This window comes from Micromonospora sp. Llam0 (assembly GCF_003751085.1).
Classification (GTDB): Bacteria; Actinomycetota; Actinomycetes; order Mycobacteriales; family Micromonosporaceae; genus Micromonospora_E.
In genome coordinates, this window is sequence record NZ_RJJY01000001.1 from 2,065,829 (window position 1) to 2,296,514 (window position 230,686).

The 230,686-nt window shown below is 72.4% G+C and carries 198 protein-coding genes, 4 pseudogenes and 1 riboswitch (2 of these 203 cut by a window edge); of the genes and pseudogenes, 92 read left to right on the top strand and 110 right to left on the bottom strand.

From position 1 onward, the window contains the following. On the top strand, positions 1-818 hold the 3' portion of the coding sequence (locus tag EDC02_RS09340) for a poly-gamma-glutamate hydrolase family protein (protein ID WP_199757562.1). It extends 7 nt beyond the left edge of the window; only the last 818 of its 825 coding nucleotides appear in the window; its start codon lies off the left edge, out of view; its stop codon occupies positions 816-818. 31 nt (positions 819-849) lie between these two features. On the opposite strand, the gene EDC02_RS09345 is transcribed toward EDC02_RS09340, so the two are convergent. After that, a complete protein-coding gene (locus tag EDC02_RS09345; protein ID WP_123604655.1) occupies positions 850-2,280 on the bottom strand; it encodes an MFS transporter in 1,431 nt (476 codons plus the stop codon). Positions 2,281-2,298: 18 nt separating this feature from the next. Then, positions 2,299-3,234 carry a glycerophosphodiester phosphodiesterase gene (locus tag EDC02_RS09350; RefSeq protein WP_233605825.1) on the bottom strand — a complete coding sequence of 312 codons (936 nt, stop codon included), beginning with the start codon at positions 3,232-3,234 and terminating at the stop codon, positions 2,299-2,301. Here EDC02_RS09350 and EDC02_RS09355 point away from each other — a divergent pair. From EDC02_RS09355 to EDC02_RS09370, 4 genes are all read left to right on the top strand, one after another. Beyond that, on the top strand, positions 3,218-4,519 hold the full coding sequence (locus EDC02_RS09355; protein ID WP_123601593.1) for an Hsp70 family protein: 1,302 nt from the start codon (positions 3,218-3,220) through the stop codon (positions 4,517-4,519). The two genes, EDC02_RS09350 and EDC02_RS09355, sit on opposite strands and share 17 nt — an antisense overlap. A 61-nt stretch (positions 4,520-4,580) precedes the next feature. Beyond that, the gene (locus EDC02_RS09360) at positions 4,581-5,024 is read left to right on the top strand and encodes a hypothetical protein (protein ID WP_233605826.1); all 444 of its coding nucleotides are present in this window, start codon (positions 4,581-4,583) and stop codon (positions 5,022-5,024) included. Beyond that, positions 5,021-5,998, top strand: coding sequence for an MFS transporter permease (locus EDC02_RS09365; protein ID WP_199757563.1), 978 nt, complete (start codon positions 5,021-5,023; stop codon positions 5,996-5,998). The genes EDC02_RS09360 and EDC02_RS09365 overlap by 4 nt, the downstream gene beginning before the upstream one ends. Positions 5,999-6,002: 4 nt before the next feature. Next, complete coding sequence (locus EDC02_RS09370) at positions 6,003-6,401, top strand: thiol-disulfide oxidoreductase DCC family protein (RefSeq protein ID WP_123601594.1); 399 nt, start codon at positions 6,003-6,005, stop codon at positions 6,399-6,401. Positions 6,402-6,456: 55 nt separating this feature from the next. On the opposite strand, the gene EDC02_RS09375 is transcribed toward EDC02_RS09370, so the two are convergent. From EDC02_RS09375 to EDC02_RS09385, 3 genes are read right to left on the bottom strand one after another with little or no spacing between them, the layout of a single operon-like run. Continuing rightward, positions 6,457-7,086, bottom strand: a complete 630-nt coding sequence (locus EDC02_RS09375; RefSeq protein WP_123601595.1) for a hypothetical protein — start codon at positions 7,084-7,086, stop codon at positions 6,457-6,459. Beyond that, positions 7,083-8,936 carry a dynamin family protein gene (locus EDC02_RS09380; protein WP_233605827.1) on the bottom strand — a complete coding sequence of 618 codons (1,854 nt, stop codon included), beginning with the start codon at positions 8,934-8,936 and terminating at the stop codon, positions 7,083-7,085. The genes EDC02_RS09375 and EDC02_RS09380 overlap by 4 nt, the downstream gene beginning before the upstream one ends. Continuing rightward, on the bottom strand, positions 8,933-10,489 hold the full coding sequence (locus EDC02_RS09385; protein ID WP_123601596.1) for a dynamin family protein: 1,557 nt from the start codon (positions 10,487-10,489) through the stop codon (positions 8,933-8,935). The genes EDC02_RS09380 and EDC02_RS09385 overlap by 4 nt, the downstream gene beginning before the upstream one ends. A 209-nt stretch (positions 10,490-10,698) precedes the next feature. Between EDC02_RS09385 and EDC02_RS42325 the strand changes: the two genes are divergently transcribed. Next, a complete protein-coding gene (locus tag EDC02_RS42325; RefSeq protein WP_255500087.1) occupies positions 10,699-13,323 on the top strand; it encodes a LuxR C-terminal-related transcriptional regulator in 2,625 nt (874 codons plus the stop codon). Then, entirely contained in the window at positions 13,320-13,850 is a 531-nt protein-coding gene (locus EDC02_RS09395; RefSeq protein WP_123601598.1) for a LuxR family transcriptional regulator, read from the top strand. The genes EDC02_RS42325 and EDC02_RS09395 overlap by 4 nt, the downstream gene beginning before the upstream one ends. Positions 13,851-13,980: 130 nt before the next feature. Here EDC02_RS09395 and EDC02_RS09400 read toward each other — a convergent pair. Next, positions 13,981-14,757: pseudogene (locus tag EDC02_RS09400) on the bottom strand (lysophospholipid acyltransferase family protein); the annotation flags it as partial. A 124-nt stretch (positions 14,758-14,881) separates the two neighbouring features. On the opposite strand from EDC02_RS09400, the gene EDC02_RS09405 reads away from it, so the two are divergent. Continuing rightward, positions 14,882-16,300 (top strand): cytochrome ubiquinol oxidase subunit I, encoded by a 1,419-nt coding sequence (locus tag EDC02_RS09405; RefSeq protein WP_123601600.1) that lies wholly within the window; start codon positions 14,882-14,884, stop codon positions 16,298-16,300. Between the two features lie 20 nt (positions 16,301-16,320). Continuing rightward, positions 16,321-17,319 carry a cytochrome d ubiquinol oxidase subunit II gene (gene cydB / locus EDC02_RS09410; protein ID WP_123601601.1) on the top strand — a complete coding sequence of 333 codons (999 nt, stop codon included), beginning with the start codon at positions 16,321-16,323 and terminating at the stop codon, positions 17,317-17,319. A gap of 101 nt (positions 17,320-17,420) precedes the next feature. Here the strand turns inward: cydB and EDC02_RS09415 are convergent, their stop codons facing one another. Both EDC02_RS09415 and EDC02_RS09420 read right to left on the bottom strand, forming a co-directional pair. Further along, positions 17,421-18,122 (bottom strand): hypothetical protein, encoded by a 702-nt coding sequence (locus tag EDC02_RS09415; RefSeq protein ID WP_123604658.1) that lies wholly within the window; start codon positions 18,120-18,122, stop codon positions 17,421-17,423. Between the two features lie 85 nt (positions 18,123-18,207). Further along, positions 18,208-19,053 carry a patatin-like phospholipase family protein gene (locus EDC02_RS09420; protein ID WP_123601602.1) on the bottom strand — a complete coding sequence of 282 codons (846 nt, stop codon included), beginning with the start codon at positions 19,051-19,053 and terminating at the stop codon, positions 18,208-18,210. 86 nt (positions 19,054-19,139) lie between these two features. On the opposite strand from EDC02_RS09420, the pseudogene EDC02_RS09425 reads away from it, so the two are divergent. After that, positions 19,140-19,764: pseudogene (locus EDC02_RS09425) on the top strand (SDR family NAD(P)-dependent oxidoreductase); the annotation flags it as partial. 355 nt (positions 19,765-20,119) lie between these two features. Further along, positions 20,120-21,118 (top strand): tyrosine-type recombinase/integrase, encoded by a 999-nt coding sequence (locus EDC02_RS09430; RefSeq protein WP_123601603.1) that lies wholly within the window; start codon positions 20,120-20,122, stop codon positions 21,116-21,118. Positions 21,119-21,134: 16 nt separating this feature from the next. Here the strand turns inward: EDC02_RS09430 and EDC02_RS09435 are convergent, their stop codons facing one another. Then, positions 21,135-21,929, bottom strand: coding sequence for an endonuclease/exonuclease/phosphatase family protein (locus EDC02_RS09435; protein ID WP_123601604.1), 795 nt, complete (start codon positions 21,927-21,929; stop codon positions 21,135-21,137). Between EDC02_RS09435 and EDC02_RS40130 the strand changes: the two genes are divergently transcribed. The 4 genes from EDC02_RS40130 (at position 21,922) to EDC02_RS09450 (ending at position 26,683) form a co-directional block, all read left to right on the top strand. Beyond that, a complete protein-coding gene (locus EDC02_RS40130) occupies positions 21,922-22,062 on the top strand; it encodes a hypothetical protein (RefSeq protein WP_158632107.1) in 141 nt (46 codons plus the stop codon). The two genes, EDC02_RS09435 and EDC02_RS40130, sit on opposite strands and share 8 nt — an antisense overlap. A gap of 81 nt (positions 22,063-22,143) precedes the next feature. Beyond that, positions 22,144-23,763, top strand: a complete 1,620-nt coding sequence (locus EDC02_RS09440; protein WP_158632108.1) for an IucA/IucC family protein — start codon at positions 22,144-22,146, stop codon at positions 23,761-23,763. Further along, entirely contained in the window at positions 23,760-25,514 is a 1,755-nt protein-coding gene (locus tag EDC02_RS09445; protein ID WP_255500088.1) for an IucA/IucC family protein, read from the top strand. The genes EDC02_RS09440 and EDC02_RS09445 overlap by 4 nt, the downstream gene beginning before the upstream one ends. Next, entirely contained in the window at positions 25,511-26,683 is a 1,173-nt protein-coding gene (locus EDC02_RS09450; protein ID WP_233605828.1) for an alanine racemase, read from the top strand. Before EDC02_RS09445 ends, EDC02_RS09450 begins: the two co-directional genes overlap by 4 nt. Before the next feature lie 29 nt (positions 26,684-26,712). Here EDC02_RS09450 and def read toward each other — a convergent pair whose 3' ends face one another. Continuing rightward, the gene (def, locus tag EDC02_RS09455) at positions 26,713-27,225 is read right to left on the bottom strand and encodes a peptide deformylase (protein ID WP_123601607.1); all 513 of its coding nucleotides are present in this window, start codon (positions 27,223-27,225) and stop codon (positions 26,713-26,715) included. A gap of 278 nt (positions 27,226-27,503) precedes the next feature. Here def and EDC02_RS09460 point away from each other — a divergent pair, with 278 nt between their 5' ends. Beyond that, positions 27,504-27,704 (top strand): DUF5999 family protein, encoded by a 201-nt coding sequence (locus tag EDC02_RS09460; protein WP_123604660.1) that lies wholly within the window; start codon positions 27,504-27,506, stop codon positions 27,702-27,704. Positions 27,705-27,752: 48 nt separating this feature from the next. On the opposite strand, the gene gcvP is transcribed toward EDC02_RS09460, so the two are convergent. The 11 genes from gcvP to EDC02_RS09515 form a co-directional block, all read right to left on the bottom strand. Further along, positions 27,753-30,584, bottom strand: a complete 2,832-nt coding sequence (gcvP, locus tag EDC02_RS09465) for an aminomethyl-transferring glycine dehydrogenase (protein ID WP_255500090.1) — start codon at positions 30,582-30,584, stop codon at positions 27,753-27,755. 68 nt (positions 30,585-30,652) lie between these two features. Continuing rightward, positions 30,653-30,750: riboswitch (glycine riboswitch) on the bottom strand. Positions 30,751-30,845: 95 nt separating this feature from the next. Further along, positions 30,846-31,409, bottom strand: coding sequence for a MerR family transcriptional regulator (locus EDC02_RS09470; RefSeq protein ID WP_199757564.1), 564 nt, complete (start codon positions 31,407-31,409; stop codon positions 30,846-30,848). Positions 31,410-31,567: 158 nt separating this feature from the next. Beyond that, positions 31,568-32,032 carry a bifunctional nuclease family protein gene (locus EDC02_RS09475; RefSeq protein WP_123604662.1) on the bottom strand — a complete coding sequence of 155 codons (465 nt, stop codon included), beginning with the start codon at positions 32,030-32,032 and terminating at the stop codon, positions 31,568-31,570. Positions 32,033-32,124: 92 nt separating this feature from the next. Beyond that, positions 32,125-32,826: a MerR family transcriptional regulator gene (locus EDC02_RS09480; protein ID WP_123604661.1), complete on the bottom strand. Its 702-nt coding sequence runs from the start codon at positions 32,824-32,826 to the stop codon at positions 32,125-32,127. Between the two features lie 123 nt (positions 32,827-32,949). Beyond that, the gene (locus EDC02_RS09485) at positions 32,950-33,402 is read right to left on the bottom strand and encodes an FHA domain-containing protein (protein ID WP_123601610.1); all 453 of its coding nucleotides are present in this window, start codon (positions 33,400-33,402) and stop codon (positions 32,950-32,952) included. Positions 33,403-33,620: 218 nt separating this feature from the next. Continuing rightward, positions 33,621-34,001, bottom strand: coding sequence for a glycine cleavage system protein GcvH (gene gcvH / locus EDC02_RS09490; protein WP_123604663.1), 381 nt, complete (start codon positions 33,999-34,001; stop codon positions 33,621-33,623). A gap of 68 nt (positions 34,002-34,069) precedes the next feature. Continuing rightward, positions 34,070-34,951: a DUF881 domain-containing protein gene (locus EDC02_RS09495; protein WP_123601611.1), complete on the bottom strand. Its 882-nt coding sequence runs from the start codon at positions 34,949-34,951 to the stop codon at positions 34,070-34,072. A 10-nt stretch (positions 34,952-34,961) separates the two neighbouring features. Then, positions 34,962-35,294, bottom strand: a complete 333-nt coding sequence (locus EDC02_RS09500) for a small basic family protein (protein ID WP_123601612.1) — start codon at positions 35,292-35,294, stop codon at positions 34,962-34,964. Beyond that, entirely contained in the window at positions 35,291-36,211 is a 921-nt protein-coding gene (locus EDC02_RS09505) for a DUF881 domain-containing protein (protein ID WP_123601613.1), read from the bottom strand. Before EDC02_RS09505 ends, EDC02_RS09500 begins: the two co-directional genes overlap by 4 nt. After that, positions 36,208-36,840: a CDP-alcohol phosphatidyltransferase family protein gene (locus EDC02_RS09510; RefSeq protein WP_123601614.1), complete on the bottom strand. Its 633-nt coding sequence runs from the start codon at positions 36,838-36,840 to the stop codon at positions 36,208-36,210. Before EDC02_RS09510 ends, EDC02_RS09505 begins: the two co-directional genes overlap by 4 nt. A 118-nt stretch (positions 36,841-36,958) precedes the next feature. Further along, the gene (locus EDC02_RS09515) at positions 36,959-37,336 is read right to left on the bottom strand and encodes a hypothetical protein (protein WP_158632109.1); all 378 of its coding nucleotides are present in this window, start codon (positions 37,334-37,336) and stop codon (positions 36,959-36,961) included. Between the two features lie 127 nt (positions 37,337-37,463). Here EDC02_RS09515 and EDC02_RS09520 point away from each other — a divergent pair, with 127 nt between their 5' ends. The 5 genes and pseudogenes from EDC02_RS09520 to EDC02_RS09535 all read left to right on the top strand — a co-directional run bounded on the left by EDC02_RS09520 (position 37,464) and on the right by EDC02_RS09535 (position 41,706). After that, positions 37,464-38,030 (top strand): hypothetical protein, encoded by a 567-nt coding sequence (locus EDC02_RS09520; RefSeq protein ID WP_148083381.1) that lies wholly within the window; start codon positions 37,464-37,466, stop codon positions 38,028-38,030. A gap of 232 nt (positions 38,031-38,262) precedes the next feature. Next, complete coding sequence (locus EDC02_RS41490; protein WP_233605829.1) at positions 38,263-38,859, top strand: hypothetical protein; 597 nt, start codon at positions 38,263-38,265, stop codon at positions 38,857-38,859. 18 nt (positions 38,860-38,877) lie between these two features. Then, positions 38,878-39,471: pseudogene (locus EDC02_RS41495) on the top strand (cytochrome P450); the annotation flags it as partial. Positions 39,472-39,577: 106 nt separating this feature from the next. Continuing rightward, on the top strand, positions 39,578-39,805 hold the full coding sequence (locus EDC02_RS09530) for a ferredoxin (RefSeq protein WP_123601617.1): 228 nt from the start codon (positions 39,578-39,580) through the stop codon (positions 39,803-39,805). A 239-nt stretch (positions 39,806-40,044) separates the two neighbouring features. Next, a complete protein-coding gene (locus EDC02_RS09535) occupies positions 40,045-41,706 on the top strand; it encodes a copper resistance CopC/CopD family protein (protein ID WP_370461438.1) in 1,662 nt (553 codons plus the stop codon). 47 nt (positions 41,707-41,753) lie between these two features. Here EDC02_RS09535 and EDC02_RS09540 read toward each other — a convergent pair whose 3' ends face one another. From EDC02_RS09540 to EDC02_RS09550, 3 genes are read right to left on the bottom strand one after another with little or no spacing between them, the layout of a single operon-like run. Next, positions 41,754-42,638 carry a DUF1775 domain-containing protein gene (locus EDC02_RS09540; RefSeq protein ID WP_123601619.1) on the bottom strand — a complete coding sequence of 295 codons (885 nt, stop codon included), beginning with the start codon at positions 42,636-42,638 and terminating at the stop codon, positions 41,754-41,756. Between the two features lie 33 nt (positions 42,639-42,671). Beyond that, complete coding sequence (locus EDC02_RS09545) at positions 42,672-43,184, bottom strand: MSMEG_6728 family protein (protein WP_123601620.1); 513 nt, start codon at positions 43,182-43,184, stop codon at positions 42,672-42,674. Positions 43,185-43,208: 24 nt separating this feature from the next. Further along, positions 43,209-43,412 carry a hypothetical protein gene (locus EDC02_RS09550; protein ID WP_123601621.1) on the bottom strand — a complete coding sequence of 68 codons (204 nt, stop codon included), beginning with the start codon at positions 43,410-43,412 and terminating at the stop codon, positions 43,209-43,211. A 201-nt stretch (positions 43,413-43,613) separates the two neighbouring features. On the opposite strand from EDC02_RS09550, the gene EDC02_RS09555 reads away from it, so the two are divergent. Continuing rightward, positions 43,614-44,276, top strand: a complete 663-nt coding sequence (locus EDC02_RS09555; RefSeq protein ID WP_123601622.1) for a DUF4142 domain-containing protein — start codon at positions 43,614-43,616, stop codon at positions 44,274-44,276. A 247-nt stretch (positions 44,277-44,523) separates the two neighbouring features. Next, on the top strand, positions 44,524-44,874 hold the full coding sequence (locus tag EDC02_RS09560) for an STAS domain-containing protein (RefSeq protein ID WP_233605831.1): 351 nt from the start codon (positions 44,524-44,526) through the stop codon (positions 44,872-44,874). Positions 44,875-44,882: 8 nt separating this feature from the next. Here the strand turns inward: EDC02_RS09560 and EDC02_RS40135 are convergent, their stop codons facing one another. Beyond that, the gene (locus tag EDC02_RS40135; protein WP_158632110.1) at positions 44,883-45,434 is read right to left on the bottom strand and encodes a hypothetical protein; all 552 of its coding nucleotides are present in this window, start codon (positions 45,432-45,434) and stop codon (positions 44,883-44,885) included. 320 nt (positions 45,435-45,754) lie between these two features. Here EDC02_RS40135 and EDC02_RS09570 point away from each other — a divergent pair, with 320 nt between their 5' ends. From EDC02_RS09570 to EDC02_RS09580, 3 genes are read left to right on the top strand one after another with little or no spacing between them, the layout of a single operon-like run. After that, the gene (locus EDC02_RS09570; RefSeq protein ID WP_123601623.1) at positions 45,755-47,539 is read left to right on the top strand and encodes an N-acetylglutaminylglutamine amidotransferase; all 1,785 of its coding nucleotides are present in this window, start codon (positions 45,755-45,757) and stop codon (positions 47,537-47,539) included. Positions 47,540-47,588: 49 nt separating this feature from the next. After that, the gene (ngg, locus tag EDC02_RS09575) at positions 47,589-49,337 is read left to right on the top strand and encodes an N-acetylglutaminylglutamine synthetase (protein WP_370461529.1); all 1,749 of its coding nucleotides are present in this window, start codon (positions 47,589-47,591) and stop codon (positions 49,335-49,337) included. Between the two features lie 22 nt (positions 49,338-49,359). Further along, positions 49,360-50,550, top strand: a complete 1,191-nt coding sequence (locus EDC02_RS09580) for an osmoprotectant NAGGN system M42 family peptidase (protein WP_123601625.1) — start codon at positions 49,360-49,362, stop codon at positions 50,548-50,550. Between the two features lie 21 nt (positions 50,551-50,571). On the opposite strand, the gene EDC02_RS09585 is transcribed toward EDC02_RS09580, so the two are convergent. From EDC02_RS09585 to EDC02_RS09630, 10 genes are read right to left on the bottom strand one after another with little or no spacing between them, the layout of a single operon-like run. After that, positions 50,572-51,327 (bottom strand): enoyl-CoA hydratase, encoded by a 756-nt coding sequence (locus EDC02_RS09585; RefSeq protein WP_233605833.1) that lies wholly within the window; start codon positions 51,325-51,327, stop codon positions 50,572-50,574. A gap of 1 nt (position 51,328) precedes the next feature. After that, on the bottom strand, positions 51,329-52,363 hold the full coding sequence (locus EDC02_RS41500; protein WP_123601626.1) for an acyl-CoA dehydrogenase family protein: 1,035 nt from the start codon (positions 52,361-52,363) through the stop codon (positions 51,329-51,331). Further along, entirely contained in the window at positions 52,353-53,474 is a 1,122-nt protein-coding gene (locus EDC02_RS41505) for an acyl-CoA dehydrogenase family protein (RefSeq protein ID WP_233605834.1), read from the bottom strand. The genes EDC02_RS41500 and EDC02_RS41505 overlap by 11 nt, the downstream gene beginning before the upstream one ends. Then, a complete protein-coding gene (locus tag EDC02_RS09600) occupies positions 53,471-54,250 on the bottom strand; it encodes a co-chaperone HscB (protein WP_199757565.1) in 780 nt (259 codons plus the stop codon). The genes EDC02_RS41505 and EDC02_RS09600 overlap by 4 nt, the downstream gene beginning before the upstream one ends. Beyond that, entirely contained in the window at positions 54,247-55,080 is an 834-nt protein-coding gene (locus EDC02_RS09605; protein ID WP_123604667.1) for a CoA-transferase, read from the bottom strand. The genes EDC02_RS09600 and EDC02_RS09605 overlap by 4 nt, the downstream gene beginning before the upstream one ends. Further along, complete coding sequence (locus tag EDC02_RS09610) at positions 55,077-56,591, bottom strand: 3-hydroxyacyl-CoA dehydrogenase NAD-binding domain-containing protein (RefSeq protein WP_123601627.1); 1,515 nt, start codon at positions 56,589-56,591, stop codon at positions 55,077-55,079. The genes EDC02_RS09605 and EDC02_RS09610 overlap by 4 nt, the downstream gene beginning before the upstream one ends. Then, positions 56,591-57,766, bottom strand: coding sequence for a thiolase family protein (locus EDC02_RS09615; RefSeq protein ID WP_123601628.1), 1,176 nt, complete (start codon positions 57,764-57,766; stop codon positions 56,591-56,593). The genes EDC02_RS09610 and EDC02_RS09615 overlap by 1 nt, the downstream gene beginning before the upstream one ends. Continuing rightward, positions 57,763-59,106 carry a phenylacetate--CoA ligase family protein gene (locus tag EDC02_RS09620; RefSeq protein WP_123601629.1) on the bottom strand — a complete coding sequence of 448 codons (1,344 nt, stop codon included), beginning with the start codon at positions 59,104-59,106 and terminating at the stop codon, positions 57,763-57,765. Before EDC02_RS09620 ends, EDC02_RS09615 begins: the two co-directional genes overlap by 4 nt. Then, a complete protein-coding gene (locus EDC02_RS09625; RefSeq protein WP_123601630.1) occupies positions 59,103-59,648 on the bottom strand; it encodes a hypothetical protein in 546 nt (181 codons plus the stop codon). The genes EDC02_RS09620 and EDC02_RS09625 overlap by 4 nt, the downstream gene beginning before the upstream one ends. Continuing rightward, entirely contained in the window at positions 59,645-60,808 is a 1,164-nt protein-coding gene (locus EDC02_RS09630; protein ID WP_123601631.1) for an acyl-CoA dehydrogenase family protein, read from the bottom strand. The genes EDC02_RS09625 and EDC02_RS09630 overlap by 4 nt, the downstream gene beginning before the upstream one ends. Before the next feature lie 118 nt (positions 60,809-60,926). Between EDC02_RS09630 and EDC02_RS09635 the strand changes: the two genes are divergently transcribed. Together EDC02_RS09635 and EDC02_RS09640 are read left to right on the top strand one after the other, a co-directional pair. Then, positions 60,927-61,754: an enoyl-CoA hydratase-related protein gene (locus EDC02_RS09635; protein WP_233605835.1), complete on the top strand. Its 828-nt coding sequence runs from the start codon at positions 60,927-60,929 to the stop codon at positions 61,752-61,754. Positions 61,755-61,768: 14 nt separating this feature from the next. Then, positions 61,769-62,440, top strand: coding sequence for an enoyl-CoA hydratase/isomerase family protein (locus EDC02_RS09640; protein ID WP_123601632.1), 672 nt, complete (start codon positions 61,769-61,771; stop codon positions 62,438-62,440). Here EDC02_RS09640 and EDC02_RS09645 read toward each other — a convergent pair. Continuing rightward, on the bottom strand, positions 62,429-63,349 hold the full coding sequence (locus EDC02_RS09645; RefSeq protein WP_233605836.1) for a hydroxymethylglutaryl-CoA lyase: 921 nt from the start codon (positions 63,347-63,349) through the stop codon (positions 62,429-62,431). The two genes, EDC02_RS09640 and EDC02_RS09645, sit on opposite strands and share 12 nt — an antisense overlap. 28 nt (positions 63,350-63,377) lie before the next feature. On the opposite strand from EDC02_RS09645, the gene EDC02_RS09650 reads away from it, so the two are divergent. Next, on the top strand, positions 63,378-64,604 hold the full coding sequence (locus tag EDC02_RS09650) for a CaiB/BaiF CoA-transferase family protein (RefSeq protein ID WP_123601634.1): 1,227 nt from the start codon (positions 63,378-63,380) through the stop codon (positions 64,602-64,604). Between the two features lie 64 nt (positions 64,605-64,668). Here EDC02_RS09650 and EDC02_RS09655 read toward each other — a convergent pair whose 3' ends face one another. The 8 genes from EDC02_RS09655 to EDC02_RS09690 all read right to left on the bottom strand — a co-directional run bounded on the left by EDC02_RS09655 (position 64,669) and on the right by EDC02_RS09690 (position 72,220). Continuing rightward, the gene (locus EDC02_RS09655; protein ID WP_123601635.1) at positions 64,669-65,469 is read right to left on the bottom strand and encodes an SDR family NAD(P)-dependent oxidoreductase; all 801 of its coding nucleotides are present in this window, start codon (positions 65,467-65,469) and stop codon (positions 64,669-64,671) included. After that, complete coding sequence (locus EDC02_RS09660; RefSeq protein ID WP_199757566.1) at positions 65,466-66,260, bottom strand: SDR family NAD(P)-dependent oxidoreductase; 795 nt, start codon at positions 66,258-66,260, stop codon at positions 65,466-65,468. Before EDC02_RS09660 ends, EDC02_RS09655 begins: the two co-directional genes overlap by 4 nt. A 64-nt stretch (positions 66,261-66,324) precedes the next feature. After that, positions 66,325-66,987 (bottom strand): TetR/AcrR family transcriptional regulator, encoded by a 663-nt coding sequence (locus EDC02_RS09665; RefSeq protein WP_199757567.1) that lies wholly within the window; start codon positions 66,985-66,987, stop codon positions 66,325-66,327. A gap of 84 nt (positions 66,988-67,071) precedes the next feature. Next, entirely contained in the window at positions 67,072-68,607 is a 1,536-nt protein-coding gene (locus EDC02_RS09670; RefSeq protein ID WP_123601636.1) for a class I adenylate-forming enzyme family protein, read from the bottom strand. Positions 68,608-68,625: 18 nt separating this feature from the next. Continuing rightward, the gene (locus EDC02_RS09675; protein ID WP_123601637.1) at positions 68,626-69,711 is read right to left on the bottom strand and encodes an LLM class flavin-dependent oxidoreductase; all 1,086 of its coding nucleotides are present in this window, start codon (positions 69,709-69,711) and stop codon (positions 68,626-68,628) included. After that, the gene (locus EDC02_RS09680; protein ID WP_158632111.1) at positions 69,708-70,589 is read right to left on the bottom strand and encodes an SMP-30/gluconolactonase/LRE family protein; all 882 of its coding nucleotides are present in this window, start codon (positions 70,587-70,589) and stop codon (positions 69,708-69,710) included. The genes EDC02_RS09675 and EDC02_RS09680 overlap by 4 nt, the downstream gene beginning before the upstream one ends. Continuing rightward, positions 70,586-71,665: an LLM class flavin-dependent oxidoreductase gene (locus tag EDC02_RS09685; protein ID WP_123601639.1), complete on the bottom strand. Its 1,080-nt coding sequence runs from the start codon at positions 71,663-71,665 to the stop codon at positions 70,586-70,588. Before EDC02_RS09685 ends, EDC02_RS09680 begins: the two co-directional genes overlap by 4 nt. Before the next feature lie 6 nt (positions 71,666-71,671). Continuing rightward, positions 71,672-72,220 (bottom strand): flavin reductase family protein, encoded by a 549-nt coding sequence (locus EDC02_RS09690; RefSeq protein ID WP_123601640.1) that lies wholly within the window; start codon positions 72,218-72,220, stop codon positions 71,672-71,674. 188 nt (positions 72,221-72,408) lie between these two features. Between EDC02_RS09690 and EDC02_RS09695 the strand changes: the two genes are divergently transcribed. The 6 genes from EDC02_RS09695 (at position 72,409) to EDC02_RS09720 (ending at position 77,227) form a co-directional block, all read left to right on the top strand. Then, entirely contained in the window at positions 72,409-73,545 is a 1,137-nt protein-coding gene (locus EDC02_RS09695; RefSeq protein ID WP_199757568.1) for a thiamine pyrophosphate-dependent dehydrogenase E1 component subunit alpha, read from the top strand. After that, on the top strand, positions 73,542-74,564 hold the full coding sequence (locus tag EDC02_RS09700; RefSeq protein ID WP_199757569.1) for an alpha-ketoacid dehydrogenase subunit beta: 1,023 nt from the start codon (positions 73,542-73,544) through the stop codon (positions 74,562-74,564). The genes EDC02_RS09695 and EDC02_RS09700 overlap by 4 nt, the downstream gene beginning before the upstream one ends. Before the next feature lie 2 nt (positions 74,565-74,566). Further along, on the top strand, positions 74,567-74,809 hold the full coding sequence (locus EDC02_RS09705) for a biotin/lipoyl-containing protein (protein WP_123604673.1): 243 nt from the start codon (positions 74,567-74,569) through the stop codon (positions 74,807-74,809). Positions 74,810-74,849: 40 nt separating this feature from the next. Further along, positions 74,850-75,407 carry a 2-oxo acid dehydrogenase subunit E2 gene (locus EDC02_RS09710; protein ID WP_233605837.1) on the top strand — a complete coding sequence of 186 codons (558 nt, stop codon included), beginning with the start codon at positions 74,850-74,852 and terminating at the stop codon, positions 75,405-75,407. 105 nt (positions 75,408-75,512) lie between these two features. Next, the gene (locus EDC02_RS09715; RefSeq protein WP_123601642.1) at positions 75,513-76,598 is read left to right on the top strand and encodes an S-(hydroxymethyl)mycothiol dehydrogenase; all 1,086 of its coding nucleotides are present in this window, start codon (positions 75,513-75,515) and stop codon (positions 76,596-76,598) included. Next, complete coding sequence (locus tag EDC02_RS09720) at positions 76,598-77,227, top strand: MBL fold metallo-hydrolase (RefSeq protein WP_123601643.1); 630 nt, start codon at positions 76,598-76,600, stop codon at positions 77,225-77,227. Before EDC02_RS09715 ends, EDC02_RS09720 begins: the two co-directional genes overlap by 1 nt. Positions 77,228-77,242: 15 nt before the next feature. Here the strand turns inward: EDC02_RS09720 and EDC02_RS09725 are convergent, their stop codons facing one another. From EDC02_RS09725 to EDC02_RS09750, 6 genes are all read right to left on the bottom strand, one after another. Further along, positions 77,243-78,286, bottom strand: a complete 1,044-nt coding sequence (locus tag EDC02_RS09725) for an ABC transporter ATP-binding protein (protein ID WP_123601644.1) — start codon at positions 78,284-78,286, stop codon at positions 77,243-77,245. Then, on the bottom strand, positions 78,279-79,322 hold the full coding sequence (locus EDC02_RS09730; protein WP_199757570.1) for an ABC transporter ATP-binding protein: 1,044 nt from the start codon (positions 79,320-79,322) through the stop codon (positions 78,279-78,281). The genes EDC02_RS09725 and EDC02_RS09730 overlap by 8 nt, the downstream gene beginning before the upstream one ends. Continuing rightward, on the bottom strand, positions 79,319-80,215 hold the full coding sequence (locus EDC02_RS09735) for an ABC transporter permease (RefSeq protein WP_123601645.1): 897 nt from the start codon (positions 80,213-80,215) through the stop codon (positions 79,319-79,321). Before EDC02_RS09735 ends, EDC02_RS09730 begins: the two co-directional genes overlap by 4 nt. A 70-nt stretch (positions 80,216-80,285) precedes the next feature. Continuing rightward, positions 80,286-81,224 (bottom strand): ABC transporter permease, encoded by a 939-nt coding sequence (locus EDC02_RS09740; protein ID WP_148083382.1) that lies wholly within the window; start codon positions 81,222-81,224, stop codon positions 80,286-80,288. A gap of 69 nt (positions 81,225-81,293) precedes the next feature. Then, positions 81,294-82,844, bottom strand: a complete 1,551-nt coding sequence (locus tag EDC02_RS09745; RefSeq protein WP_158632112.1) for an ABC transporter substrate-binding protein — start codon at positions 82,842-82,844, stop codon at positions 81,294-81,296. A 253-nt stretch (positions 82,845-83,097) separates the two neighbouring features. Next, on the bottom strand, positions 83,098-83,679 hold the full coding sequence (locus EDC02_RS09750; RefSeq protein ID WP_123601648.1) for a sigma-70 family RNA polymerase sigma factor: 582 nt from the start codon (positions 83,677-83,679) through the stop codon (positions 83,098-83,100). 126 nt (positions 83,680-83,805) lie between these two features. Between EDC02_RS09750 and EDC02_RS09755 the strand changes: the two genes are divergently transcribed. The 4 genes from EDC02_RS09755 to EDC02_RS09770 all read left to right on the top strand — a co-directional run bounded on the left by EDC02_RS09755 (position 83,806) and on the right by EDC02_RS09770 (position 87,092). Beyond that, on the top strand, positions 83,806-84,558 hold the full coding sequence (locus EDC02_RS09755; protein WP_158632113.1) for a zf-HC2 domain-containing protein: 753 nt from the start codon (positions 83,806-83,808) through the stop codon (positions 84,556-84,558). A 149-nt stretch (positions 84,559-84,707) separates the two neighbouring features. After that, on the top strand, positions 84,708-84,959 hold the full coding sequence (locus EDC02_RS09760) for a helix-turn-helix domain-containing protein (RefSeq protein ID WP_123601650.1): 252 nt from the start codon (positions 84,708-84,710) through the stop codon (positions 84,957-84,959). A 212-nt stretch (positions 84,960-85,171) separates the two neighbouring features. After that, on the top strand, positions 85,172-85,756 hold the full coding sequence (locus tag EDC02_RS09765) for a TetR/AcrR family transcriptional regulator (RefSeq protein ID WP_158632114.1): 585 nt from the start codon (positions 85,172-85,174) through the stop codon (positions 85,754-85,756). Between the two features lie 709 nt (positions 85,757-86,465). Beyond that, a complete protein-coding gene (locus EDC02_RS09770; protein WP_123601652.1) occupies positions 86,466-87,092 on the top strand; it encodes a hypothetical protein in 627 nt (208 codons plus the stop codon). Here the strand turns inward: EDC02_RS09770 and EDC02_RS39490 are convergent. Together EDC02_RS39490 and EDC02_RS09780 are read right to left on the bottom strand one after the other, a co-directional pair. Beyond that, entirely contained in the window at positions 87,083-87,451 is a 369-nt protein-coding gene (locus EDC02_RS39490) for a hypothetical protein (RefSeq protein ID WP_148083383.1), read from the bottom strand. The two genes, EDC02_RS09770 and EDC02_RS39490, sit on opposite strands and share 10 nt — an antisense overlap. Before the next feature lie 87 nt (positions 87,452-87,538). After that, positions 87,539-88,051: a DUF1707 domain-containing protein gene (locus tag EDC02_RS09780; RefSeq protein ID WP_123601654.1), complete on the bottom strand. Its 513-nt coding sequence runs from the start codon at positions 88,049-88,051 to the stop codon at positions 87,539-87,541. A 129-nt stretch (positions 88,052-88,180) separates the two neighbouring features. Between EDC02_RS09780 and EDC02_RS09785 the strand changes: the two genes are divergently transcribed. Continuing rightward, positions 88,181-89,974, top strand: coding sequence for a hypothetical protein (locus EDC02_RS09785; RefSeq protein ID WP_123601655.1), 1,794 nt, complete (start codon positions 88,181-88,183; stop codon positions 89,972-89,974). Between the two features lie 37 nt (positions 89,975-90,011). Here EDC02_RS09785 and EDC02_RS09790 read toward each other — a convergent pair whose 3' ends face one another. Continuing rightward, a complete protein-coding gene (locus EDC02_RS09790) occupies positions 90,012-90,998 on the bottom strand; it encodes a GNAT family N-acetyltransferase (protein WP_123601656.1) in 987 nt (328 codons plus the stop codon). A 143-nt stretch (positions 90,999-91,141) separates the two neighbouring features. On the opposite strand from EDC02_RS09790, the gene EDC02_RS09795 reads away from it, so the two are divergent. Further along, positions 91,142-92,404 (top strand): nucleotide sugar dehydrogenase, encoded by a 1,263-nt coding sequence (locus EDC02_RS09795; RefSeq protein WP_123601657.1) that lies wholly within the window; start codon positions 91,142-91,144, stop codon positions 92,402-92,404. Between the two features lie 45 nt (positions 92,405-92,449). On the opposite strand, the gene EDC02_RS09800 is transcribed toward EDC02_RS09795, so the two are convergent. Genes EDC02_RS09800 through EDC02_RS09815 form a run of 4 tightly spaced genes read right to left on the bottom strand, consistent with a single transcriptional unit; the run spans position 92,450 to position 96,833 of the window. Continuing rightward, a complete protein-coding gene (locus tag EDC02_RS09800) occupies positions 92,450-93,712 on the bottom strand; it encodes a glycosyltransferase family 4 protein (protein WP_123601658.1) in 1,263 nt (420 codons plus the stop codon). A gap of 57 nt (positions 93,713-93,769) precedes the next feature. Then, positions 93,770-94,966 (bottom strand): glycosyltransferase family 4 protein, encoded by a 1,197-nt coding sequence (locus tag EDC02_RS09805; protein ID WP_123601659.1) that lies wholly within the window; start codon positions 94,964-94,966, stop codon positions 93,770-93,772. Between the two features lie 53 nt (positions 94,967-95,019). Further along, the gene (locus EDC02_RS09810) at positions 95,020-95,682 is read right to left on the bottom strand and encodes a NeuD/PglB/VioB family sugar acetyltransferase (RefSeq protein ID WP_123601660.1); all 663 of its coding nucleotides are present in this window, start codon (positions 95,680-95,682) and stop codon (positions 95,020-95,022) included. Continuing rightward, a complete protein-coding gene (locus EDC02_RS09815) occupies positions 95,679-96,833 on the bottom strand; it encodes a DegT/DnrJ/EryC1/StrS aminotransferase family protein (protein WP_123601661.1) in 1,155 nt (384 codons plus the stop codon). The genes EDC02_RS09810 and EDC02_RS09815 overlap by 4 nt, the downstream gene beginning before the upstream one ends. A 129-nt stretch (positions 96,834-96,962) precedes the next feature. Here EDC02_RS09815 and EDC02_RS09820 point away from each other — a divergent pair, with 129 nt between their 5' ends. Then, entirely contained in the window at positions 96,963-97,553 is a 591-nt protein-coding gene (locus tag EDC02_RS09820; RefSeq protein ID WP_123601662.1) for a low molecular weight phosphatase family protein, read from the top strand. Here the strand turns inward: EDC02_RS09820 and EDC02_RS09825 are convergent. After that, the gene (locus tag EDC02_RS09825; RefSeq protein ID WP_123601663.1) at positions 97,540-99,027 is read right to left on the bottom strand and encodes a polysaccharide biosynthesis tyrosine autokinase; all 1,488 of its coding nucleotides are present in this window, start codon (positions 99,025-99,027) and stop codon (positions 97,540-97,542) included. The genes EDC02_RS09820 and EDC02_RS09825 overlap by 14 nt on opposite strands. Before the next feature lie 166 nt (positions 99,028-99,193). Between EDC02_RS09825 and EDC02_RS09830 the strand changes: the two genes are divergently transcribed. Beyond that, positions 99,194-101,149: a polysaccharide biosynthesis protein gene (locus EDC02_RS09830; RefSeq protein ID WP_123601664.1), complete on the top strand. Its 1,956-nt coding sequence runs from the start codon at positions 99,194-99,196 to the stop codon at positions 101,147-101,149. 11 nt (positions 101,150-101,160) lie between these two features. Here EDC02_RS09830 and EDC02_RS09835 read toward each other — a convergent pair whose 3' ends face one another. The 3 genes from EDC02_RS09835 to EDC02_RS09845 all read right to left on the bottom strand — a co-directional run bounded on the left by EDC02_RS09835 (position 101,161) and on the right by EDC02_RS09845 (position 103,327). Next, positions 101,161-101,454 carry a superoxide dismutase gene (locus EDC02_RS09835; protein WP_123601665.1) on the bottom strand — a complete coding sequence of 98 codons (294 nt, stop codon included), beginning with the start codon at positions 101,452-101,454 and terminating at the stop codon, positions 101,161-101,163. Continuing rightward, entirely contained in the window at positions 101,451-102,074 is a 624-nt protein-coding gene (locus EDC02_RS09840) for a superoxide dismutase (protein ID WP_123601666.1), read from the bottom strand. The genes EDC02_RS09835 and EDC02_RS09840 overlap by 4 nt, the downstream gene beginning before the upstream one ends. Before the next feature lie 92 nt (positions 102,075-102,166). Next, positions 102,167-103,327: an alanine racemase gene (locus tag EDC02_RS09845; protein ID WP_158632115.1), complete on the bottom strand. Its 1,161-nt coding sequence runs from the start codon at positions 103,325-103,327 to the stop codon at positions 102,167-102,169. A 314-nt stretch (positions 103,328-103,641) separates the two neighbouring features. Between EDC02_RS09845 and EDC02_RS09850 the strand changes: the two genes are divergently transcribed. Together EDC02_RS09850 and EDC02_RS09855 are read left to right on the top strand one after the other, a co-directional pair. Continuing rightward, entirely contained in the window at positions 103,642-104,556 is a 915-nt protein-coding gene (locus EDC02_RS09850; protein ID WP_123601668.1) for an ABC transporter ATP-binding protein, read from the top strand. Between the two features lie 61 nt (positions 104,557-104,617). After that, complete coding sequence (locus EDC02_RS09855) at positions 104,618-105,124, top strand: roadblock/LC7 domain-containing protein (protein WP_123601669.1); 507 nt, start codon at positions 104,618-104,620, stop codon at positions 105,122-105,124. 54 nt (positions 105,125-105,178) lie between these two features. On the opposite strand, the gene EDC02_RS09860 is transcribed toward EDC02_RS09855, so the two are convergent. The 3 genes from EDC02_RS09860 to EDC02_RS09870 form a co-directional block, all read right to left on the bottom strand. Next, a complete protein-coding gene (locus EDC02_RS09860; protein ID WP_123601670.1) occupies positions 105,179-105,967 on the bottom strand; it encodes a hypothetical protein in 789 nt (262 codons plus the stop codon). A 179-nt stretch (positions 105,968-106,146) separates the two neighbouring features. Beyond that, positions 106,147-107,361: a D-arabinono-1,4-lactone oxidase gene (locus EDC02_RS09865; protein WP_123601671.1), complete on the bottom strand. Its 1,215-nt coding sequence runs from the start codon at positions 107,359-107,361 to the stop codon at positions 106,147-106,149. Next, positions 107,358-109,841, bottom strand: a complete 2,484-nt coding sequence (locus EDC02_RS09870) for a glycogen debranching N-terminal domain-containing protein (protein WP_158632116.1) — start codon at positions 109,839-109,841, stop codon at positions 107,358-107,360. Before EDC02_RS09870 ends, EDC02_RS09865 begins: the two co-directional genes overlap by 4 nt. A 207-nt stretch (positions 109,842-110,048) precedes the next feature. Here EDC02_RS09870 and EDC02_RS09875 point away from each other — a divergent pair, with 207 nt between their 5' ends. Next, positions 110,049-110,840 carry an alpha/beta fold hydrolase gene (locus EDC02_RS09875; protein ID WP_148083384.1) on the top strand — a complete coding sequence of 264 codons (792 nt, stop codon included), beginning with the start codon at positions 110,049-110,051 and terminating at the stop codon, positions 110,838-110,840. On the opposite strand, the gene EDC02_RS09880 is transcribed toward EDC02_RS09875, so the two are convergent. Further along, positions 110,807-111,715, bottom strand: a complete 909-nt coding sequence (locus EDC02_RS09880) for an NAD(P)-dependent oxidoreductase (RefSeq protein WP_123604675.1) — start codon at positions 111,713-111,715, stop codon at positions 110,807-110,809. The two genes, EDC02_RS09875 and EDC02_RS09880, sit on opposite strands and share 34 nt — an antisense overlap. Next, on the bottom strand, positions 111,712-112,494 hold the full coding sequence (locus tag EDC02_RS09885; protein ID WP_305036212.1) for a sugar transferase: 783 nt from the start codon (positions 112,492-112,494) through the stop codon (positions 111,712-111,714). The genes EDC02_RS09880 and EDC02_RS09885 overlap by 4 nt, the downstream gene beginning before the upstream one ends. 193 nt (positions 112,495-112,687) lie before the next feature. Here EDC02_RS09885 and EDC02_RS09890 point away from each other — a divergent pair, with 193 nt between their 5' ends. From EDC02_RS09890 to ptsP, 11 genes are all read left to right on the top strand, one after another. Next, positions 112,688-113,671: an AraC family transcriptional regulator gene (locus EDC02_RS09890; protein ID WP_123601675.1), complete on the top strand. Its 984-nt coding sequence runs from the start codon at positions 112,688-112,690 to the stop codon at positions 113,669-113,671. Between the two features lie 59 nt (positions 113,672-113,730). Next, the gene (locus tag EDC02_RS09895; RefSeq protein ID WP_123601676.1) at positions 113,731-114,444 is read left to right on the top strand and encodes an alpha/beta fold hydrolase; all 714 of its coding nucleotides are present in this window, start codon (positions 113,731-113,733) and stop codon (positions 114,442-114,444) included. Between the two features lie 41 nt (positions 114,445-114,485). Continuing rightward, positions 114,486-115,679, top strand: a complete 1,194-nt coding sequence (locus tag EDC02_RS09900; RefSeq protein ID WP_158632117.1) for an amidase — start codon at positions 114,486-114,488, stop codon at positions 115,677-115,679. A 327-nt stretch (positions 115,680-116,006) separates the two neighbouring features. Beyond that, positions 116,007-116,768, top strand: coding sequence for a DeoR/GlpR family DNA-binding transcription regulator (locus EDC02_RS09905; RefSeq protein ID WP_123601678.1), 762 nt, complete (start codon positions 116,007-116,009; stop codon positions 116,766-116,768). Next, the gene (gene pfkB / locus EDC02_RS09910; RefSeq protein WP_123601679.1) at positions 116,765-117,709 is read left to right on the top strand and encodes a 1-phosphofructokinase; all 945 of its coding nucleotides are present in this window, start codon (positions 116,765-116,767) and stop codon (positions 117,707-117,709) included. The genes EDC02_RS09905 and pfkB overlap by 4 nt, the downstream gene beginning before the upstream one ends. A gap of 68 nt (positions 117,710-117,777) precedes the next feature. Further along, positions 117,778-118,950, top strand: a complete 1,173-nt coding sequence (gene mtlA / locus EDC02_RS09915; RefSeq protein WP_123601680.1) for a PTS mannitol transporter subunit IICB — start codon at positions 117,778-117,780, stop codon at positions 118,948-118,950. A 2-nt stretch (positions 118,951-118,952) separates the two neighbouring features. After that, positions 118,953-119,261 carry a PTS lactose transporter subunit IIB gene (locus EDC02_RS09920; protein ID WP_123601681.1) on the top strand — a complete coding sequence of 103 codons (309 nt, stop codon included), beginning with the start codon at positions 118,953-118,955 and terminating at the stop codon, positions 119,259-119,261. Further along, entirely contained in the window at positions 119,254-119,721 is a 468-nt protein-coding gene (locus tag EDC02_RS09925) for a PTS sugar transporter subunit IIA (protein ID WP_123601682.1), read from the top strand. Before EDC02_RS09920 ends, EDC02_RS09925 begins: the two co-directional genes overlap by 8 nt. Beyond that, a complete protein-coding gene (locus tag EDC02_RS09930; protein WP_123601683.1) occupies positions 119,718-120,758 on the top strand; it encodes a zinc-dependent dehydrogenase in 1,041 nt (346 codons plus the stop codon). Before EDC02_RS09925 ends, EDC02_RS09930 begins: the two co-directional genes overlap by 4 nt. A 74-nt stretch (positions 120,759-120,832) precedes the next feature. Beyond that, positions 120,833-121,144, top strand: a complete 312-nt coding sequence (locus tag EDC02_RS09935) for an HPr family phosphocarrier protein (protein ID WP_123601684.1) — start codon at positions 120,833-120,835, stop codon at positions 121,142-121,144. After that, positions 121,137-122,786, top strand: a complete 1,650-nt coding sequence (gene ptsP, locus EDC02_RS09940; protein ID WP_123604676.1) for a phosphoenolpyruvate--protein phosphotransferase — start codon at positions 121,137-121,139, stop codon at positions 122,784-122,786. The genes EDC02_RS09935 and ptsP overlap by 8 nt, the downstream gene beginning before the upstream one ends. 237 nt (positions 122,787-123,023) lie before the next feature. Here the strand turns inward: ptsP and yidD are convergent, their stop codons facing one another. After that, the gene (yidD, locus tag EDC02_RS09945) at positions 123,024-123,431 is read right to left on the bottom strand and encodes a membrane protein insertion efficiency factor YidD (RefSeq protein WP_233605838.1); all 408 of its coding nucleotides are present in this window, start codon (positions 123,429-123,431) and stop codon (positions 123,024-123,026) included. Positions 123,432-123,515: 84 nt separating this feature from the next. On the opposite strand from yidD, the gene EDC02_RS09950 reads away from it, so the two are divergent. From EDC02_RS09950 to EDC02_RS09965, 4 genes are all read left to right on the top strand, one after another. Continuing rightward, positions 123,516-124,262, top strand: coding sequence for an SDR family NAD(P)-dependent oxidoreductase (locus EDC02_RS09950; protein WP_123601685.1), 747 nt, complete (start codon positions 123,516-123,518; stop codon positions 124,260-124,262). Positions 124,263-124,368: 106 nt separating this feature from the next. Further along, positions 124,369-126,192: a metallophosphoesterase gene (locus EDC02_RS09955; protein ID WP_199757572.1), complete on the top strand. Its 1,824-nt coding sequence runs from the start codon at positions 124,369-124,371 to the stop codon at positions 126,190-126,192. A gap of 124 nt (positions 126,193-126,316) precedes the next feature. Then, positions 126,317-126,670 (top strand): helix-turn-helix transcriptional regulator, encoded by a 354-nt coding sequence (locus EDC02_RS09960; protein ID WP_123601686.1) that lies wholly within the window; start codon positions 126,317-126,319, stop codon positions 126,668-126,670. Next, positions 126,667-128,349, top strand: coding sequence for a SulP family inorganic anion transporter (locus EDC02_RS09965; protein WP_123601687.1), 1,683 nt, complete (start codon positions 126,667-126,669; stop codon positions 128,347-128,349). Before EDC02_RS09960 ends, EDC02_RS09965 begins: the two co-directional genes overlap by 4 nt. A gap of 36 nt (positions 128,350-128,385) precedes the next feature. On the opposite strand, the gene EDC02_RS09970 is transcribed toward EDC02_RS09965, so the two are convergent. The 6 genes from EDC02_RS09970 to EDC02_RS09995 form a co-directional block, all read right to left on the bottom strand. Next, positions 128,386-129,345, bottom strand: a complete 960-nt coding sequence (locus tag EDC02_RS09970) for a hypothetical protein (RefSeq protein WP_158632118.1) — start codon at positions 129,343-129,345, stop codon at positions 128,386-128,388. Between the two features lie 107 nt (positions 129,346-129,452). Next, entirely contained in the window at positions 129,453-130,295 is an 843-nt protein-coding gene (locus tag EDC02_RS09975; RefSeq protein ID WP_123601689.1) for a carbohydrate ABC transporter permease, read from the bottom strand. After that, a complete protein-coding gene (locus tag EDC02_RS09980; protein WP_123601690.1) occupies positions 130,285-131,202 on the bottom strand; it encodes a carbohydrate ABC transporter permease in 918 nt (305 codons plus the stop codon). The genes EDC02_RS09975 and EDC02_RS09980 overlap by 11 nt, the downstream gene beginning before the upstream one ends. After that, the gene (locus tag EDC02_RS09985; protein WP_123601691.1) at positions 131,202-132,461 is read right to left on the bottom strand and encodes a sugar ABC transporter substrate-binding protein; all 1,260 of its coding nucleotides are present in this window, start codon (positions 132,459-132,461) and stop codon (positions 131,202-131,204) included. The genes EDC02_RS09980 and EDC02_RS09985 overlap by 1 nt, the downstream gene beginning before the upstream one ends. A gap of 33 nt (positions 132,462-132,494) precedes the next feature. Further along, positions 132,495-134,099 (bottom strand): FAD-dependent oxidoreductase, encoded by a 1,605-nt coding sequence (locus tag EDC02_RS09990; protein WP_123601692.1) that lies wholly within the window; start codon positions 134,097-134,099, stop codon positions 132,495-132,497. Beyond that, on the bottom strand, positions 134,096-135,127 hold the full coding sequence (locus EDC02_RS09995; RefSeq protein WP_233605839.1) for a LacI family DNA-binding transcriptional regulator: 1,032 nt from the start codon (positions 135,125-135,127) through the stop codon (positions 134,096-134,098). Before EDC02_RS09995 ends, EDC02_RS09990 begins: the two co-directional genes overlap by 4 nt. Positions 135,128-135,423: 296 nt before the next feature. Between EDC02_RS09995 and EDC02_RS10000 the strand changes: the two genes are divergently transcribed. The 8 genes from EDC02_RS10000 (at position 135,424) to meaB (ending at position 145,180) form a co-directional block, all read left to right on the top strand. Further along, the gene (locus EDC02_RS10000) at positions 135,424-136,479 is read left to right on the top strand and encodes a hypothetical protein (RefSeq protein ID WP_233605840.1); all 1,056 of its coding nucleotides are present in this window, start codon (positions 135,424-135,426) and stop codon (positions 136,477-136,479) included. 256 nt (positions 136,480-136,735) lie between these two features. Beyond that, complete coding sequence (locus tag EDC02_RS10005) at positions 136,736-137,203, top strand: helix-turn-helix domain-containing protein (protein ID WP_123601694.1); 468 nt, start codon at positions 136,736-136,738, stop codon at positions 137,201-137,203. A gap of 47 nt (positions 137,204-137,250) precedes the next feature. Further along, a complete protein-coding gene (locus tag EDC02_RS10010; protein WP_148083385.1) occupies positions 137,251-137,805 on the top strand; it encodes a hypothetical protein in 555 nt (184 codons plus the stop codon). Between the two features lie 6 nt (positions 137,806-137,811). Further along, entirely contained in the window at positions 137,812-139,044 is a 1,233-nt protein-coding gene (locus EDC02_RS10015) for an MAB_1171c family putative transporter (protein WP_123601696.1), read from the top strand. 11 nt (positions 139,045-139,055) lie between these two features. After that, positions 139,056-139,961, top strand: coding sequence for an oxygenase MpaB family protein (locus EDC02_RS10020; protein WP_233605841.1), 906 nt, complete (start codon positions 139,056-139,058; stop codon positions 139,959-139,961). 97 nt (positions 139,962-140,058) lie between these two features. Then, positions 140,059-141,948, top strand: a complete 1,890-nt coding sequence (locus EDC02_RS10025) for a methylmalonyl-CoA mutase subunit beta (protein ID WP_123601697.1) — start codon at positions 140,059-140,061, stop codon at positions 141,946-141,948. Continuing rightward, the gene (gene scpA, locus EDC02_RS10030) at positions 141,945-144,149 is read left to right on the top strand and encodes a methylmalonyl-CoA mutase (RefSeq protein WP_123601698.1); all 2,205 of its coding nucleotides are present in this window, start codon (positions 141,945-141,947) and stop codon (positions 144,147-144,149) included. The genes EDC02_RS10025 and scpA overlap by 4 nt, the downstream gene beginning before the upstream one ends. Further along, entirely contained in the window at positions 144,146-145,180 is a 1,035-nt protein-coding gene (meaB, locus tag EDC02_RS10035; RefSeq protein ID WP_123601699.1) for a methylmalonyl Co-A mutase-associated GTPase MeaB, read from the top strand. The genes scpA and meaB overlap by 4 nt, the downstream gene beginning before the upstream one ends. Positions 145,181-145,216: 36 nt before the next feature. Here the strand turns inward: meaB and EDC02_RS10040 are convergent, their stop codons facing one another. From EDC02_RS10040 to EDC02_RS10060, 5 genes are all read right to left on the bottom strand, one after another. After that, positions 145,217-146,098 (bottom strand): metallophosphoesterase, encoded by an 882-nt coding sequence (locus EDC02_RS10040; protein ID WP_123604681.1) that lies wholly within the window; start codon positions 146,096-146,098, stop codon positions 145,217-145,219. Between the two features lie 122 nt (positions 146,099-146,220). Next, positions 146,221-148,182: an AMP-binding protein gene (locus EDC02_RS10045; protein ID WP_123601700.1), complete on the bottom strand. Its 1,962-nt coding sequence runs from the start codon at positions 148,180-148,182 to the stop codon at positions 146,221-146,223. A gap of 289 nt (positions 148,183-148,471) precedes the next feature. Further along, positions 148,472-149,908, bottom strand: coding sequence for a cellulase family glycosylhydrolase (locus tag EDC02_RS10050; RefSeq protein WP_123601701.1), 1,437 nt, complete (start codon positions 149,906-149,908; stop codon positions 148,472-148,474). Between the two features lie 46 nt (positions 149,909-149,954). Further along, the gene (locus EDC02_RS10055) at positions 149,955-151,754 is read right to left on the bottom strand and encodes an ABC transporter ATP-binding protein (RefSeq protein WP_123601702.1); all 1,800 of its coding nucleotides are present in this window, start codon (positions 151,752-151,754) and stop codon (positions 149,955-149,957) included. Beyond that, entirely contained in the window at positions 151,751-153,493 is a 1,743-nt protein-coding gene (locus EDC02_RS10060; protein WP_233605842.1) for an ABC transporter ATP-binding protein, read from the bottom strand. The genes EDC02_RS10055 and EDC02_RS10060 overlap by 4 nt, the downstream gene beginning before the upstream one ends. Before the next feature lie 221 nt (positions 153,494-153,714). On the opposite strand from EDC02_RS10060, the gene EDC02_RS10065 reads away from it, so the two are divergent. Genes EDC02_RS10065 through EDC02_RS10080 form a run of 4 tightly spaced genes read left to right on the top strand, consistent with a single transcriptional unit; the run spans position 153,715 to position 157,853 of the window. Beyond that, on the top strand, positions 153,715-154,533 hold the full coding sequence (locus EDC02_RS10065; RefSeq protein ID WP_123601703.1) for an NUDIX domain-containing protein: 819 nt from the start codon (positions 153,715-153,717) through the stop codon (positions 154,531-154,533). Then, positions 154,530-155,540: a serine/threonine protein kinase gene (locus EDC02_RS10070; protein ID WP_123601704.1), complete on the top strand. Its 1,011-nt coding sequence runs from the start codon at positions 154,530-154,532 to the stop codon at positions 155,538-155,540. The genes EDC02_RS10065 and EDC02_RS10070 overlap by 4 nt, the downstream gene beginning before the upstream one ends. Before the next feature lie 28 nt (positions 155,541-155,568). Then, positions 155,569-156,537, top strand: a complete 969-nt coding sequence (locus EDC02_RS10075) for a hypothetical protein (protein WP_233605843.1) — start codon at positions 155,569-155,571, stop codon at positions 156,535-156,537. Beyond that, positions 156,534-157,853, top strand: coding sequence for an adenylosuccinate synthetase (locus EDC02_RS10080; protein ID WP_233605844.1), 1,320 nt, complete (start codon positions 156,534-156,536; stop codon positions 157,851-157,853). The genes EDC02_RS10075 and EDC02_RS10080 overlap by 4 nt, the downstream gene beginning before the upstream one ends. On the opposite strand, the gene EDC02_RS10085 is transcribed toward EDC02_RS10080, so the two are convergent. Then, the gene (locus EDC02_RS10085) at positions 157,831-158,826 is read right to left on the bottom strand and encodes a hypothetical protein (protein WP_148083386.1); all 996 of its coding nucleotides are present in this window, start codon (positions 158,824-158,826) and stop codon (positions 157,831-157,833) included. The two genes, EDC02_RS10080 and EDC02_RS10085, sit on opposite strands and share 23 nt — an antisense overlap. Before the next feature lie 66 nt (positions 158,827-158,892). Further along, entirely contained in the window at positions 158,893-159,921 is a 1,029-nt protein-coding gene (locus EDC02_RS10090) for a hypothetical protein (RefSeq protein ID WP_158632119.1), read from the bottom strand. Between the two features lie 193 nt (positions 159,922-160,114). On the opposite strand from EDC02_RS10090, the gene EDC02_RS10095 reads away from it, so the two are divergent. After that, on the top strand, positions 160,115-161,575 hold the full coding sequence (locus EDC02_RS10095; protein ID WP_123601707.1) for an Nramp family divalent metal transporter: 1,461 nt from the start codon (positions 160,115-160,117) through the stop codon (positions 161,573-161,575). A gap of 670 nt (positions 161,576-162,245) precedes the next feature. Then, the gene (locus EDC02_RS10100) at positions 162,246-163,625 is read left to right on the top strand and encodes a helix-turn-helix domain-containing protein (protein ID WP_123601708.1); all 1,380 of its coding nucleotides are present in this window, start codon (positions 162,246-162,248) and stop codon (positions 163,623-163,625) included. Positions 163,626-163,872: 247 nt separating this feature from the next. Here the strand turns inward: EDC02_RS10100 and EDC02_RS10105 are convergent, their stop codons facing one another. The 5 genes from EDC02_RS10105 to EDC02_RS10125 form a co-directional block, all read right to left on the bottom strand. Next, positions 163,873-164,238: a nuclear transport factor 2 family protein gene (locus EDC02_RS10105; protein WP_123601709.1), complete on the bottom strand. Its 366-nt coding sequence runs from the start codon at positions 164,236-164,238 to the stop codon at positions 163,873-163,875. Positions 164,239-164,292: 54 nt separating this feature from the next. Next, positions 164,293-165,120 carry a MerR family transcriptional regulator gene (locus EDC02_RS10110; protein ID WP_123601710.1) on the bottom strand — a complete coding sequence of 276 codons (828 nt, stop codon included), beginning with the start codon at positions 165,118-165,120 and terminating at the stop codon, positions 164,293-164,295. 118 nt (positions 165,121-165,238) lie between these two features. Next, positions 165,239-166,393 (bottom strand): hypothetical protein, encoded by a 1,155-nt coding sequence (locus EDC02_RS10115; protein ID WP_123601711.1) that lies wholly within the window; start codon positions 166,391-166,393, stop codon positions 165,239-165,241. A 126-nt stretch (positions 166,394-166,519) separates the two neighbouring features. Further along, positions 166,520-166,789 (bottom strand): hypothetical protein, encoded by a 270-nt coding sequence (locus EDC02_RS10120; protein WP_123601712.1) that lies wholly within the window; start codon positions 166,787-166,789, stop codon positions 166,520-166,522. After that, complete coding sequence (locus EDC02_RS10125; protein WP_123601713.1) at positions 166,782-167,246, bottom strand: hypothetical protein; 465 nt, start codon at positions 167,244-167,246, stop codon at positions 166,782-166,784. The genes EDC02_RS10120 and EDC02_RS10125 overlap by 8 nt, the downstream gene beginning before the upstream one ends. A gap of 353 nt (positions 167,247-167,599) precedes the next feature. Between EDC02_RS10125 and EDC02_RS10130 the strand changes: the two genes are divergently transcribed. Together EDC02_RS10130 and EDC02_RS10135 are read left to right on the top strand one after the other, a co-directional pair. After that, positions 167,600-168,385, top strand: a complete 786-nt coding sequence (locus EDC02_RS10130) for a helix-turn-helix transcriptional regulator (RefSeq protein WP_148083388.1) — start codon at positions 167,600-167,602, stop codon at positions 168,383-168,385. Then, positions 168,382-168,561 carry a DUF397 domain-containing protein gene (locus EDC02_RS10135; RefSeq protein WP_123601715.1) on the top strand — a complete coding sequence of 60 codons (180 nt, stop codon included), beginning with the start codon at positions 168,382-168,384 and terminating at the stop codon, positions 168,559-168,561. The genes EDC02_RS10130 and EDC02_RS10135 overlap by 4 nt, the downstream gene beginning before the upstream one ends. 175 nt (positions 168,562-168,736) lie before the next feature. Here the strand turns inward: EDC02_RS10135 and EDC02_RS10140 are convergent, their stop codons facing one another. Beyond that, complete coding sequence (locus EDC02_RS10140; protein ID WP_123601716.1) at positions 168,737-169,156, bottom strand: DUF433 domain-containing protein; 420 nt, start codon at positions 169,154-169,156, stop codon at positions 168,737-168,739. Positions 169,157-169,565: 409 nt separating this feature from the next. On the opposite strand from EDC02_RS10140, the gene EDC02_RS10145 reads away from it, so the two are divergent. Further along, the gene (locus EDC02_RS10145) at positions 169,566-170,300 is read left to right on the top strand and encodes a hypothetical protein (RefSeq protein WP_148083389.1); all 735 of its coding nucleotides are present in this window, start codon (positions 169,566-169,568) and stop codon (positions 170,298-170,300) included. A gap of 30 nt (positions 170,301-170,330) precedes the next feature. Here the strand turns inward: EDC02_RS10145 and EDC02_RS10150 are convergent, their stop codons facing one another. From EDC02_RS10150 to EDC02_RS10165, 4 genes are all read right to left on the bottom strand, one after another. Then, the gene (locus EDC02_RS10150) at positions 170,331-171,314 is read right to left on the bottom strand and encodes a DUF559 domain-containing protein (RefSeq protein WP_123601718.1); all 984 of its coding nucleotides are present in this window, start codon (positions 171,312-171,314) and stop codon (positions 170,331-170,333) included. A 39-nt stretch (positions 171,315-171,353) separates the two neighbouring features. Next, complete coding sequence (locus tag EDC02_RS10155; protein ID WP_123601719.1) at positions 171,354-171,875, bottom strand: hypothetical protein; 522 nt, start codon at positions 171,873-171,875, stop codon at positions 171,354-171,356. Between the two features lie 217 nt (positions 171,876-172,092). Beyond that, a complete protein-coding gene (locus tag EDC02_RS10160; RefSeq protein ID WP_123601720.1) occupies positions 172,093-175,458 on the bottom strand; it encodes a S8 family serine peptidase in 3,366 nt (1,121 codons plus the stop codon). A 232-nt stretch (positions 175,459-175,690) separates the two neighbouring features. Continuing rightward, positions 175,691-177,574: a S8 family serine peptidase gene (locus tag EDC02_RS10165; RefSeq protein WP_148083390.1), complete on the bottom strand. Its 1,884-nt coding sequence runs from the start codon at positions 177,572-177,574 to the stop codon at positions 175,691-175,693. A 189-nt stretch (positions 177,575-177,763) separates the two neighbouring features. Here EDC02_RS10165 and EDC02_RS10170 point away from each other — a divergent pair, with 189 nt between their 5' ends. Then, on the top strand, positions 177,764-179,086 hold the full coding sequence (locus EDC02_RS10170; protein ID WP_123601722.1) for a hypothetical protein: 1,323 nt from the start codon (positions 177,764-177,766) through the stop codon (positions 179,084-179,086). On the opposite strand, the gene EDC02_RS10175 is transcribed toward EDC02_RS10170, so the two are convergent. Continuing rightward, positions 179,037-179,630 carry a sigma-70 family RNA polymerase sigma factor gene (locus EDC02_RS10175; protein ID WP_123601723.1) on the bottom strand — a complete coding sequence of 198 codons (594 nt, stop codon included), beginning with the start codon at positions 179,628-179,630 and terminating at the stop codon, positions 179,037-179,039. The genes EDC02_RS10170 and EDC02_RS10175 overlap by 50 nt on opposite strands. Before the next feature lie 180 nt (positions 179,631-179,810). On the opposite strand from EDC02_RS10175, the gene EDC02_RS10180 reads away from it, so the two are divergent. Next, positions 179,811-182,345: a hypothetical protein gene (locus tag EDC02_RS10180; RefSeq protein ID WP_123601724.1), complete on the top strand. Its 2,535-nt coding sequence runs from the start codon at positions 179,811-179,813 to the stop codon at positions 182,343-182,345. Here EDC02_RS10180 and EDC02_RS10185 read toward each other — a convergent pair. The 4 genes from EDC02_RS10185 to EDC02_RS10200 all read right to left on the bottom strand — a co-directional run bounded on the left by EDC02_RS10185 (position 182,329) and on the right by EDC02_RS10200 (position 192,340). Continuing rightward, a complete protein-coding gene (locus EDC02_RS10185) occupies positions 182,329-191,178 on the bottom strand; it encodes a hypothetical protein (RefSeq protein ID WP_123601725.1) in 8,850 nt (2,949 codons plus the stop codon). The genes EDC02_RS10180 and EDC02_RS10185 overlap by 17 nt on opposite strands. Before the next feature lie 23 nt (positions 191,179-191,201). Further along, positions 191,202-191,513 carry a hypothetical protein gene (locus tag EDC02_RS10190; protein WP_123601726.1) on the bottom strand — a complete coding sequence of 104 codons (312 nt, stop codon included), beginning with the start codon at positions 191,511-191,513 and terminating at the stop codon, positions 191,202-191,204. Positions 191,514-191,624: 111 nt separating this feature from the next. Beyond that, positions 191,625-192,047, bottom strand: a complete 423-nt coding sequence (locus EDC02_RS10195; protein WP_123601727.1) for a YbaB/EbfC family nucleoid-associated protein — start codon at positions 192,045-192,047, stop codon at positions 191,625-191,627. Further along, positions 192,047-192,340, bottom strand: a complete 294-nt coding sequence (locus EDC02_RS10200; RefSeq protein WP_148083391.1) for a hypothetical protein — start codon at positions 192,338-192,340, stop codon at positions 192,047-192,049. Before EDC02_RS10200 ends, EDC02_RS10195 begins: the two co-directional genes overlap by 1 nt. A gap of 258 nt (positions 192,341-192,598) precedes the next feature. Here EDC02_RS10200 and EDC02_RS10205 point away from each other — a divergent pair, with 258 nt between their 5' ends. Next, positions 192,599-195,871 (top strand): right-handed parallel beta-helix repeat-containing protein, encoded by a 3,273-nt coding sequence (locus tag EDC02_RS10205; RefSeq protein WP_123601729.1) that lies wholly within the window; start codon positions 192,599-192,601, stop codon positions 195,869-195,871. 43 nt (positions 195,872-195,914) lie between these two features. Here EDC02_RS10205 and eccCa read toward each other — a convergent pair whose 3' ends face one another. After that, complete coding sequence (eccCa, locus tag EDC02_RS10210; protein WP_199757832.1) at positions 195,915-199,844, bottom strand: type VII secretion protein EccCa; 3,930 nt, start codon at positions 199,842-199,844, stop codon at positions 195,915-195,917. A 214-nt stretch (positions 199,845-200,058) separates the two neighbouring features. On the opposite strand from eccCa, the gene eccD reads away from it, so the two are divergent. Together eccD and eccB are read left to right on the top strand one after the other, a co-directional pair. After that, positions 200,059-201,414, top strand: a complete 1,356-nt coding sequence (eccD, locus tag EDC02_RS10215; RefSeq protein ID WP_158632120.1) for a type VII secretion integral membrane protein EccD — start codon at positions 200,059-200,061, stop codon at positions 201,412-201,414. 3 nt (positions 201,415-201,417) lie between these two features. Beyond that, positions 201,418-202,854 carry a type VII secretion protein EccB gene (gene eccB / locus EDC02_RS10220; RefSeq protein ID WP_123601732.1) on the top strand — a complete coding sequence of 479 codons (1,437 nt, stop codon included), beginning with the start codon at positions 201,418-201,420 and terminating at the stop codon, positions 202,852-202,854. A gap of 57 nt (positions 202,855-202,911) precedes the next feature. Here eccB and EDC02_RS10225 read toward each other — a convergent pair whose 3' ends face one another. From EDC02_RS10225 to EDC02_RS10235, 3 genes are read right to left on the bottom strand one after another with little or no spacing between them, the layout of a single operon-like run. Beyond that, positions 202,912-205,869, bottom strand: coding sequence for a hypothetical protein (locus tag EDC02_RS10225; RefSeq protein ID WP_123601733.1), 2,958 nt, complete (start codon positions 205,867-205,869; stop codon positions 202,912-202,914). A gap of 27 nt (positions 205,870-205,896) precedes the next feature. Further along, complete coding sequence (locus EDC02_RS10230; RefSeq protein ID WP_123601734.1) at positions 205,897-206,304, bottom strand: hypothetical protein; 408 nt, start codon at positions 206,302-206,304, stop codon at positions 205,897-205,899. 41 nt (positions 206,305-206,345) lie between these two features. Beyond that, the gene (locus EDC02_RS10235) at positions 206,346-206,687 is read right to left on the bottom strand and encodes a hypothetical protein (protein WP_123601735.1); all 342 of its coding nucleotides are present in this window, start codon (positions 206,685-206,687) and stop codon (positions 206,346-206,348) included. A 173-nt stretch (positions 206,688-206,860) separates the two neighbouring features. Here EDC02_RS10235 and EDC02_RS10240 point away from each other — a divergent pair, with 173 nt between their 5' ends. The 3 genes from EDC02_RS10240 to EDC02_RS10250 all read left to right on the top strand — a co-directional run bounded on the left by EDC02_RS10240 (position 206,861) and on the right by EDC02_RS10250 (position 210,646). Then, a complete protein-coding gene (locus tag EDC02_RS10240) occupies positions 206,861-208,693 on the top strand; it encodes a hypothetical protein (RefSeq protein ID WP_370461440.1) in 1,833 nt (610 codons plus the stop codon). A gap of 28 nt (positions 208,694-208,721) precedes the next feature. Beyond that, positions 208,722-209,714: a glycosyltransferase family 2 protein gene (locus tag EDC02_RS10245; protein WP_123604684.1), complete on the top strand. Its 993-nt coding sequence runs from the start codon at positions 208,722-208,724 to the stop codon at positions 209,712-209,714. Positions 209,715-210,058: 344 nt separating this feature from the next. Beyond that, the gene (locus tag EDC02_RS10250; protein ID WP_123604685.1) at positions 210,059-210,646 is read left to right on the top strand and encodes a hypothetical protein; all 588 of its coding nucleotides are present in this window, start codon (positions 210,059-210,061) and stop codon (positions 210,644-210,646) included. 77 nt (positions 210,647-210,723) lie between these two features. Here EDC02_RS10250 and alc read toward each other — a convergent pair whose 3' ends face one another. From alc to uraH, 7 genes are all read right to left on the bottom strand, one after another. Next, the gene (alc, locus tag EDC02_RS10255; RefSeq protein WP_123601736.1) at positions 210,724-211,827 is read right to left on the bottom strand and encodes an allantoicase; all 1,104 of its coding nucleotides are present in this window, start codon (positions 211,825-211,827) and stop codon (positions 210,724-210,726) included. Further along, on the bottom strand, positions 211,824-213,140 hold the full coding sequence (gene allB, locus EDC02_RS10260) for an allantoinase AllB (protein WP_123601737.1): 1,317 nt from the start codon (positions 213,138-213,140) through the stop codon (positions 211,824-211,826). Before allB ends, alc begins: the two co-directional genes overlap by 4 nt. Further along, complete coding sequence (locus EDC02_RS10265; protein ID WP_123601738.1) at positions 213,130-214,362, bottom strand: aldolase/citrate lyase family protein; 1,233 nt, start codon at positions 214,360-214,362, stop codon at positions 213,130-213,132. The genes allB and EDC02_RS10265 overlap by 11 nt, the downstream gene beginning before the upstream one ends. Beyond that, positions 214,362-215,918, bottom strand: a complete 1,557-nt coding sequence (aceB, locus tag EDC02_RS10270; protein ID WP_123601739.1) for a malate synthase A — start codon at positions 215,916-215,918, stop codon at positions 214,362-214,364. Before aceB ends, EDC02_RS10265 begins: the two co-directional genes overlap by 1 nt. A 65-nt stretch (positions 215,919-215,983) precedes the next feature. Continuing rightward, positions 215,984-217,384 (bottom strand): 8-oxoguanine deaminase, encoded by a 1,401-nt coding sequence (locus tag EDC02_RS10275; protein ID WP_123604686.1) that lies wholly within the window; start codon positions 217,382-217,384, stop codon positions 215,984-215,986. Continuing rightward, on the bottom strand, positions 217,381-218,241 hold the full coding sequence (pucL, locus tag EDC02_RS10280) for a factor-independent urate hydroxylase (RefSeq protein ID WP_123601740.1): 861 nt from the start codon (positions 218,239-218,241) through the stop codon (positions 217,381-217,383). The genes EDC02_RS10275 and pucL overlap by 4 nt, the downstream gene beginning before the upstream one ends. 4 nt (positions 218,242-218,245) lie before the next feature. Next, positions 218,246-219,154, bottom strand: coding sequence for a hydroxyisourate hydrolase (gene uraH / locus EDC02_RS41510; protein ID WP_233605847.1), 909 nt, complete (start codon positions 219,152-219,154; stop codon positions 218,246-218,248). A gap of 155 nt (positions 219,155-219,309) precedes the next feature. On the opposite strand from uraH, the pseudogene EDC02_RS10295 reads away from it, so the two are divergent. Continuing rightward, positions 219,310-220,776: pseudogene (locus EDC02_RS10295) on the top strand (PucR family transcriptional regulator); the annotation flags it as partial. On the opposite strand, the gene EDC02_RS41515 reads toward EDC02_RS10295, so the two are convergent. Continuing rightward, positions 220,723-221,979, bottom strand: coding sequence for an XdhC family protein (locus EDC02_RS41515; RefSeq protein ID WP_123601742.1), 1,257 nt, complete (start codon positions 221,977-221,979; stop codon positions 220,723-220,725). The pseudogene EDC02_RS10295 and the gene EDC02_RS41515 overlap by 54 nt on opposite strands. Continuing rightward, entirely contained in the window at positions 221,976-222,638 is a 663-nt protein-coding gene (locus EDC02_RS10305) for a nucleotidyltransferase family protein (protein ID WP_123601743.1), read from the bottom strand. The genes EDC02_RS41515 and EDC02_RS10305 overlap by 4 nt, the downstream gene beginning before the upstream one ends. A gap of 147 nt (positions 222,639-222,785) precedes the next feature. Between EDC02_RS10305 and EDC02_RS10310 the strand changes: the two genes are divergently transcribed. From EDC02_RS10310 to EDC02_RS10330, 5 genes are all read left to right on the top strand, one after another. Continuing rightward, complete coding sequence (locus tag EDC02_RS10310; protein ID WP_123601744.1) at positions 222,786-223,622, top strand: FAD binding domain-containing protein; 837 nt, start codon at positions 222,786-222,788, stop codon at positions 223,620-223,622. Continuing rightward, on the top strand, positions 223,619-226,375 hold the full coding sequence (locus EDC02_RS10315) for a molybdopterin-dependent oxidoreductase (protein WP_199757919.1): 2,757 nt from the start codon (positions 223,619-223,621) through the stop codon (positions 226,373-226,375). The genes EDC02_RS10310 and EDC02_RS10315 overlap by 4 nt, the downstream gene beginning before the upstream one ends. Positions 226,376-226,415: 40 nt before the next feature. Next, complete coding sequence (locus EDC02_RS10320; RefSeq protein WP_123601746.1) at positions 226,416-227,519, top strand: adenosine deaminase; 1,104 nt, start codon at positions 226,416-226,418, stop codon at positions 227,517-227,519. After that, positions 227,509-228,204: a hypothetical protein gene (locus tag EDC02_RS10325; RefSeq protein WP_123601747.1), complete on the top strand. Its 696-nt coding sequence runs from the start codon at positions 227,509-227,511 to the stop codon at positions 228,202-228,204. The genes EDC02_RS10320 and EDC02_RS10325 overlap by 11 nt, the downstream gene beginning before the upstream one ends. A gap of 118 nt (positions 228,205-228,322) precedes the next feature. Beyond that, entirely contained in the window at positions 228,323-229,402 is a 1,080-nt protein-coding gene (locus EDC02_RS10330; protein ID WP_123601748.1) for a hypothetical protein, read from the top strand. A gap of 19 nt (positions 229,403-229,421) precedes the next feature. Here EDC02_RS10330 and EDC02_RS10335 read toward each other — a convergent pair whose 3' ends face one another. Together EDC02_RS10335 and EDC02_RS10340 are read right to left on the bottom strand one after the other, a co-directional pair. After that, a complete protein-coding gene (locus EDC02_RS10335; RefSeq protein WP_123601749.1) occupies positions 229,422-230,513 on the bottom strand; it encodes a glycosyltransferase in 1,092 nt (363 codons plus the stop codon). Between the two features lie 47 nt (positions 230,514-230,560). Next, positions 230,561-230,686, bottom strand: the final stretch of a protein-coding gene (locus tag EDC02_RS10340) for a sugar transferase (RefSeq protein ID WP_123604688.1). The gene runs 1,182 nt beyond the window's last position; the window shows 126 of its 1,308 coding nt (coding positions 1,183-1,308); the start codon falls outside the window, past its right edge — the gene reads right to left on this strand; its stop codon occupies positions 230,561-230,563.

Below are 230,686 nucleotides of genomic sequence, written 5' to 3' on the forward strand. Positions count from 1 at the left end.
CCAGCAGAAGGACGGTCCTCGGCCTGCTCGCCACCGCGGCGGTCGCCGGACCCCTGGCGACGCTGCCGGCCACCCCGGCGGCCGCCGCCGACATCTACACCTCGAACACCGACCTGTATTCGGACCCGAACCTGGCCGAAGGGGTCGACTACGCCCGCCGCTACCGCCGGCATCCGCTGCTCGACAACTCCGACGCCACCGCGACGCCGTTTCCGCGTACCGCGATCATCGCCCCGCACGGCGGCGGCATCGAAGGCGGCACGTCGGAGCTGTGCCTGGCGATCGCCGGCTACCACCCGGCGAACCTGGCGGCGACCCCACCGGCCGGCCCGACGTACGACTACTGGATGTTCGAAGGCATCCGCTCGTCGGGCAACGCCGAACTGCACGTCACCGCCAGCCACTGCGACGACGTCCCGGCGTTGTCGGTGGCGGCCGGCGCGCTGAACGTCGTCACCCTGCACGGCTGCACCCCGGGCACCGCCGGGCTGCCGTCGAACGCGCAGGCCGTCGCCGTCGGCGGACGCAACGCGGCGTTGCGCGCCGCGCTGATCACCGCCTACACCGCGGCCGGGATCACCGCGTTCGACGCCACCGGCATCCCGGCGATCGCCGGCACCGCCACCGACAACATCGTCAACCGGACGCTGCTCGGCATGGGCGCCCAGCTGGAGCTGACCACTCCGCTGCGCTCGGCGATGTTCGGCACCAACACCCGTTCCCAGCGCAAGCACACCACCAACACGCTGTTCTGGGACTTCGTGGCGGCCACCCGCACCGCCATCGCGCAGATCGAGGCGACGCAGCCGATCCTGTGACGCCACCGCGACACCCCGCCCCGCTCCCGGGTCACAGCACCCGGGGCGGGGTGTTGCCGGCGGCGACGATCGCCCGGCGCATCGGCACCGCCAGCAGCAGCACGAACCCGACCACAAAGAAGATCAACAACGAGACCAGGCCCACCCGGTACGAGTTCGTCAGCTGGAACACGATGCCGAAGGCGAGGGGCCCCAACCAGCTGGTGCCCTTGTCGCTGATCTCGTAGAAGCCGTAGTACTCGCCTTCTTTGCCGGCCGGGATCAGCTGGCTGAACAGTGACCGGCTCAACGCCTGGCTGCCGCCGAGGACCAGGCCGATCGCCGCGCCGAGCGCCATGAACTGCGCCGGCGCCTCGGCCGGCAGCCGGAACGCCGCCACGATCACCCCGGTCCACAGCACCAGGCTGCCCAGCACCGTCTTCCACGCGCCGATGCGCTGTGCGACCGCCCCGAGCAGCAGCGCCCCACCGAACGCTAGGAACTGCACCAGCAGGATCGTCACGATCAGCGTCGACTGGCCCAGCCGCAGCTCCTCGGTGCCGTACTGGCTGGCCAACGCGATCACCGTCTGGATGCCGTCGTTGTAGACCAGGAACGCCAGCAGGAAGAACAACGTCAACGGGTACGTCTTCAGCCCGCGCACCGTACGGCCCAACTGTTTGAACCCGTCGGTGAGCACGTTGCCGCCCGGCCTCGCGTCGGCCGCCGGATGCTCCCGCAGCCAGGCGAGCGGCACCAGGGTGAACACCGCCCACCACACCCCGGCCGACACGATCGACCAGCGGGCCAGGTCCAGGGTGCGCTGCGCGTCACCGTCGACGCTGAACGACTGCACCACCACCAGGTTGACCGCCAGCAGCAGCCCACCACCGAGGTAGCCGAGCGCCCAGCCCCGGCTGGAGATCCGGTCGCGGTCGTCGGGGCCGCCCAGCTGCGGCAGGAACGAGTTGTACACCACCACGCTGGCGCCGAACGCGATGTTGGCCAGGACGAACAGCCCACCGCCGAGCAGGTAGCGGTCCCCGGTGACGAACACCATCGCGACGGTTGCCCCGGCGCCGACGAACGCCGACACCGCCAGCAGCCGCTTCTTGTGCATCGACCGGTCGGCCAGCGCGCCCATCACCGGCAGCACCAGCACCGTCAACGCCACCGACAGCGACACCAGGTACGGGAAGTACGCCCCCGGCGCCACCTCGATACCCAGCGGGTACACGGACCCGGTGCACTCGTCGGCGTCGGCCGCGCAGCCGGCGGCCTGTTTGGTGACCGTGGTCAGGAACGGCCCCAGGAACACGGTGATCACCGTCGTGGAGAACGCCGACATCGCCCAGTCGTAGAAGTACCAGCCGGTACGTTCCCGCCGGGTGCTCGACGGCGCCGCGCCGGGCGGCGCCGACGACGGTGGTACGGGCGCGGGCCCGCTGGGCGGCCCGCTGGGTGGCTCGGTGGGGTCGGCCATCGGATCCTTCACTGTCGGTCAACGGGCGGCGGGGTCCGCGTCGACCCGCCGGTCGGGCGGCCAGTGGCCACGGGCGAGGTACACGTCACGCAACACTTCGACGTGATCGGTCATGATGCCATCCACCCCGAGGTCCAGTAACTCGTGCATCCGGGCGGGTTCGTCGATCGTCCAGACATGCACCTGCAACCCCAGCCGGTGGCAGTACGCCACGAACCGGGCGTCGACCACCCGTACCCGGTTGAACCGCACCGGCACCTGCGCGGCCACCACCGACGGCGGCAGCCGCAACCGCCGGCCGGTCAGCGACCCCACCCGTAGCCGGGTCACCGCCTGCATGCCCAGCGACGTCGCCACCCGACCGCCGGTCGACGTCCGCAGCCGGTGCAGCCGCCGGTCGGAGAACGACGCCAGCAGCACCCGGTCGGCGGCGGCGCACCGGTCGACCGCCGCCAGCGTCGGCTCCACCCCACCGTCGGCCTTCACGTCGACGTTGAACCGCACCTGCGGCCAGCTGTCGAGCACGTCGTCGAGCCGCGGCACCACCGACGCCCCGCCGACCCGCACCGTGGCCAGGTCCGCCCAGCGCAGCCGCGCGATGCTGCCCCGGTCGCCGGTCACCCGGTCCAGCGTCGGATCGTGGAACACCACCGCCACCCCGTCGGCGGTGCCGTGCACGTCGGTCTCCACGTACCGGTAGCCGAGCCCGACGGCACGGCCGAACGCCTCGGCGGTGTTCTCGTCACCGCGGGCCGCGCCGCCCCGGTGCGCGAACGCGATCGGAGCCGGCGAGTCCAGGTACGCGAACCGGTGCGACACGCAGCGCAGTATGCCCGCCGCCGGCAACCTGCGGGCGTACGGCAGGTTGCGCGACGTCGACCGGTCACCGGCCGGTGACCGGTGCGGGCCGCCGCGACGCCGGCAGTAGGGTGCCCCCATGCGGGCACTCGGCATCGACTTCGGCACCTCGAACACGGTGGCGGTGGTACGCGGCGGCGACGGCCGGGTCCGGCCGCTGCTGTTCGACGGCACCCCGCTGCTGCCGTCGGCGGTGTACCGCGACGCCGACGGGCGGCTGCTCGTCGGCGCGGACGCGCACCGCCGCGCCCGCATCGACCCGTCCGGGTTCGAACCCAACCCGAAACGCCGCGTCGACGACGGCACGGTGCTGCTCGGCGACGCCGACGTTCCGGTACCGCAGCTGATCGCCGCCCTGCTGCGCCACGTCGCCGCCGAGGCCCGCCGCCAGCTCGGCGGCGTCGACGAGGTCCGGCTGACCCATCCGGTGCGGTGGGGGGAGCGGCGACGAATGGTCCTCGTCCAGGCCGCGCACGCCGCCGGGCTGCCCCGCCCCACGCTGATCGCCGAACCGGTCGCCGCCGCCTCCTACTACACGTCGGCGCTGGGCGCGGCCATACCACCCGGCCGGGCGTTGGCCGTCTACGACCTGGGCGGCGGCACCTTCGACGCCGCCGTGGTCCGGCGTACCGCCACCGGGTTCGACGTGCTCGCCGAGCAGGGCCTGGCCGAACTCGGCGGACTCGACTTCGACCAGGCGCTGGTCGAACATCTCGGCGGCGTCTACTCGCCCAGCCGGACCACGGTGTGGAACGGTCTGGTCGCGCCGGCCGACACCGGGTCGCGGCGGGCCCGCGCCCTGCTCTACGACGACGTCCGCGGCGCGAAGGAGACGCTGTCCCGTACGGTCAGCGCCGACGTGCACCTGCCGGCGCTGGACATCGCCGCCCACGTCACCCGCGACGAACTGGAGTCGCTGATCCGCGACCACCTGGCCCGTACCGTGACGTGTCTGGCTCAGACGGTCGCCGCCGCCGGTCTGGCACCGGCCGACCTGGCCGGCGTGTTCCTGGTCGGCGGTTCCAGCCGGATCCCGCTCGCCGCGCAGCTGATCCACTCCGGGTTGGGGGTGGCACCGACCACCCTGGAGCAGCCGGAGACCGTCGTCGCCGACGGCTCGCTGCGCCTCGGTGCCGCCGCCCGCGTCGACCTGCCCGGCCCGCGTCCACCGGCGCCGATGCCTCCGCGTCCGGCCCCGATGTCACCGGCGCCGATGCCGACGCCGGTGTCACCGCAGCCGATGCCGATGCCGCCGTATCCGGTGTCGGCACCGGCGGCGCAGGGCCGCGCCTGGTACGACGAACACGGCCCGGTCCTGGTGGCCGCACTGGCCACCATGGTCGGCATCGCCGTCGTAGTCGTCGTGGTGCTGCTGCTGTAGGGCTGACGACACCCCGCCCGCACGGCCCCGGCGTCCCCGGCCGGTCCGGTACAGTGCGCCGGTGCAGACCGACACCCTGACGGCGACCGGCCGTCTGGTCCGTGCGTCGGCCGCCGTCGTGGTGTTCGCACTGCTGGCCGCAGGCACCCTGTGGGGCACCGACGACCATTTCCCGTTCGGACCGTTCAGCATGTACGCCGGCGTCAACGGCCCGAACGACCCGGCCCCGGACACCCGGGTCGAAGGCGTCGACGCCACCGGACGGACCCTGGTGCTCAACGAACACAACGCCGGGGTACGCCGCGCCGAGGTCGAAGGACTCGAAGCGGCCTACGTCGACGACCCGGGACGGCTCGAACTGATCGCCGACAGCTACGCGCGGATGAACCCCGACGCGCCGCCGATCGTCCGGGTCACCGTCATCGTACGGCTGCACGAGATCCGCAACAGTTCCCTCACCGGGCAGTGGCACGACGAGACCCGCGCCGTCTGGCAGCGACCGTGATCAGCCGCTGGTTGTTCGCCGCCGTCCCACTCGGGCGGGTCGCCGCGCTGCGGACCGTCACCTACCTGTTCATCGTGTTCGACCTGCTGGTCTACATGTCGTGGGTGCGTACCCGCGGTGACGTGCCGGCCGAACTGTACGAGCCGCTGGCGTTCGCCCGTTTCCTGCACCTGCCGGCACCGACCGGCGTCGTCGTCGACCTCATCTGGTGGTCGCTGCTGCTGCTGGCGCCGCTGGCCGCGACCGGCCGGTTCCCGCGGACACTCGGCTGGTCCGTCTTCGCGTTCTACTTCGCGTGGCTGATCGTCGCGATGAGCTACGGCAAGGTCGACCACGACAAGTTCGCGTTCCTGCTCGCGCTCGCCGTGCTGCCCACCGTCGGCGCCGCCCGGCACGGCGACCACCGGCCCAGCCAGGCCGCCGGCTGGTCACTGCGGATGATCCAGGTCGCCGTGGTGTGCACCTACTTCTTCGCCGCGTACGCGAAGATCCGCTTCGGTGGCTGGGGCTGGCTGACCGGCAGCGTCCTGGCCCGCGCGTTCCTGCGCCGAGGCTCGGAGCTCGCCGACCTGATCGCCGCCGTGCCGTACGCGCTGATCGCCGCACAGATCGGCATCGTCGTGTTCGAGGCGCTCAGCCCGCTGGTCTTCCTGACCCGGGGCCGGCTGCGGTACGCGGTCGTCGGCTTCTTCTACTCGTTCCACCTGCTGTCGTTCGCCACCATCTCCATCTCGTTCGCCCCGCACCTGGTGGCGATGGGCGCGTTCCTGCCGCTGGAGAAGGTCCGACCGGTCGTGTGGGTACGGCGGCTGGCCGGCCGTGACCGAACCTTGGACCGCCCCGACGGTGACGGCGGTCACGATCGCGGGCCGGGCGGTGATCCGCCACGCCGGGCCGGCCCCGGCGCGGACACGTCGGCTGTGCGGGATCGGACACATCCGGTGGCACCGGCTGGCGCCGACGCGGGACAATGATCGTATGAGTGACGCCAGCGCACCCTCGGGCACCTTCGTCTACGACGGCGACTGCGCGTTCTGCACCATGTGCGTCCGGTTCATCGAACGCCGGGTGCCCAACAACGCCACCGTCGTGCCGTGGCAGTGGACCGACCTGGCCGCGCTGGGGCTGACCCGCGACCAGGCAATGACCGCCGTGCAGTGGGTGCCGGCCGACACGGCCGGCCCGGCCGCCGGGCCGGCGGCGATCGCCGGGCTGCTGCGCACCAGCAACCCGCTGTGGCGGGCCGCCGGGGCCGTCCTCGGGCTGCGCCCGGTCACCGCCCTGGCCTGGCCGGTGTACCGGTGGGTCGCCGACAACCGGCACCGGCTCCCCGGCGGCACCGCCGCCTGCGCCGTACCGCCGGCCGCGGCACGCTGACCCTGCCGCCCGGTCGGTCGGCTCCGGGACCGGGCGGTCTCCTGATCCCGCCCGGTCAGCTCCCGGACCAGAACCGGGCCAGCGCGCCGGTCGCCGGGTCGTCGCTGGCCAGCAGCGCCGCCCACAGGTCACCGCCGGCGGCGGCGTCCACCCCCGCGTAGCCGGCCAGGTCGACGGGGTCGACCGGGTCGACGTGCGGTGCTGGCCCGCCGACCGGCCCGCTGTCGCCGAGCAGCTGCGGGTCCGCCCACGGCCAGCCGTCGACCGGCGTCGGCACCCCCGCCGGGTCCAGCAGCGGCGGGAACTGCGCCTCCGGCCACCCGTCGGCCCCCGCCGGCACGTCCGGGTCGACGCCGGGCGGCGGCTCCGCCGCCCCGAAACCCTCAACCTCCGTCGGCGCCGCACCGAACCCGGCGTCCACCGGCTCCGCCGGGTCCGCGCCGGACAGGTCGTCGCCGTAGCCCAGCGCCGGCACCGCGTCACCCCCGCCGTACCCGCCGTCGCCGAATTTGCCGTCGTCGGCGATGCCGCCGGTCAGGTCGTCGCCGTCCGGCGGATCTGCCGCCCCGAACCCCTCCACGGCCGGGCCGCCCGACCCGTCGTCGACCGGACCACCCAGATCGGCGGTGTCGGCGTCGTCACCGGTCGGGTCGTCACCGGTCCAGTCACCGAACTCACTGGTCATCGCGGCACCACCTCCGCTGTCGGGGTCAACACCCGGGCCCGGGCCAGCACCTCGTCGACCTGCTTCACCCGCGCCCGGACGGCGTCGCGGCGGGCCTGCGCCGCCGACCGCCGCCGCGCCCGGTCCGCCTTGTCCCGCGCCAACGCCGCGTCGATATCGGCGATGTGCGCGTCCAACTGCGCCAACCGCCGCTCCACGGCGTCGTCCAACGCCACCGTCAACGCGTACTGCAGGTCGGTGAACCGCTGCGCCAACTCGTCGGTCAACGCCGCCCGCGCCTCGCCGAGCACCTCCCGCAGCCACACCCGGGCCTGCTGCCGGTCGCTGGCGACCCGCCGCCGGAACAGGATGAACGCGCCGGCGGCCAACCCCAGACCGAGCCCGGCGACCGGGATCAGCAGCCCACCGCCGACCAGCGCCCCGGCGCCCAACGCCGACGCGCCCGCCGCGACCCCCCGGCCGGCCATGAACGCCATCCCACCGGCCGACAACGCCACCATCACGTTGTCACCGCCGCCGCCGTCACGCCGCGGCCGGGTCGCCAACGCGTGCCGCAACGTGCCGTTGATCCGCTGCAGCACGAACTGCAACTCGGCCGGCGCGAACACCTGCGCCAACGTCCGCTCGGCGACCTTGTGGAACCGGAACCGCAGATCGTGCGACAACTGAAGCGACAACGCGTGCAACGCCCGGTCCACCTCTGCCGGCAGAGCTTTCAACGCCTCCCCGCGGGCCGCGTCGATCCGGGTCAGGAACTGCTCCTGCAACCCGCCGACCGCGGTCCGCAGCCGTCCCGTCGCCTCCACCCGGGCCCGCTGCGTCTCCGTGTTCAACGCCAACGACCACTGCCGCGCCTCGGTCCGTTTCCGCGCAGCCAGGCCGGCCCGGTCCCGTTTCACCCGCTCCACCTCGGCCGGATCCGGGTCACACGCGGCGATCCGCTCACCGGCGGCCAGATCCAGCCGGACCAGTTCGCTGCGCACCGTCCGCAGCACGTTCGCCTGGGCCAGCAGATGCCCGTTGCCGGCCAACCCCACCAACGCGTGCTGCAGCGGCGCCACCCGCGACTCACCGACCAGCTCACCGGCGGCCTCCGCCGGCAGCGTCAACGCCAACTCGGCCAGCCGCGCCGACACCGGGAACCAGGCGGCCGACGCGAACCTCGGCGCGTGCGCCTGCAGCTGCGCCCGGTTGTCAGCCAGGATCGTCCGCCACCCCGGATAGGCGTCGACCTTCGTCAACGCGAACACCACCACGTCGACCCGTTTACTCGCCTCGATCAGGAAATCCAGCTCCGGCCGGGTCAACGGCGTCGACGCGTCCACCACGAACAGCAGGGCCGCCGCCCGCGACACCGCGTCCAACGCGATCTCGGTGTGCGCCGGATCCAACCCGCCGGCACCCGGGGTGTCCACCAACGTCAGATACTGCAGCAGCGGCGCCGTGCAGGTCACCGCGATCCGTCGCGGCGGGCGCATCCCGTCCGGCAGCGCCGCCGACACCGTCGCCCAGTCCGCCAACCGGTCCACCGGCACCGGCACCGGCTCGTCGTGGCCCGGCGCGTACGCCTGCGCCGACGTCGTCGCCCCGTGACCGAACTCCAGGTACGCCGACGTCGCCACCGCCGCGTCCACCGGCGACAGGCCCGTCACCCCGATCAACGCGTTCACCAGTGAACTCTTGCCCCGCTTCGTCTCACCGACGACCACCACCGACGGCCGGGTCACCTCCCGGCGCCGCTGCGCGTCGATCTCCGCCGCCGCCTCCGCGTCGACGGTGCGGACGAACCCGAGACACGTGTCGACCGCCCCGGACAGCAGCGCACCCAACGCCGCCGGGCCGCCGCTCACCGCGACCCCGCCCGCACCTGCTGCGACAGCAGATGAAACCCCCGGTGGGCGACCAACGCCACCCGCGACTGCGCCGGCGACGCCCCGGCGACCGCGAACACCCGCCACCGGGTCGCCGCCTCCACCGCCGCCGCCGACAACTCCTGCGCCGCCGCCGCCGGCAACTCCAGCACCCACCGCGGATCCGCCGACAACGCCAACCGGGTCAACTCTCGCTCCATCGGCTCCGGCAGCTCCACCGCTCCGGTCGTCACCTGCTGCGCCACCTCCAGCAGCCGCAGCCGGTGGTACTCCGGCTGGTGCAGCAGCCGCTCCACCGCGTCCCGCAGCAGCTCCCGGTCACCCGGATGCGCCGTGTGGCTGGCCACCTTCTCCAAAGACGACAACGCCCACCCGGCCTTGATCGCATCGGTACGCCACCGGAACGCCTCATCCAACGTGTGCCGCAGCCGCGCGAACCCCGACGCCGCGTACAACGCCCGCACCAGATCCCCCGACGCCAACTGCGGCGACGCCTGCAGCTGCGCCACCGCGAACCCCACCCCGTACAGGTCCAGCAACGCCAGCAGCCGCTCACGCTGCCGCCGCGGCACCGGAGCCTCCCGCGACACGAACAGGTCCACCGACGCCAGCAGCACCGCCCGCTGCGCCGCCGGTAACCCGGCCAACGTCCGCAGCGCCTCACAGTCGGCCGCCGTCAACCGGCCCGCCTCGGTCGTCTCCGCCAGCAGCCCCACCGTCGGCACCACATCGGACACCACCCGCCGCAGCACCCGGGTCTGGTCGGCCGACAACGGCGCCGCCACCGGCCACGGATCCGCCCCACCGGCCACCAACTTGTCGACCTTGTTGAACAGACCCACCGAGTTGATCGGACTGCTCGACAGCCGCGCCGACACCGACCGGAACGCCTCCAACGCCCGCACGTCGTCGTCGCGTACCGCCTGGGTGAACACGTACACGATCGCCTCGGCCCCGGACACCGCGCCGACCGAGTCACCATCGATACCGGCGTCGAACGGCGCCGTGTCGTCCACCACAGGGCCGCCGCCCCCGGAACCGGCCGCCGCGCCCGCACCGGCGAACAGGAACCGCCGCGCAGACTCGCTCACCCCGGCACTGGTCGACGACAACCCCGGCGTGTCGATCACCGTCAACTCCCGCAGCCGGTCACTGGTCAACGTGACGTCGACGAACGCGACCTGCGCCTGCGGCACACCCAGCCGCTGCGGAATCACTCCCGCCGGGTCCAGCGGCAGACTCACCCGGGTGCCGTCCCGGCGTACCACGTCGACCCGGTCGGCCGTGCCGTACCGGAACTGGGTCACCACCCGGGTGCACTCACCCACCTCCGTCGGCGCCACCCGCCGGCCGATCAACGCGTTCACCAGCGTCGACTTGCCGGCCTTCAACCGGCCGGCGATCGCCACCCGCAGCGGCTCGTCCAACCGCCGCCGCACCCGCAGCACCTCACCGCCGGCGGCCGCGCTCACCCGGGGACCCACCTCGTCACACAACGCGGCGACCCGGCCACTCAACGGGCCGGCGTTCACGGCCGACCCCCCGCCGCCCGGTCAACGGCGACGACGGGCATCCGACGGCGGCACACACTCATTCGCTGGTCGTCCTCCCGACAGCACGGCACCCGGTGGTGCGCCCACCACCGGCATCCACCGTACGAATATCCTCACCGGCGCAGGATCCCATGTTCGTGCCAACCTCGCCCGGCGGGGCCACGAGCCGTAGCGGGGGAGGAGGACAAGTGCGGCACCCAGCCGGCGGACACCCCGCCCGCACCCGACCCGACGGCACCACTACCGCCGGCGGCGTCCCCACCGGGACCGTCGCCGACGCCGTGGCAGCCGCCACGCAACGGCTGACCCGCCCCGGGATCGTCATACTGACCGGGCCACCCGGCAGCGGACGCAGCACCCTGCTGCGCCGCGTCGCCGCCGCAGCCACCGGGCCCGTCCACACCGGCGGCGGCCTCGCCGCCCTCAGCCACATCCCGGCCTTCCCCCTCAGCCACGCCCTGCGGATACGGCTGCCCGGCCACGACACCGCCCTGCTCGCCGAAGCCGTCCGCTCCCGGGTCCGCCACGGCCTGCTCGTCCTCGACGACCTGCAGTGGGCCGACCCGGCGACCGTCGCCGCCCTGCCCGGCATCGCCCGGCACTGCCGGGTCGTCGCCGCCCTGCGCACCCCGCACCAGCTGCCCGACACCGCCCTCGACCCGCTGCGCGGCGACACCGCCCTCTGGCTGACGGTGCCGGCACCCGACCCGGACACCCTCGCCGACCTGATCCGCCGCGCCGCACCCGCACTCGACCCGGCCACCGTCGCCGCCGTGGCCCGCCACGCCGGCGGCAACCCGCTCGCCGCCACCGCACTGGCCCGCCACGCCGCCCGCACCGGCACCCCACCCACCGTCGGCGGCACCCCGGGCGGTGCCGAACTGGACCAGGTCGGCTACGCCGTCGCCGCCGCACTGGCCACCCTCACCCGCCCCGCCCGCACCGCACTCGCGGCCCTCGGCCTGCTCGGCCACGGCGCCCCGGCGAGTCTGCTCGGCGACGGCGTCACCGAACTCACCGCCGCCGACCTGGTCCACACCGACCACGACGGACTGGTCACCCCGACCTCGCCCTACCAGGCCACCGTCGCCGCCGGCCTGCTCGACGACCCGGCCCGCCGCACCCTGCACCGCCGCCTCGCCGACCTCGGCACCGACCCGCTGGCCGCCGCCCGGCACCTCACCGCCGCCGGCGACACCACCGCCGCCTACCAGCGGGCGGTCACCGCCGCCGACACCGCCGCCACCGGCGGCGCCCGCGCCGAGTTGCTGCTGTTCGCCAGCGCGCAACCCGACGCCACCGAACCGGTCCGCCTCGCCGCCGCCCGCGCCGCGCTGACCGCCGGGCGGCCCCGCCGCGCCGCCGACCTGCTCACCGGCACCGCCCTGCCCACCCCCGACACCGCCGTGCTCCGCGCCGAGGCGCTGCTGCAGGCCGGCGACCCGACCGCCGCCCGCACCGCCGCCGCACCGGTGCCCGACGACGCCCCACCACCGGTGGTCGCCGCCCGCGACCGGATACTGCTGCTCGCCGACCTCGGCACCGACCCCACCTCCGCCGCCACCCGCGCCACCACGATCACCCGCCGGCACGGGCCCGAACCGGCCCACCTGGGGCTGCGCGCCGCCCTCGCCGCCACCGCCGCCGCCGGCCGTCGACCCGGCTGGGAGTACGCCCTCGCCGGCACCGCCGCGGCCGCCGGCGCCGCCGGTGACCTGCTCACCGCCCGGTGGACCGCCTGGCACCTGGTGCAGACCCTGGCCGGCGACGGACGGCTCACCGAGGCCGCGCAGGCCGCGGCGGCGGCCGCCGCCGCCTGCGCCGCCGACCTCGCCTACAGCTGGCAGGTCCGGTTCACCGCCGCCCGGCTGTGGTGCCTGGCGCTGCGCGGCGACCCGACCGGCCCGGCGGCGGGGGACAGCGCCGCCGGCACCAACCCAGCCGTCGACCCGCAGCCCACGACAGACCACGCCGACCTGTCTCCGGCCGCCGGGGACGCCTTGCTGCGCGCCGCCGCCGACCTGACCGACCGCACCCTGCCGGCCGCCGCCCGCGACTACGCCATCGCCGCCGCCGGCCTGCTCGAAGCCGACAGCGGCCTGCTCGCCCCGGCCCGTGCCCGACTGGCCGGCGACCCCGGCACCCCGAACACCGCCACCGCCGTACTGGACTGGGTGGCCCGGGAAGCCGCCTGGCTCGACGGCCAACCGGACCAGGCCACCGCCGGGGCACCCCACGCCCCCGTACCGCCGCTGGTCGACGGGCTGCGGCGGATCACCGCCCACTGGGCCGCGCACGACGGCGCCGGCCCCGCCGCACCGCCGGCCGGCACCCCGGCGGCGTTGCCGCCGCCGGCGGCCGCCACCGTCACCGCGTGGACCGCCGGCGACCCAGGACAGTTCGCCCACGCCGCCGACACCTGGCGCGACGTCGCCGTCCGTGAGCAGGTCCGCTGCCTGCTCGCCCACGGCCTGCACGAACCCGACCCCGCTCGGGCCGTACCCGCCCTGCTCGCCGCCGAGTCCCTCGCCGAGCACGCCGGACTGGTCGTCCTGCTCGGCCGGGTCCGCCGCGCCCTGCGCCGACACGCGGTCCGCCGCGACGAACGCGGCCCCCGCAGCGGCGACCTGCTCACCGTGCGGGAACGCGACGTGCTGCGGCTGGTCGCCCGCGGCGAACCCACCCGCCGGATCGCCAACCAGCTCGGCATCTCCACCGAGACCGTGGAAACCCACGTCCGCGCCGGAATGCGTAAACTCGGTGCCCGCACCCGCACCGAGGCCGCAGCCCTGGCGATGGAGCCCGACCGATGAGCGACCCGCCGCGCTACGTCCTCGACAGCACCGCCGACGCCACCGCGGTGCTGCGCCGGCTGGCCCGCGACAGCTGGACCACCCGGGAAGGGTTCGCCGTCACCGACCCCACCTGGGACCTCACCGCCGCCCGGCTCGCCCTGTACGGGCGGGTCCCGGACACCGACACCGTCGCCCTGGTGGTCCTCGCCGCCGCCAGGGGCGCCGCCGTCGTCGCCATCTGCGACCCGGCCGGTGACCTCGGCCGCGCCCTGCTCGACGACCTGTCCCGCCTGGGGCCGGTACTGCGCCACGCCGAGGCCGAACCACCGGCCGCCGCCTCCACCGACACCGTCACCCTCATACCCGAGCAACGGGCCCTGCTGGAACGGCTCGCCAACGGCGAGACCATCGCCGCCGCCGCGGCGGCCGAGTTCCTGTCGCTGCGTACCGCGAACCGGCGCATCGCCCAGGCCCGCGCCGCCCTCGGGGTCCGCACCACCCGCGAAGCCGTCCTCGCCTACCTGCGGCAACGACCCGCACGCTGAACCGCCACCGCCGCCAGCTCGTGGCCGGTCGCGTCCGGCGTCAGGTCGCGTCCGGCGCTGGATCGGCCTGGTCGGCGTCGTCGTCGGCCAGCACATCGGCGGTCGCCCCGTCCGGCACCACGTCACCCCGGCCGCGCCGGTGCCGCCGGCTCAGGTCCACCGGCCGGGTCGGGTCGACATGCCGGGGCATCGCCGGCTCGTCGGGTCGCAACCCGGCCAGGGTGTCGGTGATCGCGTCCACGATCCGCACCGTCGCCCGCTGCGCGGCACCCGGGCGGGCCGGGTCGATCCCGGACAGGTCCACCGGCGGGCCGAACCGGACCGTGACCACCGGACGGCGCAGCATCGACCGCAGCACCGCCGGGACCAGGCCACGGGGCGCCGCCCACGGCAGCACCGCGTGCGCCCCCCACTGCGCCACCGGTACCACCACCGCGCCGCTGGCCAACGCGAGCCGGGCGGTGCCGGTCTTGCCGCGCTCCGGCCACATCTGCGGGTCCAGCCCGATCCGCCCCTCCGGGTACACCAGGACCACCGAGCCGTCGCCCATCGCACGCGCGGCCGACCCCAACGCCTCGGCGACCGTGCTGGTCCGCCGGTCCACCCGGATGTGCCCGGCCCGGCGCATCACCGCGCCGACCAGCGGTGCCCGGAACAACCCGCCGGTGGCCAGCACCCGGGGCGCGACCCGCCGCGCCTGGCAGGCGGCGGCCAGCACGACCGGATCGAACGGGCTGATGTGGTTCGCGGCCAGGATCAGCGGGCCGTCGCGTACCTCGTCGGGCACGTCGCCGCTGACCCGTAGCCGGGCGACCAGCGCGACGACCAGCCGGGCGGTGACCTGCAGCACCCGCCACAGCAGCGGGGCCCGCCAGCGGGGCGGCGGCGGGGCGGCGGTGTCGTCCATCGACCGTCGATCGTCGCACAGCCGGGGGACGGACGTCCCGGGGGAGAGGGGACCTCCGGCCCTGGCCGCCAGAACGACAGGTTGTAGTATGTACTACGCTTCGTAGTATCTAGATGGGGGAGCCGTGGACGCGCTCGACATAGCCCGCTGGCAGTTCGGTGTCACCACCGTCTACCACTTCCTGTTCGTCCCACTCACCATCGGACTCAGCCTCCTCGTCGCCATCCTGCAGACCGCCTGGCACCGCACCGGCGACGACCGCTACCTCAAACTCACCAAGTTCTACGGAAAACTCTTCCTCATCAACTTCGCCATGGGCATCGTCACCGGCATCGTGCAGGAATTCCAGTTCGGCATGAACTGGAGCGACTACTCCCGCTTCGTCGGCGACATCTTCGGCGTACCACTCGCCATCGAAGCCCTCCTCGCCTTCTTCCTCGAATCCACCTTCCTCGGACTCTGGATATTCGGCTGGGGGAGACTCCCCAAGGCACTGCACCTCGCCACCATCTGGCTCGCCTCGTTCGGCAGCATCATCAGCGCCTGGTTCATCCTCGCCGCCAACTCCTGGATGCAGAACCCCGTCGGCTACCGCATCAACCCCGACACCGGCCGCGCCGAACTCACCGACTTCATCGCCGTACTCACCAACAAGGTCACCCTCATCACCTTCCCGCACACCCTCGCCGGCTGCTTCATGGTCGCCGGCGCCCTCGTCCTGGCCGTCGCCCTCTGGCACCTCGTCCGCCACCCCGACGGCCCCGACACCCCCGCCTTCCGCACCGCCACCAAACTCGGCGCCTGGACCACCATCCTCGCCACCGCCGCCGTCATCGGCACCGGCGACATCCAAGGCAAGATCATGACCCAGGTCCAACCCATGAAAATGGCCGCCGCCGAAGCCCTTTACACCACCGAAAGCCCCGCGTCCTTCTCCATCGTCACCGTCGGCACCCTCGACGGCAGCCGCGAAATCTGGACCCTCAAAATCCCCTACCTGCTGTCCTGGCTGTCCACCGGCGACCCCACCGGCGAAGTCCAGGGCATCAACGACCTGCAGGCCCAGTACGCCGCCCAGTACGGCCCCGGCAGCTACACCCCGATCATCCCCGTCACCTACTGGAGCTTCCGCTTCATGATCGGATTCGGCCTCGCCACCGCCGCCATCGCCCTCTGGGCCCTCTGGACCACCCGCCGCGGCCGCACCCCCACCAGCCGCTGGCTGCTCCGCGCCGGCCTCACCCTGCCCGTCCTGCCCCTGCTCGCCAACACCTTCGGCTGGATCTTCACCGAAATGGGCCGCCAACCCTGGATCGTCTTCGGTGAAATGCTCACCCGCGACGGCGTCAGCCGCAGCGTCTCCCTCACCGAAGTCGTCACCTCCTTCACCGCCTTCACCCTCATCTACGCCACCCTGGCCGTCATCGAAGTCAAACTCCTCATCCGCTACGCCCGCAACGGCCTACCCGACCTCACCGACCCGCCACCACCGGACGACACCGACGACACCACCACCGACCGGCCCCTCGCCGCCACCCACTGACCACCCACCGGAGACCCCTCGTGGAACTCACCACCGTCTGGTTCGGGCTCATCGCCGTCCTGTTCACCGGCTACTTCATCCTCGAAGGATTCGACTTCGGCGTCGGCGTGCTCGCCCGCTTCATCGGCCGCACCGAACCCGAACGACGCGCCGCGCTGAGCACCATCGGACCCGTCTGGGACGGCAACGAGGTCTGGCTCATCACCGCCGGCGGCGCCATGTTCGCCGCCTTCCCCGAGTGGTACGCCACCCTGTTCTCCGGCTTCTACCTACCGCTGCTGCTCATCCTCATCGCCCTCATCCTGCGCGGCGTCGCCCTCGAATACCGTGACAAACGCCCCGAAAACCGGTGGCGCACCCGCTGGGACAACGCCATCCTCGCCGGCTCCGTCATCCCCGCCGCGCTCTGGGGCGTCGCGTTCGCCAACATCGTCGCCGGCGTACCGCTGGACGCCGACCACGAATACACCGGCACCCTGCTCACCCTGCTCACCCCGTACGCCCTGCTCGGCGGCGCCACCACCACCGCGCTGTTCATCACCCACGGCGCCGTCTTCCTCGCCCTCAAAACCACCGACGACCTGCGCCGCCGCGCCCGCCGCGTCGCCAGCTGGAGCGGCCTGGCCGCCGTCGCCCTCGCCGGCACCTTCCTCGCCTGGACCCTCACCATCCGCGCCAACCCCACCGCCGTCGCCCTCGCCGTCGCCGCGGCGCTCGCCCTCGTCGCCGGGCTGGCCGCCAATCAGGTACGCCGCGAAGGATGGGCCTTCACCGGCACCACCACCGCCATCGGCCTCGCCGTCGCCGCCCTGTTCGCCACCCTGTTCCCGACCGTCCTACCGTCCACCACCGACCCCGCCGGCACCCTCACCACCACCAATGCCGCGTCCACCCCCTACACCCTGACCATCATGACCTGGGTCGCCGCCGCGCTCACCCCCGTCGTCCTGCTCTACCAGGGCTGGACCTACTGGATCTTCCGCCGCCGCGTCAGCGTCACCGACCAGCCCGGCCACTGACCCGCGCCACGTCGACCCGTCGCCGGCGAAGCCGCCGCGCACCGTCGGTGCCCGCTCGACACAGCAGATGGTCCAGCGGGCGCCGACGGTGCGCGGCGACGTCAACCGACCTCCGGCAACTCCGCCAACCGTGCCTCCACCTCAGCCAGCTCCGCCCGCAACTTCTCCGCCTGCCGCTGCGCCTCGGCCCGCTCCGCCGCCAGGATCTGCTCCACCGCCTCATGGACACCCGGCACGTCCACCAACGCCACCATCTTCAACGCCTCGGCCGGCCGGACCACGTACGGCTTCGCCAACGCCTTCGCCCCCTGCGTCGCCGCCACCGTCCACTCGCCGTCGGTGTACGCCAACGTCACCGTCAACCCGGCCGGCGGCTTCGGCTTGGCTGCCTTCGCCGCCCGCCGCACCGGCTTCTCCGCACCAGCATCCACGGTGGACCCCTCCGTGTCCTCCCGACGCGCCACCGGCGGCACCGGCGGCGGCTCACCCAACTTGAACTCCGGCTCCGCCACCGGCTCCACCGGCTCCGGTTTCGGCTCCGCCCGCCGACCCGCCGCGCCCCGCGGCGCCACCACCAGATCAGCGGGGGAGAACGGCAACTCGTCACGGCCGAACCGCACCACCACCCACTCGTCGGACACCGCCGGGTCACCCAGACCCACCACCTGACCGACCTGACCGGCGATCTGCCCCGCCGACTCGGTGAACATCACCTTCGGCTTACGGCCGGCGGACACCGCCTCCCGGATCACCCCCAGCTCCTCATCCGACAACCCACCCGCAACAGCACCCGCGGCAGCCATGACACCCTTTCCGTACACCTGTTTGAGTGCTGACCTTCCTACCAGCCGCCGCCGACACCGTCGACCGCGACCCCACCACCCACGATCACCCCGCCCCGGTGACACCACCCCACACCCCACGCACCCGGCCAGCCACCATCAGACCCTGCCGGTACCCGGCCAGCGCCGCCCCCGGCCGCCGCGCCGGATCCAGCAGCCGCCGCCCGATCGCCCGCCGCGCCCACCGGTCCGGCGACACCACCACCACATCCGCCGACAGCGCCGCCACCTGCCGCGACACCGGCCGCAGATGACCCAGCCCCCAACTGATCGGCGCCAGCACCACCACCGACGCGAACCCGGCCGCCAGATCCGCGTTCGTCGCCGACCGCATCCCACCGTCGACGAACCGCCGACCACCGATACGCACCGGCGGCCACACCCCCGGCACCGCGCAACTCGCCGACACCGCGTCCACCAGATCCGCCCCGCATCCCGGGCCGCCGAACACCACGAAATCCCCCGAATCCGCGTCCACCGCCGTCACCCACAACCGCCGCCGCGGCCACGACCACGACGGCAGCGCCTCCTCGAACACCGGCCGCCGCGACACCCCCGACCTGGCCGCCGACACCGCGTACCGGCCGATCCTCGCCCGCGCCCGGCGGCCGTCCCGGGCAGCCACCGCCGACCACAGCAGACAGGACACCGCACCTGGCCCCATCCGGTCCGGCGACGACTCACCCGGCACCAGTTGCCCCGCGTACAGCCGCGCCAGATCCGCGCCGGAACACAGCTGCGCGCCCACCACCGCACCGGCCGACGTCCCGATCACCAGATCGGCCCCGCCCAGCTCGACCCCGACGCGCGCCAGCCCGGACAACACCCCGAGCTGCCAGGCCACCCCGGTCACCCCGCCGCTGCCCAGCACCAACGCCCGCGAACCCGCCACACCGTGTCTATTGCCCGCCACCGCCGCCGGTAACGTCACCGGCGGGCCCGGACACGACACGGACAGCAGGGGAGAGGAGTGCCGGGATGACACCGGTCACCGTGGTCACCGGCGGCAGCCGAGGAATCGGGGCCGCGACCGTACGCCGGCTCGCCGCCGCCGGACACGACCTCGTCATCGGCTACCGGACCGACGCCGGCGCCGCCGAAACGGTACGCGACCACGTCCACGCGCTCGGCCGTCGCCGTCGACACCACCGACCCCGACGCGGTGACCGCGCTGTTCGACACCGCCGCCGACTGCGGACCGATCACCGGACTGGTCAACAACGCCGGCGTCACCAGCCGGATCGGACCCTTCGTCGACCTCACCGTCGACGATCTGCGCCGGGTCGTCGACGTCAACCTCGTCGGCTACGTCCTCTGTGCCCAGCAGGCCGCCCGCCGGATGTCCGTCGGCGGTGCCATCGTCAACGTGTCGTCCGCCGCCGCCACCCTCAGCAGCCCCGGCGAGTACGTGCACTACGCCGCGGTCAAGGCCGCCACCGACGCGCTGACCGTCGGTCTGGCCAAGGAACTCGGCCCCCGTGGCATCCGGGTCAACGGCGTCGCGCCGGGCACCGTCTGGACCGATATCCACGCCCTGTCCGGCGATCCGGACCGGCCGGCCCGAGGAGATCGCTGGCGCCGTCGCGTGGGCATCGGGTCTGCGTAGACGGCGGCTCCGGGACACCGCCACCATCAGGTCGATAATATACATTATGTCAACTAAAGGCTTGGACGGAGGTAACCGGCCGGCTCGGTTGGCCTGAAGCGAACTGTCGGCCGCGTACTTCCCCGCACCCGTCACCGGGATGTCCGTCACTGCCGGGCGCCCCGCCGGCGCGGCCGGCGATCCGTCGGTGACACGTCCGCTTCCGGTGTCGGGGTCCGGAGGCGTCACCGACCGGCGCGGGCATCGACGGCGGCCGGAACGCGATCCCCGCCCCCGGTCGACCTCCCCCGCCGGTTCGGATCCACTCTGGTCGACTCTGGCGGCGATCCGAGAAACATGCATAATATCCCTTATGCACCAATTTGTGGATCTGGTGGCGGTACGGCTCGTCGAGGACTTCCTCGCCGACCGCGCCTCCCGCAAACCCTCCCCGCACACCCTGGACGCCTACCGCCGTGACCTCGTCGCCGTCCTCCGACTGATCGGCGACTCCGCCGAACCGACTCCCCTACCCTGGACCGACGTACCGCTGGACGCCCTCGACCAACGACGGCTCCGCGCCGCGTTCGCCCGGTTCGCGGCCCCCCGCTCCCCCGCGTCGGTGCACCGGGCCTGGTCGACGTGGAACTCGTGGTTCAACTTCCTGGTCGCCGACGGCATCACCACCGGGAACCCGATGCCCGCCGTGGGCCGTCCCCGGGCCCCGGCGCCACTACCGAAGCCACTGCGGGGCGAGGAGACCCCGGAGACGCTGCTGGCCGCCGCCGCCCGGACCGACCCCCGCCAGCGCGACCCGTGGCCGGAGCGTGACCTGCTGGTGGTCGCCCTGGCGCTGTGCGCCGGTCTGCGGCTCGGCGAGCTGCTGGGGCTGCGGGTCGGCTCGGTCGCGGGACGTCCCGGTGAACGCCGGATCGAGGTGGCCGGCAAGGGCGGCCGGCTGCGGACCGTCCCGGTGGAGTCGGCCGTCGACGTCGTCGTCGACGGCTACCTGGCCAGCCGGCGACGACGGTTCGGCCCCCGGTCGGTACGCCCCGACGGTCCGCTGCTGGTCGACCGGCACGGCGCCGCCCTGCGGCGCGGCGGCCTGCAGTACCTGGTGCGGTCGTGTTTCCGGCGGGCCGGGATCACCGAGCGGGTGCCGCGGGGTGCGCAGCTGCACGCGCTGCGACACACGTTCGCCACCCGGTTGGCCGAGGACGGGGCGAACGCCGCCGAGATCATGCGGCTGCTGGGGCATGCGAGCCTCACGGCCAGTCAGAACTACATCGAGGTGACGGCCGACCAGCAGCGGGCGGCGGCGCGGGCCAACCGGTCGAACCGGTCGCTGCGCCAGGTCGTCGGGCCCGCCTGAGCCGGGGCCAGCGCGGCTACCGGGTGGCGGTCGAGACGGTGACGGTCAGTGGGCGGTGGTCGGAGACGGCGACGTCCGGGGCGGCGACGGCGGTCACGTCGGTCAGCGCGGGCGGCGCGCCACGCGGGTCGAGCAGGATGTGGTCGAGTTGGATCCGGGGTCGGCCGGCCGGGTAGGTGGGCAGCCGGCCCAGCGGCCGCCAGCCGGTGGCCGCCGCGGCCACACCGGCCGGCATGTTGAGGTCGCCGAGGAGCAGCCGCGGTGGCGGCATGGCCCGCAGGGCGCGGGTGACGATTCGCAGCTGGCGCAGGTTCCAGCCGGGGACGAACGACAGGTGGGTGGCGGCGACGGTGACCGGGCCGTGCGGGGTGTCGAGGACCGCGGCGAGCAGCACCCGCGGCTCGTCGCGTAGGAGCAGCAGCCGGGGGCCGGGGCCGCCGACGGCGACCGGTGCGGGTACGGGGGCCGGGGCGAGCCGTACGGTCCGCCAGTGCCGGGCCGGGTACCGGCTGATCAGGCTGACGCCGTAGCGGGGTTCGTCGTGTCCGTCGTGGTCGTGACGGGGCACCCGGTAGGTGGTGCCGGGGGTGCCGACGAGGGCGGCCGCGAACCGGTGGGTGCCGGCGGTGAGCGCGGCGGCGGCCAGCGCGGTCAGGTCGAGGTGACCGCTGCGGGGTTGGGCATGGTCGACTTCCTGCAGGGCGCAGATGTCGGCGTCGAGGCCGGCGGTGGTGGCGGTGATCCGGTCGGGGTCGATGTGCCCGTCGTGGGGTGACCGCCCGTGCAGCAGGTTGTAGGTGGCCATGCGCACATGGGCACCTTACGGGGTGCGGGTGGTGTGGCAGGGTGGCGGGATGGTGGTGAAGGCGTTGTGCTGTAGCGCGCTGGTGTTCCTGGCGGTGGGCTGGTGCGGGGTGTGGCTGCGGCGGCGTCGGGGGCGGTGAGACGCGCCGGCCGGGCCGGTGGTGTGTCGGTTGGCTGGTGGGCGGTGCAGGCCGAGGTCCGTGGGAGGTGCGGTGTCGTCGGTGGAGTGTCCGGACGTGGCGGCGACGGTGGCGGCGGTGCGGCGGTGCCGGCCGGAACTGGTGGCCGCGGTGACGGCGGCGGTGCCCGGGGCGCGGGCGGCGGTGCTGGCGCGGTTGTGGGGTGCGTTGGGGCGTGAACCGGTGCCGGAGGTGACGGACCGTCGGGTGGTCGACGGCCGTCTGGCGCTGGGGTTGGTCGACGGGCGGCGGGTGGTGGGGCCGGCGGCGGCGGCGGAGTTGTTCGCGGCGGCGGGCCCGGGGCTGCGGGTGTCGGTGGTGGGGCCGGCGGGTGACCGGGCGGTGGCGGACCCGGCGGAGTTGTTGTCGGTGCTGGGGTTACCCGGTTGTGGGGCGGTCGCCGGTGAGCTGGCGAACAGCGTGGCGAATTTGGCGTTGGCGCGCGGTGCGCGGGCGGTGGCGGGTGGTGGCGCGGGTTTGGTCCGGTCGGCGCTCGGGTGGGAGCAGGTGGTGGTGGACGGGCATCCGGTGCATCCGGGCTGCCGGACCCGGGTGGGGATGTCGACGGAGGAGGTGCTGGCGTACGCGCCGGAGCATCGGCCGGTGGTGGAGGTGGAGTTGGTGGCGGTGCCGGGTGACCGGTGGGTGAGTTCGGGTTCGGGGTTGCCGCCGCTGCTGCCGGTGCATCCGTGGCAGCGGGATCATGTGCTGGGTGGGTACGGGTGGTTGCGGCGTACCGGCCGGGTGGTGAGGGTGCGGCCGTTGTTGTCGTTGCGGACGGTGGAGCCGGTGGCGTCGGGCGGTGGGTGGCAGTGGAAGACGGCGGTGGATGTGCAGATGACCAGTGCGGTGCGGACGGTGTCGGAGGCGGCGGTGCGTAACGGTCCGGTGGTGACGGCGTTGGTGGCGCGGTTGGCGCGGCGGGTGCCGGGGTTGTGGGTGTTGCCGGAGGTGGCGGCGGCGGCGGTGGTGGTCGACGGGGGGTTGTGTCGGTCGTTGGCGGTGGTGCGGCGGCGGGTGCCGCGGGTGGGTCCGGGGGTGCAGGTGATGCCGGTGGCGGCGTTGGCGGCGCCGGTGGGGGTGCCGGGTGGTCCGTCGGTGGTGGCGGGTCTGGTGCGGGCGGGGTACGGCGGTGATCCGGTGGCGTTCGTGTCGCGGTTGGCGCGGGTGGTGCTGGGGCCGGTGGTGGAGTTGCTGGGTCGGGGGGTGGGGCTGGAGGCGCACGGGCAGAACGTCCTGCTGGTGTGGCGGGGTGGTCGGCTGGTGCGGGTGTGGTACCGGGATGTGGGTGGGGTGCGGTTGGATGTGCGGCGGCTGGCTGGGGCGGGTGTGCCGGTGCCGGTGGTGTACGGCGATGTGGTGGCCGAGGATCCGGCGGAGGTGGCGGTGACGGCGGTGGCGGCGGTGGGGACGGCGTTGGGTGAGCCGGTGGCGGTGCTGGCCCGGGAGTTCGGGGTGGAGCCGCACGTGCTGTGGCGGGCGGTGGCGGTGGTGGCGCGGGATGTGGTGGCGGGGTTGCCGGCGGCGGTGCGGGGGTCGGTGGCGGCGGCGCTGCTGGGTGGGCGGTGGCCGGTGAAGGCGACGTTGTCGATGCGGTTGGCGTCGGATCCGTTGACGCCGCGGTGGGCGTGGGTGACGAGTCCGTTGGCGGGTGCGTTGTGAGCGGCGGCGGGTCGGCGGTGGGGGTGCTGTCCGGGGGTCGGTCGTGTGGTTGCGGGTTGGGTGTGGTCGGGGTGGACGCGGCGGTGGCGTCGGCGGTGGCCGGGTTGGGGCGGGTGGCGCCGGAGCTGGTGGCGGGGTTCCGGGAGGCGGTGCCGTGGGCGGCGGGGGTGGTCGGTGGGCGGTTGGTGGACGCGTTGTGCCGGGAGGATGTGGGCGGGGTGCGGGGATCGTGGCGGGGTGCGGGCCGGTGGCACGGGTTCGACCGGTTCGTGGCCGACGCGGGGTCGGTGGCGGATCCGTTGGCGGTGTTGCCGGTGTCGGTGTTGGCGCGGCGGCGGGGCTGGGCGTTGGCGGTGGAGTTGACTGACGCGGTGGTGAATCTGGCGGTGGCGGTGGCGCGGCCTGGTCCGGCGCGGGGTCCGGAGGATCCGGACGGGTGGGGGGTGTGGGCTGAGCGGCTGGCGGTGGCGGGGCACAACCTGCATCCGTGTGGGCGTACCCGGTTGGGGTGGTCGGTGGCGGATGTGGTGGCGCACGATGTGGAGTCGCCGGTGACGGGGGTCGGGTTCGTGGCGGTGCGCCGGGATCTGCATGTGGGTGAGGATGTGGCGGCGGAGTTGGCGCGCTGGTATCCGCAGGTGCCGGTGGCGCCGCCGGGCTGGGTGGTGCAGCCGGTGCATGTGTGGCAGCGGTCGGTGGTGTCGTCGCGGTACGCGGATCTGGTGGATCGGGGCGTGGTGCGGTTGTTGCCGGGGGTGGTGCCGGCGGTGCCGACGGCGGCGGTGCGTACGGTGCTGCTGCCGGTGGGGCGGGACGGTTCGCGGCGGTACCTGAAGGTGTCGGTGGACATTCAGGTGACGTCGACGCGGCGGACGATCTCGGTGGCGAGTGTGCGGAACGGTCCGGCGTTGTCGACGGTGTTGGCGTCGTTGGTGGCGGCCGACGAGGTGGCGGCGCGGCGGCTGGTGTTGTTGCCGGAGGTGGCGGGTGCGGCGGTGCGGGTGGGGTCGGGGCGGGACATGTCGGTGATCGTGCGGGGCGGGTTGGCGGGGCGGTTGGTGCCGGGTGAGGTGGCGGTGCCGGGGGTGGCGTTGGTGACGGCGGCGCAGCTGGGGCGGCGGGTGGCGGATTTCGGTGCGGTGCGGGGGTTGGTGGGGGCGCCGGCCGGGTTGGGGTTCCTGGGGGCGTACGCGCGGGTGGTGTTGCCGCCGTTGCTGCGGTTGGCGAGCCGGTTCGGGGTGGCGTTGGAGGCGCATCTGCAGAACTGTCTGCCGACGTTCCGTGACGGGGTGCCGTTCCGGTTGGTGGTGCGGGACTTCGCGGGTCTGCGGTTGTTGCTGCCGCGGTTGGCGGCTGCGGGGGTCGAGGTCGGGTTGGTGGCGGGTTCTGTGGTGGGTACCGACGACGCGGCGGTGATGCGGGCAAAGTTGGGGTACACGGCGGTGCAGGCGCATCTGGGTGAGGTGGTGCTGGGGTTGGTGTCGGGGTGGGGGGTCGACGAGGCGGCGGCGTGGCGGGTGGTGCGGGAGGTGGTGGACGAGGTATACGACGGGTTGCGGTCGGCTGGTGGGGTCGCCGCGGGCTGGGCGGCCGATGATCATCGGGCGTGGACGGCGCCGATGGTGGCGCACAAGGCGTTGGTGCGGATGCGGTTGACCGGTGCCGGGGACGTGTACGTGCCGGTGCGCAACCCGGTCGGTGACGCCGGGTTCGATGGTGGTCCGCCGGTGGGGGCGCGGTGCCGGCGGTGACGGTGCCGGCGGTGGTGGCGGCGGTGGTGGCGGAGTTGGCCGCCGGTGACGAGCCGGTGTGCGCGTACGTGTACGACCGGGCGGTGCTGCGGGCGGTGGCGGCGCGGCTGCGGGCGGCGTTGCCGGCGGGTGCGGTGCTGCTGTACGCGATGAAGGCGAACGGGCATCCGGCGGTGGTGGCGGAGTTGGCGGCGGCGGTGGACGGGGTGGAGGTGGCGTCGGGTGGTGAGTTGGCGGCGGCGGTGGCGGCGGGTGCCGGTCAGGTGGTGTTCGGTGGGCCGGCGAAGACGGACGGGCAGTTGGCGGCGGCGGTGGCGGCGGGTGCGGTGGTGAACGTGGAGAGTGTGTTGGAGTTGCGGCGGTTGGATCTGGTGGCGCGGGCGGCGGGGGTGCCGGCGGTGGTGGCGGTGCGGGTGAACCGGCCGGGTGGCGGGTTGGCGGGCAGTCACCGGATGGCGGGTGCGGCGACGCAGTTCGGGGTGGACGAGGCGGAGTTGGGTGCGGTGGTGGCGGTGGCGGCGGGGTTGCCGGGGGTGCGGCTGGTGGGGTTCAGTCTGCACGCGGTGTCGAACAACGTGGACGCGGTGGCGCATGCGGGGTTCGTGGTGGATGCGGTGGGCTGGGCGGTTGCGGCGGCGCGGCGGTGGGGGGTGGGGTTGGAGTATGTGAACGTGGGCGGCGGCTTCGGGGTGGACTACCGGGGTGGGCGGCGGTTCGACGTGGCGGCGCTGCGGGCCGGGTTGGCGGGGTTGGCGGTGCCGTCGGGGGTGCGGTTGGTGTTCGAGCCGGGTCGGTTGCTGGTGGCGGACGCCGGCTGGTATGTGACGCAGGTGGTGGATCTGAAGCGGACGCAGGGCCGGTGGTTCGCGGTGGTGCGGGGTGGCACGCACCATTTTCGGTTGCCGGCGGCGTGGGGGTACGACCATCCGTTCGGGGTGGTGCCGGTGGACCGGTGGCCGTATCCGTTCGCCCGGCCGCAGGTGGCGGCTGCGGCGGTGGATGTGGCGGGTGAGTTGTGTACGCCGCGCGACGTGCTGTGCCGGGGGCAGGTGGTGGAGCGGCTACGGGTGGGTGACGTGGTGGTGTTCGGCCGGGCCGGCGCGTACGGGTGGGACATTTCGCATCATGATTTCCTGCGGCATCCGTACCCGCGGATGGTGGTGGTGTGACGGTGCCGGGACCGGGGCCGGGCTGAGGGTCAGTGGCGGGCCCAGCGGGCGGCGCGGATCTCGCGCAGCGCCCGGCGGCGGGTGTCGCCGCGCAGGGTGTCGACGTAGAGGCGGCCGTCGAGGTGGTCGGTTTCGTGTTGCAGGGCGCGGGCGAGGAATCCGCTGCCGGTGACGGTGACGGGTTGGCCGTGCTGGTCGACGCCGTGGACGGTGGCGTGGCGGGCGCGGGTGGTCGGGAAGTACAGGCCGGGGATGGACAGGCAGCCTTCGTCGTCGGTGTCGGTGTCGTCGGCTGACGGGTCGCCGGTGGGTTCCAGCCGGGGGTTGACGACGTGGCCGCGGTGGCCGTCGGCGTCGTAGACGAACACGCGGGCGCTGACGCCGATCTGCGGGGCGGCGACGCCGGCGCGGCCGGGGGCGCCGAGCAGGGTGTCCATCAGGTCGGTGACCAGTGCGCGCAGGGTGTGGTCGAAGTCGGTGACCGGTTCGGCGGGGGTGCGCAGCACGGCGTCGCCGATGATCCGGATCGGGCGCATGGTCATGGCGGTCAGGCTACCCGGGGCCCGGTGCGAGTTGCCGGGCGCCGGGCCGGGTGTGCGGGTGGTGGGGGTCCGTTCAGGGCAGGAGGCGGATGGCGGCCGGGGCCTAGGATGGGTGGGAGCGTTTCCACGCCAACCGGTCGGACATGCATCGGCCGAAGGGAGGATTCTTGGTGCCGCAGGCCGTCACCTGCCCGGAACGGTGTCGTTCGGCTTGGTAACGTTCATCACTGGTCATGTGAACCATGACACAGCACCCCCCACAGTTCCCGGAGATCCCGATGTGCCAGCACCAACCGATCTGTCCCACGGCTGACGCCGTCGACCGGGAAGCGGCCCGCGCTGTCGCCTGCTTCCACGAACAGGGCTGGAGCCTGCTCTGCAACGGTGTCATCGTGTTCGAGGACACCGGCGAACTGCTTCCCGACGGCAGCAGCATCGCCCCGCACCGCGGCCCCGCCCGGCACGCCCTCGCCGCCTGACCGACCGCGGCCACCGCAGGCTCACCGTCGAGCCGACCCGACCCGTACTCAGCCGGCGGCGAACGCCTCCGGCGGAGGACACGCGCACACCAGATTCCGGTCACCGTAGGCGCTGTCGACTCGCCGCACCGGCGGCCAGTACTTCCCGGCCCGCTGCCCCGGCCCCGCCGGGTACGCCGCCACCGACCGCGGATACGGCAGCGTCCACTCGTCGGCGCTGGCCAGCGCCGCCGGGTGCGGCGCCTGCCGCAGCGGGCTGTCCGCCACCGGCCACCGGCCGGCCGCGACGTCGTCGATCTCCGACCGGATCGCGATCATCGCGTCGCAGAACCGGTCCAGTTCAGCCAGGTCCTCACTCTCGGTCGGCTCCACCATCAGCGTGCCGGACACCGGAAACGACATCGTCGGCGCGTGGAACCCGTAGTCGATCAACCGTTTCGCCACGTCCTCGACGGTCACCCCGGTCGCCCGGGTCAACGCCCGCAGATCCAGCACACACTCGTGCGCCACCAGGCCCTTGTTGCCGGCGTACAGCACCGGGAAATGCGGCCGCAGACGCGCCGCCACATAGTTGGCCGCCAGCACCGCCGCCCCGGTCGCCCGCACCAGCCCGTCGGCACCCATCAGCCGCAGATACGCCCACGGGATCGGCAGAATCCCGGCCGAACCGTACCGGGCGCCCGACACCACCGGCCGGTCGACGTCGCCATCGCCGCCGACCGGATCACCCGGCAGGAACGGCGCCAGATGCGCCCGCACCGCGACCGGCCCCACCCCCGGCCCGCCGCCGCCGTGCGGAATGCAGAACGTCTTGTGCAGGTTCAGGTGCGACACGTCCGCCCCGAACCGGCCCGGCCGGGCGAACCCCAGCAACGCGTTCAGGTTCGCCCCGTCGACGTACACCTGCCCGCCGGCGTCGTGCACCCGGGCACACAACTCGGCGATGCCGTCCTCGTACACGCCGTGCGTCGACGGATACGTCACCATCATCGCCGCCAGGTCGTCACCGTGGACGGCGATCAGCCGCGCCGCGTCGTCGACGTCGACGTTGCCGTCTGCGTCGCAGCCGACCACCACCACCCGCATACCCGCCATCACCGCGCTCGCCGCGTTCGTGCCGTGCGCCGACGACGGAATCAGGCACACGTCCCGCCGTGCCTGCCCCCGCGACCGGTGGAAGCCGCGGATCGCCAACAGCCCGGCCAACTCCCCCTGCGAACCGGCGTTGGGCTGCACACTGACCGCGTCGTAGCCGGTCACCTCCGCCAGCCAACGCTCCAACTCGCCGATCAGCTGCCGGTAACCGGCCGTCTGCCCGGCCGGTGCCAGCGGGTGCACGTCGGCGAACCCCGGCCAGCTGACCGGCTCCATCTGTACCGCCGCGTTCAACTTCATCGTGCACGACCCCAGCGGGATCATCCCCCGGTCCAGGGCGTAGTCGACGTCGGCGAGCCGCCGCAGATACCGCAGCATCGCCGTCTCACTGCGGTACGCGTGGAACACCTCGTGGGTGAGGAACTCCCCGGTGCGCCGCCACCCGGCCGGAATCAGCGCCGGCGTCTCCCCCGCGTACGCGGGCACCCCGAACGCCGCCCACACCACCGCCAGATGCTTTTCGGTGGTGGTCTCGTCACACGCCACCGCCACCGTGTCTGCGTCCACCAGCCGCAGGTTCACCCCCCGGTCCGCCGCCCGCGCCACCACCGCAGCGGCCCCACCCGGCACCGCCGCGGTCACCGTGTCGAACAACGGCCCGTCCGCCACCGCGACCCCGCCGGCCGCCAGACCGGCCCGCAACCGGGCCGCCGCCGCATGGGTGCGCTGCGCGATCGCCGTCAACCCCTGCGGGCCGTGGTACACCGCGTACATGGCGGCCATCACCGCCAGCAGCACCTGCGCCGTGCAGATGTTGCTGGTCGCCCGCTCCCGGCGGATGTGCTGCTCCCGGGTCTGCAACGCCAGCCGGTACGCCCGGTCACCGGCCACGTCCCGGGACACCCCGACCAGCCGTCCCGGCAGCATCCGTTCCAGACCGGAACGCACCGCCAGGTAGCCGGCGTGCGGACCGCCGAACCCCATCGGCACCCCGAACCGTTGCGTGGTGCCGACCGCCACGTCCGCACCGTACGCCCCCGGTGGGCGCAGCAGCGTCAACGCCAGCAGGTCCGCCGCCACCGTCACCAGCGCCCCGGCGGCGTGCGCCGCCGCCACCACCGGGGCGTCGTCACGCAGCTGCCCCGACACGCCCGGGAACTGCAGGTGCAGCCCGAAGAACTCGTCCGGCAGGCCGGCCCGCACGTCACACACCTGGACCCGCACACCCAGCGGCTCCGCCCGGGTCCGCAGCACCGCCACCGTCTGCGGCAACGTGTCGGCGTCCACCACGTACACGTCGCTGCGTGCCTTCGACGCCCGCCGCGCCAACGTCATCGCCTCCGCCGCAGCGGTCGCCTCGTCCAGCATCGACGCGTTCGCCGTGGCCAGCCCGGTCAGATCCGACACCATCGTCTGGAACGTCAGCAGCGCCTCCAACCGGCCCTGGCTGATCTCCGGCTGGTACGGGGTGTAGGCGGTGTACCAGGCGGGGTTCTCCAGCACGTTGCGGCGGATCACCGCCGGCGTGTGGGTGCCGTGGTATCCGGCCCCGATCATCGACACCGCCGCCGTGTTCGCGTCGGCCAGCCGCCGCAACGCGGCCGTCACCTCTGGCTCGCTGACCGGCTCCGGCAGATCCAGCCGGCCCCGCCAGCGGATCACCTCGGGAATGGCGGCGTCCATCAGGTCAGCGACGCTGGCGTAGCCGACGACATCCAGCATCCGCTGCTGGGCGACCGGATCGACGCCGACGTGACGGTCGACGAACAAAGACGAGGCACTCACCAGGCGGCTCCCGGGACGAGGTCGGCAGGCAACCTCCCCCTCTGTCGGCGCCGCCGCCTTCAGAGTCGCCAACCCGGGTGGTCCTTCTGCCTGAGAGGTTCCGGGGAGGATTTGCCCCTTCGGCGCCGCCCACCGGGTAGCGGACGGTCTCTCCCACACGGGATGTACGGCGGTCTCCACGCTACCGGTAGCAGCCGGCCTGCGGGGCGGTGACGTCGATCACGAAGCCCGCCCCGGCCGGGTCGACCCGCGCGTCGCCGCTCAGCCGGCGCGGCGGCGCGCCCGCCGCGCCGCCAACTCGTCACCCCCGGCCACCGGCGCCACCACCTCCGGCTCGGAAGTCACCGCCGGCTCCGCCGGAAGCTGCGACAACGACCCCTGGATCTCCTTGAACGCCCCGCCGATCGCGATCCCGAACACACCCTGGCCGCCCTGCAACAGGTCGACGACCTCCTCAGGGGAACGGCACTCGTACACCGTCGTCCCGTCCGATATCAGGGTGATCCCCGCCAGGTCCCCGACCCCGCGGGACCGCAACGTCTCGATCGCCCGACGGATGTTCTGCAGCGACACACCGGCGTCCAGCAGCCGCTTGACCACCTTCAGCACCACCAGGTCGCGGAACGAGTACAGCCGCTGCGAACCCGAACCCGTCGCGTCACGCACGCTCGGCACCACCAGCGTCGTCCGCGCCCAGTAGTCCAACTGCCGGTAACTGATCCCCACCGCGTGGCAGGCGGTCACTCCGCGATAGCCGACGGCGTCCGAACCGGCACCGTCCACATCATCAGACGACCCCGGCTCCGGCTCTCGCTGTGCGGGCATACGGAAACCTCCCCGTCAGTGCGGCCCACACCAGGACGGAACATGAGCCGGTCGACAGGACCAGCCTAACGCCGGCAGAAGGCCGTACCAGGCAACCGGGGCCGCGACACGCCGCGTGCGGGCCACCACGCCACGGGCATCACACCCGCCGGCAGCGGTCAGCCCGCGAAATCCTCCGGACGCACCTGGTCCAGGAACTCCCGGAACTTCTCGACCTCGTCCTCCTGCTCATCCGGAATCAGGATGCCCGCCTCGGACAGCACCTGCTCAGCACAACGAATCGGAGCACCGACCCGCAACGCCAACGCGATCGAATCACTCGGCCGAGCCGACACCCGCACACTGTCACCGATGACCAGATCCGCGTAGAAGACGTTGTCCTTCAACTCGGTGATCTCCACCGCCTGCAGCGGCGCCCGCACCGCAGCCAGCACGTCCCGCAACAGATCATGCGTCAACGGCCGCGCCGGCTTCACGCCCTGCTGCTCATACGCGATCGCCGTGGCCTCCACCGCACCGATCCAGATCGGCAGGTAACGGTCCCCATCCACCTCACGCAGCAGCACGATCGGCTGGTTGGTGGGCAACTCCACCCGCACCCCGACCACGCTCAGCTCACGCACCGCCGCCTCCGTGTCGTCGTCACCAAACCCGCTCCGGCCCTCCCTGCACGGTACACGGACCACAGCGCCACCGTCCGGTCCCGCCAGTCACCTCACCGGCCGAGCGCCCCCCGCAGACCCGCCCGCACCAGCGCCGCGTGGAGCTGCTGCGACAACCCGATCAGCTCCCGCGCCGTCTCCGCCGCCCGGGCCCGGGCGGCCGGATCACTCTGCCGCGCCAACGGCGCCACCAACTGGGCGAACAGACCCGACTCGCGGTCCGCCGCCGCCCGCACCGCCCGCAGATGCCGCACCTCGAGCCCATGCCGCAGCAGCCCCGCCACTGCCGTGGCGATCACCAGCGCATCCGCGTCGTACCAGCCCGGCGCCACCGCGACCACCAGACCCAGCCGCTCCACCTCGGTCAACGTCGCCGACTCGAGACCACTACGAGACAGCAGATCCGTACGACTCAGCCGGGACTGCGCCGGCTGCCCCTGCGCCGGCACCGGCGACCGGCCCGGCACCTCACCGGACGGACCGACCGCCACCAACGTCGGCCGCGACCGGCCCGCCGCCGACTCGGCGTCCCGCGCCGCCAACTGCTCACGGATCACCCGCAACGGAAGATACTGGTCCCGTTGCGTCGTCAGGACGAAACGCAACCGGTCCAGATCATCCCAGCTGTACTTGCGGTACCCCGACGGCGTCCGCCGCGGCTCCACCAGGCCCTCAGCCTCCAGGAACCGCAACTTCGAAATCGTCGTGTCCGGAAACTCCGGGCGAAGCTGGGCCAGCACCTCGCCGATACTCATCAACGACGAACCGGCCACGTCCTCCCGGGCCGCCGCCTGCTCACTCACCACGACACCCCCGGCTCACCGACCGGCGTCAGCCACACCCCGCGCACGAAGCCACCTCCGTCCGCGCCCCGGACCTCAACCGCGGCCGGCCTCCTCGTCCGGCCGCGGACCGGCGATGAAGACCAGCCGGAACTTACCGATCTGGACCTCGTCACCGTTGCTCAGGGTCGCCGCCTCCACCCGCTCACGATTGACATAGGTGCCGTTCAGGCTACCCACATCGCGCACCGTGAAGGTACCGCCGTCACGGTGGAACTCCGCATGCCGCCGCGACACCGTCACATCATCCAGGAAAATGTCACTGTCCGGATGCCGGCCGCTCGTCGTCACATCATGGTCCAGCAGGAACCGGGCCCCCGCGTTCGGGCCCCGCCGCACCACCAGCAACGCCATCCCCGGCGGCAACGAACCCGACATCCGGCTCGGCACGACGTCGGCGTCCGGCCCCTCCAGCACTTCGTCGAGCGAACCGAGGTTCAACGTCGACGTGACGTCGAGCGGGGGGAACTCGTCGTCTGGGCGCGTCATGGACCACCTCACGGATCTGTTCGGTCGGCGTCGGGTGTGTCGGGTCGGCCACCAGACCTTGAACGATCGCAAGGCGCAAGCTCCCCCGTGCCAGGACGGCAATTTCCGCAACGCTCAACTGTTGTTGGCTTCTCGGTCGACTGGGCGAGCCTAGCCAGCGCCGAAAACAAGGGTCAACAAGACTCGCGGGCACACGATACCTCGCCGCCCCCGCCGGGTCAGCGCTCGGTGAGCTCCCGGTACGCCGCGGCGTCGAGCAACCCGCTCACCGCCTGCGGATCAGCCGGCGCCAACTGCACCAGCCAACCGGCACCGTACGGGTCGGCATTGACCGTCTCCGGTGCGTCCACCAGCGCCTCGTTACGGGCCACCACCGTGCCGGTCAGCGGCGCGTAGATCTCCGACACGCTCTTCGTCGACTCGATCTCACCGCACGGCTCACCCGCCGTCACCTCGGCGCCGACCGCAGGCAACTCGACGAACACGATGTCGCCCAACGCCTCCTGCGCGAAATGGGTCACCCCCACCCGCACAGGACCGGCGGCGTCGCCCGCCACCCACTCATGCTCCGCGGTATACCGCAGATCCTCTGGAATCACGGCCGGTCCTTCGGTCTGTGCACCACTCACCACCACTGACAACCCGCCCACCGACGACGCCCGTCCGATCAGGAGACCGGGCGGGCGTACCGCAGCTGGCTCGGATCGCTCAAGGCCGACACCTCGACCACGTCGCGCTCCTCGACGATCACCGTACCGCCGTCACCGGACACCGAAGCCACCACCCCACCCGGAATGTTCAACGCCGTCCGCATCGTCGACGGCTCCCCGATCACCAGCACCTCGTACGGGCCGGTCAACCGCACGCCGTCCACCTCCACGCCGCCGTCGACGTCCAGCAGGTAGCTGCTCGCCACGATCCGCACCGACCGCCCGCCCCCGCCGCTGATCTGCATCACCTCGGCACCCGCACCCCGCAGCTCCTGCACCGCGTCCAACAGCTCCGACGCCCGGATCGGCTCCCGACCGGCGACGAACCGTACCCGCAGACCCGGCCCCTGCGCCGGCAGACTGCCACCCAGCACCCCCAGCTCGTCCGCCCGACGCGACGCCTCCTCCAACGCCGCCGCCCGACCCTCGGCACCCGAGGTCAACTGCCGCTGACTCGCCTCCAACTCCGCGATGTCCTGCCGCAGCCGCTCCTCCCGGGCCTCCAGATCCGACAGGATCCGCACCAGATCCTCCTGGCGGGCCGCCGCCAACGTCGGATCCGTCGACGTGCTGCGAACCTGAACGGCAAGGGTGAACCCGAGGAGCACCAGCAGACCCACGATCATCAGCCCGGCCGTGGACACCCGCCGGGAACCCCGCCCCGCGCCGGCACCCGACGGCCCGTCCCCGCCGACCGCAGCGTCGGGACCGTCCACCGGCGGCACCCCGGCGGCGTCCACCGGCTCCTCGGAGCCGGCCGGAACCCGCCCACCCGCACCCGGCGACCGCACCGGCAGCGCGTCCGGCCAGCCCGTACCCGTACTCCTACGTTCCACCATCAGCCACGCCTCACGCCCGGAACAGATGCCGTCGAATCGCCGCCACGTTGCCGAAGATCCGCACCCCGAGCACCACCACCACACCGGTGGACAACTGCCCACCCACCCCCAACTGATCGCCCAGATACACGATCAGACCCGCCACCAGAACATTCGAGATGAACGAGATCACGAACTGCTTGTCGTCGAAGATCCCGTCCAACTTGGCCCGGACCCCGCCGAACACCGCGTCCAACGCCGCCACCACCGCGATCGGCAGGTACGGCTGCAGGACCGCCGGCACCACCGGGTCGAAGTAGATCCCCAGCAGCATTCCGGCGAGCAGCGCCAACACGGCGATCATCGAGGGCCTCCTCCCGAGGCGGTCACGGACGGGTCGGCGCCCCCCGTCCCGGACGGGCTGGACGACGCCGACGGCGCGTGGGCGTACCGCAGCTGCGGCTCACTCGCCGCCGGCAACATCAGATCATCAGCCGAACGGACCCCGAACGACAACCCGTGATCAGCCGAGACCGCCCGCAGCACCGCGGCCGCCTGGCTGGTCCCGAACGCGTCGACCATCGACGGCGGGCCGATCGCCGACACCTCGTACGGGCCGGTCACCGGCCGGAAATCGACCAGGATGGCACTGCCCGCCGCCCGGATCGTCGAGGTCGCGGTCAGCCGTCTCCCGTTGACCGCGACCGCCTCGGCGCCGACGCTCCACAAGGCGTTGGCAACATCCTGCAGATCCCGGTCCAACACCCGACCCAGCTCACTCACCGAGCCCTCACCGGTCACCGGATCCACCACTTCCGGCGCGTCCGCTAGCTCGACGACCACCCCGTCCCCGGTGACCCGGGCCAGCCCGGCGGCGGCTTCCAGGTCGCGCAGGTCCTGCGCCCGGGCCCCGTCCAGTACCGTGTCACGCTCCCGGGCCACCTCGTCCCGTAGCGTGTCCACGCGGTTCTGCAACTCGTCGGTCTCGGTCTGGCGCTGGGTCACCTGTTCCACCAGGCCGGCCCGCGCCTGTGACCGGCTCGGTTCCTCCGCCACCGTCTTCTGGTAGGCGAGCACCACCAGGAAGCCGACCGCGGCCATCGACAAGGCCATCGCCGCCCGTGCCGTCACCCGACACCAGCCCTGCGGTGGTCCGGTCGCCGACCGACGGGCCGCCGCGTCCGTGTAGCCGGGATCCAGCGGCGCCCGGAACAGTTCGGTCAGGAAGTCCGACGCGTAGCCACGGTGCGGGCCGGAACCGCTGCGGTCCGCCTCGCTCATGCCCGCTCCGTTTCTGCTCCGGCGGCCCGGACCAACGCCGCAGTCTGCCGTACGTACAACACGCCGGCGATCCAGTACAGCACCAGACCCCACCAGGCGAGACCCCATCCGACCGCGGCCGCCACCGTCGCCGCCATGGTGAATCCCAGCACTGCGGACAGCAACAGAATGGGAAACGCCGCCAAAAGCACGAATGTCGCAGTCTTTCCTACATAGTGCACCTGCGGTGGTCCGTAGCCAAATCGGCGCAACACGACAAGGCAGCCGGCCAGCAGCACTTCACGACTGAGCAACGCCACCGTGAACTGCCACGGCATCACCTCGCGGGCCGTGAACGCCAGCAACGTGGCCAGGATGTACAGCCGGTCGGCGAGTGGATCCAGCAGTTCGCCGAGCCGGGACACCTGACGGATCCGGCGCGCGACGAACCCGTCCACCCAGTCACTGGTCCCGCCGACGGCCAGCACCAGCAGCGCCGCGACGTCCGCACGGTGCACCAGAAACAGGTACAGAAACAGAGGTACACCCAGTAAACGGACAAAACTGATCAGATTCGGAATGGTGAAGACCTGGCTCGCCACATCGGTCCGCGTCGACGCGGACTGCGCGGACGGACGCGACACCGACACTTCCTCTCCCCCGCTCCGACCGGCCTGTCCCACCGGACCGGAAACGAGCGGCGGCGAACGAGCCCGACGGTCCCCCAAGGGGCACTGTCACCTGGCGAGCGCCACTATAACGCGCCCCTCACCCACCACCTGCCGACTCACCGTGGCCGTCGCCGCCGACGGCAACCCGGCGGCGCATGAACGACTGCCAGTAACCGACCATCCGCTCCACCCCGTCCACCCCGGCCACCAGTTCAGCCAGCCACCGGGCCTGCTCCGGGCTCCACAGGCCGTCGCTGACGATCCAACCCTGTCCACCCAGTTCGTTGAGCACCTCCAGCCGCCGACCGGTCAACACCCGACACCGGTGCCCCGCGCCGTCAGCGACCACGGTGACGGTCGGCCCGGCGGCCGACTGCTTACCCCCTTTGGCAGGTGCCACGGTCTGCACGAAGTACAGGTACCCGTACTCCCAACATTCGTCGAGCGGCGAGCCGACGCCCGCCGTCGGTGCCACCGCCTGCCGATCCTCGGCCACCCGGCCCGGCTACCCGGACTGGCCGCCGGCAAACCCCGGCCTACCCGGTCCGACATCGCCGCCACCTGCGACCCCTTGCCATGGGACGGCAGTCGATCATGCTTGGATGGTGGGCATGCCGGCCCACCTTGAACCAGACGCCCGGCGTGACCGGTCCGCGGCCGACGCCTCACCCGGCGACATCTCCCGCCGACGTACGCGGCGGACCCGGTGGTATCCGGTCGACCAGCTCAGCCCGCTCGCCCGAGCGCTGCTCAGCGACGACCTCGGCGGCCGCGACGTGGTGCCACAGCACGTCGCCGACCGGGTCAACGCGGAGGCTGACCAGTGGGCCAGCCACGGATTCACCGAGCAGACCGTACGACCGTGGCGGGACCTGCCCCCGGCAGCCGCCGGGCACCTCGCGGGTCGGCAGGTCGACCCGAGGGTGCTCGATCTGCCCGTCGCCGTCGTCGCCGGAACCCCGCCCGTGCCGCTGCGGATCGCGATCGTCACCGGCCGGCTGCCCGCCGAACGGGCCTACGAGCTGCTGGTGCTCACCGGCGAGCACCGGCCGGCGGTGCCGGCGGCGGGCAACCCCCCGCCGCCGGCACCCGAGCCTTCCCGGACCCGGCCGGTGACCCCGGTGCTGTTCTCCCACGCCCAGCCCGACGACGCCGCCGGGCGGAGCTGACCCAGGTTCTGCAGGTACACGCGGCTTCGGTGGTTTCGTTGGGGCGTCGTCGTGTCGTGTGGGGGGTTGGCACGCCCTCTAGAGCAGGCTAGGACGCTAGGTTGAGCGAAGCGGCAACGCCACCGGGCTGCGATCAATCGAGGAACTTCTCTAGTATCGGAGCGTCGCGTGCCGGTCACGTCGCTGCCCGTCGCCTCCGGTGCGCCTCCGTCCCCCTGCCAGGAGGTGAACCATGTCCGAGCTCCGGGCCGCCGAACCCCGCAGCTACCCCTTCACCGCGCCCGACCGTCTCCACCTCGACGACGCCTACCGGCAGCTGCAACAGGACCGGATGCTGGTACGGGTCCAGCTGCCGTTCGGGGAACCGGCCTGGCTGGCCACCCGGCACGCCGACGTCCGGTTCGTCCTCGGCGACGCCCGGTTCTCCCGCGCCGCCAGCGTCGGCCGTGACGAACCCCGGATCACCCCCCGACAGATCGAGGGCGGAATCCTGTCGATGGACCCGCCGGAACACACCCGGCTCCGGCGCCTGGTCGCCAAGGCGTTCACCGCCCGGCGGGTCGAACAGCTCCGACCACAGACCCGGCAGTTCGCCGACGAACTGCTGACCGGCATGATCTCCGACGGGCCGCCAGCCGACCTCGTCGAACGGTTCGCCACCCCGCTGCCGGTCCGGGTCATCTGCGAACTACTCGGCGTTCCCTACGCCGACCGGGACCACTTCCACACCTGGAGCGAAGCGGTCGTGTCCACCACCTCGCTCTCCCCTGACCAGGTACGGGAGTATCTCGACAACCTGCACGGCTACATCGCCGGACTCGTGGAATAGCGCCGCCGGCACCCGACCGACGACCTGCTCGGCGCCATGGTCCACGCCCGGGACACCGACGCGAGCCGGCTCACCGAGGCCGAACTCGTGCAGCTCGCCGCCGGGCTGCTGGCCGCCGGCCACGAGACCACCGTGACCCAGATCCCCAATTTCGTCTACGTCCTGCTCACCCAGCCGAACCAGTTCGCCGCCCTGCGCGCCGACCCGGCCCTGGTACCGGGCGCAGTCGAGGAGCTGACCCGGTACGTACCGCTCGGCGCCGCTTCCTCGTTCGCCCGGTACGCCACCGTGGACGTCGAGGTCGGCGGGGTACTCGTCCGGGCCGGCGAACCGGTCATCGGATCGTTGTCGGCGGCCAACCGCGACCCCGAGGTCTTTACCGACCCGGACCGGCTGGACCTGACCCGGACCGTCAACCCGCACGTCGGCTTCGGTCACGGCGTACACCACTGTCTCGGCGCCCAGCTGGCCAGGATGGAGCTGCAGGTGGCGGTCGAGGCGATGGTGCATCGGCTGCCGCAGCTACGGCTGGCCGTACCCGAGGATCAGCTGGTCTGGAAGACCGGTCTGCTGGTCCGCGGGCTGAGCGCGATGCCGGTGACCTGGGGGTGAGCCTGCTCCACCGGACCCGACGCGCGGACCGGACCGTGCCGTCCATCGGACGTGAGCCGTCCCAGTCCCCCGCGGCCGGTGCCGTGGGTACACCCCCGAGGTGGCGATGAGCCAACGGTCCTGGCAGGTCAGCGTCGACGAGCAACGGTGCGTCGGGTCCGGCATCTGCGCCGGGACCGCCCCGGGACACTTCAGCCTGGTCGACGGGGTGTCCCGGGCGACCGCGTCCGACATCGACCCGGCCGACACCGTCCTCGACGCCGCCGAATCATGCCCGGTCGAGGCGATTCTGGTCCACGACACCGACGGCACCCCGCTGGCGCCGCTGCCCTGACCCGGCGGGTCGGGCCCGATCGACGACCATCCGGATCTGACCGGGGCCGACCGGACGGCCACCGGCGGTCGGCTTGCGTACGGACCGGCCGGTCAACCACGATTCCTCCCGGCACGCACGCGTCCGTTCCTGGCGCTCGGCCCACGAAACGACCGACGTCACCGGCGGTCGGTACGCCCACGAACCGTCCGGAGTCGATCGCGATGAACCGTTGCCCCGCCCGCACCGAACTACCAGGGGTGAGACAACGACGAGCCGCCCGGTGGGCCCGGCACGCCGCAGCCGGTGTCGCGGCACTGCTACTCGGCGGCATGCTGGTCATGGTCGCCCCCGCCGGACCGGCGGCCGCCCACGCGGTGCTGGTCACGGCGGAGCCCGCCCCCGGATCGGTGCTGGGCAACTCGCCCCGGGAAGTGGTCCTGACGTTCAGTGAACCGGTGCGCCCGGTCACCGGGCGCCTGCAGGTGCTGGCGCCGGACGGTAAACGGATTGACGACGGAACGCCACGAACCGACGGGACCACCGTCACCATCCCGGTCCGGGTCGCCGACCGCCCGCTCGGCACCTACCTGGTCAGCTACCGGGTGATCTCGGCGGACAGCCACCCGGTGGGCAGCGGCTACACGTACTCGGTGGGAGCGCCGTCCGCGACGGTGCCCGAGCCACAAGACGGCGGGCAGCGGCTACCGGTCGCGGTCGCCGTGACCACCGCGAAGTATGTCGGCTACGCCGGGGTGGTGCTCGCCGTCGGGCCCGCGCTGCTGCTGGCGTTGCTGTGGCCGCCCCGGCTGAGCCGCCGGCCCGGCAAGCTCATGGTCGGCACCGGGCTGGGACTGATCGGCCTGGCCACGGTGGCCGGACTGTACCTGCAGGCGCCGTACTCGACCGGCAGCGGTCTGCTGGAGGTCTCCGTCGGGGACCTGGCCGCCGTCGTGGACAGCGGGTACGGGCTGGCGCTGCTCGGCCGGCTGGTGGTCCTCGCCACGGTGGTGGCGCTGGTGCCACCCGCCCTCGCCGGGGTCGGCGGCACCCGTCGCGGGCTGGCCCTCGTCGGGCTGGGCCTGGCCGGGCTGGTCACCTGGCCGCTGACCGGTCACGCGGTGGCGGCGCCGGTGCCGCCGGTCAGTATCGCCGCCGACACCGTGCACATCGCCGCGGTCGGAGTGTGGATCGGCGGGCTGGTGACCCTCGGCGCGGTCCTGCTGCGCCGCGCACACCCCCGCGTGCTGGGCCGGATCCTGCCGGTCTGGTCCCGGTGGGCGACGGTGGCGGTCTGCTGGCTGCTGCTGGCCGGTGCCGTCCAGGCGCTGATGGAGACCGGCGGCACGACCGCACTGGCCACCACCACGTACGGGCGGTTGGTGCTGGTGAAGATCGCGCTGGTGGCGGTGCTGCTGCTGACCGCCGGGTACGCGCGACGGTTGGTCGGGCGGTGGCGGGCGCCGCACGTGCGGCGACTCACCGGCCTGGTCGGTGTCGAGGTCGCGGTGGCCGTGGTCGCGCTCGGGGCCAGCGCGGTACTGGTGCAGACGACACCGGCCCGTACCGCCGTCGTCGAGGCCCAGGCCCTCGGACAGGACACCTTCGCCCAGACGCTGACCAGTTCGCTGTACACCCTCCAGTTCGACATCTACCCGGTGCAGCTCGGTGAGCACAACACGGTGCACGCCTACGTGTACACGCCGGAGGGCGCGCCGGTACGGGTGGAGGAGTGGACGATGACCACGTCGTTGCCGGCACAGGACGTCGAGCCGGTGACCACCCTGCTGCTGGGGGTGGACGACAACCACGCGGTCGGCGCGGTCGCATTTCCGGTGCCGGGCGAGTGGGAGCTGCGCTTCACCATCCGGTTGTCCGACATCGACCAGGCGACGGTCCGTACCACCGTGCCGGTGCGCTGAGCGGCGGCCGGGCCGGACTGCGGCAAGCAGACCTGGGCCGGCGGCGGTCACTGTTCGGTGAGCCGCCAGGGGGTCGTGCCGCCGGTGCCGACCAGTTCGCCCTCGTCGGCGTCGGCGTCGGCCCGGGCCCCGGGCAGGTCCGCCGGGACGCCGCCGCGGTGGCGGCGGCTGCGCCACCAGACAACGGCCGCGCCGATCGCCGCTCCGCCGGCCAGGCCGGCCAGCAGCAGTCCCATCCCGGTGCCGGCGGCGTCGTCCGAGCCCGCGGCGGCCGGCGCCGGCGGTTCCTGGGCGGCGGCCGCCGCCGAGTCGCCGTGATGGGCTCCGTGACCGGCCGCCGCCGGGTCGGCCGGCCCGAGGGTCAGCACCGGACCTGGCCGCTGCGCGTCCGGGCCGCCCCAGCGGACCACGGTGCCGTCGGAGTAGGTCTGGGTCACCGCGAAGTCGATCCGGTCCGCGTCCGGCAGCGGGCCGACCGACACGGTCAGCAGCACCGGCGCCGGATCGTCGGCGGGTGGGGCGACCAACTGCCAGGTGATGCTCTCGGTGGCCTCGGTCATCAGGCCACCGTGCAGGCCGGGCAGCGGCTCCGGCAGGGTCCGGTTGGTGATCCTGGGTGCCCAGTCGTCGACCGACATCGGGTAGACCTCGGCGATGGGCAGGTCCGCCGGCAGGTCGAGGCGCACCTCGGCGGTGTGTGCGTCCGGCCGTTCCTGCGGCAGTTCGAAGGTGAGCTGGATGCCGGCCCCACGAGGCGCCTGCGTCGGTTCCAGGCCGATGTCGGCCGCGGCCACCGCCGGCCCGGACAGCGCGACCGCCAGCACCGAACCGGACAGCACCGCGCCGATCCGGACGGCGTTCGCGCGCAGACAGTTGACCATGAGCCTCGCCTCCCGTACGTCGGCGGACGCTGCCGCCGGAACCTGATCCACCGGTAAGGTGTTCGGCGGACGAGGCCGAACGGTTCAATCCGACCACGGACTTTTTTTGCCGGGCGGGGCGGGGGCGATCGGCGGCGGCACCGCCGGTGGGCACGGCCACACGTACGGTACGGGGGCAAGGTCACCGAACCGGGGGCGGTAGTGGTCGGGGTCCTTGTGTACCAGTGCGGCGCGGTGCGAAAGGTGCAGGTCGGCTCGGCCGAGCCAGGCCGGCAGTGCGGTGGCGGCGCCGAGTTCGGCCTGGCCGCGGATCAGGGTACGGCCGGTCGCGGCGGTGAACTCGCGGCGCAGGGTGTCGGCGACGGTGTCGGCCCGGCCGGGCCGGGTCCATTCGGCGCAGACCGTCAGGCCGTACCGGACCAGTGCCTCCGGGTGGCCGCGCCACATCCGGACCGCCGGATGGTGACGCCAGCCGTACCCGGGCACGGTCAGGCCGCGCAGCACCTGCAACGCTTCGACGCGCTGTTTGCCGAGTCGTCGGGCGTCGAGCACGGCGGCGCTGGCCGCGAAGTCCGGGTACGGCAGGAACGTCTGCATGGTGCCGTGGGCCGGTCGGGGTGGTCAGTCCGGCCGGTCGTCGCGTTCGCTGTCGTCGTCGGCGACCGGCGGGTGGGGGCCGTACGGCGAGACCTGGCCGGCCGGGACGGGCCGGTTGCCGCCGCCGCGGCGCCCGGGCCGGCGGTCGGCACCGTCGGGACCCTTGCTCTCCTGGACCAGCGGGTTGTCCCCGCTGCGACGCATTTCCGGTTGCTGGACGTTGGTCACGATGCCTCCCGGTGATCTGGTCGGTCGTCATCCGGTTACCCGGTACCGGCGGCGGCATGCCGCCGGCGGGTCGGGCTAGCCCGACCGACCCTGCGGATCATCCGCCGCCGGCCGGCGGCGCTCATCCCGGCCGGCGGGCATGGCGTCCGGGGTGCCGGGTATCTCGGTGCCCCGACGAGCGCTGAGCGAGGAGGAACCACGATGAGAAGGACCGTAGTCACCCGGCTGGGGTTGTTGGCGGGGCTGACCGCCGTCGCGTTGATCCCGGCGGCCGCGCACGCCACGGCACCGTCCGAGCAGGACAGCGAGTACCTGCGTACGATCCATCAGGTCAATCTGGCCGCTGTGCAGATCGGCCAGTTGGCGCAGGACAAGCAGGATGCCGACCAGGCGGTGAAGGACCTGGGCGCTGACATGGTGGCCGACCACACCAGGCTGGACGAGGAGGTCACCCGGGTGGCCGGTGAGGTCGACGTCGCTCTGCCCGACTCGCCCACCCAGGAGCAGCAGGACGTGGTCACCCGGCTGGACGGGTTGTCCGGTGCCGAGTTCGACACGGCGTTCGTGGAGAGCCAGTTGGCGGGCTACGCCCAGGCGATCGAGGTGAACAACGCCGAGATCGCGCAGGGCTCCGACGAACGGGTGGTGAACCTGGCGCAGGAGGCCGGACCGGTGCTCGAGGACCTGTACGCGGCGTTGCAGGGCCTCGCCGCGCAGCTCGGGCTGCCGACCTCGCCGAGTCCCGGGGTGAGCCCCACGGTTGACCCGACCACGCCGGGCACCGCGACGCCCGAGCCGACGGTCAGCCCGACCCTGCCGTCGCCGACGGTCAGCCCGCAGACGCCGCTGCCGGCGCAGAGCTGACCTGCGGACGGTGGCCCCTACGCCGGTGCGGTCGGACCGGACGACCGCACCGGCGGGACCCCGACGGGATGATCGCTCACAGTGGTCGACCGGGTTGGTGCACAGTCCGAAACGGGGCTGGCACATCGGCCGCACATACCGTAACGTGACGGCTCACACACCGCGCGCATCAGCGGATATCGGCTCATACGAATGCCTCAGGATCCTCCCTCCCCGGCACCCGTCGCCACCCGACCGGAGGTACGACGTGGATTTCGTCATCACCAGGAGCTACCAGGGCACCACGGTACGACTCGCCTTGCACGGTGAACTCGACCTCGCCACAGCCGGCGAGGTCCGCGACGCGGTCACCGCGCTGCTCGCCCGGTCCGCACCCGAGCGGATCGTGCTGGACCTCACCTGCGTCAGCTTCATCGACTCGACCGGGATCGGCAGCCTGGTCGCCTGTCACCAGGCTGCCGGGGTCAGCGGCAGCCGGCTCGAGCTGGAGAACATCAGCAGCTTCACCCGACGGCAGCTGTGGGCTACCGGGCTACTCGGGCTGTTCGGCTTCCCCGCCGACCACGCGACGCCGACCGACCTGCCGGTGGGGCGCTGACCGTACGGTCACAGCACCCGACCCAGTTGGGTGTGCCGGCTGCGCCGCGACTGCCGACTCGCCCACCGGGCCTCCACGACCCGCAGATAGCAGGCGGTCAACGGACCCGGGTGGTACGTGGTGGCGACGAACCCCCACTGGGAGGCCAGGCTCTCCCCGCGACGGAGGAGGTTGTCCACATCGTGCAGGGTGAGCCGCAACCGCCGTACCGCCGTACCGATCACCGCCCGGCGCACCGGCACGGCGCGGCGGGCCTCGATGTCGGCGACGTCGACATGCTCGCCGAACTGGTAGCCGACGATGCGGATCACCTCATCGGCGGAGACCGGTTCCCGGCCGGCGGCGGTCAGCCGTGCCGCGGTGTCGGCGAAGCAGCGCAGCTCGGTCAGCGGGAACCCGCTACGACCCAACTGGTCGACGACCGTCACGAAGGCCCCCTCGACCACCCCGAACAGGGCGATCGGATCCAGACCGGCGCCGCGGCGCTCCAACTGGCGGATGAGCCAGGACTGGCCGAGGACGCAGGCCCGCAGGTGGTGTCCCTCAAGCGTGGTCAGCAACTAGCCCTCCCCGGTCGGCATCCGTCCCGAACCGGGACGGAGCACCCACGCCAGCCAGATGATGGAGCTATCCACCGTCCGGCCTTCAAACCCGACCAAACGTTACCGCGAACCGTACGTCGGGCCGAACCCCAGGGCCACGACGGCACCCACCAACTATTTGATTGATTAGTCACGCAACCGCCCTGTCGCCGGGTCAGCGTAGCGAGACCCGGCACAGGGCACCGAGCGGGATCGTCCGCGCTCGGCGGCACCGGTCGGGACATCGGATCCGGCCGTCAACTGGGCGATGCCGCAACGGTCTGGCAGGATGGGTACGCATGTGCGGACTTGCGGGTGAGCTGCGCCGCGACGGTTCCCGCGCCGACATCGGCGCGGTGGAGCGGATGGCGGCGACAATGAGTGACCGGGGGCCCGACGACGGGGGTTCCTGGTCACACGGAAGTGTGGCCTTCGGACACCGGCGCCTGAAGATCATTGACCTGTCGGCGGCCAGCAACCAACCGATCGTGGACTCCGCCGCCGGCCTCACCGGCGTCTTCAACGGCTGCATCTACAACTACCGTGAGCTGCGCGAGCAGCTACAGGCACGGGGTCACACGTTCTTCTCGTCGGGCGACAGCGAGGTCGTCGTCAAGGCCTACGCCGAGTGGGGCGTCGACTTCGTCGACCATCTGGTCGGCATGTTCGCCGTCGCGATCACCGAGCGCGACAGCGGCCGGCTGGTCCTGGCCCGCGACCGGCTGGGCATCAAACCGCTGTACGTCGACGAGCGCCCCGGCGTGGTCCGGTTCGCCAGCACCCTGCCGGCGCTACTGGCCGGCGGCGGGGTGGACACCGGCATCGACCCGGTGGCACTCACCCACTATCTCAGCTTCCACAGTGTCGTCCCGGCGCCCCGGACGATCCTCGACGGCATCCGCAAGCTGCCCCCGGCCACCGTGCGGGTCTACCAGCCCGACGGCCGGGTGGACGAGCGCCGCTACTGGGATCCGCCGTTCGGCCGGGACCCGCGCCGCGCCGACTGGTCGGAGCAGGACTGGCAGGACGCGCTGCTCGAATCGTTGACCACCGCGGTGCAGCGCCGGATGGTCGCCGACGTGCCGGTCGGCGTCCTGCTCTCCGGTGGGCTCGACTCCTCGCTGGTCGTGGCGCTGCTGGCCGAGCAGGGTCAGCGTGGTCTGGCCACCTTCTCGATCGGCTTCGACGCGGTCGGTGGACGGGAGGGCGACGAGTTCGTCTACTCCGACCTGGTGGCGCAGCGGTTCGACACCGACCATCATCAGATCCGGGTGGCCGCCCGCGACCTGGTGCCGCCGCTGGAGGCCGCCGTCGCGGCGATGAGCGAACCCATGGTCAGTCACGACTGCGTCGCGTTCTACCTGCTCAGTCAGGAAGTCGCCAAACACCTCAAGGTGGTGCAGTCCGGCCAGGGCGCCGACGAGATCCTCGGCGGGTACCACTGGTACCCACCGCTGGCCCGGGTCGGCCGTGACCAGGCGCTGGACACCTACGCCACGGCCTTCTTCGACCGCGACGCCGCCGGTCTCGCCCAGGTGCTGAACCCGGAGTACCTCACCGCCGGTGATCCCGCACGCGAGTTCGCCGCCGCCCACCTGGGCCGCGCCGGCGCGCAGGACGCGGTCGACGCGGGGCTGCGGATCGACACCACGGTGATGCTCGTGGACGACCCGGTGAAACGGGTCGACAACATGACGATGGCGCACGGCCTGGAGGCCCGCGTCCCCTTCCTCGACCACGAGTTCGTCGAACTCGCCGCCACCTGCCCGCCCGAGCTCAAGTTGGCCCAGGGCGGCAAGGGGGTACTCAAGGAGATCGGCCGTCGGGTGCTGCCCTGGGAGGTGATCGACCGGCCGAAGGGGTACTTCCCCGTACCCGGGCTGACCCATCTGGAAGGCAAGCTGCTCGACCGGGTCCGCGACGCCCTGCACGCGCCGGCGGCCCGGCGGCGCGGGCTGTTCCGCGACGGGTACGTCGACGGGCTGCTGCGTGACCCGAACGCCGAACTCACCCCGCTGCGGGGCAACAAGTTGTGGCAACTCGGACTGCTGGAGATGTGGCTGCAGAACCATGGCATTGACTGACGACACGAGCGCCCCCCGCCCCGACTCCCCCGCCCCCCGGCGGGAACGGATCGGCCCTGGTGGCGACCCGGTCGTCCCGGGCGATCCGCCGGCCAAGCCCACCGACAGCGCCGACGTCATCCTGGAGTGCGGCTGGGGCCGGCTGGTCTTCGGTCAGACGTTCGCCGACCCCTCCGACGTCGCCGACGTGCTGCGTTCGGAAGCCGCCGGGTCCCGCGACATCTGCATCTACCTGCCCGACCCGCACGTGCTGGTGTCGCGGCTGCCGGACGAGTTGTTCATCGACCCGTCGCTGACCTTCCGGCTGGACCTCACCGAGCTACGCGAGCCGCAGCCACCGGAGCCGGGGCTGCGGATCCGGCCGCTACGCGACGATTCCGACGCCGACGCGGTCAACCGGATCTACGCCCACAACGGGATGGTCACCGCCCCGGTCGACATCCTGGTCGACAACGCCGCGACCGAACGTTTCGTGCACCTGGTCGCCGAGTCGGTCACCGGGCAGGTCGTCGGCACCATCACCGGCATCGACCACGTGGCGGTCTTCGACGACCCGGAAAACGGCTCCAGCCTGTGGTGCCTGACCGTCGACCCGTTGCACGCGCCACCCGGCACCGGTCAGGCGCTGCTGCTGGAGCTCGCCGGCCGGCTCGCCGACCGCGGCCGGGTCTACGTCGACCTGTCCGTGCTGGCGGAGAACGACGGCGCGATCCGCCTCTACGAACGGCTCGGATTCGAACGCACGCCGACGCTGTGCGTCAAACGCAAGAACCCGATCAACGAACGGCTCTTCCTGGCCAGCATGCCGGACGGCTACGACGAGCTGAACCCGTACGCCCGGATCGTCGCCGACGAGGCCATGCGCCGCGGCATCCGGGTCGAGGTGATCGACGCGTCCTGGGGCGAGCTGCGGCTGACCAACGGCGCCCGCAGCATCATCACCCGCGAGTCGCTGTCCGAGCTGACCTCCGCGGTGGCGATGAGCCGGTGCGACGACAAGCGGGTGACCCGGCGGGTGCTGCTCGACGCCGGGCTGGCCGTGCCGCACGGCCGCACCGCCACCGGCGACGCCGACGACGAGGCGTTCCTCGCCAAGGTCGGTGAGGTGGTGGTCAAGCCGGCGCGCGGCGAACAGGGCACCGGGATCACCGTCGGCGTCACCGACCCGACCGCCTTGCGGGCCGCCGTCGACCTGGCCCGCAGGAACTGCCCGCAGGTGCTGATCGAACAGCGGCACCAGGGGGAGGACCTGCGGGTCCTGGTGATCGACCACGAGGTGGTGGCCGCGGCGGTCCGCCGCCCGGCGGCGGTCACCGGCGACGGCGTACACACGGTGGCCGAGCTGATCCGGCGGCACAGCCGGCGGCGGGCCGCCTCCACCGGCGGCGAGTCGAAGATCCCGCTGGACGACCTGACCCGGGAGGTGGTCACCGAGGCCGGGCACACGATGGACGACGTGCTGCCGGCCGGCGAGGTGCTGACCGTACGGCGGACCGCGAACCTGCACACCGGCGGGACGATCCACGACGTCACCGACCGGCTGCACGCCGACCTGGCCGCCGCGTGCGTGGCCGCCACCCGGGCACTGGCCATCCCGGTGGCCGGGATGGACCTGCTGGTGACCGCTCCTGATCAGCCCGGCCACGTCTTCATCGAGGCCAACGAACGGCCCGGACTGGCCAACCACGAGCCGCAGCCGACCGCGGAACGCTTCATCGACCTGCTGTTTCCGGGCACCAGCGCGCAGCAGCGGCGGTGGAGCCCGCCCGGTCCCGGCGGGGCGCCGGCAACGCCGTGATCGGCGGCGGTACCGTCTTGGCATGCCGGCCGACCCGAACCCCCCCACCCCCCTGAAACTTGACCTCGACTACCTGCAGCAGGTGATGCTGGAGCTGCTGGACATCCCCAGCCCGTCCGGCCGCACCGACCACGTGCAGCAGTACGTCGGGGAACGGCTGTCCGCTCTCGGTATCCCGTTCACGGTCACCCGGCGGGGCGCGCTCAGCGCCTCGCTGTGCGGGCCGCGGACCACCGGCGCGGACCGGGCGATCGTGGTGCACACCGACACGATCGGCGGGATGGTCAAACGGTTGAAGGAGAACGGCCGGCTGGAGCTCAAGCAGATCGGCACCCACAGCGCCCGGTTCGCCGAAGGCGCCCACGTGCGGGTCTACACCGACAGCCTGGACCGGGTGATCACCGGCCAGGTGCTGCCGTTGAAGGCCAGCGGCCACCGCTACAACGAGGACGTCGACCTGCAGGGGGTCGGCTGGGAGCAGGTCGAGGTGCGGGTCGACGAGCCGGTCACCGACATCGCCGGGCTCCGCGCACTCGGCATCGACGTCGGCGACTTCGTCGCGATGCTGCCGGCGCCGACGATCACGCCCAGCGGGTACGTCAAGTCCCGGCATCTGGACGACAAGGCGGGGGTGGCGGCGGTGCTGACCGCGGTGAAGGCGATGGTCGACGCCGGCCAGCAGCCACCGGTCACCGCCCACCTGCTGATCACCTGCACCGAGGAGGTCGGGCACGGTGCCAGCCACGGTCTCGACCCGGACGTGGCCGAGATCGTCTCGGTCGACGCCGCGGTGGTGGCCCCCGGCCAGCAGTCCCGGGAGGACGCCGCGACTCTGGCGATGGGCGACGGCGTCGGCCCGTTCGACTACCACCTGACCCGTAAGCTGGCCGGCCTGGCCGCCGATCACGGCGTCTACCTGGTCCGCGACGTGTTCGACTACTACCGGTCGGACGTGGCTGCGGCGGTCGAGGCCGGCGCGCACGCCCGGGTGGCGCTGCTCGGCTTCGGGGTGGACGCCACCCACGGACACGAACGCACCCACCTGGACGGGCTGCGGCACCTCACCCAACTGCTCTGCCTCTACCTGCAGAGTGAGCTGGTGTTCCCGGAGTGGGACGCCGAACCGGACGGCGACCTGGCCGACTTCCCGTCGCTGGCGGTGCAGCCGGCGCAGGAGGCGGGGCCCCGGGAAGGGCCGATCGGCGTGGCCTGACGCCCCGGGCGGCGGTCCGCCTCAGCGCCGGTCGCCGAGCAGGGCGGCCAGCACCGCCGGATCGCTGGCCGACGCGGCCTGGGCCCACGCCTCGTACTGTACTGAGGCGTCCAGGCCGGACGAGGCGGCGATCCGGACGCTCTGCTTGACGTGCCGCACCAGCAGCGGGTCCAGGTCGGCGTAGCGGTGCGCGGCGGCCAACGCGGCGGCCAGCGGATCGTCGACCACGTCGAGCACCAGGCCGAGCTCGTGGGCCCGGGCGGCGTCGAGCATCGCGCCGTCCAGCAGGATCTGCATGGCCCGCTGCGGGCCGAGCGCGTCGACCAGGAAAAAGGTGCAGCCGCCGCCGGGGTGCAGGCCGATCCGGGTGAACGTCGCCCCGAACCGGGCCCGGGGGCCGGCGATCCGCTGGTCGCAGCACATCGCCAGGTTGAGGCCGGCGCCCACGGCAGGTCCCTGCACCGCGGCGATGGTCACCAGGTCCAGGTCGCGCACCGCGAGAAAGCTGCGGTAGATGTCCTCCAGGTCGCGGCGGGTCTGGCTGACCGGCCGGATCGGGCCGCCGAAGATCTCGTCGAGGTGCGCTCCTGAGCAGAACGCGCTGCCGGCGCCGGTGACGACCAGGACCCGGGCGTCGCGGTCGGTGGCGACGGCCGACACCGCCTCGGCCAGTTCCCGCTTCATCACGGCGCCGATCGCGTTGCGCCGGTCGGGATCGTCGAGAGTCAGCACCCGCACACCCGGATGGTCGGCGGTACGCAGCGAAACGGTCTGCACGTCAGCTCCTGATCCGGTCGGTGACGACCCACTGCCACAGGTCGCCGCCGCCGGCGACCACCGTACCCAGGGTATGGGACGCCGTGCGGGTGGCGACCGGCTCGTCGCGCCAGGCGAGCAGCCGGCCGGTGCTGCGGTGCAGCGGGTGTTCCCGGGTGATGCCCACCGCGCCGTGCAGCTGGTGCGCCAGCCGGGCCACCGTGGTGGCCGCCCGGCCGAAGATCACCCGGGCGGCGGCGACCCGGCTGGCCGCGTGGTCGCCGCCCCAGGCGTCCAAGGCGCCGCGCAGCGCAGCCCGGCACTGCTCCCGCTCCCCCGCCATGGTCGCCACCGCGTGCGCCACCGCCTGCTGGGCCAGCAACGGCCGACCGAACTGGGTGCGTACCCGGACGTGGTCGACGGTCAACTGGCAGGTTCGTTCGACGGCGCCGAGCAGCGCGGCGGCCCGCAGCAGCGACTCCCGGCGCCGCACGTCGGCGGCGTGCGGCGCGGTCATCGCCACCCGCAGTGGCACGCAGCCCCGCACAGTGACTTGGTCCCGGGGCTCGCCGGCGAGGTTCGTCCCCGGGGTGACGCGCAGCCCGTCGGCGGCCGGGTCGACCCGGGCCAGCACCGGCCGGCCGTCGTCGGCCGCGACGGCACAGACCAGCAGCGCGGACGCCGTCCGCGCCCCCGCCACGCCGGTGGCCGAGCCGGTCAGCCCGGTGTGCAGGGTGATCGTCTCCGCCGGGTCGGGCAGCGCCACCGCGTACGGCTCGTCGCGGTCCGGGTCGAGCCAGCCGGCCTCGCCGAGCAGCCAGCTCGCCTGCATCGCCTCGACCAGGGCGAGCTCCGGGGCGGTGGCGGCCGCCGCCCGGACGATCGCGGCCGCGTCGCGGACGGTGCCGCCGGAGCCGCCGACCTGCTCCGCGACGCCCACGGCCAGCCAGCCGAGGTCCCGCGCGGTGGCCCACAGCGTCCCGGTCGCGACGCCGGTCAGCGCCTCGGCGACGATCTGGCGCAGCATCGCCTCGTCGGTCGGTTCGTCACCGGACAAGGTCCGCCTCCCCTCGGGCGATCAAGGTCAGCAGCACCTCGGTGGTGCCGCCGCGGATGGAGAATCCCGGCGCGGCCAGGATCCCCTGGGCGAGCAGTGCGGGCAGGCCGTCGCCGGTCGGGTCCGGCCGGGCACCGGTCACCCAACGGGCGGTCTCGGTCACTTCCCGCTCGAACGTGGTGCCGAGGTGTTTGAGCAGCGCCGCCCGCCGTACCGGGGCGGCACCGGCGTCCAGGTCGGCGGCGATCTCCCAGGCGATCCGGCGCAGCGCCGCCAGCCGGGCGGCGAGCTCGCCGACCGCCTCGACCGCGGCCGGCTCGGCTCCGTCGGCCACCGACCGGGCCAGAGCCCGCAGCAGCGGATAGGTGCTCATCACCCGTTCCAGTCCGCCGCGTTCGAACGACAGCTGCTCGGTCACCTGCCGCCAGCCCCGGCCGACCTCGCCGATCACCCAGCGGTCCGGGACCGGCACCCCGTCGAAGATCATCTCGTTGAAGTGGTGCTCGCCCTGCAGGTCGATGATGGGTCGGACGGTGACGCCCGGGGCGGCCAGGTCGACGACGAACTCGGTCAGCCCGTCGTGGCGGCGCTCACCGCCGCCGGTGCGGGCCAGCACGTAGGCGTGGCTGCTGCGGTGCGCGTGGCTGGTCCACACCTTGGCACCGGTGATCCGCCAGCCGGACCCGTCGCGGGTGGCGGTGGTGCGCACCGCTGCCAGGTCCGAGCCGGCCTCGGTCTCGCTCATCCCGAGGCAGAAGGTCACGTCGGCGGCGGCGATCCGGGGCAGGAACTCCCGGCGCAGCTGCGGGGTGCCGTACCGCAGGATCGCCGGGCCGATCTGCCGGTCGGCGATCCAGTGCGCGGCCACCGGGGCGCCGGCCCGCAGCAACTCCTCGGTGACCACCAGCCGGGCCAGGTTCGACCGGCCGCCCCCGCCGTACTCGCGGGGCCAGGTGATGCCGATCCAGCCGTGGCGGGCCATCTCCTTGCTGAATTCGATGTCGTGCCCGCGCAGCCAGGCGTCACAGACCGGCCGGAACCGGCCGGCCGCCTGCCAGCGGTCGGCGAGGTCGCGGACCTGCTGGCGCAGTTCGTCGAGATCGTCGGTCACGGCTGCCCTCCGTCGTCGGTTGCCGGGTGGCCGGGTCCGGTCTTCTCGGCCAACGCCTGCCGGGCCACCCGGTAGCCGCGGTCGGCCGCCTCGGCCAGGGTCCGCCGCGCGGCCCGGCGGGCGGCCGGTGGCACCGGTGCCACCGGCCGGGCCGGGTCGACCGGCACACCGAGGTCGGTCAGCCGGCGCAGGAACTCGTCGGTGCCGGCGGTGTCGACCAGTTCCACCAGCCGGGGTCGGGCGCCGAGGCGCAGCGTTCCCCACCGGGTGTGCAGCCGCACCGGCGCGGCCGGCCCGGGGGCGGCGGTGACGTGCTGCACCCGGGCGGCCAGCCGGGTCGGGTCGGCACCACCGTGCAGCAGGACGAGTTCGCGGGCCGAGGCGGCGACGTCGGCCGCGCCGCCCCCGCCGGCCAGCCGGACCTGCGGCGGGTCGCCGGCGCCGACCATGCTCGCGTTGATCCGCCCGGCGAGGTCCACGTTGGCCGCGTCCAGCACCACCCGGTCGCACCGGGCGGCCAGGCAGAGCAGCACGTCGGAGCTGGTGCCGCGCCAGGCCACCGCGTCAGCGTACGCGTGGTGGTCGGTGGTGCTGGTGGCGACCGTGGTGGCCGGGCGGTCGCACACCGCGCCCGCCTCGTACACCTCGGCGAACGGTTCCCCGGGCAGCTGGTGGGCCAGCCGGGCGGCGAGGACCGGCCAGTGGAAGCCGGTGAACACGTAGCCGCCGCGGCGGAACTCGCCGGCCGCCCGGACCAGGAAGTCGACGACACTCACCGGGCACTCGCCACCTCGTCGGCCAGCCAGCGGGCGAACCCGTCGGGGCTGCGGGCCGCCGCCACGTACGCCTGGTAGGCGGCGACGTCGCGCGGGTAGCGGCCCGGTGCGCCGTCCGGGTGCACCGCGCCGGGTGCCACCACCGCTGCCGTCACCAGCAGACCGGGCAGAGTGACGCCGGCCGCGCGTACCTGTTCGACGCTGGCGGCGGCCTCGGCGACCACGACGACCCGCCGCGCCGCCTGGCTGGCGGCGGGGACCTCGCCGAGCGGGGTACGGATCACCGAGTTGCCGCGCTCGTCGACCAGGTCGGCGTGCACGAACGCGACGTCGGGGGTGACCGCCCGCACGACGGTGGCCGCGCCGAAGTCGCTGTCGGCGGTGCCGAGCAGCCCGCCCGGCCAGCCGCTGTCGATGTACCCGGTGCCGGGCGTCGGCGGCACCGGCATGAACGGCACCCGCCAGGCGGCGGCGGTCAACGCCGCGTTCAGCATGCCAAGGCTGACCTCGTGCAGGGCGACCGACCGGTCACCCGACTCGACCAGCCGACGGAAGTTCCATGCCGGATCCGGGCCGACCGGGCTCCAGCAGTGCCCGAACGTCGCGGCGGCCAGCACCCCGGCGCCGATCAGCTGGTCGAGCAGCAGGCCGCCGGAGGCGACGACCGCGTGCAGCCGACGGCGGCGCTGCCGGATCAGTTCGTGGCCGACGCTGAACAGCTGCCCGCCGAAGTTGCCCAGGTAGACGCAGTCGTCGTCGGCGACGTAGCGGGTGACGGCCTCGGCCAGGGTGAGGGTGGGCCGGCGCAGCCGGTCGGCGGGCGGCGTCATGACCGGCGGCGGGCGGTGCCGGCCGCCTGTCGACGCAGCAGCGGGCACGGCCGGTACCGGGGATCGCCGGTGAACCGGGCGAGCGCGACGAGTCCGTCGAGCACCCGGTCGGCGCCGACCCGGTCGACGTACTCCGTCGGTCCGACCGGATGGTTCATCCCGAGTCGCAGCGCGGTGTCCACCGCCGCCGCGGTCGCGGTGCCCTCCTCGACCACCGTGACGGCCTCGTTCGCCATGGTGTACATCAGCCGGTCGGCGACCAGTCCGGGCAGCGCCGGCAGCCGGACCGAGGAGGCACCGGTGGCGGCCAGCACGGCGGTGACCGCCGTCGTCTCGCAGATCGCGGCGACGTCGTCGTGGACCACTTCGGCGAAGACCCGTTCGGCGGTGGGGTGCAGCCGCAGCCAGCCTACCCCGGGCGGCGCGACGTCGAGCCAGCCGGCGTCGGAGCTGTCCAGCACGACGGTCCGGCCGGCGGCCAGCAGGTCGGTGATCTCGGCGGCGCACCGCCCTGGGTCACCGGCGGCGGCGTACAGCAGGACCGCGTCGGCGGGTGTGTCGGCGGTGTCACCGATCAGGCCGGCGACGCCGTGCAGCCGGTCGGCCGCCGGCCCGGTGAGCACCACCGGGCCGCTGCCGGCCGGTGCCGGCCGGACGACCCGGTGCCGCGCGGCGGCCGGTGGTTCGGCCGCGTAGTCGTAGTAGCCGCGGCCGACGCCGCGGCCGGTGAGCCCGGCCCGCACCAGTGCCCGGGTCAGCGGGATCGGCCGGTAACGCGGGTCGCCGAACTCGCGCAGCGCGGTCTCCGAGGAGGCCAGGTGGGTGTGCAGCCCGGTGAAGTCGAGCAGTTCCAGCGGACCCATCCGGTGGCCGAGCGCGGCCTGCGCCACCGCGTCCACCACCGGGGCCGGAACGCCCTGGGTGACCAGCAGTTGGGCTTCGTAGTACAGCGGCCGGCAGATCCGGTTCACCACGAAGTTGGGGGTGTCGGCGCAGCGCACCGCGGTCTTGCCCAGCCCAGTGACCCACCGCTGCGCCCGGTCGACGACCTGCGGCGCGGTCTGCGGACCGGCGACCACCTCGACCAGCCGCATCCGGGTCGCCGGGTTGAAGAAGTGCAACCCGACCAGGCGGGTCGGATCGCCGAAGGCCCGGCCGAGTTCGGCGACGCTCAACGAGGACGTGTTGGTGGCCACGACCAGGCCGGTGGACCCGGTGGCGGCGACCCGGGCGAGCAGGTCACGTTTGACCGCCAGGTCCTCCACGACGGCCTCGACGAGCAGGTCGGCGCCGTCGAGCGCGGCGGCCAGGTCGGCGGTGGCGGTGACCGGCACCGGCCGGTCGTCGCGGTCCGCCTCGCGCCGCAGCACCTCGGCGTTGTCGCGGGTACGGGTCTCGTCGGCGTCGACCACGGTGACCCGGGCCCCCGACTGGGCGAACACCCGGGCGATGCCGCGGCCCATCGGTCCGAGCCCGACGACCACCACCGACAGTTCATCCACCGTCGCCATCAGCTCACCCTTTCCAGTACGGCGGCGACTCCCTGGCCGCCGCCGACGCAGAGGCTGGCCACCCCGGTGGTGGCGTCGCGGCGGGCGAGTTCATGCAGCAGCGACACCACGATCCGGGTACCGCTCTGCCCGGTCGGGTGGCCCAGCGCGATACCGCCGCCGTTGACGTTGACCCGGTCCTCGGCCAGACCGAGTCCGCGGACGTTGTGCACGATCTGCGCGGCGAACGCCTCGTTGATCTCGAACAGGTCGACGTCGGCCGCTGACCGGCCGGCCCGGTCCAGCGCGCGGGGAACGGCGTGCACCGGGCCGACCCCCATCTCGGTCGGGTCGACACCGACCGCGGCGAACGACACCAGCCGGGCGGTGGGCGTCAGGCCGTATCGGTCGACGGTGGCCGCGTCGGCGACGATCACGGCGGCGGCGCCGTCGGCCATCTGGCTGGCGTTGCCGGCGGTGACCGTGCCGCCGTCGACGAACGCCGGTCTCAGGCCGGCGAGCCGGGCCGGGGTGCTGTCGGTGCGGAAGGTCTCGTCACGGGCGAACGCGCCGTCGGCGGTCGGTACCGGCACCGTCTCCGCCGCGAACCGGCCGTCGGCCCAGGCGGCGGCGGCCCGCTGGTGGCTGCGGGCGGCCCAGGCGTCCTGGTCGACGCGGCCGATACCGTACCGCTCGGCGACCCGTTCGGCGGTCTGGCCCATGTTGAGCCCGCAGACCGGGTCGGTGCCGCCGTCGCGCCACCCGTCGACCAGGGTGATGTCGCCGCGCCGTACGCCGTCCCAGCGTAGTCCGGAGTCGGCCAGGTAGGGCATGGTGCTCATCGACTCGACGGCGACGACCAGGGCGGCGCCGGTGTCGCCGGCGGTGACCGACTGGGCGGCCAGTTGGATGGCCTTCAGCCCGGAGGCGCAGGCCATGTTGACGGTCTGCGCCGGGGTGTGCTGCGCCAGGCCGGCCCGCAGGGTGATCTGCCGGCCCGGGTTGGGGCCGTTGCCGGCCTGGCGGCAGTTGGACGCGACCACCTCGCCGACGGCGTCGGCCGGCAGGCCGGACCGCTCCAGCGCCGCCGCCGCCGCGACGGTGCCCAGGTCGACCGCCCGCACCGTACGCAGCGAGCCGCCGTAGCGTCCGTGCGGGGTGCGCACGGCGCCGATCAGATACACCTGCCGGTTCACGTTCGCTCCGTCCCGCCGCCGCGTCGCACGACGCGGCGGGCCTTGTGGGTGTGGCGCGGCAGGCTGCCCGGGGCGACCGCCACCACCTGGGCGTGGACCCGCAGCGTCTGCCGCAGCGCCGCGGTCAGTTCGGCGGCGGCGGTCCGGGTGCCGTCGGGCAGCTCGATCTCGACCTTGATCCCGGTCAGGTATCCGCTGTGCCGGTCGGTGACGTCGGCGTCCAGCACGATCTGGTGCTGGCCCCGGCCGGCCGGGTGTTCCCGCAGCACCTGCTCCACCGCGCTGGGGAAGACGTTGACGCCCCGGACCACCAGCATGTCGTCGGCCCGGCCCAGCACCCCGCCGGTCAGCCGGGCGTGGCTGCGGCCGCAGCCGCACCCGGTGCTGTCGCGTACCACCAGGTCACCGGTCCAGAACCGGACCAGCGGGGTGGCCTGCTTGTCCAGGTGGGTCAGGACGAGGACGCCGGTCGTGCCGTCGGGCACCGGTTCGCGGGTACGTGGGTGCAGCACCTCGGCGTGGACGAAGTCCTCGGCGAGGTGTCCGCCGGCCTGTTCCTCGCATTCCCAGGCGACCGGCTGGAACTCCAGGCAGCCGTAGCCGTCGAAGCAGCGGGCACCCCAGGCCTGCTCGATCAGCGCCCGGGTGGCGGGCACCGCGCCGCCCGGTTCACCGCCGACCATGACCCGGCGTACCGGGCAGTCGCGTAGCGGCCGCCCGGCCTGCTCGGCGACCTCGGCCAGGTGCAGCAGGAACGACGGCGTACCGCCGACGGCGGTGACGCCGTACCGGAAGATGGTGTCGATCTGCCGGTGCGTGTCGGCGGACCCGCCCGGCACGACCGTCGCGCCGATCCGCTGGTAGCCGGCGGTGGCACCGAGCCCGCCGACGAACCACGGATAGCTGAACAGGCACAGGTAGACGTCCCGGTCACGGATGCCCTGCCCGTACGCCATCCGCGCGTACAGGTCGGCCCAGCGCTCCAGGTCGGGGCCGGTCCACAGCACCGGCACCGGGTCGCCGGTGCTGCCGGAGGAGAAGTGCACCCGCTGGACGGCCTCCGGGTCGGCCGCCCGGGCGGTCCCCCACGGTGGTTCCTCGCGCAGCCCGTCCAGGTAGTCGGCCTTGTCGATGATCGGCAGGTCCCGTAGCGAGTCCAGATCGGTGAGGTCGGCCGGGTGCCAGCCGACGTCGAGCATCCGCCGCCGGTGCAGGGTGCTCGCCTGGTAGACGTAAGTGAGCTGGCGGCGCAGCGCGGTGAGCTGCTGCTGGGCGAGCCGGTCGCGGGGGAAGGTCTCGCACTCCGACCACCAGCGGCGCACCGGCCGGTGCCCGATCATGCGGTCCGCCCCGGCCGGGCGGCCGGCGGGGTCAGGGTGAGCGGCTGCCCGGTGAGCAGGGCGGCCGCCGGGCCGGCGAGGTAGCCGATCAGGTCGGCCAGCGGCTGTGTCGCCGGTGCCTGCGGGGTGAGCAGGCAGTTCACCCGAATGTGCTGCGGCGCCCATTCGGTGGCCAGGGTCCGGGTCAGCGAGGTCAGACCCGCGTGCAGTGCCGCGCCGGTCGGGCCGGGCGCGTCGGCGGCGGTCAGCAGCAGGCCGCCGCCGGTGGCACCGGTGAGCAGGTCCCGGCCGGCGCGGGCGGCGGTGAACGCGGCGGTGAGCACGGCCCCGGCGCGGCCGGGCCGGTCCACCGCGGTCGGGGCGACGCTGTCGCGCAGGTCGGCGACGACCAGGTCCGGCGGGGTCGTGGCGGCACCCGGCGGCCGGGCGCCGAGGCCGGCCAGGGCCGCGGTCAGCGCGGGGGTGGGTGCGCCGGCGACCCAGACGATGGTACGGCCGGTGAGCGCGCCGGCGGCCAGGCAGCTGGCCTGCGACGTGGTCACCGGACCGGCTCCGGCTGGTCGGCGCCGATCGCCCGGGCGATGACGATCCGCTGGATCTCCGAGGTGCCCTCGTAGATCTCCAGCACCCGCTGGTCACGGTAGAGCCGTTCGGCCGGGCAGGGTTTGCAGTAGCCTTCCCCGCCGTACACCTGGACGGCGAGGTCGACGGCGCGGTGGGCGACCTCGCTGGTGTAGAGCTTGGCCATGGCGCCGATGGTGGACACCGACGTGCCGGCGTCGTAGGCGCGGGCGGCCTGGTAGGTGAGCAGCCGGGCGGCGGTGAGCTCGGTGGCGAGGTCGGCGAGCCGGAAGCCGATCCCCTGGTGTTCCAGCAGGGTGCGGCCGAACCGGCTGCGGCGGGCGGCCTCGGCGGTGGCGAGCTGGTAGGCGGCCGCGGCGATGCCGAGCCCCTGCGCGGCGACGCTGATCCGGCCCAGGTCGAGGGTGCGCAGCGCGAGCCGTAGTCCGCGGCCGCGTTCGCCGAGGATCGCGTCGGCCGGTACCCGGGCGTCGAGTTTCAGGTTGCTGGTCCGGGTGCCCCGGATGCCCATCTTGTCCTCGTAGCGGTCGATGACCGCGCCCGGGGTGTCCTTGTCGATCAGGAAGGCGGTGATGCCGCGGGCCCCGGCGTCCGGGTCGGTCTTGGCGAAGACCACGTAGTGTTGCGCGGCGCCGCCGTTGCCGATGTAGATCTTCTCGCCGCGCAGCCGGAACCCGTCGCCGTCGGGCAGCGCGGTGGTGGTGATCGCGGCGGCGTCGCTGCCGGCACCGTTCTCGCTGAGGGCGAAGCTGACCGCCCGGCCCCGGAGCAGGTCGCCGAGGACCAGTCGGCGTTGCTCGTCGGTGCCGGCCAGCAGCAGCGGTACCGCGCCGAGTTCGTACGCGGCCAGGATGGCGCCGGTGGCGGCGCAGGCCCGGGAGACCTCCTCGGTGATCGCGCACACCGCCTGCATGCTCAGCCCGGCCCCGCCGTACTCGGTCGGCACGAAGATGCCGGTCAGTCCGGATTCGACGAAGGCGGCGACGTGTTCCCAGGGGTAGCGCTGGTCCCGGTCGAGTTCGGCGGCGGCCGGGGCGAACTTCTCGGCGGCGAGGGTCCGGGCGGTGGCCAGCCAGGTGGCCCCGACCGGGTCGAGTTCCGGTTCCCACAGCACGCCCATCCCGGATCCTTTCCGAAGTCGCCGCCGGTACTTCCCGACCCACCGGCCCGTTGATAACGTCAACGTAGATGTCGACCAGCTTGCCGAGCAAGGTCCGACGTGTCAAGGAGGTCGCACAGTGGCAGACCCGACAGGGACAGTGGCGGACCCGACCGGGCCGGTGGCCGAACAACCGCCGGCACCGGCGGTGCTCACCGGACGGGAGGGCGCCGTCGCCGTCGTCCGACTCAACCGACCGGACCGGCGCAACGCGCTCACCACCGACACGATGCACGACCTGGTGGACGCCCTGGCGGCGGCCGACGCCGACCCGCAGGTCCGGGCGATCGTGCTCACCGGCGGCGGCCACACCTTCGCCTCCGGTGCCGACGTACGCGAACTGCTCGCCCTCGACACCGCCCGGTACCTGGACTCACCCCGGGTCGGCGCGTGGCGGCGGATCATGTCGGTCGGCACCCCGCTGGTCGCCGCCGTCGCCGGACCGGTCCTCGGCGGCGGCTGCGAGCTGGCCCTCGCCTGCGACCTGGTCGTAGCGGCGGACAACGCGGTGTTCGGGCAGCCGGAGATCCGGCTCGGCATCATGCCCGGCGCCGGCGGCACCCAACGCTGGGCCCGGGTCGCCGGCCGGTTCGTCGCCGCCGAGGTCGTCCTGCTCGGTCGCACCGTGGACGCCTGGCGGGCCCGGGACCTGGGTTTGGTGCACCGGGTCGCGCCGCGCGAGCGGGTGGTGCAGGTCGGCGCCGAGGTCGCCCGGGAACTGGCCGGGTTCGGCCCGATCGCCGTCCGGCAGGCCCGGGCGGCCGTCCGGGCCACCGAGGAGACCCCGCTCAGCGCCGGGCTGGACCTGGAACGCGCGATGCTGGCCGGGCTGCTCGGCACCGCGGACCGCACCGAGGGGATCACCGCGTTCCTGGACAAGCGCCCGCCCCGGTTCCAGGGCCGGTGAGAACGATCCGTGGGGTGCCGAGCATCCGTGACGAAGGGACCGAGATGAACATCGCCACCGTCGCGCTGGGCGCCGGCGCCGATTTGACCGACCTGACCACGGCCGTACGCGACGCGGCGCGGCAGACCGGGCTGGCCGCCGTCCTGGTGGAGGTCGCCGGGGAGACGCTGGACCCGCGGGGCGACCAGGTCGCCGCCAGCGGTGCCGCCGAGCGGCTGCGCGCCGCGCTGCGCCGGGCGGCGGCACCGACCGTCCTGGCGGTGACCGGCCCGGTCGGCGGGGCCGGGCTGGCCGCGCTGCTGCACTTCGACGTCGTGCTGTCCGCCCCGACCAGCACGTTCACCGCCGGAGACCCGGACAGCGGGGCGCTGCTCGCCAGCGACCTGGCCGGCCTGCTGACCCGGCGGATCGGGCCGGGACGGGCCCGGCACCTGGTGCTCACCGGCCGGTTCCTCGGCGCCGCCACCGCACTGGACTGGGGTCTGGTCGCCGGGGTCGACCCGCAGTGCGCCGACCGGGCCGGTGAGCTGGCCCGGTCCTGGGCCGACTCCCCGGGTGCCGGACTCGCGCTGCGGGCCCTCGACGCGGCGCAGCGGCTGCCCGCCGCCGACGCCGCCGGCTACGCCCGCGATATGCTGCCGCTGCTCACCCCGGCCCCGGCGGAGGACACCCGGTCAGGCCGGTGACGGGAACAGTCCCGCCCGGCTGAGCCGGCCCGGGGCGGTGACGCCCAACGCGGCGGCCAGCCAGCGGGCGTCGTCCAGCACCGTCGGCAGGTCCAGTCCCACGTCGACGCCCATCCGGCTCAACGTGTAGGCGAGGTCCTCGGTGGCCACGTTGCCGGTGGCGGCCGGTGCGAACGGGCAGCCGCCGATCCCGGCCAGGCTGGCGTCCAGGGCGGTGACACCGGACCGGACCGCCGCCACCGCGTTGGCCACCCCGGTGCTGCGGGTGTCGTGGAAGTGCGCCCGCAGCGACAGTCCGGGGGCGAGGTCGGCGGCCAGGCCGAAGCGCTCCTCCACGTCGGTCGGCACCGCCACCCCGATCGTGTCGGCCAGCACCAGCTCGTCCGGCGATTCGGCGAGCACCGCACGCAGCACGGTCGCCAGTCGTGCGACCGGGACCTCGCCCTCGAACGGGCAGCCGAACGCCGCCCCGACCGTCACCGCGACCCGTACCCCGTCGGCGGCGGCCCGGCGGCGGACGGCCGCCATCGCCCGCAGCGCCGCCGCCACCGGCATTGCCTGATTGCGTTCGCTGAACGTCTCGGTGGCGAGCACCACCATGTTGATCTCACGGAAGCCGGCGTCGCGGGCCCGCAGATAACCGCGTTCGTTGAGCACCAGGGCGGTGTAGCGCACCCCGGCGGCGGGGTCCGGCAGACCGGCGGCCACCTGCTCGGCGTCGGCCATCTGCGGTACCCGGTCCGGCCGGACGAAGGCGGTGACCTCGATGCGCCGCGCGCCGTGGCGGACCGCCCGGCGGACCAGTTCGAGCTTGTCACCGGTCGGCAGCAGGGTGGCCTCGTTCTGCAGCCCGTCCCGGGGCGCCACCTCGACGATCTCGACCACGACCACTCCCTGCAGTTGCGTCAACGTTTACGTGGACTGTATAACATCAGGCATGACGCATGCGCCGCCGGACGGCACCCCGGACACCGCACCGCCACTGGCCGGAGTGCGGGTCATCGAGATGGGCTCCCTGATCGCCGGCCCGTTCTGCGGGCAGCTCCTCGCCGACCACGGCGCCGAGGTGATCAAGGTCGAGCCGCCGGGCGTCGGCGACCCGATGCGCGAATGGGGACGGGAGAAGTCCGACGGACGGTCGCTGTGGTGGCCGATCATCGCCCGGAACAAGAAGTCGATCACCCTCGACCTGCGCACCGGGGACGGCCAGCAGATCGCCCGCGACCTGCTGGCCGACGCGGACGTGCTGCTGGAAAACTTCCGGCCCGGCACGGTGGAGAAGTGGGGACTCGGCTTCGACCAGCTCACCACGATCAACCCGGGGCTGGTCATGGTCCGGGTCTCCGGGTTCGGACAGCACGGGCCGTACGCCGAACGACCCGGCTACGGCGCGATCGCCGAGGCGATGGGCGGGCTGCGGTACGTCGTCGGCGACCCGTCCACCCCGCCCAGCCGGGTCGGCATCAGCCTCGGCGACTCCCTCGCCGCGACGTTCGCCACCCTCGGCACCCTGCTCGCGCTGCGCGCCCGCGACCGCACCGGCACCGGTCAGGTCGTCGACGCCGCGATCTACGAGGCGGTCCTCGCGCTGATGGAGTCCCTGGTGCCCGAGTACGGGCTGGCCGGCTTCGTCCGCGAACGCAGCGGACCGATCCTGCCCAACGTGGCGCCGTCGAACGTCTACCCCACCAGCGACGGCGCGATGGTGCTGATCGCCGCGAACCAGGACACCGTCTTCCGTCGGCTGGCCGCCGCGATGGGCCACCCGCAGCTCGGCACCGACGAACGGTACGCCAGCCACACCGCCCGGGGCCGGCACCAGGCCGAGCTGGACGCCCAGATCGCCGACTGGACCCGGACCCTCAGCGTGGACGCCCTCACCGAGACGCTGATCGCCCATTCCGTACCGGTCGGCAAGATCTACCGGGCGCCGGAGATGCTCACCGACCCGCACTTCCAGGCCCGCCGGACCATCGTGTCGGTCGACGATCCGGCGCTCGGCGCGGTGCCGATGCAGAACGTGTTCCCCCGGCTGGACCGCACCCCCGGCGTGGTCCGGCACACCGGCCCGGCACTCGGCGCCCACAACGACGAGGTCTACCAGGGTCTGCTCGGAATGACCGCCGAGCGGTACGCGCGGTTGCGGACCGCCGGCGTCATCTGACGGCGGCACCGCCGGCCGGCGTCAGTCCAGCGGCGCCGGTGGCCGCGACGCGCTGTGCGACACGTCAGCCGTGGCGTAGCAGCGCACCCGCGGCGCCGACGAGCGTGGCGCCGCCGTCCAGGGCGATCAGCTGGCCGGTGATCCACTCCCCCGCCGGCCCGGCCAGGAAGCCGACCAGCTCGGCCACCTCGTCCGGGGTGGTGGCCCGGCCCAGCGGGGTACGGCGCAGCACCTCCGCCAACACGGTGCCGGTGAGTTCGTGGCGTACGCCGTCGGTCAGCACGGTGCCCGGCGCCAGACAGTTGCACCGGATCCCGTCGGCGGACCAGCGCTGCGCCAGCGACCGGGTCAGGCCCAGCACCCCGGCGCGAGCGGCGGCCGAGTGGGCCAGGCCCGGGATACCGGCCTCCGGCGCGGACAGCGAGACGTTCACCACCCGGCCGTGGCCGCGTGCGGCGAGCCACGGACGCGCCGACTCGGTCAGCCGGGTGACCGCCGTCAGGTTCAGGTCGGTCACCGCGGCGAACCCCCGGGTGGAGATCCCGGTAGCCGGCGCGACGAACTGCCCGCCCGCGTTGTTGACCAGGATGTCCAGGCCGTACCGGCGGCCCACCTCGGCGATCAGGTCGGTGACCTGCTCCGGGCGACGCACGTCCAGCGGCCGGGCGACGAACCGGCCCGGTGCGGCCAGCCCGGCGGTGCCGGCCAGCGGCTCCGGCCGTCGCCCGACGCCGACCACCAGGGCACCGAGGCCGGCCAGCCGCAGCGCGACCGCCCGGCCGATACCGGTGCCGGCGCCGGTGACCAGCGCGGTCCGGCCGGCGAGCAGACCGGGGCGCAGCACCTGCGGATCGGCGGCCGTCACGGCCGGACCAGCCCGGCGACCAGGCCGCCGTCGACCGGCAGCAGCGCCCCGGTGACATAGCTGGCGGCGTCCGAGGCGAGCCAGCAGACCACCTCGGCGATCTCCTGCGGTTCGGCGGCCCGCCCGATCGGGTGTGCCGCCTCCAGCGCGGTGGTGTCGAACCGGACGATCGGGGTGCGGACCAGGCCGGGACAGACCGCGTTGACCCGGATACCGGCGGCGGCGTACTCGATCGCCGCGGTCCGGGTGAGTCCGGCGATGCCGTGTTTGCTGGCCACGTACGCAGCCGACGCCGGCACCCCGCGCAACGCGGCCCCGGACGCGGTGTTGACGATCGACCCGCCGCCGCCCTGGGCGAGCAGCTGGGCGATCTCGACGCGCAGGCAGTGGAAGGTGCCGGTCAGATTCACCGCCAGCACCCGGTCCCAGACGTGTGCCGGGTAGTCGGCGGTGTCGGCGAACACGCCGGTCACCCCGGCGTTGTTGTGCGCGATGTCGAGCCGGCCGAACCGCCGGACCACGGCGGCGACCATCGCGGCGACGGAGTCGGCGTCACCGATGTCGACCCGGTGCGCCACGGCGGCCGGACCGATCCGCGCCGCGACGGCCTCGGCGGCCGGCAGGTCACGGTCGGCGACCAGCACCCGGGCACCGGCCGCCGCCAGCCGGTGCGCGGTCGCCGCGCCGATCCCGGACCCACCGCCGGTGACCAGCGCCACCCGGTCGGTCAGGTCGGGACCGGTCGGCCGGCCACCGCCGGTGGCGGGTGCAGCCGGTGCGGCCCGGCTCACCGGCCGGCCCCGATCGCCCGGGACGGTCTGCTGCCGGCCGCCGCGCCGCGGCACCGGCCGCCGGTCAGGACTTCGGTGCCAGGCTGGACAGGGCCAGCTCGATGAAGATCTCGCCGAAGTCGGCCAGGCTGCGCGGCCCGTCCGGGTCGAACCAGCGGTAGGTCCAGTTGAACATCCCGACGATGCCGAGCACCGCGACGTTCGGGTCGACGTCGGAGCGGAAATCGCCGCTGGCCGCGCCGTCGGTGATCACCTTCGTCAACAGCCGGCCCCACAGGTCGGCGTTGCGCTGGATGTCGGTCACCTCGTCGCCGGTCATCACCTTGTGGATGTTCTCGCCGACGAAGATGAACAGCTCCGGCCGGCGCTGCATTGCGTGCACGTAGGCGCGCAGCCCGCGGGTGAGCTTCTCCGGCGGCGGTGTCGGCTCGGCGACGATCTGCTCCAGCTCCAGGCGCATCTGCTCGATCGGCTGATGCAGCAGCGAGACGAGCAGCTCTTCCTTCGTGCCGACGTAGTAGTAGAGCGTGGCCCGGTTGATGCCGACCTCGGTGGCCACGTCCTCCAGGGTGGTCTGGGCGTAGCCGAGCCGCTGGAACACCCGGGCCGCCCCGTCCAGGACCTCCTGCCAGCGGGCGTCGGACTTGCGGCCACTGGCCAGCCTGCGCTCCATCCGCCGGCGGGCGATGTCGCTGGCTGCCGTCCGGTTGCGTTCCCGGGTCGCCACGGGCGCCACACTCCTCCAGCACGACCGACCAGAGTCGATCTATGAACAGTCGCGTTGATGATAGCGCAGCGCGTCGGACAACGGTCATCGGGTACGCAGCGTCCGCTTGAGGACCTTGCCGCTGGCGTTGCGGGGCAGCGTCTCCTCGACCCGGAACACCGCCGGGATCTTGTACCCGGCGAGCCGGGTCCGGCAGTACTCGCGGACGGCGTCCTCGTCGAAGGCGCCACCGGGGTTGACCACCAGATGCGCCCGGACTATCTCGCCCCACCGCTCGTCCGGCACCCCGACCACCGAGACTTCCTGCACCGCCGGCAGCTCCGACAGCACCTGTTCGATCTCGATCGGATAGATGTTCTCCCCACCTCGGATGATCATGTCCTTCTTGCGGCCGGACAGGTAGAGGTAGCCCTCGTCGTCGCGCCAGGCCATGTCACCGCCGCGGAACCAGCCGTCGACCAGCACCCGGTCGGTCTCGTCCGGCATGCCGAGGTAGCCGGCCATCACCGCGTCGGACCGGGTGACGATCTCGCCGACCGTACCGTCCGGGACCTCGTTCAGGTCGTCGTCGCACAACCGCAGGTCGACACCCATGCCAGGTTTGCCGATCGAGCCGAGTAGATGCTCGTTGCCGGCCAACGCGCGGCGGTGGTCCTCCGGGGTCAGCACGGTCTGCAGACCGGCCTCGGTGCCGGCGCCGAACATGTTCATGAAGTCGCACCTGAACGTCTTCATCGCCCGGCGCAGCAGGGTCGGCGACATCGGCGCCGCCCCGTACGCGATGGACAGCAGCCGGTCGTAACTGGCGTCGCGCACGTCCGGCTGCTGCAGCAGCATGTCGATCATCGTTGGCACCAGGAAGACGCCGTTGAGCACGTCGCGGCGCAGCCACTTGAGCACGGTGACCGGATCGAACGCCGGCAGAATCAGCGACGGGAAGCCGCGGGCCACCCCGGCCAGCACGTAGCCCATCCCGGCCACGTGGTACAGCGGCGCCGGCGAGTAGTGGAACGAGTCCGCCGGCAGCCGCCGCTCCAGAATGCACTGGAACACCAGGTGCTTGGTCATCCGCTGGTGGTGCATGACGCCCTTGGGCAGAGCCGTGGTGCCGCTGGTGAACGCCAGGCACATGATCTCGTCGTCACCGAACGGGGTGTCGATCTCGACGTCGTCGCCGGCGGCGACCAGTTCGTCGTACCCCCGGTCGGCCACCGCCGTCTTCTCGTACGACACGGTCCAGCGCAACGTCGGCACGTCGATCGACTCGACCATCGCGGCGTACCGCTCGCTGAAGAACAGCACCTTCGCCTCGGCGGTACGCAGCAGCATCTGCAGCTCCGGCCGGGCCAGCCGGAAGTTCAACGGCACGTAGACCGCGCCGAGCTTCATGCAGGCCAGCAGGGTCTCCATGTAGCAGTGCGAGTCGGTGGCGAACAGCGCCACCCGGTCGCCCTTGCCGACGCCCATCCGGCGCAGCTCATTGGCGACCCGGTTGACCCGGCTGTTGACCTGGGCGAACGAGTACGAGTCGGTGTCGGTGACGAAGCAGGCCCGACCCGGCGTGTTCCGGGCGTGCAGCCGGACCCAGTCCGCCGCCCGGCTGGTGCGCTGCGTGGACATCAGCCACCCCCTCGGTACCTAGGAGAACTCGGGCAGCACGTGCTTGCCCAGCAGCTCGATCGACTTCATGACCTTCTCGTGCGGGATGTTGTACGGCTGGACGAGGCAGAGCAGCAGATCGGTCCCCACCGCCTCGTACCGTTTGGCCATCTCGACGCACTGATCGGGGTTGCCGACGATCACCGCGTCGTTGTCGACCAGATAGTCGAAGGTCAGCGAGTCCAGGTCGATCCCGCCGAGCAGCTTCCTGGCGTACTCGTAGCTGCCCAGCTGCGCACCGTCCTTCCAGTCGCCGAGCTCGGCGACGGACTTCAGCGACGTCTGCACGTACCAGCCGAAGCAGTCCCGCGCCGCCGCGTACGCCTCCTCGGTGGTCTGGGCGCAGTGCACCTGGGTGAAGGTGGCGATCTGTTCGTTGACGTACGCCCCCACCGGTTTGGCGCGCCGGATCCCGTCGCGGTACCGGTTGAACCGTTTGACCAGGGTCTCCGGCGCGGCGGCCACCGAGAACGACAACAGCCCCAGCCCTTTCTCGCCGATCAGCTCGTGGCTGTCTGCGCTGGACGAGGCGCCCCACAGCGGCGGGTGCGGGCGCTGCATCGGCTTGGGCACCACCCCGCGCGGCGGCAGCTTGAAATGCTCGCCGTCCCAGGAGAACTCCTCCTGGGTCCAGCAGCCCATGATGACCTCCAGGGCCTCCTCCCACATCGGCCGGGTGTCGGTCGGGTCGATGCCGAACCCTTCCAGCTCGGTACGGGTGCCGGAGCGGCCGGTGCCGAACTCCAGGCGGCCGCCGGAGAGCACGTCGACGGTGGCGGCCGCCTCGGCGGCGCGCACCGGATGGTTGTACGGAAACGGCAGCAGCCGTACGCCGTGCCCGATCCGGATGTTCTTCGTCTTCGCGGCGATCGCGCCGTAGAGCACGCCCGGCGCCGACGAGAACGAGTACTCGTCGAGGAAGTGGTGTTCGACGGTCCAGACGCTGTGGAAGCCGAGCTTGTCGGCGAGCACGATCTGGTCGAGGACGTTCTGGAACGCCACGTAGGCGCTGCGGTCGTCCCACGGGCGGGGCACCGCGATCTCGTACATCAGGGCGAACTTCATCCGATGTCTCCCTCGTGCAACGGGTACGCCGCCACGCCCAGGTCGTACGCGACCAGTTCGCCGGTCATCGAGAAGGTGACGTACAGCCGGCCGTCGCCGATGCAGCAGTTGGTGGGCTGGGCGCCGGGTGGCGTGTCGATGGCGTCCCGGACCGAGCCGTCCGGTCCGATGACCACGACGACATGCCCGACGCTGCCGCACACGTACAGGTTGCCGTCGGCGTCGAAGCAGAACCCGTCCGGCGAGCCGGCCGGCAGCTTGGCGAACACCTGCGGGTCGCCGAGCCCGGTACCGGGCGAGTGGTCGAAGACCAGGATGCGACGGGTCAGCGACTGGGCCAGGTACAGCCGCCCGTCCGGGCCGAACCCGATCCCGTTGGGCATCGCCGGGACCTCGGCGACCTGCCGCACCGTGCCGTCGGCGGACACCGTGACGATCCGGCCCGGCTTGAGGTCGCGCAGGTTCTCCCAGTTGTGCGAGTCGGTGACGTACAGCCGACCGTCGGGACCGAAGCACAGATCGTTGGGCCGGTGCGGGGCCGGGCCCGGCAGGTCGACGGCGACCGTACTGACGGTGCCGTCGGCGGCGACCTTCTGCACGCGGCCGTCGAACGGTTCGGGCGCGTGCCAGTACCCGCCGGTCCGGGTGGCGGACAGGCCACCGTTGTTGGCCACGTACACCGCGCCGCTGGCGCCCCGCGCGCTGCCGTTGGGGCCGCCGCCGAGGTCACCGAGGGTGGACCGGCTCCCATCGGCGGCGACCCGGGTCAGCCGCTGGCCCTGCATCTCGACCACGGCGACCGCGCCGTCGCCGAGGTGGCTGGGGCCCTCCGGGAAGTGAAGGCCGTCGGTGACCACCCGGGGTGTGCCGGCGGTCACGACGTCACCTGCACCGGGTCGAGGGCCTTGAGCCGGGGCATCACCTCGGCGGCGAACAGCCGCAGATTGTGCTCGGCGGTCTGCGGCGACATGCCGGCGAACGAGAAGACCCCGTTGAACCCGTCGTTGCCGACCTTGGACCGGATGTCGACGATCCGCTCGTAGCACTGCTCCGGGGTGCCCCAGATCTGCAGTTCGATGAAGTTCTCGACGACCCGGTCGGAGCCGTGTTTCTGGATGGACCGGGCCAGTTTCTGGTAGTACTCGTAGCCCATCGTGGTGTCGAAGTGCCGGCCGCCGAGTTCGTAGTGGTTGAGCACGTACTCGTAGTAGCCGCCGATGTACTCCTGGGCCATGTCGCGGGCCTTGACCGGGTCCTCGTCGCAGCAGACCCAGCCGGTGACCAGCGGGGCCGGTGCGTCGACGCCCTTGAGTTCCTTGAAGGTGGTCCGGTAGGCGTCCAGGTCGTCGGCCACCTCCATCCAGTCCTTCTGCGGGTTGATCAGGATGCCGGCGCCGACGTCGGCCATGATGCGCACCGACTCCGGGGAGACGGCGGCGGCGTAGAGCCGGTCCCGGAAGCTGCGCGTCGGGCGGGGCCGCAGCTCACGCCGGGGAATGGTGTAGTACTTGCCCTCGTACTCCAGCACGCCGGTTTCGAGGGCCTGCATGATGATCTGCGCGGCCTCGACGAAGCGTTCCCGCGACTCGCCCATCGGCACCCGCATCCCGTCGAACTCGATACGGCCCAGGCCACGGCCCATCCCGAAGACGAACCGGCCGTTGGAGATGATGTCGAGCACGGCGACCTGTTCGGCCACCCGCACCGGGTCGTGCCAGGGCAGGATCACCGCGCCGGAGCCGAGTTGGACCCGTTCGGTCCGCCCGGCCAGGTAGGTGAGGAACTGCAGGACGTCGGGGCACATGGTGTACGACGTGAAGTGGTGCTCCACGCCCCAGATGGCGTCGAACCCGAGCGGCTCGGCGAGGTCGGCGAGCCGCAGCTCGTTGTGGTAGATCTCCTCGTCGGTCGCGTTCTCGTGACCTTCGAAGATGCAGGTCATCCCTACACGCATCGGGGTTCAGCCTCCAGTGGACGGATCGTGGGCGGCGTCGGGCGCCGCGAGCTGCTGGTACCGGCCGTGGCAGAAGACCAGCGGTCGGCCCTGGGCGCGGACGTCGAGGTTGCGCACCCGGCCCAGTACGAACAGGTGGTCGCCGGCCGGGTGGCAGCGCTCGAAGACGCAGTCGAACCAGGCGAGCGCGCCGTCGATCACCGGGGAGCCGGTCTCGGCCGCGGGACGCCAGTCGACGCCGTCGAACTTGCGACCACCGGATCGGGCGAAGCCGCGGCACAACTGCTCATGCTCCTCACCGAGCACGTTGACGCAGAACGTCCCGACCGGGACCATCAGCGGCCAGGTGCTCGAGGTGCGGGCCGGCAGGAAGCCCACCAGAGGCGGGTCGAGCGACGCGGAGACGAACGAGCCGACGGTCAGGCCGACCGGTCCCTGCCTGGTCATCGCGGTGACCACTGTCACGCCGGTGGGCACGTGACCCATCACGTGCCGGAAGCGCTCGGCGGTGAAGGGATTGATCCGGGCCGGGCGGATCGGGGTGTCGACCACCATCTACCTCGCCTCCAACATCCTCGGGGTTCCCGGTCGGGCGGACTCGATGACATGCACGTCACCGCTGATGTTGACGGAAGGCTAACACCGAGCCGGACCACGCGTCAACAGCAGCGCTGACAATCCAATTCGACCCCGGCGGGGCGTTCCGCGCGGCGGCCAACTGTGTTAACACTAGTGTTTACGCGATGGTCGGTCCGTACCCGACCTGCGGCGACGCCGTGGTCCGCGACCGCCGACGCAACCCAGAGGAGAGCGAGATGGAGCTGGCAACGCAGCGGGCACCCGACCCGGTGGGCACCACCCCCGACCCGGTCGATGTGGGCCCCGACCTGGCGGACATCGATGCCGACCTGGCGGTGGAGATGCTGCGCCGGATGCTGCGTATCCGGCGGTTCGAGGAAGCCACCATCGATCTGTTCCACGCCGGCGAACTTCCCGCCATGGTGCACCTGAGCATCGGCCAGGAAGCCGCGATCGTCGGCGCCTGCCTGGCCACCGGCGTCGACGACTACATGACCGGCAACCACCGCTCGCACGGGCACCCGATCGCCAAGGGCGCCCGGCTGGACCGGCTGATGGCCGAACTGCTGGGCCGCGCCGACGGCGTCTGCAAAGGCAAGGGCGGCAGCATGCACCTGGCCGACTTCTCCGTCGGCAGCCTCGGCGAGTCCGGCATCGTCGGCTCCGCCATCCCGGTCGCCACCGGCGCCGGCCTCGCCGCCGACGTCCTCGGCGACGGCCGGATCTGCCTGTGCTTCTTCGGCGACGGCGCCGCCAACGAAGGCGTCTTCCACGAGTCGCTCAACCTGGCCGCCGTCTGGCGGCTGCCCGTCGTCTACCTCTGCGAGAACAACGGGTACGCGGTCAGCGTGCGCGCCGACGACCTCACCTCGGTGCCGGACATCGCCACCCGGGCGCTCGCGTACGGCATCCCCGGGGTGGTGGTCGACGGCCAGGACGTCACCGCCACCTACCGGGCGGTCGCCGCCGCGGTCGCCCGGGCCCGCGCCGGCGACGGACCCAGCATCGTGGAGACCAAGACCTACCGGTTCCACGAACACGCGTACGGGCTGAAGCTGCGCGAGGCGTACCGCGACGACGCCGAGGTCGGCACGTGGAGCGCCGACCGCGACCCGATCAGCCTGTTCACCGCCCGGCTGCTCGCCGACGGACGGACCGACCGGGCCCGGATCGACGCGGTACGCGCCGAGGTCGACGTCGAGATCGCCGAAGCGGTCGAGTTCGCCCGGCGCAGCCCCTACCCGGAGCCGACCGAGGCGTACCGGGATCTGTACCACGAGCCGGAAGGAGCGGGCGTGTGAGCGCGGACACCGCGTCGGCGCCGGCCCGACGCCGCAGCGCCGAACTGGGCTTCCTGCAGGCCATCCAGCAGGCCCAGCAGGAGGAGATGGCCCGCGACGAACGGGTCATCCTGATGGGCCAGGACCTGCGGGCCAACGTCTTCGGCGCGGCCGCCGGCTTCCTCGCCGAGTTCGGCCCGGCCCGGGTACGCGACCTGCCGCTGTCCGAGGCGGCCAGCGTCGGGATGGCCGCCGGCGCCGCGATGGCCGGCCTACGGCCGATCGTCGACCTGACCGTGGCCAGCTTCATGTTCGGCGCGATGGACCAGTTCATCAGCCAGGTCGCCAAGAGCCGCTACATGTTCGGTGGGCAGGCCCGGCTCCCGGTGGTGTACCGGCAGGCGCTGTACTATCACGGCGGCACCGCCGCACACCACGCCGACCGCCCCTACCCGATGTTCATGAACGTCCCCGGCCTGAAGATCATCGTGCCGAGCAACGGTCCGGACCTCAAAGGCCTGCTCAAGACGGCGATCCGCGACGACAACCCGGTGCTGTGCTTCGAGGACGCCAACCTGTGGGGCCGCCGCGGCCGAGGGCCGGCACCGGCCGACGACGAACACCTGGTCCCGTTCGGCGTCGCCGCGATTCCCCGGGCCGGCACCGACGTGACCGTGATCGGCATCGGCGGCGGGGTGAAACTCGCCCTGGAGGCCGCCGACCAGCTCGCCGCCGACGGCATCTCCGTCGAGGTCGTCGACCCGCGCACCCTGGTCCCGATGGACTGGTCGACGATCGTCGCCTCGGTGGCCAGAACCGGCCGCGCCGTCGTCGTCGACCCGGCCAACCGCACCTGCAGCGCCGCCAGCGAGATCGCCGCCCACCTGGTCGAGGAGGCGTTCGACGCACTGCGCGCACCGGTGCTGCGGGTCACCACCGACGACATCCACGTGCCGTTCAGCCCAGCGCTGGAGAAGCAGATCTACCCGTCCACAGACAAGATCGTCGCGGCGGTACGCCGCACGCTCGGAGAGAGGTGAACATGGAGACCGAGGTGCGTCTGCCGCAGTTCGGCATGGGCATGTCCGAAGCCGAGGTGATGCAGTGGTACGCCGCCGACGGCGACCGGGTCGAGGAAGGCGCCGACCTGGTCGAGGTGGAGGCGGAGAAGGCCCGCGAGGTGCTCGCCGCACCGGCCAGCGGCACGCTGCGGATCACCGCCCAGCCCGGCGACGTCGTCGAGGTCCGTACCGTCCTCGGCGTCATCGTCGGCGACACGCCGTGACCAGCCCACCCGGCCGGACCGGCGCCGGATCGCCGCCCACATGGTCAGGTCCCTGGCGACCAGCCCGCACGCGGCGATGGCCGTCGAGGTCCGCTTCGACGCCGTCGAAGCCGACCGGGCGACCCGGGGCAGCCGACCACCCGGGATGCTCGCCTACCTCGCCCGGGCCACCGCACAGGCGTTGACCGAGTTCCCGATGGTGAACGCCAGCTGGGAGGAGGCCGGGATCCGGGTCTTCGAGCAGGTCAACCTCGGCATCGCCGTCGACCTGCGGCACGAGGGCCTGGTCGTGCCGGTCGTACACCGCACCAACGAACTCGACCTGACCGGCGGCACCTTCACCCTCTCCAGCCTGGGCCGGTCCGGCACCCTGTTCACCGTCCCGGTGATCAACCAGCCGCAGGCCGCCATCCTGTCCTTCGACAGCGTCGCCGACCGGCCGGTCGTCGTCCGCGACGGCGGCCGGCCCCGACTGGACGTCGGCCGGGTCGCCGTGCTGACCGCCTCGTTCGACCACCGGGTCTTTGACGGCGCGTACTGCGCCGCCTTCCTCGGCCGGATCCGACACCTGGTCGAATCGGCCGCCGACCAGCGGTAGTCGTCACCACCAGGGGATACGCCGGGCGGGACGGTTCCGCGCCGGCCCGCCCGGCGGTAGGTTCGAACCGGACCTGTGTGACGACGACGTTTCAGGAGGGTTCCGATGAGCCAACACGTCCGGGGTGTGATCTCCCGGAGCACCGGTACGCCGGTCGAGGTCGCCACGATCGTCGTACCGGATCCCGGCCCGGGCGAGGCGGTGGTGCGGGTACAGGCCTGCGGTGTCTGCCACACCGATCTGCACTACCGCGACGGCGGCATCAGCGACGACTACCCGTTCCTGCTCGGCCACGAAGCGGCCGGCATCGTCGAACAGGTCGGTGACGGGGTGACCGACGTGGCCCCCGGCGACTTCGTGGTGCTGAACTGGCGGGCCGTCTGCGGCACCTGCCGGGCCTGCGTCCGGGGCCGACCGTGGTACTGCTTCGCCACCCACAACGCCACCCGGAAGATGACGCTGACCGACGGCACCGTGCTCTCCCCCGCGCTGGGCATCGGCGCCTTCGCCGAGAAGACCCTGGTGCACGCCGGCCAGTGCACCAAGGTGGACCCGGCGGCCCGGCCGGCCGCCGTCGGCCTGCTCGGCTGCGGAGTGATGGCCGGCCTGGGCGCCGCGATCAACACCGGCGGCGTCGGCCGCGGCGACTCCGTCGCGGTGATCGGCTGCGGCGGCGTCGGCGACGGCGCGATCGCCGGAGCCGCCCTGGCCGGTGCGACGACCATCATCGCCGTCGACACCGACCCCCGCAAACTCGACTGGGCACGCGGCTTCGGCGCCACCCACACCGTCGACGCCCGGCAGACCGACGTGGTCGAACGGATTCAGGAACTCACCGGCGGGTTCGGTGCCGACGTCGTCATCGACGCGGTCGGCCGCCCGGAAACCTGGAAACAGGCGTTCTACGCCCGGGACCTGGCCGGCACCGTCGTCCTGGTCGGCGTACCGACCCCGCAGATGCGCGTCGAACTGCCACTGTTGGACGTGTTCGGCCGTGGCGGCGCACTCAAATCCAGCTGGTACGGCGACTGCCTGCCGTCGCGCGACTTCCCGATGCTGACCGAGCTGTACCGGCAGGGCCGGCTCGACCTCGACGCCTTCGTCACCGAGGAGATCCCGCTCGACCAGGTCGAGCAGGCGTTCGGCAGGATGCACCACGGCGACGTGCTCCGCTCGGTGGTGGTCTTCTGATGACCACCCGGATCGACCACACCGTCACGTCCGGGACGTTCTCCCTGGACGGGCAGACCTTCGACGTCGACAACAACGTCTGGGTGGTCGGCGACGACACCGAATGCGTGGTGATCGACGCCCCGCACGACGTCGAGGCGATCCGCACCGTCGTCGGCGCACGTACCGTCCGGGCGATCGTCGCCACCCACGCCCACGACGACCACGTACGGGTCGCGCCGCGGCTGGCCGACGAGACCGGCGCACCGGTGCTGCTGCACCCGGCCGACCGGGTGCTGTGGGACCAGGTGCACCCGCGGCGGCCCCCGGACGCCACACTGGCCGACGGTCAGCAACTCACCGTCGGCGGCACCACGCTGCGGGTGCTGCACACCCCTGGGCACAGCCCCGGTGCGTGCTGCCTGTCCGCGCCCGAGCTGGGCGTGGTGTTCACCGGCGACACGCTGTTCGCCGGCGGCCCGGGGGCCACCGGCCGCTCCTACAGCGACTTCAGCACGATCGTCGCGTCCATCCGCGACCGGCTGTTCACCCTGCCGGACGACACAGTCGTGCACACCGGACACGGCGACAGCACCACGATCGGCACCGAACGGCCGCATCTCGACGAATGGATCGCCCGCGGCCACTGACCGCCACGGTACACCTCACCCGGACGCCGTCCCGGGTCCGACGCCGGCGGCCAGCGACGCCGGCAGCGGCCGACCACCGAGCACCGGGCCGTCGGTCTGCAGGTGACACGAGACGTGACCACCGCCGTCCACCGGCACCGCCGCCGGCATCTCGACCCGGCAGCGGTCCAGCACCAGCGGACAGCGGGTGTGGAACGGGCAACCGGCCGGCGGCGCGACCGGGCTGGGTAGCTCACCGACCGGCGACGCGACCCGCACGCCGCTCTGGCGGCGACGGGCCGCGCCCGGCACGGCGGCAAGCAACGCCCGGGTGTACGGGTGGGCCGGTGCGGCGAACACCCGGGCGGTCGGCCCGGTCTCCACCACCCGCCCCAGGTACATGACCGCCACCCGGGCCGCGACATGCCGTACGGCGAGCAGATTGTGGCTGATGAACAACAGCGCCACCCCCCGTTCCCGCTGCAACGCCCGCAGCAGCATGAGGATCTGATTCTGGGTGGACACATCCAGGGCGCTGGTCGCCTCGTCGGCGACGATCAGCCGCGGGTCGAGAATCATCGCCCGGGCCAGCGCGAGCCGCTGCCGCTGCCCACCGGAGAACTCGTGCGGATAGCGGTACAGGTGCCGCTCGTCCAACCCGACCTGACCCAGCGCCGCCGCCACCCGGGCGGCCCGCTCGGCCAGCCCGTCGCCGGTATGCACCCGCAGTGGTTCGGCGAGGCTGTCCAGCACACTCATCGACGGATCGAGCGACGAGTACGGGTCCTGGAAGACCATCTGGAACCGGGGCCGCAGCGGGCGCAGCTGACGGCTGGACATCGCCCCGATGTCGCGACCCTCGAACAGCACCTGGCCCCGGGTGGGACGGATCAACCGGACAGCGGTACGGCCGAGGGTGGACTTGCCGCAGCCGGACTCGCCGACCAGCCCCACCGTCTCGCCCGGCGCCACGGTCAGGTCCACGCCGCGTACCGCCTGCACCGGCGCGGCCCGGCGGCCGAACAGCGACCGGCCGGGGAACGTGACGTGCAGGTCGCAAAGGCGCAGCAGATCACTCATCGGTCATCGCCTCCGGATCGAGCAGGCAACGGCTCGCGTGGCCGTCGGCCGTGCGGCGCAGCACGATCGGTCCGCTGCGACAGGCGTCGTGGGCGTACCGGCAGCGCGGCTGGAACCGGCAGCCGGACGGCAGTTCGTCCGGGCCGGGTGGGGCACCGGGGATCCAGGTCAGTTCGCCGTCGACGGCGGCGTCCGGCGCGGCGGCCAGCAACGCCCGACTGTACGGATGGCGGGCACCGGCGAGGAAGGTGTCGATGTCGCATTCCTCGACGACCTGGCCGGCGTACATCACCACCACCCGGTCGCACACCTCGGCGACCACCCCGAGGTCGTGGGTGACCAGCAGGACGGCCAGCCCGAACCGGTCGCGCATCTCGTGCAGCAGATCCAGGATCTGCGCCTGCACGGTGACGTCCAGGGCCGTCGTCGGTTCGTCGGCGACCAGTAGTTTCGGCTCGCAGGCCAGCGCGATGGCGATCAGGACCCGCTGCAGCATCCCGCCGGAGAACTCGTGCGGGTACGCCCGGGCGCGGGACCGGGCGTCCGGCACGCCGACCAGGTCGAGCAGTTCAACCGCCCGCCGGGCGGCCGCCCGGCGGGACAGCCCCCGGTGCCGGCGCACCGACTCGGCGATCTGCTCGCCGATGGTGAACGCCGGGTGCAGGCTGGACATCGGCTCCTGGAAGATCATGGAGATCTGGTCGCCGCGGACGTCCTCCCAGCCCCGACGGGACAACCGGTACAGGTCGGTCCCGTCGAGCCGGACCGTGCCGCCCCCGACCCGCAGGTCCCGGGGCGGCAGCAGCCCCATCAACGCCAGCGCGGTGGTGCTCTTGCCGCAGCCCGACTCCCCGACGAGCCCCACCGTCTCACCCGCGGCCACCTGAAACGACACCTGGTGGACGAGGTCGGTCCAGCCGCCGGCGGCGGTACCCACCGCGACGGTGAGGTCGGTGACCTGCAGCACGGCGTCGGTCGCCGACGCCGGCCGGTCGGTGCTCCTGGTGGGTTCGGTGCTCCTGGTGGGTTCGGTCAACGCCGGCTCCTGGATTCGCGGCCGAGCGAGTCGCCGACGCCGTCGGCGAGCACGTTCGTGGCCAGCACGGTCAAGGTGATCACCACGCCGGGGGCGACCGCCAGCCACCAGGCGGTGTCGATGTACGGCAGCGCCCGGCCGAGCAGCGCGCCCCAGCTCGCGTCCGGCGGCTGGACACCGAGCCCGAGGAAGCTCAGACCGGCCTCAGCGAGCATGGCGAACCCGCTGGCCACCGCCACCTGCACGACGACCGGGCCGGTGATGTTCGGCAGCACGTGCCAGCGGACCAGCCGGCCCAGCGGGGTGCCGATGACCCGGGAGGCGTCGATGTACGTCTCGTGGTAGACCTGCAGCACACTGGTGCGGGTCAGCCGGGCGAACCGCGGCACGAACACCACGCCGACGGCGATCATCGCCTGGCTGAGCCCGGGGCCGAGCACGCCGATCACGCCGATCGCCAGCAGCAGCGGCGGAAACGCCATCACCCCGTCGACGATCCGCATCAGCAGCCCGCCGGGCAACGCCGGCAGCAGCACCGCGGCCAGCCCGATCGGCACTCCGAAGCCGACCCCGACCGCGAGGGACTGCAGGACGGCCAGCAGCGACGGTTGGGCCCCGACGATGAGCCGGCTCAGCAGGTCCCGGCCCAGATCGTCGGTGCCGAGCAGGTGCCCGCCGGTGGGTGGCTGCAGCACCGCACCGAGATTCTGCGCCAGTGGGTCGTGCGGCGTCAGCCGGCCACCGAACACGGCGAGCAGCGCCACGACGAGCAGGTATCCGGCGGCCAGCAGCGCACCCGGGTGCCCGGCGAACCGGCGCAGGAACCGCCAGCGGTGGCGGCGCTGCAACGGTGCCGACGAGGTGTCCACTGCCGGCTTCGCGGTGGCGGTCACGGTCGCCTCCCTTCCTGTGGGTCCGGTGCGGGTACTCGAAGGATGCGGGTCGGTCGGGGCGGGGTGCGGATCACCGGGTCTTCGGGGCGAGCCATGCCTGGGCTACGTCGGCGAGCAGGTTGGCCAGCACGATGGCGACGGTGCTGACCACCACGATGCCCTGCACGACGGTGAGGTCGTTGCCGATCACCGAGCTGACCGCGAGCGCCCCCACCCCGGGGATGGTGAACGTCTGCTCGATGATCACGGCGGCGCCGAGCAGCAGCGCCACCTGGGTGGCGAGTACGGTCACCACGGGCGCGGCGGCGTGTTTGAGGGCGTGCTTGCCCAGCACCGCCCGGTACCGCAGCCCTTTGGCGGTGGCGGTACGGACGAAGTCGCGATGCAGGGTGTCGAGCATCGACCGACGCAGCTGTCGGGCCACCTCCGCCCCGGCCGAGGCGCCCAACGCGATGGCGGGCAGCGTGATGTGGCGCAGCCAACCCGCCGGGTCCTCGCTGATCGGCGTGTAGCCGATGGTCGGGAACCAGCCCAGCCGGATCGAGAAGGCCAGCATCAGCAGCAGGCCGAGCCAGTAGCCGGGGAAGGCGATGCCGACGGTGGCGATGGCCCGGACCAGCTTGTCCGGCCACCGGTTCGGGTGCAGGGCGGCGAGGATGCCGGCCGGTACGCCGAACAGAACCGCGACGACCAGCGCGGCAAGGGTCAGTGCCAGGGTCACCGGCATCCGTTCCAGGATCAGCTGGGTCACCGAGTCGTTGTTGAAGATCGAGTTGCCGAGGTCGCCCCGGACCGCGTCGGTGAGCCACCGCCAGTACCGCACCGGCCAGGGCTCGTCGAGGTTGAGCCGGTCCCGGGTGAGAGCGATCTGTTCTGCGGTGGCGTTCTCCCCGGCGATGCGGACCGCCGGGTCGCCGGGGACGAAGAGCGCAATGCCGTGCACCACGAGCGTGACGAACAGCAGCAGCGGCACCATGGTCAACAGGCGCCGGCCGACGAGTCCGATCATGACCTCACCATGCCTGGTCCGGGTCGTGCCGGGTGGGCGGCCGCGGCCGCCCACCCGGCACGACGACGATCAGTCGGCGACGCCGACGCCGGGAAACTCCAGCTTGCCGGAGAGCCAGTTCTCCAGGCCCACCACCTTGTCGCTGTACGCGACGTTGCTGTACGGGAAGTAGAGGACGACGTCGAGGGCGTCGGTGGTGATCTGGGCCGACAGTTGTCGGGCCAGTTCCTGCCGCTGCGTCTCGTCCGTGGTGGCCAGCAGGTCCTGGTAGAGGGCCGTCACCTCGGGCGTGGTCACCTTGCCCGGGTTGGCGAAGCCGTTCTCGGCGAAGACCAGCCCGACCGTCTGTGACGGATCCGGCCGACCGGTCCAGTTGATCGCTCCGGCGTCACCCTGGCCTTCGACGTAGAACGAGTTGGCGAAGTTGACCGTCTGGGTGATCTCGACGTTGAGACCCACCTCCAGCAGCTGCGCCTGCAACGCCTCGGTCAGCTGGGTGTACGCGGGGGCGTTCTGGTTGATGAACTCCAGGGTGTAGCCCTCGGGTACGCCGGCCTCGTCGAGCAGCTGGCGGGCCCGCTGCGGATCGTAGGGGTACAGGTCGGCGACGGACTCGTCGTGGGCGAAGTATCCGCTCGGGAACGGCTGGACCGCCGGTTCGCCGAGGTCGAACAGCAGCCCGCTGACCAGGTCCTCACGGTTGATCGCATGGTTGATCGCCTGTCGCACCCGCACGTCGTCGAGGTACTCGCGGGACAGGTTGAGCTGCAGGTGGTAGAACTGCAGCACTGGGGCGGAGTCCACCACCAGACCGGCCGACTCGGCTGCGGCGACGTTCGCCGCGTCCAGGATGGTGGCGTCGATCGAGTCGGTCCGCAGCGCGTTGAGCCGCTGCTGGGAGTCGGTGATGCTGGTGAACTCCATCCGGGCGGCGGCGGCCGCGTCCGGGTCCCAGTAGTCGGGGTTGCGCTCGTATGTCGCGCTGGAGCTCGGCTGGTACTCGGTGACCCGGTACATCCCGGTGCCCACCGGGTTGCGGGCCAGGTCGGCGTCGAACGCCGCCGGGCTGGCGATGGCTCCGGCACGGTCGGTCAGGATGTAGGGCAGGGCGCTGTTGACGGCGTTGAGGTTGAGGTCGACGTGTGTGTCGTCGACGATCTCGACCGAGTCGATGACGGCGAGTTCGCTGGCGACAGCCGACCCCTCCACCGTCTTCGCCCGGTCGATGTTGGCCTGCACGGCGGCGGCGTCGAAAGCGGTGCCGTCGTGGAAGCTGACGTTGTCCCGCAGGGTCAGCGACAGGGTGAGCCCGTCGTCGGAGAAGGACCATTCGGTCGCCAGGCCAGGGACGAGCTCGGCCGACGAGTTGAGGTGGATGAGCCGGTCATATACGGGAAAGAGCCAGACGTTGTTGCCGGCTCCGGGTGACTTGTGCGGGTCAAGGGTGTCGATTGGCAGGGTGTCTGCGAAGCGGAAGGTGGCGTCGGGGTTGGCCGTGGCGCCATCCGAGGGACTACTGTCCGTGTCCGGGTCGCCGCCTGACGAGCAGGCGGCAGTCAGGATCACCGCAACGCCAATCACCGCCGCGTGACGCCACAACCTGGTGTGGGCCTTCTGCATGCTGGCCTCCGTCGACGTCTTCGTTGGTGTTGACGAAGCCTTGCACTTCACGTTTGTTAACGCAAGAGGTCGACGCTGAAACAAGCCCGCGACGAACGGCCGACCACCAGGCCCCGGACGCGCAGGCATGGCCGGCATCGGCCGGCGAGGGTCGAACAGCCCCGGGTTCAGCCCGGCGGGTGCCGCAACACCATCAGGACCGGCGAACGAACACCGCCGCGGGCTCCGTCGCGCGGGACCCGGCCACGACCGGTCAGCTGGTCGCTCGCAGATGCCGACCGGACCGCCGCCCCGACTCCGTCATCGCGGCGACCAGGTCCTCCCTGGCCCGGGCGACCCGGGACCGAATGGTCCCGACCGGGCAGTCGCAGACCTCCGCGGCCTCGGCGTAGCTCAGCCCGAGCACCTGGGTCGCCACGAACGCCTCCCGGCGGTCGGCGGCCAGGCCGGCCAGCAGCTGACGCAGCGCGACCGCTTCCTCGAAGCGTGGCCCGGCGACCGCGGCTTCGGCCACCGCCTGCCAGTCGGCCAGATCGGCGACCCGGGGCCGCACCACGACGGCGCGGATATGGTCGACGGCGACCCGTCGGGCGATGGACAGCAACCAGGTACGCGCGGTGGACCGCCCAGCGAAGCGCGGCAACGAACGCATCGCCCGCAGAAACGTCTCCTGGGCGAGGTCCTCCGCCTCGGTGGCGTCCACCAGATGCGCCAGGAACCGCTGCACCTGACCCTGGGTGGCCCGGACGAACGACGTGGCGGCCGCCCGGTCACCGTCGCGCGCCGCCAGGGCCCAACGGGTGATCTGGGCGTCGTCCGGTGCGGCGTGCGGCATGGCTGAAAGGGTATCCGGGAAGCCTCCCCCGCCGTAGTCCGCCCCGCCCGGCGGTGCCTGCCCGTCGGACGCCACCCCGGTGGGAACCGTCCCGGCGGGCGGGCCGACTATTGACATGTGGGGTGCGTGGACTTTCGTGAGCTGCTGTCGGCCGAACTCGACGGGGAGACCGACGCCGCCGAGTCGGCTGCGGCGCGGGACCATCTGACCGGCTGCGCCGGGTGCCGGGACTGGTACGCCGACGCCACGCTGGTCACCAACCTCGCCCGGCGTACCGGCCCGGAGCCGGTCGGCGCCGTCGACGAATCGGTGCTCGACGCGCTCGCGCCGCCCCGACGGCTGACCGCCGCCCGGGTCGCCCTGCTGCTGCGGTACGCCCTCGGTGTCCTCGGAATCGCGCAGTTCCTGCTCGGCGCGGCCCAGATCGGCGGCGTCGCCGACGGCCATCTGCATGTGCCCGATCCGGTCGGTGGAACCGCCCCCAACCACCTGTGGCATGAGTCCGCGGCCTGGAACGTCGCACTCGGCGCCGGCTTCGTGTGGATCGCCGTCCGGCGCACCCGGCCGGCCGGGATGCTGCCGACCCTGACCGCGTTCGTCGCGGTGCTGGCACTGCTGTCGGTCAATGACGTCATCACCGGCCGGGTCGACTACCCTCGGCTGCTCAGCCACGGCCTGGTCGTCGCCGGGTACCTGCTCATCCTGGCGCTGCGCCGGCGCGGCGGCGACCCGGACACGTCACCGGGCAACGCTGGCCGTACCCGGTCACGCTGGCGCGTCGAACTCGACGACGAACCACCGGCGGTCAACCCGACACCGTTGCGGGTGGTCCGTGGCGGCGCGGCGAGCATCCGCCACCGCCGGGACCGGGCGGCCTGACCCGCCAGCCCTGGTGCCGTTGATCTGACAACCCGGCCGGACAACCTCCGCTCCCCCTGACGGGACATGGTGACGACGGACCTGCCTCCAGCTTCGTCCGGGAGGCATCCGCAACGACACCACCGTCCCGCAACGGTCAGGGAGCAGTCATGCCGGCCACCCCGCCCGACGAGCGTCCGACGAGCGCCCAGATCGTCAGCCGGTACCTCGCCGGAGCGCCGATCCGGCGGATCGCCGCCGAGCTCGGCGTGTCGTACAGCTACGTGCACCGGCGACTGCACTACTCGGGCGTGCCCATCCGCAGTCGCGGCGGACGCCGCCCGGATCCGACCGTCCATGCTGACCGTACACCTGAGTCTGAGCACAGCGCGGTGAGCGCCGATCAGGACACACTGGACTAGGCCGCGACGCGTACGGCTAATCGTCCTGCCTGGGTCCTAGACTGACGGACGTACCTCCTCCGCCCCTCGAGATGACCACCCGGTCACCGATCACATTGGTCAGAGAGCCACCATGGTTGACTGCCGAATCCGGCTGGATCCGCCAGGCCGGCTCGTCGCGGAAGGTGCCATGCAAGTGTCCGCTTCACCGCTACACGACCAGGGAGACAATGGTGACTTCCCGCAGCCGACGAGAGCACATACTCCACCGGGCTGGCGCACTGTTCGCCAGCCGAGGAGTCGCCGGCACGACCGTCCGCGAGATCGCCGACGACGTGGGCATCCTCTCCGGTAGCCTCTACCACCACTTCGAATCCAAAGAGGCGATGGTCGACGAGATCATCTCCAGCTACCTCGCCGACCTACGCGCCCGCTACCAGCAGATCCTCGACGGGCCGGACGGACCGGACGACCAACTGCGGCAGCTCATCCGTGCCTCGCTCGAGTGCGCCGCCAGCCACCCGCACGCCACCGAGATCTACCAGAACGACGCGAACTACCTGCGTGGCCTGCCCCGGTTCGGCTACCTCAAGGGCGTCGCCAAGGAGGTGGAGAGCGTCTGGCTCACCGTCATCGACGCCGGACGCCGGGACGGCACCCTGCGCTCGGACATCGACCCGAAAACCTTCTACCGGCTCACCCGCGATGCCGTCTGGCTGACCGTGCGATGGTTCAGGCCGGGCGGCAAGTACTCGCTCAACCGGCTGATCACCGACTGCACCACCCTCTTCCTGGACGGCATCGCCGCACGCCGCTGATCAGCGGCGCTACGGCCGGCCCGGCGATGCCTCGCGGTCCACTGGGTGGTTGAGCAACGCTCCCACCCGCCGCTGCAACTTCGACGCCGGTCGGCCGATCCAGCCCCAACGTTCCACTGCAGACACTTTCTTTAATGAGTAGCTGATGGACGTTCGCGTCCCGACACAGCCTCTTCGCGCATCCTAGGAAGCTGGGTTGCATTCCCTTGCCCGCCGATGCCATCCGCGCCCGACCGACGTCAGCCACCCGCGAAAAGTCACGGAGAGTCGTCAGGCCACTTCGCCAGGGCGATGTAATCGCGCGATCAACCATCAGGCTGGTACGTCGGCGCACGCCAGCGACGAGGTCCAGCGGTACGGAGAAGCACGACAGTGCGTGATCCTCGAAAACGTGTTCACACCGAGTCACGTCGATCCGGTCCTCGGCAACGCGGCAGGAACGGTGCGATATCCGGCGGAGCGGCCGACCATCTTTCCTGATCGTCGGAAAGACGACGCGACTCGGCCTCCCTACCCCCTGGTCCGCAATATCCGAATAGGCACCAGGCATCGACCCCTGCCGCACCCGGTCATCGGGGAAGTATCGTCGGCCGAGCAACGTCACGACCTGTCCCGGCGATCAGAGGCAGTTCCCAATAATGCGGTACGAGTTCCGGTGAGCGGCACGGGCCGCAGCTCGCGCCTGCCACCAGCCGGTACGGCGCGCACCGTGACGGCGTACCAACGAGGTGATCCGATCTGGATCCACCGTACCGGGGCCTGGCGGCCCGGAGTGGTGCTCAACCTGTCCGACACCGCGGTCACCGTCCGGTACCGGGTCACCGGCGCGGAGGGCACCGGCGTGGACACCGTGGTGCTCGGCCGCCCCGAACTGGCGCCCCGCGCCGACCGGCGGCCACCACCCGAACCCGTGCGTACCGCCCTGGCGGTGAGGTCCGCGACCGTGCCGGTCCCCCCGAACGGACGCACTACGACACCGACCTGCCGTCCGGAACGCGATCCGCCCCGGCGTCCCCAACGCCAGCCGGCAGCACGCGTCCAGCCTCAACCGGCCGGTCGACCCGCCCCGCCGGCCAGTGGGCACATGGTCGATCGACGGGTCTCCGACGGGGTGGTCGAGCTGCGGGTCCTGGTCCGCTCGCCGGGTGGCCGGCCCGCCGAGTTGCCGCTGCGCTGCGCCGTGGACCGGCGTACCGGCACGGTCGCACTGCGGCTACCCGACGGCCGCACCGGACAGTTCGACCTCACCCTGGCGCGGGCGGCCAGCATGATCCTGCACGAAGCGGTACTGGCCTGCCTCGACCCGCAGGAACTGCGTCTCTGGATTCAACGGTGACCACGACCGGCAGCCGCGCCGCTGTGCTGGTCCGCGGAGATGACCAGTTGCGCCCGGCCCGGTTCCGCCGAGGTCACCGTCACGGTCAGCGGACCGACCCCGGCCGTCTGTCCGACCGGGATGTAATGGGGCTGTCCGGCGTAGACCACGGTCACCGATCCGGCGACGAGATCCCGGAATTCCATCTGGTGGTCGAAAATCTCCACACTTGCAGTTTCGGTTGTTTTGACGGCCACCGTACAACTGTTGTTGCGGCATTTCGCGCTGGTCGCGCCGCAGGCAGTCAGACACAGCAGTAGAACAAGGAGGACCCCGGCATGTCGGGCCGTTCGTGACGGGCGCATGCCATCGACGATCACATCTGCCCACGACGATCGGACCTGACCAGTCCGTAGATGGCACTTTACCGGGAGACGGCCGGGCGATCACGGGAGACGGCCGGGCGATCAGCCGACGACAAGCAGCAGGACGACGCTCATCACCGACCCCACCACGCCGACCGAGCCGATCACGGTCGCTGCCAACGCCCTGGCCCGCTGACCTGGAACCCGTCGGCCCGGACCCGCCAGAACGATCGCCGCGACAGCGGGTACCGCGCCGGCGCCGTAGCAGGCGGCGAACGGCAGCGACACGACAGCCATGATCAACGCAGCAGAGGTACGCCGGGCCCGGGCCCGGTCGGCGACGGACGAGCCGACGGCCGGCGTACGAGGATCCCAGTGGAACCGCCGCGGCAGATCGGTCAGTTGCGCGACGAGCTCCCCCGACGTTGTCGCCGCGGTCGCCCCGACCAGCCGCCGCTCGTACTCGGTGAGGTCCAGATAGCCCTCACCGAGTGCCCGGGCGAGCAGTTCGACGACGTGGTTGCGCTGCGCGTCACCGACCCGCTCGTCACCGACCCGCTCGTCACCGACCCGCTCGTCACCAGCCCGCCTGTCGACCCCGTCGCCGCCTTCCACAGTGTTTCCGAGGCTACCCCATCTGACGGTCTGGGCAGGTCACGCTGGACCAGCGGGCCGGAATCCCGCATCATGGCTACGTTCGGTACACGATCCGACACGGATGGCTGACTACGGGGGTCCGTCGGCATGACGCCCAGGGGTGGCGGGACGTGGCCGCTGCTGGTGGTCGCGGTCGCGCTCGCCGCGCTCGGCGCGGCGAGCGGCGGGATGCTGGCCCTGACGTACCGCCCCATCGGGCTGGCGTACCTGGACGTGCTGACCCGTTGCCCGCCCTCGGCCAGCGACCCGGCGATGTGCCTGACCGAGGCGACCTGGGCCGTCGGCGCGCTGATGACCGCAGGAGCGGCGATCGCGCTCGGCAGTGGGCTGGCCGGGACGCTGGTCACGACGGTGTGCGCCCAACGCCGGATCGCCCGGCTCTCCCCGGCCCACCCGATGGCCGAGGCGCGTTTCGAGGAACTCTGCCGGCAGCACCGGTTGGTCGGTTCCGACCGACCCCGGTTGCGCATCGGCGGCCATCGGACGGGCAGCACCGCCGGTCCCGGCCAGCGGGCGGCGGTCGTGCTGCCGGCGGCGGCGGTCCGTCAGCCGTTGGTTCCGGTGGTGTTCGACCCGCTCGTCCGCGCCGAACTTGACCGGATCGCCTCGGGCCGGAGCGCTCGCCGCGCCGTGCTGCGCGGCTGGCCGTGGCTACTGGCTTCAGTGAGCGCCGCACTGGCCGCGGTGGCCGCGTTCACCGGCACCGCGTTCACCGGCCCGGGGCCCGGCACGCCTGCCGGGTCGACGACCCGCGTGCTGCTGCTGACCGCCGCCGTCGCCGGCCTGACCGTCGGATTACGCCGCTGCCCGGGCGGGACGCGCGGTGCCCGGACAGTGGCGTGGTGCGCCGTGCCAGCCGCCGGGGTGATCGCCGGTGCGGGGGGCCAGGCCGGGGCGTCCATCCTGTGGCACCTGGCACCGGCCGCTGGAGATCGGCTGGTCGCCGGTGCCGCACTGGCACCCGCCCTGCTGGTCCTGGCCGGTCTGCTGCCGGTGCTGACCGCCGGACGGCCCGGCGCGACTGGATCGCCGGGCGCCGCTGCCGTCCCGGCGACGTTGGCCGGAGTCGTCGCCGGTCTGCTCGCTTTCCCGGTGGGCACCGCGGCCGCGCCGGGTCTCGCCGCGCCGCTGCTGGTGCAGCCGTCGCCCGCCGTCCCGGACGGCGGATCCGACCTGCGGGGAGCCGACCCGCGCGGCGGATCCGATCCGCAGGGATCCGACCCGGACCGCGCCCGCCGCGCGAGTCCGGGTGGCCCGAGGACCGCCCGTCCGGTCCCGATCGACACGACCACGGCGAACCGGGCCGCCCGAGCCGTCGAGCCGGTGCTCGGCCCGGCGTGGCGGGCGGATCCGCTCCCGGCCCCGCCACCGGCCGGGAGTCGACCGGCCGGCTGTCAGCCATCGATCGTCGACGACTATCTGCGCCGCGTCGCCGCTGGACGTACCGGCCAGGGCGTGGCGCGCTATGCGACGCGGGCCGCACCGGGCAACGGTGGGCTCGGCCGGACCACCCTGCAGATCGACGTCGTGTCGTACCGGCCGGACGCGATGTCCTCGGCACGGCCGGTGGACATGGTCTTCGCCGCGGTCGAACGGGCCGGTGCGGCCTGTCGGGAGTTCACCGACGGACGGTCCGGGCTACGGGTCCAGTCGCTGCCCCGCGCGGCACCGGCCGTCGGCGACCGCGCCTGGCGGATGGACCTGGTGCGGACGCTGGGCCGCGGTGCCGGACGGGTCACCGCGACGACCGCGCTGGCTGTCATACAGGTCGATACCACGCTGGTCGTGGTGGCGATGACCGCGTCGCTGGCCGTCGTCGACGGGGAGCTGTTCGAGCAGGCGATGCGGCGGACGGTGGCCGAGCTGGTGGCCGTGCGGTGAGCCGGGTCCGGCTCGTCTGGTCGGGCACGTCACGTGGTCAGGGCGTCACCGGGACGGTCCGTCGCCAGGCGTCGATGATCTGCACCGGCCGCATACCCTCGGCGAGGTACAGGCGCAGCGCCGGCCGCCGAGGGTCGGTGTCGACGTGCAGGAAGGTGCCCCGCCGCTGGTCGGCGGCGTCGGCGACGAACGCCCGGCGCAGCAGCAGGCGACCCAGACCACGCCCCTGCCATTCGGGTCGGACCGCGAGCAGCCGTACGTAGCCGCTCTGCTCGTCGGCCACGAAGGCACGCGACCGCAACACCATCGCGGCCGGGACGCCGTCCAGGTACGCGACCTCGCCCAGCGACCAGTCATGGTCACTGTGCGACTCGAGATGCCCGACCCAGTCGGGGTAGGCCTTGGCCGCGAAACCGAAGTGGTCGGCGAACGCGGCCTGGTGCACCGTCCATGCCTGGTGACGGGCCTCGGGATCGTCGCCGGTACCGCGGATCCGCACGCCGTCGGGCTCCCCGGGGTCGGCCCTCGGGCTCGCCGGGTCGTGCGGGACGAACAGCCGGTTGAACACGGTCGCCACCGAGAAGCCGAGCTCGGCCAGGCGTCCGGCCGTGGCGGTGTCCTCCCGGTAGCAGCCGGCGTCCAGCACGGCGCGGGAGTGGCCCAGTTCGGCGGCGATCGCGACGGCGCGGCGTTGGACCTGGTACCAGAGCCAGTCGCCGACCGCCGGCTCGGTGTCGAGATGGTACGCGTCGATGTCGACGGCGTCGCTGCTCCCCTTGCGGCACGCCCAACCCCAGCCGACCGCTACGCCACCCGGGTCGTGCACCAGCCAACCGTCCCGCGTCGGGTCGAAGTCCGGGTCGGTGAGGTCGTCGGCGACCTCGTCGAGGGTGCAGTCGGGCCGGCCGATGACCGCGGTGTTGCAGGTGGCGATCAGCTGGAAGACGGCGGGTGCGTCATCGGACCCGGCGGGCCGCCGGGTGTATCCAGCAGGAAGTGACGGAGCCTCGGTGGTCGCTGTCATCGGGCGATTGTCGGGCAGGCCGCCACGCTGGCACGAGCGAATTTCGGCTGACCCGGCAAAACCAGATTCGGGCTTATAAGGGGAGCTTGAGATGCTTAGATGCTTATGTCGGTTATTGGCTTTTCGTCTGGAAAGTGGGAGACATGGCGAACACACCGGTGGTGATCGTCGGCCAGGGGTACGTCGGCCTGCCCGTGGCGATGCGCGCCGTAGCGGTCGGACACCTGGTGGTCGGGCTGGACACCGACGCCGAGCGGATCCGGATGCTGCGCGCGGGCACCTCGTACGTCGAGGATGTCACCGACGCCGAGCTACACGCCGCGTTGGGCAGCGGCCGATACACCGCGACCACCGACTACGCCGCCGCCGCAGGATTTGACACCGCGGTGATCACCGTGCCGACGCCGTTGCGTGACGGCGCACCCGACCTGCGGTACATCGAGCAGGCGGCCCGGTCGCTCGCCGAGCGGCTCACTCCCGGCGCGACCGTGATCCTGGAGTCGACGACCTACCCCGGCACCACCGACGAGTTTCTCCGGCCACTGTTGGAGAAGGGCAGCGGCCTGCAGGCCGGGCTCGACTTCCACCTCGGGTACAGCCCGGAGCGCATCGACCCGGGCAACCGCGAATGGACCTTCGTCAACACCCCGAAGGTGGTCTCCGGGATCACCCCCGAGTCGTTGCGCTCGGTGCAGGCGTTCTACGACGGTCTGGTGGACCGGACCGTGCCGGTCGCCGGCACCCGGGAGGCCGAGACCACCAAACTGCTGGAGAACACCTTCCGACACGTCAACATCGCCCTGGTCAATGAACTGGCGGTGTACGCGCACATGCTCGGCATCGACATCTGGGACGCGATCGACGCCGCCAGCACCAAGCCGTTCGGCTTCCTGCGGTTCACCCCCGGCCCGGGCGTCGGTGGGCACTGCCTGCCGGTGGACCCGTCCTACCTGTCCTGGGAGGTCAAGCGGACCCTCGGCCGCAACTTCCGGTTCGTCGAACTCGCCAACGACGTGAACAACTACATGCCGATGTACGTCGTGGAACGGTTGACCAGCGCGATGAACCGGCGCAGTCGGGCGTTGCGGGGCGCGCGAGTGCTGCTCATCGGGCTGGCGTACAAGCGCAACAGTGGCGACTGTCGCGAGTCCCCGGCGGTCCGCGTCGCCGAACTGCTGCACCTGGCCGGCGCACAGCTGCACGTCGTCGACCCGCACCTGCGCCCGGAGCAGATGCCGGCCTTCGTACAGGCGGTGCCGCTCACCGTCGACCAGGTCGAAGCCGCCGACGCGGTGGTCGTGCTGACCGACCACGACGGCATCGACTACTCCCTGCTCAGCGATGCGCCGCTGGTGCTGGACACCCGCCGAAGGCTGGCCGCCACCGCCGGCGCGGAACTGCTGTGACCCGCCCCCCGCCGCCTACGTAGGCGGCGGGGGGCGCTGACCTGGTCAGCTCGTCGGGGCGTGTTCCCGCGCCCGGGCCGCCGGTGCCACCGGCGTCGGGCGACCGGCCATCCGGACGGCACGGTAGAACATCGCCCGTCGGGGTGCCACGACCTCGGTGCGGTAGCCGCGGGACCGGACCAGACCGGCCGCCGCCACCTCGACCATCCGCTGCGGCTGGATCAGCAGCCGCCGGACCACCTCGGCCAGCGCCGCCGGACCACCGGTGGTGACCAGGCAGTCCGCCTCGAACAGGTCCGGCTGGTCCACCGCCGCGACGGCGACCACCGGCAGGCCCCGGGCCATCGCCTCGACCACTACCGGGGAGGGCGCGCCGACGGAAGCCGGCGACACGAACACGTCGGCGGCGTCCAGCCAGGACCGGATCTCGGCGGCGGGACGCTCACCGGCGATGACGACCCGCTCGGCCAGTCCCAGCCGGGCCGCGCGGCGTTCGAGCCGCGTCCGGGACCGGCCGTCGCCCAGGTGCACCAGGTCCACCCGGATGCCGTCGTCAGCCAGTCGACGCATCGCCGCCAGGACGACGTCGACGCCGTGCCGGGAGCGGTCGAGCGTCCCGGCCGAGACCAGCGTCACCGGACCGCCGGGCGCCGCCGGTTCGCGGGGCTCACCGACGAACGCGTCGGCCCGCAGGTCGACGTCCGGGTAGTCGGCGGCGACGGTGTGCGGACCCGGCGGACATCGCAGCTGCAGCGAAGTCCCGGTGGTGTAGGCCACGGCGGTGGCGTCCCGACACTGCTCCCGCAGCTGGCGCACCGCCCGGTGAACGCGCCAGCGGCGCACCGGGTACGTCACCACCGGACCGTCGAACATGTCCTGCGGGTCTGCGACGACCTCGACCGCGTAGCCACGGTGCCAGCGACGCAGGATCGGTACGAGTAGCCCGGCGGCCGGTGACGGGCTCCGCAGGATCACGGCGTCGACGTCGTCGACCCCGTACCGCAACGACCGGCGCAGCGCCGCACGACCCGGCAGCAGGCCGCGGGGCCCGCGACCGTACGGCAGCGGCCAGATCTCGACGCCCGCGCCGTCCACCCGCGACGCGCCGTTCGGCGGCAGTGGTACGTCGGCAACCTCGGCGAGCAGTCGGACCCGGTCGAAGGCCGACAGGTACCGGGTCCAGAAGGCGTGCGCCGGCCCGTTCACCGTCCACACGGCGCCGTCCGGTGTGCGTTGGAACCGGGTCCGCGTACTGACCGCGACGGTGCCCATCGCGGAACCTGGCGAGTTCTCCACTGTGCTCCCCATCAACCGGTAGTCAGAGTCAGCTGCCGGCACGGCGCCGCCGACAGCGGTCCGTGCAGATCAGCCGACCGGCGCTGCGGCCGGCCGGCGGCGGGACACCGGCTGGCGCCCGCCGGTCGTCTCGACCAGGTCGGCCACCACCCGGGCGCAGTCTCCGCTGTCGAACCGCTGCTCGATGTGGTCCCGTGCCGCCGGTGAACGCCGGGCGAGCCGACCGGACCGGAACTCCGCGTGTGCGCCGCGCAGCGCGGCGGCGAGGGCCTCCACGTCACCGGTCGGGACCACCCAACCGCTGTCCCGGTTGACTGTCTCCGGCAGTCCGCCGGCGTCGGACACGATGGAGGGCACCCCGCAGGCTCCGGCTTCCAGCGCCGCGCCGTGGTTCTCCGACCGCGACGGGCTGACGCTGACGTCCGCCGCGGCGTAGTACTGCCGCACGTCGATGACTCCGGCGAACCAGTCGACGGTCGGATCGGCCGCCACGTCGAAACGTCGCAACAGCTCCCGCCGGTGCTCCTCACCGGCCGCGTCCCAGCCCTCACCCACCAGGATCAGCCGGGAACGGGGACAGTCGCGGGTGAACGACCGCCACGCCGCCAGCAGCACATCGTGACCTTTGATGCCGGTCCCCCGGTGCACCATCGACTTGGGTGCGTACGCGTACGCCGCCATGACCGCCACGAAGACGTCTGCCGGTAGGCCCAGCCGCCGACGTGCGGCGGCCCGGGTGGCGGCGTCCACCGGGCGGAACAGCCGGGTGTCCACCCCGTACGGCACGGCCGCCAGCGCGTCCTCACGACGGGCCATCGACCGGTAGAGGTCGGCGGTGTGTGCACTGCCGGCGATGACGAGATCGTCCAGCCGGGCCAGGAAGCGCTCTGCGGTACGGATCGGCGTCGACTCCAGAAAGAGCGGACCGGGCACCATGAATATTCTGGCGACGTCGAGCCCGAGCAGGCTCAACCGGACCGCCAGCGCCGCGTGGTAGTGGTGGTAGTGCACCACTTCAGGGCGCAGCCGACGCAGCAGCCGACGCAGCGACCACAGCTGCGCGGCCGTGGCCAACGTCGGGCGGAACCGGAACCGGAACGGCGAGTCGATCATCGGTACCCCGGCCCGGTGCAGCTGTTCGCGCAGCCGGCCCGGGCCGGCGGGCAGCACCACGATCACCTCGTTGCCGCGCCGGCGCAACTCCTCGACCTGGGGCACGATCCACCGGCCGCCCTCAGCTGTCTTGAGCATCACGACCACCCGCATGCCCGATGCCTCCCTCGATACCGACGGCACCCGCCGCGACCGCCAACGGACCCTCATCGCGCGGGCACCCCCTTGACCACCGCGCCGGGCGGCACGTCACGTACGACACACGCGCCGGCGCCGACCGTCGCTGCGGCACCGACCCGGCGGCCCTGAAGAATCGCCGCTGTCGTCCCCACCAGGACGCCCTCGTCCAACGTGCAGGATCCGGAGACAGCCGCCAGCGGTCCCACCGAGCCGTAGTCCGCGACGGTCGTGTCATGGCCGACCACGCCGTTCTGGTTGATGTGCACGTGCCGGCCGAGCGTCACGTCGGTGGTCACCCTGGCACCGGCGAACAGCACCGAACCCGCGCCGATCCGGCTGTCCGGACCGACCGTGGCGCTCGGATGGATCAGGGTGGCGGCGACCAGCGGGGCCGCCGCCGGCCGGGCGGCGTCGATCCGCCGGCCGACCGCACGGCGGTACGCCGGCAGGCCGATCCCGATCACGTACGCCGGCGGATCGCCCTGCCCGGTCAGCCAGTCCACCGCGCCGAGCAGCGCGGCGCCGAGCCGGTCGAGGCGGTCCTTGTTGGCCGGGCTGGGATCGTCGTCGACGAATCCGACCACCCGCCACGCCGGTGCCGGACCGGCCCGGTTGATGGCCTCGACGATGCCGAACACCTCACGGCCGTGCCCGCCGCAGCCGACGATCACCAGGTCCTGGGCGCTCATCGGCCGCTCCGGTCGCCGTCGAGGAACGCCTCGATCGCCGCGAGCACCCGGCCGATCTGCTCGTCGGTCAACGACGAGCCGCTGGGCAGGGCCAGTCCGGTCGCGAAGAGCCGGTCCGCAGCGCCGGTGAGGATCCGCGGCGCGGTGGCGAAGACCGGCTGCCGGTGCATCGGTTTCCAGACCGGCCGGGTCTCGATCCGCCGGTCGGTCAGGTAGCGGCCCAGGTCGGCGGCGTCCCAGCCGGCCTCGGCCGAGTCGACGACGATCACCGTGAGCCAGGCGTTGCCGCCGAGATCCGCCTCGTCACCGAGATCGCCGAGCAGCCGCACCCCTGGGACACCGGCGAAGGTCTTCGCGTACCGCTGACGGTTCTCCCGGCGGTGGGCGACCATCGAGTCGAGACGGCGCAGCTGGGCCCGGCCCAGCGCGGCGAGCAGGTTGCTCAGCCGGTAGTTGTAGCCGATGTCGGTGTGTTCGTAGTGGGCCACCGGCTGGCGCGCCTGGCTGGCCAGGTAGCGGCACTGCTGGGCGATCTCCACGTCGTCGGTGACCACCATCCCGCCCCCCGAGGTCGTCATGATCTTGTTCCCGTTGAAGGAGAAGACCCCGGCCCGGCCGAAGCTGCCGGCGGGACGACCGCGCAGGCAGGCACCGAGCGCCTCCGCCGCGTCCTCCACGACCGGCAGGCCGTACGCCGCGCACAACGGGACGATCTCGTCGTAGTCGGCGCAGCGGCCGAACATGTCGACCGGCACCACCGCGCGTACCGGCGGCTGGCCGGACTCGCGCCGGGTGAGCGCCTCGGCCAGCAGATCGACGTCGACGTTGCCGGTCCGTGGGTCGCAGTCGACGAAGACCGGCTGGGCACCGGTGTAGACGATGGCGTTGGCGGTGGCGACGAAGGTCAGGGTGGGTACCGCCACCGCGTGTCCCGGCCCCACCCCGAGGGCCAGCAGGGCCAGGTGCAGGCCGGCGGTAGCCGAGTTGACCGCGACCGCGTGAGCGACGCCGACGCGCCGGGCCATCTCCTGTTCGAAGGCGTCCACCTCCGGGCCGGACGGGGCCACCCAGCCGGAGCGTAGCGTCCGGACCAGGAACTCCTCTTCGAGCGCACCGACGTCCGGCGGGGACAGGTAGATCTGCTGGGTCATCGCGCGGCTCCGGCGAAATGTCCTGGCCGCGGGCTAGGCTGACCTGGTCGTGGCCGGGTCGGTGGCCGCGACCGACTGGCCGGCGCGGTCCGGCGGCCGGTCGCGGACACACCGGATTGGCTGGCGTTGATGACCACTGATCGGTTCACCATCCTGTTCGTGTGCCGGGCGAACATCTGCCGCTCACCGCTGGCGGAACGGCTGACCCGGTACGCCGTGCAGACCCGGCTGGGCGCGGACCGGGCCGACGTCGTCGCATACAGCGCCGGCACCGAAGCGCTGACCGGCCAGCCGATGCATCCGCACACCGAGCAGGTCCTGCGGGAACGCCAGGCCGATCCGGACGGGTTCGCCAGCCGGCAGGTGGACGCCGCCATGCTGACCCGCGCGGATCTGGTGCTGACCGCCAGCCGCCGGCACCGGGCGTACTGCGTGGCGCTGGCCCCGGCCGCGCTGACCCGCACCTTCACCGTCCGCCAGTTCGGACGGCTGGCCCAGGCCGCGGTCCTGCCACCGGCTACCTCACCGGCCGACGCCGCAGGCCGGGCCAGGTCACTGGTGGCCGCCGCGGCGACCGCCCGCAGCCGGGTCCAGCCGGTCTCCGCCGAGCAGGACGACCTCGCCGACCCGGTGCTGCGGCCGGTGGAGGACTTCCGGGTATGCGCCAGCCAGATCGACCAGGCCGTCGAAGTCCTGCTGGACGTCATCACGAAGTCTTGACCGGTACGCCGACATCCGCCGTCGCCTGATCCTCGGCGGCCTCCGTGGTGTCGGGCACCGCGACCGCCTGACGCTGCCGGGCCGGACCGGCCGGGTTCGCGGACCGGCGCCGACGGCCGTGCTCGTGGTAGTAGTAGTTGTAGGCACCACTGCGGTGTGGCGTCATGTTCAACACGCAGCCAAGCAGCCGAGCGTCGACCGCGCGTAGCGCGGCGACCGCCACCTGCAGGTGCGTCTCGGTGGTCTTGGCGCACCTTCCCACCACGATCACGCCGTCCACCTGGGCGGCGATCGGTGCCGCGTCGGTGACCGGCACCAGCGGCGCGGTGTCCACGATGACCACGTCGAACCGGGCGCGCAGCGTGGCGAGCAGGTCCGCCATCTGCTGTGAGCCGAGCAGTTCGCTCGGATTCGGCGGAATGAAGCCACTGGGCAGCAGCGTCATGCCGCTGTCCCCCCAGGGCTGCAGAACGTCGTCGAGCTCGGCCTGCCCGGCGAGCACGTTCGTCAGCCCGACCGCGCCCTCCATGTTCAGGTAGGAGGTGGCCTGGGGCCGGCGCAGGTCCGCTTCCACCAGCAGCACCGAGTTGCCCGCCTCGGCGAAGGTCAACGCCAGGTTCGTCGCGGTGGTGGTCTTGCCCTCCTCGGGCATCGCACTGGTCACCACCAGGCTGCGCACCGGTTTGTCGACGTCGGCGAACTGCAGGTTGGTCCGCAGTTGGCGGAACGCCTCAGCCCGCGGTGAGTGCGCCTGCCGGCCAATGATCAGCGGGTCGCGGCGGGCCGCGTTGTCCAGCGGGATCGTGCCGAGCACGGCGGTCGCGGTGACGTCGCGCATCTGATCGACCGTGCGGACGGTGTTGTCGAGCATCCCGCGCAGCAGTGCCAGGCCGACCCCGCTGAGCAGCCCGAGGAACAGCCCCAGGCTGATGTTGCGCACCGGTTGCGGCGCGACCGGCGCCGGGTTGAGCAGCGGGCCGGCGATCACCTCGACCTTGATCGCCGGTCGGTCGGCGCCCGGGGAGGTCTCCAGCTGCTGGACCAGGCGGACGAACTCGGCGACGATCGCCTCGGCGATCTGCTCCGAGCGGTTCGGTGAGCTGTCGGTCACCGTCGCCTGCAGCAGGACCGTGTCCGGCACCGGGCGGGCGCTGACCCGCGACTGCACCTCACCGGCGGTCAGGCCGAGGCTGTGCCGGTCGACTACGGTTTCGGCGAGCCGGCTGCTGGTAAGCAGGCCGCTGTAGGACTTGACCCGCTGCTGGGAGAAGAGTCCGCCCTGGTATGCGTCGGTCACCCCCTGGCTGCTGGAGGTGGAGACGAAGAAGGTGACCGAGGTGGCGTAAAGCGGGGTGGTCCGGACATTGATCAACACGGCGGCACTGACCGCGACGGTCACCGCGGCGAGTACCCAGAGCCATCGCTTCCGCACCGCGTCGAAGTAGTCACGCAGTTCCATCGGTACGGCCTCCAAAATCCTGCTCCGTCATGGTCAGCACCATCTTGTACCAATCTGCACTGGCTAAGGAGGTTTTCTGGTCAAATAGTGGCATTACCGCAGTCTCCACACCGAATGGACGAGACCGCAGGCACCGCCGGCCGGACCAGCGGTGCCCGTACGCCGACTGAACGGGGCTGGAATGCAGACATCGACCCGACCCGCTGACACCGCCACCCGCCGCAACCGGGAACGCGCCGTCGCACCGATGTGGCTGGTGGACCTCGGTGCCTGGTGCGCCGGCCTGGTCGTCGCCGTCTGGACCCGCTACGAGTTCGCCCTCGCCGGGACACACCTCAACGGTCTGATCCTGGTCATGCTGGCCGCGATCGTGCTGCACACGGTGGCCGGCCACCTCAGCTACCTGTACCGGGACCGGTACCGGCTGGGCAGCTTCGACGAGGTGTGGGTGGTGTCCCGCTGCGTGCTGGCCACCATGGTCCTGCTGCTGCTACTCGATCTCGCCGCACCACAACGGCCGGTGCCGGCCAGCGCACCGCTGGTCGGTGGCTGCCTGGCGCTCGTCCAGATGCTCGGCGTCCGGTACCTGCGCCGGCTGCACCGGCAACGGCGCCGCCGACCCGCCGGCCGGGACATCCAGCGGGTGCTGCTGTTCGGTGCCGGCGCCGCCGGTCAGTCGCTGCTCCGGGCGATGCTGGACGAGCCGAGCGGGCGATACCTGCCGGTGGGCCTGCTCGACGACGACCCGGCGAAACGGCAGCTACGGCTCAGCGGGGTACCGGTACTGGGCAGCCGACAGGACATCCCGGCCGTCGCCGCCCGTACCGGCGCCACCACCGTCGTCGCCGCGGTCGCCAACGCCGACGCCGCGCTGATCCGGGAAGTACGCCACCTCGCGAGCCAGGCCGGTGCCCGGTTCAAAGTGGTCCCGTCAGTCGGCGAACTGCTGGAAAACGAACCGGCCGTCACCGACCTGCGCGACCCCGACTTCAGCGACCTGCTCGGCCGGCACCAGATCGAGACCGACCTCGACTCAATCGCCGGCTACCTGACCGGAAAACGGGTGCTGGTCACCGGGGCCGGCGGCTCGATCGGCTCCGAGCTGTGCCGACAGATCCAGCGGTTCCAGCCCGGTGAGCTGATGATGCTCGACCGCGACGAGTCGGCACTGCACGCCGTACAGCTGTCGTTGCGCGGCCGGGCGCTGCTGGACAGCCCGGACCTGATCCTCGCCGATCTGCGCGACAGCGACACGATCCGGCAGATCATGCGCGCCCGGCGCCCCGAGGTGGTCTTCCACGCCGCCGCGCTCAAACACCTCACGCTGCTGGAACGGCACCCGGGTGAGGCCGTCAAGACCAACGTGTGGGGCACCCAGACCCTGTTGGAGGCAGCATCCGGTGTGGAGCGGTTCGTGAACATCTCCACCGACAAGGCCGCCGACCCGACCAGTGTGCTCGGCTTCTCCAAGCGGATCACCGAGCGGCTCACGGCCTTCGCGGCCGGTGCCAACCAGGGTACGTTCCTCAGTGTCCGGTTCGGCAACGTGCTCGGCAGCCGCGGCTCGGTGCTGCACGCGTTCCTCGCCCAGGCGGCGGCCGGCAAGCCGATCACCGTCACCGACCCGGACGTGACCCGGTACTTCATGACCATCCAGGAAGCGGTGCAACTGGTCATCCAGGCAGCCGCCATCGGCCGCGACGGCGAGTCACTGGTGCTCGACATGGGCGAACCGGTGCGGATCGCCGACGTCGCCCGCAGCATCGCCGAGCAGTACGACAATCCGGTCAGGATCATCTACACCGGACTGCGCCCCGGCGAGAAGCTGCACGAGGACCTGCTCGGCGCCGGCGAGCCGGACAACCGGCCACTGCACCCGTTGATCTCTCAGGTCCCGGTGCCGCCGCTGGATCCGGTGCACGTGCACCTGCTCGACCCGTACGGCCGACCGGACGATCTGGTCGACGACCTGGCCGCGCTCTGCGCGCCGCGCCGGCCGGTGCTCAACGCCCGGCGGCAGCGGGGCACCGAGCGGGCCGCAGTGGGCGGCCCGGACAGCGCCGCCGGCCGACCGGCGCCGGACGAGCCGACCGGCGCACCGATGGCCAGCAACAACGGGTCCTCCCCGACGGTCTGACCATCGGCCGGTCAGGCCGCCGCCGAGGGGCCGGACGGCGGGTCGGCCACCGTGGCTGCCAGCTGCAGGGACAGCTCCTGCACCAGGTCGTCCATGCTCTGTCCGGTCTGCGCCCGGACCAACGTGAGCGCCAACTCGGCGAGCACACAGAATCCGCCGGTCCGGGTCGCCTCGTCGGGAAACTCCGCCAGGAGTGCGGCCGCGCCGTCGTGGTCGCCGCGTTGGCGGGCCGCGATGAATCCGGCGGCGCGCTGCGCGGCCACGAACGCCGACTCGGCGAACGCGAGGCTGTCGCCGCCACTCATGGCAGGACGATCGGGCTGCCAGCCGATTTGGCCACCTCGAACCTGGCCGCGACGTCGCTCCAGTCGACCAGATCCCACAGCCGGTCGACATAGTCCGGACGAACATTGCGGTACTGCAGGTAGTAGGCGTGCTCCCAGGCGTCGAAGACCAAGACCGGTGTGGTGGCCTGGCCTACGTTGCCGTGGTGGTCGTAGACCTGCTCGACGATCAGCCGGCGGCTCATGGGCTCCCAGGCGAGCACTCCCCAGCCGGATCCCTGCACCCCTTTGGTGGCGGTGGACAACTGCCCGGCGAACGCCTCGAACGAACCGAAGTGCTCGTCGATCGCGGCGGACAACTCTCCGTCCGGACGGTCACCGCCGTCCGGGGACAGGTTGTTCCAGAAGATCGAGTGCAGTACGTGGCCGGAGAGGTTGAACGCGAAGGTCTTCTCCAGACCGACCAGCGTCGAGAAGTCGCCCTTGTCGCGTGCCTCGGCGAGTTGGTCGAGAGCGTCGTTGCTGCCTTTGACGTACGCGGCGTGGTGCTTGCCGTGGTGCAGTTCCAGAATCTCCCCCGACATGGCGGGCTCGAGGGCACCGTAGTCGTAGGGCATGTCGGGCAAGGTGTAGACGGCCATCGTCCACCCTCCGGTCGCGGCTCAGCGGTCCCGACCAGTATGCGCTATTGCCAAGATATTGCAACTGCACTTTGACTGCGTCAGCGCCCGGGTCACCTCGACGCGCCCGGCCCGATCGTCGGCCAGACCGCCTCCACCTCGCCGCCGCGTACCGCCGTCACCTCGCCGAGGCCGGCGAACACCATGCAGACGTGGTTCGGAACCACCTGCACCCGCTGCCCGACCGTGAGCGGGCTCGGCTCCCCCGGCCCGGCCCACCGCAGCCAACCGTGCTCCTCGGAAAGCCGGTCGATCCGCCATCCGGGCAACCCCACCAGCAGCCCGTGGCCGCCGTAGGCGTCGACATGCGCCGTCGCCGGCAGGCCGTCCTGTCCGAACGTCTTCGACCCCGCGTCGATGCAGGCCCGGTGCGGCTCCGGATGACTGACCACGGTGGCGAGGACCCGCACCGCGCAGGTCGCCACGGTAGCGTTGCCGAGGGCGATCTGCCCCAGGTCGTTGAAGGCGTAGATGCCGGGCCGAATCTCGGTCACCCCAGGCTCGGCCACCACGGTCCGCGCAGAAGCGGAAGCACCGAGCGACACCGTCGACAGGGTCAGCCCGGCCGACCGGATCGCGGCCGCGGTGTCCACCACGACACCGGCCGCCTCCTGCGACCGCCGGGTCAGATCCGCACGGTCGGTCGCCGCGTACACCGAGCCCTCGTACGTCATCACCCCGGTCAACCGGACGCCGGGCAGCTCGGCGATGTCCCAGGCGACCAGTGCCGCGTCCGCCGGAGCCACCCCGCACCGACCCAGACCGCTGTCGACGATCAGCAGTACGTCCAACAGCCGTCCGACCGCGGCGAACGCCTCCCCCAGCGTCCGGGCACCGGCGACGCTGTCCGCGCCGACGGTCAGCTCACAGCGCTGCGCCAACCGCACGGCGCGTTCGGCCTTGTCCCGACCGACCAGCGGATAGGCCACCGTCATCCGGGTCACCCCGGCCGCAGCGAACGCCTCGGCCTCACCGAGCTTCGCCACACAGATGCCGTCCGCCCCACGATCCAGCTGCATCGACGCGAGCCGGGGCACCCGGTGGGTCTTGGCGTGCGGCCGCAACCCCACCTGATGCAGTTGGCACAGCCCGGCCATCTCGTCGAGGTTGCGCTCCAGGACGTCGAGGTCGAGCAGCAGATTGGGAGTCTCCAGGCCGGCCGGTACGGCGAACAGGTCCGGCGTGGCGGTCTGCGGGCGGGTATCGGTGGTCACGGCGTCTCCGGCAGTCGTCGTCGCGGTACGGGCGTCTCCATGGCCCATCCTGCCGTACCGCGACGGTCCTGCGACGACCCCGCAACGTGGTGTCACGCTCACCCGCGCGTACCGGCCACCGCCCAGGCTGACGGCCCAGCGGGCACGGTAGTGATCACCGTCTGCGGCGCGACGTCGGCGACCGTGCCACCGCCACTATCGAGAAGTACCTAGGCGGTGGAGACTCACCCCCCGACCTCAAGGTGGAACCGGAGCTTCGGTAAGGCTACCCTTCACGGAACGCGGGACGCGCCGACCGACGCCGAGGAGCAACCATGACAGACCTCGCAGAACTGCCGGTGACTGCGTCCGGACCCGGACCACGCGAAACCCGACCTACCGGAAATGCACCCCGGCTACGGACCCGGGCACTGCGGCTCGGCTACGGCCACCAGGTGGTCGTCCCACACCTGGACCTGGACATCGTCGACGGATCGGTCACCGCGATCGTCGGGCCGAACGGCTGCGGCAAATCGACCCTGCTCCGCGCCCTCGGCCGGCTGCTGCGGCCCACCGCCGGGGAGGTACTCCTCGACGGCGAGCGGATACAGCGGTTGCCGACCCGGGAGGTCGCCCGCCGACTCGGCATCCTGCCGCAGGCTCCGACCGCGCCGGACGGGCTCACCGTGGCCGACCTGGTCGCACGTGGCCGCCAGCCGCATCAGACCTGGCTGCGCCAGTGGTCCCGGGCCGATGAGGAGGTCGTCGCCCAGGCCCTGGCCTGGACCGGCCTCACCGACCTGGCCGAACATCCGGTGGACACGCTCTCCGGCGGCCAGCGGCAACGGGCCTGGATCTCGATGGCGCTCGCCCAGGGCACCGACATCCTGCTGCTCGACGAACCGACCACCTATCTCGACCTGGCGCACCAGATCGACGTACTCGAACTGGTGGACCGGCTGCACCGGGAGGGTGGCCGCACCGTGGTGATGGTGCTGCACGATCTCAACCTCGCCGCGCGCTACGCCCGCCATCTGGTCGCGATGAAGGACGGACAGGTGCTGGCCAGCGGCGCACCGGGCGAGATCCTGACTCCCGAGCTGGTCCGGGAGGTGTTCGGACTGCGGGTGATGGTCATCGAGGACCCGGCCAGCGGCACCCCGCTCGTCGTCCCACTCGCCGGGGGCGCCGCCCGCGCCTCCACCATGGATCAGAAATCTATTCCGGTGATTCGTGCCGTTACGCACTGACGGGTCGGGTCGAGGGTACTGTTTGGCCGGGAACGCGCACCGACCGAAAGAGAGACCCTCCATGGCATACCCCGTGGTCACCACTGGTGACGTCTCCCGGCTGCTGGATGACCTGGTGGACCGGGTTCCGCAGGCGCAACAGGCGGTGGCGCTCTCCCCTGACGGTATTCTCCTGGCCTGGTCCAAAGGGGTCGACCACGAGCTGGGCGAACAGCTGTCCGGTCTGGTGGCGGGTCTGCGCGCCCTCGCCGTCGCGGTCGGTCAGCACGCCGACACCGGCCGGGTTCGACAGATCGTCGTCCAGATGGGTACGGCGTTCCTGTTCATCGCCGCGACACCCGGTGGTGCGATCATCGCGGCCGTCTTCGACGCCGGCTCCGACATGGACTCGGTGGCCTACGAGGTGGCACTGTTCGCCGGCCGGGCCGACCGGCACCTGCCGGCGTTCCCCGCGCCGGAGGAGGCTCCGGAGACTGCGGTCCGCACCGCTCAGGCGCTCCTGCACGGTGGCGCACCGACGCTCGGCGCGCATGCCGCAGAGCGACACGACCTTCCGACGCGCCGCTGAGCCGGCCGGCCCCGCTCGCCGAGGCGGCGCCCCGGCCGGCGTGGAGGAATCGGGTTACCGTCGGGTCACCGTGAGGTCGGCGACCCCGGCGACGGCGTTGACGTCGTAACGGTCGGTGGCCTCGTCCCAGTCCGTCGAGATCACCGACTCGCCGCCGGCGACCCCGTCGCGCCGCTCGCCGTCCAGGTCGACGCTGCCCGCGCCGGAGCCCAGCCGAATCCGCACCGGCGTCCGCTGCGGCAACTCGATCTGCCAGGTGCTGACGCCGCCGGACATCCGGATGACGACCGTGCCGGACGGCTCCGGCAGCGCCAGGTCCAACGCGCTGGCGCCACCTGCGACGTCCACCTGGGAGACCCGGGCACCGGTCAGATCGACCCGGGTGCTGGTCGCCCCGCCCAGCACCCGGACCGACCAGAGCAGGTCGCTGTGGACGGTGACGCGCAGCTCGCCGGCACCGTCGTGGCCGGTATCGGTCAGCCCTACCCGGACCACGCCGTCGGAAGTGGTCACCTCCGGCGCGGCCGCACCGCCGACCGGAGTCTCCGCCCGCAGCAGCTGATCACCGAGGTCGTCGGCCACCACCTGAATCTCTGGTGCACCGTCGGGGATCTCCAGCCGCGCCTCGGTCCACCCCTCGCGCGGTGTCTGCACCGTCCACGCCACGTCGCCGTCGGTAGCGGGGCGTGAGCCCACTGCGTTCACCACCACCGCCACGATCGTCGCCGCCACCAGCAGGGCTGCGACGACGGAGACGGCGATCAACGCCCGGCGCGACGTCCCCGGTGGCGTGCCGCCCGGCAGGTCGGTGGACGGTTCGTTGCTGACTTCGGTCGGTCGCACGGCTACCCACTCCCGTTCCTACCCGCCTGCGGCGCGGCGGGTCTCGCGCCCGTCGATACGGCGGACGGTGCCCCTGCTACCCGGTTGCGGGACGGGGCAATCTTAGGCCCGCCGGGTGGGCCGGACCCGCAAGCCCGGTCACCGGCCCGGTAAGCCCGGCCACCGGCCCAGCAGCTCCGTCACAGGCCCAGCAGCCGACGCAGGTAGTCGGTGAGGAACCGCCCGTCGGGATCGAGTCGCTCGCGGACGGCGAGAAACCGGTCCGCCTGCGGGTAGCGGGCAAGCAGGTCCCGACCCTCCAACCCGTGAATCTTCGCCCAGTGCGGCCGACCGTCATGGGCCAGGAAGATCGGTTCGACGTCGGCGAAGAACTCGCGGTACGGCAGCGTCGCGTTCTGGTGCACCGAGATGGTGATACTGTCCCGGCCGTGCGCCGGGCTGAGGAACGCCTGGTCGGCAGCCACGTACCGGTAGAGCACCCGCCAGGCGGCGTGCTGCCGGTGCCGGGTCCGGATCCGGTGCCGGACCTCCCGGAAGCAGGCCGGACCGGCCGCGGCCGGGACGAAGTACTCGATCTCGTGGAACCGCAGGGACCGCCGCTTGATCAGCGCGGCGTCGCTGGAACCGGTCCGTTCCTCGGTGCAGCCGCTGCCGGGCAGCGTGTCCGGGCCGGGATCGTCGGTAACCGGGTTCACCGTCCGCAGGTGCGCGTCGTCGCGCCGCGGATACCAGTAGAAGTCGACGTTGCGGTTGACCTTCAGCAGCTCGTCGAACGTGGTCAGGCACGCCTCCACCGGCAGGCCCCACTCCCGCCGTCGGGCCTGGAACGCGGGGACCAGCCGGGTCCGCAGCGCGGTGAACACACCCAGTACGCCGAGCGACACCTGGGCGGCCCGCAACAGGTCGGGGTCGCTGTCGGCGTCGATCTGCACCGGTTGTCCGGCGGCGGTGACGAGTCGGACCCCGGTCACCTGGGCGGACAGGTTCGGCAGGCCCAGACCGCTGCCGTGGGTGCCGGTCGAGACGGCACCGGCGAACGCCTGGGTGTCGACGTCGCCGAGGTTCGGCATCGCGAGTCCGTGGTGGCGCAGCTGACGACCCAGGTCGTGCAGCCGGCTGCCGGCACCGACCCAGATCTGCCGGTTGTGCGGCGGTTCGAGCACCCCGGCAGGCAGCCGGTCCAGGCTGAGCAGGACGTCCCCGGTCTGCACCAGCGGCGCGGACGAATGCCCGGCACCGACCGGCCGTACCGTCACCGCCTGTTCGGCGGCTGCGCGTAGGACGCGGCACAGCTCGGCGACCGACTCCGGCCGGGCCACCGTGGCCGGCTCGAAGCTCAACCCACCGGACCAGTTGCGCCAGGTGGTGGCACCGGTGACGGGCGGCGACGTCACAGCGCCGCCCGCAGCGGATCACCGGGGCGGCGGGTGCGGCGGCGCGGCCGGGCCAGGTCGCTGCGGCCCCGGCCCAGCGCGTCCAGCAGGCCCCAGCGGCCCGGGATGTCATGCAGCTCGATGTGCCCCATCCCTTCCGGAACGGCCGGGTCGATGATCAGGTCGCCGTCGTACGGGTCGAGACCGAGCAGCACCCGCAGGAACAGCAACGTCGCGCCGGCCGAGGTGGCGTGCGGGCTGCCCGCGGCGGAGTACGGGACCGGGTACTTGGTCAACGACCGGTCGTAGCCGGCGAAGCACTCGGGCAGCCGGGCCCCGAAGTACTGCGACGCCTCCAGCACCGCCCCGGCCACCCGGGCCGCTTCCTCCCGGTAGCCGTACCGCCACAGTCCCCACGCGATCAGCGAGTTGTCGAACGGCCAGACCGAGCCGGTGTGGTAGCCGACCGGGTTGAACCGCCGCGCCTCGGTGGCGAGGGTGCGGATCCCCCAGCCGCCGAACAGTTGCGGACCCATCAGATGCCGCACGACCGACCGTGCCTTGGTGGGTTCGGCGATGCCGCTCCACAGCAGATGACCGATGTTGGAGGTGAGCGCGTCGACCCGGCTGCCGTCGGCCTGCAGCGCGTGGGCGTAGTAGCCGCCGTCGGCGATCCAGAAGTCCCGGTTGAACCGGTCCCGCAGCTCGGCCGCCTGCTGTTCGAGCCGGTCCGCGAACGCGTGGTCACCCCAGCAGACCCGGGCCAGCCGGGCACCACGCAGCCGCGCGTCGTAGACGTATCCCTGGATCTCGCAGGTCGCCTGCGGGAACGTCGCCTCCCGTCCGTCGTGGAAGCTGACCGCGCCCGGTGAGCACTTCCAGCTCTGGTTCAGTTCCCCGGTGCGGGCCGGCCGGGGCCCGTACCAGACGTAGCCGGTGCCGACCAGGTCGGCGTGCCGATCGATCCAGTCCAGTGCCGCGCGGGCCTCGAACTCCATGTCACGTACCAGCGCGGTGTCGCCGGTCCACCGTTCGTATTCGTCGAGCAGCACGATGAACAACGGTGTGGTGTCGGCGGCGGAGAAGTCCGAGGCGTGCGAGACCTCGTTGAACAGCGCGGCCTCGGCGTACCGGCTCTCCTGGGGGATCTTCCCCGGCTGTTCGGCCCGGAACGGGTCCTCGCGGGTACCCTGCGCCAAGGCCATGATCGCCAAGGCGGGCACCGTGGTGGCGGGCAGGAATGGTAGCCCCTGCAGGCAGCTGATCAGGCTGTCCCGACCGAAGAACGTCATGAACCAGGGCATGCCCGCAGCCGGCAGCATGTCGCGGAAGTTGACCCCCTTGTACCGCAGCGCCGCCAGGTCGACGACGCTCTGCCGGTACGCCTCCCGCAACGGTTCGTAGTCGCAGGTCAGTTTCGGTGACCGGGCCATCCACTCGTCGAGTTCCCGGTGCACCTCGGGCTTGGGCCGCTCGGCGTAGCTGCGCAGGCTCTCGCGCAGGTCGCGGTTGCCGGCCCCCCGGACGAAGGTCTTCACCGTCAGATCGGTGCACCAGGTGTCGTGGGCGTCGAGGGTCAGTTCGAAGGTCATGCCGCCGGGATCGATGCGGGCCGGCACACTGCTGGACAGGATCGTCTCCCGGAAGTAGGTGCCCCGCTCGTAGCGGAACCGCAGCGCGTCGGGTTCGGCCGTAACCTCGATCTCGCGGTCGGTGTGGTAGCCGTCCTTGACCTCCAGGACCTCGGCGAAGTCGGCCGCCGCGTCGATGCGCAGGCTCAGCTGCACGGGCTCCTCCCGGTGGTTGAACACGGCGATCTGCTCGGTGAACGCGTCGCCGATCCAGCGGTGCCGGAACACCGAGATGGTGGCGTCCACGTAGTGCGTCGGCTCGCCCGGCACCTGGAAGAACCGCGACTCGAAGTACTGCAGATCGTCGATGGACAGGGTGTTCATCCGTTGTCCGTCGACGGTCAGCCGCCAGTAGGACAGGAAGCGGGTGTCGTAGAAGAACAAGCCGAACGGTGCGGACGGCACCGGTTCGATGTCGCCCCGCCGGTCGCTGACCATGAACAGGTTTCCGTAGAGGATGCTGACCGGCTTCGCGGTGGCGGGGCGGGCGCCGACCGGCTCGGCGACCGGCCGGGCCCTCGACTCCGCCCCGGCGCTGTCCGCGTGCAGCGGCAGCAGTCGGCGGAAGGTCAGGAACAGCGGCAGGTCGCCCCGGACCGACACGCCGTTGCGCAGCAGCAACGAGATGGTGTTCTCCCGGCCGTCGATCAGTGCCTGGAAGGTCTCCTCCGAGGTGTCGATGGTGCAGTCGACCCGCTTCGGGTCGTGCTCGAGCACGGCATGGCCGTCCCGATACGTCACCGACCAGCTGCGGATACCGCCGTCCGGGGTGGTGAGGTTGAACCGGATCGTGCCACTGGCCGGCGGCGGCAGTCGACCGTCGCCGCGCGCCTGGAGACCGTCGAAGAACCGACCGATCACGTCGGTCATCGTGGCTCCTCTCAGTCGTCCTCGGTCGGTCCACCTGGCGCCAGCATGACCCGTATCCCACCGGTCACGGATCACCCGGTGCGGGTGATCCGTGACCGGGAGGAGACGGACGGTGGACCACGGATGCTGAAAGTAACCAGATGAGGCACAATAATTACAGGCCGTATCGGGGGCACGGCATGTGCCGAAGCGAAGGAGGCCAACGACGTGAGTCACGACCGCACGGCCGCCGGGATGCGCTACTGGCAGACCGGCCGCGGCCGACAGGATGTACTGCTCGTACATGGGTGGTGCTGCAACCACCGGTTCATGAAGCCTCTCGCCACCCATCTGGCCAGCTGGCGGCGACGGATCGTCTCGGTGGACATGCGGGGACACGGCGCAAGCCCGGCCGGGGACCGCGGCTTCAGCGTTCCCGAACTCGGTGCCGACCTACGGGATCTGATGGTCGAGCTCGAGATGGACGACGTCGTGCTGATCGGGCACAGCATGGGCGGGGTCTGGTCGTTGGCCGCAGCCGCGCAGGCAACCGACCGGGTCGCGGCGCTGCTACTGCTGGACGCCTCGGTGGCCGTGCCGCCCGGCACCACGGAGCAGGTGGCCGCGCTGGCGGAGTCCATCCGCGGCGAGGACCCGCGCCAGGCCCGGATCGACATCATCCGGTCATTCTTCATTCCCGAGTCGGACCCCCGGCTGATCGACTGGGCGATCGACCAGATGCTGCGGCCGAGTGACACCGTCGCCGCCGCCACCCTCGACGGTCTCGCCGATTTCGTCGAGGCCGGTGGCGACGCCGCGCTGACCGCGTGGGGACGCCGGCTGCTCTACATCGGCGGCCCGGCACCGTTCGCCGACTACGGACGGCTACGGGAGCTGGTACCCGAGGCGGTGATCGGGCAGGTGGTCGGCTCCGGCCACTTCTTCCAGTTCGAGGTGCCGCGGCAGACCAACGCGATGGTCAGCCGCTACCTGCGGCTGTGGGGGCCACCGTCGTGGTGATCCGCCAGCAGCGCCTTCACCGAGTCCGTCAGGTCGTAGCTGGGTGACCAGCCGAGCGCCTGCCGGGCTCGGCTGATGTCGGCGCACATCCAGGGGACGGCGGCGGACCGGTTCACCGTCGGGGAGAACTCCCCCGAACCGAGTTCACCGCTGTGACCAGCTGCCCGGGCCAGACAGGTGACCGCGTCCCGGACCCCGACCGGCCGCCCGCTGCCCACGTTGAACAGCCGGTACGGCAGTTGGGCGGCAACCGCGGCGGCGCGGACCGCGGCGGCGATGTCGCGCAGGTCGACGAAGTCGCGCACGGTGTCCAGCAGCCGCACCGCCAGCGGTGACCGCCCACCGCCGCGTAGCAGATCGGCCGCCCGCCCCAGAGCACTGTCCGCCGGCAGACCCGGCCCGACCGGGTTGAACACCCGTAGCGTGACGACCTCGACCCGTCCGTCGGTGCTGACCAGTTCGCCGAACTGGGTGGCGGCCAGATGGCTGAACCCGTACGCGCTCACCGGCGTGGCCGGGTCGTCCTCGCGCACCGGGCGGCCACTGGGCACGACGCCGTACTCGGCGGCGGAACCGAGCCGCACCAGCCGGGTGCCGGGCACGACGTCGGCCATCGCCTCGGCGAGCGCGGCCACGGCCAGCAGATGGATCCGGATCAGCTCGGCGTTGTCACCAACGGTGCGGCCAGCGCAGTTGACCACGACGTCCGGCCGCACGGCCGCGAGCAGCCGGGCGAGTTCGGTCACGCCCGCCGTGGCGAGGTCGCAGTCGGCCCGGGTTGGTGCGGTCACCACCGCGTCCGCCGTGAGCGCCGCGTGAATCTGCCGGCCCAGCAGTCCGGTGGAGCCGAAGAGCAGGATCCTGGTCCGGCTCAACTGCGGCACCGGCCGGCCAGGTCACCGCCGGGTCGACGGGAGGTGGTTGCCGAGCCGTCAGGCCCCGTGGCCAGGACCGAGTCGGCCAGGACGGGGCCGGTCGGGACGGGGTCCGGCGGCGTCGGGGTCCCGGTGAACTCGTGCCAGGTGGCCGCCCCCGGCGCGGCGATCCCTTCCCGGCGCAGCACCACCCGGACGGTCTCGACCATGATCCGCAGGTCGAGCCGGAGACCGCGGTTGTCCACGTACTCGATGTCGTAGGCGAACTTGTCCTCCCAGGCCAGTTCGTTGCGGCCGCGTACCTGGGCAAGGCCGGTGATACCGGGTCGCACCTCGTGCCGTCGGGCCTGCCACGGCGTGTAGATCTCCAGGTACTTCACCAGGTGGGGACGTGGGCCGACCAGGCTCATCTCACCGCGCAGCACGTTCCACAACTCGGGCAGTTCGTCGAGGCTGGTGGCGCGCAGCCAGCGGCCGACCGGCGTCAGCCGGTCGGCGTCGGTGACCAGGCCGCGGGCCGGATCCACCTCGAGCATGGTGCGGAACTTGACCATCTCGAAGAGTTCGCCGTCCCGGCCGGGTCGCACCTGCCGGAAGAACACCGGCCGGCCCAGCGTGGCGAGGATGAGTAGGGCGACCCCGGCCAGCAGCGGCGCGCCGACGACCAGGGCGGTCGCCGCGCCCACCACGTCGAACACCCGTTTCACCCGGTCGTAGCGGCGGGGACGATTGGTCGGCATCGTCGGTTCGGCTGCGAGGCAGGCCGCTGGCGAGGACATGGACGGGCCTCCGGAAGTAGCTGCTCAACTAACAAAAGCTTTGTAACAGAATGAATACGACTAAGCGTGTCGTTCGCCGTAAATCGGAACATTGGTCGAGCCGTTGCCGTCGGCTCGGGTGACGACGGGACCCGGACCAGTACGCTGACCAGCAGGTCAGCAGCACCGACCGGGCCGGCAGAGGGAGGAACGCGTGCCGCCGCGACGCCAGGGTTTCGACGGGCCGGCCGGGCTGCGCGAGTTCAACTCCGCGCTGCGACACACCCTGGTGCAGCAGACCGTCACGATCCGCGACCCGAGCCGGTTCCGCGCCCGCATCACCGAGGTGCCACTGGGGCCCCTGCGGCTCATCTCCGCTACGGTCGGTGCGCTGCACTCCTCCCGCCGACCGCACGACACCACCGGACCCGACGCCGCGGACGGGGTGTTCCTACTCCTCGGCCAACGGGCCACCGGCAGCATCACGCACCGGGGTGGCACCGACCCGATCGGCCCGGACCGGCTGGTCGTCGTCCCCGGCTCGGAGGCGTTCGACGTCGACTACCCGGCACCGGCCCACGTGCTGTTCGTAGCGCTGCCCCCCGCACTCGTCACGGCCCGCTTCCCCGGCCTCGACGGACCGGTGCGCTCCGCGACGTTGGACCCGGTGGGCCGGGCGTTGAGTCGGCAGTTGCCGCACCTGATGAACGCGGCCGCAGCCGCCGGGGCCGGGCAGCGACCGGAGGTCGCCACCATGGTCGACACCGTCCTCGCCGCCACGCTGCACGGTGCCGGCGTCGCCGTCGACGCCGACCCGGTGGCCGCGCTGCGCACCGCGGCCGAACGGCTGATCGAGCACTCGCTGGCCGATCCGGCGTTGTCGGTGCCGTGGCTGGCCCGCCGGCTGGCGGTGTCCCCCCGGCAGCTGCACCGGGCGTTCGCCGCCAACGGCACCACCCCGTACCGCTGGATCCGACAGCGTCGGTTGCACGCCTGCGCTGTCGCGCTCGCCGGGTCCGACGTCCCGGTCGCGCGGCTCGCCCACCGGTACGGCTTCGCGTCGGCGTCGCATCTCGGAGCGCTCTTCCGCGCCCAGTACGGCGCCCCGCCCGCGCGGTGGCGCAGCGAGCAACGCGCCGGCGGACCGGCCGGCCATCTCGGGCAGGATCCCGACAGCGATCCGGCGCGACGCCGATAACCCTCCGTGCGCCGGCCGGCCTACCGTCGGGCCCACCGACCGCGACGGAGGCACCCGACATGCGTTTCGTTCTCGTTCACGGATCCTGGCACGACGGCAACTGCTGGGACGGCGTCCGGCAGGCGCTCACCGCCGCCGGACACGAGGTCCACGCACCCACCCTGCCGGGCAACGGCGCCAACGCCGATCCGACGGTGAGCTTCACCCGGACCGCCGAAGCCGTCGCCGGGCTGATCCGGCGGGCCGACCTGCGCGACGTGGTGCTCGTCGGGCACAGCCTCGGCGGCGCGGTCGTGCAGGCCGTCGCGGTCGCCGTACCGGACCGGCTCCGCCGCCTGGTGTTCCACAACGCGTACGTCCTCGCCGACGGCGACACCGTCTTCCAGCATGTGCCACCGTCGGCCGCCGCCGCCTTCACCAGCCTGGCCAGCCCGGAGGGCACCCTGATGCTGCCGTACGAGGCGTTCCGCTCGTTCATCAGTGACGCCGACGAGCAGACCGCCCGCGCCGCCTACGCGCGGCTGACGCCGGAGCCACTGGCCCGGGCCGCGGAACCGGTCGCGCTGCCCGGATTCGCCGACCTGCCGGTCCCCCGTTCGTACCTGTACGCGGTCGACGACGTCGCGTTCCCGCCGGACGAGTTCCGTTGGCATCCCGGCCAGTCTCAGCGGCTCGGCGAGTTCCGGCTGGTCGAGATGCCGGGTTCGCACGAGGTCCTGTTCACCGATCCGCAGTTGCTGGCGGCGAAGCTGGTCGAGGCGGCGGCGGACTGACCACCCGTCGACCGGGTGGGGTTCGAACGGGAGGCGGGGCATTGGAACTGCTGGGCGGGTCGATCACCGAGCTGACCGCGGCCGTACGGTCCGGCCGGGTGCACGCCCGGGAGGTCGTCGACGCGGCGGTACGCCGCATCGAGGAGCGTGACGCCGGGCTCAACGCGGTGGTGGCGGTCGACCCCGGGCCGGCGCTGCGTCGCCTGGCCGCCGCCGGTGGCCGACCGGTCGGACCGCTGGCCGGGCTGCCGTACCTGGTCAAGGACCTGCATGCCGAGGTCGCCGGCTTTCCGTTGGCCCGGGGCAGCCGGCTGGCCGTCGGCCTGGCACCGGCCGGTACGAGCACCTTGCTGCGCCGGCTGGAACAGGCCGGAGCGCTGATCATCGGACGGACCAACTCGCCGGAGTTCGGGCTGAACATCACCACCGAGCCGGTGCTGCACGGGCCGACCCGCAACCCGTGGCGGCCGGACCGGTCCGCCGGTGGCTCCAGCGGCGGCGCGGCGGTGGCGGTGGCCGCGGGGATGGTGCCGGCAGGGCCCGGCCGGGCCCTGCGGGTCGGGCTGCTCACCGAGGCGCCCGACGGCACCCCGGTGCATCCGGGGTACCGGGCTGCCGCCGAGTCCGTCGCCGCCGAGCTGGCCGCCGCCGGTCACCGGGTGGTCCCGGTCGGGCCGGTGGAGCCGGCCGGCCGGCTCGGGCCGGTGCTCGGTGCGGTCATCGCCGGTCATCTGACCGCCGCAGTCGACGACATCTGCGCCGCCACCGGACGGGCCGCCGGGCCGGAAACCCTGGAACCGGCGGTGCTCGACCTGGTGCGGCGGGGACGGCGGGCCGATGCCCGCACCCAGGTCCGGGCGACCATGGCACTGCGTGGGCTCGCCGGCGAGCTGGCTGCCGTCCTCGACGGCGTGGACCTGCTGCTCAGCCCGACCACCGCGCGGCCGGCGCCACCGCTCGGGCAGCTGCACACCGACCGGCCGGCCGGCGAGCTGTTTCGGGAGATCTTCGCGATCTCCCCGTTCGTGGGGATGTTCAACGTGACCGGCGGACCGGCGATCAGTCTGCCCTGGGGGTGCGACGACGCCGGGATGCCGATCGGGGTGCAGCTCGGCGCGCGGCCGGGCGACGATGTCACCGTCCTCGCCGTGGCGGCGGCGTTGGAGGCGGCCCGACCCGACCTGGTCAGGCCCGGCCCCACCGCGGCGGCGCCGGGTCACGGCGCCCCGGCCTGACCCTGGCGCCGACCGGGTTGCCGGGCTGGCCCTGGCCCGCCGGTGTCCCGGCCTGGCGCTGGCCGATTGGCGTTGCCGGTCGGATCTAGCCTATTCGCTGCGGCCGACGCAGCCGGGCAGACAGCCATGTTCGGGTGGGCGACCGGCGGACAGCCGGTGGATGAGCGGATTACCAGCCGCAGCCGACCTACCGGACCAGGGGCGGCACCGCCGGTTCCGCAGGTCAGCCGAGCGGTCAAGATCCAAATTCGTTCGACGCCCCTCTTGACATCCCACAAAGTCGGGCGTAAACAAACCTGAAGCAAAACGAAACGGCGGTGAAACCACATGTACGCCGAGGAACGGCAGCAGGAGATCGTCCGGCTGGCCCGGGCCGACGGGCGGGTCGACGTGACCGCGCTCGCCGAGTCACTCAACGTGACCGCCGAGACGATCCGGCGCGATCTCACCACCCTGGAGCGGGCCGGCGTGCTGCGTCGGGTGCACGGCGGTGCGATCCCGGTCGAACGGATCGGCTTCGAGCCCGCGCTCGCCGCCCGGGACGCGGTGCTGACCACCGAGAAGGAACGGATCGCCAAGGCCGCGCTGGCCGAACTGCCCCACGAGGGCGCGATCATCCTGGACGCCGGCACCACCACCGCCCGGCTGGCCGCGATCCTGCCGGCCGACCGGGAACTCACCGTCGTGATCAACTCGCCGGCGCTGGCCACTGTCCTCGGTGCCCGCAGCAACCTCAACGTCCTGCTGCTGGGCGGCCGGGTACGCGGTCGCACGATGGCCACCGTCGACGACTGGGCACTTCGTCCACTCGCCGACGTCTACGTCGACGTGGCCTTCATCGGCACCAACGGCTGTTCCGTCGAGCGTGGCCTGACCACACCGGACCCGGCCGAGGCGGCGGTCAAGCGGGCGATGATCGGCGCCGCCCGCCGGTCGGTCGTGCTGGCCGACCACACCAAGATCGGCAACGACTACCTGGCCCGGTTCGGCCGGCTCGCCGACATCGACACGCTGATCACCGACAACGGCCTCAACGCGGACCTCGTCGCCGAGGTGGAGGCGGCCGGGCCACGGGTGGTGCGGGCATGATCCTCACGCTCACCCTCAACCCCAGCCTGGACCGCGCCGTCGAGATCGACGAACTGGTCCGCGGCGAGGTCATCCGGGCCACCGGCGCCCGTCTGGACCCCGGCGGCAAAGGCGTCAACGTGTCCCGGGCGCTGCTGGCCAACGGCGTACCGTCGGTCGCCGTGCTGCCCTGCGGCGGCGACGAGGGCGGTCAACTCGTCCGGCTGCTGGCCGCCGAAGGGGTCGAGGTGGTCGCCGTGCCGATCGCCGGACGGACCCGGTCCAACATCACCCTCGCCGAGCCGGACGGCACCGTCACCAAGGTCAACGAGCCCGGGCCGACGCTGAGCCGGGACGAGTTCGACGCGATCACCGTCCGGCTGTTGGACACCGCGCACCAGGCCGACTGGGTGGTGGTCTGCGGCAGCCTGCCACCGGGGCTGCCGGTGGACGGGTTCACCGCGCTGTGCCGGCAGTTGCTCGACGCCGGGCTCCGACTCGCCGTCGACACCAGCGGCCCGCCGCTGCGGGCCGCCGCCGAGGCCGGAGCCGACCTGGTCAAACCCAACCGGGAGGAGCTTGCGGAGGCCGTCGGGCGGCCGCTCGACGACCTTCGCGACGTGGTCGACGCCGCCCGACAGGTCCGCGCCTGGGGCGCCGGCACCGTGCTGGCCAGCCTCGGGGCGCAGGGCGCCGTGCTGGTCGACGCCGACGGGGTGCGCACCGGCGACTCCCCGGTCGACCAGCCGCGTAGCACGGTCGGCGCCGGTGACGCGCTGCTCGCCGGTTTTCTCGCCGCCGGTGCCAGCGGGCCGGACGCCCTCGCCGAAGGGCTGGCCTGGGGGGCGGCGGCGGTCAGCCTGCCGGGCAGCCGGATGCCGGGGCCGGCCGACCTGCGTCGGCACACCGTACGACTGCACCCCCGACCGGACGACCTGCAGCAACTCGTCACCCAAGGATGACCCGTCACCTCGATACCCCAGACCGATCGCCTACTCCCTACCCCCGCACATAGAAGGAGCAGCAGACCATGGCCACCGACTACACACCCCAGGTGCAGGGCACCGGGGTAAAGGCCACGATCCAGAGAATCGGCGGCTACCTCGCCGGCATGGTGATGCCCAACATCGGCGCGTTCATCGCCTGGGGTCTGATCACCGCACTGTTCATCCCCACCGGATGGATCCCCAACGCGACCCTGGCCGAACTGGTCGACCCGATGATCCTGACGCTGCTGCCGGTCCTGATCGGCTACACCGGCGGCCGGCTCGTGCACGGCCAGCGCGGCGCGGTGGTCGGCGCGGTCGCCACGGTCGGCATCATCGTCGGCGCCGACATCCCGATGTTCCTCGGCGCGATGATCATCGGCCCGCTGACCGCGTACCTGTTGAAGCTCTTCGACGGCCTGGTCGAGGACAAGATCCCGGCCGGCTTCGAGATGCTGATCAACAACTTCTCCGCCGGCATCATCGGCGGCGGCATGGCGCTGGTCGGCACCTGGGTGATCGGCCCGGTGGTACAGACCGTCACCGACGCCGCCGGATCCGCGGTGGACTGGATGGTCGGCCACAGCCTGCTGCCGTTCGTGTCGATCCTGGTCGAGCCGGCCAAGGTGCTGTTCCTCAACAACGCGATCAACCACGGCGTGTTCGGACCGCTGGGCGTAGCCGAGGCGGCCACCGACGGCGACTCGATCCTGTTCATGATCGAGTCGAACCCCGGCCCGGGCCTCGGCCTGCTGGTCGCCTTCCTGCTGTTCGGCCCCCGGCTGCTGCGGGCCAGCACCCCGGCCGCGATCATCATCCACTTCCTCGGCGGCATCCACGAGATCTACTTCCCGTACGTGCTGATGAAGCCGCGGCTGATCCTCGCCATGATCGCTGGCGGCGCGGCCGGCGTCTGGACCTTCATGGTCACCGGTGCCGGTCTGGTCGCCACCCCGTCGCCGGGCAGCATCTTCGCCTACTTCGCGGTCACTCCCCGGGGCGGCTGGTTCGGCGTCCTGCTCGGCGTGATCATCTCTGCGGCGGTTTCCTTCGCGGTCGCCTCGGTGCTGCTCGGCTTCGGCCGTGGCGAGGGCAAGGAGCCGGTCGAGGAGCAGACCGGGCCGCAGGCCGCCACCGCGGACACGCCCGCCGGTGCGCACGCCTACCACGCCACCCCGACCGCCGGTACCCACCGGCCGACCGCCACGGAGGCATGACGATGGCCACCATCGACGCCCAGAGCATCCGCAAGGTCGTCGTCGCCTGCGACGCCGGCATGGGCAGCAGTGTCATGCTCGCCAGCCAACTGCGCAAGCAGCTCAAGAAGCAGCAGGTGACCGTCGAGCACACCCCGGTCAACTCCATCCCGGCCGACGCCGACGTCATCGTCTGCCACCAGGGGCTCGCCGACCGGGCCCGCGTCAGCGCGCCCGGCAAGGTGGTCGTCCCGGTGCAGATCTTCCTCGGCGACCCGGCCGTCGCCCGGCTGGTGGCCGTGGTGCAGCAGGGCGGCCAACTCGATGGCTGAACCACAATCGGACCCCGGCGCTCTGCTCGAGCGCCGGGCCGTCCGGCTGAACGAACAGGCCGGCGACCGGGTCGCCGCCGTGCGCCGCTGCGGCGAGGTGCTGGTCGAGCTCGGTGCGGTCACCGAGGAGTACGTCGCCGCGATGCTGCAGCGCGAGCAGTCCGTCTCCACCTACGTCGGGGAAGGTGTGGCGATCCCGCACGGCACCCTGGCCGGCAAGGAGGCGGTACGCCGCGACGCGCTCGCCGTGCTGCGCTTCCCCGACGGGGTGGACTGGGGCGGATCCCCGGTCACCGTCTGCGTGGCGATCGCGGCGCGCGGCGACGGCCACGTGGAGCTGCTCGCCGCCCTCGCCCAGATCCTGCTCGACCCGGAACAGGCCCGCGAGCTGCGTGAGGCCACCGAGATCGACGACGTGCTCCGGCTGCTCGCGCCGGTAGGAGAGGAGAGCTCCACATGAAGGTCGTCCGGTTCCACTCCCCCGGCGACGTCCGGATCGAGGAGGCACCGCAGCCGCAGCCCGGCCCCGGCGACGTGTTGATCCGCGTCCGGGCCTGCTCGACCTGCGGCACCGACGTCAAGATCCGCAACTTCGGTCACCACCACATCGCCCCGCCCCGGGTGATGGGCCACGAGATCGCCGGCGAGGTCGTCGAGGTCGGCGCCGACGTCGCCGGGTGGCAGGCCGGCGACCGGGTCCAGGTGATCGCGGCCATCCCCTGCGGCACCTGCGGCGAATGCCGGCGCGGCCGGATGACGGTCTGCCCCAACCAGGAGTCGATGGGCTACCACTACGACGGTGGGTTCGCCGAGCACATGGTGGTCCCGGCCAAGGTGCTCGCCGTCGACGGGCTCAACCGCATCCCGGACGGGATCAGCTACGCCGAGGCGTCGGTGGCCGAGCCGCTCGCCTGCGTACTCAACGGGCAGAACCTGGCCCGGGTCGGCCCGGGCGACGACGTCGTCATCATGGGCTCCGGACCGATCGGCTGCCTGCACGTACGGCTGGCCCGCTCGCGCGGCGCCGCCCGGGTCTTCCTGGTCGACGTCAACCGTGAGCGGCTCGACCTGGCCGCCGCGCTGGTGCATCCCGACGCCACCGTCTGCGGTGCCGAAACCGACGTGATCGACGAGATCAAGAAGCTGACCGACGGACGCGGCGCCGACGTGGTGATCACCGCGACCGCCGCCGGTGTCGCCCAGGAACAGGCGTTGCAGATGACCGCCCGACAGGGCCGGATCAGCTTCTTCGGCGGTCTACCCAAGGACAAGCCGGTCATCGCCTGCGACTCCAACCTGGTGCACTACCGGGAGCTGACCATCGTCGGTGCCAACGGCTCCAGCCCGTCGCACAACGCCGAGGCGCTCGACCTGATCGCCAGCGGCGCGGTACCGGTCGCCGACCTGATCACCCACCGGCTACCGATGGACCGGGCCCTCGACGCCTTCGACGTGGTCGCCCGGGGCGAAGCCATCAAAGTCACCATCGAGCCCTGACCCAGGAATCCAACGAGCCCTGACCCAGGAATCCCATCGAGCCCTGACCCCCACCAGGGACAAAGGAGGCAGACATGCCTACCCGTACCGTCACCGTCGGCTCCGCCAGCGGGCTGCACGCCCGGCCCGCCGCGTTGTTCGTCGCCGCCGCCGCCACCGCGCCGGTGCCGGTGATGATCAGCACCGCCGGTCGGCCGGCGGTGCCGGCCCGCAGCATGCTCTCGGTGCTCTCCCTCGGCGCGAAGCAGGGTACCGAGGTGACCCTGGAAGCCGACGGTGACGGCGCCGACGCCGCGCTCGACGAGCTTGCCGCGTTGCTCGCCCGCGACCTCGACGCCGAGCCCGGCGGCGACGGCGCCGGTGCCACGGCGGCCGGTCGTGGCTGAGCTGCACACCGGGCTCGGCGTCAGCACCGGGCTGGCCGCCGGCCCGGTGCACCGGGTGGCCGAGGCACCCCGGCTGCCCGCGCCGGTGCCGGTCGACGACCCGGCCGCCGAGGCGGACCGGGCGGTTGCCGCCCTGGTGGCGGTCGCCACCGAACTCGGTCGGCGGGCCGGCACCGCGACCGACCCGACAGCGGCGGAGATCCTGCGGGCGCAGGTGATGATGGCCGAGGACCCGGTACTGCACGAGGCGGCACGGGCCCGCGTGGGCCAGGGCGCCGACGCCGCGCACGCCATCGACGCCGCGCTCGCCGAGCACCGGGCGGCGTTCGCCGCCGCCGGCGGCTACCTCGCCGAACGGGTCGCCGACCTGGACGACCTGCGCGACCGTGCGGTCGCGGTCTGCCTGGGCGAACCGATGCCCGGCGTGCCCGATCCGGGCGTGCCGTTCATCCTCAGCGCCCGGGACCTGGCCCCGGCCGACACCGCCGGGCTCGACCCGACCCGGGTGCTCGCCCTGGTCACCGCAGCCGGCGGGCCGACCAGCCACACCACCATCGTGGCCCGGGCACTCGGGTTGCCCGCGGTCGTACGGTGCCCGGGCATTCTCGACGTGCCGGACGGCACCCTGGTCACCGTGGACGGCACCACCGGCGACGTCACCGCCGGGGTCGACGACGACACCGTCGCCGAGACCCGCCAGCGGGAACAGCACCGCCGGGCGGAACTGGCGGCGACCAGCGGCCCGGGACGCACCGCCGACGGACATCCGGTGACCCTGCTGGCCAACGTCGGCTCCGCCGCCGACCTCGTCGACGACGTGGAAGGCGTCGGTCTGTTCCGCACCGAACTGCTCTACCTGGACCGCGCGGAGCCGCCCGGTCACGACGAGCAGGTCACCGCGTACGCGAAGGTGTTCACCGCCGCCGGTGACCGCAAGGTGGTGCTGCGGACCCTGGACGCCGGCGCGGACAAACCGTTGCCGTTCCTGCACGCCGGCGAGGAGCCGAACCCGGCGCTCGGCGTACGCGGGCTGCGGACCGCCCGGCGCCGCCCCGAGGTGCTGCGCACCCAGCTCGACGCGATCGCCCAGGCCGCCGGGGCCACCGGCACCGAGGTGTGGGTGATGGCGCCGATGGTGACCACGCCGGCGGAGGCGGCCGAGTTCGCCGAGCTGGCCCGCGCGGTCGGGCTACCCACGGTGGGCGTGATGGTGGAGGTCCCGGCCGCCGCGCTGCGGGCCGAGGCGCTGCTGCAGCACGTCGACTTCCTCAGCATCGGCACCAACGACCTGAGCCAGTACACGTTCGCCGCTGACCGGCTCTGCGGCGACCTGGCCGACCTGCTCGACCCGTGGCAACCGGCGCTGCTGGAGCTGATCGCCGGCTGCGCGCGGGCCGGCGCTGCCGCCGGCAAACCGGTCGGGGTCTGCGGTGAGGCGGCCGCCGACCCGGCCCTGGCCGTGGTGCTGACCGGGCTCGGGGTGTCCAGCCTGTCGATGTCGGCCCGGTCGGTGCCGGCGGTGCGGGCCGCGCTCGCCGCGCACACCCTGGAGGACTGTCAACGGCTGGCCCGGGCCGCGCTGGCCGCGCCGGACGCGGCGGCCGCCCGCGCGGCGGCCTCGGTCGGCCCGGCCGCCGGCTGACCCGGTGACCGGTTGACCGGCTGACCCGGTCGCCGCGCGGGCTCGGTCAGGCGGCCGGGTCAGCCGGCGAGCAGCAGCCAGGTGAACGGCTGCACCGTGCCACCGGGCGTACGGTGCTCCTCCCGGCGCGCCTGGCACACCCGCAGCCAGGAAAACTGCGCGGCGAGTCCGGCGAGGGTACCTCGGTGGTCTCCTTCGTGCCGTACACGCCCTCCCAGTGGGCCTGCCTGTCCGCCATCAGACCAGCCTGCCACACCCGTGCGGCACCGGATCGACGGTGCCGCGCGGCAGCTGCGGACGGCAGCGGCGCAGCCGGGCGGCGGCCAACCGGCCGCCGACACCGAGGCCGTGGGTGCGCACCGCAGCCAGGCCGTACGCGCTGCAGGTGGGCGTGAACCGGCAACGGCCCGGCCAGTACGGCGACAGCCAACGGCGGTAGCCACGGATCGCCGCCTCCCCCGCCCGGTCCAGCACGGGTGCCCGGGTGGCGGCCGCCGCCAGCGCGCCGACGGTCAACAGGGTCGAGAACAGTCCCAGGTCGCAACAGTCGCAGCCGTCCCAGCAGCCATCGACGCTGCGGGAGCGGGTCGACCTGCGCTGCCGGCGGCGGTTTCCCCGGGCATTCGCCCGGCCCTTCAGGAACATGCTGTTGATCATCGACGACGCAGGCAACAGCGACGCGGGACGGTCGTCGTTGACGCGGCCGCGGACCGGCCGCAGGATCAGTTCATGAATCGGACGATCCTGGTCACCGGGGCCCGCCGCGGCATCGGCGCGGCCCTCGCGACCGGTCTCGCCGTGCCCGGGACGACCCTGGTGCTGCACCACCTGGCCGCCACCGACGAGGCGGAGGCCGTCGCCGCACGGTGCCGGTCGGCCGGCGCGCACGCCCGGATCGTCGAGGCGGACCTGTCGGTCGCCACCGAGGTGCTGGCCCTGGCCGAGGCGGCCGGGCCGGTCGACGTACTGGTCAACAACGCGGCGCGGGCGTCCAACGTCTGGATCGACGAGTTGCCGCTGGCCGAATGGGAGGCGACCTTCGCGGTCAACGTCACCGCCCCGATGCTGCTCAGCCAGGCCCTCGCCCCGGGGATGCGGACCCGCGGCGGCGGCCGGATCATCAACGTCACCTCGGCCACTGTCCGCTTGGGCGGACCGTCCGGGCCGTCGTACGTGTCGAGCAAGGCCGCGCTGGTCGGTCTCACCCGTTCGCTGGCCCGCGCGTTCGGGCCCGACGGCACCACGGTCAACGCGATCTCGCCGGGCGCGGTCCGTACCGAGGGCGAACAGGAACTCGCCGGAAACGCCCCGGTCGACGAGGCCGCGGTCGACGCCGCGATCCTGCACCGGCAGGCGGTCCAGCGCCGACTCGACCCCGACGACATCGTCTCCACCGTCCGCTACCTGGCCAGCCCCGACTCCGGCGCGGTGACCGGTCAGGTGATCGAGGTCGGTGGCGGGCTGGTACACCGCTGACCCGCCGGGTACGGGCGTTCATCCGCTGGTCAGCGTCCCTCAACGGTGCTGTTCACCTGTGCCGGCGATGCTCCGGCTCGTCTGATCCCCGCAGCGTGGAGGCATCGTGTCCAGACCGATCTGGCAGTTCACCGCGATCGTCGCGGTCCTGACCCTGTTAATGGGCGCGGCGGCGCCGTCCGGGGCGAGCGCCGGCGCCGGCGCCGACCCGGTCCTGCTCACCGAACCGTTCCTGCAGTCCCCGGCGAAGAACTCCGTCCGGGTCGTCTGGTTGACCGAGTTCGCCGGTCGGCACCATGTCGTGGTGGTCGGTGACCGGGCCGGCGAGCTCAACCGGGCCGAGCTGCGGGCGGCGGCCACCGGCGGCAAGATCCGGGGGGTACGGGTGTTCCGGGCCCGGACCGGCGAGTTGTCCCGGGTGGCGGAGGACGCCGCCTCGCAGATCCCGGACCCGCCGGCGCAGATCACCCGCCGGCACATCTGGCGGCACGAGGCGACCGTACGCGGGCTCGGCGTGGGCAGCCGGACGCCGTACCGGGTGGTGTCGATCGAGCGTGGCGCGATGGTCGCCTCCGACACGTACACCCTGGCACCGGCCGCCGCCCCCGGCCAGGCGCAGAAGATCCTGCTGACCAGCGACCACCAGTTGATGCCGAACACCCCGGCGAACCTGCAGAAGGCGGTCGAGACCGTCGGCCGGATCGACGCGGTGTTCCTCGCCGGCGACCTGGTCAACATCCCGGACCGGGCCTCGGAGTGGTTCGACGACCAGCGCGGCGGCGCGTTCTTCCCGGCGCTGCAGGGGCGGGCGTCGCGTACCGTCAACGGGGTCACCTGGACCGGCGGTGAGATCCTGCAGAACGCGCCGATCTTCCCGGCGATCGGCAACCACGAGGTGCAGGGCCGCAGCGGGCTACCGACGCTGAACGAATCGTTCAACGCGCCGGTGCCGCGTGAGGTGGCCGAGGCGGCGTACCGCAAGGTCGCCCGGCAGGTGAACCCCCGGAACAACCGCAAGATCAAGGAACGCTGGATCCTGGAGAACTCGTTCAACACCGAGACCTACGAGGAGATCTTCTCCCTGCCGACCAGCGGACCCGGCGGGGAGCGCTGGTACGCCACCACCGTCGGCGACGTCCGGTTGATCTCGCTGTACGCCACCCGGATCTGGCGGGGCACCGGCATCGCCACCGACCCGGCGAACTGGCAGCGGACCCGGTACACCGAGGCTCCGGCGACCACCGACGACCTGCTCGCCCAGGGCTGGGGTTCGCACATCTTCGAGGAGATCGGCGTCGGCAGCCGACAGTACCGGTGGCTGCGGCGTGAGGTGGCCAGCCGGCAGTTCCGGGACGCGAAGTACACGGTGGTGATGCTGCACGAGGGCCCGCACGGACTCGGCGACAACGTCAACCCGCCGTTCACCGACCCGATGCGCACCGAGCAGACCGACGCGGCCGGCAACACCCTGGTCCGGTACGACTACCCGCGGGCGGACAACGTGCTGACCCGCGACGTCGCCCCGCTACTGGAGTCCGCCGGGGTGAACCTGGTGCTCAACGGCCACTCGCACCTGTGGAACCGGTTCACCGCCGGCTCCGGCACCCACTACCTGGAGACTTCCAACGTGGGCAACTCGTACGGCGCGTTCCACCCGCTGTCGGGCCGGTCCCGGCCGGTCCCGCCGGCGCCGTGGGATCCGGACAACTACCTGGCCCAGGGCAACCCGGGCGGGCTGGAGCCGCAGGTGCCGACGGTCGCGCCGCTGACCGACCCGGCCGGTACGCCGTTGCCGTTCGTGCAGAGCAACGACTACTCGGTGTTCAGCGTCCTGGACACCGGCACCGGCGAGGTGACCAGCTACCGCTACGACATGCGTACCCCGGATGTCGCGCCGGTCGTGCTGGACCGTTTCCCGCTCAGCGCCTGATCGGCGGCGGTCCCGCCACCGGCTGGGCCGGTGGCGGGACCGCAGGTCGTCGGTTCAGTGAGGATTCGCACAGCACGGACCCCCGGGTCCCGGATGCTGGTTGAAGAAGTCTTCAATTGTTCATATGCCAGTGCCGCTCTACCAGAAGAAGGCCGAGTTCTTCCGGATGCTCGGCCACCCGGTGCGGATCCGGGTGCTCGAGCTCCTCGGCGAACGCCCCCGCCAGGTCCGCGAACTACTCGCCGAGATCGACGTCGAGGCGTCGAACCTGTCCCAACAGCTCGCGGTGCTGCGCCGGGCCGGGATCGTGGTCTCCAGCCGGGACGGCTCCGCCGTCACCTACGCCCTGGCCGGGCCGGACGTCGCGGACCTGATGCGCGCCGCCCGACGAATCCTCACCGAGATGCTGGTCGACCAGACCGAACTGCTCGCCGCGCTGCGTCAGGCATCCCCCGACACCACCTCGGGTCGCCGGTGAACACCACCGCCGTACGCCGCCTGCTGCCGCAGGCCGCCGACTGGCGGGCGGTCCGCCGACGGCCCGGCCGTGACCTGCTCGCCGGGCTCACCGTGGCGGTCGTGGCCCTGCCGCTCGCCCTCGGCTTCGGCGTCGCCTCCGGGCTGGGCGCCGCCGCCGGGCTGGTCACCGCCGTGGTCGCTGGCACCCTGGCGGCACTCTTCGGTGGATCGAACCTGCAGGTCAGCGGACCCACCGGGGCGATGACCGTGGTACTGGTGCCGATCGTGGCGCAGTTCGGGCCCAGCGGGGTACTCACCGTCGGCCTGCTGGCCGGGCTGATCCTGATCCTGCTGGCGCTGGTACGGGCCGGCCAGGTCGCCCGCTACATTCCGGCGCCGGTGATCGAGGGGTTCACCGCCGGCATCGCCGCGGTGATCCTGCTGCAGCAGATCCCGGCCGCCCTCGGCGTGCAGGTCCACGGCGAACGGGTGCTGGCGATGGCCGGACAGGCCGTCGCGGCCTTCGTCGCGGCACCCCGGTGGCCGTCGCTGCTGATCGCCCTTACCGTCGCCGCCGCGATGCTGGCCGGGGCGCGGTGGCGGCCGACCGTCCCGTTCTCCCTGCTGGCGGTCGCGGCGGTGACCGTGACGACGGTGGTGACCGGGCTGCCGACCGCGACCATCGGCGCCCTGCCCGCCAGCCTGCCCGCGCCGTCGCTGGCCTTCCTTGACCTGGCGGCGGTGCCCGCGCTGGCGACCGCCGCGATCGCGGTCGCCGCCCTAGCCGCACTGGAGAGCCTGCTGTCGGCGACCGTCGCCGACGGCATGTCGGTCGGGCAGCGGCACGACCCGGACCGGGAACTGTTCGGCCAGGGCGTCGCCAACCTGGTGACCCCACTGTTCGGTGGGGTGCCAGCGACAGCCGCGATCGCCCGGACCGCCGTCAACGTTCGGGCCGGCGCCACCTCGCGGCTGGCCGCGCTGTCCCACGCGGTGATCCTGGCGGTCATCCTCATCGCGGCGGCCCCGCTGGTCGCCCGGATCCCGTTGGCCGCGCTGGCCGGGGTGCTGATCGCCACCGCCGTCCGGATGGTCGAGGTGAGCGCGCTCACCGCGCTGGCCCGCGCGTCGCGCTCCGACGGGGCCGTCATGGCGCTGACCGCCGCGACCACCGTCCTGCTGGACCTGGTCACCGCCGTGCTGGTCGGGCTGGTCGTCGCCGGCGGCCTGGCACTTCGCAAGATCGCCCAGGCGGTACGGCTGGACCGGGTGCCACTGGACACCGGCGACCACCGTGCCGAGGAGCAGGCGCTGCTGGCCGAGCACATCGTGGCGTACCGCCTGGACGGGCCGCTGTTCTTCGCCGCCGCCCACCGGTTCCTACTGGAGTTGTCCGAGGTCGCCGACGTACGGGTGGTGATCCTGCGGATGTCGCGGGTGTCGACCATCGACGCCTCCGGAGCCCTGGTGCTGCGCGACGTCGTGCAGCGGCTGGAACGGCGCGGCATCGTCGTCCACCTCTCCGGGTTGCGGCCCGAACATCGCAAGGCGCTCACCGCGTACGGGCTGCTGCCCCGGCTGGACGGACTCGGCCGGGTCTTCTCCGACACGCCGGAGGCGATCGCCGCCGCCCGGGCACAGCTCGGCCGTCCGGTCCGGGCCGAGGCCACCGGGGACGACCAGCCGCCGGGGTCGTGAGCCGCAGCGGGACGTGAACGACAGGTGTGGGGCGGGTCAGCCGGGAGCGAGGACGAGCTCCAGACCGCCGCTGTCGCGGACCGGCACCGGTACGGTGTCGGTGGCGTCGGTGCCGCCGTACCACCGGACGATCCCCCCGCCCTCCCAGCGCAGCGTCACCTGTTGCCGGCTGATCAGCGGAAACTGCTTGCCTTCGGCCCAGTTGTCATGGTCGACGACCGCCACCGGATCCTGGGTGCCCACGTTGCGGACCACCAGCCGACCGGGACCGGGCTGGTCCGGTACGACCACGGCGACGTCCGCACCACGCCGCAGCGGATACCAGTAGGTCGACGACGGTGTCGTCGTCGCCGGGACCAGCTCGGCCAGCAGCCGGTTACCGACACCGCCGCTCCACTGGTACGGGTAACCGTCGGCCTGGAACAGCAGCGGCCAGGCGTACGGGCCGAGCCAGTCGATGTGGAACGCGCCGTCGGTGGCGATCGGCGCGTACCGGGGATCCCGGCGGCCGTCCGGGTCCGGGCCGACGATGCCGACCGTGCCGTTGCCGATCGGTCCCAGCGTCACCATGCCGGTGATGGCGGCCCGCCGGTCCAGATAGATCGTCGGCCCCTGCTTCGCCTCGCCAGCGGTGACGGTGATCCGCCGGGCCTGCTTCTCCGTCCCGGTGCCGCCGTGCTGGCCAACCCACTGGGCGCCGTACCTGCTGCCGGAATCCGGCAACGCGAACAGGTTGTACGTGCCGGGGCCGGGCACCGGCACGCTCACCGCCCCGCTGGGATCACTGCGCGCCGGGCAGAAGTCCGGGAACTCGAAGATCGGGTACGGGGTGGCGAAGACGCAGATCCCCGCCAGCCGCCTGCCCACCTGGTCGTGCACCTCGGTCTGGATCGTCTCGCCGCTGGGGGGCGCGGCGGCGTGTCCGGGCGATGCCACCGCGACAGTGCCGACCAGGGTCGTGGCGAGCAGGGTCGCGATGAGCGGTTGGCTCAGCATCTTCGACGGTGATTCACCCATGTCCCGGTCAACGTCCCGGCGCGCTCGTCGTTGCCGAACCGCCGGTTTCGGTCCGGTAACAGTGCCGGATCGGGGACCTGGCGTTGTCACCCCTTCAGACCGGTGTGCGCCAGCCCCTCGATGAACTGCCGCTGGGCGATGACGAAGACGATCAGTACCGGGATGGCGGTCAGCGACGCCGCCGACAGCTGCACGTTCCACATCGGTCCGCCGTACGCGTCGACGAACTGGGTCAACGCCTGCGGCAGGGTGAACTTCTCCGGGGTGGACAGGAACACGATCGGCTCCAGGTAGAGGTTCCAGCTGTGCAGGAAGGTGAAGATCGCCACCGCGCCCAACGCCGGGCGGGCCAACGGCAGCGCGATCCGCCAGAAGGTGGCGAACCGGCCGAGCCCGTCGACCCGGGCCGCCTCCTCCAGCTCCCCGGGCAGCGCGATGAAGAACTGCCGCATGATGAAGGTGGCGAGCACGCTCGGCGCGCCGAAGATCGGCACCAGGATCAACGGCCAGTGGGTGTCGATCAGGCCCAGTTGGTTGAACATCTGGAACAGCGGGACGATCGTCACCTCGCTGGGGATCAGCAGGCCGAGCAGGACCAGCAGGAACAGCGCGTTCTGGCCCCGGAACCGGATCCGGGCGAACGCGTAGCCGGCCAGCGACGACACCGCCAGGGTGCCGACGGTGACCACGGCGGCGATGTACGCGCTGTTCCAGTACTGCTGGGCGAACGGCTGCAGGGTGAACACGTCACGGTAGGCGGCGAAGCTGATGTCGGTCGGCCACAGCGTCGGCGGGAAGGCGAAGATCTGGCTTACCGGTTTCACCGACGAGGTGACCATCCACCAGGTGGGGAAGACGAACGGCACGGCGAGGACCAGCAGTACGCCGTACAGGGCGAGCTTCGCCCGCGGCGAGAGGCTACTGCTCATGGAAGACCCACCTCCTGCGCATCTGCCACTGCACCACGGTCAACGCCAGCACGATGCCGAACAGCAGCACCGACAGGGTGGCCCCGTAGCCGAAGTGATGGAACTGGAACGCCTGCTGGTAGAGGTAGTAGACGAGCACCGTGGTCGAGTTGCCCGGCCCGCCCTGGGTGAGCACGGCGATCTGCGCGAACACCTGCAACGAGCCGACCACCGTGATGATCGAGGTGAGCAGGATGGTCGGGCTGATCAGGGGCACGGTGACCCGCCGGAACTGGGTCCAGCGGCTGGCCCCGTCGACTCGGGCTGCCTCGTACAGCTCGCCCGGCACGCCCTGCAGCGCGGCCAGGAACAGCACCATGTTGAGACCGACGTTCTTGACCACCTGCACGACGATCACCGAGATCATGGCGGTCAGATCGCCGCGCAGCCAGTTCGGACCGTCGGCGCCGACCACGCCGAGCACACCGTTGACGCCGCCGTTGTCCTGCAGCAGGAACCGCCAGACGATCGTCCAGGCGACCAGCGACACGACGACCGGCGAGAAGAACAGCGTCCGGAACACGACGGTGCCGCGCAGTTTCTGGTTGAGCAGCACCGCCAGCAGCAACGCCAGGCTCAGATTGAGCACCACCAGGCCGACCGAGAACAGCGCGGTGGCCCGTAGAACGCCGGGCAGGCCCGGGTCGGCGGCGAGTTGCCGGTAGTTGTCCGTGCCGGTGAACTCGAAGGTGCCGGCCAGCACGTTCCACTCGTGCAGGCTGTACCAGCCGACCAGGCCCAGCGGCAACAGCACGAACAGTGCGGTGCCGATCAGCTGGGGCGTGACGAACAGGTAGCCGGCCGCCTGGTCCCGGCGACGGATCGTCCACCAGGCGGGCCGGGCCACCGCCGTCGACCGGGCCGGCATCACCCGGCCAGCAACGGCTCGATCGCCGTGCAGACCCCGGCGAGTACGCCGGCCACGTCCGCGTCGGCCTGCCACATCGGGTCGAGCGCTGCCCGCACCGCCTGGTTGATCTCGGCGCTGTCGGTGTGGCTGGGCTTGACCACGCCGTCCGCGATGCCGTCGATGACGACCTGCTGCAGTTGCTGCGGGGTGAGCAGCGGGTTGGTCTGCGCCAGGGTGTCGGCGGTCAGCAGCGACTGACGGGGCGGCGGGAAGAACTGAGCCAGCTTGGCCGAGTTCTCCGGATTGGTCAGGAAGCCCAGGAAGTCGGCGGCGACTTCAGGGTGGGGACCGCGCTGCAGCGCTGCGACCCCGGCCTGGCCGATCACCGCGTACTCGCCGGCCGGGCCGGCCGGCAACGGCAGCAGATCCCAGTCGAATCCGTCGTCTTCCAGCAGCGAGGCGCGGGAGATCTGGGTGACGGTCAGCGCGGCCTCGCCAGCGAAGAAGTCCGCGCTGGTACCCGGTCCGGGCAGCGCGCCGGCGGTGAAGATCGCCTCGTGCAGGAAGGTCATCGCGTCGACCATCGCCGGATCGGTGAAGCCACACTCACGCCCATCGTCACTCCAGGCCTCGGCACCCCAGCCGGTCCACAGCGTCGACAGGTTGTCCCAGCCCTGATAGTCGAAGTCCCGGATGACCAGGCCGGCGCGGTCGGTGGCCGAGTTGACCGCGGCGGCGGTGTCGATCGCGTTGGCCCAGGTCCACTCCCCCGCCGCGAGCTGCGCGGCCGGGTCGGGCCGGCCGGCCTCGGCGATCAGGTCGCGGTTGACGAACACACCGAACGGCGACGTCGAGAACGGGTACGCGTACAGGGTGTCCCCGTCACGCCACAGCGCGGTGGCCGAGTCGACCAGGTCGGCGGCGTCGGTGACCACGTCGTCGAGCGGCGCGAGCGCGCCGGAGGTGACGAAGTCCGGTGCCGAGCTTTCGAAGATCCAGGCCAGGTCCGGCGGGTTGCCGCCGGCGATCTGCGTGGTCAGCGTGGTGGTGTAGTTCTCGAACGGCAGCGGGTCGAAGCTGATCTCGGCGACGTCGGGATGGTCGGCCAGGTAGGCGTCGGCGATCTCGTCGAACAAAGCGAGGTGCGCCTCGTTGGCCGACCAGATCGTCATCCGCAGCGACACCGGCCCGTCGGAGCTGTCGGTGTCACCGCCGCCGCAGGCGGCGACGCCGAGCAGGCTGGCCGCCAGGGCCGCGGTCGCTATCCGGTTCCTCATGTCGTGGGGTCCTTCCTCAGGTGACGGGTGAGGTCAGTAGCCGGTCACGTCCGGCCAGCGCCGTTCGACACCGGCGGCGTCCAACCGGGCGGAGAAGTCGGTGAGCAGGTCGGTGTCGGCGCGCACCGCGCGGGGTTCGACCCGCCGGTCCAGGCAGTACGCGGCGAGGGCGCCGGCGACCTCGCCGACGTTCCACTCGACCGGATGCAGCCGGTACGCGCCGTTGGTGATGTGCGTGGTGCCGATGTTCTTGCCGGCCGGCAGCAGGTTGCGCATCCGCTGCGGCAGCAGCGCGCCGAGCGGAATCTCGAAGGGACAGGCGGCGACGTCGACGTAGTTGTCACCGCCGGTGGACGGGTGCAGGTCGATGCGGTACATGCCGACGCCGACCGGGTCGGGGTAGCGCACCGCGCCCTTGTCGCCGCGTACCGCCAGCGACAGGTCCTGTTCGACGACGGTGTACTCGGCCCGGATCCGGCGGGACTCGCGGATGTACGGGGCCTGGGCGAGGCCGTCGGTGCCGCCGGTGACGTCGCCGCGCAGTCGCAGCCCGGGGAAGCCGGCGCCGCCGTCGGGGCGGGGCGCCTCGGTCTGCAGCCAGTAGAGCACGCTGCGGGACAACTCCCGGGCGGCGGCGAGGTGGTGGGCCGGGTCGGGCACGTCGATCACCGGCGACTCGAAGTAGTCGATCATCGGCCAGTTGACCAGGCAGATGTCGCTGGCGTACGCCCCGGGGCGGAACATCCGACGTGCCGCTATCCGCCGGAACGTCCACAGGTTGCCGTCACCGGGGCTGAGCCGCTGGTCGGCGACGACGGCGAGCGGGTCGTCGTCGGGGTTCGGGGTGAAGCTGCGCTGCCCGATCTGCAGGGTACGGGGGTTGGGTGAGCGCCACGACAGCATCCGGTCGCCCCAGAACGGCGGCTGGTAGTCGCGCCAGAACCCGTACCGGGCCGGCCGGTCGATGGTGTGGTCGCCGTCGACGTGGTCGATGGCGAAGCACACCGACACGGCCTGCATGTTGGTCGGGTCGGCAACGTCCGGGGCGCTGGGTTCGCCGGTGTCGGCCCGCGACTCGAAGCCGGTGACGTACTCGGTGCCGGTCAGTGGCAGCAGTTCACCGGTCTCGGTGGCGTCCAGCACGTACGGCGCGGTCAGGGTGATCTCGCCGCCGCCGTCGCGGTGCGCGACGGTGACCGCGGTGACCCGGTCGCCGTCGGTGTCGGCGGCCACCGGCCGGTACGGCTGCAGCACCCGCAGTTGCCCGGATCCCCGGTACGGCGCCAGCATCGCCTCGATGACCGCGACGGCCACCCGGGGCTCGTGGCAGAGCCGGCTGACGTGGCCCCCGCCAGGGTTCAGTTCGGGGTGGGCACGGGCCGCCTCGGTCAGCGGGTAGTGCCGCCGGTAGTAGGCCCGGATGCCGTCGCGCAGCGCGCGGTAGCTGGCGGTGACCCCGAACCGTTCCACCCAGGAGTGCTCGTCCGGCGGGACGGCCTGGCTGGTCAGCTGCCCGCCGAGCCAGTCGTGTTCCTCGGTGAGCAGCACCGTCCGGCCGGCGCGCAGCGCACCGAGCGCGGCGGCGACCCCGCCGAGTCCGCCGCCGACGACCAGGATGTCGCAGCCGTGTTCCGTCACTGTGCCGGGTTCCTTCCGGTTGGCGGCGCCAGGGTGGCGCCGGGGACCTCTTCGCAGGGCAGCAGCCGCTGCACCGGCCCGGATCCGCCCGAGCCGCCGATCAGTCCGGTGAGGACCTCGACGGCCTGCCAGCCCATCTGCCGGCGCGGAATCCGGAAACCGGTGAGGTCCAGGTCGGTGCTGGCCGGGCGGGTCGGGTCGCCGAGAGCGACGATGGACAGATCACCCGGAACGTCGAGGCCGCGGTGCCGGGCCTGGGCGGCGATCGCGACGCCGTCGGCGTACTCCTCGACGAAGACCGCGGTGGTCGCGCCCGCCATGACCGTGTCGAGCACGGCACCCGGGTCGCGGCCGGCGGTCTGCTCGTGCCGCCACTCGGCGCCGGCGGCGACGGCGGCGGCACGGAAACCGCGCATCCGGTCGGCGTGTGATTCCGGCCCGCCCCCCTGCCCCAGGTAGGTCAGCCGGCGGTGGCCCATGTCGACGGCACGTCGGACGAGCCCGGCGGTGGCGGCGGGGTAGTCGGCGCCGACGCACGGCACCGGGCCGCCGGCGTCGTCGCGACGGCCGACGGAGACGAACGGCGGCCCGTCGGCCAGCAATCTGGTCAGTTCGGTCCGGTCGAGCTGGCGGCCGAGCAGGATGGCGCCGTCGGCCAGCCGCAGCCGGTTGTCCTGGTGCAGCAGCCGGCGGCGCCCGTCGACGACCGGCGCGCTGGTGAGCAGCAGGAGATCGCAGCCGAGGTGCTCGGCGCTCTGTTCGATGCCGAGCAGGAACGGGTGGTAGAAGTCGCCCGTCCCGCTGGGGAAGACCGGCTCGGAGGTGAACACGCCGAGGATGCGGTTGTGCCGGTCGGCGAGCCGGCGGGCGACCGGATCGGCGACGTACCCGGTGGCGCGGATGGCGGCGAGTACCCGCTCGCGGGTCTCCGGGGCGATGCGCACGTCGGCGTCGGCCCGGCCGTTGAGGACCAGGGACACCGTCGCCTGGCTGACGCCGGTCATCCGGGCGATGTCCTGCTGGGTCACCCGCCTACGGGATCCGGTCACGTTGAGTATTCGTCCGTTCTCTGCTAATACGCATTAGCGGCTGTCGTGGGTGACAGCCTGAACCCTGCCGGGCGCCCACGTCAACCCCTGACGAACAGATCGTCGAGTATCGAAGTTGCGGTGATAATTCGCATTTGCTCCTTGACGCCACGTCGCCGGCCACAGCAGACTCAAGCCACACGAGGGCCCGGCCGGCCGTCCCGCCTCACCTGACTGCCAGTGACGAAGCCGTGGACTGCCCCGGTCCACGGCCCACGTGTCGGAAAGGCCACCCCATGTGTCCGTACCCTCACCCGCAAGCCTCGCCCGGGTCGGCACCACCAGACCAGGGCGGTATCGACCGACGCCGGCTGCTATGCGGCGCGGGCCTGCTCGGCGCCGCGACCCTGTCCGGCGGCGTCGGCGCGCTCGCCGCCAGCGCCGGACCCGCCGCCGCGGCCCCCGCCGGATTCCCCAGCTACGCCTATCTCGGACAGCCGCTGGACCACGCCAACCTGCGCTACAACCCGACCGGCGAGCTGATCTTCCCCTGCGTACGCGGGGTGTACGACCGGATCAGCGGCGGACTGGCCCGGTACTACCTCTACTACGCCCCGCACGACCGGCCCGGCGGGATCTGCCTGGCCTACGGCGACTCACTCGCCGGCCCGTTCACCGAGTACGCCGGCAACCCGATCGTCCGGCACGACTGGTCACCGCACTACTCGGTCGAGCACGTCTCGTCACCGCACGTGCTGTGGAACACCGCGACCCGGCAGTTCTACCTCTACTTCCACGGCGACAACGACACCACCCGGCTGGCGATCTCCAACGACGGCGTGCACTTCACCTACTACGGGGTGGTGCTGTCCACGGCGATGGTGCCGAACATCACCGAGTCGTCGTACGCCCGGGTCTTCGAGCACAGCATTCCCGCCCTGGGCAGCCGGTACGTCATGGTCTACATGGGATACCATCAGGTCCGGCCGGGCTACCGCAAGATCTTCTGGGGCTGGTCGACGGACGGCCGCAGATGGCAGTTCGACCCGCAGCCGCTGGTCAGCCCGGCCGGCGACGGCGAGAACGACCTGAGCGGCGCGCACCTGCTGCACCGCAACGGCACCACGTACGTGGTGTACCACGGCGGGTCCGGCCGGATGTACCTGACCGAAGTGGGCAACAACTTCGACCGGGAGATCCACCTCGGGGTCTTCCACGCGCCGCTGACCGGCGCACCGGACAACCGCCGCTCGGCGGCACCGGCGTTCGGCACCGACCGCGGCCGGTGGTACATGTTCTACGAGGCCGGCCAGCGGGGCAGCACCAGGATCGCGGTGGCCCGGGCGATCTGACGAGGCGTCCAGGGCGACCGCTGGCTGGTGGGGTGAGGGGCGCCCCCGTTCCGCGCCCCTCACCGCACCAGCGGCATCGAGGTTGGCCACTGCAACGGGTTGGTCAACCTCACGTCGTGATCGTATACTGACTCGGCGTACGGTCGTCAACCGATATTAACCGACAGCGCCAACATGGCTAACCTTAGCTGTAGTTCCGAACCAGATCTTAGCTGTGGTTCCCCAGATCTCAGCTGCACATCCGACGGAGGTAGCCGTGACGGGCGGCACCACCCCCCCTGGCGGATCGGGATCCAGCCTGGCCGACAAGCTCAACCTGCTCTTCGAGACGGTCCGGCCGGCCCGCCGCGACCCGTACACCTCACGGGAGGTGGCCGACGCCATCCGGGACCGGGGCGGCTCCATCTCCGACGTGTACATCTGGCAGCTGCGCACCGGTCGGCGGACCAACCCGACCAAGGAGCATCTGGAGGCGCTCGCCGACTTCTTCGACGTGGACCCGGCGTACTTCTTCGACCGGCGCCGCTCCGGCGAGATCGAGCGGGACCTGCATGCGCTGCAGGCGATGCGCAACCTCAAGGTACGCGCGGTCGCGACCCGGCTGAGTACGCTGCCCGAGGCGCAACTCGACGCGGTCGGCGACATCCTCGACCGGGTGGTCCAGGCGTTGGAGACCCGCCACGCCGAGGGCGGCCCCGGCGCCGACGGACGGCAGCACCCGTGATCGTCATGCAGTGGCGACGGACGGACCAAGCTGAGGGAAGCACGGACATGAAGTCATCCCCGCTGCGCCGGACCTGCCGCGACCGGCTGCGTCAGCTCGAGGAACAGGGCCTGCGGATGCCCCGGCCGTTCGACGCGCCACAACTGTGCCAGCGGGTCGGTACGGTGCTCGGCCAGCGGATCACCCTGGTCGGCGTGCCGATGCCCGCCGGTGCGCCGTTCGGCCTGACCTTCTTCACCGACGCCGGTCACGTCGTCGCCTACGAGGAACGCACCAGCCGGGTGCACCGGGACCACATCATCGCCCACGAGATCGGCCACATCCTGCTCGGCCACCGCGCCCTCGCCCTCGACGACCAGCAGGCCAGCCAGTTGCTGATGCCGGCGCTGCGCCCCAGCCTGGTGCACCGGGTACTCGCCCGGAACGGGGTGTACAGCCGGGGCGAGGAGCAGGAGGCCGAGATGATGGCGACCATCCTGCTGGAGGCCGCCGCCCGCGAGACCGACCTCGGATCAGCACCCGCCCGGGACGATGCCGGGCCGGTCACCGACGCCGCGTTGGAGGCCCGGCTGCGGCACGGGCTCGAACCACCGCCCCGGTGAACACCGATGGACATCCCGCTGTACGCGGTCTGCGCGGCCGCCGGCTGGCTCGCCTTCGGCTACAAACTGGGTGACCTGCGGCGGGACCGCGACAACCGGGTGCTGCGGGCGATGGTGTACGCCTTCTGTTCGTTCGCCGCCGGAGTGACCGTCGCCGTCCGGCCGGTCGCCGAGGCGGTGGACCGGATCACCGGGCTGCCGAACCTGGCCAAGCTGCTGGCGCACGCCGGAGTGATGGGGGTCGCGGCCAACTCCGAGATCCTGCTGCTGTTCCTGGCCCTGCCGCCGGCGGTCGCGGCCCGCCGGGTCCGGCGTCGGGTGATCGCCTCGGTGACCGCGTTCGGGCTGCTCACCGTGCTCTGGGCGACCACGTTGGCCGGTGCCGCGCCGGTCCGGTTGGTGGTCGAGGACGCCGCCCATCCGGCGGTCGCCGGCTACCTGGTCGTCTACCTGGTCGTCTTCGTCTGCTACGCCACCGACCTGGCCCGGCTCTGCTGGCGCTTCTCCCTGGTCACGCCGCGTCGGTGGCTCCGTCGTGGACTGCGGATCACCGCCTTCGGCGCGGCCGCCGCGCTACTGTACTGCGCCACCAAGGCCGGCTACCTGATCGCCTACCGGATCGGCCGGGAACCGGCCGGCGGGCCGCAGATCGCGGCGGTCCTGGTGACCGTCGGAGCGCTCGCCATGCTGATCGGGCTCACCCTGCCGACCTGGGGTCCCACGGTGGACACCGGGCGGGCCTGGTTGCGGCGGCACCGGTCGTGGCACCGGTTGGCGCCACTGTGGCGGGCGGTCAGCGCGGCGCAACCGCACCTGGTCCTCGACGACCGGGCCCACCACCGGCGGGTGGCCCTGCGCGACATCGACTACGCGCTGCACCGCCGGATCACCGAGATCCGGGACGGCCGGTTGGCGCTGCGCCCGTACATCGATCGCCGGATCGCGCCGACGGCCGACCGGCTGGCCGCAGCCGCCGGCCTGGCCGGCACCGACCGCACGGCGCTGGTCGAGGCGGCGATGATCGCCGCCGGAGCGCGGCAGGCCGCCACCGGTGGGCCGGTGCGGGAGCCGGACTTCTCCGAGCCGCACGATCCGCCGAACGGCTATCCTGGCGAGGTCGCCTGGTTGAGTCGGGTGGCTGAGTGGTTCAGCCGCTCCCCGCTGGTCGACCAGGTGCTGGCCGCCGCCGCGTCGTCGCCCGAGCCACGGCCTGCGGCACCGCCGCCACACCGATCCTGAACGGGGCCTTCGTGCAGCCGCACCGCTACGCCAACCTCCGGCGGAACCGCTACGCCAACCTGCGGCGGATCCGCACCCTCGACCCGCAGCGCGACTACCTCGAGATCTATCAGACGATGGTGCGCTACGAGTTTCCGTGGGACAGCAAACTCGGACTGAACCTGGCGTTCAACCGGTCCTTTTCGCTGCCCCGCGTCGCCGCTCTGCACGTACGCACCGGGGAGCTGCTGCGGCACACTCGCAAGCGGATCGACGACACCGGACTGCTGATGTACGAGATGATGCTGCACGGTCTCGACGCCCCGCGCGGTCGCGACGCCATCCGGCGGACCAATCAGATCCACCGCCACTACGACATCGCCGACGACGACTACCGCTACGTCCTCGGCTGTCTGGTGGTCGTCCCGATCCGCTGGCTGGAGCGGTACGGCTGGCGGCGGCCCTGCTGCCATGAACGGACCGCCGCCTACCACCACTACCGGGAGCTGGGTCGACGGATGGGCATCCGGGACATTCCGGGCTCCTTCCGCGAGTTCGCCGCCTGGTTCGACGACCACGACCGGACGCATCTGCGCTACAACGACGACGCCGCATCGATCGAGCGGGCCACCCGGGCGCTGCTGCGCGGCAAGATCCCACGACCGCTCGCGCCGTTGGGTGACGCGCTGGTCGCCGCCATGTACGACGAACGGCTGCGGGCCGCGACCGGGTTGACCGCGCCGAACCCGGCGGTGCGCGCGGGCCTGCACGGCGGGCTGCTGCTGCGCGCCGCGCTGCTGCGCTGGGCCGGCCGACCGCGTCGGACCCCGCTGTTCGCCGACGGTATCCACACACCCACGTATCCGGACGGGTACGACATATCCCGGCTCGGCCCGGTCGCGCCGGAACCCGGCCACCCCACCCAGGAATCGTGGTAGTCGAACAGACACGCTCAGTCGATCACGTTCGGTGGATGTGGTCACAGTCCGGGTACGGGTCCGACCATCAGTGCGACGCACCCTTAACATCCCGTGCATGACGGTGCCATCCGAGAGCCTCGACCCGGCCGCTGGATTCCCACCGGCCACGCCGGACGACTGGCGACGGCTCGCGCTCGGCGTCCTGCGCAAGTCGGGCGCCGCCGGCCCGGACACCCCGGCCGAGTACGTGGACGAACTGCTGGCCACCACCACCTACGACGGCATCCGCCTCGCCCCGCTGCACACCCGGCCGGCGGCCCCACCGGACGTCGGGGTGCCCGGGACGGCACCGTACGTGCGCGGAGCCCAGGCCCGACGCGACGGCGGCGGCGCGGGCGGCACCGACCCGACCGAGACGGTGGCCGGCTGGGACGTCCGGCAGCGGTACGCCGACCCCGACCCGAAGGCGGTCCGCGAGGCGGTGCTGACCGATCTCGCCAACGGTGCCACCTCGGTCTGGATCGACCTGACCGCCGGTGGCCTGCGCGCGACCGACCTGCCGGAGGCACTCGACGGGGTCCACCTCGACCTGGCCCCGGTGGTGCTCGACGCCGGAGTGGACAGCGTCGCCGCGGCCGAGGCGCTGCTCGCGCTCGCCGACGACCGGGGCGTCGAACGCGCCCTGGCCGGCTGTCTGGGCGCCGACCCGCTCGGCTGGCAGGCCCGCACCGGCCAGGCCGGCGACCTCGCGCAACTCGCCGTCCTCGCCGGGTACGCCGCCCGGTCACCAGGGCTGCGCGCGGTCACTGTGGACGCCACCGCGTATCACGACGCGGGCGGCAGCGACGCCCAGGAGATCGGCTGCGCCCTGGCCACCGGGCTGGCCTATCTCCGGGCGCTCACCGACGCCGGGCTCGACCTGCCGGCCGCCTTCGGGCAGCTGGAGTTCCGCTTCGCCGCCACCACCGACCAGTTCGCCACCATCGCCAAGCTGCGCGCCGCCCGGCAGGCCTGGGCCCGGGTAGGGCAGCTCTGCGGGGTGCCCGAGGCGGGTCGGCAGCGTCAGCACGCGGTCACCTCCGCCGCGATGATGACCGCCCGGGACCCGTGGGTGAACATGCTGCGCACCACGGTCGCCTGCTTCGCGGCCGGGGTCGGCGGCGCGGACGCGGTCACCGTCGCGCCGTTCGACGCCCGGCTGGGGCTGCCGGACGGCTTCGCCCGGCGGATCGCCCGCAACACCCAGTCGGTGCTGCTGGCCGAGGCGAACCTCGGCCGGGTGCTGGACCCGGCCGGCGGGTCCTGGTACGTCGAACGGCTCACCGTGGATCTGGCGGCGACCGCCTGGGACTGGTTCACCGAGATCGAGCGGGCCGGCGGCGCCGCCGCCGCGCTGTCCGGCGGGCTGATCGCCGACCGCATCGACGCGACCTGGCGGCGCCGGGCCGACAACCTGGCGCACCGGCGGGACCCGGTCACCGGGGTCAGCGAGTTCCCCGACCTGGACGAGCGGCTGCCCGCCCGTACCCTGGCACCCGTACCGCCCGGCGGCGGCCTGCCCCGCCGGTTCCACGCCGGGGCGTTCGAGGCCCGGCGGGACCAGGCGGACGCGTACCTGGCGGCCGCCGGCACCCGGCCGAGCGTCTTCCTGGCCACCCTGGGACCGCTCGCGGCGCACAGCGCCCGCGCCGGTTTCGCCGGCAACCTCTTCGCCGCCGGCGGGATCGCCACCACCCGTGGTGGTGACCCGGCCGACGACCCGGCGGCGATCGCCGCCGCCTTCGCCGCCGACCCGTCCGCCGTGGCCTGTATCTGCGGCACCGACGCCAGCTACGCAGCGGCCGCGGCACCGCTGGCCGCCGCGCTGGCCGCCGCCGGGGCCCGGCGGGTCTGGCTGGCCGGCCGACCCGCTGATCACGCCCACGTCGACGGCTACCTGTACGCCGGCTGCGACGCGGTGGCCGTGCTCGACGCCACGTTCGACGACCTGGAGGTCCCCCGATGATTCCGGACTTCTCGCAGGCCACGCTGCTGCCGCAGAACGGTCCGGGCGGCGTCGGCGGACCGGCCGCGGCACCGGGCCCGCAGCCACCCGGCCCGGTCTGGCACACGCCGGAGGGGATCGACGTCGCGCCGCTGTACACCGCGGCGGACACCGCCGACCTGACCTTCCTGGACACCGTGCCGGGCGTCCCGCCGTACCTGCGCGGGCCGTACCCGACGATGTACACCACCCAGCCGTGGACGATCCGCCAGTACGCCGGGTTCTCCACCGCCGAGGAGTCCAACGCCTTCTACCGGCGCAACCTGGCCGCCGGGCAGAAGGGCCTGTCCATCGCCTTCGACCTGGCCACCCACCGGGGGTACGACTCCGACCACCCCCGGGTCGCCGGAGACGTCGGGATGGCCGGGGTCGCGGTGGACTCCATCCACGACATGCGGCAGTTGTTCGACGGCATCCCGTTGGACCGGATGAGCGTGTCGATGACCATGAACGGCGCGGTGCTGCCGGTCCTGGCGCTGTACATCGTCGCCGCCGAGGAACAGGGCGTACCGCCGGAGAAGCTCACCGGAACCATCCAGAACGACATCCTCAAGGAGTTCATGGTCCGCAATACCTACATCTACCCGCCGGGACCGTCGATGCGGATCATCTCCGACATCTTCGCCTACACCTCGGCGCGGATGCCCCGGTTCAACTCGATCTCCATCTCCGGCTACCACATCCAGGAGGCCGGGGCGACCGCCGATCTGGAGCTGGCGTACACCCTCGCCGACGGGATCGAGTACCTGCGAGCCGGACAGGCCGCCGGGCTGGCGGTGGACACCTTCGCGCCCCGGTTGTCGTTCTTCTGGGCGATCGGGATGAACTTCTTCATGGAGGTCGCCAAGTTGCGGGCCGCCCGGCTGCTGTGGGCCCGGCTGGTCCGCGACGCCGGCGCCACCAACCCGAAGTCGTTGAGTCTGCGCACCCACTGCCAGACCTCCGGTTGGTCGCTGACCGCGCAGGACGTGTTCACCAACGTGGTCCGCACCTGTGTCGAGGCGATGGCGGCCACCCAGGGCCACACCCAGTCGCTGCACACCAACGCGCTGGACGAGGCCCTCGCGCTGCCGACCGACTTCTCCGCCCGGATCGCCCGCAACACCCAGTTGCTGCTGGCCCAGGAGTCCGGCACCAACCGGGTGATCGATCCGTGGGGTGGCAGCTACTACCTGGAGCGGCTCACCCACGACCTGGCCCGGCGGGCCTGGCAGCACATCCGGGAGGTGGAGGCGGCCGGCGGGATGGCCCGGGCGATCGACGAAGGGCTGCCCAAGCTGCGGATCGAGGAGGCCGCCGCCCGTACCCAGGCCCGGATCGACTCCGGCCGGCAACCGGTGATCGGGGTGAACCGGTTCCGGCCGGACGCCGACGAGCCGATCGAGGTGCTCAAGGTCGACAACACGGCGGTACGGGCCGCGCAGCTGGAGAAGCTGCGGCGACTGCGCGCCGAACGGGACGGGCCGGCGTGCGACGCGGCGCTGGCGGCGCTGACCCGCGCCGCCGACGCCGGGCCCGACTCCGGCGGTGCCGGTCTGTCCGGCAACCTGCTCGCGTTGGCGGTCGACGCCGCGCGGGCCGGGGCCACCGTCGGGGAGATCTCCACCGCGCTGGAACGGGTGTACGGCCGGCACGCGGCGCAGATCCGTACCATCAGCGGGGTGTACCGACAGGAGGCGGGCGCGGTGGCGGGGATCGACCGGGCCCGGGCCGCGACCGACGCGTTCGCCGTCGCCGAGGGGCGCCGGCCCCGGATCCTGGTGGCGAAGATGGGCCAGGACGGGCACGACCGGGGGCAGAAGGTGGTCGCCACCGCCTTCGCCGATCTCGGCTTCGACGTCGACGTGGGTCCGCTGTTCCAGACCCCGGCCGAGGTCGCCCGGCAGGCCGTCGAGGCCGACGTGCACCTGGTCGGCGTCAACTCCCTCGCCGCCGGGCATCTGACCCTGGTGCCGGCGCTGCGTGACGAACTGGCCGCCCTCGGCGGCGACGACATCATGGTGATCGTCGGCGGGGTGGTGCCGCCGCAGGACTTCGAGGCGCTGCGCGCCGCCGGTGCGGCGGCGATCTTCCCGCCCGGCACGGTGCTGGCCGACGCCGCCGTGGACCTGCTCGCCGAGCTGTCCCGTCGGCTGGGGCACGACACCGTCGAGGCCGGATGACCGGCGTACGACGCACGCTGGCGCCGGTCGCCGACTACGTCGCCGGGGTGCGGGCGGCGGCACCGGCGTGGCTGGCCCGGGCGATCACCCTGGTCGAGTCGACCCGGCCGGACCACCGGGCGCACGCCCAGCAGGTGCTGGTGGCGCTGGCCCCGTACGCCGGGCAGGCCCGGCGGGTCGGGGTGACCGGCGTGCCCGGGGTCGGCAAGTCCACCTTCATCGACGCGCTCGGGTCCCGGCTGACCGGCGACGGACACCGGGTCGCGGTGCTGGCGGTCGACCCGTCGTCGGCCCGCAGCGGCGGCAGCATCCTCGGCGACAAGACCCGGATGGCCCGGCTGGCCGCCGACCCGGCCGCGTTCGTCCGCCCGTCGCCGACCGCCGGCACGCTCGGCGGGGTGGCCCGGGCCACCCGGGAGGCGATGGTGGTGGTGGAGGCCGCCGGCTACGACGTGGTGCTGGTGGAGACCGTCGGGGTCGGACAGTCCGAGACCACCGTCGCCGAAATGGTCGACACGTTCCTGCTGCTCACCCTGGCCCGCACCGGCGACCAGTTGCAGGGCATCAAGAAAGGTGTGCTGGAACTCGCCGACGTCGTGGTGGTCAACAAGGCCGACGGCGCGCACGCGGCCGAGGCCCGGTCCGCCGCCCGCGAGCTGGCCGGGGCGTTACGGATGCTGCGCGGCGGCCATGACGACTGGGCCGTCCCGGTGCTCACCGCCAGCGGCCGGGACGGGACCGGGCTGGCCGAGGTGTGGCAGCAGGTGACCGCCCATCAGGACCACCGGCGGGTCAGCGGCGAGCTGGACCGGCACCGCCGGCAGCAGCAGCTGCGCTGGGTCTGGGCGATGGTGCGCGACGGGTTGCTGGACCAGCTACGCGGTCATCCGGCGGTGATCGCGCTGACCCCACGGACCGAGGAGCGGGTGCTCGCCGGGGAGATCACCCCCGCGCAGGCCGCGGCGCAGCTGCTGGCGGCGTTCACCGGCCCGGCCGACGGCGGCACCGACCAGCTGACCAGCCCGGGGTGACCGACGGTCGATCAGGCCGGGCTGACCGGCGGCTGATCAGCCGGGCTGCGGGCCGGGCAGGATCCGGCGCAGCTGGCCGGGCACGGCCAGGCGGCGACGCCACTCCCGGGGGTAGCCGACCGATACCTCCTCGAAGCGCACCCCGTCGTAGACGGTGGTGCGCGGGATGTGCAGGTGACCGTAGACCATCACCGCCGCCCGGTAGCGCAGGTGCCAGTCGGCGGTCCGGTCGGTACCGCACCACATGGCGAACTCCGGGTAGCGCAGCACGTCCATCGGCGTCCGGACCAGCGGGTAGTGGTTGATCAGGACGGTGGGCAGTTGCGGTCCCACCTCGGCGAGACGCCGTTCGGTCTCCGCCAGCCGCTGCCAGCACCACTGCTCCCGGGTCGGGAACGGGTCCGGATGCAGCATCGCCTCGTCGGTGCAGACGATGCCGGTGCTGTGCGCGTACGCGAGCCCTTCCGCCTTGGTGCCGGTGCCCGGCGGCAGGAAGCTGTAGTCGTACAGGGTGAACAACGGTGCCACCGCCGCCGGTCCGCCGGCACCGGACCAGATCAGGTACGGGTCCTCCGGGGTCCGTACGTCGAGCGACCGGCAGAGGTCGACCAGGTGCGCGTAGCGCTCCACGCCGCGCAGCCGCACCGGGTCGTGCGTGGTGGTCCACAGTTCGTGGTTGCCCGGCGACCAGATCACCTCGGCGAACCGCTCGCGCAGCGTGGCCAGCGCCCACCGCACGTCGGCGATCGTCTCGGCGACGTCGCCGGCGACGATCAGCCAGTCCTGCGGTGCCGGTGCCGCCAGGTCGGCGACGATCTGACGGTTCTCCGGGTACGCGATGTGCAGGTCGCTGATCGCCCACAGCGTCGGTGCCGTCCCCGTGGCCTCCCCGTCGCCGCCGGTCTGCCGTACCGTCACCGTGGCCGCCCTCCCGTCCGCGTTCCGTGTCCGGTTGTTCCGTGTCCGGTCCACCACCGGTGTCGATCATCCGGTACGCGGCCGCCGAGCGGTAGCCCGCCCGCCGATCGACGTCGGCGGGGTCAGCCCGGCCCGGGGCCGCCACCACGACCGGCGACGCCCGCGCTGGCCGCGACCACCACCCGGTTCTCGCCGCGCCGCCGGCCCTCGGGCGCCGGCTCGGCGGCCCGGGTCGCCCCGGACCGTTCGGGGGCCTCGTCGCCGTCGGTCCGGCGGTCACCGCGGCCGACCAGATGCAGCCGCCCGTCCTCGTCGAAACGGCCCAGGTCCCCGCTGCGGTAGAGCAGCTCACCCGGGATCTCCGGAAACGGGTTGGCGACGTACCCGGCGGCGGCGCGCCACGGCGTGCCGTGCCGGCCAGCGCCGACACCGGCCCCACCGATCAGAATCGCGCCGGTGGCACCGGGCGGCAGCAGCCGCAGCCGGTCGTCGGCGACGAGCAGGTGGCAGTTGTCGACCGGATGACCGACCGGGATGGCGTCGCCGTCGGTCTCGCCCACCCGGTGGTAGGCGACGGCGGCCGTCCCGACCGGACCGTACCCGGTGCTGACCTCGACCTGCGGCAGCAGACGTCGCAGTCGGCGGGCACTGGCCGGCCGCAGGCCCGGACCCGGCACCACGACATGCCGCAGACTGGCCAGACGCCCGGCGACCGCGGCGTCCCGCTCGATCGCCGCCACCATCGCGTCGAGCGTGTCCGGCTCCGTGTCGATCATCGTCACCTGCTCGGCCGCGATGACGGCGACCATGGTGGACAGGTCCGGCCGGCCAGTGGCGGGGGACGGCAGCACCAGCCGCCCGCCGGTGGTCAACGGCCAGATGAGGTTGCCGACCGACGGGCCCGGCCCCGGGCTGCCCGGCAGCACGACCTCCCCGCCGGTGGCGGCGAAGAAGCGGGTCATGAAGTGCACCCGGTCCGTCAGGGCGACATGCCGGCTGACGGTGCAGCGCGGTGACCCGTCCGCGTCGGCGGTGACCAGGGCGTACGCCAGGTCGTCGGGCGTTCCGGTCGGGTCCGGGCGCCGGGGCGACGACGGGACCCGACCCGGCCGTACGTCGATCACGCGTGCACCGGACAGCGCCGGGTCCCCGGGCGACGCGGCGGCGAGCACGGGCACGCCGGGCACCGAGGCCAGCACGGACCGTAACCTGGCTGGCGACCAGCGTGGGTCGACGGTGACGTGGACGGCCCTGATCTTGAGTAGCGCCAGACTGGCCACCGACAGCGCCGGGCCGGCGACGAGCAGTACCGGCACCGGATCGCCGGGCCGTACGCCGTCCTCGGCCAGGGTCGCGGCCAGTCCGTTGGCGGCGTCATCGAGTTCACGGTAGGTGAGGCGGCCTCCCATACCGCTGACCGCGACCCGCTGGGGATGCCGGTCCACCGCCTGCTCGACCAGCAGGGGCAGCGGACGGAACGGCCCGCGGTCCACCCGACGACCGGCGTACCGGTCGAGGAGCAGGTCACGCGAGGCACCGCTGATGCCGGCGGTGCGCGAGCTGGCCTGGCCGGGTTCGTCGACCAGTTCGCGCAGCACCTCCGCGTACAGTTCGGCGACCGCCGGCAGGCAGAGCCGCCACGGGTCCCCACCGGGGCAGCTGGCGTGGATGGTCAGGTGGTTCGCGGTGACCCGCCAGTCGATGCGGGCCGTGGGTGGGCCGGGCGGGGCCGTCACCCCGGTGGTCGCCCGCACCAACAGGGTGTCCCGCCGCTCCGGCAGCAGGTCAACCGGGCGCAGCCGTCGGGACAGCCAGGACCGGACCGCCGGGCCGGCCAGATGGCGCAGCTGCTCAGGGGGGTCGATCAGGTCGAGGCCGAGCGTCGCCGTGGTCGACCTGATCGGCACCGGTCGATCCAACCGGGCGGCGGTCTCCAGCGCGGCGAGCGCCCCGAAGACGACCGCCTGGGCTTCGTCGATCGACGTCCGGCCGCCGGCACAGGACGTGCGGTAGGTCGCCACGGTCGGAGCCACCCGGGTGGACGCCGCCGTCCCGTCGCTGGCCTGGACACGTTCGGATGCCATTCCGCTGTCCTCCCCTGGCAACGGCGCGCTGCCGATCGACCACGAACGCAAACTCACTGCGATCGGACCATCACCCAGAGAGGCTATGCCAAATAGGCAGAAGTGAAAACATCTAACTTTGCGTGACGACGATTTCCGACAACAGGTACTCCCACTCCCCTACGCCGCATATTTCCTATGCGGCACATGCCGGAAAGGCGGTGGGGCGCCGTGACGACCTTCCGGTTCGGCCGTCACGGCACCCCACCGATCGACGCGAATACTCCCGCTCGGTGGCTAATGCCGGCTTTCAGCGGGTCGGAAAGTCGTCCGCACTGCGAATCCGTTCCCGAATCCAGACACCCGCCTCCTTGAGCGGGGCGGTGCCGGCGTAGGAGCCACTGCCACACACACCGCCACGGAAGACCGCCCCGGACCGGAAGTCGTCGGAATAGTTCCAGTTCACCCAGCTGATTTTGCGTGATTCCAGCAGATCGATCCACAACTGGGCGTTGACCAGATCGTTGGCTCCGTCACCGGTGTAGGTCTGGATGCCGAACTCGGTGACGAACATCGGCAACTGGTCCGCCGCCCGCGACAGCGCCGACCGGTACGCGTCGTGGTGCGAGCCGGCGTAGAAGTGGAAGGTGTACATGATGTTGGTCGCGTTCACCGGATTGGCGATGACCTCGGCCTCGCTGCCGCCTTCCGACACACCCAGCGACGACCAGGCCCGAGTGCCGACCAGCACGATGCCGTCCGGGTCGGCCGCCCTGATCACCGGGATGACCTGCTCGGCGTAGCTCTTGATACCGGCCCAGTCGACCCCGTTCGGCTCATTGGCGATCTCGTAGAGCACGTTCGGCTTGCCGGCGTGCCGCTGGGCGATCTCGGCGAAGAAGGTCTTGGCCCGGTCCAGGTTGTAGTTGGGGTCACCCGGGGTCAGCATGTGCCAGTCGACGATGGCGTACATGCCGCGGGCGGTCGCCTCGTCGATCAGTCCGTGCACCCGGTCGGTGAAGCCGCGCGGATCGGTCTCGTAGCCGTCCTCCTGGATGTACATCGAGATCCGCAGGACGTCGGCCCGCCAGTCGGTGGCGAGCGTGTCCAGCGAGGCGTCGTCGAGGCAGTGGGCGTACCACTGCAGTCCGTGCGTGCTCATGCCGCGCAACTGGATCGGGTGGCCGTGCTGGTTGCACAGGTTGACCCCGCAGACCCGCAACTGACCGTTGATCGCGACCGGCGTGGTGCCGGTCGGCGGCGGGGTCGTGGGTGGCGGGGTCGTGGGTGGAGCCGTCGTCGGCGGCGGGGTGGTCGGAGCCACGGTGGTCGGTGGCGGGGTGGTCGGCGCCGGCCCGCCGGCGCAGTCGCCCCCGTTGACCGTACAGTTGCCGGGGGTTCCGCTGCCGACGACGATGAACCCGAACGTCGTGCTGCCGCCGGCCGCGATGGTGCCGTTCCAACTGGCGTTGTCGAACGTGTACCGGCTACCGACGGTGGCCGACCGCGCGTTCCACGACGAACTGATCCGGCTGCCGGCCGGCAGGTCGAAGCTCACCTGCCAGGAGGTGATGGTGCCGGCCGTGTCGTTGGTGACGGTGAACCTACCCTCGTAGCCACTGCCCCAGTCGTTGACCTTCACGAAGGCCGCGGTGGCGGCGCTGGCCGACGGCGCGAGCAGGGCCACCGCCCCGACGACGGCCGCCGCTAGTCCTCCGACTGCGACGACGAATCTCCAACGACGCACGACGCCCTCCCTCAGGTCAGCGGGCACAACATATCGACGTGCGACGTTAAACAAGATTTTCAGTAAGGTCAACCGTCGAGGTGGGACCACCGGTCCAGCTGTCCCACAGCCGCCGGTAGTCACCGCCGGCGGCGATCAGCTCGTCGTGCGCACCCGAGGCCACCACCCGGCCCGCGTCGAGCACCACGATCCGGTCGGCCTGCCGGGCCTGGGTGAGCCGGTGCGCGACGATCAGGGTGGTCCGACCGGCGGTCGCGGCGAACGCGGCCCGTTCCAGGTCCCGCGCCCCGGCGCTGCCCGCCTCCGCTGTCGCCTCGTCGAGGATCGCCACGTCCGGATCGCCCAGCACCAGCCGGGCCAGGGCGAGCTGCTGCGCCTGGGCGGCGGTCGGCTGGTGACCGCCCTCCCCGACGACGCTGTCGACGCCGTCGGGCAACGCCCGGACCCAACCGAGCGCGCCCACCGTGGCCAACGCGCCGGTGATCTCGTCGGTGGTGGCGTCGGCGCGGGCCAGCCGCAGGTCCTCGGTCAGCGGACCGGCGAACACGTGCACGTCCTGACTGATCAGCGCGATCCGACCGGCAAGGCCCGGGTGACCGGCACGGTCCGGCCCGGCGACCGGCACCCCGCCGAGTCGGACCGTGCCCGCGGTCGGCCGGAGCAGGCCGGCGACCACGCCGGCCAGGGTGCTCTTGCCGGCGCCGCTGGCCCCGACCAGCGCCACCCGTTGCCCCGGCTCGACCCGCAGCGTCACGTCGCGCAGCACCAGCGGGCCGTCGTCGTACCGGTGGCTGACGCCGTCGATCTCGATCCCGGTGTCGGCCGGCACGACCGGTCCGGTCGCGGCCGGCGCCGGGGGCAGATCGGCCACCCCCACCAGTCGCGCCAGGCTGGCTCCGGCCTGCTGGACCTGGTCGAACTCGGCGACCAGCGCGCCGAGCGGATTGAACAGCCGGTGGAAGTACAGCGCCGCCGCCGTGGTCGCGCCGACCGTCACCAGGTCGGCCCGCACCAGCAGGAAGCCGACCACCAGCACCGAGGTCAGCCCGACACACTCGGCCCGGTTGAGCCGGGAGCCGAACCGGGTGAACATCCGCAGCACGGACACCGACAGGTCGCGCGACGCCGCCGAGCGCTGCTCGATCGCCGTGAGGTGCGCCGCCTCCAGCCGGTACGCGCGGACCGTCGCCGCGCCGCGCAGCGCACCGATCATCGCCTGGGACCGCTCCCCGGTGACCACCCGTTCCCGGGCGTAGTACGGCCCCGAGCGGGGCAGGTACCAGCGCAGCGCCAGCAGGTACATCGGCACCGCAGTCAGCCCGGCCAGGCCGAGCCGCCAGTCCAGCGCGAACAGTCCGGCGACGGTGAGCCCGACGGTCAGCAGCGCGGACACCAGGACCGGCGCGGTGTCGGTGATGACCCGGGTCACCACCGACACGTCGTCACCGACCCGGGCCAGCAGGTCGCCGGTGCCGGTGCGGTCCAGCGTCGGACCGGGCAGGTGCAGGGCGCGGTCGAGCACCCGTTCACGCAGCCGGGCCAGCACGGTCTCGCCGGTCCGGGCGACCAGCGCGGCACCGAGACCGGTCAGTACGGCGCCGACGGTGGCCGCGAGCACGATCAGCACCACCGAACGGACCACCTGCCCGGTGCCGGCACCGGCCCGGATGTCGTCGACCATGACGCCGAGCACCCAGGGTGCGACCAGCCCACTGGCGCTGGCCGCCAGGACGGTCACCAGCGCGGATCCGCTCAGCGCACCGGCGCGGCGCAGCTGCCCGCTGAGCACCGCCCAGGTGCGCCCGCCGGTGGCGGTCGGCAGCCGGTCGCGGACGGGGTCGGTCATCGCAGCACCGCCGCGCGGTAGGTCGGATCGGTCCGGACGAGATCGTGGTGCGGCGCGGCGCCCACCACCCGACCAGCGGCCAGGACGCAGACCCGGTCGGCCCGGCTGAGCAGCGCCGGGCTGCTGGTCACCACCAGCGTGGCCCAGGCCTCGGCCGCGACGGCCGGGTCCACCGTACGGCCGTGGCGGGCCGCCCGCAGGCCGGCTGCCAGCCGTTCCTCGGTGGTCGCGTCGACCGCCGTCGTCGGATCGTGCAGCACCAGGATCGGCGGGTCGGCGGCCAGCGCCCGGGCCAGCCCGATCCGCTGCCGCTGGCCGCCGGAGAGACTGGCGCCCCGGTCGGTGACCGGATGGTCGAGCCCGGCGGGATGCGCCGCGACGATGTCGTCCGCGCTGGCGGCGCCGATCGCCGCCGGCAACGTTTCCGCTGCCTGGCCGGGCCGGACCAGCAGGTTGCTGCGCAGCGTGCCGGCGAACAGCGCCGTGTCGTGCGGTTCGACCAGGACACGTTCCCGCAGGCCGTCGAGGGTCAGCTCGGCGACCGGTACGCCGTCCACCGCCACCGTTCCCCGGTGGTCCTCGGCGGGGACGGCACCGCGCAGCAGGTCGAGCAGCGCTTCGGCGTCGCGCGGCTCGTACGCCACCACTGCGAGCAGCTCCCCCGCTGCCAGCCGCAGGTCGACGTCGCGCAGCGAGCGGTAGCTGACCCCGGTCAGCGCCAGGCGCGCGGGCTGCGGCCGGGGCGCCGGACGCTGACCGGGCAGCACGGCCGGCGGTGCGGCGAGCACCCGGGCGACCCGCGCGGCCGAGGCCCGCACAGCGGCGGCGAGCTGGCCACAGAAGCCGAGGGCCCGGACCGGCTCGGCGATGAACTGGGCCAGACCGACCACGGTGATGAACTCACCGACGCCGATCCGGCCCCGGACGGCCATCGCGCCGGCCGCGCCCGCGACGCCGGCCAGGAACAGCCCGCTCGCGCCGGCCGTGATCCCCTGGTAGACGCCGGCCATGGTGGTCGCCCGCAAGGTCACCTGGAGGGTGTGCCGGCTCGACTCGCGGTAGCGCCGGGCGGCGTTGTGCTGCGCGCCGAACCCGCGCAGCGCGCGTAGCCCGTCGATCAGGTCGGTGGCGAGCGCGGTGGTCGCCCCGGCGGCGGCCTGCTGCGCGCCGGTACGTCGGGTGACCACCGGGGCGAGCGCCTGCAGGGCCAGCACCAGCGCCGGCACGCCGAGCAGGACACCGAGGCCGAGCGGCACGTCGATGGTGAGCAGCACCACGGACGAGACCGTCAGCGCCGCCACAGCGGCGACGGCGACCGTAGCCGCCCGGATGATCAACGCGGTCCGTTCGGCGTCGGCGGCGGCGATGGCGAGCAGCTCGCCGGAGCGCAGCCCGGTGCGGTGCCCGCGCGGGTCGAGTGCCCGCCCGGCGACCTCCACCCGGAGCTGGTGGGTCTCCCGGTGGACCGCGGTCTCGGTCAGCCGGGCGCCGAACCGCCAGGCGAAGGTGAGGACGGTGAACAGAGCGGCCAGTGCGGCGACCGAGACGGCGAGCGCGGTCCAGTCGCCGGTCGCGACGGCCTGCTCGACGATCAGTCCGATGGCCAGCGGTACCGCCGCCTCGGCCGCCTGGTGCAGGCTGAGCAGTACGACGCCGGCGGTGAGTCGGCCGCGGTGCCGGCGCAGGGTGCGCCACAGCAGCCGGGCCGCGGTCAGCGGGGCAGGTCGGGGTACGGGCACAGCAGGTCTCTCTCCGGCGGTGTCGGTGACGGGTCCGGCTCACCGACCGGCTACCAGTGAGCAGAGGCTAACCTAAGCCACGACCGGGGCCCATCGCCGATCACCGGCGCCGGACATGACGGTCGCCACGTCGGGGGTGACATCCGGTCCACCATGAGGTAGGTTCTTCTCAGGTTGAGTTGTTCTTAGTTAGAGATTTTCTAACAACGAGAGGGATCGCGATGTCGGAGGCCGAGTTCCTCGCCAGCTACGACCCCCGGGCGTTCCCACCGGTCGCCGTCACCGTCGACGTGGTGGCGCTGACCATCCGCGACGCACAGCTGCATGCGCTGCTCGTGCGGCGGGGCGCCCCGCCGCACGAAGGGGCCTGGGCGCTGCCCGGCGGCTTCGTCCAGCCCGACGAGGACCTGCTCACCGCCGCCGCCCGGGAGCTGGCCGAGGAGACCGGGCTGGACACCCGACCCGGCCGGGCCACCGCGATGGACCGGGTGCACCTGGAGCAGCTGGCCAGCTACGGCGCACCCGAGCGGGACCCCCGGATGCGGGTCGTCTCCGTGGCGTACCTCGCCTTCGCTCCCGAGCTGCCCGACCCGGCGGCCGGCAGCGACGCCGCCGCAGCGGCCTGGGTGCCGGTGGACGCGCTCGGTCTGCCCGAACGGGCCGACCCGGGCCGACCGGTGCGGCAGCGACCCGGCACCAGCCGTCGCCTCGCCTTCGACCACGCCCGGATCGTCGTCGACGGCCTGGACCGGGCCCGCGCCAAGCTCGAGTACACCCCGCTGGCCACCCGGTTCGTCGGCGACGAGTTCACCATCAGCGAGCTGCGCAGCGTCTACCAGACCGTCTGGGGCGTCGAACTGCACGCCGGCAACTTCCACCGCAAGGTGCTGTCCGTGCCCGGCTTCCTGGAAAGCGTCGGCGCCACCACCGAACGCGGCGGCCCACGCGGCGGGCCCCGGTCGCGCATCTACCGGGCCGGCGACGCCCGACTGCTGCACCCGGCGCTGCTGCGCCCCGCCCGGGAGGAGGAGGTCAGATGACCGTGACCGACGCGATCACACTCGTCATGACCGCCCGCCACCCGACCGAGGTGTTCGGCACCGACCAGGCGACCCGGCGCTACCACCAGCTGGCCCGGCTGCTGCACCCGGACACCGCCGGGGCGGCCGCACCCGACCGACGCGCCACCGCCGCGTTCCTGCAGCTGACCGAGCTGTGGCGGCGGCACCTCGCCGACGGCCGGGACACCGTCACCATCGACACCGGACGGTACCGGTACGTCGTGGACCGAACCGCCCGCTACACCGGCGACCTCGCCGACCTGTACCGGCACGGCGACGACCGGCTGGTCAAGGTGCCCCGGGACCCGGCCAACAACGACCTGATCGCCCGGGAGGCGACCGCGCTGGCCCGGCTCGCCGAGCGGGGCGACGCCCGCTACCTGCCGTACGTGCCCCGGGTGGTGGACGAGTTCCGCCACCGCGACACCGGCACCGGCGCCGTCCGGCAGGTCACCGTGCTGGGGACCGCCGCCGGGCTGCGCAGCCTCGCCGAGGTCCGCCGGGCGTACCCGGACGGGGTCGACGCCCGCGACGCGGCCTGGATGTGGCGGCGGCTGCTGGTCGCGCTCGGCTTCGCCCACCGCGCCGGGCTGGTCCACGGCGCGGTGCTACCCGACCACGTCCTCATCGAGCCCGACCAGCACGGCGTGGTGCTGGTCGACTGGTGCTACGCCAGCATCGACGCAACGCCGGTGCCGGCGCTGGTCCCGGCGTACGCCGACTGGTATCCCGACGAGATCCGCCGACGTCGCAGCCCCGGCCCCGGCACCGACCTCGCGATGGCCGCCCGCTGCCTGGACTGGCTGACCGGTGGCCGGGCACCGGAGCCGATGCGCCGGTTCACCGCCGGCTGCCAGCTGGCCGCGCTGCGGCAGCGGCCCGACGACGCGTGGCGGCTGCTCGCCGAGTTCGACGACCTGCTCGAACGGCTATACGGCCGCCGCCGGTTCCGGCCGTTCACCATCCCCGACCCCAATCACCGTTAAGAATCACCCGCTTCGAAGGAGCCCCGACATGGGCAGTGGAGCCTGGTCAACTGACGTCTACCGCGCCGCGAGCGCCTACCGCAAGGCCACCGGCGCCAGCGCGTTCGCCTACAGCGACGGCGGCGCCCGCACCGTCCACCCGACCCTCGACCCGGGCGGCGTCGCCGCCCGGGAGAGCCGCGACTCGACCGAACACCCGCAGTCGCTGGCTGTCGCCGTCCTGTTCGACGTCACCGGATCGATGGGCGGCGTGCCCCGGACGCTGCAGCAGAAACTGCCGCAGCTGCTCGGCCTGCTGCTGCGCAAGGGCTACGTCACCGACCCGCAGATCCTGTTCGGTGCGATCGGCGACGCGACCTGCGACCGGGTGCCGCTGCAGATCGGCCAGTTCGAGTCGGACAACCGGATGGACGACCACCTGGGCAACATCGTGCTCGAAGGCGGTGGCGGCGGGCAGATGATGGAGTCGTACGAACTGGCCATGTACTTCATGGCCCGGCACACGTCGATCGACTGCCACCAGCGGCGCGGCAAGCGCGGCTACCTGTTCGTCATCGGCGACGAGATGGCGTACCCCAAGGTCAAGGCCCGCGAGGTCCGGAAGATCATCGGGGACGACCTCGACGAGGACGTCCCGCTGCGCGCCATCGTCGACGAGGTCCGTCGCCGGTGGGACACCTACTACCTGATGCCGGCCGGCAGCCACTACGCCGGCAACCGCCGCATCCTCGACTTCTGGCGGGACCTGCTGGGGCAGAACGCGGTCGAACTCGACGACCTGGACGCGGTCTGCGAGACCATCGCCACCACCGTGGCGCTCGGCGAAGAGGCCTGCGACCTCGACACCGCCCTGGCCGACCTGCGCGACGTCGGCGCCGGCGACGCCGCCACCACCGTGTCGCGGGCGCTGGCCCGGATCGGCGCCGACCGCAGCCCGGCGGTACGCGGCACCCTGCCGGCCGCCTCGGGCCACGCCGACCAGGTGACCCGGCTGTGAACCCGGTGGCCAGCAGCGTGGCCGGGGACGGGACCGGCCGGCACGTCGCCGTGGTCGACCTCGGCTACGGCGACGCCGGCAAGGGCACCGTCGTCGACTGGTTGTGCGCGAGCGGGCCGGTCGACGCGGTCATCCGGTTCAACGGGGGCGGGCAGGCGGCGCACAACGTCGTCCTGCCCGACGGCCGGACCCACACCTTCGCCCAGTTCGGCGCCGGCACCTTCCACGGCGTACCGACGCACCTGTCCCGGTTCGTGGTCGTCGACCCGCTGGCGTTGGCCGGCGAGGCGACGCACCTGGCCGGGATCGGGGTGCCCGACGCACTGGACCGGGTGACCGTCGACCGTGAGGCGCTGCTGGCCACCCCGTACCACCGGGCCGCGAACCAGGCCCGGGAGATCGCCCGCGGAGCCGACCGGCACGGCTCCTGCGGGATGGGGGTGGGTGAGAGCATGTCGTACGCTCTCGCCCACCCCGACACCGCGCCCCGGGTCGGCGACTGCCTCGACGAAGGCCTGCTGCGGCACCGGCTGAGATTGCTGCGAGACCGGCTCACCGCCGAGTTGGGGCCGTTGGACGCCCCGCCGGTGGCCGACACCGTCACCGCGTTCACCGCCTTCGCGCGGCGGGTCGCGATCGTCGACGGCTCGTGGACGACCCGGCTGCTGCGCGCCGGACCGGTCGTCTTCGAAGGCGCCCAGGGGGTGCTGCTCGACGAGTGGCACGGCTTCCACCCGTACACCACGTGGAGCACCACGACGTTCGGCAACGTCGACACGCTGCTGGCCGAGGCGGGTCTGCCGGGTGCGGTGACCCGGCTCGGGGTGCTGCGGGTGGTGACTCCCCGGCACGGGCCCGGCCCGCTGGTCACCGAGGACCCGGCGCTGCGGCCGGAGGAGCGGCACAACGGCACCAACGCCTGGCAGGGACGGTTCCGGTTCGGCCACTTCGACGCCGTCGCCCACCGGTACGCGCTGGACGTCACCGGCGGGGTCGACGCCCTCGCGTTGACCCATCTGGACCTGGTCGGACAGTACCGGCTGCGGCTGTGCGACGGCTACGACTGGACCGACCGGCTGCCGGTCGGCCCGCCCGGTGACCTGGACCGCCAAGCGGCGCTGACCGCAAAGCTGCTCGCCAGCCGACCCCGGTACACCGCCGACCCGGAGCCGGACCCGGACGGCTGGGTGGCGGCGGTCGAGGCGGCACTCGGCGTACCGGTGCGGTTGACCTCGCACGGCCCGACGGCCGCCGACAAGGTCGCCCGTCGCGCTGCCGACAAGGTCGCCCGGCTCACTGCGGCGGCAGGAAGGTGACCTCGGTAGGCCCGCCGCCGGTGATCACCACTGGCGTCGCGCTGTCGAAGTCGGTGCCGCCATGCCAGCTGGTGGTGCCGCCACACAGACACTGGATCTTGACCTGCTGCCCGAGGACGACCCGGATCCGCACCTTGGAGCCGGAGCCCAACGAGCCGACGCCCATGGATTCGCCGGTGGCCACGTTGCGCAGCACCACCCGGTTGTCCGAGCCCGCCGGCGGGTCAGGAAAATTGACGATGGCGGACACACCGCGCTTGACAGTGAAGTCGATAGGCGAACCGCTTGGTACGGTGGCCTGGATCAGATCAGCCCGCAGCCGGTTGCCGCCACCCCCGCTCCACTGGTCTGCATGTCCCGGGATCCGGAACAGCAGCGGCCACTCGTACGGGCCGAGCCAGTTGATATTGAAGCTGCCGTCGTAGTAGATCGGGCTGGACATGGACGGCAGCCGATACTCGGGCTCCAGGGCGGCGATCCCGACAGTGCCACGCTGTCCCGGAGGCAGGGCCGGATCCGGAGCCGGGAGCTTCCCCCGAATCGATCCGCTTCGGTCGATGAAGATCGTCGGCGCCGTCTTGGTCTCACCCGGCACCGACACGGTGATCTGCCGAGCCGACTGTTGCGTCCCGGTGCCGCCGGACGGCCCCACCCACTGCGACCCGTACCCGGTGTAGCCAGGCGCACGCGCGAAGAGGTTGTACGAGCCCGGTACCGGCACCGTCACAGTGACCCGTCCCAGCCCGGTCGACGACCTGCAGAGCTCCTGCAAGTTGAAGGTGCCGCGCGCGGGGACGGCGAAGAGGCAGACGCCCTTCATCGGCAGTCCGGTGTCGCGGGCGTACACCCAGGTCTTGATGTACGCCTCGGTCGACTGTGCATTGGCGGCGCGCGCCGGCGGCCCGCCGACCATGGTGACGACGAGGGCGGCGATCGCTACCGCCACACCCGCCATCCGGAACCAGGCTGTCACCTGATCGTGCCGGCCGTGCACCTGAACAGACGATCCCCTGCCGCTGCCTGCCATGTCGACTCTCCCCTACCGCATGTCGATGTTGATGCCGGCGTAGTAGGCGGCAACGACCGGCGTGGCGTCGGCGAAGCTGGTACCACCGTACCAACGTGTCCCGTCAGGGCATTGGCACTCGATCCTGACCTGCTGTCCACCGATGATGGTCGCTCCGGCCGAGTTGTCCGACTCATCGAACTCACCGACCCCCATGACGTCCCCGGTAGCGCTGTTGTAGAGGACCACCCGCCCCGGCGAGCCGATCGAGAAGCTGGCTACCTGGACTCGAATTCCGGCTCCCCTGAACCGCAGAGTACGGAACGTGTACGGTTCGGCCGAGCCGCCGACGACCGCCGGAACCACCTCGGCGATCAACCGGTTGCCGACCCGCCCGCTCCACTGTGCCGGGCCGCCCTGCGGCCGGTACAGCACCGGCCACTCGTACGGGCCGACCCAGTCGAGCTCGAAGGTACCGTCGACGTCGACCGGTACCGATCGCTGCTCCCGGTGCACGTCCAGCTGGATCGGCGCGACGGAGACCAGCCCCGTGGGGTCCCCGGCCCAGTGGTCGACCACGCCGCTGATCGTGGCGCGCGGATCCAGCAGGATCTGCGCGACCCGTTTCGTCTCGCCGGCGGCGAGGGTGACCCGCCGGGCGTCCTGCTGCCGGCCGGTGCCGCCGTCCGGGCCCACCCACTGGGCACCGTACGGGCTGTCCAGCTTCGGCAGGGCGAACAGGTTGTACTGCCCCGGCCCCGGCACGTCGACGGTCACCCGACCACCACCGCCGCTGCGGGCCGGGCACGCGTTCGGCAGGCTGAACGTCGGCACCGGCATGGCCAGCACACAGACACCCTTGACCGGCTCCCCGGTGGCCCGGTCGAACACCCGGGTGGTGATGGCGGCACCGACGTCGCTCCCGGAGGCTGGTGCCGCCGCCGCGCCGCTGGTCATCACCACGGCCAGCGCTACCCCGGCCGCAGCCGACAACAGTCGCCGAGTGTGGCCGGAGCGGACGCCCGACCGGGGGTCCGGACACCACCGCCTGCTGCCTGTCATTGCCCACCTACCAATCCGTCAAGACGCAAAGCCACCATCTGACTACCATGGGCACACATGATCGTCGGGGAGGCTGGGCCTGGGCAGCCGGCGTGTCGACGAACGTCCGTCACCTAGGTATCGCCGACGGGTAACTGGGTAGATCCGCAGAGGTCCGGCTGCTCCGCTCGAAGACGACCTTAGGAAGCTCACCGTGCCGACCGCCTTTCGCCTGCGTCAACAGCCCACCCCCATCCCGTCCGGCCGTGGCCAGCTCCGGTGGTACGGGCCCGGCCTGCTGTGGATGGTGTCGTCGGTTGGCTCCGGCTCGGTGCTGTTCACTCCCCGGATCGGCGCGCGGTACGGCTACGAACTGCTGTGGCTGGCGCTGGTCGTGACCGTCCTCATGTGGATCATGATTCGGGAGGCTGGCCGCTACAGCGTGGCCACCGGCCGTACCCTGCTCGACGGCTTCCGCGACGTTCCGGGGCCGGCCAACTGGGCGATCTGGGTGATCTTCGTACCGCAGGTCGTCGCCGGGGTGGTCACCATCGCCGGCATCGCCGCCCTGGTCGGCAGCGCGCTCATGGTGGCGCTGCCCGGCGGACAGGCGGTCTACGCCAGCGTGGTCATCCTCGGCTCCGGGACGCTGGTGCTGGCCGGCCGGTACCGGGGCGTGGAACGGATCACCGTGGTGATGGCCCTGGTGCTGGTCGGCGCAGCCGTCACCGCAGCGGCCAGCACGGTCAGCGGCGACATCGCGACGGGCCTGGTGCCGGGCGTGCCGGACGACCTCGACCTGTACTCCGTCCTGCCCTGGGTCGGGTTCATCCTGGCCGGGGCCGTCGGCATCATGTGGTTCTCCTACTGGGTCGCGGCGCGCGGCTTCGGTGGGCCCGCCGACCCGTCCTCGTCCGCAGGCGAGACCGAGAACGACGGGGCCGAGCACGACGGGGGCAAGGACAGCGAGCGTCCGGGTGAGCGGATCGACCGCGACGAACGGATCGACCGGGTACGCGCCTGGACCCGGACGATGAGTCGGACCGCTGCGCTCGGCGTCGTCGGCGGTGGGCTGGTCATCGTCTCCTTCCTGGTACTTGGCGCCGAGCTGCTCGCCCCGCAGGGGCGGGTACCCGACGGGGTCGACGTCGCCCGCGACCTGACCGCCCTGCTCGGCGACCTGTGGGGCACCTTCGGTGAGGTGCTGCTGCTGACCTGTGTGGTGGTCGCACTCTGGGGCACCGTCTTCGCCAACCAGGACGGCTGGGCGCGCACCTACGCCGACGCCACCCGGCTGGTCGCCGACGGCCGGCGCGACAGCGGGCCGGCTGACGACGAACCCGCGGGTGGCCGGGAATCAGCCGGCCGGGTGGCTCGGCTGATCAGCCGCCCACGGGCGGTCTACCTGACGTACGTCGCGGTCGCCATGACTCTCGCCCCGCTGGTGCTGTTCCTGCTGGTCCGCAACCCGGTCGACATCCTGTCGGTCGGCGGGATCATCGCCGCCGCGCACACCCCGGTCGTGGTCGGCCTCACCCTGTACGTCAACCGGCGGCTCCCCGCCCAGGTACGGCCGTCGCGGATCAGCCAGGTGGCGCTCGGCGCCGCCGGGTTGTTCTTCGGCGCCTTCGCCGTCGTCTACCTGCTGAGCCTGGTCGGATTCCGGATCGGATAACGAGGCCCGGCCAAGGGGGCGGCATGGTCGCCGGAAGGGCTCGGCCTCTTCAGGGCCGTTCATTGACCGTCTTGAGGGCAGCGGCATCCGCCACGATGAACTCCTTGCGACCTAGATGGGCAGGAACGCCTGAACCGCCGGCCAGCAGAGGTAGCCGGCCAGCAGCAGTAGGCCGACCAATGCGGCGCTTACCGTACCGAGAGCGACGGAACGCGCATGGACCGCGCGGACCGTTTCCGCCCACTGGACCGCCCCACAATCACCATCAGTGATTGATCTACAACGTGCAGCTCATCCTTGACGGAGGTACGCGGCGGCGAGGCCGGCCAGCGCGGCGACGATCCCGCCGATCGCGCTCACCGCAGCCGAGCGCCCGGAGCCACCTGCCACGAGCATGATGACGACGATCGCCACGACGCCGAACAGGCCTACGCCAAGTGTCCGATTGACGACAGCGGCCCGGCGAACGCCAGGTCGACCTTGATCCGGTTGGTCCATTGTCTGCGCTCCTCACCCGCCGTCCGGCGCCATCACCGCCGCCCTTCCAGGACAGCAGGGACCAGGTAGCGCCGACACGCCCCGTTACCGGATACGCAAGCGCTTTGCAGGCGCTGGCGCGCCCGTTGCACAGTGGAGGCAATACCGAGCGTGACCATGGTGGGAGACTGCGATGAGCGGCGACCGCCGGTGGGCCGGCCTTCCCGAGACGCGTCGGGCGGCGGCAGCCGGCGACTACGGCAACCTGATCCGGCTGGCCCGCACGGCCGCCCGGCTGACCCTCGCGGAGGCCGGACGACGCTGCGGTTACTCCGCGGCGAGCCTGTCGCGGATAGAACGCGGCCGGCAGCGCCTGACCGACGTGTCCACCCTACGCCGGCTCGCCGACGTGTTCGACATTCCACCGGAGCTGTTCGGCTTGACCAACTCTGGCACATCGGCCAGCCACCACGGGTCCACTTCGATCGTTAGGCTTCGCGGTAGCCGATCCTGGCCTGAGACGGGAGAGGACGTGATCCGACGGCGCGCGGTACTGGGCGGACTGGCGGGGCTCGCCGGTGCGGCCATCCCCACGGGCCCGGGCTCTGCCGGCCACGCCACCAGCCGCCCACCGCAGCTGGCGGCCGGGCTGTCGGGCCTGCTCCTCGGCGCGGATCCGAGCACCACCCCACCTGTCGGCCCGGTCGAGCTGCGCGCCACGCTGGCCGCCGCGTCGGCGGACCTTCAGGCGTGTCGGTACGCGCGACTCGCCACCCGCCTACCGCAGCTGGTCACCGGCGCGGCGACCGTTACCGCGAACGCCGCCGACGACCGACGATGTGCCGCCACCGCCCTGGCGACCCGGGCGTACCACCTCACCGCACAGGTGTTGATCAAACTGCACGAGGACGGCATGTCCTGGTCGATCATGGACCGGGCCGGTCAGACGGCGCGGGCCTGCGGGGACCCGCTGCTGCAGGCCGAACATGCCCGGATCACCGCGATCGTGCTCCGCCGGACCCGGCACCGCGACACCGCGCAGGAGGTCGTGCTCACCGGCGCGGCGACGCTCGACACCACGACCGGGCTGCGGCAACGCGATGACGTCACCGCGTACGGACGACTGCTCGCCACCGCCGCCTACACGGCCGCACTCGCCGACCGGCGCGACACCGCACTGGATCTGCTCGCCGAGGCGGACGAGGCCACCCGGCGAGCGGACCTGAAGCCCTCCTTCGGCAGCGTCGATGTCGCGTTGTACCGGATCGGGGTCTGCCGAGTGCTGGGTGACTTCGGCGCGGCGGTCGAATGCGCCCGCGCCATCACCCCGCAGCAGTTGGGCACCGTGGAGCGTCGGGCCCGCTACTGGCAGGACACCGCGCTGGCGTTGCACGGCCGGGGCGCGAACGCCGAGGCGTACCGGGCGTTGCTCGCCGCTGAGCAGACCGCGCCGCAGGAGGTCCGCTACCGACCCTGGGCCCAGCGGTTGACCGTCGACCTGCTGTCGAGCAACCGCCAGCGATCTCTTCCGGACCTGCGTGCCTTCGCCGCCCGCGTCGGGGTCGACGCCTGACCGCCCGGCCCGACGCGACAGGTCAACCGATCCGCCGACGCCGAAGGCCGTGGGCGGATCTCCGCACTGGTCGTGCAGCAGGGCTTCGACGGCCGGCCGTCGGTGCCGTCCGGCGGTGGCTGAGGCCTCCGGTCCGGCGCAGGATCCGATACGCCCCAGCAAACCCGTCACAGGCGTGTCGCGTTGATGACGCGCAGTGGATCAACGACAGATCTCCTGCCACACCCGACCCGGCGGAACGCCGCAGCTACGGTTCGATGGTGAGCCGGGTGATAGCGGCGCCTTCCAGGTCGAACCTGTAGTGCAGGTCCACTGAGCCGCCCGGGAAGTTTCCCTCCAGATGCTGCACCACGTCGACGTGGGTATCACCGATACGGTGAGCACTGACGAAATCCGTGGTGTACGTGTATCCGCTACCGCCTTTGGTCAGCCATGTCCGGATCTCGTCCAGACCTCGGTAGGTCCGGCCTTCGTCAGTCACCTCGGCGTTCGCGGCGAACGCGCGGACGGCGGTCTCGGCGTCCCGGGCTTGATGGGCCGGGAGGTACGCCGCGACGGCGGTCGGCAACTCTTCCCAGGTCACAACGGTTCCTTCGTGGGGTTCCATCTCCATGCACCAAACGATCGGGCCTCCCCCGGGGAGAGGGTCAAGACCGGCAGGTCCAGTTCATGACTCCGGCTTTCTGCCCGGGGTCAGCCGGAAGACCGGCCAGCCGATCTCGGTCCGCCACCGCCGAGCGTCCCCAGTATCGCGGGGACCGGCCAGGTACGTCTCGTGAACGGGCCCAGCCACCCCCAACGCGTGCGAAGCCACCCAGCGGCCCAGACGACCGTAGGTGACATCGATGTCATCGTGTGGACCCGGATGGACGGCCACGGCCAGGTCGGCCGCAGGCAGGTCGATGACCTCGATCCGACCACCGCCACGCGGGCTGCGCACCGGCCGGAAGACGGTCATGACGCCGACGCCGCTGGTGAACAGTTCGTTGGCGTACCGGCCACCGGGTGGCCCGGCGCGGTCCGCCGGCGGGAAGGCTGCGTCCAGCTCGTCCATGGCCCGGCTGAACCAGACGAGGGAGTCCTCGACCCGGACCGTCGCACTGATGGCGGCCACGGTCCGGGCGGGGACGGAACGCAGTTCGACGTCGAGTGCCGCGGCGTCGGGCAGGAGCAGTTGGCGCAGCGACACCACCGCTGCCCGGGTGCGGTCGAGCGCGGCCTCGAGCCGGTGCAGGTGCCCCGCGATGAGCTCGGCACGCTGGTGCGGATCGTCGGTCGCGATGATCGACTTGACCTCGGCCAACGGCACGTCGAGCTCTCGGAGTCGATGGATGACCTGTGCCGTCGCGATCTGGTCGGGCAGGTAGTACCGATAGTTCGTGTCGGGGTCCACCGTTGCCGGCACCAGCAGACCGGACTCGTGATAGCGCCGCAGGGTCCGCACGCTGAGGTGTGTCACGGTGGCGAACTCGCCGATGGTCAGACCCGTACGCATCGTCCCAGTGTCCATCCCGCGCCGCCGAGCCAGGGCAGAGGTTGCTACGCGGGCGGATCGGCTGCCGTTCCCAGCCCGGAAGCCTCATCCGGGCTCATCCAGCCCTCCCGGGCGGCCGCTACGGGCGCCCCGGAAGCGGATCACCGTCGACGACCAGGGTCACACAGTTCTCCCGGCAGATGTCGCGCCACACCGCGTCGACCGGTGCCGAGGTCAGCAGGATCGGGGTGACCGCCCGACCGGCAAGGGACAGGAGATGCCGGTACTCGAGCACCTGGCCGAGACCAAGTCGCAGCTGTTCTGCCGGACTGGCACCGACGAGGCTCTTGACCTCCGCGATGTACTGCCGGCCGTCAGCGTCCTGCCAAGCCAGGTCCACCGGCACCCCCGCCAGCCCGGTGCCCACCGACGTGCCGGTGGCCGCCAGGGTGTCGATCAGCCAGCGGCTGAGCCGGTCGTGCTCGTCGCACCCGGCCGCGTACGCCTGCTTGTCGAAGGCCCGGATGTCGGTCAGCGCCGCCGGGTCCACGGTCGCAGACCGGTACGGACGATCGAAGGCCGGCGCCGGCTCTGGCCGCAGTGGTGGGGAGTCGACGTACACCGCTGCGGCGGACCATGCCCGGGCCAGCCGCTCCGGCTGGTGCAGCCGCTGGAACGAGAAGCCGCCAGCGGCCAGACACTTGACGTTGATCAGCCGCGCAGCGGCGAGGACCGGTGGCTGTCGCAGCGCCCACAGCGCGTCATCGACGGTGTCGCACACGCAGCCGATCTTCTCGCCCCGCAGGGTGTCGTACGGGTCGTTCTCATATTCGGCGACCCGAGCGGCCCAGGCTTCCTCGTCGATGGCACCGGCGTCGAAGGCTGTTTCGACGGCGAACTTGTCCAGGTGGAAGTTAATCCCGTCGCCGTCCTCGTACAGCCACAGTGTCTCCAGCCGGCCGAGGGTCACCCGCAGCAGCGACCGCCCCCGTATCCGTCGCTGGTTCAGGAACCACAGCTTGCCGTCGGTTTCGACCGGCTTCGGCACGGTCATCTGGATGTACCAGCCGGCGAGGGCCCACGCGGCGCGCGCGGGCTCGTCGAGACTCCCACCGGACGGTTCCACGCGCGGCGCGGCCAACTCCCCGGCGGCGGGCAGCGCCGGATCGGCGAAAACCCAGTGGGCCATCTCCGCCGGGCTGGTGTGGCTCCACAGCCCGGCTTTGGGGTGCCGGGCCAGGTCCTTCTCCACGTTGGCGACGTCGTCCGCCGTCCACCACGGTTCGATCTGCACGAGCAGCCCTCCAATCCGAGAACAGCGAGCAACAGTTACGACACCGTAAGTGACATACGCTGGTCGACCGGGTAGACACGGCCAGCGCGACGGTGCCAGCGCCGCGCCGGCCGGAGCCGACTTCTATCACTGGTACGGGTCGGTGCCGTTGACGGCACGTGGGGTTTGCCGCACTCCGGGCCGGGTCAGCGCCTGTTTGTAGATCGCGATCGCCACCATCCGGCCGTCGCGTCCACCGCCGACGATCGTGGCGATGACGCCGATCACCGGCGACTCGTCACTGTCGTCGCCGTAGCGGATGTCGGAGACCCGTACCCGCATCGGACAGTCGCCGTACACCCAGTCGGCCTTGCCCAGATGCAACGTCTCACCGACCCGCAGCGGCTCGTCAGACATCGTCGTCGTCCTCCCCGTGCGGGTAGCCGTCCGGCATCAGCCCGGACAGTTGCAGCACCGCTCGCACCCGGCGGGCCTTGCCCGGGTCCCAGCGGTCGAGGATGACCAGCGACCGCAGCAACGGCCGGCACGGCGCGGCGACGTCACAGGTACGGCATTCGCCGAGCCGCGCCGACGGCAGGTGTTCGGCGATGTCGAGCCGCGCCTGGCGCACCGCCTGCGCCACCACGGTGTCGCCGGGGTCGAGCTCGGCGTCGAGCGCGCTGGCCGGGGCGGGGGCGACCGCACGGGCGGCGGTCAGCCGGAAACGCGGGTCGTGTCCGATGTCCGTCTCTCCCGGCGTGCGTTGCGGCAACGGCGGCCGGTTCGGGGTCGCATCGGTACGCCGGGGCGTCCCGATCGACGTGTAGCGGGCCAGCCGGGGTGTCCCGCCGATCCCGTCATTCCTGTGCACCACCAAGATCCTCCTTGGATTGCCGATGAGTCGTGACATCCACCCTGGACTCGGGGTCACGGTTGGCGGAACCCGACCGGTGACCCCGTGCACGCCGGGAGTCCCATGACGCGAGCCAGGCCCAGCACGAGGGAAACTGAGGGATGCGAAAGCCTTGCAACGGCGCGAGTCCATCTGATAGGAGCCTGAAGATCAATTACTCAACCTGATCTTGCGGTTATCCACAGGACCGGAATCCATGCTGGACGCGTCAGCACTCGTGAAGGAAGATGAATCGCGACCTCACGCAACGGGGACGCCTTTCGGCGATGCCTCCACCGCGTGTGCATGAGGGAATCCGAGGGATGCGAGGGACTGTGAGCGGCAGCGAGTATCTGATATCGGAGCTACGGCGAGTGCGCGAGTCGATGGGTCTCACCCAGGAGTCCTGGGGCGAGCGTGTCCACTTCTCGGCGAAGCACGTCGGCTCCATCGAGCGCGGCGAACGTCCCGCCCTGCCCAACTACCTGGGCATGGTCGACAAGGTGTTCGGCACCGCCTTCATGAAGTTCTACCGCGAGTTCGTCATCGGCGAACACGCCCCCGTGTGGTTCAAGCCGTTCATCGAGTACGAGCAGCGGGCGAGCTTACTCCGAGCCTTCCAGCCCTTGGTCGTACCCGGGCTGTTGCAGACTGAGCCATATGCACGAGCGGTACTCACCACGTACGGCATCCACGGCGAGAAACTGGAGACGGCGATCTCCACTCGGATCGAACGACAGGAAATCTTGAGACGCGAGTCGAACCCGTGCCATCTGGCTGCGGTGATCGATGAGGCGTTGCTGCATCGTGGCGTCGGCGGGCCGGAGGCCATGCACCAACAACTCACCGCGCTCGCCGAGGCAGCGGAACGCCCCAACATCCAGATTCACCTGGTTCCGCTCTCAACCGGCGCCTACCCCGGCGTCGATGGCGGATTCGTCCTCGCCACCGTGGATGGCCGGGCGGTCGGCTACGTGGAGGGTCACCTACGAGGCAAGGTGGTCGAAGCGCCCGACGACACCGCAGAGCTTGAGCAGACCTGGGAAGCGATCCGGGGGTACGCTCTGCCGAGCCATCAGAGCCTAGAACTGATCATGAGGACGGCTGAGAAATGGACATGACCGGCGTACGCTGGCACAAGAGCACGCACAGCGACACTCAGGGCTGTGTCGAGGTCGCCGAGAACGTTCCCGGTCGGGTGTACGTCCGGGACACCAAGGACCGTGACGGCGGCACCCTCACCTTCGCCCCGGCCGCTTGGCGGTCGTTCATCGCCGAGGTCACCATCAACCGCTGAGCCCGCACCGGTTCGCCAAGCAGCACCAACGCTGACAGAGCCCGGCCACTGCCCGCGACTGCGGGAGTGAGCCGGGCTCTGTCAACGCCTCGCCCTTACCGGTTGATACGTCACGCCTTGGCTTTGCGGCCTCGGGTTGCCTTCGGCGGGCGCCACGAGGTCAACGCCTCGTCAGTCAGACCTTACTGCGTGCGATGACTGGAGCGCCCCAGCTGTACTGCGGGTCGATTACCACTTCGGTTCCGGCGGGATACCCGCTGAGCCGCAGCCGGGCCGGGTACTCGTCGGACGGCTCCCACACGATGTACTCCAGGTAGTCCGCGATCACCTCCCGGATCGACATCTGCTGATCACCCATCCGGGCCAGCTCGTCGCTGTCGAGGTAGTGCACGAAGACGTCGATCCCATCGGTGGCGATCCGCCGGTCGGCAAGCCCGTACGGGTTGCCGAACTCGTTGCGGACCTGCTCCGCCACAACCCGGATCTTGTCCTTGCGCAGCCCCATCTCCCTCAGTGAACGCAGCACGTACGCCTCGACGACGGCAACGATCGGCACCGACGGCCAGCCGCGCTTGACCGGTGGGACGCTGTGCACCAACGGTGCACCGGCGGCCCGCTCGGCGAGTCAGGAGTACATCGTGCTGCGCGGAATCCTGAGGTAGCGGGCGGTGTCGACCGGGGTGAGGAGCGCATCGTGCAGCTTGTCGATCACCGCTCCCCTCCCTCCGCCAACACGCTCACAGCATCGCATCTGGCACACAGGTCTACCCGCCAGCCCTGGCCGCTCGCTACCCCGTGTCCTGCTACAGGTGCCCTGAGTCGCCTTCCGGACAGCTGGACGTAGGCGGTCCGTCAGATCGGATGCGGGTGATCTGACGGAGGGCCGGCGTGGCGAGTCGACCAGGCGAAGTGGATCACGGGTGGTCCTGGTCGACCCCTCGCGCTCGGTCACGCCGGACGCCGGGTCACAATGATCTGCGACGGGCCGGACACAGGAAGTGATCATGTGGCGTAGTGAGACAGGGTCGGGCACCCCACCGCAGGCACCGGTCGACCAGCCGTCGCTACCGAACGCGTTCACTGTCATCGTGCCCATGATGATCACGGCGGGCACGATCATCGGCTTCGCCGCTGGCGGCGTCGATGGTATGGCTGTCGGTGCTCTGGTCGGCGGGGGCATCGGCCCCGTCGTGGCCTGGGGGTGGTACGCGGCGCAACAGCGACTGGTCCGGCAGGGCCGGGCGGCCGTACCGCTGCCGTGGTCCCTGCTGCTCCTGGTGCTGGTGCTGCCCGTCGCGCTGCTGGTGTGGCTGCCCTCGGCGAGTGGTCAGCCCCGCCCCGAGGACGAGAAGTCGCCGACGCCCATCTGGTCTCCCACGCCGTCGCCGACCCCGACGCCCACCGGGTCACCCGCACCGTCACCGACGCCCACCCCGACTCCGTCGCCGACCCCGTCACCCAGCCCCACCGAGGATCCGGTGCTCGGCTGGCCCACCGATGCCAACGACGGGCCGCCGAAGCTCTGGGCCTACTTCGGGTCGGAGTTCTTCTTCCCCGACTGGGTCTCCTGTCACGACACTGATTGCCTGGCTGGCGAAGGCACCAAGGTGCACGTCTACAAGCTTGACCCGTTGGGCCGCGACCGGACGTTCCGTGGCGACGTCGCCGACCCGTTAACCACCCTGATCAGTGAGGGCTTCACCCCGGCGCAGGCGTACGCCCTGCTTGAAGACGACTAGTGACGGGGGTCAGTCGGCTCGGCGTGGCGGTCAGCGGCGGGCGGCCAGCACGGCGAGGATCTCCCGGCGTACCTCGGCGGTGTCGTGCACCAGCCGCCGGTGGCTGAACCGCACCACCTGGATGCCCAGGGTGGCCAGCCAGGCGTCCCGGCGCAGGTCCACCTCCCGCTGACCGGGCGCGCCGTGCACGCTTGCGCCGTCCAGCTCGAACGCGACCCGCTGCGCCTCGGCGTAGACGTCGAGGTAGCAGGTACGCCGCCCGTCGCTGACCCGCGCCTGCCGGCGCAGCGGCGGCATCCCGGCACCGGTGAACACACGGTCGTGGCCCCAGATCTCCAACGGGCTGTGGCAGCCGGCCGCCAGCTTGCCCAGCAGCTCCCGCAGCTGCGCCCGGCCGGGCAGCTTCGGCGCGCCGGCCAGCGCCGCACCGACGCGCTGCGGGGTGCTGTGCCGCCCGGCCACCGCCTGGATCACCGGGCCGCGCCGCTCCCCCGCAGGCAGCAGCGGCCACGAGTCGACCAGGGCCCGCTCCAGCCAGGTCACCGGCACCCCGTGGCGCGTCAGCGTGTCCGGCCCGTCGAGGCTGAACCCGCGTACGTGGTGCACCACCAGCCCGGAATGGCTGCTCAGCCGTACCGTCGCCGGGACCGTCAGGTGCACCGGCTCGCCAGCAGCCGGCTGCCACAGCCCCCACAGGTGCAGCGCGGTCAGGTGGCTGAACGCGCCCCGCCCGTCGGCGTAGCCGAGCGCCGCCCGCCGGGCCCGTGCCGGGTCGAGCCCGCCCAGCCCGGCCGGAAACCGGCCGGGGTCGCCGGTGTCGGCGGCGTCAACGGTGCCGGTGGCGTTGTCGGTGCCGGGCAGCGTGGTGTCGGCGTACACGCCGGGCAGGATTCGGCGCACCCGGCCTTCGCGGCGGGCCACGTCGATCGCCCAGGCCGGCACCACCTCGGCGGCGTCACGTCGGCAGAGCACGCCGTGGTTGCGGTCGAGCAGGGTACGCAGCTGCGGGTCCATGCCGCAGAGGGTGCCCGCCCAGCCTGGACCGCGCTGCCGTCACCAGGGTGGTCTGTGGACAACGGGGCGGCTGTGGACGGGGTTGCCGCGATCGGATGCTGGTGATCTGACGGGGTGTCGGCGTGGCGAGTCGACCAGGCGAAGTGGATCACGAGACGGCCTCGCTGACCCGCACCACCTCACCGTCGAGTTTCGGCAGCGCCTGCGGATCCTCGGCCGGGCAGAGCAGCCACACGGTCCCCGCACCGGAGCGAGCTGCGGGGCCCGCTGCGCCTGCAACGCGTTGCGTTCCACCAGGTAAATCCGCACCCGGCGGCGTTCCCGGGGCAGCTCCCGGTGGGTGGCGTGGTGGCGTTCATCGGTCGGTGGGCGCAGCAGCAGGCCGGTGCCGATCGGCGGCAGGTCGACCTCGTACGGGTGCCCGGTGTCGGCGGTGAAGGTGAAGTTCGACCAGGCCCGGAACGGCTCGGTGTCGGGCAGCAGCTCCTGCAGGTGTGCCAGCGCTTCGCGTTCGTGTGCGAACTGCGACGGCGTGATCGGCGTCCACCGGCCCTCCTGCATGCCTGCGATCCTATGGGCTGCGGCAACCTGGCTCGGCATGCCGTCCCGCTGGCCGGGTTGGCCGCGATCGGATGCGGGTGGTCGGACGAGGCGTCGGCGTGTCGAGTCGACCAAGCGAAGTCGATCAACAGGCGGGGCGGCTGCAGACGACGCGGGCCCTGGTGGCCGTGAACCGGTACGGGTCACGGCCACCAGGGCCGGGCTGGGCGTCAGTGACTCAGTCGGCGGCGGCCAGCCGGTAGGCGTGGATCACCGTCTGGGTGAACGTGTTGCCCCGGCGGTCCTCGGCGCCGAACCGCAGCGACACGTACCCGTCGCTGTCCGGGTGCTGCACCGTGGCCACCCAGTTGCGGCCGTCGGCGCGGACCGGAGCCGGTAGCCAGGTGGTGCCGTCGTCGTAGGAGACCTCGGCCGACAGGGCGTCCAGGTTGACCGTGACCCCGGTCTGCCGGCGCACCGTCACCGGGATGTCGACCTGTTCGCCGGCCGTGGCGTTACCGGCCTCGTCGACCGGCGGCGCGGGGCGGGCCACCATCACCGGCAGCCGACGCCACTCGTCGCCGCCTGCCCGACCGGACTGGAAGGTCCAGGCCATGGCGACCTCGGTGGCGAGGTCACTGACGTCGCGGGTGGCGGTCGTCTCCACCCGGTAGTCGGCCTGACCGGGCGGGACGACGAAGTAGCCGAACCCGGCGACGTCCCACTCGTCGACGAACTCGCCGTCGCGGTAGAGGGCGGTACGTGCGGTCAGGGTCTGCGAGTCACCGGCGTGCCCGGCGGCGTCGCCGAACAGCGGCACCTCCACCACGATCTCGTCGCCGAGTCGGCTGGCCCAGCCGCGCGCCACCGGCGTGGCCGGTATGGCCGGGCCGAACGGCGGCCGGTTCCAGGTGTCGGTGTGTCGGCCGCCTGCGGTGTACCCGCGGGCCGGGTCGAACAGGAACGACACCGGCTCCGGCCAGCTGTCCTCGACCAGGTTGGAGAAGTACAGGTCGGAGAACCAGGCCACCTGGTCGGTGCTGAACCATTCGATCCGTTCACCGGGGACGGGCACCGCGGTGACCTCGCTGAGCGCGCCCAGCGACGGGTCGGCGAACTCGGCGACGAGCAGCCGGTCGGAGATGTCACCGGTCGGGGTGCCCTGGAAGTCCTGCCGGACCCGGGCCAGGTCGTCGGTGGCATAGTCGCGCTGGTATCCGGTCGGCAGCCGGCCGTCGATGACCTCGCTCAGCGCATACGCGAACGGACTGTTCGCGTACCCGCCGTCGGGGTCCGGCTTGAACCACTGGTGGGAGATGGCCGAGCGGAACCCGGGTGCCGGGTCGTCGCCGCCGAGCTGCTTGGTCGACAACCCGTCGAATCCGGGGTACGCGGAGCCGACGCCCACCGGGCCGTCGACGGTGTCGAAGCCGACCGTGACGTCGACGATCGCCGCTCGGGCGGCCGGTTGCGGCACGGTGGCCTGCACCGGTGCGGCCTGCCGGGCGTCCAGGGTGACAGTGGTTTCCCCGGTGACGATTATCCGGGGCTGGGCGAGGATCGCGCTGCCGGTGTACCGGCCCTGATCGTCGTATCCGTCGATGGCGGCGAACAGTCCGTACGCACCCTTGGGCAGCCGGGTGACGACGGTGCCGTCCTCGTCGTACGGGTAGTCGAAGTACGGGTTGTTCAGGCCGGCCAGCACGGCCCAGTACGACGCCGACGGATCGCCGTCGGTACCGATGTGCGACAGGGTCACGTCGTAGCTCTCGACCTCGCGGTGCACTCCGACGGGGGTGACGACGCGGGTCTGCCCGGCGGTGGCGACCAGTTGGCCGCTGTAGTAGCCGTCGGCGGCGTCGACACTGGTGTCGGTGGTGGCGTCGACGCTGGCCGTACCGCCGGCGGGCACCTCGACCTGCGCGACGCTGGTGGTGAACATGCCGGCCGGGACGCCCGCGCCGGCCGGTCCGACGATCTCCCAGGTCAGGTTGAGGGTGACCGGCGCGGGGCCGGTGTTGCGGTAGGTGACGGACCGGGTGATCGGCTCGTCGTCGTGGTGCGGCCACACCGTGCGGCCGTAGGAGATGCTGGCTGGCTCGGCGGTCACCGGCTGGGTGACGGCGCGGGCCACGTCGACCAGGCCGGCACCCTGCTGGTACGCGCCGGTGTCGGGGTGCGGCGCGGCGGATCCCATCAGGGCGGACTTGAACTGCTGCGCGGTCCACCCTTGCTGCTGTTGGGCGAGCAGTGCGACGGCGCCGGTGACGTGTGGCGCGGACATCGACGTGCCCGGTGCGGAGACGTAGTGCTCGTCGATCGGGATGTCGAGGGTGGTGCCGTCGGCGCGGGCGGCGACGATGTCGACGCCGGGTGCGGTGATGTCGGGTTTGACGGCGTCGTCGCCGACCCGGGGTCCGCGGCTGGAGAAGTCGGCCAGCGTACCGTCGCGGTCGACCGCGCCGACGGTCAGCGCCGCGTCGGCGCTGCCGGGTGAGCCGACGGTACGCTCGGCGCCGGAGTTGCCGGCGGCGATGACGAACAGGGTGCCGGTCTGCTCGGTGAGCGTGTTGACCGCCTCCTCGAGGGGGTCGATCTCTGGTCCGTCGCCGCCGCCGATGCTGATGTTGACCACCGGGACCTGCTTGTCCACGGCGAACCAGTGCATCGCGTCGATCATCGCCGAGTCGTCGCACCAGGCGGCCGGGCAGACCTTCGCGGAGATGATCTTCGCGTCCGGGGCGACGCCCTGGTACTTGCCGCCGGAGGCGGTGCCGCTGCCGGCGATGATCGAGGCGACGTGGGTGCCGTGGCCGGTGCTGTCGCCCTCCTCCGGCGCGTCGGTGAAGTTGCGCGTCTCGATGACGACGTCGGCCAGGTCGGGGTGTCCGGTGTCGACGCCGCTGTCCATCACACCGACGGTGACGCCGGCCCCGGTGAACCCGGCCTGGTGGGCGGCGGGCGCGCCGATCTGCGCGACGCTGCGGTCCAGCAGCATCTGACGTTTGCCGTCGAGCCAGATCCGCTCGATGCCGGTGTCGGTGCCACGGGCGGCCGGGCCGCCGGACACCGTGGACCACAGGTCGGTCATGCTGGACTTGTCGGCGGTCACCGCCGCACCGTCGATCGCGGGCAGGTCACGTTGGACGTCGAGACCGTCGGCCGCGAGTGCCGCGACACCACGGGCGGCTGCGGCGCCCGGCGCGGCGGTGACGATCAGCGGCAGGGTGTCCCGGGCGGCGTCGTGGTAGCCCCACTCGATCAGCTTGGTGACGTTGAACAGTCGACTGTCCAGCGTGCCGCGTTGCACCAACTTGGCGGCGTCGCTCGGGACGATGTGCAGGTTCCCGTCGATCCGGTAGGTGCGGAACTGCATGCCGTCGCGGCCCTCGCCCGGGTGCAGTGCCGCGGCGCCGGCACCGGTGACGGTGACCTGGTCGCCGGTGATGAGGGTGACCGTGGTGCGCTGACCGGCCGGCTGCGGTCCGACGGATGTCCGACCGGCGCTCGCACCGTCGGTCGGAGCGGCCCGGCCGGGTTGCCCGGGCCCGATCGCGAGTACGGCGGCCAGGCCGGCCGCCGCGAGTTTTCTCGAACGTGTCACCGATACCTCCCCATTGGACGTCTCTCAAGACGTCGGGCAGACGCGAAACCTCAGCGTTACATAGCGCGCATATCCCAGGTAACCCCCTAGACTGGATTTTTAGGATAAACCCGCGCATCAGGCGCAATACGCAACCTATCCGGCGCGCGTGGATGGAGCCCGCAACGAGCGAGGAGTCTGCTGTGCGGTACCGACGTATCGCGAGCTGGAGCCGCCGCTGACCGGGCTGATGTCAGGCCGGCGGCGGCTTCTCCCCCGGCGTGGGCCGCCCCTGCGTCAGGTCGAGGACCGTGGTGACCCGGGTGCCTGTCGACGTCGTCGCGGCCGTCGATCCACCGCTATCGAGGTCCGTGGTACCGCCGGGCGACCCCGTACCCGCCAGGTCGGTGCCGGCGCCGGGCGTCTGGTCGTCCTCGGCCGAGGAGGAGTTGGCTGGCCGGACGGCGGGCGCGCCGTCGCCTCGGGCACCGCCGCCGACGCCCGCCGCCTCGTCCCCGAGGCCCGCTGCCTCCGCGGCGGCCGCCTCCATCGGTGCGCCGAGTCTGCGCCGGGCCCAGAACAGGGCACCCAGGATGACCAGCACCACCGACGCCACCGCCAACGGCCAGCCGGCCGACCCGCCGCGCCCGCCGGCGCCGTCATCGGCAGGCCCGCCCGGACGGGGACCACCGGCGCCGACCGCAGCGGCCGGGACGACGCCGCCCCAGCCGACCTCGTCGTCCCGGTCCGCCGCGGCCGCGAGCTCCGCGGTCTCGGTGAGCCGTCGCACGACCTCGGCGGCGGACAGTTCCGGTTGCGCGGACCGCAGCAGCGCGGCGACTCCCGCCACGTAGGCCGCGGCGTAGACCGTGGCGTCGCGCGGTTCGGCACCGGCCACCGCTGGCGCCACCACGTCGACCTCGCCGACCGGATGCTCGGCAACCGGCGCGCCCTGCTCGTCGACCGCGCCGACCCGCAGCACGGCGTCGGGTGGGCCGGGTGCCGGGTCCAGGTCCGCGCCGGAGCGGGACGGTACCACCACCACGCTGTCGTGTTCGGCGACGCTGGCGAGGGCCTGCGCCACCTGCGGGTCGGACAGATCGACGTAGCCGCCGATCATCAGGACCTCGGCCCCGGTGGACAGGGCCACCTCGATCGCGGTCACCTGATCGGTGATCCGGGCCCGCGCGTCGGTTTCCACCAGACGCACCGGCAGTACGGTCGCCTCCGGCGCCACTCCGTGACGGGACCCGGCACTGTGGTCGGCGGCGACGATCCCGGCGATGGCGGTACCGGTGCCGAGACAGTCGGTGCCGGCCCGCCCGGCCCCGGTCACGATGTCCGCACCCGCGGTGACCCGGCCGGTCAGCTCCGGCAGCGTCGCGTCGACCCCCGAGTCGATGACCGCGACGGTCACCCCGGCGCCCCGGCTCCGCGACCAGACCTGGTCCAGCGCCGGCCACGGCTGCCCCCAGTCGGTCAGGCTCGCCTGACAGCCGGAGGTCAGCCAGGGCAGGGCGCCGGAGGCCGTACCCGGTGACCGGCTCGCACCGGTCGAGGGCTTGGCCGTCGGCGTCGGCGAGGCAGACGGCGAGGTGGTCGGCTGGCCCGGCGGGGAAGCGGACTGCTGCCCGCCGCCCGGTTGGCCGTTGCCGGTGCCGCCGGCCGGTGGAGTCGACGGCGCGGCCGGAGTCGACGGCCGGGGTGACGACGACGGGCTGGTCGGGGCGCTCACCGGGGTGAGATGGCCGTACCGGACGCCCTCGCCGACCGCGTCCCAGGGCAGCACCAGCTCCCACCCCGCCCGTAGCACGCTCGGATCGACCAGAGCGCCGCCGGTCGGCTGCGGCCGACCGGCGTTGAGGTCGAAGATCTCGGTGGCGCGGTCGGCGTCGCCGAGCAGCCGGCTAGCGATGAGCCAGAGGTTCTCCGGTCGGCCCTCGACGCTTGCGGCGACCACGTAGTAGAGCTGGTAGCTGCCGGACGGCCCGGGGTCCGGGGCGGACCGGTGTGCCGGCATCGCCGCGACGGCACCGCCCGCCGCACCGGCTGGCGCGATGACGCCGAGCGGGCCGGCGGCGGTGACCACGAGGAGCAGACCGAAGGCAACCGGCACGCGGCCGCCGCGCATCCTCATCAGATCGTTCCTCCTCGATCGCGTGCCGGTGGTCCGGCGCTGCGCGTACGGCATGGACGACGGCGCGATGTCCTAGGTTCACCACCACTAGGGAGTTGCATCGTGAACCTTTGCATATGCTGCTTCGTCCCAGCGTTGGCAGAGCTTTGGTGACTGGCGGGGCCGTCCCGCGCAGCGGCAGGAGTGGGCATGCGGCACCGATCGGAGATCCGCCACGGCATGGTGACGTGGGCGGGCCGGATCGTCGCTGTCGCGGTGTGCGCAACGGCGGTCAGCGTACCGACCGGGTGGGCCGTCGCCCGACCGGCCGCCGCCGGTCCGGCCCCCGACGTCAGCTCCACCCAGGACCCTGCGGCTGGAGGAATTGTACGGTACTACGTTGTCGGTCAGCGGCCGGGCGGTGAGCGGGACTTCCTGTTCGCCATCGCCGCGCGCACGCTCGGCGACGGCCGACGGTACCCGGAGATCTTCGACCTCAACGTGGGGCGGCCGCAGCCCGACGGTGGCCGGTTGACCGACCCGACCGTCCTGGAGCCGGGCTGGGTGCTGCTGCTGCCCGACGACGCGCGAGGGCCGGGCGTCCGGTACGGACCGTTGCCGGCGCCGGACCGCGCGTCGGCTGCGCCGCAGCTGCCGGCCGCCGACAACGCGCGGCAGCCGGACCCGGGATCCGAACTCCTGCTGCGGGGCGGAGCGGCGATGGTCGCGGTAGGGCTGTTCGCGCTCGCGGTGCTGGTGCTGCGCCGGGGCGGCGGCCGTCGACCGGCTACCCGGGCGATTCCGACGCCGCGAATGGCCAGCCGCACACCGACACCCAGACCGGAACCAGCCACCCGCACACCGACACCCAGACCGGAACCAGTGACCGAACCGGGGCCGGCAGCCAACCCGACCGCCGAACCGGGGCCGGCAGCCAACCCGACAGCGGACCCGGCGCCGGCAAGCGAACCGCCGGAGAGCTCGGTCGACGACGACCGTCGGCTCGCCCACCTCGAGGTACGACTGCGAGTGGGGGACGATCCGGCGGTGTTACGACTGACCGGTCTACGGCGACCACGCGGCGACACGCCGTACGGCTGGCGGCCGGCGGAACCGGACATCGACCCGTCGGCATCGGACACCAGGCTCGGCGTCGGCGTCGGCAGTGGGGGCCAGTTCTGGATCGAGCTGCGGCAGGCACCCGACGTACTCGCCGTGACCGGGCCGGCCGCCGCCCGCGAGCGGGTCGCCCGGCTGCTCGTCACCCGGCTGCTGGCCGCTGGAACCGCCGTCACCGTCGTCGGCGACGGGATGACCGCACTGCCCCCGGACTGCCGGCGCTACCCAGCCGACCTGGGTGCCCTCGCCGACGACGACGCGGCACGGACGGCGGTCACCCTGGTCGCCTCCCCCCCGCCCGGTCAGCTGGCGGCGCTGCGGGCGCTGGTCGAACGGTCGGACCCGGCCACGGTGCCGATCGTCGTCACCGCAGGGCCACCGGCCCGCTGGACCTTGCAGATCCTCGATGGCTGACCGACGCCGCGACGGGGTCGAGCAACTCCCGCAGCGCCTGCAGGGCGTAGAAGGTGCGCGACTTGACGGTGCCGACGGGCACCCCGAGCCGCTGCGCGGCCTCCTCACCGGACCGTTCGTGCAGATAGATCTCGACGAGTACGGTTCGCTGCCGTTCCGGCAAGGCGTCCAGTGCGGCGTGCACCACTCCCGCGTCGATCGCCCGCCCGACCGGGTCGTCCTCGTCCGGGTGGTCGTCGAGCAGATCCCCGACCAGCTCGACCGGCCGGGTGGTCCGCAGGTCGTCGATGGCGATGTTGCGGGCGACGGTGTAGAGCCAGGACCGGCGCCACTCGCCCGACTCGGTACGCGACTCCGGGTGCCGCCAGGCCCGTACCAGGGTCTCCTGCAGCAGGTCCTCGGCCCGGTGCCGGTCCCCGTTGGTGAGCCGGACCAGGTAACGCAGTAGACCCGGTGCCGGGCCGTCGTACAGCGCACGCAGCTGCGCGTCGATGCCGGCTGATGCCGACGCCGGTACCGACGCAGCGCCAGGATGCACGATCATCGTCGTTGTCGTCCTCGTACGAGTGGCTGGCCCTGACGCGACGGTATGGAGGTCGATGATGATGCGGCAAGGCAAAGTGTCCGATCCCTCAGCCCGCGTCAGGAGGATCCCACCTCGACATGGATTGTTAACCGACGACGTCTCCCGCACGCGGGCCCGCAGTGGTACGGATTGACCGACATGACCCGGGTACCTCCCACCTCACCGTCGACGCACGGCGTCGCCCCGCACCGGATCACCTTGACGACCACCGCAGGAGGCGGACTGGCCGAACCGGACAGACCACAGACCGCGCTCACCGCCGGGGAACTCGCCCAGATCATCGTGCGGGCCGGCGGCGAAGGTCGTGACGTGCAGGTCCTGGTACCGGACGGCGCCCGGCACACCGCCATGCTGCTGGCGCTCGCCGACCGACTCGGTCGGGACGTGCTGATGGTCCCGGCCGGCGCGGTCCCGAGCCGACCGACGACGGACGCCGACGAACCGACCCCGGTGGACCGGACGACCGGTGCCGTCGTCGACTGGCTGCTCGTCCAGCCACCGTCCATGTCGACCAGCCTGCCCGGTTGGTACGGCCTCGACGGTGGTCGGGTCCGGCACCGTCGAGGCTGGGCCACGCTGCCACTGCCCCGGGGTCTGTCGTTCACCACCCGCGAGGCGTTCCCGGTCGCCCGGGCCGCCGCCGCCCGGCTCGGCGGTGGACATCCCGGGCTGGCCACCATCGCGTTCAGCGTCGACGGCGACGCGCCGCTGCTGTGCCGTCACGACGGCATGCGCACCGTGGCCTCCGGCACCGACCTGGCCGCGGCGCTGGCCGCCGTCCCGCTGTACGGCGGCGACCTGCGGGTCTGGCCACAGGTGCCAGACCATCAACCGGCTTCCGAGCAGGACTCCCCCGTCGGCGGCGATCCGGCGGGCCGGATCAGCGACCCGGCGGGCCCGCGCGTCGACCCGGCGGACCGGGTCCTGTACCCCGACCTCGGCGCCGAGGTCACCGCCGGCCTCACGGCGTACCTGACCGAACTGGCGGGACGGGTCGGAGCCACGGTCTGGGCACCGCCGACCGGCAGCCGGGTCGTGCTCCTCGACGGGGTCCGTGACCTCGCCATCCGTGACCGCGACGGCCATCTGCGCGGCTGGCAGGCGTTCCGACCGCCCGGTCCGGAACACCCGGACCGGTTCTGGTCCGACCGCGACGGACGGCTCGTGCCGGTCGGCGGCACCATGGACGCGGGCGGGTCGGACGCCGACATGGCCGGCGACGAGCCGCCGGCACCGGCGGCCAGCGGTGCCGAACTGGTCAGCGTGGCCTCCGAGGCCCGGCAGGCCGCGTTGCGCCGCTGGAAGACGGTCCAGCGACGCGACGGACAGTTCCGGGTCGAGCTGGCGGTCCTGGACGACGGACGGTTGGCGGCCCGCCACGGCGACGGCGGGCTGCTCGCCCTCGGGCCGCGGGAGCTGCAGGCGCTGCTGCGTCGAGCCGGCTGGACCGGCCAGGACCTGGCGCTGTTGATCTCGGTGCCGCCGGAGCGTTTCGGCCACCTGCGGGCCCACGTGACAGCCCTCGCCGACCAGGTTCCCGCCGAGATCTGGGTGCCGGAGCCGGGGGCGCGGCTGGCCGTGGTGCAGGGTCAGCCGCGGTCGCTGCGGACCGCCGGCGAGCCGGCCCGGTGGTGCCGGATTGCGCCGGCCGCTCCCGGTGCCACCGATCTGGTCACCGTGTCCGGACGGTGGCGCAGCCACGACGGCTGGCTGGTGCCCGCACCGGCGTCGGCGCTGGTACCAGCGCCGACGCCGGCCGGCCGGGACCGAACCGCCACCGACCCGCCGGTCGGCGACCTGCCGCCAGCCGGCCAGCGTCCGTCGATGGTTCCCGCCGCCCGGGGCAGCCGGGGACACGGCGTGACCTGGTTGCCGGAGCGGCCCACGGTGAACGCGGAGCCGTTCGAGCTGTACGTCCCCGTTGGCCTGCCCGCCGCCCGGATCGCTGCGGACGGGCTGCCCACCGCGGAACTGTTCGTCGTCGGCCAACTCGACCCCGACCGGCTCCGCTCCACCCATCCCGGCGCGGTGGTGCTGCGGTTGTCGGTCGCCCCGGGCGGGGCGGTGGCGACGACCGGGCTCGACGACACCGCACCCGCCGACGTCCGCCACCTGATCCGCGGGGTGGACAGCTACCTGTTGCCGGCCGGCTGGTTGGACCGGGTCCAGGTGACGCAGGGCTGGACACCGACCGGCCCTGGCGAGTGGCAGGCACAGTCGGAGCTCGCGCCGACCCCGTTGCTGCTGCGCTGCACCGGCGCGCGGCACGGCGTCGACGGCCTACCCAACGAGGTGGTCCGATGGCCTGCCGGCCGGCGCGGCAGTACGGCGTACGCCCTGCTCCCGGCGACCGGCGCACCGGACGACGACCACGTCGCGTTGCGCGATGCCCGGCCGGACGTCCCGGGTGCGCCGGCACGGCTCGTGCAGTTGCGCATCGAACCGGGGCAGGCCGTGGACGTGGCGGCCAGCGCCGCCCGGATCGCAGCGTTGGCCACCGTACGGACCCGGCTGGTGCGGCTCAACGCCGCTGGTGTGGAGTGGCTGTTGCCGCCGCGCAACTACGACCGGGCAACGGTGACCCGGGTGTACGACGCGGAAGGTGACCGGTGGGTGCTGCGGGCCCGGCGGGTCGAACTGCCGCTGGCGACCCTGCTCACCCAGACCGGCTGACCGGAGCGAACAACCGCCATGGTGAATCAGCTGATGACTGCTCGGGCGGCGGCACCGGCACCTGCGGCGGCCCGGTCGGCGATCCACCGCGTGGTGCGACCGCCAGCACCAGGACTTCGACGCCCATAGCGCTCGCATAGGCCGACACGAAACCGCTGTTTGCGGCAGTGACGTCGCCGATGATCAACGCCACGGTGCCGGACAGGTTGGTCAGCGGGGCGGTCATCATCGCCAACTGGCCCGGCGTCACCGGCACCTGCCGGGTCCGGCCGTCGGCGTCCTGCACCGGGGCCAGGATCTGGTCGCCGGCGCCGCGTACGACCGCCGCCGGTATCTCACCCGGGGACAGCAGGTCGACCGGCGACAACCGGACCAGGTCCGCCTCGTCGAGCAGCGCGAGTCCCGTCCGGTCGCCGGTCAGCCGGTGGCCGAGCACCTGCTGCCCGTCGAGGTACCAGTGCCGGTCCGAGGCCCTGGTCAGTTCCGCTTCCCCGGTGGTCGGCTGCGAGGCATCGACCGGCGTCGGCGGCGCTGTCACCGACTCGGACGACGGGGTCAGCGCGGCGAAGATCGGATCGTGCTGCGGGTCCACGTCGGCCGCCATGGGCGGGGGGTGAGCGGACGGCAGGGACGGGGTCCCACCACGGGCCGCCGACGGCCCCGCCCTGCGGGGCTTGACGGTGACATCGGACGCCGCGTCCGAATCGGACTCGGACGACGACTCGTCCTCGGACGAGTCGACCCCGGCCTCCGGGTCCGACGCGGCGCTCACTCGGGGATCACCCACCGGTGCGTCATCCGACTCCGAGTCTTCGTCCGAGTCGGATTCGGAGTCGCTGCCGGAATCAGCCTCGTACCCGGCCTCTGCCGTGCCCGAGCTGCTGCTCGACTCCGCGTCGGCTGTGATGTCGCTGCCCGGCGGCAGCGGAATGTGCGCGGGCAGACGCGCCGGCGGGTTCGCCGACATGGCCAGGAAGCCGTCCGGGACGTCGATGACGAGCGTGCCGGCCGGGCCGGACACGTAGACGGTGACGTCGTAGCGGTACTGGTAGTAGCTACGCACCGACTCGACGTTGCGCTCGGAGACGTCCCCGATCGACAGCTCGCCACCAGCCTCCCGGGACTGCTCGACGGTGAATGGGGCGTCCGTGCCGAGCCGTACCCCCTTTGCGACGTCACCCCGGCCGGACGGCCCCAGCGTCACCGTGGTCCTGGACCCGCTGCTGGTCCCGGCGCTGGGCGACGCCTCCTTCTGCCCGTACCTGCGGCCTTTCTTCCGGACGGTGAGCGGCTCACCGGTCGACGACTCGTAGTACTGGACGGCCCGAATGTCAATATTGACGGTGATGTCGGTTCCGGGGATTCGGTACCCGTCGTCGAGTAGATCCCACACCCGGGACCGCATCGTCGACCCGTCGGCGTGGTCGCCGAGCGCCAGAGCGACCACGCTGTGCCACGGCAGGCCCGGAACCCGGCCGTTGATCACCGACGTCGGCGAGAGTTGTGCCGGCAGGGTGGTCAGACCGGCGAACGCGCGCACCAGTTGGGCGACCTTCACCAACGTCCAGGGGTGCAGGGACTGGTCCGCGAGCAGGTCCCGGTTCGCCTGCGGACGGCTCGCCGGCGGGGTGCCCCAGTGCACCGGCGGCGCGGCGGGGAACCCGGCAGGTCGCTGCGCGGCCGAGGAGACCCACCGCCCCCGCTGGTCGGCGGTCTCGGCAAGGTACGTCGGAACCAGCAGCTTCGCCGTGCCGGTGAGCGGGGCCGCGGTGGCGCTTTCCCAGTCCCATTCGCCAAGTCGGTTGTCGAACCAGATCTGCCGAGCCCACTGTTCGCCGCCGTCACGCAGTGAGGTGGTGAGGAAGAACGTCTCGCGCAGCGTCGCGGAGATCAGCTGCATCCAGTACGGCTTGTGGTTGGTCAGTCCGATCCGTACCTCGAACTCCATCGGCTGGATGAACTGGGTGGCTCCGCCCTTGACACCGACCCGGAAAATGTCCTTGTCGTCCTGGGTGACCCCGAGGTCCGACTCGTGCTCGCGGGAGTAGGCCAGACCACCGGAGGCACCGGCGTCGGTGGCGTCGGTGGGCTTGCCGTAACCCTTGATCTTGACGACGGTCCAGGTCCACTCGTCGCCCTGGTTCTCTGACCGGGAGGACCCGTCCAACGCCTCGCCCCGCAACAGCAGGTCGACGTCGTGCCGGCTGCCGCTCGCCGTCGGCGCACCGGCGAAGCGACCGGTCACCTCGATCAGCATCATCCGCAGGTTGCGCAACGGACTCGGCACGACGAACAGCCCCCGCACGCCGGATCCGACGAGCGCGGTCCACTGGTTCTCCAACGGCATCGACGCGAACTGGGCACGCACCGCACGGCGCAGCAGGGTGTGGCGGTTGCCTGCCGGGATCAGCCCTTTCGTGCGCATGGTTTCTTCGATGAACGTCAGAACGGGGCCGGCCTGTAGCCGTTCCGGGTGGCCAAGAGCCTGCGCGAGATCCGGATCCGAGTAGATCGCGACGGGTGCCGCGGGCGCCGTCGCCGGATCGACGCCGGTCGCGGGAGCCGGCGCGTCAGTGCCGGTCACCGGAGCCGGCGGGTCGCTACCGGTCGCGGGGGTCGCCGGATCGGTTGGCCGCGCGGGCAGTGGCAGGCTCAGTTCGTCGGCGATCTCGACCGGCATCATGAAGTCGAGTCCACGCGGCACCTTGAGGTAGCCGGTGTGGGTGGTGGTGGTCGGCTGGTCCGGCCGGTCGGGCTGGAAGAGGTCCTTCAGGTCGTTCCACTCCACGATCGACGCCTCGATCAGGACGTCGCCCTGGAAGATCCCTTGGTCGCCGCCGTACGTGGCACGGCTGATGTCGGCGCTGCCGGCGCTTTCGGCGTTCTCCTCGCCGGTGGACCACTTCCGGCCGACACCGGCGATCTCGACGTCGGCCCGGCCGATCGCGGCCTCGTCCCCACCGCTGGGGTTGGGGGCCAGGTAGCTGCCGCTCGGCGCGAACCCCACCTTGTTGGAGGAACCCTTCTCGGCGCCCAGTTCGTGCTTGCCTACGCGCTTGAGGTAGTGCTCGATCTCGACCGTCCCGGAGACACGGCCAGTACCCGGCGGTACCACCCGGGCCCGGATGATCAGCACCATGTGGGAGGTGATGCCGTTGTCCAGCGAGACGATCCAGCCGCGCCCGTCGGTCAGCTCGGCGAAGTGGGCGTTGAGGTGGTTCGGGATACCGATCTGCCACAGCTCGCGTGGCCAGTTCAACGGATCGTCGAACCACTCCTGGGACTGACCGGTGGTCTGCCGGTAGAGGTCGGCTGCCAGCGCGACCAGCTCCGGCATCGTCACGAAGGCGGTCTCGACCGCGTTGACGCCGTACAGGTCGAAACGCACGAAGTCGACCGAGTCGATGTCCTCGCGCATCGCCGACCACTGCGCCAGGACGGCGGCGCCGGAGGTCAGGGTGTTCGCTCTGCGGACCTGGTCGAGGGTCAGCGGGGTGTCCGGGATGTGCTCGACCGGAGTGACGATGCCGGCCTCCGAGCCGAAGACCCAGGTGTGACGTTGCGCGCCGACCTTCGACTCGCGGATCACCAGCACGTAGGCCACACCGTAGCCGTTGTCGATGACGTCACCGGTGGTCTCCGTCCGGCGGTACGACTCGACCGACACCGACCGGTCGTCGTTGTGCCCCGCCGAGCGGCCCTTCTCCACGCTGAACGGCAGCGCGACCCGGCCCGCCTTGGCGACCGGGATCACCGGACCTCCGCTGAACGCGACGGCGACGCTCGCATCGTCGGCGATCGTCCCGGAGTGGCCGTGCGCGACGATCGTCCGGGTGTTGACGCTCATCGGGTACTGGCTGCTGTCGCGATGCTCCTCCAGGTAGACCGTCAGCATGATGTCGTAGTCCTTGCCGCCGACGGTGACGGTGAACGGGTCACCAGCCAGGTGGCGGTTGAGGTCGGCCTCCAGCGATGGACGGCCCAGCCGCTGAACGATCGTCTGAGCGGTGTCCCGGTCCAGCCGTTGCACCCCGGCGATCAGCGGCAGCGCCCGCTCGATGGTGAGGACCACCACTTCGGACCTCGGTAGCGACACCGGCACCCCCCAGCCGGTACCGCGCCGAGTCGCCAGCGCGAGCGGCTCACCCGCCGTCGGGGCAGCGATCCTCCTACCCCGGTAGTGCGGTACGGGAACCGCCGGCCGGGCTCGCGGCTGCGACGGCGGCGGGGTCGGCTGCCGCGGGTTGCCCGGCGGCGAGACGCCGAGCAGCCGGTCCAGATTCTGCCGAGGGCGGTACTGGAACGGTTCCAGTGGCCCCGGCCCGGTGCGCGTCCACCGCGTGACGCCCCGGGACAGCGCGCTACCGGCGATCGCCCGTTCGAAGCTCGCCCGCTCGGGTTCGGCCACGCCCAGTTCGGCCGGCACATCGCTCAGTGAGACGGAAGCGAGCCGCTGGCCGTCCAGTTCGGTGTGCAACGCGACCCGGTAGTGGACGAGGTAGCGTGCCTGATCGGATCGGCGGACCAGCACGACATGATTGGACACGTCGGTGCTGAGGTCCAGGGCCAGGCTCTCCCCGCCGGAGACCTTCAAGTCGACACCGAGCGTCCCGGTGGCCCGTTGGCCGGTCCGCCCGATCGTGTCGGTGCCCGGGTCGACCATGCCGATCGCCGTGAACGACGGGTCGAACGCCAGTCCGCTGGTGGCAGTCGCTTCGTCGCTCTGGCTGAGCACGACACTCATGTCGTCGCGCACCTCGACGCCGGGAGCTGAACCGATGTACTGAATCTTGGTGGGTGTGATGGTGAGGCTCAGGTTGCCGGTGAGTCCGCCGACGGACAGCGCGTCGGTGCGGACCCCGTTTGACAGCAGATGCGTGCTGCGGTTGATCAGACTGCGTTCGTTGAGCAGCTGGCGGGTGCCGGCTTCGGCGACAGCGACCCGCTGCTGCGGTGTCAACCGGCTCCTGGCGAGCTGCCGGTGCCACTGGATGACGAGTGTGGTCAGACCGATGGCGTTGAGTACCGGCCTGGCCCGGGTGACTCGCTGCCGCTCCAACTGCTGCGGCGCCGGGGTGGTCTCGCGTGCCCCCGGCCACCCGTTGTCCCGTCTGGCGTACTGCTCGGGCACCACGACCGTCAGTCCGCTCCGTTCGGGTGGCGCGGTGCCGGTGGAGCCGAACTGTCGGCCGTCGGCGTAGACGTCGAACCGCAGGCCGACGTCGAACATCTGCCGGTTCTTGACGAACATCTGCCGCCCGGCGACCAGGGTTCGGTTCTCCGTACTGGACGTGTCGAACCCTCCTTCGAGCTTGAACGGGAAATTGAACATCAGCCGGCTGATCCGTCTGGCGAAGCCACTGAGCCCAACCAGCATCAGATCCATCGGCGCGGGTATTCCTCGGTCGACCCCGCCACCGCGCGAGGTGTTCGTCGACCCCGAACCGAAGACCACCTTGTACGGGGCCGGTCCGGTCCGGGTCCGCTGGTGTGGCCGGCCGTTGTCGATGACCGGCCGGATCCAGACAAGCCGGTCACCGGCCTGTACGGTGATCCCCTGCGCGAGGACCCGGTCCCACTTCTCGAGGAACTCGCTGTATCGCTCGTCGATGAACGGGTCCGGGGTGTTGTCCGCCGGCCCATCCGTCGGCGTGGGCGGCAACGGGGGCGCGGTATACAGGTCGATCAGCGCGGCGCGGACCGCCCGGCGGATCGCGTCCCGCTGGCCGGCCGAAAAGATGGCGGATGTCGGACCGGACACAAGGTCATGCAGAAGTCGGCCGACGACGTCCTCCGGCCGCTGGCCGGGTGGGGGTCCTGCCTGGTAGGCGTACATCTGGCCGAGCGCACCGTCGAACTGGGTGTACCAGGGCAGAGCGGGTGGCTCGGCGAACAGTTCCGGCAGGTCCAGGTCATCCGGAAAGTCATCCGGCTCCTCGGCGGGCGGCTCCGCAGGCGGCTCCGCGAACAACGCCGGCAGGTCCAGGTCATCCGGGAAGTCATCCGACCTCTCGGACGGACTCCCCGCTCCGCTACCGATTTCGTCGCCCTCACTCCACTCGTCGTCGGCTTCGGACGCGTCCGAATCTTCGACGTGGGGCGGTAGCGCGCCCGACATGACCGGTGGCCGGCGTACCTGCGGACGGACCGTGTCGCCGTCGTCGCTGGCCTCGTGGTCGGAGTCGTCGTCCTCGCTGGTCTCACCATCCGAGTCGGGCTCGGATTCCGGCGCGTCGGTCGTCATGGTCCGCTGGTCCACCGGGCGCGGACGACCGGCCGGATCGTCGAGTTCGATCCCGCGCTGTCCGGCGGCCGTCGGGCGGTCGACCGGGGTGGGAGCCTGCGACGTGGTCGGCGGACGGTTCGCAGCGGCCGGCGGCTGCTTCGGCGCACGTGGCGCGTACTCGTCGGCGGCGGGCCGGACCGGCCGGTCCACGCCGTGATAGCCGCCGTCCTCGCCGACCGGCCCGATAAGGACGTCCAGCAGATCCAGATGGCGCTGCCGCAGGCCACCGTCGCGCCACAGGTGCCACTTGTCGGCCGGCGTCGCCACGTCGTCGCCGGTGGGCTTGGGCGCGGTGAAGTCGCCGAGCAGGCTACCGGGGATCGACCCGCTGCCGGACCTGTCATCACGCAGGCCCAGTTGGTGAGCGAGTTCGTGGGTGTAGTACTCCGCCTGCGCGTCGGCCCACCACGAGTACTGGTGCATCTCCTGGTCCCGGTCGACCAGGTTCACCGTCAGGTGTGCGCTGTCCGGTGAGTCGGCGCGCAGCACGGTGACATGCAGGCGGTCGCCGTTGCCCAACTGATGGCCGGGACTGTTCAGGTGCTCGCGCACACCGGAGGCGAGTCGGTCGTGGACAGCGTCGACGCCGGCCGGCCCCGCCCCGGTGCTGTCGTCGATCCACACCCGGACTTCGAGATCGGTGAACCATTGACCGTCGTGGAACACCCGCCGCGCGTCGAAGCCGGACCGTACGACCAGCTGCTGCTCACCGTCGGGGCCGAACCGGTGGACCGGATCGCCCCAGGAGTGCGCGCGCACCCCGACGCTCGCGTTGTCCCTGGCTGACGTCCAGGCGGCGTCACCCGGGAGCGGTGGTGGCGTCACCGGTGTGACCACCGGGGATGGTGGCGGCTCCGGTGGGGTGACCGTCGGCTGGTCTGACACGTCGGCCCCGTGCCGAACCGGGTCGGCTCGTACCAGGGCCTGGGCCGCCTGATCAGCGGGCGGCTCGTACGAACCACCCGGAGGTACTGCTGACGCAGCGTTCGGGACGGCCGGCCCAGCGGTGACGAGCGGCGCCGGCGGCGGTACCGGGCCTGGAGACGGCGGCGGTACGGAAGGCGCCAGGGGGTCCGGAATCGTGGCGGGGCCGACCACTGGCGGCCGGGGCGCTCCCGCCGACGCGGATGGCCCCGGCTCGGGGCGGTGATCGGATCCGTTGATCAGGCTCGGGCGATCGGGCCGGTCAGGTGTCCGCTCCCCCACCGGGCCAGGGCCGGGCACCTCGCCTGCGCTCTTCTCGTCGGCCACCGGACTCTGGCCGGACGGCGGCGGGGGCGGCGGCTGCGACGTCCCGCCAGGCGGCGGGCCGGTGGTGCCGCCTCCGACGACCGGCACCGGGCCGAAGGTCAACTGGCCGAGCCAGTTGCCGAGCGGCTGCGCGACCTTGATTTCGGTGATGCTCTGCAGGACCGCGGCGGTCGCCGCGAGCCCGGGCATTCCCGGGTCGATGTCGACCCTGCCGTAGACAGCCGCCCCGGAGATCACCTCGCCGAGGGTCTCGCCGATCGCCGTTCCAACGGCCACCGACGTCAGGATGATCGGTAGCCGCAGGTGACGTACCGGTGATGGTCCGCCGCCGGTACGCGGGCCCGGACCAGGTCCGCCGGTCGGGCCCGGTCCGGGTCTTGGACCTGAGCCATCAGGACCACTGGCCCCGTCCCGTTTCACCGGCGGCGGGACCTTCTCGCCGAGTCCGCCGATGCCGGGTCGCGGCCCGCCGCCCGGCGGGTCGAGGTCGAATCCCCCTGGGCCGTCGCGACCCAGTCGCGGTGGTGGCAGGAACTTGCGCAGCAGGCTGTCGGTGATGACGTGCTGGAACAGGCCGGAGAAGTAGCCGCTGACGAATGACGACGCGCCGTGCTTGTCGTTGAAGCCCCCGCGGTTGCCCTTCTTGATCTGGTAGTCCTGCACGCCGTACGACATGCCGGTCTCGATGACGCCGTCGATCGGGCCGTAGATGAACACTCCCTGGGTGACAGTCTTGAACCAGGGCGAGTTGATGAAGGACTTGAACCAGGGGGTGTTGACGACGGTCTTGAACAGCGGCGACGAGGTGATCCGCAGGATCAGCCGTTGGATGCCCAGGCGGATCAGCATCCGGGTGATGGCGAACTTGACCGGTAGCAGGGCGGTGGACAGCCCGAAGCTGAAGTAGGCCATCGCTGCGGCGATCGCGATCTCGACGAGCAGCACGATCAACTCGGCGATGATCATGAGCTTCATGTACTCGGCTTCGGTGGCGACCTCGCTGGCGAACGCCGCCAGCGCACGTGCCTGCTCGGCCGCGCCCTCCAGCACGGAGATGTCGCCGGAGACAAACTGTTCCATGTGCATGGCGAAGGCTTCGGCGGCCTGCCCGTCGAAGGACCGGCGGACGCCGGCCACCAGGAACTCGACGTGGCCCTGCAGCTCACCGAGATCGCCGGCGACCTCGAGGTAGAGGTCCTCAACGGTCCGCAGGATGTCCTCGTTGATGTCCGGCATCCGGGAGCCGGTGAGGACCATGAACAGGTTGTTGACCTCGTCCGAGGGCTGGATCGCCACCGGTCACCCCGCTGGTGGTGAACTCACCACCGGCGACCTGCGCCGCCGGCGTCCACCTCGCCCTGGTCGAAGATGTTGCTCACCTGCTGGCCGTTCTCGTCGGTCATCAGCAGCACGCCACGGACCTGTTTGACGAGGACCTTCAGGTTGTCGGTCGGTCCATCGACCTTGGAGCGGTAGGTCTGGGCGATCTCGTCGCCGGTGTTGCCCGCGCCGGCGAGGTTGAGCTCGTGGATCTGCTCGATCGTGTCGCCGAGCCGCGCCAGGACCTGCTCGGCCTGGCCGAACCGCGCGAACCGGTTCCGCAGGTCCGAAGGAACCACCAGCTCAGACACGCGACTCCCCCGACCGACATCGGGCCACCGGACGCCCGGCCGGCAGCGCTGCGGCAACTCTGCACGGTCAACGTGACAGATCACCTACCAGCGGCGCCAGTGGGCATCTCCCTAGTTCCGACCCCGGGGGTCGGCGTCGAGTCCGCCGGCGGCGCGGGCGGCGCGGCGGATCGGGCCGAGCAACTCCTCCAGCGGGTTGTCACCGACCATGGTGTCCCGGATGCCGGTTCCGCGTTCGACGAACGACCGCACCACCTGATCGGTTTCGGCCGCCATCTTCTCCCGGGCCTGCCGGTAGGCGCCGAGGATCGCCTTGGCCAGGTCGGGGCCGGCCATCGACCGGTACGCGGCGCCGTGGAACTCGATGTCCTGCACATCGCCCTGCGCACCCACCACCACGGTGATCGCCCGGTCGGCAGTGGTGACCGAAGCGTTGCGCTCCAGTAACGACCGCTGCATCCGGGCCAGGTCCTCCTGGTAGCGACGGACCTCTGCCATGCCCTGTTCGATCCGGGCCTCCCACGCGGAGGTCATCAGCCGCCCAGGATGTTGGTGCCGCGACGATCCGAGTCGATGTGGATGTTCTGCATGTCGCCCAGCGCGAGCGCACCCTTGCCGAACGAGTTCTGCATCTGGGCGTCGGCCTGCGAGACGGCGACCTTGAACGCGTCCCACTGGGGGCGGGAGCCGTCGGCGGCGAAGGTCTGCTCGAACGGGGTCAGACCCTGCATGAGCTGCTGCATGGCGTTACGCATCTGAGTCGTCGCCTGCACCATGTCGTCGATGGCCTGACTGAGGCCCGGGTGGTTCAGGTGGATGTCGGCCACGGCCACTCCTTCGGTGAACAGACCGGCTGGTCGCCTCAGGCCCGGACACTACGGCGTACCCAGGCGGCGAGGCCAGCGTCGGGCGACATCCGGACCGCGAACTCTAGTGACCACCCCAGGCTTGTGCCCGCTGTCGTGGAGCCCGCCGCACCCGCCGGTATCCTGGTGCGCGAAACGATATTCCAGGTACGGTCCGCGGCGTCGGGGCCACCATAAGGCGTCCGGTCCACGACAACGTGACGGGACGGCGATGCCCGCGTGACGCGCCAGGTGTTGACGGTCGACCCGTCCCGCCCCGGGGGCCACCGCACGATCACCGACGCTCTCCGCGCCGCCCACGCCGGCGCGTTGATCACGGTCGCCGCGGGTCAGTACGACGAGCGGCTGTCCATCACGACCGTGGTCACCATCGTCGCCGCCGACGGACGTGGTTCGGTGCGGATCACCACCCGCACCGGCCCGGTGGTCCGGGTGCTCGGCGAGGCCGTCAAGCTGTCCGGCCTGGTCCTGCAGGGACAGGATGCCGAGAGCGCCACCCTGGAAGTCCTGCGCGGTCAGGTGGAGACGGACGACTGCGAGGTCGTCGGCGCCGGCTGGACGGCGGTGCTGGCCGCCAACCAGGGCGCGGTGGCGATGCGCGGCTGCCGGGTGGTCAACCCGGAAGGCGCCGGGGTGGTCGACACCTCCGGCGCAGGCAGTGTGCTGGAGGACTGCGTCGTCGAGCACGTCGGCACGTCGGCGCTGGTGATCGCCGAACGCGGCGATCCGGTGGTCCGCCGGTGCGTGCTGCGCGACGCCCGCGGCAACGGCATCTGCGCCAACGGGCAGGGCCGGGGGTTGATCGAGGACTGCGAGGTGTCGGCGACCGACAAACCGGCGATCGCTCTCGAACAGCAGTGCACCACGCGGATCCGGCGGACTGCCGTCCGGGACACCGACATCGGTGTCTACGTGACGAGCAAGTCCCGGGTGACGCTGACCGACTGCCAGATCAGCGACACCCGTAGCCACGGCATGGTCCTCGGTGACGTCTCCGACCCGGTCGTGGACGGGCTGCGGATGGACCGTCCCGGCGGTCACGGCATCTGCGTGGTCGAGCAGGCCCGGGGCACCTTCAACCGGTGTGAGGTCACCGAGGCACGACTGGACGGGCTGTTCGTGAAGGGCGCCGCCGGGCCGGTGCTGACCGACCTGACCGTACGGCGGTCCGGCGGCTGCGGCGTCGCGGTGCTCGAGCGGGCCAACCCGCAGTTGCACCGGTTGACCGTCGACCAGGGCACCGGGGCGGCGGTACGGGTCGACGACTCGGCGACCCCGCTGCTGCGCGACTGTCGACTGACCGGGACCGACGGTCCGGGTCTGCTGATCGAGGGCGGCGGTCAGGGCCGGATCGAGGGCGGTGAGATCGCCGACACCGGGGACGATGGAGTACGGGTCACCGGCTCGGCGCACCCCCGGCTGACCGCGGTGACCGTCCGCAACGTGGCCCACAACGGCGTGTCCGTCGCGGGACGGGCCCGGGTGACCGTGACCGACTGCGAGTCCACCGGAGCCGGCGGGCACGGGATGCTCGCCGACGAGCAGGGGCAGCTGGTCGCCGACCGGAGTCGCAGCCTGCGTAACCGTCGGCACGGTGTACAGGTCGCCGGCGCGGCCCGGGTGTCACTCACCGGCTGCACGGTAAGTGAGAACAGCGGCGACGGTGTCCGGGTCGACAGCGCCGAGCCGGTGACGTTGACCGACTGCCAGCTGACCGGCAACCGGGGTGCCGGCCTGCGCGAAGGCGTCGGCGCCGCCCGGGTCAGCGCCGACAACGTGGTGGACCGCGACAACGAGTCGGCCGCTGCCACCGGCCCCGACGGGCTCCCAGCGGACTCCGGCCCGGGCGACAGTCCGCTGCGGCAGTTGCAGGCCATGGTGGGGCTGCCGACGGTGAAACGGCAGCTGACCAGCCTCGTGGACCTGAACCGGATGGCCCAGCGGCGGCGGGCCGCCGGTCTGCCGGTGCCACCGACCAGCCGGCACGTGATCTTCGCCGGCCCCCCGGGCACCGGCAAGACCACCGTCGCCCGGCTCTACGGTGGCATCCTCGCCGAGCTCGGTGTGCTGCGCAGCGGGCACCTGGTCGAGGTCGGCCGGGGCGATCTCGTCGCGCAGGTGATCGGCGGCACGGCGATCAAGACCACCGAGGTGTTCACCGCCGCGCTCGGCGGGGTGCTGTTCATCGACGAGGCGTACACGTTGACCGCGCAGGAGTCCACCGGCGGGCACGACTTCGGTCGGGAGGCGGTCGACACCCTGGTCAAGCTGATGGAGGACCACCGCGACGAGGTCGTGGTGATCGCCGCCGGCTACTCCGACGACATGCGCCGGTTCGCCGCGTCCAACCCCGGGCTGGCGTCGCGGTTCAGCCGGACCATCACCTTCGACGACTACACCAGCGACGAGATGGTGACGATCGTCGGCCGACTCGCCGAACAGCACCGCTACCGGCTCGGGCCGGGCACCGCCGAGGCGCTCACCGCCCACTTCGACCGGATGCCGCGGGACCGGACGTTCGGCAACGGTCGGACCGCCCGGCAGACCTTCGAGGAGATGGTGGACCGGCAGGCCGGCAGGCTCGCCGCCCAGCCCGACGTGGACGGCGACGAGCTGACCACGCTGCTGCCGCCCGACGTCGGCGAGCAGCACACCGCCGGGCCGGACCCGGCGGACGCGCCCGGCCCGGTCGAGCGGCTGCGTGGCATGACCGGTCTGCAGGGGGTGAAGGACGCCGTCGAGGATCTGGTCAACCTGCTGGCGGCGGCCCGGATGCGCCGCGCCGCCGGGCTGCCCGCGATGTCGATCGACAACCATCTGGTGTTCGCCGGGCCACCCGGGACCGGCAAGACGACCGTGGCGCGACTCTACGGGGAGCTGCTGACCTCACTCGGGTTGTTGCGGACCGGGCAGCTGATCGAGGTCGCCCGGGCGGACATCGTGGGTCGCTACATCGGTCAGACCGCGCAGCTGACCCAGGAGGCGTTCGAACGCGCCCGGGGCGGGGTGCTGTTCATCGACGAGGCGTACACCCTGACCTCGGCCGGCGGCGCGATCGCCGACTTCGGTCAGGAGGCGGTCGACACGCTGCTGAAGCTGATGGAGGACCACCGCGACGACGTCGTGGTGATCGCCGCCGGCTACTCGACGCAGATGCGTCAGTTCCTGGCATCGAACCCCGGGCTGGCGTCCCGGTTCAGCCGGACCATCACCTTCGACAGCTACTCGGACGACGAGTTGGTGGCCATCGTCGAACAGGCTGCGGCCGCCGACGGGTACGAGTGCGATCCGCGGACCGTGTCGGCGCTGCGGGAGCACTTCGCCGCCGTACCCCGGACCGAGACGTTCGGCAACGCCCGGTACGCGCGGACGCTGCTGCAGGCCATGGTGACCCGGCAGGCCGGCCGGCTGCTCGCCCGGCCCGGGGCCAGCGTCGACGAGCTGCGGCTGCTGCTGCCCGACGACCTTCCGCAACGCGTCGGCGTCGGCTGAGCGGGCCCGGCGCTGGCTGCCGGGCCCGGTGGATCGGGCCCGGTCAGCCGACCGGGTCCGTCGGCGGGTCGGGCTCGATGAGTGCCGTCTGCACCTCGGTCACCCGCCGCCGGGTGATGTGCTGCGCCCGGCCGGTCGGCAGCACCCGGGGCCGGACGTTGTTGAACAGCATCCCTTCGGCCGGTGGGCAGGACAGCAGCAGGGCCGGGCTGTTGACCTCCATCAAGGTCCGCAGCAGCGGGTCCATCATGGCCCGGGACAGGCCGTTTGCGCTGCGCGCCACCACCAGGTGCAGGCCCAGCTCCGTGCCCTGGGCCAGGAACTCCAGCAACGGGCCGAACGGGTTGGCCCCGGACGAGTTGGACACCATGTCGTAGTCGTCGACCACGAGGTAGAGTTCCGGGCCCTGCCACCAGTCACGGCGACGCAGTTGAGCCGGGGTGATGCTGGAGTCGGGCAGTCGCTGGCGCATCGCCCGGGCCACCGACTCGACCATCTGCTTGATCCCGGACGCCGACACGCCGTAGCCGAGCTGGTGCTCGGTGGGGATGGCGTCGTAGAGGCCGCGTCGCACGTCGACCGCCATCACCCGGGCCTCGTCCGGGCGGTACCGGGCCACGACGGCTGCGGTGACCAGCCTGAGCAGATTCGTCTTGCCGGTCTCGGCGTCACCGGCGACGACCAGGTGCGGGTTCTCCTCGAAGTCGTGCCACTGCACCCCCAGGGTCTGCCCCTCCCAGCCGAGCGGCACCCGCAGCGACCCGTCCGCCGCCGGCAGCCGGTCGGCGGTGAGCACCACCGGCAGCATCCGTACCGCCGGGGCCCGCCGGCCCGGCCAGGCCGCGTGGACCGCGTCGACGGTGGCGGCCACCCCGTCACCCGGGTCACCGGCGTCGCGGACCAGATGCGACAGCCGCGGCAGCGCGGTCAGGAAGTGCAGTTTGGTCTCGGTGATGCCCCGGCCGGGGATCTTCGGCACGGTCTGCGCGACCCGCATGTTGACCATCGAGTCGACGGCGTCGCCGAGCCGCAGTTCGAGCCGGGTGCCGAGCAGGTCCCGCAGGTTGGTGGAGATCTCACCCCACCGGGCCGCCGCCACGACCAGGTGCACGCCGTAGCTCAGCCCACGGGACACGATGCTGGTGAACGCCGGGGTGAGGTCGATCAGGTCGTGCCGGACGGTGGCCCATCCGTCGACGACCAGGAACACGTCACCGTGCGCCTCGTCCGGGAACTCGCCGGCGGCGCGCCGGCGGCGGAAGTCGACCATCGAGTCCACTCCGGCGGTGGCGAACAGCCGCTCCCGGCGGCTCATCACCTCTAGGACCTCCGCGATGGTACGGCTGATCCGCTCACTGTCGAGCCGACCGGCGACCCCGCCGACGTGCGGCAGTCGGGCGACGCCGGAGAGCAGGCCGCCGCCGAAATCCAGGCAGTAGATCTGGACCTCGTCCGGGGTGTGCGACAGGGCCAGGCTCATGATCAGCGTACGGAGCAGGGTGCTCTTGCCGCTCTGCGGCCCGCCGGCGACGCCGACATGTCCCCCGGCCCCGGCGAGGTCGACGGTGAGCAGGTCCCGTCGCTGGTCGAAGGGGCGGTCCACGACCCCGACCGGGACGGACAGCTGGGCCGGATCCGGGCGGCGGCGCCAGGTCAGCCCGCGCGCCGGGTCGGTGGTCAACGCCGGCAGCAGGTCGTCGAGGGACGGCGGGTCACCCAACGGCGGCAGCCACACCTGGTGCGCCGGCGGACCGCTGTCGCGGAGCCGGTCCAACGCGGTCTCCAGCAACGACGGCGCCTCGTCGTCGGTGCCGGACTCGCCGGAATCAGGTTCTGTCGGCGGTGGTTGGTCGGCGCCGGGCGGGTCGACCCAGCCGCTGCGGTAGGGCAGCACCCCGGTCGCGACGCCGGCTCCCGGGTCGGAACGACGGGCCGGCCGGTACCGGCCCGAGACGTAGGCCGCCTTGAACCGCACCATCGTCGTCACATCGGTCTTGAGGAACCCGTTGCCCGGCTGCGACGGCAGCTCGTACGCGTCCGGCACGCCGAGGACGCCACGACTCTCCATCGCGGAGAAGGTCCGCAGACCGATCCGGTACGACAGGTGCGACTCGAGCTGGTGCACCCGGCCCTCGTCGAGCCGCTGCGAGGCCAGCAGCAGGTGCACGCCGAGGCTGCGACCGAGCCGGCCGATCATGACGAACAGGTCGATGAAGTCCCGGTGCGCGGCGAGCAGCTCGCTGAACTCGTCGACCACCACGAACAGGCTGGGCAGCGGGGCGAGTGCCGGGTCGGTACGGGCGCGGCGGGCCGCGTAGTCGGCGGCGGAGGTCACCCCGACCCGGCGCAGCACCTCCTGGCGGCGGACGATCTCGCCGTTGAGGGCGTCCTCCATCCGGCCGACCAGCGCCTCCTCATCGGCGAGGTTGGTGATCACCGCCGAGGTGTGCGGCAACTGGTCCAGCCCGAGGAACGTCGCCCCGCCTTTGAAGTCGACCAGGATGAAGTTGAGCTCCTCCGACGAGTGGGTCAACGCCAGCCCGAGCACCAGGGTGCGCAGCAGCTCCGACTTGCCGGACCCGGTGGCGCCGATCAGCAGCCCGTGCGGGCCCATCCCGCCGCGTGCGGACTCCTTGATGTCGAGTTCGACGGCGCGCCCGTCGGCGGACACCCCGATCGGGACCCGCAGCCGGCGTTCGGCCGGCCAGAGCCGCCACAGCTGCGCCGGCTCGTGCCGGTTCAGGTCGGCGATGCCGAGCATGGAGGTCAGTTCGACGTCGGCGGTCAGCGCCTCCCCGCCGTCCAGCCCTCCGCTGAGTCGCAGCGGGGCGAGCGCGGTGGCGAGCGCGGTGGCGGTCGCCGGGCCGAGCCGGGTCGGGCGGCCCAGCACGGTCACCCGTTCGGACTGGTCGGGGGCGGCGGTGACGGATTCGACCTGCTGCGCAGAGATCCGCAGCCAGAGCGTCTGTGCTCCGGTGCGCCACGGCAACGCGCCGACCAGGTCCAGCACCGTGACGTTGCGGTACCCGTCGTACCGGATCCGGTGGTTGTCGGGTACCTCGACGCCGTCGAGCAGAACGACGACGTACGGCTCGTCGACACTGGCGACCGCTTCGGCGGTGAACCCGCCTCGGGCGGCGAACTCCTCACCGAGCAGACGTTCCAGGTCGGCCACCCGGTCGGTGAACAGCCGGACCGGGCCGGCACCGTCGTCGTCGGCCGGGTGCAGAGCGTGTGGCAGCCACTTGACCCACTCCCACCGTTGGCGCACCGCGCCGTCGGCGACGACGACGATCCGGGCCTCCTCCGGCCCGTGGAACACCGCCAGTTCGGCGAGCAGGGCCCGCACGAGCGCCACGGCGGTGGGCCGGTCGCCGTGCAGCAGCACCCGGGCGTAGCGGGCGAGCGTCACGGTGATCGGCTGGTCCGGCACGGTGCGGTACGCCTCGACGAAGCGTCGCAGCGCGTGGGCGGACAACGGTTCGAGGTTCTCCACCGGTTTGGTGTGCAGCGGGTGGAAGCGCAGCCCGAGTGGCTGCACACCGGTGGCCACCCGGACCTCGGTGAAGTCGTCGTGACTCGGTCGACGTTCCCACATCCGGGAGGTGCCGACGAAGTTCGGCAGCGCCTGCGGATCCGGGTGGCGCCACTGCTGGGCCCGATGGTGGCTGATCACGGCGGCTCGCACCTGCCGGCGGATCCGGCTCAGGTAGCTGAGGTAGTCGCGCCGTTCGCCGTGCAGCTGTCGTTTCCGGTCGCGTGCGGTCCGGACCACCTGGCTCAGCACCATGGCCAGGGCGGCGATCAGGATCAGGCCCACCGCGAACACGGTCAGGCCGGCACCGCCGCCGCCCACCGGCCGCAGGAAGATGATCACCATGCCGAGTGAGGCGAGCGCCATCGGCAGGTAGCTCAGCATCTGTGACAGGCCGCTGACCGGCTCGGGAAGCTCCGGTGGCTCCTGGAGGGTCATGTCACCCTCGACGGCTTCCGGTCCTGGTGGCCGCGGCGGCCGTCGGATCAGCAGCGTGCTCACCGCGCCATCCTGCGCCGCGACCCGCCGGCAGGCCAGAAGGCCACGATTGTCTGGGGATCCACCCAGTCTCCGATGGACCGGTTGGACAATGCCGCGACCGTGGCACTATCCAGTGTGATACCGGCACGGTTCACGGAAAGGCCTACCTCTGGTGGCAGACGTCGACACCCTGTGCCGACTGGTCGTCGTGGTGCCCTCGGGGCGGGTCGAGTTGGCGGTGCCGACCGACGTGGTGGTCGCCGAGGTGCTGCCGGCCGTGGTGCGCCTGGGCGGCGAGGACCTCGCCGAGGCGGGCATCCCGCACGGCGGTTGGGCGCTGCAGCGGCTCGACGGCAGCCGGCTCGACGGGGAGCAGACCCTGCGCCAGGCCGGCCTGGTCGACGGCGAACAGCTGCACCTGCGGCCGTACTACGCCGAGATCCCGGCGGTGCACTTCGACGACATGGTCGACGGGGTGGAGACCACCATGGCCGACCGCCCCGACACCTGGCGGCCGGCGTGGACCAGGGCGCTGCTGCTGGCCTGGTTGGGCGGCGCGCTCGTGCTGCTGCTGGTCCTGCTGGCCGGGGCAGGCCGGCCGGGGACGTTCGCGACGCTGGCCGTCGGCGTGATCGGGCTCGGCGTGGCCGCCGCGGTGGCCCGGGCCCGGGTGCATCCGGCGGCGGCCGGCGTGCTGGCCTGCGGCGGTACGGCGTACGTCGCGGTCGGGGTCACCGTCTTCGCGCCGGGTACCGGGGCCGCCCTGCTGCTGGCCGGACTGTCGGTGGTGGCGGCGGCACTGGTCGCGGTGCCGGCCGTCGGATCCCGTACCGCGCCGGTGTTCGCCGCCGGGTGCCTGGCGGGCACCCTGGCGGCGCTCGGCGGGGTCACCCTGCTGGTCGGCGCCACCGCCGCAGGTGCGGCGGCGATCGTCGCCGTGACCACGGTGGTGGTCGACTCGCTGCTGCCGGCCACCGCGTTCCGGCTGTCCGGGCTGCGGATGCCGATGCTGCCGACCGACGCCGGCCAGTTGGCCGACGAGGTCGACCCGTTGCCGGACACCGGTGTCCGGCGACGCACGGCCCGCGCCGACGTGTTCCTCAACTGGCTGTACCTGGCCAGCGGCACGGTGGCCGGCGCCTGCCTGTTCGTGCTGGCCGGGCAGGACGGCTGGTGGACGTTCACCCTCACCGCGGTGCTCACGCTGCGGCTGCTGCTGCACGCCCTGGTGCTGCGGGCCCGCTGGCAGCGGCTGGCCGCCGTCGTACCGGGCAGCGGTGCGGTGGTGCTGATCCTGCTCGACCTGGTGGCGCGGACCGGCCAGGTCGGTTTCCTGGTGATCGTCGGCGTCCTGCTCGCCGTCTCGGCTGGGCTCGTCGTGGCCAGCCACTACGTTCCCGGCCGACGGTTCGTGCCGTACTGGGGACGGGCGGCGGACCTGGCGCACACCGTGGCGGCCGCGGTGACGGTGCCGCTGATGCTCCAGGTGCTCGGCCTGTACGGCCTGATCCGCAGCGTGATGGGCTGACCGGTGCAGTCCCGGCGCGACCAGGTCCAGGCGCACATGTTCATGATGAGCCGGCTGTCGGCGGCGTTGCTGCGCTCGGCACCGGACCACCCGGACCAGCCCACCGGGCGGTCGCTGCGCGGCATGGCCGGCGGTCTGGCCATCGCGTTCATCGTGGCGGTGCTGGTCACCATCGTGACCGTCCTGTTCCCGCCGGCCCGCGAGGTCAACTGGCGGGTCAACGGCGCGGTCGTGGTCGACCTCGACACCGGGGCCCGGTACCTGTACGCCAACGGCGTGCTGCATCCGGTGGCGAACCTGACGAGTCTGCAACTGCTGCTGGGCAACCAGCCGTCGGTGGTGACGGTCGGCGGCGCGGCGCTGGCCGGCACCCCTCGCGGCGTACCGCTGGGAGTGGTCGGCGTGCCGGAGCGGTTGCCGGACGCCGCCGGGTTGAGCGTGGCGCCCTGGCTGGCCTGTGCGGGTCGCACCGGTCCAGGAGACGATGCCGCGCCGCGGTTCACCCTGGAGATCGCCGCGACGCGGGCGGTCGAGCCGCTCGGCGGTGACGCGGCGCTGGTCAGCGCCCCGGACGGCAGCGTCCATCTGCTGGTCGGTGAGACCCGGCACCTGATCGACTCGGACAGCGGCGCCCGGGAGGCGTTGGGGTACGGTGCCGCAGCGACTCGTCCGGTACCTGCCGAGTTCCTGCGGCTGTTGCCGGCCGGACCCGACCTGACACCACCGGACGTGCCCGGCCGGGGGTCCGCCGGGCCGACGCTGGCCGGCCGGGACACCCGCGTCGGCCAACTGTTCAGCGGGCCGGGCGGCACGGCGTACCTGCTCACCGCCGACGGCCTGGCGCAGTTGACCCCGACGGTGCTGGCGCTGCTGATCGGTGACGCCCGTACCCAGGAGCAGGCGTACGACGGGGCCACCCCGGAGTTGGTGTCGCTCGGCGCGAGCGACGTCGCCGACCACCGTTCGGCTGCTCCGCTGGGCACCCGGATCGACGCGCTGCCGCCGGCTCCGCCCGCGCTGATCGACCTGGTCGGTGTCGATCTGTGTGCGAGCGTGTCGGCCGATCAGGAGCAGCCGACGCTGACCCTGGTCACCGCGGAACCGCTGCCGGCCGCCTCGGGTGGCGTCCCGAGCGGTGGCACGCTGCCGGCCGGCGTGGTGCCGGGGTGCGGCCAGGTGGACCAGGTGGCGGTACGCGGAGACACCGGAGTGCTGCTGCAGACCGCCCCGACGGCCGACTGGTACCTGGTGGCCGACAACGGCGTACGGTACCCGTTGGGTGCCGACGGCCCGGCCGGCGAGTTGGGCTACCGGGGAGTCCAGGTGGGACGGCTGCCGGCGGCCCTGGCCGATCTGCTGCCGACCGGCCCGCTACTGGATCCGCAGGCGTACCGCGACGGCGGCACACCCGCCGCGCCGCGCCGACCCGACTGCGGCTGAGCCGCGTGGTCGACGAAGGTCGATCGTGCCTGATCGGCGAAGGCTGATCGCTGGCGGTCAGCGGGTGGCCTCACCGCTGGCGGCCGAGTCGGCGCCCCAGGTGTTCTCCTCGCCCCGGATCGTGTCCTCCATCGTCGGCACCCGGGTCGCGGCCAGTCCTGCTTCGCGGGCGTCGCCGACCGGCAGGTCACTGGCGGCGTCCTTGGCGGTCCGGGCGGTGGCCGCCGACCGCTGCGGGTTGCCGGCCAGCACGTTCACGATGTCCTCGGCCGACACCGGCTGTTCCTCGACCGGCTCGGTCGGTTCCCACGGCCAGCCGCGCGGCTCGTCGCCCTTGCGCCGGCCGGCCTTGCTGCGGGCCTGGTCGATGTCCTCACGCAGCGGGTACGGGGTGCGGCTACGCGGCTGGTCCTGGCCGCCACCACCGCCGCCACCGGCACCACCGGGCGGTGGCATATAGGGCGGGTAGCCGCCCTCGCCGGCCGGGTTGCCGGCGGCACCCACCGGGCCGAGCCCGGCGCCCGCCGCAGCGGTCGGGGCTGTCGGGGACTGGGCGGACGGCTGGTCGCCAGCGGTCCCGCCTGGGGGGTCGACGACCCCGTCGCCAGCGGCGGGCAGCAGGGTGCCGGGTCCGGACGGCGGGATCACCGTGCCGGACCCGGACGGCGGCAGTAGCGCCCCCGGGTCGGGGCGGGGGGTGTCCAGGCTGAAGTCGTCACGGCCGCCGACCAGGTCGGGGCGGGGAGTCGGGCTCGGCGGCGGCAGGTTCGGCGGGACGACCGTCCCGGGCGGGGAGACGCCGCCACCCGGGGTCAGCCAGTCCACCGGGGTGCGGGTGCCGCCGTCGGTGACCAGGTCGTAGCCGCCCTCGCCGTCCGGCACCAGCTCCAGTCCGTCGACCGTACGGCGGGTCCCGTCCGGACTCACCAGGTCGACGCCGCCGTCGCCGTTGGGCAGCAGCCGCACCCCGTCGCTGTCGCCCGGCGCGAGGTCGAAGTCACCGACCGGTGTCCGGGTGCCGCCGTCGGTGACCAGGTCGTAGCCGCCCCGACCGTCCGGCACCAGCTCCAGGCCGCCGACGGACCGCTGCGTCCCGTCCGGGCCGACCAGGTTCAGTCCCCCGTCGCTGCCCGGCACCAGCCACATCGGGTTGCGGTCCTGCGCCAGGTCCCAGGGGGTCTGCAGGTCAGGCGGCAGGGTGTCGAACCCGCCAGCGGGGGGTTCGAGCCGGCCGGCCTGGGACGGGCTGCGGGGCGGGTCGGTCACGATCGAGGATCCGGGTGGCACCAGCACGGGTGCCCCGTCGGTGTCGCGTACCGGCTGGCCGTCCGGACCGGTGACGGTGCCGTCCGGGCCGATCCGGGAGCCGGGTGGCAGAAGAACCCCGGCGCCGTCCGCGTCGAGCACCGGACGACCGTCCGGACCGAGCACGGTCCCCTCCGGGTACTGCAGCTGCGGCGATCCGTCGCCGCGGGGCGGCTGAAAGGACTGGGTGGGTGACAGCAGGACCGGGCCGGGGTTGACGGTGGCGAACTGCTGCGGCCCGCCCGCGCCCCCGCCGAGGAGGTTCTCGTAGTCCTCCTTCTGCGAGGTCAGGTCGTTCTGAAGCCCGTCGATGACCCGCTCGTAGTCCTCCTGCATGTTGGTGACGGCGTTGCGTTGATCATCGCCCATGCCGTTGATGATCTCGTCGTACGACTCCTTCTGCGCCCGCAGATCGTCCTGCAGATCGTTGATGATCCGGTCGTAGTCGTCCTCCATCTTCTGCATCGCTTCGCGGTTGTCGTCGTTGTTCTGCGCCAGGATCTCCTCGAACTCCTCCTTTTGCGACCGCAGGTCGTTCTGGAGATCGTCGATGATCTTCTCGTAGTCCTCGACCAGATCGTCGATGGTCTTCTCGTAGTCCTCCTGGAGCCGATCGATCTCGCCCTGGCCGTTGCCACCGCCGGAACCGCTGCCGGTCGGCGGAACGAGCCGGACCTCGGGGTCGAACTTCGCGTCGGCGAACACCTCGGCGGAGGTGCCGTACTGGGTACGGATGTTGTTGAGCACGGTCGTCCCGACCGGGTCGAGAAGCTCGGTCACCCGGTTCAGCCAACGCCTCTTCGCCTCGGCGTCCACGGCGTCCCACATCGCCTGACTGCGCGGGTCGTACCGCTCCTCTTTGAAGACCGGTTTGTCGTCCTCGATCCGGACCAGGTTGTCGACCCCGTCGTAGTGGTCGTGCAACGCGTCGAACACGTGGTACGAGGGCTGCCACATCCCGTCGGAGGTGTAGAAGGCGCTGTGCCCGTCGTACAGGTCGTTGAGGGCCTTCTCCATGGCCAGCACACCGTCACCGATGGCACGCGGCACAGACGTGCCGCTGCCCGGGTTGATCTCACTGTGCACGTCACGTAGCAGCTTTTCGAACTCCCGCAGCAGCGCGGAGAACTGACCGGCCGCCGACCCTTCCCAGTGGGCGGCGTCGACGTTCAACTCCTCGGCGTACCGCTTGAACTCTCCCGCCCAGTGCTCGGCCCACTTGCCGACGCCGACGAGGACCGGCTCGGTGTTCCAGAAGGTCCGCCGGGACGCGACGTCGTTGGCGGCCGGATTGTAGTTGATCAGCGGGGTCAGCGAGATGAACAACCGCTCGAAACGCCGAATCGGGCTGTCCTTCGGCATCGACAGAACCTGGTCGTCGATCTTGACGCCAGCGACGACATAGTCGTCCGGGTCGTACGTGGTGCTGCTGAGCCCGTACTGCGAGCCGTTGGGCGGGATCGACCGGTGCTGAACGCCCTCGCCAGCGAAGAAGAAGACCGCGTAGGCGTTCAGGTCCTTGTAGGTGAGGCCACGGGAGGCGGTCGGCGGCGCGTAGTTGATGACAAACGCGTCGCCGCCGGTCACCCACTTCGGCGATTCCGGGCCCGCGACGGCATCGCGGTAGGCGATCTCCGCGTCCGACGGCACGAACAGTGAGTTCGCCAGCTCCCACTTCTGGTCGGTCGCTGGAACGCTGCCCTCGGGCACCTGAGTCGCCTCCCGCCCGCTCGGCGGTTACCGGTACAGGCTCGGCGTCGGCTGCCAGACCTCACGCACCAGGTCGAGCATCTGGGCCTCGGTCAACGCGTCCTCGGCACCGACGTCGAGCGTCTCCTTGACCTGCAGGAAGTCGTCACGCAACTTCTCGATGATGGTGAACAGGGCCTCGATGTTGCCCTTCGCACCGTCGGCCATCGCCTTGAAGTTCGTCTCCACCTGACCGACCTCGGTCATCACCCGCTCGTTGCCGGCCAGCAGGATGGTGAACGGTGCGAGGTCGGCCGGCGCGGGCGGTTCCCCGGTGTAGGCCAGCAGCCGCCGTACGTCGTCGTTGCCCCTCGCTTCGGCCAGGAACTCCTCGAAGCGTTCCCGGACGGTACCGCTGAGATACTGTTCGGTGACGGTGAAGGTCTCTTCGGCCACGGCTCAGACTCCCGCTGCTCAGGCTTCCGCCGGGTACCGGGTCAGCGGCCGACCGGTGCGAGGATGTCGTAGATCCCGTCGTCGGTGTCCCAGCTGGCACCCGTGACGCCGGCGTTGTCCTCGCCTGCGTCGATGATCTGGCCGACGAAGCCGGTCTTCTCGCCGAGATCCTGAAACTTGATCATCACATTGTTGTACGCGCTGATCCACTCGTCGAGCTTCGCCTGGAAGACCGAGCTGGAGCCTGCCTGGTAGGTCGCCCGGATCTCACCCTGGATCCGGTACGCGGTCTGCCCGGCGACGATCATGCTGCTGACGTGGTCGTCCAACGCCGCGATCGCGGTGGCGAACCCGGCGTCCTCCTTGTTGAAGTTCCCATTCACCGTCCGGCCCCACCTCTCTGTCGACACCGGGTCCACACCGCCGACTGCACGACGGAACCCGGCTGCACAGCATCCGCTGGAGTCAGCGTCGCGACTGAGGCCGACAGCAGCAATAGCGGAATCCCTAGATTCGCAGGTCCGGCCGGACTTGCGCGGGGTCACCGAGTGTGGCCATGATCAGCGGACCAGATCCGGCCCGACAGGTGACGGGCGGGTTCGACAGCCCACGTCCTGATTTGAGATCATCGATCCTCGTGGAGACCGCTCAAGACCGCCCGTCCGCCCCACAGCCCCCGCTGTGGCGGTTCCTGCGGCACGAATGGACCTTGGCCGTACTCGGCGGACTGCTCCTCGCAGTAGTGCTGACCTGGCCCACCCTGCGACACCCGGCCAGCACCATCCCCGGCGACATCGCCGACCCCACCCTGCAGGCCTGGCAGGTGGCCTGGGGCGGGCACGCGCTGTTGACCGACCCGACCGGGCTCTGGCACTCCAACACGTTCTTCCCTGAGCGCTACACCTACGTCTACAGCGACACCCTGCTCGGCTACGCACCGGCCGGGATGATCGGCTCCGGCTTCGAAGCCGCGCTGATCCGCTACAACATCCTGTACGTGCTGCTGTACGCGTTGGCGTTCATCGGCGCGTACGCCCTGATCCGGCAGCTCGGCGCGGGCCGGATCGGCGCGGCGGTGGCCGGGGTCGCGTGGGCCTTCGCCCCCTGGCGGTTGGCCCACTCCGGGCACATGAACATCCTCTCCACCGGCGGGATCGCGCTGTGCCTGGCGATGCTCGCCCGTGGCCACGGCTGGTCGCTGCGGCACGGCTACCGCCCCGAACGGCGCAGACCGGGCTGGGCCCTCGCCGGCTGGCTGGTCGCCGCCTGGCAGATCAGCCTCGGCTTCGGCATCGGACTGCCGCTGGTCTACTTCCTGCTCGCCGCCGGGATCGTCGCCGCCGGCGGCTACGGGATCTCCTGGTGGCGACACCGCCGCCGGCCACCGTTCGGCCGACGGCTACTCGTCGCCGACGCCGTCGGCGGGGTGATCTTCGGCGCGGTCACCCTCGCGATCGCGGCGGCCTACTTCCGCGTCGTCGAGCTCAACCCGCAGGCGGAGCGGAGCCTGGCCTGGACCGAGATGTTCTCCCCGCCGGTGGTCGGCCTGATCACCGCACCCGCCGAGTCCTGGCTGTGGGGAGAACGGCACGCCGCCACCCGGGAGCAGATCTTCTGGCCGCCGGAGATGACCCTGCTGCCCGGGGTGACGCTGATCGCCCTGGCCGCCGCCGGCCTGATCGTCTCATCGTTGCGGATCCGGCACCGGGTGGCGCTCGCCGCCGGAGTCATCGGCACGGCGCTGCTCGCCCTCGGCGCCACGCTCGGCGGCGACGGCGACCCCGGCTACCTGACGCTGTCCAAGCACCTGCCGGGCTGGGACGCGCTGCGGACCCCGGGGCGAATGATGATCTGGACCAGCCTGCTGCTCGCGGTGCTGGCCGCCGGAACGCTCACCGCCGCGGCCGCCGCGCTGCGCCGGGCAGCCGCCGGCTGGCCGAAGTGGTCGCGGCAGGCAGCCGGGGCCGTCCTGGTGATCCCGCTGGCGCTGGTGGTGGTCGAGGGGATGAACCAGACCGCCCACCCGCAGGTGCCGACCCCACCGGCCGCCTGGGAGCAGGTCACCGGACCGGTGCTGGTGCTGCCCAGCGACGCCGGCGCGTTCGAGTTGAACGTGATGCTGTGGACCACCGAGGGAGACTTCCCGCAGGTCGCCAACGGCCTGGCCGGTTTCGTCCCGGCCAGCCAGGAGCAGACCCGGGCGGTCACCGCGTTCTTCCCCGACCCGGCGAGCGTCGGATACCTGCGTGACCTGGGGGTACGTACGGTGCTGGTGATGCCGGACCGGCTGATCGGGACGCCGTGGGAGGGTGTGACGCAGCGTCCGGTCGACGGGTTGGGCATCACCCGTGAGGAGATCGACGGTGTCCTCGTCTACCGGCTCGACTGACCGTCCCGGTCCAGCGGGCGGCCGGCCGCTGCGGCTGTCGGTCGTGGTGCCCTGCTTCAACGAGGACGCCTCACTGAGCCGGCTGCACGCGGCGGTCACCGCCGCAGTCACGGCGCTCGGCGACGTCGAGGTCGAATACGTCTTCGTCGACGACGGCAGCACCGACGGCACCTTGGCCGAGTTGCGCCGGCTGGCCGCCGCCGACCCGGCCGTCCGGTACCTCGCGCTGAGCCGCAACTTCGGCAAGGAGTCGGCGATGCTAGCCGGGTTGGACCGGGCCAGCGGGGACGCCGTCATCGTGATGGACGCCGACCTGCAACACCCACCGCGCCTACTGCCCGACATGGTCGCCCTGTACCGGCAGGGGTACGACCAGGTCATCGCGTGCCGTGACCGACGAGGTGACCGGTTCGTCCGTACCGTCGCGTCTCGGACGTTCTACCGGCTGATGAACCGCTGGGTGGACGTGCAGCTACTCGACGGTGCGGGCGACTTCCGGCTGTTGTCCCGCCGGGCGGTCGACGCGCTGCGGGCCATGCCCGAGTACAACCGCTTCTCCAAGGGCCTGTACTCGTGGATCGGCTTCAACACGGTGGTGTTCGCGTACCCGAACGAGGCCCGCGCCGACGGTGGCAGCCGCTGGAGTTTTCGATCCTTGTTGAACTACGCGTTCGACGGGCTGCTGTCGTTCAACGACCGGCCGCTACGGTCGGCGATCTACGCCGGCATGGGACTCACGTTCGTCGCCGTGGCGTACGCGGCCTGGGTGGTCGCGGCGGCGCTGATCCGGGGAATCGACGCCCCCGGCTACACCACGATCATCGTCAGTGTCATCGGTCTCGGCGGCATCCAGATGATGATCCTCGGCGTGATCGGCGAGTACATCGGCCGGATCTACTACGAGACGAAGCGCCGACCCCGCTACCTGGTCATGGAGTCCGACGGGGCCGGTGGTACGCCGCAGGTGCCGATGCCCCGGCGGGAGCCGACCGTCCCTGGCCCGCCGGCCGACGCGGAATGATCCGGCCGGCACCGTCGTTGTACATGGTAGCGCCACCCAAGCCGGCCCACTCCGGCGCCACGGCCGGCCGCCGCCAGGCTCCGGCCTGCGGCCGCCAGACGGCCGCCAGGCTTCGGCCCGGCCGGGCAGCCCGGTCAGTGGATCGGGTCGGTGGACCCGGTCGGGAATCGTCGACGGGCCGGCGTGGTTGTACATGGTCACGGCGCGCGGCAGCGCACCCGCGCCCGCGCCTGACTCCGTACCACCCGGATGACCGTTTACCGCGCACCCACCCGCCCGTGACGGGTGTGCCCCCTCGGAAAACGGAAGGTGGACCCCCCATGACCACGATCATCACCCGTACCCTGCGCACCAGCCTGCGCAACACCGCCCTCGGCATCGCCGGTCTGACCCTGGCCGGCGGCGCGATCGCCGCCCCCGCCCTGGCCGCCGACCACGCCCCCACCGCCCTGGCCGCACCCGTGTCCGCCGCCGCCAGCAGCGGCGTCGACACCGGCACGCTGACCCCGCACGGTGTGCGGGGCGAGCAGTCCCGGATCACCCTGTCCGGCGAGCAGACCGACAACGTCAAGGGCATCATCGCCGCCACCAAGAAGGCCGGCATGGACGAGCGGGCCGCCGTGGTCGCCATCGCCACCGCCCTGCAGGAGTCCAAGCTGGAGAACCTCGGCCACCTCGGGGACCGCAACGACCACGACTCGCAGGGCCTGTTCCAGCAGCGCCCCTCCTCCGGCTGGGGCACGGTCGAGCAGATCACCGACGTGGAGTACTCCACCACCGCGTTCCTCGACGGGCTCAAGGCCGTCGACGGCTGGCAGGACATGCCGCTGACCGAGGCCGCCCAGGCGGTGCAGGTGTCGGCGTACCCGGACCACTACGCCCAGTGGGAGACCCAGGCCGCCGAACTCGTCGCCCAGCACTGGAACAGCTGACCCGAACACCAGAAGCCCAAGTCGAAGGGCCGGACCCCGTACCCGGGGTCCGGCCCTCGACGCATGCCCCGGCCAGGTCAGCCGGCCGCCACCGCCGTCCGGTACCGGCCGGCGAGTTCTGCGGCACCGGCGGTGGTGAGCCGGCCGAACAGGCGCAGCCGGGCCATCCCGCCGTCGGGATGGATGTCCAGCCGGACGTGGCTGACCGGACGGGGCCGGTCCAGTCGGAAACGGTGCCGGGTGTCCGGTCGCAATGTGGTCAACGGCAGCAGCTCCGGCCAGTCGGTGGAGCCGACCCTGGTGCCACGGCCGCCAGCGACCGGGTCGGTGCCGGTCAGGTCGGTGCTGGTCAGGTCGGTGCCGAGCAGCCGGGCCGCCGCCGGCGCGTTGCCCTTGAAGTGGCTGGTGTCCAGCTCGACGAACTCGACGACGCCGGCGGCGCAGAGCCGCACCTGGACCCAGTCGTTGCCGTCGTCGCGACGGCGGGCGGTCTCCCAGCCCTCGCCCATCGTGCGGGCCGGACCGGGCAGCAGCAGCTGCTGCGGAGAGCCGTAGAACCGGTCGCTGCACGCCTCGACCCGGCCCCCGTGCTCGACCGCGGCGAGGTCGAGGACCTCGGTCAGCAGATCCGGGTCGGGCACCGGCTCGCCGAACACCCGCAGCCGGGCGACCCCGCCGTCGGGAAAGATCGTCAACCGTACGTGGGTCTGCCGTGCCGGCACGTCGACCGGGACGATCAGCTGGCTGTCCCCGGCCAGTGCGGTGCGCGGCACCAGTGGGGTCCATCGCGCCGCGGCGAGATCCTGCGGGCCGGGATACCCGTCGAGTGAGCAACCGTCCACCGCCGCGTACGGCGGGTAGTTGCCGGTGAAGTGCGCGGTGTCGATCAGCACGGCCCGGACCACGCCCGGGGCACCGAGCCGGACGACGGCGTGGTCCGCGCCGGGTTGGCGGCGGCGGCGGGTCTCCCAACCGTCGTACACCTGGCCCTTCGCCCCGAAGGTGCCGGCGGCGAAGACCGGCGGGCGCGGGTCGACCAGGTTGTCGGCGGCGGCGAAGAACTCGTCGTTGGCGGCGACCACTCCCCCGCCGAGCGCACGGGACGCCAGGTCGGGCAGCCGGGTCGGGTCGGGCCCGTCCGGCAGGTCGGGCGGTGGCGTGGACGCGTGGCTACCGGTCATCTGTCCCCTCTCGCGATGAGGCGGCCGCGCGGCGCATCCGGGGTGACCGGTGCGCCGCGCAGCCAGGTGGCCCGGACGATGCCGGTCAGGCGCCGTCCGGCGTACGGGGTGATTGGATGCCGTTGCCGCAGCCGGCCGGGGTCGACGTGGTAGCTCGGTGCCGGGTCGAAGGCGACCAGGTCGGCGTCGGCGCCGACCGTGAGCCGGCCCTTGGTGGGCAGCCCCACCAGGTCAGCCGGGCCCTGGCACATCCACCGGACCACGTCGCCGAGGCCGAACCCGCGCCGACGGGCCTCGGTCCAGACCGCCGGCAGCCCCATCTGCACCGAGGCGATGCCTCCCCAGGCGGCGGCGAAGTCTCCGGTGTCGGGCGCCTTCAGCGCCGGCGGACAGGGGGAATGGTCGGAGACCACGCACGAGATGGTGCCGTCGGCCAGGGCTGCCCACAGCGCGTCCTGGTTGTCGCGTTGCCGGATCGGCGGGCAGCATTTGAACTCGGTGGCGCCGTCCGGGATCTCCTCGGCGGCCAGGGTCAGGTAGTGCGGGCAGGTCTCGGCGCTGACCGGCACCCCGGCCCGCCGGGCAGCGGCCAGCACCGGCACCGCGGCGGCGGCGGACAGGTGCAGGATGTGCAGCCGGGCGCCGGCCCGACGGGCGACGTCGATGGCGGCCGTGACCGCCTCGATCTCGGCGGCCGGCGGCCGGCTGGCGAGGAAGTCCCGGTAGCGGGTCGAGGAGGCGGCGGCGGTGAGCTGGTCGGGTTGTTCGGCGTGCACCACGAACAGGGCGGGTACGGCAGCCAACGCGGCGGCGAGCTGACCGGTGTCCAGTGGGGGGAACTCCGGCACCCCGGAGTCGGCGAGGAACGCCTTGAACCCGAAGACCCCGGCGGCGTACAGCTCGGGCATCACCTGCTGGTTGCCGGGGACCGCGCCGCCCCAGAAGCCGACGTCGACGTGGCACTGCCCGGCGGCGGCCCGCCGTTTGACGGCCAGCGCGGCCGGGTCGACGGTCGGCGGCAGGCTGTTCAACGGCATGTCGACGATGGTGGTGACGCCGCCGGAGGCGGCGGCCAGGGTGGCGGTGGCGAACCCTTCCCATTCGGTACGGCCGGGTTCGTTGACGTGCACGTGGGTGTCGACGAGTCCGGGCAGCAGCGCGACGTTGCCGAGGTCGCTGTCGACCGTCGCCGGCACATGCTCCTGGTAGTCGGCGACGGCGACGATCCGGCCGTCGCCGACGGCGATGGCGGCCGGACGCTCGCCGTCGGGCAGCACCGTGCGGCGGGACCGCAGTACCAGATCAACGGGCATGGTCGGTGGGCTCCTCACCGGACGCGGTCGGCAGGTGGGCGGCCAGGGTGGTCAGGACGGTGCGGTCGAAACCGGCGTCGGCCGGGTCGACAGCGCCGCAGTCCAGCCCACGCAGCAGGAAACGGGCCAGCGCCCGGGCGGTCGCCGGCTCGTCGAGGATTCCGCCGGACCGGCGGGCGAGGTAGGCGTCGAGCCGCCGGACGGTCTGCGTCCGGCCGGCACGGTAGAACGCGTAGGTCGTGGCGAACCGGGTCGGCAGCTGGTGCGGGTGCAGGTCCCAGCCCTGGTAGAAGCCACGTTCCAGAGATCTGCGAACCAGCTCGGCGTGGCGCTGCCAGGCGGACCGCACGGTCGCGGTGTCGCCGACCGGCAGGATGTTGGTGGACCCGTCGCTGACCGGTACGCCGGTGCCGGCGGCGGCCACCTGCATGACGGCTTTCGCGTGGTCGGAACTTGGGTGGTCCATACTCAGGTAATCGGCGGCGACGCCGCAGGCGGTTCCGTAGTCGTAGGTGCCGAAGTGTAGTCCGGCACACCGTCCGGCTGACTCACCTATCAGCCGGGCGACGGTCGCGGTGCCGTCGCCCGCCAGCACCGCCGCCGGGGTCTCGATCTGGATTTCGAACCGCAGTACCCCGTCCACCAGCCCGTACGCCTGCTCCAGCCGGGCGCAGACGTCGACCATCGCGGCGACCTGGGCCGGGTGGCTCACCTTCGGCAGGGTGGCCACGAAGCCGTCGGGCGGCCCAGCGCAGGCGTCCAGAAAAAGGTCGAGGCTGCGGACCGCCCGTCGCCGGGTGGCCGCCTCCAGGCACTTGATCCGCACCCCGACCCGGGGTGGGCCGACGCCGGCAGCCCGTGCCTCGGTCAGCGCGCGCGCCGCCGCCCGCAGGTCGGCGTCCTCAGTGGCGTCGTCGCGTACGCCGTACCCGTCCTCGACGTCGATGCGTAGGTCCTCGACCGGCTCGCGGGCCAGTTTGGCGCGTACCCGTCGGTCCAGCTCGGCCGGGTACGGTGCCGGCGGGTGTGCGTCCAGCGCGGCCAACGCCGCCGCGCCCCAGGTCGGCACCAGGTCGGCGGTGATCCGGTCGGCGGGCACGTACACGGTGTGCACCGGCTGGCGCCCCGGCGTCTCGCCCGGGTAGCGGGCCCGCAGCGCGGCGTCGACGCCGGCGAGCCGGTCGTCCAACGCGGCGTACACCGCCGGATCGAGCCGGGCCATCAGTCGATCAGCCGGTACGCCGGCAGGGTCAGGAAGTCGACGTAGTCGGCACCGAGGGCGACCTCCTCGAACAACGCCCGGGCCTGCGGGAACCGGCTCGCCGTCCAGTCCGGTTCGGTCAGCTCGGCGCGGATCGCGGCGAGCTCGGCGTCACCGATGGCCCGGACCAGGTCGGCGGTCACCAGGGTGCCGTCGGGCAGCCGTACCCCGTTGCGGATCCACTGCCAGATCTGCGACCGGGAGATCTCGGCGGTGGCCGCGTCCTCCATCAGGTTGTCGATCGCCACCGCGCCGTTGCCGCGTAGCCAGGCCTCCAGGTAGCGCACCGCGACGGCGACGTTCGCGCGCAGCCCGGCCTCGGTGACGGCACCGCCGGTGGCGGCGACGTCCAGCAGCTGCGCGGCGGTGACCGACACGTCCGGGCGCTGCCGGTCGAGCTGGTTGGGCCGGTCGCCGAGGACCTCGTCGAACACCTCGCGGCAGACCGGCACCAGGTCAGGGTGGGCCACCCAGGACCCGTCGAAGCCGTCGGCGGCCTCCCGCCGCTTGTCGGCCCGGACCTGGTCGACGGCGCGGGCGGTGACGTCGGCGTCCCGCCGGTTGGGGATGAACGCCGACATGCCGCCGATCGCCATCGCGCCGCGCCGGTGGCAGGTGGCGACCAGCAGTTCGGTGTAGGCCCGCATGAACGGCGCGGTCATGGTGACCGCCGCCCGGTCCGGCAGCACGAACCGCCCACCGGCGTCACGGAAGTTCTTGATGATGCTGAACAGGTAGTCCCACCGGCCGGCGTTGAGTCCGGCGGCGTACGGGCCGAGCGCCCACAGGATCTCGTCCATCTCGAACGCCGCGGTGATCGTCTCGATCAGCACGGTGGCCCGGATGCTTGCGGCCGGTAGGCCGAGCGCCTGCTCGACGTGGACGAACACGTCGTGCCACAGCACGGCCTCCTCGTGGCTCTCCGTCTTGGCCAGGTAGAGGTAGGGGCCGCTGCCCCGACGCAGCAGTTCGGCGGCGTTGTGGAACAGGTACAGGCCGGCGTCGACCAGCGCGCCGACGGCCGGCGCGCCGTCGAAGACGAGGTGCCGTTCGTCGAGGTGCCAGCCACGGGGCCGGACCACGATCGTCGGGTACGGCCCGGGGCCGAGCCGGTACGTCTTCGTCGCGGTCCGCAGCTCGATGGTGCGCCGCACGGCGTCGGCGAGGTTGCGTTGCCCGTCGACCACGTTCGCCCAGTGCGGGGTGTTCGCGTCCTCCAGGTCGGCCAGCCACACCCGGGCACCGGAGTTCAACGCGTTGACGGTCATCTTCCGGTCGGTGGGCCCGGTGATCTCCACCCGCCGATCGGCCAGGTCGGGCGGGGGCGGCAGCACCGTCCAGCTGCCGGCCCGCACCTGCGCGGTGTCGGCACGGAAGTCCAGCCGTCCGGTGCGGGCGATGTCGGCCCGGCGGCGACCACGGGCGGCGAGCAGCTCGGCCCGCCGGCCGGCGAACCGGCGGTGCAGTCCGGTGAGGAACGCCACCGCGTCGCCGGTCAGCACGTCCCCGGTGGCCACCGACTGGCCGGCCGGGGCCGAAACGGTCGCGGCGGAAGGCGGCGGGTCGACCTGGCTGCGGGGTATCAAAGGTCACTCCTGTTCGACGGGACCGGGGACATCAGGGTCCGGTGCGTACGGGCGGCCTCGCGGGCCAGGTCGACGGCGTCGGCGGTCCGCAGCTCGCCGCGTTCGACGACCGGCCGGCCGCCGACCAGCAGCAGCTCCACCGGGGCGGGTGGGCCGAGCACCAGCGCGGCGACCGGGTCGTCGATGCCGGCGTGGCCCAGCCCGTCGACCCGCCACAGCGCGACGTCGGCGAGTTTGCCCACCTCCAGCGAGCCGATCTCGGCGGCCCGGCCCAGGCAGCGCGCGCCGCCGATGGTGCCCAGCGCGAGGGCGTCGCGGGCGGTCAGCGCGGCGGGTCCGCCGCGCAGCCGGGCCGCGTACAGCGACTGGCGCAGCTCCGCACCGAGGTGGCCGACCTCCTGGCTGGCGGCGCCGTCGACGCCCAGGCCGACCGGTACGCCGGCGGCGAGCAGGTCGCTCACCCGGGCGGTGCCGGCGCCGAGCCGGGCGTTCGAGCTGGGACAGTGTGCGACGCCGGTTCCGGTGGCGCCGAGCCGGGCCACCGCCGCGTCGTCGAGGTGGACTCCGTGCGCCAGCCACACGTCGTCGCCGAGCCAGCCGAGCTGTTCGGCGTACTGCACCGGGGTGCAGCCGTGCGTGGTCCGGCAGTACTCCTCCTCCTCGACGGTCTCGGCGAGGTGGGTGTGCAGCCGGACCCCCCGGCGGCGGGCCAGCTCGGCCGACTCGCGCATCAGCCGGGGGGTGACCGAGAACGGCGAGCAGGGGGCGACGGCGACCCGCAGCATCGACTCCGGCGCCGGGTCGTGCCAGCGGTCGATCGCCGCCTCGGTGGCGGCCAGCGCCGCGTCGGTGTCCTCCACGGTGGAGTCCGGTGGCAGGCCACCGGCCGACCGGCCAAGGTCCATCGAGCCCCGGCAGGGCTGGAACCGCAGCCCGATCCGGCGCGCGGCGGCGATCTCGGCGGCGAACAGGTCGCCGGCGTCACGGGGGAAGACGTAGTGGTGGTCGGTGCTGGTGGTGCAGCCGGACAGCGCCAGCCAGCCGAGGTTGGCCGCGGCGGCGGCGTGCACCGTGTCGGCGTCGATCCGGGACCAGACCGGGTAGAGGGTGGTCAGCCAGCCGAACAGGTTCTGCTGCTGGGCCAGGCCACGGGTGGCCCACTGGTAGAGGTGGTGGTGGGTGTTGACCAGGCCGGGGGTGGCCAGGCAGCCGGTGCCGTCGATCCGGCGTACCCGGTGCCGGTCCCCGCCGGTGAGTGTGTCGAGCAGACCGGCGGGCACGTCACCGGGTCCGACGGCGGCGATCCGGCCGTCGTCGCCGACGACGAGATGCCCGTCGCGGTGCTCGGTGCCGGCGGCGTCGACCGTCGCGACGGCGGCGCCGGTGACGACGGTCACCACTGCCCCAGCTCCGGCGGCGCGTCGTCGCGGGTGACGGTGCCCTCGATCAGCCCGTACGGCCGGTCGGCGGCGACGAAGACGCTGTTCGGGTTGTCCAGGCCGAACGGGCTCAGGTCGACCAGCAGGTGGTGCTTGTTCGGCAGGGCCAGCCGCACTTCCACCACGTCGGGCCGGTCGGTCAGCACCCGCTCACCCATCGCGTACAGCGTCTGCTGCAGGGACCGGCTGTAGGTGCCCACGAACGCGTCGACCAGCGCCTGCCGTACCGCCGCGTGGGCGGCGTCGAAGCCGCCGGGCGGCGCGGTGCCGGCGTAGCGCCACCGGGCGTCGACGGCGGTGGCGAGGATCCGGTCGTCGGTCTCCGGCAGGGTGGTGTACGGGTCGACGACGTAGCCCCGGAACTCCGAGTCGGTGGAGTTGAGCAGGACCAGGTCGGACAGGCCGGCGGTCACCTCCGCCCGGTCGCCGTCGTAGCGGACCGCAGCGGTACGGGTGGACCCGCCGTCGCGTTCGAACGAGTGCGGCCCGAGCCGTCGCCAGTCGTACTGCTCGATGTCGACGCGGGCCCGGGTGATGCCGGGCTGGCTGTCCACGAAGTGCCGGGCCAGCAGCAGGCCGAACTCCTCGGCGCTGGCGATGCCGTGCCGACGGGCGAACGCGTACACCGTGTTCTTCTGCGTGTCGGTCGGCAGCACCTGGCTGTTGTCGCCGGTGAGGTGGGTGGCGGCGAGGTCACCGGCGAGCGCGACGGAGACGTTGAGGTCGCACAGGGTGTGCCGGTCGCCGTCGCGGTCCACCCGGACCACCCGGGTCTGCGCCTTGCCGTACCGGTTCGGCCCCAGAACGATTCCCATCCGGTCAGCTCCCTCGGTAGGTGGTGTAGCCGTACGGGCTCAGCAGCAGCGGTACGTGGTGGGGGCGGGCGGCGTCGTGGACGGTGAACACCACCGGGATCTCGGTGTAGAAGGCGTCCGCCCCGAGCCGGTCGGCCACGTCGAACACCAGCCGGTAGGTACCGACGGCCCAGCTGGCGCCCGGCACCCAGTCCCGCAGCCGACCGTCGGCGTCGGTGTGTCCGGTGGCGACGGTGCGCCAGCCGTCGGCCGGGTCGGCGGCGTCGAGTCGCACGGTGATGCCGGCCGCCGGGGTGCCGGTGGTGGTGTCCAGCACGTGGCTGGACAGCGGCGCCGGCCGGGACAGCGGCGCCGGCCCGGCGAGGTCGTCGACCAGCCGGCCCAGGCGCAGCGCGGCGATGTCGCCGAGCTCGGTGCGGACCACGCCCTGCTCGGTGTCCGGGTCGTGGTGCAGCCGCTGTCGGGCGGCGGCCACCAGTTCGGCGGCGCCGCGGCCGTTCGCGAAGATCAGGAAGCGGTACCCGAACCGCTGCTCGTAGGCGTCGTTGGCGGCCGTCAGGTCGGCCGCGACGTCGGCGCCGGAGCCACCGGTGGTGGAGCCGCCGGAGCCGGAGCTGTCGGTGGTGGAAGCGGCCGTCGCCGCCGCCTGCTCGCGACGGGACCACTCGGCGTCCCGGCCGGTGCCGGTGGGCGGCCGACCGATCCGCGGGTGGGCGGCGACCGCGTCGACCACCTCCGGCCAGGGCAGCGCACCGATCCGCGCCCGCGCGGCGACGGTCAGCGCCGCCCGGTCGGCGTACGGCCGGCCGGCCGTCACCGCGGCGGCCCAGCCGGGCGCGGCGCAGCAGCTGAGCAGCAGTTCCCGCACGTCATCGGCGGGCAGCGTGTTGAACACGTCGAGTCCGCGGTCCAATCCGGTCCCCTTTCGCTGGGCAGCAGCAGTCAAGCAGTTGCGACGAGCCGGCCGGTAGCGGCGCAGGGACCAAAGACGAAACATCGTCACCGTACGGTTTTTGGAGGTTCATCCAATCACCGTGACCGGAGGCGACCCCTGTGCTGCTGGCCGACGTGCTCGACAAGGCCCACCTGAAGCTGGTGCCGCTGACCGGCGACGACGGTCGGGACCGCACCGTCGGCCGGGTCAACGTCATCGACCTGCCCGACCCGGGCCGCTACGTGGCCACCGCAGACCTGGTGCTCACCGGCCTGATGTGGCATCGGGGGCCGGCCGACTCCGAAGTCTTCGTCGCGGCGCTGGCCGCCGCCGGGGTGACCGCGCTGGGCGCCGGTGAGGCGCTGCACGGCAGTGTGCCCCGCGACCTGGTCGCCGCCTGCCGCCGGCACCGGCTGCCGCTGTTCGAGGTGCCGGCCGACGTGTCGTTCCGCGACATCATCGACGACGTTCACCCGACCCTGTGGGCGCAGCGGGCCAGCTCGCTGGCGGCGGTGCTGGGCCGGCAGCGTGGACTGGTCGCCGCGATGGCCGCCGGCGCCCGGCTGACCGATCTGCTGCCGACCGTCGCCGCGGCGATCGACACCGACTGCTGGACGTTGACCACCAGCGGCCGGGTGGTTGCCGGCACGGCAGAGCTGGCCGATCCGGTCGCCGAGGCGCTGAGCCGCGCCTTCCTGACCGCGCAGCGGCTGCCCGCGACGGTGACGGTCGACGGCGAGCGGTTCTCCGTGTTCGGGGTGCCCGGCCGGGCCGAGCACCGGCTGGCGGCCTGGTTGGTGGCCTGCCGGGGCGCGCTCGACACGCTGCCCGGCACAGTCGACGAGCTGACCAGCGTGGTGGCGCTGGAACGGGCGCACCTGGACGAGGCCGCCCGGGTCGAGGCGCGGCTGGCCGACCAGCTGCGGACGGCGCTGCGGGCGCCGGGGGACCTCGCCGGGCTGCGGGCCGCGCTGCTGGCCGCCCGGCTCGACCCGGACGCCACGTTCGTCGCGGTCGCCGCCACGCTGGACGGGATGCGCGCGCCGGCGACGCTGACCGTCGCCGTGGTCGACGAGTTCCTCAGCCGGTTGGCGCCCGACCGGGCGGTCGCCGTCCTCGAACCTGACCTGCCCTCGGGGGCGCTCGCCGTGCTGGCGCTGGCTCCGCAGGCCGCCGGCACCATCGGTTCGGCGCTGGTCGCCGCCGCCGACCGGATGGCGCCGGGGCTGCGCGGCGGCCGGCTCATCCTGGGCGTCTCCGACGCCGGCGTGGGCGCCGCCGGGCTGGGCGGGGCGGTCGAGGAGGCGCTGCACGCGCACCGGTCCGCCACCGGCACCGCGACCGGCCCGGTCAGTGTGGTGGCCGCCGGTGACCTGGCGTCGCATTCACTGCTGCTGGCCGGGGTGCCGGCCGGCACCCGGCAGGGGTTCCGCGGCCGGCTGCTCGGGCCGGTCGAGGAGTACGACCGGGCGCACCATGCCGACCTGCTGCGTACGCTGTCGGCTTTTCTCGACTGTGACGGATCGTGGAGCCGCTGCGCGCAACGGCTACATGTGCACGTCAACACGTTGCGGTACCGGATCGGCCGGATAGAGCAGTTGACCGGCCGGGACCTCGGCCGGTTCGAGGACCGGGTGGACTTCTTCCTGGCGTTGCGGCTCACCGCCGGCTGACCCGTGCGCCGCAGGCCCGTGTGCCGCTGGCCCGTACACCGCGGCGTGGATCGAGCCCCGGCCTGCGGTCAGCCGTCCGCCGTCGCGGCCGCTGCGGGCCGCGACGATCTCGGCGGCGATGCTGACCGCGGTCTCCTCCGGGGTCACCGCCCCCAGGTCCAGCCCGATCGGCGCGGACAGCCGAGCCAACGCGGCCGGCGGCACCCCGACGGCACGTAGCCGGGCCGCCCGGTCGGCGGCGGCGCGCCGCGACCCCATCGCCCCGATGTAGGCCAGCGGCAGGTCGAGGGCGGTCCGCAGCAGCGGTACGTCGAACTTCGGGTCGTGGGTGAGTACGCAGAGCACCGTACGCGGGTCGACCCGACCGGCGGCGGCCTCGGCGCTCAGGTAGCGGTGCGGCCAGTCGACGACCACGTCGTCGGCGTCCGGAAACCTCTGCCGGGTGGTGAAGACCGCCCGGGCGTCGCAGACCGTCACCCGGTAGCCGAGGAACCGGCCCTGCCGGGCGAGCGCGGCGGTGAAATCGGTCGCCCCGCAAATGATCATCCGGGGCGGCGGCAGCATGCCGCGGATAAGCAGGGTGGTGCCGGCGGCGGGCCGGGCGAGCGTGGTCCGCCCGGTCTCCAGCGCCGCCCGGGCGGCCCGGACAGCCGCCGCGTCCAGCGTCGGCCCGCCGAGCGAACCCCACCAACCGTCGGCGCCGACCAGCAGCCAACGACCCCGGCTGGCCGGCGGCCCGGTCAGGCAGGTGACCACCGCGACCGGGCGGGCGGCCCGGGTCGCCGCGTGCAGCCGGTCCAGCTGCGGCACGCTGTCGCGGTCCACCCGCTGCACGTACACCTCGATGGTGCCGCCGCAGGTCAGCCCGGGCTCGAAGAGTTCGTCGCCGGTGTCGCCGAAGCGCGCCAGCCGCCCCTCGCCGGTGTCCAGCACGGTACGGCACAGCTGGAAGATGGCGGCCTCGACGCAACCGGCCGAGACGCTTCCGGTGACCGTACCGTCCGGGGCGACGAGCATACTGGTGCCCGGTGGCCGGGGTGCGCTACCGGCGGTGGCGGTCACCGTCGCGACGGCCACCTGCTCACCGGCGTACCACCAGCGCATCGCCTCGTCGAGGACCGGCCCGTTCATCCGGTCGCCGCCGTCCGGGCCGAGGCGCCGCCGGGCCCGCCTCCCGCGCTGAGCCGATCGGGGTCGCTGAGCCGATCGGGGAAGGCGAGCCGGTCCAGGTCGCCGGGCCGGTCCAGGTCGGTCGGGTCGCCCACGTCGCCGCAGGGCACCAGACGCAGCTGGTCGGGGTGGGCCCGCAGATAGTCGCGGGCACCGGTGTCGCCGTTCGCCGACGCCGCCACCGCCGTCCAGTGCTCTCGGCCCAGCACCACCGGATGCCCCGGCCGCCCGTCGGCGTAGCTGGCCGCGGCCAGCGTCCGCCGGTCGGCGCCGGCCGCCACCCGGCGCACCGCCGCCGGACCGATCCCCGGCATGTCGACCAGCAGGACGGCCGCGGCGTCCGCCGGGCCGGCGGCTGCGGCCGCCAGGCCGACCCGCAACGACGAACCCATCCCGGTGGCCCAGTCCGGGTTGACCGCCGGCACGGCACCGGCCAGGTCGGCACGCTCACGCACCACGTCGGCGGCCGCGCCGAGCACGACGATCACCGGCCGGCAGCCGGCCGAGCGCAGCGTCTCGACGGCCCGGGACACCAACAGGGTCCCGTTGAGACGGACCAGCGCCTTGGGCCGACCGTAGCGGCGGCCGGCACCGGCGGCGAGGACGATTCCGGCAAGCATTCGTCAACGATGGGCAGCGGCTGATCACCCGGTCAAGGCGCCCCGGTACGCCTTGTAGGTTCGTCCAACCACCAGGCTGATCGGCGGGTAGGGATTGTGTTCCGCCGTCATTGTCCGGGCCGGCGGCGGCATCGGACGATGCGGACTGTGGATCTGCATACCGTCTCCGACGTGATCGCCGCCGACGGCGACGCCTGGCGCCCCGGCGACCGCTGGCTCGCCGGCGGCAGCTACCTGTTCTCGCAACCTCAGCCCGGGGTGCGCCGGCTGCGTGACCTGACCCGGCTGCGCTGGCCGTCGATCCGGGTCGACGACGACGGGCTGGAGATCGCCGCCACCTGCACCATCGCCGAACTCGCCCGGTTCGCCCCGCCGCCCGGCTGGAACCGGGTGACGGAGCTGGCCGCCGGCTGCTGCGACGCGTTCCTCGCCTCCCGCAAGATCTGGAACGTGGCGACCGTCGGCGGCAACATCTGCGCGGCGCTGCCGGCCGGTCCGATGACGTCACTGGCGGTGGCGACCCGGGCCGAGTACCTGCTCACCGATCTGGCCGGCGGGCAGCGCCGGGTGCCCGCCGACGGGTTCATCCGCGACGTCGGTACGACGGTGCTCGACACCGGCGAGTACCTGCGCAGCGTCCGGCTACCGGCGGCTGCCGCCCGGGCCCGGTACGCGATGCGCCGGGCGTCGCTGTTCCGGCACGGCCGGTCGGCGGCGCTGGTCATCGGCTCGGTCGACCAGGACACCGGCGGGTGGACGATGTCGGTGACCGCGGCCACCCGCCGCCCGGTGGTGCTGTCGCTGCCGGCGGCGCCGACCGGGTCCGAGTTGCTGGACCGGGTGGACGCCGGATGCGCGGCCGCCGGCTGGGTCGACGACGTGCACGGCCTGCCGCACTGGCGGCGGCACCGCACGCTGCGGATGGCCGACCAGGTCCGGGCCGAACTGGCCGCAGCCGGCACCGACGGAGAGTGCAGCCGGTGAGCGTCGTGGTGAACGGCACCGCCGCCGCCGGGGAGCCCGCCGCCGGCCAGTGCCTGCGCACGTTCCTACGCGAGCAGGGCTGGTACGGCGTGAAGAAGGGCTGCGACGCCGGGGACTGCGGAGCGTGCACCGTGCACGTCGACGGCGTCCCGGTGCACAGCTGTGTCTACCCGGCGGTGCGGGCCGACGGCCGGTCGGTGACCACCGTCGAGGGACTGGCCGACGGCGACACACTGCACCCGGTGCAGCAGCGGTTTCTCGACGCGCAGGGATTCCAGTGCGGGTTCTGCACCGCCGGGCTGGTGATGACGGTCGCCGCGCTCGACGAGACCCAGCGCGGCGACCTGCCGCGCGCGCTGAAGGGCAACCTGTGCCGGTGCACCGGCTACCGGGCGATCCGCGACGCGCTCGACGGGGTACGGCACGTGGCCGACCCCGCCGTCGGCACCACCGATGGCACCGACGGCGGCCCCGGCGGCCCAGCGGTCGGCGGCAACGTGGCCGCCCCGGCCGCCCGGCAGATCGTCACCGGCACCGCCCGGTTCACCTTCGACGTCGACGTTCCCGGGCTGACCCATCTGAAGCTGGTCCGCTCGACGGTGCCGCACGCACGGATCGTCGACGTCGACACCGACGACGCGATGCGGGTCCCCGGGGTGCTGGCGGTACTCACCCACCATGACTGCCCCGACCGGCGCTACTCGACGGCGCAGCATGAGAACCCGCGCGAGGACCCGGCCGACACCCGGCTCCTCGACGACGTGGTCCGCTTCGTCGGGCAGCGGGTGGCGGCGGTGGTCGCCGAGACCGAGGCGGCCGCCGAGACGGCCGCCGCCCTGGTCCGGGTCAGCTACCAGCCGCTGCCGGCGGTGTTCGACCCGGCGGCGGCGATGCTGCCGGGCGCGCCGGTCCTGCACGACCTGGATCCGGCGGTCAGCGGCATCGCCCGGCCGGCGGACAACGTGGCCGGTGAGGTGCACGGTGAGATCGGCGACGTCGACCGGGCGCTGGCCGACGCCGACGAGGTCTACACCACGACGTTTCGCACCCAACGGGTGCAGCACGCTCACCTGGAGACGCACGGGGCGGTCGCCTGGCCGGAGCCGGACGGCGGGCTGACCGTACGGTCCAGCACCCAGACGCCGTACCTGACCCGACGGGCGCTGGCCCGGCTGTTCGGCCTGCCGGCCGAGAAGGTCCGGGTGGTCGCCGGCCGGGTCGGCGGCGGATTCGGCGGCAAGCAGGAGATGCTCGTCGAGGACGTGACAGCGCTGGCCGCGCTGCGCACCGGGCGACCGGTGAAACTGGAGTTCACCAGGGCCGAACAGTTCACTGCGGCGACCACCCGGCATCCGTTCCGGACCCGGGTGACGGTGGCGGGGCGCCGCGACGGCACGCTGACCGCGATCCGGCTGCACGTCGTCGCGGACACCGGCGCGTACGGCAACCACGGCCCGGCGGTGCTGGCCCACGGCTGCAGCGAGTCGGTGGCCCTCTACAAGTGCCCGAACAAGCAGGTCGACGGCTGGTCGGTCTACACCAACACGGTTCCGGCCGGCGCGTTCCGCGGCTACGGACTGGGTCAGGTGTCGTTCGCGGTGGAGTCCGCCGTGGACGAGCTGGCCCGCCGGCTCGGGTTCGATCCGGTCGCGTTCCGGGCCCGCAACGTGATCGGCCCGCAGGATCCGCTGGTCACCCCGGTCGGGCACGACGACACCGTACGGGTGCACAGCTACGGCCTGGACCAGTGCCTGGAGCTGATCCAGCGGGCCCGGACCGAGACCTGGCAGGAGGATGCCGCAGCCGGCTGGCTGGTCGGCGACGGCATGGCGGTGGCGATGATCGCCACCGGACCACCGGGCGGTCACCACGGCCGGGCCCGGGTCACCCTCGACGCCGACGGCGGCTACCAGCTGGACATCGGGATGGCCGAGTTCGGCAACGGGTCGACCACCGTGCACCGGCAGTTGGTCGCCGACGCGCTGACCACCACCGTGGACCGGGTACGGATCCGGCAGTCGGACACCGCACTGGTCGGTCACGACACGGGCGCGTTCGCCTCGACCGGCACCGTGGTGGCTGGCACCGCCGCCCAGCGCGCCGCGCTCGCGCTGCGGGACGTGCTGGTCGACGCCGCCGCACGGGCGACCGGCGTCGACCGGCGGGACTGCCGGCTGGACGGGGCGGCGGTGCGGTGCGCCGGCCGGCGGGTCGATCTGGTCGACCTGGCCCGGGCCGCGTCGGCGGCCGGCCGGCCGCTCACCGCCGACGGGCACGCCGACGGGGCGCACCGCTCGGTGGCCTTCGACGCGCACTGGTTCCGGGTGGCGGTCGACCCGGACAGCGGGGAGATCCGGATCCTGCGCAGCGTGCACAGCGCGGACGCCGGCACCGTACTCAATCCGATGCAGTGCCGGGGGCAGGTGGAGGGTGGGGTGGCGCAGGCTCTCGGTGCCGCCCTCGCCGAACATGTGGACATCGACGACCACGGTCGGGTGGTGACCGACGACTTCCGCAGCTACCACCTGCCGACCTACGCCGACGTGCCGCTCACCGAGGTGCTGTTCGCCCGCACCAGCGACCCGCTCGGGCCGGCGGGCGCGAAGTCGATGAGTGAGAGCCCGTTCAATCCGGTGGCCGCCGCGCTGGCGAACGCGTTGCGGGACGCGACCGGGATCCGCTTCACCGATCTGCCGTTCACCTCCGACCGGGTGTGGGACCGGCTGCAGCGCGGCCGGGCCGACGGCGAGTAACGACATCGGCGAGTAACGACTGAAGGAAGAATAGATTCGTATGGTGGCTGTTTCGTTGGCGGAGATCGTTCGGGCGCCGAAGGTGTTGCTGCACGACCATCTGGATGGTGGGTTGCGGCCGGCGACGGTGGTGGAGTTGGCGGACGAGGTGGGTCATGTGCTGCCGGTGACGGATCCGTCGGAGTTGGGTCGGTGGTTCGTGTCGGCGGCGGATTCGGGGTCGTTGGAGCGTTATCTGGAGACGTTTGCGCACACGGTGGCGGTGATGCAGACGGAGGCGGGGTTGTTCCGGGTGGCGGCGGAGTGTGCGGTGGATCTGGCGGCGGACGGGGTGGTGTACGCGGAGGTGCGGTTCGCGCCGGAGCAGCATCTGTCCCGGGGGTTGGGGTTGGGTCAGGTGGTGGAGGCGGTGTTGGCGGGGTTCGCGGCGGGGTGTGCGGAGGCGGCCCGGGCGGGTCGGGTGATCCGGGTGGGGACGTTGTTGACGGCGATGCGGCATGCGGCGCGGTCGCAGGAGATCGCGGAGTTGGCGGTGCGGTACCGGGATGTGGGGGTGGTGGGGTTCGATATCGCGGGTGCGGAGGCGGGTTTTCCGCCGACGCGGCATCTGGACGCGTTCGAGTTTCTGCAGCGGGAGAATTTTCATTTCACGATTCATGCGGGTGAGGCGTTCGGGTTGCCGTCGATCTGGCAGGCGATTCAGTGGTGTGGTGCGGATCGGTTGGGGCATGGGGTGCGGATCGTGGATGACATCGAGGTGGGTGGGGGTGGGGTGCGGTTGGGGCGGTTGGCGTCGTATGTGCGGGACAAGCGGATTCCGTTGGAGTTGTGTCCGTCGTCGAATGTGCAGACGGGTGCGGTGGGTTCGATCGGTGAGCATCCGGTGGGGTTGTTGCGTGATCTGCGGTTTCGGGTGACGGTGAACACGGACAACCGGTTGATGAGTGGGACGTCGATGTCGCGGGAGATGTGGTTGTTGGTGGAGGCGTTCGGGTGGGGGTGGTCGGAGTTGCGGTGGTTGACGGTGAACGCGATGAAGAGTGCGTTCATCCCGTTCGACGAGCGGCTGGCGGTCATCGACGACGTCATCAAGCCCGCGTACCGGCCCCTCGTCGAGAACGAGGAGGTCGACCGTGTCGGTTGACGCCCAACCCCGCCGGTGCGGCGGTGCGACCGCCGGCCGGTGGGGCGCCATCCCACACCGCAGGCTGCTCGACGCGGTCGCCGCAGCGGTCCCGGCCGACCGGCTACCCAGAGTGGAAACCGCCACCGTGACCCATCTGCTGCGGCCGGTGCCCTGGCAGCGGCGCTCCGGGCTGGTCAGTCTGGTCAGCACCGCCTACCCGGCGCTCGCCCACCGGGTCGCCACCGTGGTCGACGGTGAGTTCCCCGGGGTACGGATCGCCACCACCGCTCGGATGAGCGGACGCGACGACCGGGACCGGTTCGACGTACTCGTCCCCAGCGGTCGGGCCGACGAGGTGCTCGGCTGGCTCGCGCGGCTGTGGCAGACGGCCGCCGAGCAGGTCGGCCCGCACGCCCGGCCGGGTCTGCGTACGCCGGCCGCCCGGACGATGTGGCGGGCGGCGCTGCTGGTCGCCAACGGCTCCCGCCGTCGCAGCCAGGTCCGGGTCCGGGTGCCGGATCCGGCTGCGTTGACCGCGCTGACCCAGGCGGGTGACGCGCTCGGTCTGGCCGTGCACCAGCACGTGCGGCGGGGTAACTCCTACTTCGTCACGGTGGACGATCCGGCCCAGTCGGTCCAGTTGCTCCGGATCGTCGGCGCCGGGCCGCACGCCGAGGCATGGGTGCGCGACACCGCTGCCTGACCGGTCGACCGCGCGGACAGGTCCGTAGGGCTCCCCGGGCCCGTGTCGCTTACCCAGCGCAGCCGTAGTATCACTCCGAGTCGCTATGATCCTCGGCAAACGCAGGGCGGGAGGCCGAATGCGACCGGTAGATCCGTACCAGCTCGTCGAGATGCTGGGATCGTGTCCGGCGGGCAGCGTCTGGTCGGCTGTGGAACCCCACGGCGAGCAGATCACCGTGGCGATCCTCGACGCCGACGTGGCCGCCGACGACCGGTGGCGGAAGGCGTTCTCCTCGGCCGCCGAGGCGCTGGCCGACCCGGCGGCGGGAGCGCCGACCTTCCGATACGCGAACTTCACCGCCCGGGTGCCCTGGGTAGCCTGCGGTGCCGGGCCCGGCGAAGGGGCGGAGCGAATCTTCCTCGCCCTCGGCCAGGACTACCGACCGGCGTACCCTCCGGTGCCCCGGTTCGCCCCGTCCGAACCACCGCGCGGACGCGTACCGCGCCCGCTGCTGGCCGGGGCGGCGGTGGTGGCGGTCCTGCTGGCCGGCGCTGCCGTCATCTGGTGGCCGGACCGGTCCGACGAGTCACCACCGCTGTCGGGGGCGAGCGCGACGCCGAGCCGGGCGGTCGACACCCCGCCGGGCGGTATTCCGCAGGACGGCACGCCGCCGCTGGCCACCCCGAATCAGCCCGGGTTGGAGCCACCGGCGGAGAGCTCCTGGCGGACCGACTGGCCCCAGTTCACCCCGGCGGACACGGTCCGCACCTACACCGACCTGGCCGACGTTGGTCTGGTCCTCAAGGTGCCGTGGAGCTGGGACTGCTCCCCCGTCCCGGACGACCGGGACCCGCAGACCCGCCGCCTGCGGTGCAGCGGCACGTTCGGCGAGCAGCAGCAGAAGGTCGGTGGCGAGGTCGTGGTCCGGCCCTGTCCACAGCGGTGCACCCCGGACCGGCAGGCGACGATGCGCCAGGCCGAGGAGGCGTGGAGCCAGCAATGGCTGCAGGCAGGCATCGCGACCGCGTACGCCGAGATCAGCACGCTGCAGGTCGACGGTGAGCGGCGGCACGGGCTGGTGATGGTCGCCTACTGGCGCGGCGGGCAGGACGGGTCGATCGACCGGCAGCTGGTGCTACGGATGACCGGGCCGGCCGACGGGGCCAGCCCGCTGCGCATGATCGCGAACTATCTTCGCAGTTCGCTGCTGCTGTAGTCGGCTGGCGGCGGTGCCGTCAACGACACTCGGCTTCGATCCAGTCGGCGAGTTTCGCGGCGAACTCGGCCGCGGCGAACGACTTGGCGTGTGCCTGGATGCCGGCGGCGTCGAGCTGGTCGAGCCGACGCAGCAGGGGGACGTAGTCGTCGGCCCGGGTCGAGTCGACGAGGTGTCCGGTCTCGCCGTCGACGACGGTCTCCAGCAGTCCACCACGACGCAGCCCGAGGACCGGCGTGCCACAGGCCTGGGCCTCGACCGGGATGATGCCGAAGTCCTCGTGCACCGGGAAGAGCAGTGCTCGGGCCCCCCGGTAGAGCTGCCGCAGCCGGGCCCGGTCCGGACGTACCTCGAAGGTCACCTCGGCGCCGACCCGGTCGGCGTGCCGGCGCAGATTGGCCTCCTGGGGCCCGGAGCCGGCGATGACCACCGGCATCCGGGCGGCCGCGGCGATCGAGATGATCAGATCGAAGTTCTTGTACGGGATCCAGCGCCCCACCCCGAGCAGGTAGTCGCGTTGCGCGACGGGGTCGTCCGGCTGGGCCGTGGCGAAGTAGTCGACGTCGACCGGCGGATGGATGACCACCGCGTCGCGGTGCCAGAACCGCCGGATCCTGTCCCGCACCTCGCGGGAGTTCGCGGCGTAGCTGGCCACGTGCCGGCTGAGCCGCACGTCCACCGCCTGCAGTGCGCGCCGGGGCAGGGCGAGCAGCCGACCGGAGCCACGGCCGTCGTAGTCAGGGCTCCACACGTAGCGGGCCGGCGAGTGAACGTAGCTCAGATGCCGGGTCCGCCCCGGCGCACCGAGCCGTACGGTGTGCGCGAAGGCGTGGCTGGACGACAGGACCACGTCGAAGTGCTCCCGGCTGAGGGTCCGCCACACCAGCGGCATCAGCGGCAGGGCGAGGCTCTTGCTGCGGCGCAGCGGTGTCCGGGCCAGCCACGACTCCCGCAACCCCGGGTCGGTCACCCCGGGGTCGGACCACAACACGAACCGTTGGGCGTGCGGGACGAGCTCGGCGATCCGCCGGAACACCTGCTCCGACCCGCCGGTGTCGCCGAACCACTCGTGGACGAGCGCGACCGAACGGCCGGCAAGTGGTGTCGTCATGTCCGTTTGGCTCCCCGTCGTCGGCGTCGGTGTGCCGGTCGGCTGGATCAGCGCCCGCGGCCACGGAGCACCTCGGCGACGGTACGCAGCACCACCTTGATGTCCAGCCACAGCGACCAGTGCTCGATGTAGTAGTTGTCGAACCGGGCCCGGTCGGAGATCGGCGTGTCCCC

Bases quoted from the DNA above. Each gene is read 5' to 3' on its own strand.
- EDC02_RS09345 (WP_123604655.1), bottom strand. From the start codon at position 2,280: ATGGCCGACCCCACCGAGCCACCCAGCGGGCCGCCCAGCGGGCCCGCG.
- EDC02_RS09355 (WP_123601593.1), top strand. From the start codon at position 3,218: ATGCGGGCACTCGGCATCGACTTCGGCACCTCGAACACGGTGGCGGTG.
- EDC02_RS09350 (WP_233605825.1), bottom strand. From the start codon at position 3,234: ATGCCGAGTGCCCGCATGGGGGCACCCTACTGCCGGCGTCGCGGCGGC.
- EDC02_RS09370 (WP_123601594.1), top strand. From the start codon at position 6,003: ATGAGTGACGCCAGCGCACCCTCGGGCACCTTCGTCTACGACGGCGAC.
- EDC02_RS09375 (WP_123601595.1), bottom strand. From the start codon at position 7,086: ATGACCAGTGAGTTCGGTGACTGGACCGGTGACGACCCGACCGGTGAC.
- EDC02_RS09395 (WP_123601598.1), top strand. From the start codon at position 13,320: ATGAGCGACCCGCCGCGCTACGTCCTCGACAGCACCGCCGACGCCACC.
- EDC02_RS09415 (WP_123604658.1), bottom strand. From the start codon at position 18,122: ATGGCTGCCGCGGGTGCTGTTGCGGGTGGGTTGTCGGATGAGGAGCTG.
- EDC02_RS09430 (WP_123601603.1), top strand. From the start codon at position 20,120: ATGCACCAATTTGTGGATCTGGTGGCGGTACGGCTCGTCGAGGACTTC.
- EDC02_RS40130 (WP_158632107.1), top strand. From the start codon at position 21,922: ATGCGCACATGGGCACCTTACGGGGTGCGGGTGGTGTGGCAGGGTGGC.
- def (WP_123601607.1), bottom strand. From the start codon at position 27,225: ATGACCATGCGCCCGATCCGGATCATCGGCGACGCCGTGCTGCGCACC.
- EDC02_RS09460 (WP_123604660.1), top strand. From the start codon at position 27,504: ATGTGCCAGCACCAACCGATCTGTCCCACGGCTGACGCCGTCGACCGG.
- EDC02_RS09470 (WP_199757564.1), bottom strand. From the start codon at position 31,409: ATGCCCGCACAGCGAGAGCCGGAGCCGGGGTCGTCTGATGATGTGGAC.
- EDC02_RS09480 (WP_123604661.1), bottom strand. From the start codon at position 32,826: ATGAGTATCGGCGAGGTGCTGGCCCAGCTTCGCCCGGAGTTTCCGGAC.
- EDC02_RS09485 (WP_123601610.1), bottom strand. From the start codon at position 33,402: ATGACGCGCCCAGACGACGAGTTCCCCCCGCTCGACGTCACGTCGACG.
- EDC02_RS09495 (WP_123601611.1), bottom strand. From the start codon at position 34,951: ATGGTGGAACGTAGGAGTACGGGTACGGGCTGGCCGGACGCGCTGCCG.
- EDC02_RS09500 (WP_123601612.1), bottom strand. From the start codon at position 35,294: ATGATCGCCGTGTTGGCGCTGCTCGCCGGAATGCTGCTGGGGATCTAC.
- EDC02_RS09505 (WP_123601613.1), bottom strand. From the start codon at position 36,211: ATGAGCGAGGCGGACCGCAGCGGTTCCGGCCCGCACCGTGGCTACGCG.
- EDC02_RS09520 (WP_148083381.1), top strand. From the start codon at position 37,464: ATGGTGGGCATGCCGGCCCACCTTGAACCAGACGCCCGGCGTGACCGG.
- EDC02_RS41490 (WP_233605829.1), top strand. From the start codon at position 38,263: ATGTCCGAGCTCCGGGCCGCCGAACCCCGCAGCTACCCCTTCACCGCG.
- EDC02_RS09530 (WP_123601617.1), top strand. From the start codon at position 39,578: ATGAGCCAACGGTCCTGGCAGGTCAGCGTCGACGAGCAACGGTGCGTC.
- EDC02_RS09545 (WP_123601620.1), bottom strand. From the start codon at position 43,184: ATGCAGACGTTCCTGCCGTACCCGGACTTCGCGGCCAGCGCCGCCGTG.
- EDC02_RS09555 (WP_123601622.1), top strand. From the start codon at position 43,614: ATGAGAAGGACCGTAGTCACCCGGCTGGGGTTGTTGGCGGGGCTGACC.
- EDC02_RS09570 (WP_123601623.1), top strand. From the start codon at position 45,755: ATGTGCGGACTTGCGGGTGAGCTGCGCCGCGACGGTTCCCGCGCCGAC.
- EDC02_RS09580 (WP_123601625.1), top strand. From the start codon at position 49,360: ATGCCGGCCGACCCGAACCCCCCCACCCCCCTGAAACTTGACCTCGAC.
- EDC02_RS09605 (WP_123604667.1), bottom strand. From the start codon at position 55,080: ATGACGCCGCCCGCCGACCGGCTGCGCCGGCCCACCCTCACCCTGGCC.
- EDC02_RS09610 (WP_123601627.1), bottom strand. From the start codon at position 56,591: ATGGCGACGGTGGATGAACTGTCGGTGGTGGTCGTCGGGCTCGGACCG.
- EDC02_RS09620 (WP_123601629.1), bottom strand. From the start codon at position 59,106: ATGATCGGGCACCGGCCGGTGCGCCGCTGGTGGTCGGAGTGCGAGACC.
- EDC02_RS09630 (WP_123601631.1), bottom strand. From the start codon at position 60,808: ATGGGCGTGCTGTGGGAACCGGAACTCGACCCGGTCGGGGCCACCTGG.
- EDC02_RS09650 (WP_123601634.1), top strand. From the start codon at position 63,378: ATGACGCATGCGCCGCCGGACGGCACCCCGGACACCGCACCGCCACTG.
- EDC02_RS09670 (WP_123601636.1), bottom strand. From the start codon at position 68,607: ATGTCCACGCAGCGCACCAGCCGGGCGGCGGACTGGGTCCGGCTGCAC.
- EDC02_RS09675 (WP_123601637.1), bottom strand. From the start codon at position 69,711: ATGAAGTTCGCCCTGATGTACGAGATCGCGGTGCCCCGCCCGTGGGAC.
- EDC02_RS09685 (WP_123601639.1), bottom strand. From the start codon at position 71,665: ATGCGTGTAGGGATGACCTGCATCTTCGAAGGTCACGAGAACGCGACC.
- EDC02_RS09690 (WP_123601640.1), bottom strand. From the start codon at position 72,220: ATGGTGGTCGACACCCCGATCCGCCCGGCCCGGATCAATCCCTTCACC.
- EDC02_RS09695 (WP_199757568.1), top strand. From the start codon at position 72,409: ATGGTCGGTCCGTACCCGACCTGCGGCGACGCCGTGGTCCGCGACCGC.
- EDC02_RS09705 (WP_123604673.1), top strand. From the start codon at position 74,567: ATGGAGACCGAGGTGCGTCTGCCGCAGTTCGGCATGGGCATGTCCGAA.
- EDC02_RS09710 (WP_233605837.1), top strand. From the start codon at position 74,850: ATGGTCAGGTCCCTGGCGACCAGCCCGCACGCGGCGATGGCCGTCGAG.
- EDC02_RS09715 (WP_123601642.1), top strand. From the start codon at position 75,513: ATGAGCCAACACGTCCGGGGTGTGATCTCCCGGAGCACCGGTACGCCG.
- EDC02_RS09720 (WP_123601643.1), top strand. From the start codon at position 76,598: ATGACCACCCGGATCGACCACACCGTCACGTCCGGGACGTTCTCCCTG.
- EDC02_RS09725 (WP_123601644.1), bottom strand. From the start codon at position 78,286: ATGAGTGATCTGCTGCGCCTTTGCGACCTGCACGTCACGTTCCCCGGC.
- EDC02_RS09740 (WP_148083382.1), bottom strand. From the start codon at position 81,224: ATGATCGGACTCGTCGGCCGGCGCCTGTTGACCATGGTGCCGCTGCTG.
- EDC02_RS09745 (WP_158632112.1), bottom strand. From the start codon at position 82,844: ATGCAGAAGGCCCACACCAGGTTGTGGCGTCACGCGGCGGTGATTGGC.
- EDC02_RS09750 (WP_123601648.1), bottom strand. From the start codon at position 83,679: ATGCCGCACGCCGCACCGGACGACGCCCAGATCACCCGTTGGGCCCTG.
- EDC02_RS09760 (WP_123601650.1), top strand. From the start codon at position 84,708: ATGCCGGCCACCCCGCCCGACGAGCGTCCGACGAGCGCCCAGATCGTC.
- EDC02_RS09785 (WP_123601655.1), top strand. From the start codon at position 88,181: ATGACGCCCAGGGGTGGCGGGACGTGGCCGCTGCTGGTGGTCGCGGTC.
- EDC02_RS09790 (WP_123601656.1), bottom strand. From the start codon at position 90,998: ATGACAGCGACCACCGAGGCTCCGTCACTTCCTGCTGGATACACCCGG.
- EDC02_RS09795 (WP_123601657.1), top strand. From the start codon at position 91,142: ATGGCGAACACACCGGTGGTGATCGTCGGCCAGGGGTACGTCGGCCTG.
- EDC02_RS09800 (WP_123601658.1), bottom strand. From the start codon at position 93,712: ATGGGGAGCACAGTGGAGAACTCGCCAGGTTCCGCGATGGGCACCGTC.
- EDC02_RS09805 (WP_123601659.1), bottom strand. From the start codon at position 94,966: ATGCGGGTGGTCGTGATGCTCAAGACAGCTGAGGGCGGCCGGTGGATC.
- EDC02_RS09810 (WP_123601660.1), bottom strand. From the start codon at position 95,682: ATGAGCGCCCAGGACCTGGTGATCGTCGGCTGCGGCGGGCACGGCCGT.
- EDC02_RS09815 (WP_123601661.1), bottom strand. From the start codon at position 96,833: ATGACCCAGCAGATCTACCTGTCCCCGCCGGACGTCGGTGCGCTCGAA.
- EDC02_RS09820 (WP_123601662.1), top strand. From the start codon at position 96,963: ATGACCACTGATCGGTTCACCATCCTGTTCGTGTGCCGGGCGAACATC.
- EDC02_RS09830 (WP_123601664.1), top strand. From the start codon at position 99,194: ATGCAGACATCGACCCGACCCGCTGACACCGCCACCCGCCGCAACCGG.
- EDC02_RS09835 (WP_123601665.1), bottom strand. From the start codon at position 101,454: ATGAGTGGCGGCGACAGCCTCGCGTTCGCCGAGTCGGCGTTCGTGGCC.
- EDC02_RS09840 (WP_123601666.1), bottom strand. From the start codon at position 102,074: ATGGCCGTCTACACCTTGCCCGACATGCCCTACGACTACGGTGCCCTC.
- EDC02_RS09850 (WP_123601668.1), top strand. From the start codon at position 103,642: ATGACAGACCTCGCAGAACTGCCGGTGACTGCGTCCGGACCCGGACCA.
- EDC02_RS09855 (WP_123601669.1), top strand. From the start codon at position 104,618: ATGGCATACCCCGTGGTCACCACTGGTGACGTCTCCCGGCTGCTGGAT.
- EDC02_RS09870 (WP_158632116.1), bottom strand. From the start codon at position 109,841: ATGACCGACGTGATCGGTCGGTTCTTCGACGGTCTCCAGGCGCGCGGC.
- EDC02_RS09885 (WP_305036212.1), bottom strand. From the start codon at position 112,494: ATGTCCTCGCCAGCGGCCTGCCTCGCAGCCGAACCGACGATGCCGACC.
- EDC02_RS09895 (WP_123601676.1), top strand. From the start codon at position 113,731: ATGCGTTTCGTTCTCGTTCACGGATCCTGGCACGACGGCAACTGCTGG.
- EDC02_RS09905 (WP_123601678.1), top strand. From the start codon at position 116,007: ATGTACGCCGAGGAACGGCAGCAGGAGATCGTCCGGCTGGCCCGGGCC.
- pfkB (WP_123601679.1), top strand. From the start codon at position 116,765: ATGATCCTCACGCTCACCCTCAACCCCAGCCTGGACCGCGCCGTCGAG.
- mtlA (WP_123601680.1), top strand. From the start codon at position 117,778: ATGGCCACCGACTACACACCCCAGGTGCAGGGCACCGGGGTAAAGGCC.
- EDC02_RS09920 (WP_123601681.1), top strand. From the start codon at position 118,953: ATGGCCACCATCGACGCCCAGAGCATCCGCAAGGTCGTCGTCGCCTGC.
- EDC02_RS09925 (WP_123601682.1), top strand. From the start codon at position 119,254: ATGGCTGAACCACAATCGGACCCCGGCGCTCTGCTCGAGCGCCGGGCC.
- EDC02_RS09930 (WP_123601683.1), top strand. From the start codon at position 119,718: ATGAAGGTCGTCCGGTTCCACTCCCCCGGCGACGTCCGGATCGAGGAG.
- EDC02_RS09935 (WP_123601684.1), top strand. From the start codon at position 120,833: ATGCCTACCCGTACCGTCACCGTCGGCTCCGCCAGCGGGCTGCACGCC.
- yidD (WP_233605838.1), bottom strand. From the start codon at position 123,431: ATGTTCCTGAAGGGCCGGGCGAATGCCCGGGGAAACCGCCGCCGGCAG.
- EDC02_RS09950 (WP_123601685.1), top strand. From the start codon at position 123,516: ATGAATCGGACGATCCTGGTCACCGGGGCCCGCCGCGGCATCGGCGCG.
- EDC02_RS09960 (WP_123601686.1), top strand. From the start codon at position 126,317: ATGCCAGTGCCGCTCTACCAGAAGAAGGCCGAGTTCTTCCGGATGCTC.
- EDC02_RS09970 (WP_158632118.1), bottom strand. From the start codon at position 129,345: ATGCTGAGCCAACCGCTCATCGCGACCCTGCTCGCCACGACCCTGGTC.
- EDC02_RS09975 (WP_123601689.1), bottom strand. From the start codon at position 130,295: ATGAGCAGTAGCCTCTCGCCGCGGGCGAAGCTCGCCCTGTACGGCGTA.
- EDC02_RS09980 (WP_123601690.1), bottom strand. From the start codon at position 131,202: ATGCCGGCCCGGTCGACGGCGGTGGCCCGGCCCGCCTGGTGGACGATC.
- EDC02_RS09985 (WP_123601691.1), bottom strand. From the start codon at position 132,461: ATGAGGAACCGGATAGCGACCGCGGCCCTGGCGGCCAGCCTGCTCGGC.
- EDC02_RS10000 (WP_233605840.1), top strand. From the start codon at position 135,424: ATGTGTCCGTACCCTCACCCGCAAGCCTCGCCCGGGTCGGCACCACCA.
- EDC02_RS10010 (WP_148083385.1), top strand. From the start codon at position 137,251: ATGAAGTCATCCCCGCTGCGCCGGACCTGCCGCGACCGGCTGCGTCAG.
- EDC02_RS10015 (WP_123601696.1), top strand. From the start codon at position 137,812: ATGGACATCCCGCTGTACGCGGTCTGCGCGGCCGCCGGCTGGCTCGCC.
- EDC02_RS10025 (WP_123601697.1), top strand. From the start codon at position 140,059: ATGACGGTGCCATCCGAGAGCCTCGACCCGGCCGCTGGATTCCCACCG.
- scpA (WP_123601698.1), top strand. From the start codon at position 141,945: ATGATTCCGGACTTCTCGCAGGCCACGCTGCTGCCGCAGAACGGTCCG.
- meaB (WP_123601699.1), top strand. From the start codon at position 144,146: ATGACCGGCGTACGACGCACGCTGGCGCCGGTCGCCGACTACGTCGCC.
- EDC02_RS10045 (WP_123601700.1), bottom strand. From the start codon at position 148,182: ATGGCATCCGAACGTGTCCAGGCCAGCGACGGGACGGCGGCGTCCACC.
- EDC02_RS10055 (WP_123601702.1), bottom strand. From the start codon at position 151,754: ATGACCGACCCCGTCCGCGACCGGCTGCCGACCGCCACCGGCGGGCGC.
- EDC02_RS10065 (WP_123601703.1), top strand. From the start codon at position 153,715: ATGTCGGAGGCCGAGTTCCTCGCCAGCTACGACCCCCGGGCGTTCCCA.
- EDC02_RS10070 (WP_123601704.1), top strand. From the start codon at position 154,530: ATGACCGTGACCGACGCGATCACACTCGTCATGACCGCCCGCCACCCG.
- EDC02_RS10075 (WP_233605843.1), top strand. From the start codon at position 155,569: ATGGGCAGTGGAGCCTGGTCAACTGACGTCTACCGCGCCGCGAGCGCC.
- EDC02_RS10090 (WP_158632119.1), bottom strand. From the start codon at position 159,921: ATGACAGGCAGCAGGCGGTGGTGTCCGGACCCCCGGTCGGGCGTCCGC.
- EDC02_RS10100 (WP_123601708.1), top strand. From the start codon at position 162,246: ATGAGCGGCGACCGCCGGTGGGCCGGCCTTCCCGAGACGCGTCGGGCG.
- EDC02_RS10105 (WP_123601709.1), bottom strand. From the start codon at position 164,238: ATGGAGATGGAACCCCACGAAGGAACCGTTGTGACCTGGGAAGAGTTG.
- EDC02_RS10110 (WP_123601710.1), bottom strand. From the start codon at position 165,120: ATGCGTACGGGTCTGACCATCGGCGAGTTCGCCACCGTGACACACCTC.
- EDC02_RS10120 (WP_123601712.1), bottom strand. From the start codon at position 166,789: ATGTCTGACGAGCCGCTGCGGGTCGGTGAGACGTTGCATCTGGGCAAG.
- EDC02_RS10135 (WP_123601715.1), top strand. From the start codon at position 168,382: ATGACCGGCGTACGCTGGCACAAGAGCACGCACAGCGACACTCAGGGC.
- EDC02_RS10145 (WP_148083389.1), top strand. From the start codon at position 169,566: ATGTGGCGTAGTGAGACAGGGTCGGGCACCCCACCGCAGGCACCGGTC.
- EDC02_RS10150 (WP_123601718.1), bottom strand. From the start codon at position 171,314: ATGGACCCGCAGCTGCGTACCCTGCTCGACCGCAACCACGGCGTGCTC.
- EDC02_RS10155 (WP_123601719.1), bottom strand. From the start codon at position 171,875: ATGCAGGAGGGCCGGTGGACGCCGATCACGCCGTCGCAGTTCGCACAC.
- EDC02_RS10165 (WP_148083390.1), bottom strand. From the start codon at position 177,574: ATGAGGATGCGCGGCGGCCGCGTGCCGGTTGCCTTCGGTCTGCTCCTC.
- EDC02_RS10170 (WP_123601722.1), top strand. From the start codon at position 177,764: ATGCGGCACCGATCGGAGATCCGCCACGGCATGGTGACGTGGGCGGGC.
- EDC02_RS10175 (WP_123601723.1), bottom strand. From the start codon at position 179,630: ATGATCGTGCATCCTGGCGCTGCGTCGGTACCGGCGTCGGCATCAGCC.
- EDC02_RS10180 (WP_123601724.1), top strand. From the start codon at position 179,811: ATGACCCGGGTACCTCCCACCTCACCGTCGACGCACGGCGTCGCCCCG.
- EDC02_RS10195 (WP_123601727.1), bottom strand. From the start codon at position 192,047: ATGACCTCCGCGTGGGAGGCCCGGATCGAACAGGGCATGGCAGAGGTC.
- eccCa (WP_199757832.1), bottom strand. From the start codon at position 199,844: ATGACCCTCCAGGAGCCACCGGAGCTTCCCGAGCCGGTCAGCGGCCTG.
- EDC02_RS10240 (WP_370461440.1), top strand. From the start codon at position 206,861: ATGATCAGCGGACCAGATCCGGCCCGACAGGTGACGGGCGGGTTCGAC.
- alc (WP_123601736.1), bottom strand. From the start codon at position 211,827: ATGACCGGTAGCCACGCGTCCACGCCACCGCCCGACCTGCCGGACGGG.
- allB (WP_123601737.1), bottom strand. From the start codon at position 213,140: ATGCCCGTTGATCTGGTACTGCGGTCCCGCCGCACGGTGCTGCCCGAC.
- EDC02_RS10265 (WP_123601738.1), bottom strand. From the start codon at position 214,362: ATGGCCCGGCTCGATCCGGCGGTGTACGCCGCGTTGGACGACCGGCTC.
- pucL (WP_123601740.1), bottom strand. From the start codon at position 218,241: ATGGGAATCGTTCTGGGGCCGAACCGGTACGGCAAGGCGCAGACCCGG.
- EDC02_RS41515 (WP_123601742.1), bottom strand. From the start codon at position 221,979: ATGAACGGGCCGGTCCTCGACGAGGCGATGCGCTGGTGGTACGCCGGT.
- EDC02_RS10305 (WP_123601743.1), bottom strand. From the start codon at position 222,638: ATGCTTGCCGGAATCGTCCTCGCCGCCGGTGCCGGCCGCCGCTACGGT.
- EDC02_RS10320 (WP_123601746.1), top strand. From the start codon at position 226,416: ATGGTGGCTGTTTCGTTGGCGGAGATCGTTCGGGCGCCGAAGGTGTTG.
- EDC02_RS10330 (WP_123601748.1), top strand. From the start codon at position 228,323: ATGCGACCGGTAGATCCGTACCAGCTCGTCGAGATGCTGGGATCGTGT.
- EDC02_RS10335 (WP_123601749.1), bottom strand. From the start codon at position 230,513: ATGACGACACCACTTGCCGGCCGTTCGGTCGCGCTCGTCCACGAGTGG.